The following is a 229064-nucleotide window of genomic DNA, read 5'->3' as shown; positions in this document are numbered from 1 at the left end:
TCGTCGACCAGCCCGGCGGACAGGGCGTCGGTCGGGCGCATCCGCCGGCCGGTGAGCAGCACCGTGGTCAGCGCGCCGGCCAGGCCGAGCATCCGTACCGTCCGGGTGACACCTCCCGCCCCGGGCAGCAGGCCCAGGGTCACCTCGGGCAGTCCGAGCCGGCTGCCCGGCGCGTCCAGCGCGATCCGGTGGTGGCAGGCGAGCGCGATCTCCAGGCCACCGCCGAGCGCCGAGCCGTTGACCGCGGCGACCACCGGCCGACCCAGCGTCTCCAGCCGGCGCAGGTCCCGTTTGATGGTGCCGAGCAGGTCGGCCAGGTCCGGCGCGTCGGCGCGGGTGGCCCGGATCATCTCGGGCAGGTCACCGCCGGCGAAGAACGTCGACTTCGCGCTGGTCACGATGACCCCGACGAGATCGCCCTCGTCCTCCAGCCGGTCGAGCACCGCGCTCATCGAGGCGGCGTACGCCCGGTTCATGGTGTTGGCCGACTGGGTGGGGTCGTCCAGGGTGAGCGTGACGATGCCGTCGGCGCCGCGGTCGTACCGGATGGTGTTGGTCATTGTCGTCCTCCGGGTCAGCAGCGCTCGAGAACCGTGGCGACGCCCATGCCGCCGCCGATGCAGAGGGTCACCACGGCGCGGCGCAGGTCGCGGCGCTCCAACTCGTCCAACGCCGTACCGAGCAGCATCGCTCCGGTCGCGCCGAGCGGGTGGCCGAGCGCGATCGCGCCGCCGTTGACGTTCACCCGGTCCGGGTCGAGGCCCAGGTCACGGACGTACTTGAGCACCACCGCGGCGAAGGCTTCGTTGATCTCGAACAGGTCGATGTCGTCTGCTGTCAACCCGGCGACGGCGAGCGCCTTGTGGGTGGCCGGGATCGGGCCGGTCAACATCAGCGTCGGATCGGCACCGGTGACCGCCGCGCCGGCGATCCGGGCGCGCGGGGTGAGGCCGAGGTCCCGACCGACGTCGCCCGAGCCGATCAGCACCAGCGCGGCGCCGTCCACGATGCCCGACGAGTTGCCCGCGTGGTGGACGTGCTCGATGGCCTCCAACCAGTGGAACTTCTGCAACGCCACAGCGTCGAAGCCGGCCGCCGCGCCCATCGTGGCGAAGGACGGAGTGAGCCTGGCCAGCGCCTCCCGGGTGGTTTCGGGGCGTGGGTGCTCGTCGACGGTGAGGATGTCCAGCCCGTTGCCGTCGCGAACCGGCACCACCGAGCGGGTGAAGTGCCCACCGGCCCGGGCCTTGGCGGCCCGCTCCTGCGACCGCAGCGCGTAGCCGTCCACATCGTCGCGGGTGAAGCCCTCCAGCGTGGCGATCAGGTCCGCGCTGACGCCCTGCGGCACGAACGACGTCGCCAGCGCGGTCTGCGGATCGGTGGCCCAGGCCGCACCGTCGGAGCCCATCGGCACCCGGGACATCGACTCGACACCACCCGCGAGCAGCAGATGCTCCCAGCCGGAGCGGATCCGCGCGGCGGCAGAGTTGACCGCTTCCAACCCGGAGGCGCAGAACCGGTTGAGCTGCACCCCGCCCACCTGGTCGGGCAGCCCGGCCAACAGCGCGGCCGCCCGGGCCAGGTCGCCGCCCTGCTCGCCGACCGGGGTCACGATGCCGAGCAGCAGGTCCTCCAGCCGGCCGACGTCCAGGCCGGGGTTGCGCTCCCGCAACGCGTCGATCAGACCCACCACCAGGGAGATCGGCTTGACCCCGTGCAGCGCGCCGGTGTCCCGGCCGCGTCCGCGCGGGGTGCGGACCGCGTCATAGACGTACGCCTCAGAGGGCACGGGCGATCAACTCCTTCATGATCTCGTTGGTGCCGCCGTAGATCTTCTGGACGCGGGCGTCGGCGTACATCCGGGCGATCGGGTACTCCGTCGTGTAGCCGTAACCGCCGAAGAGCTGAAGGCACCGATCGACCACCTCACACTGCCCGTCGGTGAGCCATGACTTCGCCATCGCCGCGGTGGCCACGTCCAGGTCACCACGTGTGTGTCGGACGATGCAGTCGTCCAGGAAGACCCGGCTGACCCGGGCGCGGGTGGCGCACTCGGCGAGCACCATCCGGGTGTTCTGGTGACCCATCAGGGTCTTGCCGAAGGCGGTGCGCTCCTTGGCGTACGCGACGGTCAGCGCGACGGCCCGTTCCATGGCGGCCACCGCGCCGACGCCGATGACCAGCCGTTCCTGCGGGAGTTGCTGCATGAGCTGGACGAAGCCCAGCCCTTCGACGCCGCCGAGCAGGTTGGCCGCCGGCACCCGGAACTCGTCGAAGAACAACTCGGCGGTGTCGTTGGCATGCAGCCCGATCTTGGACAGCAGTCGGCCTCGCCGGAAGCCCGCCGGGTCACCACCCACCTCGCACACCAGCAGCGAGACGCCGGCCGCCCGCTGCTCGGGGTCGGTCTTCGCGGCCACGATGACCAGATCGGCCAGACCACCGTTGGTGATGAACGTCTTCGCGCCGGTCAACAGGTAGTCGTCGCCGTCCCGGACCGCCCGGGTCCGCATCGCCTGAAGATCGGAGCCGCCGTCCGGCTCGGTCATCGCGATGGCGCCGACCAGCTCACCGCTGCACAGGCCGGGCAGCCAGCGCCGCTTCTGCTCCTCGCTGCCGTACGCCACCAGGTAACCGGTGACGATGCCACTGTGGACGGCCAGGCCGAGGCTGCTCTCCCCGGCGTACGCCTGCTCGTGCAGCAGCACCGCCTCGTGGGTGAACCCTCCGCCCCCACCGCCGTACTCCTCCGGGACCGACAGGCCGAGCAGCCCCAACTCCCCGGCGCGCCGGTAGTGCTCGCGGTCCGGGTGGCCCTGCGCCTGCAGACGCTCGGCGTGCGGCAACACCTCCTTGGTGAAGAAGGTGCGGGCCAGATCTGCCAGGTCGTCATGCTCCGGCTCGCGCCAGGGTGAGGGGGAGCCGTCGGGCGGGGGAGTCGGCATGTGCACCACCCTCGCGCGCTGTTGGCGGCATGTCAACAAGTCGTGATCGGCTGCCGGCGCGGGGGCCGTCGGGGTGTTCCGGAACCGCAGCCCGGGACCGTCATGCCTGGGCCGGGTGAGCCAGCCCCAGACCGTGCGGCCCCCGGCCAAGAAGTCGTCGATCATGGACCTGCGCTGCCGCCGTGACGGGACGCGCGGAGATCTTGGACAGTTTCCGTCAACTGCTGTTACGAGCTAACGGAAAGTGTCCAAGATTGCGAGAACTCGCTCCGTCGTCAGGCGGGGAGTGCGAACTACTCGGCCTCGTCGCCGTCGGTGGGACGCGGTGGGCGGTGCTCGGCGATCCACGCCTCCACATCGGCGCGCAGCCAGACCTTCATGCCGCGCAGCTCCTGGTAAGGCTTCGGGAAGGTCGGCCGCATGGCGATCTGCTGGAACCGACTCCGGGAGACGTTCAGCCGCTGACCGATCTCATACGGCCCCATCAGCTCGCCCGGCCCGTTGTCTCCCACACCTGGAACCTAGGCACGTTCGCCCATCCCTGATCGGGGGTCTCCGATTGGGGGTCCCCGAACGGTTGACACGCGGCCGAAACTGGCTGAGGGTGGTTGGAGTGTGTCGTTGCGCTGTCGATTGGGCGGCGTGGGTGGTCAAAGAGGGGTGAGCGTGGTGGATCAGGCGACGGAGTTGGCGTGGTTGCGGGAGCGGGTCGGGGGGTTGGAGACGGCGCTGCACTGTGCGCGGCGGGAGTTGTTCGATCTCCGTTGTCGGCTGACGTTGATCGGGCGGGTGGTCCAGGACGTCGACCGGGTGCAGCGAGCACCCGGGGTGGCCCTGGGTGCGATCAACGCGGCGCTCTACTCCGAGGCGTCCAATCTGCGTCACCTGGGCCGTCACGTGGTCCGGCGGCGTCAGGGCCTGCGGTGATCAAGTGATGAAAAGTAGGTCAGGAGTGGCTCTGGCACCTACTTCTCAGCACTTGATCAAGGCGGAGCGGTGGTTGACGCGAGGCCTGGCGCGGTGAGGTGTCGATAGGGTCGGGCAGATGAGTGTCGAGACGGCTCCGCGCCGCCGCCGTTTGGAGCCGGACGCCCGGCGTGGGCAGATCCTGGCCTGCGCGGTCCGGCTGTTCGGTGAGCGCCCGTACGCGGACGTGTCGACCACCGACGTCGCCCGCGAGGCAGGTGTCGCTCGGGGTCTGGTCAACCACTACTTCGGTGCGAAGAAGGACCTCTACCTGGAGGTCGTCCGGGTCATGGTGACCATCCCCGAGGTTGCCCTGGAGCGGCTGCCCAAGGGTGATCTCCGGACCCGGGTCGATGCCAGCGTCACCTGGTTCCTCGACGTGGTGTCCCGGCACAGCACCTCGTGGCTGGCGGCGGTCACCGCCCGGGGGATGGGCGGCGACGCCGACGTGGAGCGGGTGCTCGCCGAGGCCGAGGAGGTCGCCGCGGACCGCATGCTGGTCGCCGTCGGGCTGGCCGGCGAGGCGGAGCGCCGCGAGGAGTTGCGCGGGATGGTCCGGGCGTACGGGGGTCTGGCCACCTCGACCGCCCGCGAATGGCTCCAGCGTGGCGCGCTGACCCGCGCCCAGGTGCACCTGCTGCTCACCACGACCCTGCTGACCATCGTCGAACAGGTCATCCCGCAGGTCCTCGCCGTCGAAGGGGTGACCGGGCCAGCGCGCCCGGCTGGGCCTCCGGCGTAGGGCGTAGAAGACAGCCCGGACCCGCGCCCGGTCTCGGCTCGAGCCGCGCTGCCCCAGCCTGTGAGCAGTGGCTCAACCTGCGCGCCCACCGCGCGCGGCAGCGGCAGGTGGACTGACTCAGTCGATCAGGCGGCCCGGCGTTCGTCGGCCTCGCCGGTTCGGGTGGATCGACCGACATGCGCCGCCGGTGCGGCGTACCGGTCGGCCGCCTGCGCCGGATAGGACTCGGGGCCCACCACCCGCAGCGGCCGGTCCACCTCGTCGGCCCCGAACCGCCAGCGGGCCGGTGTCGGCTGCCGTTGCGGTGCCGGCCCGCCGGGGCGCAGACCGGGCCGGGACAGCAGCACGGTGATCAGGTAGCCGACCACCAGGAAGCCGTGGCTGATCAGCCGTTCCCCGCCCACGGATCCGGTGGCCAGGTCGTTGACCGACAGCAGCAGCAACGTGCCGACGAACGCGCTGAGCATCGGCAGCAGCCCGGCGGGTGGGCTGCGGCGCAGCGCCACGAACAGGAAGCCGGCACCCACGGCCACGTTCCACGCCGCCGACTCGTGCCACAGATGCTGGCCGGTGGGGTGCAGGTGGTCGGCGGTCGCGCCCCGGCCCACCTGGGCCAGGCCGAGCACCAGTTGCACCGCGCCGAGCAGCCCGAGGGCCGATCGCAGGCCGGCGACGAGCGGGCCGCGTCCGAACGCCGCGCGCAGTCCGCCGGCCGACCCAGCACGCCCGAACACCGAGCGCAGCCCGGCTGCCAACCGACCTCGTCCGGTCATGCGCCGCCACCGTGACCGGTGGGCCGGCGCCGCCGTGGTGGCGGCCAGGATCGCCGCCGTCCGGTCGGGGACCTCAACGACCAATCGGGTACGAACCCGACGAGTCACCGCCGCCGCCGCCGTGAACCAGGCCCGGCACTCGGCGCACCCGTCGAGGTGCCCCTGCACCGCCGTCAGTTCGGCGGCGGTCTCCTCCCCGTCCAGCTGCGCGGACAGGACCTCCCGCCACTGCTCACACCCCATGTATCGGTAGTCGCTCCGGCGGCCGCTCCGGTTCCCGGCGACCGTGACTGGTTGTGGAATACTCGCCGGATCATGACGCGTTACGGCCTGCTGATCCTGCCCGCCACCAACCGGGTGTACGCCCGCGCCGCCGTCGACCTCACCCGAGCCGAGCTGGAGATCTTCGGAAGCTCGGCGCTGGACGGCCGGATCGGCGAGCTGGACACCGAGGTGGTCGGAGGCGCGTCCTACGTCACCTTCAGCGGCGATGGGCTGACCGAGCGGGACCTGGCCGTCCTGGGCAACCTCTCCGCCGGGTACGCGCTGTTCGAGATCGTGGGCGAGCTGCTGCGGCCGATCGAGTGGAGCCGACTGGACCGCTACGACGACGACCTGCTCACCATCCAGAAGTACCCCGGCAAGACCAACGAGCAGTTCACCAAGCTGCTGCTCAACGTCACCCTGCTCGCCTCGGACTGGGCCGCCGAGATGACCAGCCGCCGGTTCCGGGTGCTCGACCCGCTCTGTGGTCGGGGCACCACCCTCAACCAGGCGCTGATGTACGGCTTCGACGCCGCAGGGGTGGAGCGCGACCAGAAGGACGTCGAGGCGTACCGGGCGTTCCTCACCACCTGGCTGAAGCAGAAGCGGGTCAAGCACCGGGTGCTGGAGTCGGGGCCGGTGCGGCGGGAGCGCAAGGTCGTCGGCCGGCGGGTGCGGATCGAGTTGGCGCCGACCCGCGAGGAGCACAAGGCCGGCCAGACGCAGTTGCTGGACGTGGTCAACGCCGACACGGCACGCTCGGCGGAGTTCTTCCGCCCGGAGACCGTGGACCTGGTCGTCGCCGACGCCCCGTACGGCGTGCAGCACGGCAGTCGTACCGCTGGGCAGGGGTTGACCCGTGATCCGCTGGCGCTGCTCGCGGACGCCGCGCCGGTCTGGGCGCGGCTGTTGCGCCCCGGCGGCGCGCTCGGCGTCTCCTGGAACACCCACGTCGCCAGCCGGGACGATGCGGCGGCGGCGTTGGCCGACGCCGGCCTGACCGTGGTCGACAGCGAGCCCTACCGGGCGCTGCGGCACCGGGTGGACCAGTCGATCATGCGCGACGTGCTGGTGGCCCGCCGCCCGGCCTGACGCGCCTCGCACCTCCGCGCCATCCGCGCCGCCACCCGCTCCAGGTGGCGCACGGTCTCTCTTCCGCGTCCTTTGCTCTGCATCAACCGGCGCAACGGTTGGGGCACCTCACTATTGCGTCCGTTGAAGCAGAGCAAAGGACGCGCGACTGGTCTCCACCCCGGGCGACGCCAGGTTTCTGTGCCGCATTTCACCTGTTCGGTGGGCATGTGTGAAAACCACGTCAAGAAAAGGTTCGCCCTCGTCATGGTCGCGTTATGACCCCTGCCGATCGGCGGGTGGCGGGGCTTTGATTGCCCGGCGCGACCGGAAGGCGGTCGCGACGAACCTTTCCGGCTGAGGAGTCAGCGTGTCTGACGTGGTGTTCGTGATCCTGACGGTGGCGCTGTTCGCAGTGCTCGCCCTGGTGGTCCGGGCGGTGGAGAAGCTGTGAACGCGGTAAACGCCGTCGGCCTGGTGCTCGCGATCGTCCTGGGCGCGTTCCTGGTGTTCGCCCTGTTGTTTCCGGAGCGCTTCTGATGACCATGACAACAGCGGGCGTCATCTTCGTGCTGACGCTGGTGGCGGCCCTGGTCGCCGTCTACAAGCCGTTCGGCGACTACATGTTCCGGGCGGTCTCCGGCACGAAGCAGTCGCGGGTCGAGCGGGGCATCTTCCGACTGGTCGGGGTCAACCCCGCCGCCGAGCAGACCTGGGGTGTGTACGCCCGCAGCGTGCTGGCGTTCTCCGCGGTCTCGATCCTGTTCCTGTACCTGTTCCAGCGGGTGCAGAACCACCTGTGGCTGTCCCTCGGCCTGGACCCGGTGATGACCCACGGTGCCTGGAACACGGCCGTCTCGTTCGTGACCAACACGAACTGGCAGTGGTACTCGGGTGAGTCGACGATGGGCCACCTGGTGCAGATGGCCGGCCTGGCCGTGCAGAACTTCACCTCGGCGGCGGTCGGCATCGCGGTGGCGGTCGCGTTGGTACGCGGCTTCGCCCGCAGCCGCACCGGGCAGCTCGGCAACTTCTGGGTCGACCTGACCCGGATCGTGCTGCGGATCCTGCTGCCGATCGCGGTGCTCGGCGCCATCACGCTGATGATCGGCGGCGTGGTGCAGAACCTTTCCGCCGGCACCGATGTGAGCACGCTGACCGGCGGCACCCAGACCATCACCGGTGGTCCGGTCGCCAGCCAGGAAGTGATCAAGGAGCTGGGCACCAACGGTGGCGGCTTCTACAACGTCAACAGCGCGCACCCGTTCGAGAACCCCACCACCTGGACGAACTGGCTGGAGATCTTCCTGATCCTGCTGATCCCGTTCAGCCTGCCCCGGGTCTTCGGCCGGATGGTCGGGCAGAACCGGCAGGGCTACGCCATCGCGGCGGTGATGGGCATCCTCGCGTTCCTCAGCGTCGCCATCACCAACATCTTCGAGCTGGCCGGCCACGGCACGGTGCCGCAGGCGGTCGGCGCGGCGATGGAGGGCAAGGAGGTGCGGTTCGACGTGTCGAACTCGGCCACCTTCGCCGCCGCCACCACGCTCACCTCGACAGGTGCGGTGAACTCGTTCCACGACTCGTTCACCTCGCTCGGCGGGATGATGACGATGGTCAACATGATGCTCGGCGAGGTCGCGCCGGGCGGCACCGGTTCGGGGCTGTACGGCCTGCTCATCCTCGCGGTGATCACGGTCTTCGTGGCCGGGCTGATGGTGGGCCGCACTCCCGAGTACCTGGGCAAGAAGATCGGGTCGCGCGAGATCAAGTTCGCCTCGCTCTACTTCCTGATCACGCCGATCCTGGTGCTCGTCGGTACGGCGGCGGCGTTCGGCACCGGCAACAACTCGACAGCGCTCAACGTCGGCCCGCACGGCCTCTCCGAGGTGCTGTACGCGTTCACCTCGGCCAGCAACAACAACGGCTCGGCCTTCGCCGGCATCACGGTCAACACGGCCTGGTGGAACACCGCCCTCGGGTTGTGCATGCTGCTCGGCCGGTTCCTGCCGATCATCTTCGTGCTCGCGTTGGCCGGCTCGCTGGCCCGCCAGGCACCCACCCCCGCGTCCGAGGGCACCCTGCCGACCCACCGACCGCTGTTCATCGGCATGGTGGTCGGCGTCACGGTGGTCCTCGTCGCACTGACCTTCCTGCCCGCGCTCGCGCTCGGTCCGCTGGCAGAGGGGCTCTGACCATCATGAGGAACGAGGACATGTCCGTCACGTCCGCCCCAACAGAGCAACTCCCCGGCACACCCGCCACCCAGGGCAACCGGATCGGCGGGGGCCTGCTCGACCCGAAGCAGTTGATCCGGTCCCTGCCGGACGCGGTACGCAAGCTCGACCCCCGCACCCTGTGGCGCAACCCGGTGATGCTGATCGTCGAGGTCGGCGCGGCCTTCACCACGGTCCTGGCGGTGATCGACCCGTCGGTGTTCGCCTGGGCGATCACCATCTGGCTGTGGCTGACCGTGGTCTTCGCCAACCTCGCCGAGGCGGTCGCCGAGGGCCGGGGCAAGGCCCAGGCGGCGACCCTGCGGCAGGCGAAGAAGGACACCATCGCCACCCGGCTGATCGACTGGAAGCCGGGCGCGCGGGCCAACACCTACCGCGACGAGGCGGTGCCGGCGCCGGACCTGCGTCAGGGCGACGTCGTGCTCGTCGAGGCGGGCGGCATCATCCCCGGCGACGGGGACATCGTCGAGGGCATCGCCAGCGTCGACGAGTCGGCCATCACCGGCGAGTCGGCCCCGGTCATCCGAGAGTCCGGCGGCGACCGCAGCGCTGTCACCGGCGGCACCAAGGTGCTCTCCGACCAGATCATCGTGAAGATCACCCAGAAGCCGGGGGAGAGCTTCATCGACCGGATGATCGCCCTGGTCGAGGGGGCCAACCGACAGAAGACGCCGAACGAGATCGCGCTGAACATCCTGCTCGCCGCGCTCACTGTCATCTTCCTGCTGGCCGTTGTCACCCTCCAACCGTTGGCCATCTTCTCCAAGGCGTACCAGGCCGCCGCGCCGAACAGCGGCGCGATCACCGACTCCGGTGTCACAGGCGTGGTGCTGATCTCGCTGCTGGTCTGCCTGATCCCCACCACCATCGGCGCGCTGCTCTCCGCCATCGGTATCGCCGGCATGGACCGGCTGGTGCAGCGCAACGTCCTGGCCATGAGCGGCCGGGCCGTCGAGGCGGCCGGCGACGTCAACACCCTGCTGCTGGACAAGACCGGCACCATCACGCTGGGCAACCGGCAGGCCGCCGAGTTCGTGCCTGTCGAGGGGGTCGACCCCGCGGCGCTTGCCGACGCCGCGCAGCTGTCCAGCCTTGCCGACGAGACTCCGGAGGGGCGCTCGGTGGTCGTATTGGCGAAGAACGAGTTCGGGCTGCGCGAGCGTGAGCCCGGCGTGATGCCGCACGCCACCTTCGTACCGTTCACCGCGCAGACCCGGATGAGCGGCGTCGACATGGCTCCGGACGCCAGCGTGGACGCCGGCGCGGTGGGCACGGCTCGCCGCGTCCGCAAGGGCGCCGCCGCCGCGGTGATGAAGTGGGTACGGGAGAACGGCGGTCACCCGACCGAGCAGGTAGGCGAGATCGTGGACGCGATCAGCGGCACCGGCGGCACCCCGCTTGTCGTCGCCGAGCACGTCGACGGTGAGCCCGCCCGCGCGCTGGGCGTCATCCACCTCAAGGACGTGGTCAAGTCCGGTATGCGGGAGCGGTTCGACGAGATGCGCCGGATGGGCATCCGGACCGTGATGATCACCGGTGACAACCCGCGGACCGCGAAGGCGATCGCCGACGAGGCCGGGGTGGACGACTTCCTGGCCGAGGCGACGCCGGAGGACAAGCTCGCGCTGATCAAGCGGGAGCAGGAGGGTGGCCGGCTGGTCGCGATGACCGGTGACGGCACCAACGACGCGCCGGCGCTCGCGCAGGCCGACGTCGGGGTGGCCATGAACACCGGCACGTCGGCCGCCAAGGAGGCCGGCAACATGGTCGACCTCGACTCCGACCCGACCAAGCTGATCGAGATCGTGGAGATCGGCAAGCAGTTGCTGATCACCCGCGGTGCGTTGACCACGTTCAGCATCGCCAACGACATCGCGAAGTACTTCGCGATCATCCCGGCCATGTTCGCCGGCCTCTACCCGACCCTGGACGCGCTGAACATCATGCGGCTGTCCAGCCCGGAGTCGGCGATCCTGTCCGCCGTCATCTTCAACGCCCTGGTGATCATCGCGCTGATCCCACTCGCCCTGCGGGGTGTGCGGTACCGGCCGGCCGCCGCGTCGAAGCTGCTCAGCCGCAACCTGCTGGTCTACGGGCTGGGCGGCATCATCGTGCCGTTCATCGGCATCAAGCTCATCGACCTGCTCATCCAGTTCATCCCGGGGATTTCGTGATGCGTCTACCCACCTGGATCGCCCAACACCTCGCCGCGCTGCGCGCCGTACTCGTCTTCACGGTGCTGCTCGGCCTGGTCTACCCGCTGGCCCTGGTAGCGCTCGGTCAGCTGCCCGGCCTCAACCACAAGACCGACGGCTCGCTGATCTCCTCGGGCGGGACGACTGTCGGCAGCGCGCTGATCGGCCAGTCCTTCACCGACGCCGACGGCAACCCGGTGGCCCGCTACTTCCAGTCCCGCCCCTCCGCCGCCGGTGACGGCTACGACCCGACCTCCACCTCGGCCAGCAACCTGGGCCCGGAGAGCGTTGTCGACACCATCGCCACCGACCCGGAGGAGTCCAGCGAGAGCCTGCTCACCCAGGTCTGCGGGCGCAGCAAGTCGGTCGGCGAGCTCAACGGCGTCGACGGCCGGCGCCCCTACTGCACCGACGACGGGGTGGGCGCCGTGCTCGCGGTCTTCCGCGCCGACGGTCTGACCGGCCCGGTCACCAGGGTGGTCAGCGTCAACCAGGCCGCCCCGGCCACTCCGTTCGTCACCGAGTACCAGGGGGTGGCGGTGGAGCCGGCCCAGCCCGGCGAGGACTACGTGGCCGCCGGTGGGGTGGTCACCCCGATCCGGGGCGACGCGCCTGCCGACCCGGCGGTCCCCGCCGACGCGGTCACCGCCAGCGCCAGCGGCCTCGACCCGCAGATCAGCCCGGCGTACGCCGAGTTGCAGGTGAACCGGGTCGCGCGGGAGCGCGGCGCGGACCCGGCGGCGGTCCGCGAGCTGGTCAAGGAGCACACCGGCGGGCGAGGGCTGGGCTTCATGGGCGAGCCCGGCGTCAACGTGCTGGAGCTCAACCTCGCCCTCGACAAGCAGTTCGCCGCGCGCTGAGCACCCTCGGGAGGCGGGGTCGTGCCGACCGGCGCGGCCCCGCCCGCCGATCTGACCAGGGAGGATGGACCCCGTGCCACGCGGAGAACTGCGCATCTATCTCGGGGCCGCCCCCGGCGTCGGCAAGACGTACGCCATGTTGGAGGAGGCCCAGCGGCGGGCCGTGCGCGGCACCGACGTGGTGATCGGTTTCGTGGAGACCCACGGCCGCCAACACACCGCCGCGATGCTCGGCGACCTGGAGCAGGTGCCCCGCCGGACCATGGACTACCGGGGCGCCGAGTTCACCGAGATGGACCTGGACGCGGTGCTGGCCCGCCGGCCGCAGATCGCTGTGGTCGACGAGCTGGCGCACAGCAACGTGCCCGGTTCCCGACACGGCAAGCGCTGGCAGGACGTCCAGGAGTTGCTCGACGCGGGGATCGACGTGCTGTCCACGGTCAACGTGCAGCACCTGGAGTCGGTAAACGACGTCGTCGCGCAGATCACCGGCACCACCCAGCGGGAGACCGTGCCGGACGAGATCGTCCGCGCCGCCGAGCAGGTCGAGCTTGTCGACATGACTCCGGAGGCGCTGCGTCGGCGGATGGCGCACGGCAACATCTACCGACCCGACAAGATCGACGCCGCGTTGGGCAACTACTTCCGGGTCGGTAACCTCACCGCGCTGCGCGAGCTGGCGCTGCTCTGGCTGGCCGACAAGGTCGACGAGCAACTGGACCGCTACCGCAGCCAGCAGGGGATCGCAGCCACCTGGGAGGCCCGGGAACGGGTGGTGGTCGCGTTGACCGGCGGCCCGGAGGGCGAGACGCTGATCCGTCGGGCCGCCCGGGTCGCGGCCCGCAGCAAGGGCGCGGACCTGCTCGCCGTCCACGTGGCCCGCAGCGACGGCCTGGCCGGCGCCGACCCGGCCCAGCTGGCCCGCCAACGCGTGCTCGTGGAGAGCCTGGGCGGCACGTACCACCAGGTGCTCGGCACCGACGTGCCGGCCGCGCTGCTGGACTTCGCCCAGGGCGTGAACGCCACCCAGCTGGTGCTCGGGGCCAGCCGGCGAGGTCGCCTCGCGCAGATCTTCGCCCGCGGTGTCGGGGTGACCACCACAGCGCTCTCCGGCTCGATCGACGTGCACCTGGTCACCCACCGGCAGGCCGGCAAGGGCCGTCGGGCGGCGGCGGTTCCGGCGGCCTTGTCCCGCCGCCGCCGACTGCTCGGCTTCGGTCTGGCGGTGCTGGGCATGCCGCTGCTCACAGTGCTGCTGAAGACCCTGCCCGACCTGACGCTGACAAACGACATCCTGCTGTTCCTCGCCGGGGTGGTCGGGGTCGCGCTGGTCGGCGGGGTGTGGCCGGCCCTGGTCGCCGCGCTCGGCGGCTCGCTGCTGCTCAACTGGTTCTTCACCCCGCCCTACCGCACGCTGACCATCGCCGAGGCGGACAACCTGCTCGCCCTTGCCGTCTTCGTCGGGGTGGCGTTGGCGGTGAGCTGGATCGTCGACGTGGCCGCCCGGCGTACCCGGGAGGCCGCGCGGGCCGCCGCCGACGCGCAGACCCTCGCCGCCGTCGCCGGTGGGGTGCTGCGCGGCGAACGTCCCCTGCCCGCCCTGCTCGATCAGCTCCGGGAAACCTTCGGGCTGCGCGCGGTGAGCGTGCTGGAGTTGGCCGAGGAGGCCAGCGGTCGCCCCGACCGGGCCCGCGAGGAGCACGCCTGGAGCGTCGTGGCCAGCGTCGGCGAGGGCCCGGCCTGCACCCCCGAAGGCGGTGAGACGGCGGTACCCGTCGACGAGCGGATCACCGTCGTGCTCTGCGGCCGGCGGTTGGAGGCCGCCGACCGGCGGATCGTCGAGGCGTTCGCCGCCCAGGCCGCCGTCGCGCTGCGCCAGGAACGGCTCGCCGAGGAGGCCGCCACCGCCCGGCCCCTCGCCGCCGCCGACCGGATGCGCACCGCGCTGCTCGCCGCGGTCAGCCACGACCTGCGTACGCCGCTGGCATCCGCGAAGGCGGCCGTGACCAGCCTGCGCAGCCACGACATCGAGTTCGACGAGTCCGACCGTGAGGAGTTGCTGGAAACCGCCGAGGAGTCGCTGGACCGCCTCGCCCGGCTGGTCGCCAACCTCCTGGACATGAGTCGGCTCCAGGCGGGCGTGCTGGGCATCTCGGCGACCGCGATCGGCCTGGAGGACGCCGTACCCCTGGCGCTTGACGAACTTGGCCCGGCGGCCGCGACCGTCGGCACGGACATCCCGGCCGACCTGCCGGCTGCCACCGCCGACCCGGGCCTGCTGGAACGGGTGCTGGTGAACGTCGTCGCGAACGCGCTGCGGTACAGCCCGCCGGACCAGCCGCCCACGATCACCGCCAGCGCCCACGCCGGCCAGGTCGAGCTGCGGGTGATCGACAGAGGGCCGGGCATCCCGGAGGACCAGTGGGAGCACGTCTTCCTGCCGTTCCAACGCCTCGGCGACCGGGACAACCAAACAGGTGTCGGTCTCGGTCTTGCCCTGTCCCGGGGGTTGGCCGAGGCGATGGGTGGCAGCATCACCCCGGAGACCACCCCCGGCGGTGGGCTCACCATGGTGCTGCGGTTGCCGGCCGCGCCGACCACCTCGGAGGGGCCGCAGGAATGACGCGCATCCTGGTCGTCGACGACGAACCGCAGATCCTGCGTGCCCTGCGCATCAACCTGCGCGCCCGCCGCTACGACGTGGACGTCGCCGACACCGGGGCCGCCGCGTTGAAGGCCGCCGCCAGCCACCCGCCCGACCTGGTGGTGCTGGACCTCGGCCTGCCCGACATCGACGGCGTCGAGGTGATCCGGGGCCTGCGCGGCTGGACCACAGTGCCGATCATCGTGCTCTCCGGCCGGGCCGGCAGCGAGGACAAGGTCGCGGCGCTCGACGCGGGCGCGGACGACTACGTCACCAAGCCGTTCGGGGTGGAGGAACTGCTGGCCCGCATCCGGGCGGTGACCCGCCGCCTCGGCGCGCCCAGCGAAGCGGTGCCGGCACTGCGGATCGGTCAGCACACAGTCGACCTGGCCGACCACAGCGTGCGGCGCGACGACGGCACCGAGGTCAAGTTGACCCCGATCCAGTGGAGCGTGCTGGAGAAGTTGCTGCGCCACCCCGGCAAGCTGGTCAGCCAACGTCAGCTCCTCCAGGACGTGTGGGGGCCGGAGTACCAGAACGAGACCAACTACCTGCGGCAGTACCTGGCCCAGCTGCGGCGCAAGCTGGAGGACGACCCGGCCCGCCCCCGCCACCTCATCACCGAACCGGGAATGGGTTACCGCTACCGGCCGTGAACCGTTGACACCCGCCCGCAGAGATTGAAGAATTTCTCTCGCAGCGGCAGCGGCGTGCTTCTGTAACCGTCCCCCGCACCGGTTACCCCTCGGGAGCCCGCCGTGTCCCTGCACCTGTCCCGTCGTCGGCTGCTGACCGCCGGCGGCGCCGGCCTCGTCCTGGCCGGTCTCACCGACCCGTTCCGGGCCGGCCCCGCCCGAGCCGCCGTCACCACCGCCGACCTGGTCGTCTACGGCGCCACCGCCGGCGGGTTGGCCGCCGCGATCACCATGCGTCGGCTCGGCCGCACCGCAGTGGTGGTGGAACCCACAAGCCACGTCGGTGGGCTGAGCACCGCCGGGCTGGGCGCCACCGACACCGGCGTCCAGGCGTCCATCGGCGGGCTGGCCGCCGAGTTCTACCGCCGGGTGTACGTGAAGTACCACGGCGGAACCCTCACGCCGACGTCACCGCTGCGGATGACATTCGAACCGCACGTCGCCGCCGCCGTCTTCGCCGAGATGCTGGCCGAGGCGGGCGTCCCGGTGGTCGTCGACGCCCGCCTCAGCGGACTCGGCCGCAGCGGCGACCGGATCACCGAGCTACGCACCGAGGACGGGGCGATCTACCGGGGCGGCGTGTTCGTCGACGCCACCTACGAGGGCGATCTGCTGGCCATGGCCGGCGTGGGGTTCACCGTCGGGCGGGAGTCCAACGACACCTACGGCGAGACGATCAACGGGGTGCAGTCGCGCAACACCCACCAGTTCGCCTACCCGGTCGACCCGTACGTCACGGCCGGCTCGCCCGCCAGCGGCCTGCTGCCGGGCATCTCCGCCGCCCCACTCGCCCCGCAGGGCAGTGGCGACGACAAGATCCAGGCGTACTGCTTCCGGATGTGCCTGACCCAGGCGACCAACCGGATCCCGTTCGGCAAGCCGTCCGGCTACGACCCGATCCGCTACGAGCTGCTGCTGCGGCACATCCAGGCCGGCTATACGGGACCGTACTTCACCACCCACTCGATCGGCGGCGGGAAGACCGACTCCAACAACAACGGTGCCGTCTCCACCGACGACATCGGCTTCAACTACGCGTACCCGACGGCGAGCTGGGCGGCGCGGGAGAGCATCATCGCCGAGCACCGCACCTACCAGCAGGGGCTGATGTGGTTCCTCGCCAACGACCCCCGGCTGCCGGCGTCGGTCCGCGACTCGACGGCCCGGTGGGGGCTACCGGTGGACGAGTTCACCAGCACGGGCGGCTGGCCGCCGCTGCTCTACATCCGCGAGGCCCGCCGGATGGTCTCCGCGTACGTGATGACCGAGGCCGACTGTCGGGGCCGGGTCCGCGCCACCGACTCGGTGGGCCTGGCCAGCTACACGATGGACTCGCACAACTGTCAGCGGGTGGTCGTCGACGGCAAGGTGCGCAACGAGGGGGACGTGCAGATCGGCGTGCCGACGCCGTACCCGGTGAGCTACCGGGCGATCGTGCCGCACCAGGCCCAGTGCGCCAACCTGGTGGTGCCGGTCTGCCTCTCGGCGAGCCACATCGCGTACGGCTCGATCCGGATGGAACCCGTCTTCATGATCCTCGGCCAGGCGGCGGCCACCGCGGCGTCCCTGGCGCTCACCGGGGACCTCGCCGTGCAGGCCGTCTCCGTGCCCGCCCTCCAGGCCCGGCTACGCCAGGACGGCGCGGTGCTGGAGTGGGGTTCTGCCAGCGAGGTGATCCTGGACAACGCGTCGACAAGTGGGATCACCCGGGCCGGGACGTGGCTGCGCAGCACCAGCATCGGCGGCTACTACGGCCCCGACTACGAGCACGACGGCAACACGGCCAAGGGCGTCAACCGGCTGCGGTTCCGCCCGACACTGCCCACCTCCGGGTCGTGGACCGTGCAGTTGCGCTGGACCGCGGACCCGAACCGGGCGACGAACGTGCCTGTGGACATCGCGTACTCCGGGGGGTTGATCACCCGGACGGTGGACCAGCGGCAGGCCGGCGGCCAGTGGATGGCGCTGGGCACCTACCCGTTCACGGCGGGCACCGACGGCAGCGTGCTGATCCGTACCGAGGACACCAACGGCTTCGTGGTCGCCGACGCGGTCCGTTTCGTCCGCGCCTGACCGGCAACGCGGTCGTCGGCGTCCGGGCGCCCCGATACGGCGAGTAACGTTTCGTACGGACCAAGATCGGCGTACGAGGAGGCACGGTGCTGACGACGACGGTGGACATCCCGACCAGTGACGGAGTGGCGGACGCGAGTCTGACCCGACCGGACGGCGACGGCCCGTTCCCTGCGGTGCTGCTCTTCATGGACGCCTTCGGGCCGCGCCCGCGCCTGGTCGAGATGGCCGAGCGGATCGCCGCCCGGGGCTACCTGGTGCTGACGCCGCACCTGTTCTACCGGGCCGGTCGGGCGCCGCTCTTCGACCTGTCCCGCCTCGGCGAGGCCGACCAGCGCGGCGCGCTCTTCGAGAAGATCATGCCGCTGGTGGGCGCGTTGACCCCCGAGGTGATAAGCCGGGACACCGCCGCGTTCCTCGACTTCCTGGCCGCCCGGGACGACGTTCGGCCGGGCCCGGTCGCCATCACCGGCTACTGCATGGGCGGCACGAACGCGCTGCGGGCCATCGAGGCCCACCCGGACCGCATCGCCGCGGTGGCGAGCTTCCACGGCGGGCGGATCGTCACCGAGGCGCCGGACAGCCCGCACCTGGGCGTCGCCTCGATCACCGGCGAGCTGTACTTCGGGCACGCCGACGCCGACCAGTCGATGACTCCCGAGCAGATCGCCACGCTGGAGAAGGCGCTCGACGCCGCCGGGGTGCGCTACCGCTCCGAGGTGTACGAGGGCGCGCACCACGGCTACACGATGGCCGACACCCCGGCGTACGACGAGCAGGCCACCGAACGCCACTGGGAAGCCCTGTTCGACCTCCTGAACCGCACCCTGCCGACCAACTGACAGCAGGCGGCACGTCTCCGTTCCGGCAATCTTGGACAGTTTCCGTTAGCTCGTAACAGTTAGCTCGTAACGGAAACTGTCCAAGATTGCGTCGGGTGCACGCCTTCGACGAGTCAGCGGGCGGGCGGCGGTTTCCCGACGTCGATCATGGAGTTGTGGTGGGCAACAAAACGTCTAAAATAATGTCAAACCAGGCACCACAACTCCATCATCGTCGGGCCTGGAATGCCCCGCTCCGCGATCTTGCGCTTTCTGTCCCGACACAACGGGCATCCCGCCCATGTCGACAACCACAACTGCAAGATCGGCGCGAACTTCTCGCGCGTCAGCCGGTCAGGGGCGGAGCAGCACCGGGCCGGCGTCGATGCGGGTGCGGAACAGCGCGTACGGCTTGCGCCGCAGGTCCTTGCCGCGCTGGTACTGCGGCTGCCGGTGGAGTTGGTTGGCGGTGACGTAGAGGTACCCGTCGGCGGCCACCGACATGGTGTCCGGCCAGAGCAGTCGCGGGTCATGCACCAGGGTTTCGTACTCGCCGTCGGGCAGTCGGCGCAGCACCGCGTTGTGCTCGTACGAGGTGAGGTAGAGCCGTCCCGCGTCGTCGCTCTCCAACCCGTCCGAGGCGGTGCCCCTGTCGCCCTCGTCGACCACTGTCGCGGCGACCGCCTCCTGGGTGACGCCCGGGTCGGCCAGCGCCTCGGTGGACACGCTGTGCAGGCGCCGGGACGCCAGCGGGCAGTAGTAGAGCCGATCGCCGTCGGCGGAGATGGCGATGCCGTCGGAGCCCATGCTCACCGGCTTCGGCGGGCCGTCGGCGGGCCGTTCGAGGAACGGCCGGCCCTCGACCACCGGCCGGAACGACGTCAGCGGCTCGGCCTTGGTGGACGGGTGGTCGTGCAGCCGCCGCCAGGAGGCCCCGCTGGCCAGGTCGACGACGATGATCCCGTTCGGCCCGGAGTCGGCCGAGTCGGTGATGTACGCGACCCCCGCCTCGCCCCGCCGCAGGTCGAAGCGGACGTCGTTGAGGTACGTCGTCGGCAGCGCGACATCCGCCGGGAAGGTGATCACCTGGGCGACCGTGTCGGTGTCCAGGTCGATCCGGACCAGCTTGGGGCCGCCCGGCTTGGTGGGCTGGAACATCGGACTGCCGGTGTCGAGCACCCAGAGCCGGTCGGCCGGGTCGACCACGATGCTCTGCACCGAGACGAACGCGCCCGCGTCGTCGTCGCCGGACGGGTCGTTCCAGGCCTGGTCGGGGTAGGGCATCTCCCGGCCGTCGCGCAGCTCGACGACGGTGGCCGGCACCTCGTCGCCCCACTTGGGAAAGTTGACGAAGATCCGGCCCTGGTGCGAGACGCTCACCCCGGTCGGCATCGGGCCGGTGAAGGTGTGCACCAGCTCCAGCTCGCCCATCGGCTCGTCGCCGACCGGCCCGTTCATGACGTCCGCCCCACGGTGCTCATCGGCTCGCTCCCTACCGGTCGGCTGTTACCGCGCTTCGGTGCGGTTGTTCCCGCCCTGGCGTCCGATATGCCTCCGGTCAGCTTGTCGTCGCGCCGGCGCGCGCGGCGGGCAGGCCGGGCACCGCGACGTCCACCGCGAGGAGCGCGCCGTCCTGGGGGCCCGCCGTGTCCAGCCCCACCCGGGCGGTGCCGATGAAGAGTCGCCGCAGGTCGGGGCCGCCCAGGCAGATGCCGGCCGGCTGCTTGGCCGGCAGCCGGATCTCCCGGTCGAGGGTGCCGTCGGGCCGATAGCGGCGTACCGCGGAGCCGCCCCACAGCGCGATCCAGAGGTGGTCGGCCGCGTCGAGCGTCATGCCGTCCGGGCCGCCGTCGGCGGGGGCCAGCCGCAGGAACGGCTCCCGCCCGCGCAGGTCACCGGTGGCGGGGTCGACGGTGAACCTGTCGATCTCGCCGCGCGGGGTGTCGGCCAGGTACATGGTGGTGCCGGCCGCGTCGAACGCCGGCCCGTTCGGGATGGTCAGCCCGGTCACCGCTGGGACCGGCTCGGCGCCCGGGGTGAGGCGGAACAGCGTGCCGCCGCCAGGCGCCATCGCGTACGTCATGCTGCCGGCCCAGAAGCGGCCGTGCGGGTCGGCGACCGCGTCGTTCATCCGGGTCGGCTCGGGCGCGTCGGCGACCAGCTCGGCGACCGGTCGGGGGTCGCCGGTGGCGGGCAGCACTGTGATCCCGGTCCCGGCGGCGGCCAGCCACTCACCGGGTCGGTCGACCACCGGGGCGACCGCGCCGAGTGGCACGTCGAGGCGGCGCAGCTCCCGCAGCGGGGTCGGGGCGTCGCCGTCGGTCTCCAACAGTCGCCCGGCCAGCAGGTCGACGAGGACCAGCCGGTCGTCGACCCAGCGCAGGCCCTCACCCAACTCCAGCCGGTCGGTGCTCCAGACGGTCGGCTCGGTCAGCTCCATGGTGCTCCTCCCAAAGGATCGTCAGCGGACCGTACCGCCGGGGCCGTGGTCGAGCAGCGCCAGCTCGGCCCGGTCGGGCAGGCCCTCCCAGTCGCCCCGGGTGGCGACAGCGAACGCGCCGGTGGTGACGGCCCGGTCGAGTCGGGCCGGCGCGTCGACGCCGTCGAGCCAGCCGGAGAGCAGCCCGGCGACGAAGGCGTCGCCCGCGCCGACGGTGTCCACCACCGGCACCGTCCGGGCCGGACGGTGGAGCGTGCCGTTCGCGGTGTGGCTTGTCGCTCCACCGGCGCCGTGCTTGACCACGACCTCGGTGACCCCGGCCGAGAGTAGCGCCGGAGCCGGGTCGGTGGCGTCGGTCAGCACGGCCAGCTCGTCGTCGGAGGCGATCACCAGGTCGATCGAGGGCAGCAGCGGGCGCAGCGCGGCGGCGGCTTCCGGGACCGACCAGAGCCGGTTGCGGTGGTTGACGTCCAGGCAGATGGTGCCGCCGGCCGCGCGGGCGCGCCGCACGGCCTCCACCACCGCCTGGTACGGCTCGACGCCGAGCGCGCAGGTGATGCCTGTGACGTGCAGCAGCCGGGGTGGCGGCCCGGGCGCGTCGAAGGCCCGGGTCACGTCGGCGGGGCCCAGCCGGGAGCCGGCCGACCCGGAGCGGTGGTAGGTGACCCGGTTGATGTCGGCGACCCGGTTCTCGAAGAGGATCAGGCCGGTCGGGGCGGTCGCGTCGACCCGGGACCAGGTCAGGTCGACACCCTCGGCGCGCAGCGTGCGGCGGACCAGCTCGCCGGGCTCGTCGGCGCCTGTGACGCCGACCCAGGCGGCCTGGTGGCCGAGCCGGGCCAGGCCGATCGCCACGTTCGACTCGGAGCCGGCGACGGAGATCCCGGCGGTGCCGCCCAGCCGCAGTGGGCCGGTGGTGCGGAACGCCGCCATCGTCTCACCGAGTGTGAGCAGGTCGGTCATGGCCGGACCGCCGCGAGGAAGGCGGCGGCGCGCTCGCGCAGCGCCGTCGTGTCGCCGCCTCGGACGGCGTCGCCGAGCAGCGGGGAACCGACGCCGACGGCTGTCGCGCCCCGGTCCAGGTAGCGCCGGGCACCGTCGGCGTCGACACCACCGACCGGCACGAACGCGGTACCGGGGAACGGGTCGCGCAGGGCGCCGAGGTAGTCGGGCCCGCCGAGTGAGGCCGGGAAGAGCTTGATCGCGGTGGCCCCGCCGTCGTTGGCCCGCACCACCTCGGTGGGGGTGAGGGCACCGGCGAGCACCGGCAGACCGAGCCGGCCGCCCTCGGCGAGGCTCGGTGCGATCGCCGGGGTGACCAGGAAACCGGCGCCCGCGTCGGCCGCCGCGCGGGCGTCCTCGGCGGTGAGCACGGTGCCCGCGCCCAGGGCGAAGTCGGGCCCGAGGGCGGCCCGGGCGCGGCGGAGGATGCCGAGCGCGTCGGCGCTTGTCAACGAGACCTCGACCAGGGCGACGCCGCTCTCGGCCAGGGTGAGCACGGCGGTCAGGGCGGCGGTCGGGTCCGGGCCGCGCACGATGGCCAGCAGCCGATGGGTACGCAGCTCGTCGAGCAGGTTCATCACGGTGTCCTCAGGGGATGCGGTGGGCGGAGATGGTGAGTCGCCAGGCGACCTCGCCGGTGGGCGGGACGACCGCCGCGTCGTCGGGGCCGGCGTCGGCCAGGTCGAAGGCCGCGCCGAGCATCGGTTCGACGCCGACGCTGCGGTAGGGGGCGCCGGTCGGCCAGCCGCCCAGGTTGCGCCAGAGCGCGGTGCTGCGGGGCTGGTCCGCGCACTCCAGCTCCATGGTCAGCCGGTCGGCGCCGTCGATCACCTGGACCCGGGCGCAGTCGAGCAGCACCGCGCCGAGCGCGGTCCCGTCGTCCGGACCGAACGTGTCCAGGGTCAGCCCGGCCGGGGCCGGCCACGGCCCGGTCAACCACCTGTCGCCGGTGGGCCAGCTGCCCGGCGGGAGGAGCGTGGCGGCCTCCGGGTGCAGCCGGGTCGGGGTGCCGGCCGGCGCGTCGAGGCGGGCGGCGGGGGAGAGGTCCAGCAGGGCGTGTGCGGCCCAGACGAACCGGTGCCCGGGGTCGGCGGCCAGCCGGTAGTCGGCCACCACCACACCGCCCTCGTCGCTGATCCGGCGGCTGAGGGTGAACGTCGGCCGCTCGATGACCACGGTGTCGGGTCCGGCGCTGCGCCACGGCCGCGACCACACCTCGCCGTGGTCGGGCTTGCCGCGCACGGTGGGCAGGCACTCCTCCAGCCCACCGGCGTCGACGAACGCGTCGTCGGGGCGTACCTCGTGTCGGCCGGGTTCCGGGCCGTGCCAGAGCCATTCCCGGCCAGCGCCGTGCAGACTCGTCCACCGGCCGCCGTGCGCGGCGTCGTACGTCGCCCGCAGCGCCACCGGCCGCGCGCCGGTCACCACTCGGCGAACGACCCGTCGGCGTGCTGCCAGACCGGGTTGCGCCAGGCGTGCGGGGTCTGGGCGGCCTTGCGGACGGCCGCCTCGTCGACGGTGATGCCCAACCCGGGCCGGTCGAGGCGGGCGATGTGCCCGTCCACGAACCGGAACGGCTCCGGGTCGACCAGGTAGTCCAGCAACTCCGAGCCGGCGTTGTAGTGGATGCCGATGCTCTGCTCCTGGATCAGGAAGTTCGGTGTCGCGAAGGCCACCTGGAGACTGGCCGCCAGCGAGATCGGACCGAGCGGGCAGTGCGGGGCGAGCAGTGCGCCGTACGTCTCGGCCAGCGCGGCGATCCGGCGGACCTCGGAGATCCCACCGGCGTGCGACAGGTCCGGTTGGACCACGGCGACCCCGGCCTGCAACGGCCCGAGGAACTCGGACCGACCGTAGAGCCGCTCGCCGGTGGCCACCGGGATCGGCGTGCTGGCCACGATGTCGCGCAGGTGGTGAGCCTGATCGGGCAGGACCGGCTCCTCTACGAAGAACGGGCGCAGGGCGGCCAGCTCGGGCAGGATCCGGCGGACCGCGGCCATTCCGGCGCGACCGTGGAAGTCCACAGCGATGTCCCGGTCCGGGCCGAGCACCTCGCGGGCGGCGGCCACCCGGCCGACGACCTCGTCCACCTCGGCCGAGGTGGGGATCGGCGAGAGCCGCCCGCAGGCGTTCATCTTGACCCCGGTGAGGCCGGCGGCGACCTGCGCGGCGGCGGCGTCGGCCACCTCGCCGGGCTCGTCCCCGCCGATCCACGAGTAGATCCGTACCCGGTCGCGCACCGGCCCGCCGAGCAGCGCGTGCACCGGCGCGCCGTACGCCTGCCCGGCGATGTCCCAGAGCGCCTGGTCGAGGCCGGCGACCGCGCTGGAGAGGATCGGGCCGCCCCGGTAGAAGCCGCCCTTGGTGAGCACCTGCCAGTGCTGCTCGATGCGCAGGGGGTCCGCACCGATCAGGTGTTCGGAGAGCACCTCGACCGCGCTGCGCACCACCTCGGCGCGGCCCTCGACCACCGGCTCACCCCACCCGACCAGCCCGTCGTCGGTCTCCACCCGGCAGAACAACCACCGTGGCGCGACCAGGAAGGTCTCGATCCGCTCGATCTTCACTGACTGCCCCTTCGTCCCCGTGCCTTCTCGACGTCGCGGACGGCCTTGTCCAGCAACTGACGCATCGCGGTCTCGGCCGCCGTCTCGTCCCGATCGCGCAACGCGTCGACCACCGCGCGGTGGCTGGGCACCGGGTCGTCGTGGGCGGTGCCGCCGTGCACCAGACGGTCCCGTTCGGCGAGCCCGGTCTCCATCACCACCTCCATCCGCTCCAGCAGCTCGTTGTGGGTGGCGGTGAGCAGCGCGCGGTGGAAGGCGAGGTCGGCGGCGATGGCGGCGGCGGGATCGCCGTTGGCGTGGGCCATCTCGGCCAGTGCCCGGTCCAGGGCGGTCAGGTCGTCCTCGGTGGCGCGGGTGGCGGCCAGCCGCGCGGCGGCGGGCTCGATGATGGCGCGCACCTCGTGCAGTTGGTCGAGCAACCGCTGGTCGGTGCCCTCGGCGAACTGCCAGCGGATCACGTCACCGTCGAGCAGGTTCCAGTCCGCACGGGGTCGGACGAAGGTGCCGCGCTTCTGCCGGGCGTCGACGATGCCCTTGGCCGAGAGGACCTTCAGCGCCTCGCGGAGCGCCGTGAGGCTGACGTCGAACTCCTCCTGCAACGCGACGATGTTCAGGGTCGCGCCGGCGGCGATCTCGCCGGTGAGGATGCGACGGGCGATCGCCTCGACGGTCTGCCCGTGGACGCCGCGGCGTGCGTACTGTGCCAATGCTCCTGGCCTTTTCGCTGGTCGGTATCGATCTCTCAGGCCGAGGCTTTCACCGCTGTCCAGCCACCGTCCACCACCAGGCTCGCGCCGGTGATGTAGGCGGCGTCCGGCGAGGCGAGGAAGGCGACAGTGGCGGCCACCTCGTCAGGTGTGCCGAAGCGCTTGGCGACGGTCTCCGCGATGCTGTGCTGCCGGTCCTCTTCGGACACGTCGGCCCAGGCGGCGGTGAGGATCGGCCCGGGCAGCACGGTGTTGACCCGGACCTGCGGGCCGTACTCCACGGCGAGTTGGCGGCCGAGCGCGACCAGGCCACCCTTGGCCGCGGCGTACGCGGGCCGGCCGGGCAACCCGACAAGCGCGTGCACCGAGGAGATCAGCACCACCGCGCCCGAGCGTGCGCGCAGGTCGTCCAGGCAGGCGCGGACGCCGAGGAACGAGCCGGTGAGGCTGACGCCGAGCTGGTGGTCCCAGGACTGTCGGCTGGTCTCGTGGGCCGGGGCGACCCGCACGGCGTACGCGGTGCTGACCAGGATGTCGATCGGGCCGAGGCGGTCCCGTACGGCGCGTACGGCTGCCGTCCAGTCGGCCTCGTCGCTGACATCGCCCACTACGGACAGTGCGCGGTCGCCTCTCGCGGTCAGTTCCTCGGCCAGCGGGGCCGGGTCGGCCACGTCCAGCAGCGCGACAGCTGCTCCCTCGGCGGCGAGCCGCCGGGCGGTGGCCGCGCCGATCCCACCCATCGCGCCGGTGACCAGCGCGTTCTTGCCCTCAAGCCGGCGCATAGGCTGATCCACCTGACCCTCGCCTTGGTCTCGTCTAATCATTAATTATGAAGATATCTTGACAGCCGGCAAGGGCCGATGCAACCTTCTCGTCACAGCATTCACATGGACGACACATCGCGTGGTGACGCTGAGTGTCGTAAAGGAAGGGATACCTCCGTGAGCGACTTCGACCCCGGTCGCCGGCGATTCCTTGGCCACCTCGGGCTCGCCGGCCTGGGCGCGCTCGGCGCCAGCTCGTTCCTCAGCGCGTGCGCCAGCTCCGCCAGCGGGCCGACGACGAGCAACGGCTCGGGCGCGGTCACCATCCAGTCCAACCTCTCCTCGCCGCAGGCCAAGGCGGCGATGGAGAAGCTGATCGAGACCTTCAACGCGCAGGGCAAGGGCACGGCGAGCCTCAACACGATCGCCTCGGAGACCTTCCGGACCCAGCTGCCGACCTACCTGACCTCGGCCAACCCGCCGGATCTCTACACCTGGTACGCGGGCTCGGTCGCCAACGACTACGCCAGCAAGAACCTGCTGCTGGACGTCTCCGAGGTCTGGAAGTCGCTGGACGACTACCCGCAGTCGCTGCGCACCCTCTCCACCGACGCCAGCGGCAAGCAGATCTTCGTGCCGATGAACAACTACTGGTGGGGCTTCTTCTACCGCAAGTCCAACTTCGCCAAGTGGGGCGTGCAGGAGCCGAAGACCTGGACCGAGTTCCTGGCCCTCTGCGAGACGCTGAAGAGCAAGGGCGTCCCGCCGATCGGCATCGGCCTCGGCGACACCCCGTGGGTGGCCTCGGCCTGGTTCGACTACCTCAACATCCGGATCAACGGCGCGCCGTTCCACCGTGAGCTGCTCGCCGGCAAGCAGCGCTTCGACGACCCGAAGGTCAAGGCGGTCTTCACCCGCTGGCGCGAGGCACTGCCCTACTTCGATCCCAAGGGCAAGGCGTACCCGTTCCAGGAGGCGACCACCGCGCTGCTGGCCGGCAAGACCGGCATGTTCCTGATCGGCACGTTCTTCGCCGACGCGGCACCCAAGGACGCGCTCGGTGACCTGGACTTCTTCCGGTTCCCGATCATCGACCCGGCGGTGCCGCTGGCCGAGGAGGCACCGACCGACGGCTTCTTCGCCAGCGCGAAGACCGCCAACCCGACCGGCACCAAGGCCCTGCTCAGATACCTGGCCGGGGTCGAGGCCCAGGAGGCGTACGTCAAGGCCAGCTCCGGCATCGTGCTGCCGGCCAACCCCAGGGCCAAGGCGTCGGACTCGCCGCTGGTGGTCAAGGGCAAGGCGATGCTGAACGAGGCCAAGGAGTTGACCCAGTTCTTCAACCGCGACTCCAGCGACGCGCTCCAGCCGACCGCGGACACCGCGCTGACCAAGTTCATCGACAAGCCGGACCAGATCGACGCGATCCTGCGGGAGTGGCAGGCCGGCGCCGAGAAGGTCTTCAAGGGCTGACGTGACAGCAACGATCTCCACGACTTCGGTCACCCCCACCCGGCGGCGGCGACGGTCGGCTCGACTGTCGCCGCTGCTTGTGGCGTTCGTCCTCGTGCCGTTCGCGGTCGAGAGCGTCTGGGTGTTCTGGCCGGCGATCCAGGGTTTCTGGTTCTCCCTCACCCGCTGGGACGGGATGACACCGCCCACCTTCGTCGGCACCGACAACTACGTCGAGCTGGCCGGCGACGCCACCTTCCGGGGCGCGCTCGTCAACACGGTGATCTGGCTGGTGCTCTTCGGCGGCCTCTCCGTGCTGGGCGGCTTCGGAATGGCGCTGGTCCTGCAGAAGGAGCGGCGCGGTGTCGGCTTCTACCGGGCCGCACTGTTCACCCCTGTGGTGTTCTCACTTGTGGTGACCGCGTTGGTCTGGCGGGTCTTCTACCAACCCGACGGCATCGCCGACACGCTGCTACGGGCGGTCGGCCTGGAGCAGCTCATCCGGCCCTGGCTCGCCGACCCGCAGACCGCCCTGTACGCGGTGATCCTGCCCGCGCTGTGGCGGCAGATCGGGTACGTGATGGTGCTGTTCCTGGCCGGGTTGAAGGCGATCGACCCGGCGCTGCACGAGGCGGCCCGGATGGACGGCGCAAACTCCTGGCAGCGGCTGTGGCACGTCACCATCCCCCAGATGAAGGGGGTCAACGCCGTGGTGCTGTCGGTCATCGTCATCGACTCGCTGCGCTCGTTCGACATCGTCTGGTCGCTGACCAAGGGTGGGCCGTACCACTCGTCGGAGCTGCTCAGCACCTACATGTACTCGACCGCGTTCCAGAGCCTGCGGCTGGGTTACGCCTCGGCGATCGCTGTCGTGATCTTCGTGCTCGCGCTGGCCGTCATCCTCGGCTACCTGGTCCGCGCGTTCCGGGAGGAAGCGTCATGAACAAGCTCCGTACCGGGGCCTTCCACACCGGCATGATCCTGCTCTCCCTGCTCTGGCTGGGCCCGGTGCTCTGGGTGGTGGTGATGTCCACCCGGTCGTTCGACGACATCGCCGCGCACGGCGTGGGCAGCCTGCCCCGGTCGTTCACCCTGGACACCTACCGGCAGGCGTGGACCGACGGCGGCGAGCTGCGCGCGCTGATCAACAGCCTGCTGGTCACCGTCCCGTCGGTGGCGCTGAGCCTGGGGTTGGCCGCGATGGCCGCCTTCGCGCTGAGTCGCTTCCGGATCCCCGGGCGGCGGACGATCCTGCTGCTGATGCTCGCCGGCAACCTGCTCCCACCGCAGATCCTGCTCATCCCGGTGGCCAAGTTCAGCGAGCTCACCGGCCTGTACGACACGCTCTGGGCGCTGATCGCGGTGCAGGTCGGGTTCGGGCTCGGCTTCTACACCTTCGTCCTGCACGGCTTCATGCGGGACTTGCCGGGTGAGATCCAGGAGGCGGCCACCATCGACGGCGCCGGCACGGCGCAGATCTTCACGAAGGTGATGCTGCCGCTGACCCGACCCGCGCTGGCCGCGCTCGGGGCGCTCTCGTTCACCTGGATCTTCAACGACCTGCTCTGGGCGATCACCGTGCTGCGTACCGACGACAACATGCCGGTCACCCCGGCGCTGCTCGCCCTCCAGGGCCAGTTCGTCTCGTCCTGGAACGTCATCGCCGCCGGCACGGTCATCGCGGCCGTCCCCACCGTCGCGGTGTTCCTCCGCTTCCAGCGGCACTTCGTCTCCGGCCTGGCGCTCGGAGCGGTCAAGTGACCGCCGAGACCGGGCAGCGCTGGACGCTGCGGGGCACGCACACCGACTACACCGTGCGGGTGCCCGCGCACGGTCGCTGGCTGGAACTTGTCGCATGGGGGCCGCACGGCGTCTCCGACGGGCCGTCGCCGGTCGCCTACGACGGCCCGGTCCCGTTCCTCACCGCCGGGGACGCGGCCCCCATCGAGTACGCCACCGACGCCGACCGCCCGTTCACCGGCGCCGACCTGGTGATCGAGACCTCGAACGGGCAGCGCCGGGTGGGCTTCGCGCACACCGACGCGCGGATCGACGCCGACCAGCGGGAGCTGGCCGTCGAGTTCGCCGACCCGGTCACCGGGCTGCGTGCCACGGTGCACTACCGGGTGCCGGTCGGCACCGACGTGGTGCAGCGGTGGGTCGAGGTGACCAACGACGGCACCGACGCGCTGCGGGTGATCCGGGCCGGCTCGGGCGGGTTCTGCGTACCGACGCCGCACGGCGCGCTGCTCAGCCACCAGTGGGGGCAGTGGGCGCAGGAGTTCCAGCTCGCCCACGTCGAGCTGGGCCACGGCACGTTCGGCATCGGCAGCTCCCAGGGCGTACCCGGGCATCTGCACGTGCCCTGGCTGGCCGTGCGCGACACCGCCGAGCCGGCCGGGCCGGCGTGGGGGATGGCTCTGGCCTGGACCGGCTCGTGGGAGATCAGCGCCGAGCGGGACACCGGCGGCCTGACCCGGGTACGGGTCGGCCGGCAGTTGGTCGACGGCCCACTGGAGTTGGCCGCGGGCGAGCGGCTGACCCTGCCGGTGGTCACCGGGGCGTACAGCCCGGACGGCCTGGACGGACTGGCCCGGGTCTGGCACACCCACCAGCGGTTGTTGGCCGGGGAGCGGCTCAGGCCCCGCCCGGTGCTCTACAACTCCTGGGAGGCGACCTACTTCGCGGTCGAGGCGCAGAGCCAGCTCGCGCTCGCCCGGATCGCCGCCGAGCTGGGCGTGGAGACGTTCGTCGTGGACGACGGCTGGTTCGTCGGTCGCAACGACGACACCGCCGGGCTGGGCGACTGGACGCCCGACCCGGCGAAGTTCCCGGCCGGGTTCGACGCGTTCATCGCCGACGTCCGCGCGCTCGGGCTGAACTTCGGGCTCTGGGTCGAACCGGAGTGCGTCAACCCGAAGTCGTCCCTGTACGCCGAGCACCCGGACTGGGTCTACTCCGTCGACGGGCGGCCCCTCACGCCGGTCCGCAACCAGTACCTGCTCGACCTGGGTCGGCCGGAGGTCGCCGAGTTCGTCCACAGCACAGTCGACGGCCTGCTGCGCCGGTACGACATCGACTACCTGAAGTGGGACTTCAACCGGCCGCGTACCGAGCCGGGTCGGTCCGGTGGGGTGGGCCCGCTCGACCTGGACGGCGCGCACGTCGCCAACCTGCACCGGATCTACGAGCGGTTGCGCCGGGACCATCCCGGGGTGCTGATCGAGGCGTGCGCCGGCGGGGGCGCGCGGACCGACCTGGCGATGGCCGCCCGGGCCGACGTCTTCTGGCCCAGCGACAACACCGGCCCGCTGGACCGGCTTGCCATCCAGTACGGCTTCCTGCACGCCAACGCCCCGCACCTGCTCAGTTCCTGGGTCACCGACGCGCCCGGCCTGTTCGATCCCCGGCCGCGGACGCTGGCGTTCCGGTTCGTCCTGGCGATGGCCGGTGTGCTCGGCATCGGCGCGGACATCCGGGCGTGGACCCCGGCCGAGCGGGCCGAGGCGGCAAGCTGGATCGCCAGGTACAAGGAGATCCGGGACGTCGTCACGCACGGCGAGGTGCACCTGATCGGTGGCCCCGACCAGGCCCGCTGCGCGGTGCAGTACACCGCGCCGGACGAGAACCAGGTGGTCGTGCTGGCCTGGCACACCGGCCGGCTCGACGGCGCCGGGCTGCTTCCGTCCCGCCCGGTCCGGTTGCCCCTGCGCGGCCTCGACCCCACGGCCCGCTACGCGCACGGCGACCGGCACTACTCCGGCAGCCACCTCGCCGCCGTCGGCCTGCCGGTGCAGTGGAGCGCGACCCACGACGCCGACCTCATCGTGCTGACCCGCGACTGAGATCGGAGCACCACCACCCCCACCCCCGAGGGACAGGAGTACCTCCATGCGCCTGAACCGACAGCTGACCGCTGCCCTGGCCGTGCTCGGCCTGGGCCTGGCCAGCCCGATGCCGGCGATGGCCGGCCCACCCCATGCCGACCCACCGCAGGCCGGCCACGGGCCCGGCCGTCCCGGCCACGTCCCGGCGGCCCCCGGCGCGGAGGATCAGGGCGCGCCGACCTTCTTCAACAGCGGTCTCGCCCCGACGCCCTACCAGGGTTGGAACACCTACTTCGGCCTCGGTGGCGATCCCACCGAGGCCGAAGTGCGGTCGGTCACCGACCACATGGTCCACAGTGGCCTGCGCGACGCCGGCTACACCTACGTCTGGATCGACGGCAACTGGGCAGCACCCACCCCGCGCAACGAGGCCGGCAACCTCGTCGCCGACCCGGCCCGCTTCCCCGGTGGAATGGCCGCGCTTGCCGCGTACATCCACAGCAAGGGGATGAAGGCCGGCATCTACACCGACGCCGGCCCGTACCTGCCGGGGCAGTGCGGTCTCGGCAGCAACGGGCACTACCGGACGGACATCGCCCAGTTCGCCGCCTGGGGCTTCGACGCGCTCAAGGCCGACTGGCTCTGCGGCCGGGCCGCCGGCCTCGACCCGGAGACCACCTTCCGGGAGCTGGCCGAGGCGGTACGCCAGTCGCCCCGGCCGATGCTGCTCAACATCTGCAACCCGGTCAGCTCGGACTGGGGCGGCGGCCCGTACACCCCGGAGCAGCTCTCCACCTGGAGCTACACGTACGCGCCCACCGTCGCCGACTCCTGGCGGACCTACACCGACGTGGGGCTCACCGACCCGAGCCCGCAGTGGGCGTACCCGTGGGTGCTGCGCAACATGGACGTCAACGCGTACCACCCGGCGGCCACCGGGCCGGGGCACTACAACGACCCGGACTACCTGTTGCCGATGCGTCCGCTGCCCGACGGCGGGTACGAGTTGAGCCTGGACGAGTCGAAGACGCAGCTCGGCATGTGGGCCATCATGGCCGCGCCGCTGGTGATCGGCTCCGACCCGCGTGGCCTGCCGAAGGAGATGATCTCGGCGCTGACCAACCCGGAGATCATCGCTGTGGACCAGGACCCGCTGGTCCGGCAGGGCGTCAAGGTCGCCGACACCGGCACCGACGCGCAGGTCTGGAACAAGGTGCTCGCCGGTTCCGGCAAGCGGGCAGTCGCGCTGCTCAACCGGCACGACACCGCCCAGCGGATCACCGTGAACTTCGCCGACGTCGCCCTCGGCGGGTCGGTCAAGGTCCGTGACCTGTGGTCTCGATCCACGGTGGACGCCCAGCCAGCCACCCCGGGCGTGCAGCCGTTCACCGGCTCGTACACCGTCGAGGTGCCGGCGCACGGGGTGGCCATGCTCGGCCTGACCGGCACCGACCAGGTCGCCGGTGCCGACCTCGGTGGCACCGCGAGCGCCAGCCCGGCGCTGGTCCGGGTGGACGACACGCACGCCACCGCCTTCGTCCGCGACGCGCGGGGTGCGCTGGCGGTCAACACCCGCTCCGGTACGACGTGGGGGACGCACTGGACCTCGCTCGGCGGCCCGGTCGGCGGCCGGATCCTCGGCCAGCCGGCGGCGTACGGCTCCGCCGACGGGCGGCTCGACGTCTTCGTCCGGGGCACCGACAACGCCGCCTGGCAGCGCAGTTACGTCGCCGGCGGGTGGGGGCCGTGGCGCAGCCTCGGTGGCTCGCTGACCGACGCGCCCACGGTGGCCTGGACCAGCCCGACGCAGTGGACGCTCGTCGCCCGCGGTGCCGACGGCAAGCTCTGGTCGCGTACGCCGACCGCTGGTTGGACCGGCGTCGGGGCTCCCGAGAACCGGCCGTTCTACGGTCGGCCGAGCGCTGTCGTCGACGACGCCGGCGTGTTGCACGTGGCGGTCCGCAGCCGCACCGACGAGGTGTGGTGGAGCAGCCGGACCGGCACCACCTGGTCGGCCTGGACCAACCTGGGTGGCACCACCAGCGGCAGCCCGACGCTGCTCGCCACCTCCGGCCGGGTCTACCTGTTCGCGCTGGCCGCCGACAACCGGCTCTGGCAGCGCAACCTGGCCGACGGCGCCTGGGGCGGCTGGTTCCGACGCGGTGAGTTCGCCTCCGACGCGTTCCGGGGTGCGCCCGGGGCCGCCGCCGGTGTCAACGGCAGCGCCTGGCTGGCGGTACGCGGCGTGGACGACCGGGTCCACCAGGTCACTCTCTGATCCACGGTGGCGGGCCGTCGACCTGACGGCCCGCCACCCCGCCAGCGTGGCTCAGGTCGGGACGAGTTCCCGGCATCGGCGCAGGGCGGTCAGGGCCAGCGGCGCGTCCCGGCCCGCGATCCCGGCCTCCAGTTCGGCGACCGCTTCCGCGGCCCGCGCCGGATCACCGGCAGCGGCTGCCGCCTCGGCCAGCACCAACACGGCATCGGCGGCCCACGCCAGGATGCCCTTTCCGCGCACCAGCGCCAGCGCGTCCGCCGCGTGCCGGACGGCCTCGTCCGGACGCCGGCCAAGGGTGAGCCGGGCCAGCGCCGAGAGCGCCTGCACCAGCGGCCAGATCGCACCGACCCGCCGGGCGTCGGCCACCACCTCTCGTAGCGCCCGCTCGGCCACCTCCACGTCGTCGCGTCCCTCCCCGCCGTTGCCAGGGCCCTCGGCGTTGCCGGCGCGTCCCTCGGTGTCCCCGCCGCTTGCGGTGTCCGCGCGTCCCTCGCTGTTGTCGCCGCCTGCGGTGCCGGGGCGTTCTTCGGTGTTGCCGCCGACTCCGGCGGTGTGGGCCAGCACGGTCGCCAGTTCGGCCCGCGCGTCCAGCAGGGTGACCGGCATCCGCTCGGCGCTGGCGACCAGCCGGCCGAGTCGCTCGGCGAGCCCCTCCAGCCGTCCGGCGGCCCGGTCCAGTGACAGTTCGGTCGCCTCCACCAGGGCCGTCAGCCGCTCGTACCCGGTCTCGTCGACAAGCGCCCGACCGGCCGCCAGAAGGGCTTCGGCCTGCTCCGGGTGGCCGGCGTGCAGCGCGCCCTGCGCCCAGTTCAAGCAGGCCCGCGCATGCTCGCGGGGCCGGTCGGCCAACTCGGTGGAGGCGCCCAGCTCCCTGATGATCGCCCAGGCCGCCGGCTCGCCCAGTTCCAGCAGCAGCGAGGCTCGGGCGATACGGACCGCGAGGTGCGCCCCCGGATCCCCGCTGGCCGCCGCGGCGCTCTCCGCGTCCGCGCACCGGGCCAGGTGGTCGTCGACGTGCCGGCCGACGACGGTGTCGGGGGCCGCCAGCACCGCGAGCGCCTGGGCCTTGCGGCGCGGCGCGCGCAGGTACGGCACGGCACGCTCGATCTCGGTGTACCCGCGCAGGGCCTCGCCCTGCTGACGCAGCATCCGCCCGAGCACCAGACCCAGCTCACCTCGGGCGCCCGGCGGCAGCCGTCGGTCGGCGAGCAGCCGTTCCAGCACCGGGATCGCGTCGGCCTGGCTGAGCCCTTCGATGGCCGACCGGCCCAGCTTCGCGGCGAGCCGAACCCGGACCGGTCGGGGCAGCTCGGCGATGTCCATCGTCTGGAGCAGGAAACTGGCGGCCGTCGCGTCGTCGCCGCGCTCGGTGGCCAGGTCGGCGGCCGCCTCGGCGTTGCGGACGAAGTCGGCTCCACTGCCGGCCCGACGGTAGTGGTGCGCCAGTTGGGCCACCGGCCTCGGCAGCTCCTGCTCCAACACCCGCGCCACCCGAAGGTGCAGCCACTCCCGGCTCTCCCGGGGCACCAGGTCGTACACCACCTGTCGGGCCAGGTCGTGGCGGAACCGCAGGCCGTCGCCGGCGTCGTGCAACAGGCCCGCCCGGTGTGCGGCGGTCAACGCCGCGCCGATCGCCACCCGGTCCAGGCTGAGCACCGAGGCGAGGATGCGCTGATCGGGTGTCATCCCCAGCACCGCCGCCGCGCCGAGCACCTCCCGGGTGGCCTCGTCGAGCGGGCGCAGCCGCCAGAGCAGCACGTCCCGGAGGACGAACGGGACACTGTCGTCGGCCAACGGGTCGCCGCCCCGCTCGGCGAGCGTACGCAGCACCTCCTCGACCACGAACGGGATGCCGGCGGTGCGGTCGAGCAGGGTGGCGGTCAGTTGCTGCGGCGGATCGTCGAGCCGCAGGGTGCGCGCCGCCAGCCGGCGTACGTCATCGGCGTCCAGTGGGCCGAGCGGGACGCGCGTGACGCTCCACGGGGGAGTCCGCGCCAGGGCGTCGTGGATCGGCGTACTGCTCCCCGGCGTCGCCGTACGCGCGGTCAGCACCACGGCCAAGCCTTCCACCGGGTGGGTGCTCAGGTAGGCGAGGAGTTCGCAGGTCGCCGGGTCGGCCCAGTGCAGGTCCTCCAGCAGCAGCGTGGCGGGGCTCAGCGCGGCGAGCACCGCCGCGACGGCGCGGAGCAGGCGATGTCGCTCGGCCGCCGGGTCGGTCAACGGGGGCGGCGCGTCCGGCAGTACGTCGGCCAGTTCGGGCAGCAGTGGCGCGAGGGCGCCGGCCACCGGGTTGAGCGGACCGAGTGGGTCGGCGCCGCCCCGGATCGCGTCCAGCAGCACGCCGAGCGGGAAGGGCTCGGGCACGTCGTCGCACTCACCGATGAGGTGCCGCCCGGGAAGTTCGGCGAGCAACTCGGCGACGAGTCGACTCTTGCCGATCCCCGGCTCGCCCTCCAACAGGATCAGGCAGGGCGGGTTTGCGGCGAGCCGGCGTAGCTGCGCCAGCTCCGCCGCGCGGCCGACGAACTCGACGGGCCCGCGCAGACGTTCGGGGCGGACGGGAGTTGGGCTCCCGCCGCCCCGTGTCTTGTCCTCGCCGCTGTCGATCACCGTGGGCCGAGCAGATCACCTCTGCCCGGCGCGACGGTGGGCCGGCGGACCGGCGGTGACCTGGGTCACACGCCTTCCCGCCGGCCCGTCGGAACGCTCAGGACTGGACGGTGACCGGCACGGTCTTCAGCGATCCGTCACCGTTGCGGAACTCCAGCACCCCGAGGTAGCGCTGCCCCGGGGCGAGACCGAACCAGCGCAGGGTCAGGTTCGCCGTCGCGCCCGGCTGCACGCTGCGCTGCTTCGGGTCGATGGTGAACCGGCCGGTGGAGGTGCCCGGCGCGCCCGGCAGGTAGCTGGTCACGGTGTACGCGTTCGCGCCGTCCTTGATGTTCTCGGTGAACTCCTGCTCGACGACCACGATGTAGTCCCCGGCACCGTCCGGCAGGGTCACCTTGGCGCCGTCCCGACCGCTGGCCGTGGCGGTGACGAACTTCCCGGACTTGTCGTAGACGTTGAGGCTGAACTCGGTGCACTCCATCACACCCTCCTCGTCGTCCCAGTCGATGTGGGAGCAGGTGGGCCGCGCCGACGTCACCTGGACGAGTGGGCTGCGGGTCCCGGCCGGCACGTGCAGGGTGGACCTGCTGATCGACGCGGGCAGCGGCACCGGCAGGTTGTTCGACGTGCTCCAGTCCCAGCTCGGCCCGTCGCCCTTCAGTGTGACCACGTTGCTGGTGCCCGAGGTCAGGCCGGAGAGCTGGGAGATCAGCTGACCCTGGTAGCCGACCTCGGCGGCGATCCGGACGCTGCCGAAGGTGCCCTTGCCGGTGATGGCGTCGGGGGCGACCAACCCGGAGTTGTGCACGACAAGCGGGCTGCGTACCACGTGCTTGAACTGGTCGCGCCAGGTCAGCGAGCCGTCGGCCCAGGTGTCGAACGCACCACCGGTGTTGGTGACCTGCACGGTGAAGCGGGCACTCTTGCCCGGGCGGATCTGCAGCTTGGCCGGGGTGACCTTGACCTTGTAGCCCGGCGGGGCCTGCACCGACGAGGAGTAGGTGCTGGTCTTGTCGCTGACGTTGGTGACCGTACGGGTCACCGTCTGCTTGCCCACCATCCGGCCCAGCGAGATCGACGGGTAGTTGAGCTGTGCCGTGTCGATCGCGCCGATCGTGTCACAGCCGTCGAGGTCGCCGAGCCCGTAGTCGCCGCCACGGTCGGCGGACACCCCGCACAGGTACTGGATCCAGTCCTGCTGGTTGGAGTCGTAGACCAGGCCCGGGTCGAAGGCGCTGCCCGGCTCGACCTGGCCGGCACCGTAGTTGAGCGGAGTCGCGTCGTACGTGCCGATCTTGATCGGGTTGCCCTTGTCGGTCTTGTCCACGGCGCTTGTCATAAGCGCCGAGCGGACCGCCGCCGGCGACCAGCCGGGGTGCTTGGCCAGCAACAGGGCGGCGATACCTGCGATGTGCGGGGCCGCCATCGAGGTGCCCGACTCCAGGGCGAAGTCGTTGCCGCCGATGGACGGGGAGAACGCGGCGACGATGTCCTGACCGGGCGCGCTGATGTCCGGCTTGAGCAGCTCACCGGCGTTCAGGTTCGACGGGCCCGCCGAGGAGAACGCGGCGACCGCGGGCGCCTCGACCGTCTCCAGCCTGCTCGGCGAGATGGTCGCCGTGGCGTTGCCCTTGGCGACGTACGCGGTGACCGTGGCCAGGTCGACCTCGTTGATGTGCACGGTCGGCACGGCCTGCACGTCGGCGTTCAGGGAATTCAGCTCGTCGTTGTAGAGCACCATGCCGACCCCGCCGGCCCGTGCCACCTCGATGCTCTTGTCGGTACGCGGGATCTCGCCCCGCAGGCAGAGCACGATCGCGCCCTTGACCTTCGCCGGGTCCAGTGTGTCGTCGGCGCAGAGGCCGGCACCGTAGGCGCCGTCCGGATCGACCGCGCTGTCCTTCGCGAAGACCAGTCGGGCCGGCCCGACACCTGTCTCGCCCATGCCCACACCGGCGATGGTGGTGCCGTTGCCAAGGGTGAGTTTGCGGGTGTTCTGCCGGTCGGTCGTGCTCGCGGCCACCGTGGTCAGCCAGGGCGTCGAGTTGTCGACGGTGTTGGCGAACGGGCCGGAGTTGCCGGCGGCGGCGGCGACGAACACGCCGGCGGCGGCCGCGTTGAAGAACGTCGCGTCGACAGCCCCGAACTGTTCGGTGTCGTCACCGATCGAGTAGTTGATCACGTCGACACCATCCGCGACCGCGTCGTCGATGGCGTGCACGATGTCGATGTCGGTGCCGGTCGCTCCGCCCGCACCGTTGTCGTACAACGCCTTGTAGATCGCCAGTCGCGCGGCCGGGGCCATGCCGGAGATCATGCCCAGGTCCTGGGTGCCCGACGTCGCCCGCACGCCGTGGATGCCCGCCGCGGTGCTGGCCGTGTGGGTGCCGTGGCCGTTGCGGTCGCGCGGCGAGGAGTAGTCGTCCGGGAACGCCTCGGCGATGCCGCTGTCGTTGTACCAGCGCGCCCCGATCACCTTGTTGTTGCAGGTGACCGGCGCTTCGACGCCGACGTCGCAGGTGCCCTTCCACTTGGCGTCGATGATGGCCTGGTCGGGGCGGGGACTGGGCAGCGGCGCGAAGCTCGCGCTCTCCGGCCAGTAGCCGCTGTCGATGACCCCGATGATGACGCCCTCACCCGCGTGGGAGTCACCACCGAACTCCTTCTTCCACACCCCGCCCTTGCCGGTCAGGCCCAGGTAGTCGGGGGTGTGTGAGGTGGCGGCGTGCACCTTCCGGCTCTCGTACACCGCTCGGACACCGTTTGTGGCGCGCAGCCGGGCGGCCTGCGGCCCGGTCAGGTCGGCGGCGAAGCCGTTGAACGCGGTCTCCATGGCGACGCGGGTGCGGTCGGCTGGCACACCGACGTGGTCCAACACGGACCTACGCTTCTGGCGCAGGTGATCCCGGTACGCGTTGGCGTTCCCGGACGTGCGGTTCAGCTTGGCCCCGTCGGCTGGCTTGGTCGCCGCGATCCCGGGAACCCCGCCGGTGTAGGTGGCCAGCGGCTCCTCGTCGAGCTGGACGAGGTAACGGGCGGTCGGACCACTGCTGGCCGGCGCGGCGCTGGCGCTGGCGGGCAGGCTGGTCAGACCGGCCGCGGTCAGCGCCACGGCGGCCAGCATGCTGACCCCGTACCTGGCCCGTCCGGTCCGATCTGCGTTCGGTTGTGGCACGTCGTTGCCTCCACGTTCGGTGCCGGCCGTCACGACTGATGACGGTGGCCGAAACCTAGGATCGGTACCGATCATCGAGAAGCACCCGTAACCTGGCGGTCATCTTGGAAACAAGCTCGTAACACAACGGGTACTTTGCGCGTCATTTGGGGACGCTGGTTTGGGGGATCCATGCCATTTGTTCGGATGCCCGTGCCCTCGGTCGAGTCGCCGTCGGCCCCAACCACCCCGACTACCGAACTGGCAGCCGCATGACCACCATTGCTTGGCCCGACCGCAGGGCCGACATCACCAACGCCCTGTCCATTCTCGCGAGCCTGCGCCCACGCCAGGCCACGTCCTGGCCCGGCCTGACCGAAGCCGTCCACTGGCTCGTCGACGACACGTTCTGGGACCAGCGTCATCCCCGCCGCGACGTCGGGCACAACGCCCGGCGGGTCAGGCCGGAAACACCGTTAGATCCACAGACCCGGGCACAGCATCTGGTTGCCGGCGTGCGGGCAGGGGGCGTCGTAGAGGCATGCAGTAGTTCCTACGTTCGTCGGTGGTAGTGGTTGCGGCGGGGGAGCTGTTCGGGGTCCAGCCAGGCGGGTGGCACGAATTCGGGGTGGCCGTCGCGGCCGAGTTGGACGGTCCAGTCGCTGTGGTGCAGGTGTCGGTGGTGGTGGCCGCAGAGGAGGACCGCGTTGGCCAGGTTGGTGGTGCCGCCGTCGGCCCAGTGGTGGATGTGGTGGGCGTGGCACCAGCGGGGTGGGCGGTCGCAGCCGGGGAAGGCGCAGCCGCGGTCGCGGAGCACGAGGGCGCGGCGCAGCGGGCCGGTGATGAGGCGGCGTTGTCGGCCGACGTCGAGGACCTGGCCGGTGCCGCCGAGGACGGCGGGCAGCAGTGTCGCGTCGCAGGCCAGCCGACGCACGGCCTCGGGTGTGAGGCTGAGGCCGGTGTCGAGGGTGCCACTGCTCAGCTGCCGGGTCAGCCCGTCGTAGCTGGTGGTGACGACGATCTGGGTGGGGTCGCCGCCGTGCTCGGGCAGGTCACCGCTGTGGAGGGCGAGGCGGCACACGTCGCTAAGCGCGTCGTGGCGGCGTTGTCCGGGGGAGCGTTCGTCGTCGGGGCCGGTGGGTGTGCTCAGTGGATCGATGGCGGCCCGGAGGAGGCCTGCGGTTTCGGCGTCGAGGGTGCCGCTGAGTCGCAGTCGACCGTCGGCCTGCTCGGACAACGTGAGGTGCCGGTCGCGGGCGGCGCGGCGTGCATCGGCGTCGAGGGCGGCCTGGGCGGCGGCGTCGGCGATGTCGGGGGCGATGTGGTCGAGGATGCGGGTGCCGAGTTTGCGCAGGTGGGTGGGATCGAATTGGCTGGCCCAGTCGGTGAGCACAGCAACGGCCTTGTTGGCGGCCTCGGTGCCGGCGGTGGCCTGCACGGTGGTGACCGTATCGGTGATGACCCGGGCCTGGTCGAGGCTGATGTGTCCGTCGGCGAGCGCTTGTCGTACCCCGGGGTTGCCGGTGTCGAGGGCTGCGGCGAGGTCGACGAGGCGGCGGGCCGCGGGGACGGTGAGCCGCAGTCGCTCGCGAAGCCACACCGCGGTGGAGGAGGCGCCCTGCGCGCGGGCGGTGCCGCGGCCGTCGATCTCGCGGACCAGGGCCAACGTGATCGCGGCGAGGCGTTGCTGAAGGCGGTGCGCGGCGTCGAGCGCGGCGAGCAGATCATGCTCCGGCAGGGCCCAGGCGGCGGCATCGACGCAGGCGGCGACCGCGTCGTCCGCCTGCGCCAACTCCTCGACCATGACCCGAGACTAGAACAGGTGTACGACACTTCCGGTCACCATGATCGATCGAGTTGACGGCCCGCCGCCGGCCGGTCCGGTCGTGGCCTGGAGGGTCAGTCGCGCCGGACGAGGCCGGGGCCGGCGATGATGTCGATGTCGCTGTCCGCTATCTCGTGGCCGGCGGCGCAGCGGAGCACCGCGCGGATCGGCTCACCGCAGTCGTGGTGGGTGGCGACGATGGACGGGCCGGTGTCGGCGGCGGTCCAGGTGTCGCCCCAGTTGCGCAGCGCGGTGATGACGGGCAGGAGCTCGCGACCCTTGTCTGTGAGTTGGTACTCGTGGCGGGTGCGCTGGCCCGGCTCCCGGTACGGGATTCGTTCGAGCAGCCCGGCGGTGACCATCTCCTTGAGGCGGGCGGCCATGGCGGGCTCGCCGACGCCGACCCGGCGGACGAAGTCGTCGAAGCGGCGCGTGCCGAGCAGGGCCTCGCGCATGATCAGGACCGTCGACCTGCTGCCCACGATGTCCATCGCCCGGGCCACCGAGCAGTTCTCGCTCGTCCAGGCGTCGCGATCGTCTCGTAGGTCCTCCATGCCGTCCAGCTTACCTGACTTGCGTGAGGGCTAGTCAGGTGTTTCACTGGGTGGTGCTGACTTTGGCAGACGCAAGTCAGAACTTCCTCCTGAAGGATCTTCAGTGACCAGCAGCACCACGGCACCGTGCCCACCAGGAGCGACCCCACCCGGAGCGACAGCACCCGGGACGGCCGCCACCGCCCGCTCAACCCTGCGCGGCTCCCGCCCGGTGACCCTGATCGCCATGTGCCTGGGCGCGATGATCACGTTCCTCCAGATCACCGCGACGGTCTCCGCACTGACCACGATCCAACGGGACCTGCGGGTCGACCCGACCACCCTGGTCTGGATCCCCAGCGCCTACACCCTGATGGTGGCGAGCGTGGTGCTGTCCGCGGCCACCCTGGGCAGCCGCTACGGGCGTAGGCGCATGTTCGGTGCCGGGGTCGTCGCGATGATCCTGGGCGCAGCCGTCGTGGCCGGCGCTCCGAGCGTCGCGTGGGTGATCGTCGGGCAGTTGGTCGCCGGCCTCGGTGGGGCACTGATCCTGCCGAACAGCCTGGCGATCCTCGGCGCGACCTTCACCGACCCGCACCGACGGACCGAGGTCATCACCGCGTGGTCGGCGGCGTCCGGCATCGGGCTCGCGATCGGCCCGCTGATCGCTGGCACCCTGCTACGGCACTACCAGTGGCACAGCGTCTACCTGTCGACGATCGCGCTGGGCCTGATCACCCTCGTCGTCGCCGTCGTCGGGGTGGCCGAGTCCCGGCCGAGCGCCGCCCGTCTCGACGTGCCCGGCCTGCTGCTGGGCACCGTCGCCATCGCGGCCGCCGTCTACGCGCTGATCCAGGGCGGCAAGGTCGGCTACACCAACCCGGTGGTGTCGGCGGCCTGGGTCGTCGCGGCCGTCGCGCTTGTCGCGTTCGTGCTGGTCGAGCTGCGGACCAGCGCGCCAATGCTCGACGTACGGCTGTTCCGGTCCGCGTCGTTCAGCGCTGTCATGGTCGTCGGCGCGGTGTCGCTGTTCGGCTTCACCGGCGTGGCGATCCTGCTGGTCCTCTTCCACGAACGCGCCCAGGCGCTCAGCCCACTGGACACCGGCTGGCGGATGCTTGTGCTCTTCGGCGCCTACGTGCTCGTCGCCTTCGGGGCCGGGCGGGCGATCCGTCGTACCGGATTCAAAGCGCCGCTGACCCTCGGCCTGGTCCTCGGCGCGGTGGCGAGCTTCGCGCTGGCGAACCAGGGGCCGACCACGTCGTTCGGTCACCGCTGGGCCTTGTTCGTGTTGTTCGGCGCGGCCAGTGGTCTGGTGGTGGCCCCGGCGACGGCGGCGGCGTTGGCCAGCGTCGCGCCCGCCCAGGCCGGCATGGCCTCCGGGGCGGTCAACGCCGCCCGTCAGGTCGGCTCGGTGCTCGGCTCGTCCCTGCTCGGCACGCTCCTCACCACCAGGATGGTGGCCGACCTGCCGGAGCGGCTCGCCGCGCACCAGGTCGGCGAACCCGCACGTACCGCCGTGCAGGCGGCGGTGGCGTCCGGCGCCAACGGCGGCCAACCGCTGCCCGACCCGGTCCGGGCGGCGATCGCCGAGGCGCTGACCTCAGGCGTCCAGGCCGGGTTGCGGATCACCGGCGTCGTCTTCCTCGTCACCGCGGTGCTCGCGCTCACCACCATCCGCAACCGGCCGCACCAGCGCTGAGGCCAGCGCGCGAACTGCGCCGCTCGCCACGAAGATCAGCTGATGGCGGTCAACCCGTGGTAACGGCCGCGGTGACCTCGACCTCCAGCACCGCGCCGTCGAGAAAGAGCCGGCTCACCTCGACGGTGGTGCTGGCGGGCCGGGTCTGCCCGAAGTAGCGGTTGCGGACGTCCGCATAGCCGGCCAGGTCGCCGAGGTCGGTCATGAACGTCCGGACGTGCAGGACGTCGGCGAAGGTGGCGCCGTGCGCCGCGAGCAGCGCGCCGATCAACTCGAAGATCCGTTCGGACTGCGTCCGCACGTCGCCGGGTGCGACCACCGCACCGGCGTCGTCCACCCCGACCTGACCAGAGAGCATCAGCAGCGCGCCCCCGGGCAGGTCGAGGCGTGCGACGTGCGCGAACCGGTCGCCGAACGGCGCGGCGACAGTCGTCGGATTGTCAAGCGTCAGGTTCACTGCTTCTCCTCGGATGCGGCGGTGTCGGTGAGACGGGCGATGTCGCCCTCCGGATGGCGGGCAGCCGCCAACGCCGATGCGGCGGCGCGCAGCAGGGGCGCAGGCGCGTCGCCGAGCACGTCGAGGGCGAGCCGGGCGTCCTTGGCGGCCAGGGTGGCGGCGAACGCGGCGTCCGTGGTGGTCGCCCGGGCGACCGCGCCGCCGAGCGGTCCGGTGGCGAGCGCATCGAGGGCGGTACGCCTGTCGACGCCCACAGCGTCCGCGACGGCGAGGGCGTCCGCGACCGCGGTGACCGCCGTGACCAGCGCGGTGTTGAGCACCAGCTTCAACGCGGCGCCCCGGCCGGAGCCGCCGCAGCGACGGACGGTGCCCAACGTCCCCAGCAACGGAGCGACCCGCTCGACGACCGCCTCCTCCCCGCCGGCCAGCACCACGAGCCGGCCCGTCTCGGCAGCTTCGGCACTGCCGGCTACCGGGGCGTCAACAAGCGGTACTCCCGCTGGCAGCAGCGTGGCCAGTTCGGCCACGCCCCCGGGACCGATTGTGGACATCTCGATCACGGGGGTGCCCGGCCGCAGCGCCAGTGCCGCACCGGAGTCGACAACCGTCTGCCGGACGGCGACCGCGTCGGTGAGCATGGTGATCACCACGTCGGCGTCGCGGACCGCCTCGGCTGGGCTGCCGGCGGCTCGCGCCCCGGCGTCGACGAGCGGCGCGGCGCGGGCGGACGTGCGATTCCAGACGGTGAGCCGATGGCCGCTGGTCAGCAGCCGACGGCCGATCGCGGTGCCCATCGTGCCCGTACCCAACAGGGCGATATCCAACATGTCGCAAACGCTAGAGGGCGAGGAGTCATGCCACCAGCGACCGTTATGCATCGCAGCCATGCTGCGGGAGCATGGTTCGATGCAGCTGAACACGCTCCAGGTCTTCCGTACCGTCGCCGAGCACGGCTCCATCACGGCTGCGGCCCGCAGCCTGCGCTACACCCAGTCGGCGGTGTCCCGACAGATCGCCGCGCTGGAAGCCGAGACCGGGTCGCCGTTGCTGGACCGGTTGCCGCGCGGTGTCGCCCTGACCGAGCAGGGCCGTTGCCTGCTCGGCCACGCCGTGGCGGTGCTCGACCGGCTGGACACCGCCCGGCGGGACCTGGCGGCGCTGCGCGACCTGTCCGCCGGCCGGTTGCGGGTCGGCGCGTTCCCCACGGCGGTCGCCGCGCTCGTGCCACGTGCTCTGGCCAGCTTCAAGTCCGACCATCCCGAGGTGGCCCTGTCGCTTGTCGAAGGGCTCACGCCGGGGCTGCTGGAGCGCCTGGTCGGCGGCGACGCCGACGTCGCCGTGGTGAGCGCCGCGTCGGACCAGCCGCTCGACGGCGACCAGTTCGACCTGCACCACCTCGTCGACGAGACGCTTCTGGTGGCCGTTCCCCGGACGCATCGGCTCGCCCACCGGCGGACCATCCGCCTGCGCGACCTGGCCGACGAGTCGTTCATCGCCGGCTCGGCGACCGCCGAGGAGACTCTGCTGCGAGCGACCCTACCGGCGGGTTTTCGCCCGCGGATCGACATCGTCGCGGCCGAGTGGACCGGCAAGCTGGGCTGCGTCGCGGCCGGTCTGGGCGTCGCGCTGGTGCCGGCGCTGGCCGTCCGCGCCGCCCCATCCGACCTGACCCTGCTCCGCCTGCACCCCGACGACGCCTCCGTCCGGCGGATCTTCGCCGCGACCGTCGCCGGGCGGAGCCGACCACCGGCGGTGCGGCGGTTCCTCACTCATCTGGACCGGGCGGCGGGCCTGAGCGAAGCGGGCGGGTGACGCGGACCGCCGTGCGGCGGTCCGCGTCCCGGCGTCAGCCGCCGATGGCATCGAGCTCTTCGATCGCGTCGGCCGGCAGCCTCAGGTCGGCAGCCGCCATGTTCTCCCGTAGGTGCGCCAGCGTCGAGGTGCCCGGGATCAGCACGGTGGTGGCGGACCGCTGCAGCAGCCAGGCGAGGGCGACCTGCTGCGGCGAGGCACCCAGCCGGGCCGCCACGTCGTCGAGCGTGCCGGACTGCAACGGCGTGAACCCGCCGAGCGGGAAGAACGCCGCGAACGCGATGTTCTCCTGCGCGCACCTGTCCACCAGCGCGTCGTCCTTCCGGTTGGCGAGGTTGTAGAGGTTCTGCACCGTCACCACCGGCGCGATGGCCTGGGCCTCGGTGAGCTGGTCGAGCGTGACGTTGCTGAGCCCGAGATGCCGGATCAGCCCCTCCTGCCGCAACTCGGCGAGGGCGCCGAACTGCTCGGAGAGAGGATCGTCCCCGGTGCCCTCCGCCACGCCGACCCGCAGGTTGACCACGTCGAGGACGTCCAGGTCGAGGTGCTTGAGGTTGTCCCGGACCTGGGCCTTCAGCTCGTCCGGCTCAAGCGCCGGGATCCAGGAGCGGTCGGCGCCGCGGCGCGCGCCGACCTTGGTGACCAGGTGCAGATCCTCGGGGTACGGGTGCAGCGCTTCGCGGATCAGCTCGTTGACCACCACGGGTCCGTAGAAGTCGCTGGTGTCGATGTGTCGGACACCGAGGTCGACGGCCTCGCGGAGCACGGCGAGCGCCTGCTCCCGGTCGCGGGGCGGGCCGAAGACACCCGGGCCGGCCAACTGCATCGCCCCGTAGCCCATCCGGCTCAGGGTGAGGCCGTCAGCCAGGGTCAGGGACCCGCCGGGAAGGTTCTCGCTCATGTGGTCCTCTATCCGTAATCGGGGTGGGTATGCGTCGACTGTCCGTCGGCACCCACCGGGGCGGCAGGGCGAGCTGTTCCTGGTAGTGACACAGCCAGTCACCGGGCCGCCCGGCGATCTACCGTCGGTGGCATGGACGCGACGAACCCGCTCGGCGACTTCCTGCGTGCCCGCCGGGAGCAGACCCGGCCCGAGGACGTCGGGCTCGGCCCGGGCGTTGGCCTGCGCCGGGTGCCGGGGCTGCGGCGCGAGGAGGTGGCCATGCTGGCCGGCATCAGCGCCGACTATTACCTCCGGTTGGAGCAGGGTCGCGAGCGGCACCCCTCGGTGCAGGTCCTCGATGCCCTCGCCGGAGTGTTGCGGCTGGATCCGGAGGCCACCGCGTACATGATCGGGTTGAGCCGTGCGCGGTCGCGGCGGGCAGCCCGACCGGCCGCCGAGCGGGTGCCGGCCAGCATCCTGCACCTGTTGCGCCAGCTCTCCATGCCGGCGTTCGTGCAAAATCGCTACCTCGACATCCTGGCCTCGAACCCGATGGCGAGGGCGCTGTCGCCGAATCTCGCCCCGGGCGCCAACCGGCTCCGCGCGGTGTTCCTGGACCCGGCCGAGCGGGAGCTGTTCCGCGACTGGCGGCAGGCGATGCAGAGCGTGGTGGGGCAGATGCGCGCCGATTCGGGCGGGGCCACCGACGACCCACGGTTGACGGCGCTGGTGGGGGAGTTGTCACTCAAGAGCGACTGTTTTCGGCAGCTGTGGGCCCGCCACGAGGTGCGTCGACGGGAGGGCGTGGTCAGCCGGCTGCACCACCCGGAGGTGGGCGACCTCGACCTGTACTGCGACAAGCTCGCGGTGGCGGGCGCCGACGGGCAGCTGCTGGTGATCTACCACGCCGAGCCCGGTACGGAGTCCGCCCGCTCGTTGGCGCTGCTCGGATCGATCGCCGCCAGCAGTGCGGACGACGTGCCGGACAGCGTCCGTCCCGGTGACCCGGCCCGCCTCTATCCGCTGGAGTGAGCCGGTCAGGGCCCGCTGCGGGGCCGGCTGCGGGGCCGGCTGCGGGGCCGGCTGGGCGGCCGGCTCCGGGCGACGGGCTTGACGGCGCTTGTTTGTGAGTGCACACTTACAAACATGCGATCCACCGCCGAGGCCCGCCGGGTCACCGTCCTGAACACCGCTGTGTCGGTGTTCGCACGCGCCGGCTTCCATGCCACCCCGGTGACCGCCGTGGCCGCCGCCGCCGGCATCTCGGAGGCGTACGTCTTCCGGCTCTTCTCCGGCAAGCTCGGGTTGTTCGTGGCGGCGGCCGGAGCCTGTTTCGACCGGATCGCCGACGCGATCGAGGCGGGTGCCGAGCGTGCCGCGGGCGGCAGTCCGGAGGAGATCCTCGATGCCATGGGCGGCGCGTACGCGGAGTTGATCGCCGATCGTGATCTTCTGCTCTTTCAGGTGCAGGCGCAGGCCGTCACGGACATCCCGGAGGTCGCCGAGGCGGTGCGGGCCGGCTACCGGCGGGTCGCGACCTTCGTGCAGAGTCGCGCCGGGGCCAGCGACGCGCAGGTGCAGCAGTTCTTCGCGTACGGCCAGTTGTGCCACCTGATCGTGACCGCTGGCCTGGAGCAGGTTCCGGAGCCCTGGGCGCGCGCCCTGACCGCCGGCATTCGCCACCCCTGACCGAGCCACTACTGACCGAGCCACTACTGACCGAGCCACTACTGACCGAGTCACCCCTGACCGACTCCGATGCTGGGCCGCTTCGGCGGCCCACTCTTTGAACCCGAAAAGTGTGTAAGTGCACACTTACAAACAAGGGAGAAGTCCGATGACCACCCACACGACGATCACCGAAGTGGTGCTGCCCGGCGTGGTGGAGCCTGACGGCCTCCAGCTGCACCGACGCGCGATGCCCGTCCCCGCCCGAGGGCAGGCGCTCGTCCAGGTCGAGGCCACCGGTATCTCGTTCGCCGAGCAGCAGATGCGCCACGCTCTCTACCCCGGCCAGCCGAAGTTTCCGTTCGTGCCCGGCTACGACCTCGTCGGCACGGTCCGGGCGGTCGGTCCCGGCGGCGACGATGCGCTGGTCGGCACCCGGGTGGCGGCGGTCACCAAGACCGGCGCCTGGGCCACGCACGCGCTCGTCGACATCGACGCCCTGACCCCCGTACCCGTGGGCCTGGACCCCGCCGCGGCCGAGACCGTCGTCGTCAACGGGGTGACCGCCTGGCAGATGCTGCGGGACGCCGACCTGAAGGCCGGGCAGACCATCCTTGTTCATGGCGCGAACGGCGGCGTCGGGAGCGTGCTCGTCCAGCTGGGCCGGCACCTCGGCCTGCGGGTCATCGGCACCGCCGCCGAACGGCACCACGCCGGGCTGCGCGAACTCGGCGTCGAACCGCTCGACTACCGCGACCCGGACATGGCCGCTCGGGTCCGCGAGCTGTCGCCAGGTGGCGTCGACGCCGTCTTCGACCCGGTCGCCGGCCCGGGCGTACGCACCTCGTACGCCCTGCTCGCCCCCGGCGGCAAACTTGTCGTCTACGGCAACGCCGCCGCCGTGGGCACCGGGCAGTCGGTCGTGTGGGTCTTCGTGAAGCTGCTGACCCGCCTCTACACCTGGAACGCGCTGCCGAACGGCCACCGGGCCGGTTTCTACAACTTCTGGGCCGGTCAGCTCACCCGCCGTGCCGCGTTCCGCCGTCGCCTGCGCACCGACCTCGGCATCGTGCTCGACCTGCTGCGGCAGGGAGTGATCGTGCCGCAGATCGCCGCCCGCTACCCCCTCAGCGAGGTCTCCGCCGCGCTGGTGTTCGCCGAGAATCGCAGCCGGGCCGGCAAGGTCGTGCTGGAGCCCTGATCACCGACTACGTCGAGGGCATTTGTGGGTCGATCGGCGCCGCTGACGGCACGTTCCGAAAGAACCGGGTTCCGGTGCGTGTGCAGCCCGATGCCCCGAGGGCGTACGGTGGACACGTCGCCCGGGACCCCGGTGGCCGCCAGATGCCGTCGCCACCAGCCCGTCAGGGGCGTTATCGATCGTCATCCCCACCGCCGCCACCTGCTGGTCGTGCTGTTTGATCGCCGACCACGTCCCGGCTGTCGGATTCGCCGTTCAGGGCGGCCGGGACGGCTGAAGATCCGGATGCGACAGGCGCGTTCACGCCGCTGTCCGTGCGAATGATCGTTTCGAACGCCTTGATGAGGGAGTACCAGATGAGGATCGCCAGGGAACGGATCGTCGCCGCACTACGCGAGCGGGGTCAGCAGGCCCGGGCCGACTGGGTCGAGCGGGAGCTGCCGGAGCGCGTGGACCCGGCCAAGCACTCCGGGCTGCTCGCCACCCTCAACCTCAACCCAGCTGATCTCGTCGACGCGTCATCCCCTTGAGGATTGCGCTGCTCGGACCGGTCGCCTGGCGTACGCCCCCACTGCACTACGGCCCGTGGGAGCAGGTGACCGGCCTGCTCGCCGAAGGGCTTGTCGGCCGCGGGTTCGACGTGACGCTCTTCGCGACACTGGACTCCGTCACGTCCGCCCGGCTCGACGGAGTCTGCCCACGGGGGTACGCGGACGACCCGGACCTGGACGGCCGGGTGTGGGAGGCGATGCACGTCTCCCACGCGATGGCCCGCTCGGCACAGTTCGACGTGGTGCACAGCCACCTGGACTGGCTGCCCCTGGCGTTCGCGGAACACTGCCGCGCGCCGCTGCTGACCACAGTGCACGGCTTCTCCGGCGCGGGGATCCTGCCCGCCTACGGCCGGGCCCGCTCGTCGTACGTGTCGATCTCCGACGCCGACCGGGCGCCGGAGCTCGACTACGTGGCCACGGTGTACCACGGCGTCGACGTCGGCGGACTGCCGTTCACCGACCAGGCCGGTCCTGGCCTGGCCGCCTTCGGCCGGATCCACAGGGACAAGGGCACCCACACCGCGATCGAGATCGCCCGCCGCGCCGGCCGGCGACTGACCATCTGCGGGATCGTGCAGGACGAGCGGTACTTCGCCGAAGAGGTCGCCCCACACATCGATGGCGACCAGGTCGTCTTCCTCGGTTCGGTGGGGCCGCGACGGCGTGCCGAGGTGCTGGGTGACAGCACCGCACTGCTGCACCCCATCGCCTTCGACGAGCCGTTCGGGCTGTCGGTCGTGGAATCGATGGTCTGCGGCACCCCGGTCGTCGCCTACCGGCGGGGGTCCATGCCCGAGGTCGTCGACGAAGGGGTGACGGGTCTCCTCGTCTCCACCGTCGACCAGGCCGTCGAAGCGATCACCCGGGTCGCCGGCCTCGATCGGGTGGAGTGTCGGGCCCGGGCCTTGAAGCGCTTCAGCGCGGACCGGATGGTCACCGACTATCTCGCCGTCTACGACAAGCTCGTCGGCAACTGACCGAGCTGCACCGCTCTCCGTTCCGCCGGTCACACACGCTGACCGGCGTGCGCCGTCCCCGCGTGAGGCTCACCCCGTACCTCTGCGGTGGCCGACAACCGGAAGGCCCCACGTTCATGCTCAGCTACGGATTCCTCAGCACCCACCCACCGACCCGGTGCGGTCTGGCCACGTTCAACGCCGCCCTCGCCGCCCAGCTGACCGCCGACGGCAGCCGGGGCGGCATCGTCCGGGTCACCGATCACGGCGACGACCAGCGGCCCGTGCCCGGGGTGGTGCACACCTGGTCGGCGCGTGACCCGGCCGGCTGGCGGGAGGCGGCGACGGCCCTGAACGCGTACGACGTGGCGATCGTCCAGCACGAGTACGGCATCTACCCCGGCGCCGACGGCGAGGAGGTGCTGCCGTTGCTGCGGCGGCTCAGCGTGCCGAGCATCGTGGTCCTGCACACCGTGCTCAGCCGGCCCTCGGCCCGGCAGAAATCCCTGTTGGAGCAGATCGTGGCGACCGCCGGGGCGGTCGTCACGATGACCGACACGGCCCGCGACCGGCTGCTCGTCGGGTACGCCGTGCCAGCGGGCAAGGTGACGGTGATCCCGCACGGCGCGGCCGAGCTCGCCGGTGTACCCGTCGACAGGCGTACCCGCCCGCACCTGCTGACCTGGGGGCTACTCGGGCCGGGCAAGGGCATCGAGTGGTCGTTGCGGGCCCTCGCGCGGTTGCAGGATCTGGAGCCGACTCCGACCTACACGGTGGCGGGACGGACCCACCCGAAGGTGATCGAGCACCACGGTGAGGTGTACCGGGCGGGGCTGCACCAGCTCGGCGCCCAGTTGGGCGTCGCGCACGCCGTCGACTACCAGGACATCTACCACGACCAGGAGGCGTTGGGCCGGTTGATCCGCTCCGCCGACGTGGTCGTCCTGCCCTACGACTCCCGCGAACAGGTCACTTCCGGCGTGCTCATCGAAGCGGTGGCCGCCGGTGTGCCCGTCGTGGCGACGGCGTTCCCGCACGCCGTCGAGCTGCTGACCGGTGGGCCCGGTCTGGTCGTACCCCACCAGAACCCGGCGGCACTGGCCAAGGCGATCCGGCGGGTCCTGACCGAACCGGGCCTGACCGCCCGGTTGGCCGGGCGGGTTCGTCCGCTGGCCGCGCACCTGCGTTGGCCTGCGGTGGCGGCCCGCTACGGCAGCGTCGCCGCAGAGCTCGTCGATGCCCGCTCACCCGCCGTCACCGCCGTGCCGGCGTGACGGCGACCACCGGACGTCCCCGGACGTCGACGGGTGGGCGCTGGACGACGGCACCCGCGCCCAGCTTCGCGCACCTGGCTCGGCTGAGTGACGACACCGGTCTGTTCGAGCACGCACGGCACGCCATCGTCCGACGTGAGCATGGTTACTGCACCGACGACGTGGCCCGTGGCCTGGTGGTCGTCAGCCGCGAGCCGGAGCCGAGCGAGGAACTGCTCCGGCTGGCGGAGCGATACCTGGCGTTCCTGACGCACGCGCAGGACGCTGGCGGCGCGTTCCACAACCGACTCGGGCACGATCGCCGCTGGGTCGACGAACCGGGGCTCGGCGACTGGTGGGGTCGAGCTCTGTGGGGCCTGGGCACGGCCGTCGCCCACAGCCCCGCCCCATGGGTACGCGAGGAGGCGCTCGTCGCCTTCAGCCGGGGCGCGACCCGGCGGGCCAAGGCCCCGCACACGATGGCCTTCGCCGGTCTCGGCGCGGCCGAGGTCCTTCGTCGTCACCCGGGCCACGTCGCCGCCGCGTCCCTGCTGGCGGACGCGGCCAGCACGATCGGCCCCCCAGGCTCCGATCCGAGGTGGCGGTGGCCACGGCAGGAGCTGACGTACGCCAACGCCGCCCTCGCCGAAGTGGTCATCGCCGCGAGCCAACTTCGCGAGGGCGGCCCACCTCTCGACGACGGCCTGCACATGTTGACCTGGCTGAGCGATGTCCAGCTCCGCGACGGGCGGTTGTCGGTCGTACCCGCCGAGGGCTGGCGGCGCGGCGCCGTGCGGCTGCGGCACGACCAGCAACCGATCGAGGTCGCCGCCTTCGCCGACGCCTGCGCCACGGCGGCCGCTGTCACCGGGGACCCGGAGTGGGAGAACGGGGTGCGGCAGGCGGTCGGGTGGTTCCTCGGCGACAACGACCTGGGCATGCCGATGTGGGATCCGGCGACCGGCGGCGGCTACGACGGGCTGACCGCGCACGGGCCCAACCTCAACCAGGGGGCCGAGTCCACCCTCGCGCTCATCTCCACCCTGCAGCACGCCCGGCGGTGGTCGTGACCCGGAGTCTGGCCGTCCGGCAGGATGTCACCCTCACCCCGGATCCACGTCGCGTCATCATCAAGCTCTTCGTTCCGGGTGAGGATGCCGCAGTGGTACGGACCCGCGCGCAGGCGCTCATCGACCGGGTCGCGCGCCTCGACGACGAGGAGACCGCCCGGCTGCTGCGGGACACCCTCGACCGGTTCGGCGCCCGGCACCGCGACCTGGCCGACACCTTCCAGCACCACTACGACCTGGTCCGGCACCGCGCCGCGCGGGCCCGGGACCTCTCGCCGAACAGCCGGCTGCTGGTCGGCGCCTACTTCAGCCACGAGTACGCCGTCGAGGCCGCCGCCCTGTGCAACCCGTCGATGGTGGCCCATCCGGACCAGACCGATCTCGGCCCCGGGCAGTTGCGCGTCGCCATCAGCCTGCGCCAGGTCGGGGAGGGCCACGTGTCCTCGATCGGTTTCGCCACCGCGATCGTCGGACCGGGGAAACAGCTCACGGTCGCCGAACGGGCCGGGCCGTTGGCCGTCGGGCAGCGGACCGGCGTACGGCACCGCCGGGACCTGCTCGCCGCCGGCCTGGCCGAGGAGGACTGCGACAACGAGGTCGCGGCCACGGTGCTGGACGCGTTGCCGGAGTGGTACGACGAGGCCGCCTTCGAGCGGGTGCTCGGCAACCTGCCGCGCGACCTGCTCTCCCGCAGCACCGGCTTGGGGACCGTCGAACAACTGCGTCGTACCAACGCCGGTAGCTACGCCACGGCCTTCCCCGCCGACACGGCCCTGCACCAACGGGTGCTCTGGCCAGCCACCCCGGCGGAGAGCAACGGCATGGAGGACGCGCGGTTCGTCCGCTTCGTCGATGAATCCGGACCGGTGTACCGGGCCACCTACACCGCCTACGACGGCCGGAACATCGCCACCCGCGCGCTGGCCAGCGACGACCTGCGCCAGTTCGAGATGACCCCGATGCGCGGTCCGGGCGCCCGGAACAAGGGGCTCGCGTTGTTTCCACGTACCGTCGGCGGCCGGCACCTGGCACTGTGCCGGGCCGACGGCGAGACCATCGGCCTGACCGCTCTCGACGGCGAGAACCGCTGGCAGGCGCCGACCCCGTTGCACGCACCGGGCGAGAGCTGGGAGTTGATCCAGGTCGGCAACTGCGGATCACCGATCGAGACCGACGTCGGCTGGCTCGTGCTCACCCACGGTGTCGGGCCGATGCGTCGGTACGCGATCGGTGCGCTCCTGCTCGACCTGCACGCACCGGAGCGGGTCGGCGCGCTCCTGCCCGGTGCGCTTCTCGCCCCCGACGACAGGGACCGGGACGGGTACGTGCCGAACGTCGTCTACTCCTGCGGTGCTCTCGTGCACGACGGTGAGCTGTGGGTGCCGTACGGGGCGAGTGACGCCCGGGTGGGATTCGCCACCGTGCCGCTGTCCGCGCTCCTCAGCGCGATGGTCGAGGCGAGCGGAGAATGCGCTGGGGCGGGGTAGCCTCACCGCTGGACAGGGGGAGGTGGGCGTGGTCGACGTCGGCGAGGTGGTGCGTTGGTTGCAGCTCAACGCGCCGCGGGGTGGCCCGGACGAGGTGTCGCAACTGGTGGCCCGTGCGGCGCCAGGGATCGACGCCAGCGAGATCGTGATCTATCTGGCCGACTACACGCAGACCCTCCTCGTGCCGCTGCTCGGCGCGGGTCTCGACCGGGACCAACTGCCGATCGAGACGACGCTCGCCGGTCGGGCCTTCACCACCCTCGACATCCAGCGTGCGCCCGACAACCCGGACCGGGTCTGGGTGCCGCTGCTGCTCGGCTGTGAGCGGATGGGCGTACTGGAGATCGTCTCGCCGGCCGCCGCCGACCAGGCGATGGATGGTCCGGCCTGGGAGGTGGCGGTCAACATCGCCCAGATCCTGGTCAACCGCCGGCTCTACGGTGACGTGGTCGAGCGGATGCGGCGGCGGATGCCGATGCAGGTCGCGGCCGAGATCGTCTGGGGTCTGCTCCCGCCGCTGACCTTCGCCACCGACGACCTGGTGGTCACCGCCATCCTCGAACCGTGCTACGACGTCGGCGGCGACATCTTCGACTACGCGTTGAACGATGACGTGCTCAGCGTGGGGCTCTTCGACACCTGTGGGCACGGCATCAAGGCGAGCACCCTTGCCTCGTTGGTGGTCAGCGCGTACCGCAACGCCCGTCGGTGTGGCCTCGACCTGGTCGACACGGCGATCAGCATCGACAGGTGGGTGCGGTCCGAGCACCCGAACTTCTTCGCGACCGGGTTGCTGATCGAGTTGGACCGTCGGACCGGCCGCCTCAGCATCATCAACGCGGGGCATCCCGGTGCGATGTTGCTGCGTGACGGCAAGGCCGTTCGGGAGCTTCCGGGGCCGACCGTCTTGCCGCTCGGCCTGGGCCACCTGTCCCCGCACCGGCCACGGGTGCACGAGGAGAATCTGCACCCGGGTGACCGCATCCTGGCCTACACCGATGGCATCACCGATGCCCGTAGCGCCGAGGGGGAGCAGTTCGGGCTGGACCGGCTCGTCGACTTCGTCAACCGCGCCCTCAACGACGGGTTGCCCAGCCCGGAGACGATGCGCCGCCTGGTCCGCGCGGTTGTCGGCTATCAGGACGACCAGCTCGAGGACGACGCGACGGCCCTCTTCGTGGAGTGGCGGCCACCGCACCTGCCGCTCGCGCACCTCCGTGACCTCGCCGCCACCACAGGTCCGTGACCGCGTCCCCGACCCCGACCCGCGCAGTGGGATTTTGCACTCACAGTGCACTTGTCTCCGATTGCGAGACTGTCTAGCGTCACCTCATGGCTGACTCATGGACCTTCGCCGTGGCGCGTGACGACCTCGGGCAGACCACGCTCGTCGACGGCCCCGTCCCCGCCGTGGCCGAGGGCGAGGCGCTGCTGCGCGTGGACCGCGTCGGCCTCACCGCCAACAACGTGACCTACGCGGTGCTCGGCGACTCGATGCGCTACTGGCAGTTCTTTCCGCCGGCGGCCCAGGGGCTCGGGCCGCAGTGGGGCCTGCCGCCGCTCTGGGGCTTCGCCGAGGTGGTCGCCTCGGCGGTGGCGGGGGTCGACGTGGGGCAACGGATCTACGGTTACCTCCCGCCCGCCGGGCACCTCGTGGTACGCCCGGACCGGGTGGACGCCTCCGGATTCCGCGAGGCGAGCCCGCACCGGGCCGAGCTGCCGTCGCCGTACAACGCGTACCGGTCGACCACCGGCGACCCGGCGTACCAGCGCGACCAGGAGGATCTGCTGATCCTGTTCCGGCCGCTGTTCTTCACCTCGTTCATGCTGGCCGACCAGGTTGTCGACAACGACTTCTACGGTGCCGAGACGCTGCTGGTGTCATCGGCGTCGAGCAAGACCGCGTACGCCGCCGCGTTCGAGCTGCACCGGCGCGGACCGCGCCTGGTCGGCCTCACCTCACCCGGCAACGTGGCGTTCACCCGGTCGCTCGGCTGCTACGACGAGGTCGTGTCGTACGACGACATCGACGCCCTCGACGTGGTCCCGACCGTCTACCTCGACCTGTCCGGCGCGCCCTCGACCCGTGCCGCCCTGCGTCGACGCCTCGGCGACCGACTCCTCCGGGACATCGCGGTCGGGCTCACCAACCAGACCCCGAACGCCGCCGCCGCCGAGGAGGTGTTCTTCGCGCCGGTGCAGATGCGCAAGCGCAGCCACGACTGGGGCCGCGACGGGCTCGACCAGCGGTTCACCGAGGCCTGGCAACGGTTCACCGCAGTCGTGAGCGGGTGGCTCGACGTTCGGGTGGGCACCGGGCCGGCGGCGCTTCCACACACGTGGCTCGACGTTCTCGCCGGTCGTACGCCGCCACGGGTGGGGCACGTCATCCAACTGTGACCGGGTTCAGGCGGCGATGTCCGGGGTGAGCTGGAGGCGCAGCGCGGCCAGCGAGCGGGTGATCAGCCGGGACACGTGCATCTGCGAGACGCCGATCCGGTCGGCGATCTGGGCCTGGGTCAGGTTGCCGTGGAAGCGCAGGCTCAGGATCTCGCGTTCGCGTTCCGGCAGCGTGGCCAGTGCCGGGCCGAGGGCGACGCGGATCTCGACGAGATCGAACGCGCGGTCGTCGTCGCCGAGGGTGTCCCCGAGCTCCCGGCTGCCGTCGGCGCCGGTCGGGGTGGACAGCGACGTGGCCCGGTAGGCGCGCGCACCCTCCAGCCCTTCCAGGACGGTCTCCTCGGTCACGTCGAGGTGGGACGCGATGTCGGCGACGGTCGGCGAGCGGCCGAGGGTCTGGGTCAGGGCGCTGTTCGCCGCGGTGATCGACAGGCGTAGCTCCTGGAGGCGACGGGGCACGCGCACCGCCCAGGTGCGGTCCCGGAAGTACCGCTTGATCTCGCCGATGATCGTGGGAATGGCGTACCCGCTGAAGTCGACACCTCGGCTGTGGTCGAAGTTGTCCACGGCCTTGATGAGCCCGACGAAGGCGGTCTGGGCCAGGTCGTCGTCGGGTGCGCCGCGTCCGCCGTAGCGGCGCGCCAGGTGCCTGGCGAGCGGCAGCCACGCCTCGATGGCGCGGTCGCGCAGTGCGGGGCGGCGGGGGTCGTCGGCCGGGGTCGCCTTCATCGCGGCGAGGAGCTCGTCCGGGCTCTGGTCACTGCTTCGCTGATCGGTGCGGGTGCTTGTCGCGTTGTCGACGATGGTGGCCATGTGGGTGGTCCTTCCCGCAGGCCCGTCGATCGAGTCGACCGGAAGGGTCTCCGAACCGGCTGCCGCCGGGGCGCACGTACGGGCGAAGGTGCGCTGTCGCAAGGCCACGAGCACGGGCCTCGCCACCGCGTCATGTCGTTCACTTGATGACCCGGACGCTACCCGAAAGACTGACTATTTTCTAGCCGAAAGTATGAACCCTGGCGTTCGGGGTAGGGGTGGCGCGCTCGGATCAGCCGCGCTGGTCCGCAGCGTCGACGGCGGTCGAGGCCGGCGGGGCCGGCTGCACCGCGAACGGGTGGCGCAGTTGCCGCATGGCCTCCTCGCTGCTGTCGAAGGTCACCGCCGGTCCGTCCAGCCCGTCGCCGTTCGACGTGGCGAGGAACAGGTCGGTTCGATTGTTGTCGTTCGAAGTCATGCAGGGATCCTGTCTCTACCGAAGGGGTGCGTCTGAGGCCCCGGCAACGTCGGCCGTGCGACCTGGTGACGCTTCGGCGCACACGCTGGCGCCCGAATGCTGGTGTCCTGTGCACGGGCGAACGCCCGGCGACACCGACACCCCGCACCATACCCGGCGCCGACGCCTCGTATGCGCCGCCGACGGACCCGCGCCGCTTGTGGCGAGCCAACCGCCCGGGAATTCTGTAATCCCACCCGCTGCCGTGAGTCTCCGATCTTGAGGGCGGTCAGCGCACCCAGCGTGGGCGCCGCGCGGATCAGCACACGAGGAGTGAGACAGATGTCGTCAGCCGGTCGAGCACTGCCCGATGTCGGGTCGGTCGTCGCGGCCAGGCAGGGCGACCAGCGCGCTCTCGACGACGTCGTCGCGGCCTCGCTCCCGCTGGTCTACAACATCGTCGGGCGGGCGCTGCGCGGGCACGCCGACGCCGACGACGTGGTCCAGGAGACGTTGGTACGGGTGATCCGGTACCTGCCCGCGCTCAACGACCCGTCGGCCTACCGGTCCTGGCTGGTGGCGATCACCATCCGCCAGGTGCGTGACTGGGAGACGCGCCGCCGCGTCGCGCTGAACCGCGATGCCGGGCTCGACGCGATCCACAACGTGCCCGACCCCGCCTCCGACTTCGCCGGGATGACGATTCTCCGGCTCGGTCTCACCGACCAACGACGCGAGGTCGCCGAGGCGACCCGCTGGCTCGACCCGGACGACCAGGAGCTGCTCTCGCTGTGGTGGCTGGAGGAGACCGGCGAGATCACCCGGAACGAGGTCGCCGACGCGCTCGGGTTGTCACCCGGGCACCTCGCGGTGCGGATCCACCGGATGAAGGAGCAGATCCAGAGCGCCCGTGCCGTCGTACGCGCGCTGCGCGCCCGCCCCGGCTGCCCGGACCTGGGCGCCGTGACCGCCGAGTGGGACGGCACTCCCAGCTCGCTGTGGCGCAAGCGACTGGCTCGACACGTCCGCGACTGCGCGTTCTGCGGACGGCTGGGCACCACGCTTCTGCCCATCGACCGGCTGCTCGCCGGTCTGCCGCTGCTGCCGCTGCCGGCGGGACTCGGCGCCCACCTGCCGAACGCGGCCGCCCCCGCGGCCGCCGCGCAGGCCGTCGCGCCCCCGAGCCCGACGGTCGGACACCCCGCCGGGCCGACCCCACCCGGTGGGGTGTCCGCCGATGCGGGCGGCGGCCAGAGCGTCGTCGACCTCGCGGTGAACCGGCCCCGTGGCCTCGTACCGTCCCTCGCCGCCGGTGTGGCCGCCGCCGTCCTGGCCATCACCATGGCGGTGGTGATCCTGCCGGACGAGCCGTCCGCACCCTCGTGGGCGGCGCCGCCGTCCGCGGCCCCCACCGCCGTCGCCACCCCGAGCGTCGCGCCCTCGCCGAGCGCGCGGCCGTCGTCGAAAGCTCCGGTCGCGCCGGTGGTCGGCCCCGTGCGCAAGGGCGTCGGGGTGTGGAACTTCGCCGGGGCGAGTCAGGCGTTGGCGAACTCCAAGGCCGGCTGGTACTACACCTGGGGCACCCAGCACCCGGGGATCAGCACTCCACGCGGTGCGACGTTCGTGCCGATGATCCGCAGCGCGGAGAACGTCACCGCCGCGGAGCTGGCGCGAGCCAAGGCCGCCGGGCCGTACCTGCTCACCTTCAACGAGCCGGACATGCCCGAGCAGGCGAACATGACAGTCGAGCAGGCGTTGGACCTGTGGCCGCAGCTGATGGCGACGGGCAGCAGGCTGGGCAGCCCGGCGGTCGCCTGGGGTGGCCCGGACCCGCAGGGTTGGCTGGACAGGTTCATGACCGGCGCCCAGGCCCGCGGCCACCGGGTGGACTTCATCACGCTGCACTGGTTCGGCGCAGACTTCACGACCGCCACCGCGGTGGCCCAACTCCGGCAGTACCTCCAGGCTGTCTACCAGCGGTACCGGAAGCCGATCTGGCTTACCGAGTTCGCGCTGATCCGCTTCGACGGGGGCGGTCCGCAGTTTCCCGGTCAGGAGCAGCAGGCGGCCTTCCTGACGGCGGCCACCGCCATGCTCGGCCAACTCTCCTACCTGCAGCGCTACGCCTGGTTCGGTCTACCCGCCACGGACAAGGACCGGTCCGGGTTGTTCAGCGACGGGACCGAGGCGACAGTCGTCGGCCGCGCGTTCCAGGCCGCCCGTTGAGCAGGGACGAACGGATGGACCAGCAGACCAGGGCACAGCGCCTTGGGTCGCGCGTCCGGGCCGGGCGGTTGGCAGGTGTCGTCGCGACCCTGGTCGCCACGGCGTTGACCGTCGGTCTCACCCAGGGTTGGGGTCGCACCGAGCACGCGCCGGTGCCCGCGTCGGCCGCAGCCTCGTCGGCCGCTGCGGCGCCGACCGCTCCGGTGGTGCTCAACGGCACCGACGACGCCTTCATCCAACTGCTGATCCCGATGAACGAGGGCGCCCTCGCGCTGATCGACCAGCTCGACACCCGACCGGCGGACGCGGATCCGTCGTTGCGGGCCCTCCTCGGCGAACTCCGGAAGGCCCATCAGGCGGAGTTGCGGGACCTGCGGGGGCTTCTGGCCGCTGGCAACGTGCCGGAGCTGAACATCCACGAGGGGCATCAGATGCCCGGCATGGTCACCGATGCCAGCCTCGCCGAGCTGCGAACCGCGTCCGACGCCGAGGTGTCCTCCCGGGCGGCCGCCCTGATCCGGGCGCACCTCACCCAGACTGTGGTGCTGTGCCGGGGTGAGCAGGACGCCGGGGGAAGCCCGGAGCTGAGGGCGCTCGCCGGCCGGATGCAGCAGGCGCGGGCCGCCGAGCTGCGCACGCTTGACGACCGGCCCGGCGCGCCCACCGCCGCACCGGCCGGCTGAGCATGCCGCCCAGAAGACCTGCCGATGCGGGCGGCTGACCTGCACGCCGACGTTCGTCCCCCGGCACGGGCGTCCCGCCCCGCCCACCGCGCCGTCGCGTCGGACGCGGTCCGCCCGGCCCGGCGTGTGACACACCGGCCCAGTAGCGCATCGCCGCCCGGCGCGGACGCCTCGGTGCCGGCGGCGCCGGCCGACCGGGTGCCATACCGCTCAATAAGGGTAGGCTAGCCTAATCGTCTCATCGTGGTAGTCGACGGAGGCGGTATGCGGCTCTACCTGACCGCTCTCAACCCCACCGACGCCGTCCTGGACGGGTTTCTCCCGGCGGCGGCGTCGCTCGGGCTGTCGGCCACGGTGCTGACCGACCGGCCCGGCGAGTGGCCGGCGGACGTGCGGGTGACGCGGTGCGCGGTTCGCGACGCGGCCGCGGTGGTCGCGGCGACGGCTCCGACCCGACCGGTGGCGTTACTGTCCAACAGCGACCATCTCCAGGAGGCCACCGCGATCGCCGCACGAAAGCTCGGCCTGCCCGGCAAGGACCCGGATGCCGCTCGTTTCTGCAAGGACAAGGCCGCGGCCCGCCGGGCGATCGCCGCTGCGGGCCTCGATCTGGTACGCGCCGTCACCGTCGACCCCGGCGCCGCCCCGGAGGTGCCGACCGAGGTGTTCCCGGCAGTGGTCAAACCCCGCGAGGGGGTGGCCAGCGAGGACGCGTACCTGGTGGCCGACCACGCCGAGCTGGTCGCCCGGGTGGCCGAGATCCGTGGCCGACGGCCCGACGTGGCCCTGGTGGTCGAGGAGTACCTCGACGGTGAGCTGCGGACCTTCGAAACCCTCGGCGACGGCACCGAGTTGGCCGCGCTCGGCGGCTGGCGCACCGGCCTCGGCCCGCCACCGACCTTCACCGAGGAGACCCTCGCCTGGGCGCCGCCGGCGGAGCGGACGCGCACCCACCTGCGGGCGCGGCTCGACGCCCTCGGGGTCGGCTTCGGCGCCTGCCACACCGAGTACGTCATCTCCGACGGCCGGGTCCGGCTCATCGAGGTGAACTACCGCCTCATCGGCGACCGGATGGACCTGATCCTCGCCGACCTGCTCGGTGTGCCGCTGTTCGAGCACGTCATCCGGCTGCACCTCGGCGAGCCGCTGACCGCGCTCGGCCTGCCCGACACCGTCGACCGCTACGCCCGGGTGGAGTACGTCTGCGCGGACCGGTCCGGCCGACTCGTCGCCGCGCCGGGCCCGCTGGACACCGTCCACGGCGACGTCCGGCTGGGCTGCCATCCGCTGCGCGAGCTGGGCCGTAGCGCCGAGCACACCGGCACGAACCGCGACTACCTCGCCGTGCTGCACGGGATCGGCCCCGACGAGGCCACCGTCCGGCATTCGCTGGCCGCCTTCCGAGGCGACCTCCAGTGGACCATCGCCGAGTGAGCGACGACTGCGAGCGGGAGGTCTTCGCCCGGGTGCTCGACGGCCTGCTGCGCGAGGACCACCTCGGTCTGTTCAGCGCCGGCCGAGCGGACGGGCCCGACTGGTGGCAGGTGCCGCACCCCGCTGGCCTGCTGCGCATTCCGGTCCGGGTGGACGGCTTCCAGCAGGCCCTGCGCAGCGCCGCGCCGATGGTGCTGCTGGTGGTCGGCGACGGCGACCCGCAGCGTACGGAGACGGTGGACGGGCTGTTGACATTGCTCGCCCCACGCGACAACGCCGAGGCCGAGGCCGGCTGGCGGGACTTCGGCGTCGAGTGCCGCGCCGACCTGCGGGCCCGGCGGCTCGCCGCCCGGAACCGGCAGCGGGTGCTCACCGAGGTGGCCGCCGAACGCGCGATCGCCCCGAGCGGCATGCCGGCGGCGCTCCTGGACGACGTGCTCGCCGCCCACCACGGTCACCCCGTCTACCCCACCGACAGGTGCCGGCACGGTCTCCGCGACGACGAACTGCTCAGGTACGCCCCGGAGCACGCCCCCCGTTTCGCGCTGCGCTGGTACGCCGTCCCCGCCGAGGACGTCCGGCTCGCGGGCGAGCTCCCGTCGTGGTGGCCACGCACGCCCCGACCGGGCCAACTGCTGCTGCCGGCACATCCGATCACCGTGGCCCGCGACGCGCTCCCGGTGGCCGACCTGCCGGTGACCCCGGTGCGACCCACCCTCTCCATGCGGACGGTGGCACTCGACGAGGACCCGTACGTGCACCTCAAACTGCCGCTGCCGACCGCGAGTCTCGGCGCGCGCAACCGACGCACGCTGCAACCGGGCTCGCTCGCCGACGGCGCGGCCGTCGCCGCACTGCTCGACCGGATCGCCGCCGCCGAACCCACATTCGCCGGTCGGATCCGGCACGCCGACGAGAGCACCTGGGCACACGTCGACGGCGACGAGCGGCGCGGTTTCCTGCTGCGCCGATTTCCGCGTGACCTGGCCGGCGTCCAGGTGGTGCCGGTCGCGGCACTCGCCGCCGCCGACCCGGTGGCGGGCACGGTCCTCGAACGGATCAGCCCGGACCGGCCCGTCCCGCTGTTGGAGTCCTACCTGGACCTGCTGCTCGACTGGCACGTCTTCCTGTGGCTACGCCACGGGATCGCCCTGGAGGCGCACCCGCAGAACATCCACCTGCTGGTACACCCGGACGGCACGGTCGGCCTGCTGTACAAGGACAACGACGGCGCCCGGCTGGACGCGCGGCACGACGGCCCGGGCGGGCTCGCCCTGCACGACGACCGGATGTGGGCGCGTGACCCGCAGGAGTTGGCCGACGTGTTCATCACCATCACCCTGCACCTGGCCGCGGCCGCGCCCCTGGTCGCCCTGGCCGCCCGAGGGCTGCCCGTGCCGTCACCCGCCGAGGCGCTGGTGCCCCGACTCGCCGCCGCCCGCGACCGGTGGGGCGACGGACCGGCGGTGCGGACCTTCACCGAGCGGGTCCTGCACGCCGCCCGGCTGCCCATCAAGGCGATGCTCACCGCCGGCACCCTGTTGCCCAAACAGCGGTTGGGCTGCGCCGACATCAACAAGTACTACCTGCGTACCGGCCCGAACTACCTCCGGGAGACACGATGACGAGCGCGCAGTTGCGCTCCCGGCCGGCCACCGACCCCGGTCAGCTCGCCGACCTGGCTGCCGCACACGCCGTCTTCGGCTGCCTGCTGCGCGAGCTGGCCCCGCCGGACCGCGCCCCGGCCGTGGTCGACGGCGCCGTGCGGCTGCTGCTGCGGCACGTCGACGTCACCGTGCGCTGCGAGGTCGCGCGAGCCTCGCCGCTCGGCGCGCACCGTTACCGAGGGCCGGTGCAACGGAAGGTCGGCGGCGGACGGTGGGCGGACCTGGACGCGGACGGGTTGGCCACTCTGGTCGCGGCGGAACTCGCCACTCGTACCGGCCTGGCGAACGACGAGTTCGTCGAGCAGGTCCGGGCCAGCCGGGACACCGTGGCCCGGCTGCTGGCCGACCGACCGGCCGAGGACCCGACCCCCACCGGTGAGCCCGCTCTCGACGCGTACGTCGACTCCGAGCAGTCACTTGTCTTCGGCCACCCGCACCACCCCACGCCGAAGTGGCGCAGCGGTGACCCGGACAGCTGGCGGGCGTACGCGCCGGAGCTGCGCACCGCGTTCCGGCTGCACTGGCTCGCCGTACCGGACGACCTGATCGCTGAGGCCGGGCCGTTCGATCCGTTGGTGGCCGCCCTCGACCCGCCGCGGCCCCCGCGCGGGCACCGCGTCCTGCCGGTGCACCCCTGGCAGCTGTCGCTGATCCCGCCCACCCACCCACGGCTGCGCGATCTGGGGGCGGCCGGAGTGCCGGTGCGGCCGACGGCGAGCGTCCGCACCCTCTACGCCCCCGAGGCCGACCTGTTCGTGAAGACCAGCCTGCACGTGCGGATCACCAACTGCCTGCGCAAGAACGCCCGCTACGAACTCACCGGCGCGGTGGCGCTGACCGACCTGCTGGCCCGGGTGCCGCTGCCGGACGGGGTGGGGCTGCTCGCCGAGCCCGCGTACCGCACGGTCGACGTCCCCGGCCCGGACGAGGCGTACGGGACGATCCTGCGCGGCGGTCTGCGCCCGCACCTGCGTCCCGGCGACACCCCGGTGCTGGCGGCTGCGCTGGCCGCAACGCCGTTTGTGACACCGGATCCGGTGGCCTGGTGGCGCGCGTACGTCGGCCTGCTGGTGCCGGCGGTGCTGGGCAGCTGGCTCAGCCACGGCGTCGTGCACGAGGCGCACCTGCAGAACGTGGTAGTCGTGCTCGACCGCGATCGCCGCCCGGTCCGCATGCTGCTGCGTGACCTAGAGGGCGTCAAGCTGGACGCCGACCGGTGGGGCACCTGGCCGGACGGCGTCCCGGCGCAGGTCCGCTCCGGTCCCCGGGCCGCCCACCATCGGATCGTCTACTGCCTGTTCGTCAACCATCTCGGCGGGATCAGCGGGGCCCTCGCCGACGCGCGGCCGGATGTCGAACGGCGGCTGTGGCAGGAGCTGCGGGCCGTCGTCGAGGCGGTGGCCGCCGATCTCGGCGATCCGGCCGAGCTGCGCGCCCTGCTGACCGGGGAGCCGCTGCTGGCCAAGGCGAACCTGCTGGTCCGGTGGCGGCGCGACGCCGACCGGGCCGCACCGTTCGTGCCGGTGCCGAACCCGATGGGTGGGCCACGATGACCCGACCGGTCTACGTCCACGACCTCGACGCGCTGGCCGGGCAGGCCCGAGCCATCCGGGCGGCGTTGCCCCGGCCGGTCGAGCTGCTCTACGCGGTGAAGGCCAACCCGGATCCCGGTGTGCTGCGAACCCTCGCTCCGATCGTCGACGGGTTCGAGGCCGCGAGCCGGGGTGAGCTGCGGAGGCTGGCCGAGGTGCTGCCGGGGCGGGCGCCGGCCGCGTACGCCGGGCCGGGCAAGACCGACGCGGACCTCGCCGCCGCTCTCGCCGCCGGGGTGCGCCGCATCCACGTCGAGTCGCCCACCGAGCTGTCGCGACTCGGCGCGCTGGCCACCGTCGCGGGCCGGACGGCCCAGGTGCTGCTGCGGGTGAACCTGCCCGTCGACGCGCCGGGCGCGAGCCTGGTCATGGGCGGTGGGCCCAGCCCGTTCGGCATGGACCCGGCCGACGCCGTCGCGTGCGCCCGCCGCCCGCCCGCCGGCATCGACGTACGCGGAATCCACGCCCACCTGGCCAGCGGTCTGGACGCACCGCTCGCCGCGACGGTCGCCGCCGCCGTGGTCGGCTGGGCGGCGGCCGAGGTCGACGCCGCCGAGGTCGACGTCGGCGGTGGCATGACCGTCGACTACACCGACCCGGCCGCGCGCTTCGACTGGGTCGGCTATGGCCGGGCCCTGGCGGACGTCCTCGACAGGCACCCGGGAGTGCGGCTGCGCATCGAGCCGGGGCGGTCGGTGACAGCCCACTGTGGGGCGTACCTCACCGAGGTCATCGACGTGAAACGCTCCTACGGCGAGTGGTTCGTGGTGGTGACCGGCGGGACACACCACCTGCGGACACCTGCGGCGAAGGGGCACGCGCAGCCGTTCACCGTGCACCCCCGGCGCGGTGCCGTCGGTCCCCGTACCGACGGCGGGCCGGTCACCGTGGTCGGGCAGCTCTGCACCCCGAAGGACGTGCTGTCCCGGTCGGCCACCGCCGGGCCGATCGGCGTCGGCGACGTGCTGGCCTTCTCCATGGCCGGGGCGTACGCCTGGAACATCAGCCACCGCGACTTCCTGCTGCACGAGCCTCCGCATTTTCGCACCGGCGACCTGCGGGAAGTCGCCGCCGAGTGGGCGGACCGACCGCTCGGGACGTGAGCCCGAGAGGCTCGGTCGGCTCGGCATGCCATCGATAACCTGCTATCTTCCATGCGGGAGTGAAGGGCACGCTCCCGGTCACCCGAGCCGACTCGGTGACCAGTCCGGGCCCCCGTCGATGCCAGGCGACCACTGTCGGTCGTCGAACGGCAAGGAGCCCAAGCAATGCTGAGACGTAAATTCTTCCTCCCATCCATCGCGGCTGCGGCGCTTCTCCTCGCGGCCACCACCGGCGGCGTGTTGAGCGGTGGCCTCGGTGCCACCGCGGTGGCCGCCACCAACGGCACTCTCGCGGCGACCGCCGGCTGCGGCAAGGCCCCCACACTCGCCAGCGGAACGCGAACGATCCAGAGCAGCGGACAGAGTCGTACGTACAACCTGCGGATCCCGGACGGGTACGACCGCAACCACCCGTACCGACTGGTCTTCGGCTTCCACTGGTTGAACGGCTCGGCCAACAACGTCACCTCGGCCGGCTACTACGGGCTCCAGCCGCTGTCGAACAACAGCACGATCTTCGTCGCCCCGCAGGGGCTCAACGCCGGCTGGGCCAACACCAACGGTCGGGACCTGACCCTCTTCGACGACATCTCCCGGCAGATCGAGAACGACCTCTGTGTGGACACCACCCAGCGTTTCGCCCTGGGCTGGAGCTACGGCGGGGCGATGAGTTACGCGGTGGCCTGCGCCCGGCCCACGATCATCCGCGCGGTCACCGTGCTGTCCGGCGCCAACCTCAGCGGTTGCAACGGGGGCACCCAGCCCGTCGCCTACTTCGGCATCCACGGCATCTACGACAGCGTGCTGAACATCTCCCAGGGTCGGGGGTTGCGCGACACGTTCGTGCGGAACAACGGCTGTACCGCGCAGAGCCCGCGCGAGCCGAGCCGGGGCAGCCTCACCCACATCACCACCGCCTACTCGGGTTGCCGGGCCGGTTACCCCGTGCAGTGGGCGGCGTTCGACGGGGACCACACCCCCAGCCCGGTCGACGGGTCGGGCAGCCCCAACGACTCGCGGACCTGGACCTCGGGTGAGATCTGGAGGTTCTTCAGCCAGTTCGAGTCGACCACGCCTCCGACGACCCCGCCGCCGACCGATCCACCCACGGACCCGCCGACCACGCCGCCGCCGACCGGCGAACCGGGCGCCTGCACCGCCACCTACCGGACGCTGAACACCTGGCCCGGCGGCTTCCAGGCGGAGGTGACCGTGGCCAACAACTCCACCACGGCCCTGAACGGCTGGACAGTGGGTCTGACCCTGGCCAGTGGCCAGGCCATCAGCAGCATCTGGAGTGGCGCCAACACCGGCACCACCGGCAGCGTCACCGTCAAGAACGCCGCCTACAACGGCACGGTGGGCCCGAACGCCTCGACCAACTTCGGTTTCACCGCCACGGGCAACGGCGCCACCGCACCCAGCAACGTCACCTGCACGAGCCCCTGACCGGGGCGGGACGAGGGCCCGGAGCCAACCGGCTCCGGGCCCGGGGTTCGGTCTGCGCGAAGACGGCAGCCAGGGCCGCACAGGCCCGGGTATCCGTCCCATCGACGAGTCCGCATGCCTTGGCAGTGGTGCGCACCTCCGCTACCGTCCATGGGAACGCTCCCACAAACTTAGAAACATCAATGTGACTTGGAGGCAACACGTCGTGGCTATCCTCTCCTCGCTTCGCCGCAGATCGGCGGCCGCCAGCGTGGCGGCCATCGCGGGCGCCACCGCCGTCGGCGTCTGCCTCGCCGTCAGCAGCGCCTCCGCCGGCACGCTGTCCGGATCGCTCTACCGCGACCCGAGTTCGGCGGTCGTCCGCTGGGTCGCCGCCAACCCCGGTGACTCGCGCGCCGCCGTCATCCGCGACAAGATCGCGAGTCAGCCGCAGGCCCGCTGGTTCGCCAACTTCAACCCCTCGACCGTGCAGTCCGAGGTTTCCGGGTTCATCGGCGCCGCCAACGCGGCGCAGCAGGTCCCGGTGCTGGCGGTGTACGAGATCACCAACCGGGACTGCGGCGGGGCCAGCGCCGGTGGGGCGCCGGACCTCAACCAGTACCAGACGTGGGTGTCCAACTTCGCCAGAGGGCTGGGCAACCAGACCGTCATCATCATTCTGGAAACCGACTCGCTCGCCCTGCTGACGTGCCTGAGCAGCGCCGAGATCAATGCGCGTAACCAGGCGATCTCGACGGCCACCCGGACCATCAAGTCGGGCAACCCCAACGCCAAGGTGTACCTCGACGGCGGCCACTCCACCTGGAACAGCGCGGGTGAGACGGCCAACCGGCTCCGGGCGGCCGGCGTGCAGTACGCCGACGGGTTCTTCACAAACGTGTCGAACTACAACTCCACCTCCAACGAGGCGAACTTCGGCCGGGCGGTCATCTCCGCACTCAACGGCATGGGCATCTCGGGCAAGCGCCAGGTCATCGACACCAGCCGTAACGGGGGCGCCAGCGGGGACTGGTGCGGCGACGACAACACCGACCGGCGCATCGGGCAGTACCCGACGACCAACACCGGCGACGGCAACATCGACGCATACCTCTGGGTGAAGCCGCCGGGAGAGGCCGACGGCTGCCGCTACACGGCGGGTTCGTTCCAGCCCGACCTGGCCTTCAGCCTGGCCAACGGCGCGCCCAACCCGCCCACCACCACCCCGCCGACGACGCCACCGACCACTCCGCCGACCACGCCGCCAACCACTCCACCGACGACGCCGCCGGCCGGTGACGGCTGCTACGCGTCGGTCGCGGTCAACCAGTGGGCCGGTGGCTTCACCGCGAGCGTGACGGTCACCGCCGGCAAGTCGGACATCAACGGCTGGACCGTGACCGTCGCGCTGCCCAGCGGCGCGGTCACCAGCACCTGGAGCGCCCAGGCCAGCGGCACCAGCGGAACCGTCGGGTTCACAAACGTGAGCTACAACGGGCGGGTCCTCGGCCGGCAGTCGACAAGCTTCGGCTTCCAGGGCACCGGCACCGGCCCGAGCACGACGGCCGCCTGCGTGACCAGCTGACCCCAGCCGATGCGGCGGGCCCGGCGTGGAGGACACCTCTCCGCGTCGGGCCCGGCCCGTCCTGCAGCACCGGCCGGGGGCGCTCTACCTGACCTGTGGCTTGTCACAAACCAGTCGCGCGGATCGACGTTCCTTTCGAAGCCACCTCGGAAGGGAGCACACCGGATGCGTATCGTCGTTCTCGGCGCGAACGGGGGCACGGGCCGTCGCCTCGTACAGCAGGCGCTGGACGCCGGCCATGAGGTACGGGCGGTGACCCGGCAGCCGCAGTCGTTCCCGGTCAGAGGCCCCGGCCTGGAGGTGGTGGCCGCCGATGCCACCGTGGAGGTCCCGGTGAGTGGCGCCGCCGTGGTGCTGTCGGCGCTCGGAACGCCGTTCACTCGGCGACCGGTGTGGCTCTACAGCCACAGCACCGCGACGGTCCTGGCCGCGATGCGCCGCGAGGGTGTACGGCGACTCGTCGTTGTCAGTTCCAGCGCCGCCGAGCCGCATCACCATGCCGAGGGCGGGTTCCTGCTCAATCGGGTCATCCAGCCGTTGGTCACCGCCACGATCGGCAAGTCCACCTACGACGACATGCGCACCATGGAGAAGCTGGTGCGGGACAGCGACCTCGACTGGACCATCGTGCGCCCGTCGGGGCTGTTCGACAGCGACAGCGTCACCCGCTATCGGCTCTCCGAGAACCACTCCGACGGTATCTTCACCAGCCGGGCCGACCTGGCGGCCTGCCTGCTGGCCCAGGCCACCGACACCGCCTGGGTCAGGCGGACCGTGGCGGTCACCACCGCCGAGGGCACTCCGACGCTGTTGGCGGTCCTGCGGCGGGAAGCGTTCGGGAAATAGGGACATGGACGACCAGCAGTGGTTCGCCGAGCAGTTGGCGCAGCACCGCCCGCATCTGCGGGCCGTTGCCTATCGACTGCTGGGCTCGCAGGCCGAGGTCGACGACGCGTTGCAGGAGGCGTGGTTGCGCACGACGCGCGCCGACCCGACCGCGATCACCAACCCCGCGGCGTGGCTGACCACGCTCGTCGGGCGGGTGTGCATCGACATGCTGCGGGCCCGCCAAGCGCGCCGCGAGCAGTTGAGCGCAACCTGGGAGCCGCTGGTCAGTGAGTACGGGGATCCGGAGGAAGCCAGCCTGCACACCGACGCGGTAGGCATCGCGTTACTCGTGGTGCTGGACAGCCTCGAGCCCGCCGAACGGCTCGCGGTCGTGCTGCACGACATGTTCGGCATGCCGTTCGAGCAGGTGGCCGCCGTCGTCGGGCGTACACCTGCGGCCACCAGGCAGCTCGCCAGCCGAGCCCGGCGGCGACTGCGCGAGAGCGCTCCGCAGCCCCGGGCCGGCCTGCCCGCCCAGCGCCGTGTCGTCGACGCGTTTCTGGCCGCCGCCCGCACCGGCGACTTCGACGCCCTGTTGACCCTGCTGGACCCCGACGTGGTCTTCCGCTCCGACCACGGACGCCGAGCACGGCTCGCACCGGCCCTGCTCACCGGTGCCCACACCGTGGCCACCCGTGCGGCCGACGCCGGGCCACGGTTCGCGCGCCTCTGCGCTCCCGCGTTGGTCAACGGAGCCGCCGGGGTTGTCGCCCGCGACCGGCGTGGCCGGCCCGTCGCCGTCGTCGGCTTCACCGTCCACGACGAACGCATCGTCGCCATCGACATGATCCTCGACCCGGACAAGATCCGTTGACGGGTCACTCCCTGCATGGAACGTTGTGGGTGCAGGCCTGGCGCTGCCGCGAGTCGGGAGCCGAGTCATCCTTACTCGTCGTCGAGCAGTTCGCGGCGGCAGCCCGTGCACGGTCTCGTGCCCGGTCACCGCGGACCGGATCGACGTCAGCACCCAGGACGCTGAGCCGGCCGCTGACGGCCGGGACCAACACCATCACCCTCGACGCGGCCGGCGGCTACAGCCCCGACGTCGACCGGATCATCGTCTGGCACTAGGCGGCTGCCCGGCCCGGTCCGCCTCGCGCGGACCGGGCCGGCCGCGTCCCTCAGTCGTCGGCGGCGGTCAGTTCCAGCAGCATCGCCTGGCCCGGGTTGAGCAAGGGGAGCGGCACCCCGTCACGGGTGAGCACCCGGCCGGACAGGACGACACCCTGCTCGGCCCCGCTGAGCCAGGCGGGGTCGGCGACCTGGTGTCGGCTGGCCGGTCCGGTCTCCGGGCGGATCCGCACCCGGTAGCGCCGGCGCGGATCAAGGCCGGGCAGCGCCACCCGTGGGGTGTGTGCGGTGGCGCTCGTGGCGGTGCGCACCCACGCGTACACCGCGTGCTTGCGGTCGGGGTCGACGACGCCGTGCAGTAGCGCGCCCTCGTCCACGTCGTCGGCGCGTACCGTTCGCCCGCCGTGCAGCAGCGGGCGAAGCTCGCGGTAGAGCCGCGCCCACCGAGCCAGGGCCTCCAGCTCGTGCGGGTCGCAGGAGAGCAGGTCCCACTCGATGCCGGCGTGGCCGAAGAGCGCGGTGACCAGCCGGAACGGCAGCGCCGCTGTCCGGTGCGTGGTGTGCGCCTCGGCGGGGCCGACGTGGCTGCCGACAAGCTCCGGCGGCAGCAGGGTGGCCGTCCACCGCTGGATCATGTGGCGTTCCACGGGATCGTTGGTGTCCGACGCCCAGACCCGCTGGGTGTGCGCCAGGATCCCGAGGTCGGCGCGGGCTCCGCCGCTGGCACAGCTCTCGACCTCCAGCGCCGGATGCCGGGCGGCCAACCCGTCGAGCAGCCGGTACAGCGCGAGCGTGTGCTCGTGCACCCCGGACGCGCCCGTTCTGCTGTGGAGCGAGGCGTGCAGGTCGCGGTTGTGGTCCCACTTGATGAAGTCGACCCGGCAGTCGGTGACGATGCGGTCGATACGGTCGAGGAGGTACGCGACCACCTCCGGCTGCGACAGGTCCAACGCGAACTGGTGCCGCCAGCCCAGGTCCGGCAGTTCGCCCAGGAGCCACTGCGGGTGCGCGCGGGCAAGGTCGGAGTTCGGGTTGACCATCTCCGGTTCGAACCAGAGCCCGAACTGCATTCCCAGCGCGTGCACCCGGTCGCTGAGCTCGCGCAGCCCTCCGGGCCAGACCGTCTCGTCGACGAACCAGTCACCCAAGCCAGCCGTGTCGCCCCGCCGCCCGCGGAACCAGCCGTCGTCCAGGACGAACCGCTCCACCCCGACGTCCGCGGCCCGCTTGGCGAGCTCCGTGAGGCGGTCCAGGTCGTGGTCGAAGTACACCGCCTCCCACGTGTTGAGCACCAGCGGCCGGGGGGCCGAGGGGTGCTCGGGCCGACCGCGGACGCTGCGGTGGAACCGGTCGGTGACGCCGTCGATGCCCTGGTCACTCCAGGCGAAGAGCACTTCGGGGCTGTCGTACCGCTCGCCCGGGGCGAGCCGGACCTCGACGAGGTCGAGCAGTTCGCCGGCACCGATCACCGCCGAGTGCACGCCCGCACCCTCGGGTAGCCGTTCGACGAGCTGCTCCTGGTTGCCGCTCCACGCCAGGTGGCAGGCCCAGATCTCACCGGTGCGGAACGCGAACCCCGGGGTCCCGGCCAGCACCAGGAACGCGGAGTCGTGCCCGGGCCGGCCACGACGCGATGCCCGGGACCAGGTCCCGTCCCCGACGAGCCGTCGTTGGGGACGCCGTTGCGCTTGGATGTGTTCCCATGGAACATGGAGCAAGCCCTGTCCCTCGGCCGCGAGCAGACCGTGTCCGTCCGCGGGCGTCATCCCGGGATGGATCATCCGCTGGTACTCGAAGGCAGGCGGCGTGCCCGGCGGAAGCTCCCGCAGACCATCGACCCAGTCCTTTAGGCGCGCAGCGCCGGTCGGGTCCTCGTCATCCAGCACTCCCACATGACCCCCGAGGGATTGGCTTGCCCGCAGAACGCATGCCGTGGTTTGCGGCATCAACCGGCTCAAACGCCACCGCACCGTGGTCACCCGATTCGACGAACTCGCCGTGCGCTACGAAGCCACCGTGCACATCGCCGCCCGGGATCCCGGATGACACTCCCGGCCAGGAAGCCGCCGACCAGGGCGACACCGATGCCGCAGTCATACCGGGGGCAGGAGGGCAACGGTGGGGGTCACTCCGGCCGGGTGGTCCCGTCACGGTTGATGCGCAGCGCGGATACCTGCCGGGCCAGTCGACCGGTGTGCGCATACCTGCGCCCTATCTTCCAGGAAGTCGCGGACAAGACGGAGGCTGGTCCGCGGCGCCTCGGCGAAGACGTGGTGGCCTGCCTCGGGTATCACGTGCACGGCCGCGATCGAAGGACGCATCGCCGTGGCGATCGCGTGCGCGTGCGACGGGGGCGTTAGCGGATCGCGACGCCCGGCGAGGACCAATGTGGGGCAGTCGACCCGGTGTAGCTCGCCGCGCAGGTCCAGTTCCGGATGCTCCGTCCGCGCGTAATGCAGCAGAACATCGTCGTTCATCCCTTTCAGGGCGGGACGGGCTGGCGCCGGGCGGCCTGGGTACAACGGAGCACAGCGGCGGCGGTATTCGGCCAGGGTGGCGGCGCCGGGTTTGGTCCAGAACCGTCGGGCGGCGCGGCCGGCGGCGTCGCCACCGAGCTTCGCGAACAGCGGGTACGATGACGAAAAGTCGCCCGTCGCGTAAGGGGACGCCAGGATGAGACCTCCAACCTGCCCCGGACGATCGACGGCGTAGCGCATGGCGACGAGCGTGCCGAACGACTGACCGAGTAGGATCGGGCGCTCGATTCCGAGCGTCCGGCACACCGTGGCAAGGTCGTTGGCCCAGGATTGCAGGTTCCAGTCAATGGCTGTGCCACGCGCGCTGCGACCACCGCCGCGCTGGTCTAGATAGATCACTTGGGCCCAGCGCGAGAGGGCGGACATCCGCGGCTTGAAGACGGTGTGGTCGGCGCCCGGCCCACCGTGCAGTAGCACGACAGTCGGCCGCTCGCGCCAGCCCGTCCCATGGGCTACGAGGGAGGGTCCCTCGACGTCAAGATATAGTCGGTCGATATACATAGCAGGCTCCAGGCTGGACGAGGTTGAGGGATGACGACGGTACGACCAACTCTGGCGGCAGTACAGCAACAGGTCGCCGCGGCCGTTGCTCGGGCTGGTCGCACGGGTGACTCGGTCACCCTGATCGCCGCCTCCAAGACCATCCCCGCCGAGGTCATCGAGGAGGCCGTCGCCGCCGGGCAGACAGTCTTCGGGGAAAACCGGGTGCAGGAGGCTATGGCGAAGTGGCCGGCTTTGCTCGATCGCCATCGGCAGATTCGACTGCATCTCATCGGGCCCCTGCAGACGAACAAGGCCCGGGATGCCGTTCGCTTCTTCGATACGATCCACTCGGTCGATCGTGTGGCGCTGGCTGCTGCACTGGCAAAGGAGTCCCAGAAGCAGGGGCGTCGGCCCGAATGTTTTATTCAGGTCAATATCGGCGCCGAGCCGCAAAAGGCTGGGGCTTCAATCGCTGAAGTCGATTCCCTGATTGCTGCCTGTCGCTCAGAATACGAGCTCGATGTAGCCGGTCTGACCTGTATTCCGCCGTCCGGTGAGCCGCCCGAAAGGCACTTCACGATGCTCGCGGAGATAGCCGCAAGAAACGGTCTCAAGTGCCTCTCGATGGGCATGAGCCAAGATTTCCCCGCAGCCATCGAGTGTGGTGCCACGCACGTCCGAGTAGGAACCGCGATCTTCGGCAAACGGGCAGCTTGACCAGAGCACGCCGGCCGACGGCGGCCGGAGGCTCCGGCTAGACTTGCCTCTGTCCAGACGCCGACTGCAAGGGAACGATGGTGCCGACTCAAGAGAAAGCAGCAGGACCAGCCCTGGTGCGCGTCACCATTCCGGCCGGGTCGCCAGGCGCCGATGCGGTGGCGACGGCGGCACTGCCCCGGGGCGGGCCCGAGGCGATCGTGGTGGTCCGCGATCTGAACGGCGAGCTGCACGACCTCGATTGGGTGCCGGCCACCGACACTGAGGTCGACCTGATCCCTCTGTCGAGTCCCGACGGCCTTCGGGTGCTGCGGCACTCCACGGCGCATGTCCTCGCCCAGGCGGTTCAGGATCTGTTTCCTGAGGCGAAGCTCGGTATCGGGCCCCCCATTGACAACGGCTTCTACTACGACTTCGGTGTGGCGAAGCCATTCACCCCCGAGGATCTCGAGCGTATCGAGGCCCGGATGAAGGAGATAGTTCGTTCCGGCCAGAGTTTCCGCCGACGAGTATTTCCGTCACTCGATGTCGCGCGCACCGAGCTGGCGGAAGAGCCGTACAAGCTCGAGCTCATCGATCTTAAGGGCGCGGTTGACGCCTCCGAGGTGATGGAGGTCGGTGAGGGCGAACTCAGCATTTACGACAACGTCGACGCCAAGAGCGGCAAAGTTGTCTGGTCCGACCTCTGCCGAGGGCCGCATCTTCCGCTGACGCGGCTAATCGGCGCCTTCAAGCTCATGCGGGTGGCCGGTGCCTACTGGCGTGGGCAGGAGGACCGCCCGATGCTGCAGCGCGTTTATGGCACTGCCTGGGCAAAGCAGAAGGACCTTGACGACTACCTGTGGAGACTCGAACAAGCTGAGCTGCGTGATCACCGCCGCATCGGCCGCGAGCTCGAGCTGTTCCACTTCGATCCGACGGCCCCGGGTATGCCATATTGGTTGCCCAAGGGAATGCGTGTGCTCAACAATCTCCTGCAGTTCTGGAGGGATGAGCACGAGGCGCGTGGCTACCAGGAGATCGCCACCCCGCTGATCAACAACAAGAAGCTTTGGGTGACGTCCGGGCACTGGGATCACTTCCGCGACGATATGTTCGTGATTGCCGGTGGCGATGAGCACTCCACCATGGCGCTCAAGCCGATGAACTGCCCGAACGCGATGGTCGTCTACAACCTCAAAACTCGGAGCTACCGGGACTTCCCGCTCCGGTTCAGCGACTCTGACCCGCTGCACCGCGATGAGCGGTCGGGCGCGTTGCATGGCCTGCTGCGGGTGCAGAAGTTCCAGCAGGACGATGCCCATGTCTTCGTGACGCCGGCCCAGATTCGCGAGGAGTACGAACGGATCTTCGACATCTGTGACCGCTTCTACAAGATCTTCGGCCTGACCTACCGACTGCGCATTGGTACCCGCCCCGACAAATTCATCGGAGAACGGGCGACCTGGGACGAGGCCGAAGCGACGCTGCTGTCGATCCTGCATGAGCGGACCGGGGGTGACTTCGAGACCGAGGAGGGCGGCGGTGCTTTCTACGGCCCGAAGATCGACATCCTGATGGAGGACGCACTCAGCCGACAGTGGCAGACCGGTACCATCCAGCTTGACTTTCAACTGCCCCGCCGGTTCGGCTGTGTCTATATCGATGAGCACGGCGAACGGCAGACTCCGGTGGTCATCCATCGGGTCGTCTACGGCTCGCTCGAGCGCTTCCTCGGCATCTACATCGAGCACACCGCGGGTAACTTCCCGCTCTGGATCGCGCCGGTGCACGTGAACGTCCTGCCAATCTCCGACCAGTTCGTCGAGTATGGCGAGAAGGTGGCCGGGCGGTTGCGCGAAGCTGGGGCGCGCGTCGAGGTCGACGCCCGCAACGAGACGCTGGGCAACCGCGTGCGGCTGGCACAGCAGGAGAAGGTCCCGATGGTCGCGGTCGTCGGTGCCCGCGAACAGGAAGAGCAGACGGTCAGCCTGCGCCTGCGAGGCGGCAAAAAGATCGCCTCAATTCGCCTGGATGAATTCGCCGAACGCCTCGGCGCCGACCTGCGGGACCGCACGCCCGAGCTGACCCTGGTGGCGACGGACCTGTGAGCTCTGCGGCGCTGCCGCGCGAGTGAGCCGAGCCCCGGACGCGTAGCCTGGCACCTGCACCAGGTGCCAGGCTACGTACGCGTCGCGGTGCCGGGCGCCGTCAGACCAGTTCCGATACGTCGACCCGGAACCGATCGATGACGAGCTGCATGTCACGGCGGATCTCGTCCGCCGTGGCCGCGGCGAAGATGAACTTGCCCGACCCGCCATACGCGGCGGCGTGCTCATTGAGAACATCGCCGATGTTGGGCACGTCAGCGGCGATGACCGACTCGGGCAGGGCGTCGAGGCCGTGGATGCGGCGTACTTCGCATCGGCGGGTCGCGGGCAAGGGCGCGATGAGCCAGCCGGAGGCACCCACGTGGGGAGTGTCGGTGATCTGCCGGGGCTCGCGCAGAGTCGAGGGCTCGTTGAGGCAGGCGAGGACGGACTCCCAGGTGAGATCGACGCCATAGACCTTGCTTATGTGCGGCACGACCCAGGCGCCACCGTAGCGGCTAGCCGCCTCGAGGAAGACGAACTCCCCGGTGGACAGCAGGAACGCTTCGATATGGAAGGTGCTGTCGTAGAGTCCGAGGCTCTTCAGGACACGCTCAACGAAGGCCCCCGCCGCGGCAACCTGGGCGTCGTCGTTGAACGTGAGGGTGGCGACGGCGGCACCCTCGTTGCGGTAGTCCAAGGCATTCCACGCGTATTGCGAAGGGCTGAGGAAGCGCACCTCACCGTCGCGGACCACACCGTCGAAGTGACACACGGTGCCGTCGATGAACTCCTCGACCTCGTACCCGTCCTCGAATGCGTTGACACTGGCGTAAGCCAGCAACTCGTCGGCATCCTGGAAGATCCGCACGCCAAAGCTGCCGGCCTGCCGACGCGGTTTCAGCACCACTGGGCCGGTGAACTGCCCGAGAAACTCCTGCAACCGCTCGACATCCAGATCGGAATCGACCGGAAGGAAGCGGGGAATCCGTAGGCCGGATCCGGCCAGTGCCGCCTTCATCAGCACCTTGTCGCGGAAGAGTTCGGCGGTGTGTGTGTTCACGCCGGGCACTTTGAACCGGTCTCGTAGCATCGCGGCTGGAAGCGTCGTGTGTTCGTGGATCCCGATCACCGCCACCGGATCGTCCCACTGCCGGGACCACTGCTCGACCATGGAGATCATGCTCGGCGCCGCCCGCTCGTACCCGTCGAAGTCCAGGCCGTCGGCCGCATCGATGACGCCAACCGCGGCGAACAGCGCGCGAACGTGCGGTGGTAGGTGCGCTGCCTGATGCCGGTCGAGGATCAGTGTGAAGGTGTACCGGGCAAAGTCGAGCCGCTCGAGGTGCTGGAGGCGCAGTCCTATATAGACAACGTGGGGCTTACTGTCGATCACGGATCCGCTCTCTCACCTCGATAGCACCGCTGGCGGCCCGCCATCGGCAGCTCACCAGCCGACAACGTATCACTGTTCACATCAGACGAGCGCTTGCGAGTTGATCATCGGTCGTAGCGATCACGGTCCGCCTGACGGGTGCGATGATCGGCCAGATGCGCCGAATCGCTTCGGCCATCGCGAGGAGCCGCTGTGCGACGCAGACGAACACCCTTGTCGGGTGCGTCCGTGTGTCCTTTCGGGTTGATCTGGTCTTTTGGCGTCTGGGTGACCGACTCGACCCACTGGCGGACGCCGGCGAGGTTGCCGAAGCAGCGCTGATCGTCCTTGCGGTCGAGGGCCGGCCAGCAGTACCCCGACCTGCTCGGCGGCGTGCCAGCGGCGGACCTGTGGATCGTTCAGCCCGATGGTCTTGCCGGTGTGGAAGCAGGTCTCGATCGGCCAGCGGTTCCGGCGCTTCGGGCAGGGTGCGGAGCGGGATCGGTTGGGGCGACCGGCAGCGGTAGAACGCCAGCTCACCGTCGCCGATCCGGCGGTGGCATCGCCGGCCATCTCCATAACGAACCGAGGCCACCGTGCTAGTGATCGAGGTCTTCCGGCCCACAACATGACTAGTGTACGGTCCACGCCGGACCGGTGCCTGGCTAGCCGGCGCCGCGAAGCGCATGGCCACGACACCACCAATCGATACACAACGGGGGAGTTAGTGGTGCGTCACTCGATGCCGCCCGGAATCGACGGGCAGCGTGCTGACCTCTGCGCACTGTTCGCGGCGTCAGTTGCCCGACACGGTGCCGGGCCGGCCGTCACCGGACCCGACGGGACTTGGACGTACACCGAACTCGACAGATGGTCGGACGACATCGCCGGAATGCTGGCCGGCCACGGCGTGCATGACGGCGATCGCGTGGCTTTCCACCTGGAGCGAGGCCCCGCGATCGTTGCCGTACTGCTCGGCATCCTCAAGGCGGGCGCTGCGTACGTCCCGATCGAGTGGAGCTTTCCGCAGGCCCGACGCGACGAGATGACGGAGCTGAGCCGCTCCGTGGCCCTTGTCACCGGCGGTGCCGAGCTTCGGGTCCAGCAGATCAGAACGGCCGAACCAGCGTCGTGGCCGGAGCCTCCCGCATGTGTGATGTTCACCTCGGGATCCGCTGGCCGGCCGAAGCCGGTCGTCCTCACCCACCAGAATCTGATCCACTTCGCCACCAACCCGGGGTTGCCACCACTCACACCTGCCGACCGGGTAGGACACGCCTCGAGCATCTCGTTCGACGCGTCGCACTACGAGATCTGGTGCACCCTCGCCGCCGGCGCGGAGATCGTGATCCTGCCCAGCGTGGCAAGCCTGGTGCAGTCGGATGTAAACCGCGAGCTGAAGCGCCACCGGATCACCGCGATGCTGCTACCGACGATGGCGGTCAACCACATCGTCCGGGCCGACCGGGAAGCGCTCGCCGGCCTACGTATCCTGCTGACCGGCGGCGACGTGCTGCAGCCCTCGATCGCCCGTGAACTGCTGAGCAGCGATTTCACCGGGACGTTCTACAACCTGTATGGACCGACCGAGGCGACGACCGCCTGTACGGCCTACCCGGTGACCGAGGTGACGGCCGGCGACGTCACCGTGCCGATCGGCCGACCGCTGCCCGGCTGTTCCGCGGCCGTCCTGAACCCGCAGGGCGTCGAGGTCGCTGACGGCGAGGTCGGATTGCTGCACGTGGGTGGCCCCGGCGTGGCGTGGGGATACCTCGACGGGGACCGGTTCCCGCTGGACCCGGTCGCTGCAGACGGTCGCCCCCGATACAACACCGGGGATCTCGTCCGCCGACGCAGCGACGGTGTACTTGAGTTCCTGGGCCGCGCTGACGACCAGGTCAAGATCCGAGGCTACCGGGTCGAGCCCGGCGAGGTCGAAGGGGTGTTGTGCCAGCATCCCCAGATCCGTGACGCAGCCGTGGTGGCGTGTGGCACCGCGGACAGCCGCCATCTGGTGGCGCTCGTTGTCGCCTACGGCAAGCTGAACCCTAGTGCGCTGCGGAAATTCGCCGCGGCTCTTCTGCCGGACCATCTGTTGCCGAGCAGCTTCCGGCAGGTGTCAGAGCTACCGGCGGATGGCAACGGCAAGCGGGATCGAGGGCGGCTCCGGGAGTTGGCCAACGAGCAGTGGCGCCGGACGAGCAACCGGGTAGCCCCCCGCACGGAGACCGAGCACTATGTCGCCGGCCTGTGGGAGGAACTCCTGGCGGTTGAGGGTGTCGGCATCGACGACGACTTCTTCGCCCTCGGCGGCAACTCCCTGCTGGCGCTGAGCCTGCGCCGGCGCGTTTCGAGGGACCTCGGCGTCGACCTCCAAGCGCTCGATGTGCTCGCCACGACCAGGCTGAGCAACCTCGCCGCACTGATCGGTGACCGCCTGGCCGGGACGCCGTCGTGACCATCGACCAGATCGACCTTACTGACCTGGACGTCTTTACCGCCCGGCGCTTCCACGAGCAGCTTGGCTGGCTGCGGGACAACGACCCGGTGCACTGGCACGCGACGCCCGGTGGCGGGGGCTTCTGGATACTCACGTGCTACGAGGACATCACCGCCGCCTATCGTGATCATCAAACCCTCAGCTCAAGCGGCGGCGCTATGCTCGGCGGTTCTTTCCGCAACGAGTCCGACACGTCATCGGGGCGCATGCCGGTGTCGTCCGACCCACCGCGACACCGGATGTTGCGCCAGGTGATGCATCGGGTCTTCACCCCGAAGATGATTGCTCAGGCGGCGGAACAGATCTCGGTACTGGTGGCGGGGGCGTTGTTCCGCGCGGAATCCGAGGGCGGCGCGGACTTCTCGACGGATATTGCCACTGAGCTGCCCGCCGGCGCTCTGATGATCCTGATGGGCATGTCATATGCCGACGCCCACTGGCTGATCGGTATGACCCGCCGGATGATCGGATACCGGGACCCGCTGCTGGTCGACATGACCGTCGACGAGCCGCTCCGGTTGGCCGGGATTCAGGCCGACATCCTTGAGTTCTTCGCGGACCTGCTGCTCGACCGGTCTGACGCCGACGGCGACGACTTGATCAGCGTGCTCCGCCGAAGTGAGATCAACGGTCAACCGCTGAGCTTCGACGATATCCTCTACAACTGCCTGAACTTCGCGGTCGGTGGCAACGAGACCTCCTCATACACCGCTTGCGCTGGTTTGTTGGAACTGATGCGGGAGCCGGAGCAGCGGCAGCGGCTGACCGCCGATCCGGACCTCTTGGACTCTGGCCTCAACGAGATGCTGCGGTGGAGCTCAACCAACGCTTACGTTCAACGCCGTGCGGTGACCGATATGGAACTGCACGGCCGAACGATTCGCGCCGGGGAGGCGGTGACCCTCTGGAACGTCTCGGCGAACTTCGACGAGCGGCAGTTCGCCGACCCGTACCGATTCCGACTCGACCGCTCGCCGAACCGCCATCTGTCCTACGGCTCGGCGATCCACCGGTGCATCGGCGCGGCGCTGGCCCACTCGGAGCTCACCGTCTTGTTTCGGCAGATGCTCGACCGGCGCTGGCACTTCGAGCCGGCCGGGGACGTCCGGTACCTGCGTTCGAACTTCATTCTGGGCATCACTCGGCTTCCGGTGGCGGTGGTCGGTGACTGACCTGCCCAAGGGATACCGGATCCACCGTGGACACGTCATTCTCGAACGGCCGTCGGCGACCGTCCGTCTGCTGGCATTCCACCACGCTGCGGGTTCCGCCATGTCGTACCTGAGGGTCGCCCGTGATCTGCCCTCCGGATGCGAACCGGTCTTGGTCGAGTTGCCCGGTCGCGGCGGGCGGGCCGACGAGCGCCGACCACAGTCCTTCGCGGCCGCGCTAGCGCAGGTCCTAGACGAGATCGCGGTGCTCGTCGATCGACCGACGATCCTGGTCGGGACAAGCCTCGGTGCGCTCTTCGCGCATAACGTCGCAGCGTCGCTGCGGGGGCCCTTCCTACGTGCGGTGCTGGCCTGCGCATGTCCGGCGCCTGGCCGGATGACTGCGGCCCGGCCGGCCAACCGAAGTCCCTCGCAGCTGCTGGATCGGCTGTGTCGGGACGGGCAGTTGCCACCGTCGCTCGCCGCCGACCTGGACCTGCGTGACTACCTGGTCGGTCTACTCATCGACGATCTGCGCCTCGCGGACACCTATGAGCCGCCCGACACCGGCCCTCCGGCCGGCATCGGCTACCACTACTGGTTCGGCGCCGCCGACCAGGGCGCGGGAGCCGGCGAGGCGGCAGGATGGAGCGTCGCCGCGCAGCGGCAGGTTGCGGTTCGGCAGTTCTCCGGAGGGCACTTCTTTTTGCAGGAGGAGCAGCTGGCGATTGAGGCACTCGCTGCTCTCATCACCGATCAGATCGGGCATGTATGATCATCCCGGTTTAGCGTCGCATCGACAGGCGCAAGTGATGGACATAAGCTTGATCGCTGCTGCAGGGCTGCGAGCGGATTAGCCTTGTGTCTGTGCAACATTCGCTCTCGAAAGTGAGGTGGGACTCATTGGCGATCGCCCGGATTCGACACGCTAGGCTATGGGATGATCTGTTCGGGTTGCCCGATGCAATGCCCAAATCTGTCCTCCTGTTTGGATTGCATGACATTCGGCTGCCCGCTTATGCGACTAGTGGCGCACTCTTGAGCGCACTCCGCCGACTATTGATTTCAGGTCGCCCTGGTCGGCTTTCGGCCGATTTCCGAGCGCCGACTCTGGTGGAGTTCCTGACCTCCCGGGGCGTCACCGAGGTCGTCAGCCTGGACCTCTTCGATGAGCGTGCTGAGCTGCGGTTTGACATGAATGGGCCGGTTCCGGACGAGTATCACGGCCGGTTCGAATCGCTGATCGACATCGGCTCACTCGAGCACGTATTCGACACTCGCCAGTGCTTGGAGAACTCTCTGCGGATGCTCGACATCGGCGGGTGGTATTTCCTGCATGTTCCGGTCAACGGATACTTCGCACACGGTCTCCATGTCTTCAACCCGCAGGGAATTGTCGATGCCCTTCGGTTGAACGGTATGGAAGTTCACGACCTCGTCTATACCGATCATCGTGGCCGACGGGTACGGAATCCCGGTCGGCAGGGTCATCGACTGATGTGGCTGGCTGCGCAGAAAGTCAAATCGACGGAGCGATTCATCGTGCCGCAGCAAGGGTATTGGACCGACTTTTACCGTGCCGCCGGTCCGGCACAGCGTACGAAAATCCAGTCGGATTACTGGGCTGGGGTCGGCCGGTAGCCCCGCCGGCCGATCGTTTCAAGCGAAGGGAATGCACATGGCAAATTCGCAGCATGTTGAGATGCTCCGAAGCATCGCGCAGCACGTCGATCGAGCCGCCGCGCTTGAGGAGGTGTCGAGTCTGACCAAGCGGCTCCTCGCGGAGACCGGACGCGGGCTGCAACTTGCCGAAGCCGACCTGAGCAATCTGGACCTGACCGGAGTCGATCTGGAGGGGGCCGTGCTGAGCCGGGCCGTGCTGCACGGTGCCAAGCTGGTCGGGGCCAACCTCGAGCGATGCACGATGATCTGCCCGGGGCTGGAACGAACGGATCTGAGCAGGGCGCGCCTGCGAGGTGCGTACGTGCACGCGCTCGCCGCCCAGACGTCGAAGTTCGACGGCGCTGACCTGTCGCAGCTGCGCGACGCGACCGGTTCGCTGTTCCACGGCTGCTCGATGCGCGACGTCAACCTGTCCGGGGCGCACCTGGCCGGCGCAGCCTTCTACCAGTGCGATCTGACCGGTGCCGACCTGAGCGGCACGGCGTTGCAGGGAGCGGAGATCAACGAGTGCCTGCTGCGCGACGCCGTGTTCGGCCGCGCTCAGGTCAGCCAGCTGACCATCACCAAGTGTTCGATGACCGGTGCTGACCTGGCCGGCGTCACCGGCGAGGGCGCCGTTCTGCAGCGGCTCACCGACGCCGACAATCTCACCCTGACCAGCGCTTCCCTACCCGGCGTGCGGATCAGCGGCGTGCGGGCGAACAACTGGGCGGCGAGCGGCCTGCACGCTCCGCGCGCCGACGTGTCACAGGTATCGCTCACTCAACTCGACCTCAGTGGCGCCGACCTGAGCCAGGCGCGGTTTGTTGACTCCGCGTTGCCGGGCGCCGACCTCGGAGGTGCGATCCTGCACGCCGCCAGCATCCTGTCCAGCTCGTTGGCGAAGGCAAACCTCTCGAATGCCCAGGGCGAGACCCTGCATGTCGTCGAGTCGAGCCTCCGCGAGGCAGACCTGACGAAGTTCACCGGCCGCTGCATGACCATGCGCGACACCGACCTCAAGCAGGCACGCTTGTCTGGCGCCAACCTCTACCGGGCAATGCTGACCGGCGATCCGCCGCGCGGGATGTGCCTGGCGGGGGCCGACCTGAGCGGCGCGATTCTGGTGCAGGCGTATTTCGCCGCCGATCTTGCCGGTGCGAATCTGCGCGAGGCCAACGCCGCCTACAGCCGTTTCAGTCAGTCGGACCTGACCGGGTCCGATCTCTCCGGCGCCAACATGTACCAATCCACCTGGGTGAAGGTCACCTGCCGGGACGTGTCCCTCGCGGGCGTACAGGCACCGATCTTCATTGACCGCTGCCCTGGTCTCGTTGATTCCGCCAGGCAGAGCCAGGAGGACGGTGCCGAGAAGTTTGTCTCGTTCATCGAAGGACTCGAGCAGCTGCTGGCCGGCGAGCGCAAGGGCTCGACGTGAGCCGCCGCCTCCATCGTCCCCACCCTGCGTCAAGGAGAGTATGACCGTGGTCAACGAGCTCATCGAAAAGTTCAACACCGAGCCCCGGCAGGCCTGGGCTGGGTATCACCGTTCCGGGGTTGACGGGCTCATCAGTTCTTTCAACCTCTCGTACGCGCTGGTGGCGGCGCGCAGGGCGGGCATGCTCGGCAAGCTCGTCGACGGCGGACAGCGGCCGCTCGCCGAGCTCACCGCCGGCCTCGACGAACACCTGGCCGGCAACCTGCTCCGGTACCTGGACGTCATGGAGGTCGTCCGGATCAGCGGCGACACGGTAAGGCTGACCGACCAGGGCCTGGACATGGCCGCTCCTACCGCGCTGGCCCAGCTGGAGTTCTACATCGAGGCCTACGGCCCGGTCGTCTCCCAACTCACCGGCCTTGTCAAGGGCGAGAAGGTATATGGTCGGGACGTCGCCCGCAACGGTGCGGCCCTCGGTCGATCCTGCGCTGATCTGTTCAGCATCTACCATGATCCGATCGTGCTCGAGGTGCTCACGTCGCTCGATGTACGCAAGGTGCTGGACCTGGGCTGCGGCGCCGGGCAGTTCTTGCTCGACGCCTGCAAGGCCGATCCCACGCTCCTGGGGGTAGGCCTGGACATCGACGCGCCCTCGATCGGGATCGCCGAGGGCCTGGCGCGGGACGCCGGACTGGCAGATCGCCTCAAGTTCGTGGTGGCGGATGCGTTCCGGCCAGAGACCTGGCCGGCCGAGACCCGCGATGCCGACGCCATCTTCGGGGTCGGCGTGCTGCACGAACACTTCCGGGACGGTGAGGACGCGGTGCTCACCATCCTGAACAACCTCGCCGGGCAGATGCGCGCTGGCGCTGTGAAGAGCTTCGTCCTGGGTGAGCCAGAACTGCGCTACGACCAGCTCGAGAACGACTGCGACCTCTACCTGGTGCACATTTTCACGGCCCAGGGGTTCCCGCGGAAGCGTGAGTTGTGGCTGGAGCTGTTCGAGAAGTCGGATCTGTACTGCCGGCGGGTGTGGACGCGGCCAGGCGCGGGGCCGCGGTTCAACTTCTATGACCTGGCGCCGCGCTGAGATGGCCGAGGTCGCCTGGGTGCAGGTCCTCGACTCGTCCGGCCAGACTCGATGGACGGGTGACGAGGCGGGCCTCCCGGAGTTCCTGGCGCGGTTCTCTGCCGGGAACTCCGGGACGGCCCGCCTCGCTGGGACGGCGATGGGTTCCTGCACCCACAACGAGGTCACCGAACTGGCCGAGCAGTTGGGCTTCATCAGCCGGCGCGGGACGCCAAAGGGGTTCGTGACGACCTTGCCGCCGGGAAGTCTGATAGACGAGAGTGTGGCTCAGTTCAACCGGGGCCATATGGCCCGGCTGCGTGCCAACCGGGTCGACTTCCCGCTGGTGTTCGCGACCGACGATGCCGAGATGGGGGCGCTGGTCTCGGCGTACGAGCAGCAGGGCCGGATGTTCCGGTTCGACGAGCGGGACCCTTCGTTGCGGCTCAGCTATGCGGCGGATCCCAACCTGTTCGCGTGGCTGAGGCACACCCGGGCGGATCCGTCGCGACTCCCGTACACAATAATCAGCCCGCAGCCCATCTTCCGGCGATTCCAGAGCGGCGAGCTGAGCCTGGATCGGGCCCGGCAGTACCACGTGTCCGACGTGCATACTCTTTGCCCGGCTGACCGGGCAGCCGAGGTCTTCCGGGACATCGTCGGTCATGCCGCCAAGGCGATGGAGTTCTGGTTCGGCGACGACTATTGCCAGATCGTGGACGCCGTGACGGGGACCGAGTTCGATTGCGCCGAGACCTACGAAGCCCTGTCGAAGTCGGTGCCGGGGGTGACCATCGTACGGCACCTCGCCGCGCGGTCGCGCTATTACGCAATCAAGGGCGGGCTGTACGTCGACGCGGGCTTCGGCACCGTGATGTTGTTCAACTTCCAGTTGGACGACACAAACCCCGGTCGATTCGACATCCGGCTCGACGATGACGGCCCGATGGCGGTGATCCACTCGACGCTGGCGGCTGGCGTTCCGAAGTTGCTGCCGATCACGCTCGGCCGGGGGCTGGCCGGGGTGGGCCCGCGGGCACTTCCACCGGAGTTGGCGCGTCATCAGCTGGTTCTGGTTCCGGTGCGGGAGCACCATCGGAGCGGAGCCGACGAGTTGGCGGCCACGCTGCGCACGTCCGGCCTGCGCGTGACGGTGGACGCGCACCTGAACAGGTCCCTCGGCCATCGTCTCGCCGCCCTCCGCAGCGCCTGGCAGCCGCTGTTCGCAGTCGTCGGTGATCGTGAGCTTGCGGGCGAGCCGCTGACTCTGGACGGGCCGCAGGCCGACGATCGCCCGACCCTGAGCGGGTATCTGGCCGCAAATCGTGAGCGGCTGCAACGGTGCGCACCCACGGTGGAGTCCGACTGGACCGACCCGCCGTTTCACGCCTTGGCCAAGACCCGAAAGGACGGTTATAGCGGATGAGTCGGCGCGTTCCCCGCGTACTACTCGGCCTGCCGACATACCGCGAAGCGGAAACAATCGCGGCCGTCACCCGAAGCCTCGACCGTGCCGCGGCGGCCTGCGGCCGGTCGGCCGAGTTCACGCTCGTCAACCTCGACAACCGGTCGCCCGACGGAACTCGGGAAACGTTTCTGGCGACCGACACGCAGTTGCCGAAGGTCGGACTGCAGACCGCACCCGGTATCCGGGGCAAGGGCGCAAACCTGCGCCTGTTGTTCGAGTACGCTGCGGCCTGCTCGGCGGATGCTGCAATCACCATCGATGCAGATCTTGAGTTCATCGCTCCGGAATGGATCGATATTTTCCTGAGTGCGGTTCTCGACGACGGCGCCGGTATCGCTGTGCCGCTCTACGGTCGTACTTGGTACGACGCCAACCAGACCAACCAGCTCGTCGCACCCCTAGTGCTCGCGGTTACCGGGGAGCCGGTCCGGCAGCCGATCGGCGGAGACTACGCATTCAGCCTGGCCTACATGCGGCGGATCCTGCGGGACCAGTGGTTGCCAGGTGCGCAGGGCTTCGGCATCGATCCGTTCCTCGTCCTCTCCGGGCTGGCGGGCCAGGATCTCCACCAGGTGAGGCTCCCCGGCGGCAAGTTCCACTCGTGGCGCAGCGACACGCCCGAACAGATCGAGGACGAGTTCCCGGTCAAGTTCCATACCTCGAACGACACCCTGTTCACCCTGCTCGCCAAATGGGCGCAGGCTGACGCCGAGCTACCGCCCTTTCCGGCCACCCCCGAGATTGACCGCAGCCTCGAGAAGCCTTACGACCTCGGGCTGATGCGGGCGGCGGGTGAACTCGGCTTCCGCCGGGAGGCCGCGAGTCCGGAGTATTCCGCGCTCCTCGGCGGCCCCGTAGCCGAGCCGCCCGAGGTGGACGAGGACACCTGGGCCCGAATCATCGTCGCGGTGCTGGACCGGGCTCGCGGCAATGGGCTGACCCACCAGCTACTGGAGGCCTTTCGCTCGCTCTTCTTCAGCCGCGTGGCCACCGTTCAGGCAAGCTTGCGGGGCCTGACTCAGGCGCAAATCGACGAGCACGTGTACGCCGTGGCCCGGGCGATCAGGCAGCGGCTGGCCGCCGATGTCTGAGTCCGCCGCGGACGCACCCCTGCACGTCCTCGTTCCGCGCGCCGGCTTCCCACACGTCCCAGCGATGCTGGCTGAGGCGCTGCCGGAGGTAGTGGTCACCCGCTGCGCGGTAACGGAACTGGCCGATGCCGTGCAGAGCGCCGACGTCCTGGTACCGCTGCTGGCACCGGTGACCCGTGCGATCCTCGCCAACGGCCGCCGGCTGCGGCTCGTTCAGCAGTGGGGTTCCGGCCTGGACCGGGTCGACCTCGAGGCGGCCCACGAGCTCGGCGTGCCGGTCAAAGCCGCCGACCCGGCTGTCACGGGTGGCGCCGCTGCGGTCGCCGAGTGGTGCGTCATGGCAGCGATCGCGCTGGGGCGGCACGTGCCTGCCGTGCAGGCCGCGTTCCCGGGCGGCAGCGCTTGGGGGTCACCACTCGGCCGGACGCTGCGCGGCGGCGTGGCCCTCGTGATCGGAATGGGTGCCGTCGGCCGGGCGCTCGTTCCCCTGTTGCAGGCGCTCGGCGCCACCGTGACGACGGTGAGCGCGAGTTACCGCGGCGAGCTCGCCGGTGTCGCCGGCGTCGGGTACGACAACTTGGTGCCGGCGCTCGGTCGGGCCGACTGGATCTTCGTCTGCCTTCGCCGCCCGATGCAGGTGCCCGTCCTCGGCGCGCATGAACTAAGTTCGATGAGGTTGGGTGCGTTTCTGATCAATGCCTCGCGTGGGCATCTCGTGGATGAGGACGCCGTGAATCGCCTGCTGCGGGAAGGCCACCTCGGCGGGGCCGCACTCGACGTGTTCCGGCACGAACCAATGACCGGAGCCGAGTCGATTCTCACCGCACCGAATCTGTTGGCCACCCCGCACGTGGCTGGCGTGGTGGAGAGCGTCGAGAGACGGGTGGCGGCGCAGGTGCAACTGAACGTCAGAAGGGCACGATTATGACATCCTGTGGCACGGTGGTAGCGGCGCAGCTCTACTCGTCCTACCGAGACTTGCCACCGGCCTGGGACACCCTGGCTGGCGACGACTTCTACTCGACCCGCTCCTGGCTACGGCACCTTGCGCAACTCGCTCTGGCCGAGGAACGGCATCTGATGTCGTCGGACGGGCGCCTAGGCGCTGCCGGCTACTGGCTCCCGGCGCCGACCGGCGAGACACGGTTCCTGCGCCCGGACAGCCTCCTGCCCGGCCATCCGACCGACGACGTGATGCCGGTCCTGCTGATCGGTGGTTGGCGCGTTTACGGCAGCCAACTGGTCGGCGACCACGCCGCGGTCGACGACTTCTTGGCCGGCGTGACCGAGCGCGGCATGGATCTCGGCGCCAGGTCGATCTTCATGCCCTATGTCGCCTTGGACGCGTCGTTCGCTGACTCCTTGTCGCGGCAGGGATGGACGGCGCATCCCGCCGAGCCCACCGCAGTGCTGGACGTCGACTTCGCAGATTTCGCCGGCTACCTCGCCGCTCGGTCCAAGAAGCGCCGAAGCCAGATCCGGCAGGAACTGGCCGCAGTTGAGCAGGCCCGCGTTGTCCTGGAGTTTGCCCCGCTGACCCACGACCGTGTTCGCGGGCTCGCCGAGCACGACGCCCGGGCCGCTCAGGCGCACGGCATGATCAAATCGATAGATCTCGCAGAGCGGTCCCTGGCCGGCCTTGCCAATCTCGACGACGGCCGCTCATTCATCGGCACTGCGACGGCAGACGATCGACTGGTGGCCTTCGTGGTCGTCGTCGTCCATCGCAATCAGGTCTACGTTCGACAGTTCGTGCAGGTGACGGAGCTTCCCGGCGTACCGGTCTACTTCTCGCTGACCTACTACGCGGTCATCGAGCTCGCGCTACGCGAACGTGCGACCATCATCCACTTCGGGCTCAAGGCCGAGGAGCCCAAAGTCCTCCGCGGATGCCGACTCGTCGAGCAGCAGTCTTTCATCAAGCTGCTGGGAGAGCGGCGAACGGAGTGACCGCGACCGAGCGGGAGTCGGCTGATTCGCCGGGCGGGTCCGACGCCTCGCACAGGCGACCACTGGTTCTGGAGAACGCGCCATTTCGCCGGTTGTTGACCGCGCAGTCCCTGTCACTGGTCGGCGATCAAATCGCAACCATCGCCCTGACGTTCCTGATTCTGCGACAGGGTTCTGACGGCGCCTTCAAGCTCAGCATGATCCTTGCTGCCAAGGTCGTCGCACTCTCGGTCTCCTCGATCTTCGCCGGCGTGCTGGCCGATCGCTGGTCGCGCCGCAAAGTGATGATGCTGGCCGATGCTGTCTCCATCGTCGCGCAGGGTGCGACCGCCCTTCTGGTGTTGACCGGCCAGATCGACATCATCGCCATTTGCGTTCTGCAGGCGCTGTGCGGTTTGGCAGTCGGGTCCTTTCGGCCATCGTCGGTCGGTATCGTCCCGGTCATCGTGCCCCAAGACCGGCTACTAAGGGCCAACTCCCTCATCTCGGCCAGCGGCAACGCGGCGAACGTCCTCGGCCCGGTCGTCGGCGGCGCGGTACTCGGCGCCTTCGGCACCACCGCCGCGTTGATCATCGACGTGGCGACCTTCGTGGTAAGCCTGACGCTGATCGCCCGCCTGCCCGACGTGCAGACGCCGCTGCGAGTGGCCGAGCGTGCCCGCGACTCGCTGCGCAACGGCTGGACCGAGGTGATTCGACGGCCGTGGCTGCGGTGGATGCTGATCTACTTCTCATGCTTCCAGTTCGCCGTGCTCAGCACGCAGATGGTCGCCGGGCCCATTCGGATGCAGGAGAGCTTCCACGGCGCCACATCCTGGTCGTACGTGGTCGCCGCCCTCGGCATCGGCACCGTGCTGGGAAGCATGCTCGCTCCACAACTGCGACCACGGCGGCCGTTGGTCGTCACGCTCGTCTCGGTCCTCAGCTTCTGCCTCTCGCACGCACTGCTCGCCGTTGCCGGCTCGATCGTGGTGATCGCCGCCGGATTCGCGATCGCCGGGGTGGGGCTCGGGATCGCGTCGGTGCTGTGGGCGACCACACTGCAGACGCAAGTGCCCAACGACATGCTCTCCCGGGTTTCGTCCTACGACTGGCTGACCTCGACTGCCCTACGGCCTGTCGGCCTGGCGATCACGGGTCTGGTGGTCGCCCGTTGGGAGCCTCGTGCACCGCTGCTGATCGCGGTCGCACTCCTGCTTGTGGTAACAGGGGCCGTTCTGCTGAGCAGCTCCGTTCGGGACGTGGGTCGGGCTCGTGAGGTGCCGGCGTTGGACCACGCCTGAAGCGCTCGATCGCCGGCAACGGTGGCGTCACCCTCTTCAGCGACGTCAACCTGGTTGAACCGGTGCCAACGCGTGTCACCCCGGCCGACCCCCGGTCGCAGAGCGGGGTTCGTTGCTCCGGGTGTGGTCCTGGGCTGGGCGAACGGCGGTCCGGGGAACGTGGGCCACTCCCTGCCACCCCAGGTGAACCCCCAGGTCGCGAGACTGGTCCCTCGCGCCCCCGTAGCTCAGGGGATAGAGCATCGGTTTCCTAACCCGACGCTCCGTTTGTGGCCGCAGGCCGATGACCTGCGGCCCTCTGTTTTCTGCCGGTGGGCGCCGGTCGCTGCGCGGCCTTGCTGCGATCGCTTGCCGAAGATGAGCACACCGCCCCTTCGGCCCTCGGCGACCCTGACCGGCTGGGTAGCGACCTGCGGGCGAGGTTAGTCTGCCGTTGGGGCGGGAGCCTGCCACAGGGTGCTGACTGGCATGGCGCGGAGTCTGTCGCCGAACGGCAGCGTGGAGGTTCCGGTATAGAGGACGATGCCGGCGACGAAGTCATTGCCGAGGCGCTCGGCGAGCCGGCGTAGCCCGCGGAAGTCGTCGGGTCCGACACTGGTGGCTGCTTTGACTTCGATCCCGACCACCTGACCAGCTCGGTTCTCGAGCACCGCGTCGACTTCGTACCTGCTCTGGTCGCGGTAGTGGGACAGGTCGACGAACTGCTCGGACCAGGTGAGCTGCCGGGAAAGCTCGGACAGGACGAATGATTCGAGCAGCGGGCCGAACGGTGCGCCCGGTCGGAGTAGTGCCCGGGCGTCGGTCGCGATCTCGTTGGCGGCGATGCCGGAGTCGACGAAGATCAGTTTCGACGCGGCGGTGGCGCGGGTGCCCAGGTTGCGGGACCAGCCCGGGATCCGTTTGATCAGGAAGATCTCTTCCAGGGCCTGGAGGTAGCGGGCGATCGTCGGCCGGCTCAAGCCGAGCGCGGATTCGAGAGAATTTGCGGCGATGATGGTCGCGGACCTGGCTGCAAGCAGGCGTACCAGTTTGCGTAGCTCGCCCTTGTGCTGGATGTCGGACAGTTGCCGGACATCGCGGTCGATGAGCGCCTGGACGTAGGCGTCGAGGAATCGTTGGCGGCGGTGCGGGTCGGTGCGGGTCGTGGCCTCGGGCAGGCCGCCGCGCATGATCCGCGCCGCGTAGTCGGCGCGGGTCACCTCCGACTCGTGGCGCAGGTCCGGGCCGAGCGCGAAGATGGCGTCGACGAATCCGTCCGGCTGCCCGTCGAGTTCGCCTTGGGAGAACGGCCAGAGCTCGACGGTCTCCATCCGACCGGGCAACGCGTCCGGGGCAGCTACCATGCCGAAGAGGCGAGACGAGCCGGTGAGCAGGTACCGGCCCGGACGGGGATCCTCGTCGACCGTGGCCTTGATGGCCAACAGGAGTTCCGGGGCGCGCTGGATCTCGTCGATGACCAGGAGTTCGGAGGAGTCCACGAACCCGACCGGGTCGGCGATCGCCGCCGCCCGGTCCTGAGCCCGATCGAGATCGCGGCGCTCGGCTAGACGATCGCCGGCAACGAGGCGGACCAGGGTGCTCTTGCCTGCCTGGCGTGCTCCGCTGATCAAGACGACGCGGGTGTCCGCCAAGGCGGCATTGACCTGTGCGGCGGCGCGGCGGGGGATTAGGTGCGGTGTGGGCACCGCCTCATCATAACGGCCGCGCTTTCGATCTGCGGGGGACCTGGCTTACGATTTGCGGGCCACGGCGCGTTCGGTACGCGGTAGTTTGATGTTCGATCTGCGGGCACCAAGGGGGCGGGGCGGTTAGTGGAAGGGGTCCACGGCTACGTCGCGTTGCGGCGAGTTCGGAAAAGGCTTCTCGGGCAAGCACCTCGGCCCGTTGGTCGGTCATAGAACTGGTCATATTGTCATAGCTAGTGTCAGGTAGCAGGCCAGCCCTGCTCCGCTTGGCCGGCAGACCTGATCGCCCGTGTGCGGCGGGCTGAGGCCGACGACCCGCACGGGATGCGGTGGCGGCGCGACAAGCGCTCGGGCAACGCGGCGTAGCGGTGGACCCCCCACCCGTCAGATGAAGAGCTGCCGAAGCCTGGCCTCGATGAGCGGGAGTCCGTCGACCGGCACGTCGTAGTGGCCAGCCCCTTCGAGCACGCCGAGGTTGATGTCGTTGCCGTTGATCAGCATCTTGTTGACGGTGGCGTAGGTGACCGCGGCCGGGCTGGTGATGTCGTCGGTGCCGTACAGCCACAGGATCGATCCGGGCAGCGTCGAGTTTTCCAGCCGTCCCTGATTCTCGGCGTAGAACCGCTGGTTCTCGGGCAGCGCGTTGGGCGCGCCGCCGCGTACACCTGGGTAGGTGTCCAGACGGTGCGCCGGGTCGTCGCGCAGGTAGTCCAGGATGTCCTGTCGGACCAGCCGGTTCAGGTCGGTCAAGCAGGCCCGCGAGTTGTCCCGGTAGATGCGCAGCATGTTCGGCCCGTACACCTGTCCGGGGTCGACGTCGTAGCCGGCGAGCCGTTGCGTGCGGGTGAAGTAGATCGTCTCCGCGTTGGCGAACACCAACTGGTCGATCTGGTGCTCGGTCGGCTCCCGGCCGGACCCGGAGGCGGCGCGGATCTCGCGCCACAGGACCTGGTTCATGGCTGGCACGTCCGGCACCGGGGCGAGGGTGATCGTGCCCCGGTAGTCCAGGGCCGGGTCGACCTGGCTGGCCTCCTCGACGTAGGAGGCCGCGGCCAGTGCCGCGAAGCCGCCCTCCGACCACCCAGCCGGCACCCACTGTCCGGACAGGCGGGCGCCGAGGTACCGCTGCGCCGCCACCGCCGCGTAGATCATCGACTGGCCCTCGCTGGACAGGTGGTAGTAGCCGTGCCCCTCGACAACGCCCCGGTCGGGGTAGCCGAGCCCCTCGTAGTCGGGCGCGACGATGGCGATCCCCATCCCGAGGACGGCGGCGAACAGGGCGGCGTTCGGACCGTCCGCCCAGACGCCGCGCTGCTCCAACTGGACGCTGGGCGCGCACTCCGGCGCCCAGCCGACCGTGCCGTGCCCCCACACCAGCAGCGGCCACCCGCCCGGTGGCGGCGCTCCGGTCGGCACGAACAGCATTGCGGTCGCGTCAACCTGCCCGCCGCGGATCCCCGGCATCCGGTATCCGATCAGCTCTCCGTCGGCCACCGCCGATATCTCCGGCGGCACGTTGTGCAGGGCGGTGGGGGTTCCGATCAGGTCACCAGCGCGCGGCAGACCGTTGCCGCCGGGTCCGTCGGCCGCCCAGGCGGGTGCGGCGAGGCAAGCCGCGAGCAGCACAACCAAAAGCAGCGGTACGGCGAATGCGGACCGGCGCGACGCCTGGCCGGCCCGGGTCACCGGCTCACCGTGGCGACCTCGGAGGGGCCCCGAGCCCGCTGCCATCCTCGGCTAGCGCCCGGACCTGGAAGTACGGCCAGGGCACGTCGGTCGTGACCGTCGTCTCGAACCCGGCTCCCGCGGCGTCCACCACGGCCCGCGACACCCCGGCATGTCGCCTGGGTAGGACATCCAGCACCGGTGACATCCGCCATCGCTTCCTCTACCTCCGTATTGAGGCGACCCACGGAACCGGTCAAGGGACGCTTCAAGGTCGGCTGGCTCTGCGACTGAGCGTATGGCGCTGGCGGCAGGTGACTCCGGCAAATCGACCATGTACGGTTCGGGGCCCCGCGGCGGCGCACATTAGTACGGCTACCGGGCCCGAGCCTCAGCCTGGCCATGATCACCAGCTACGACAGCACGCCCGCCGGGTGGCTCTCACCGGTATACGGCGCCTGGGCGGTGTACTCGCTCGCTTCCGACCGGGTCCCCGCGTTGTGGGCACGCCTGGCTGACGGCCCTGACGGTTCTGCTACTCGCCGCCGTCGCGCGGCAGCGGCGAGTCTCGCTGCTGGCCGGCGGACTCGCCGTCGTCGACCTCATCGCCGACCAACTCGATCAGCACCCCCTCGCGCCGATGTGGCGAGCCTGCCCGGCATGGGTCTGTCGCCTGGCCTGACCGAATACGACTGTTCCGGTCGCTTCGCGGCCCTGCGGTGATCGCTTGCCGAAGGTCAGCCGGAGCGCTAGCTAGCCGACGGAGCCGTCGGGTCGAGCGGATTCCTCCTCGCTGAGCAGATCACGGCGCCATTCGGCGAATCGGTTGCGGAGATCGTCCAGCGCTGGGCCGGCGATGCCGTACTGGGCGAAGTCGTCAGGATCGAGCAGGGCGGCCTGTCCGAGAGCGTCGGCGAAGACGCGCCGGTCGAAGCCACGGTCGGCGCGCTGCCCGAGGGCGACGAGGGCGTCGCGGGTGTAGCGGCCGGATCGGAGTGTGGCGTCGATGTCGATGAAGTCCCGGGCGAACGCTCGCCCGTAGAGGGCGCTCATCTTGTTCGCGACCGCGTCGTCGGGGTGCAGTACCGGTCCGATCGCCATGAGGATCGGTTCGTTGGCACGCCAGTCCACGCCGAGCTCGACCTTGGAAGCCCGCACACCGTCGGTGACGGCCAGCCGGGCGAAGGTGTCGTACTGCCGCTCGGTCTCGACGGTCAGGCCGTCGCCGCGGTAGGCGTGCACGACGGCGACGACCGCGGCGGTGAACTCGTCGCGGCGGTCCCAGGCGGTGAACAGGTCCACGTCCTCGCTGGGCCGCTCGACAAGCCCGGCGGCCTGAACCGCGTAACCGCCGGCCAGCGCGAAGCCGTAGCGATCGGCCGCCGCGAGCCCGGTGCGGGCGAGGCGTTCGTGGAAGGGGTCCACCGCTACGCCGCGTCGCTGCGGGTGGCGGCGAGTTCGGGGAAGGCTTCCTCCCAGCGCTGGCGGAGCCGGGGTGGCAGCCAGAGGGTGGGCCAGAGCCGCCGGAGGAGGCCGGCATCGAGCCAGGCGTGCAGATCCTCGACCGTGCTGGCTTCGGTGAGCACTACCTTGTACATGCTGGCCAGGCGTGCGGGCCGGTTCAGGTCGTACTCGGCGTGCCCGGACCAGTCGAGGTGACGCGGAAGCGTCACCATGCCCTTGGTGGGGCCGTGCAGCGCGGCGAGGGTTTCGGCGATCACATAAGGCTTCCGGTCGCCGTAGGGCTGGTAGTCCGCTGGTGGCTGGGGTGATGTCCTGCGCCGGTTGATGTTTGTCGCCCGCCGGACTTCCGGTCGGAGTGCCTGACGGATCGTTTCCCGGCTGTATCCGGTGACCCGCTGCAGATCCACCGGCCGCCACCCGGCCGCGTGGAACGCCCGCAGCTGCTCGTCCCGCTCGGTCAACGCGGCGGCCCGCGTCGCCTCGTACCGGGAGACAACCGCCTGCAGCTCATCCTCGGAGAACCGGCTCATGTTCGTCAGCCTACCACGCTAGGCCAAGCGCGCTTGGCTTTCGGTCATTTCCGGGTAACCGGCGGGACCAGCCATGGTGATCGCGATCGGATGCGCTCATGTTCTGGTGAAGCCGAGTGTCCGGTATCCGGGCATGCGGCGTGGGAGTGAGGCGGCGAGGATGGGGGTGGCTGGGTCGTGGTAGTCGTGGACCTCGGCGACGTCCTTGCCGGGTGCGGCGCGGATGACGCGGCCGGCGCATTGGACGAGTAGGCCGTCGTAGGAGATCGGGCCGGCGAGGAAGAGGGTGTCGAGGGCTGGGGCGTCGAAGCCTTCACCGATGAACGGTGTGGTGCCGATGACGAGCAGGCCGTCGCCGGTCTTGGCGCCGTCGAGCCGGTCAACGATGGTCCGCCGTTCGCTGGTGCTCATCGCGCCTTGGAGCACGAGCGCCTGGTGTCCGCGTGCGGCGAGCAGAGCGGTGAGTGCTTCGACCTGGGCGACCCGTCGGGTCAGGACGAGACAGTTGCGGTCGCGTGTCAGGGCTACGGCGACATCGTCGGTGATCTGGGTGTTGCGGGGCTCGTCGAGGGCGAGTCTTCGGTGTACCTCGGCGAGCGCGCCGGGGGCGTCAAGGTCGACGTCGCCGGGCTGGAAGATGGTCTCGTGGATGAACAGCGCTCGACGGGGTCCGGCGTCGGTGTACATCGCTGCCGCGAGAGTGCCTTGTTCCTCGTCGGTCAGGGTGTGCCGGACGGGTCCGAGTTGCCAGGTGACGAGTTGGCCGAGGCCGTCGCGTCGGGTGGGGGTGGCGGTGAGACCGAGCCAGAACTGCGCGGCGATCCGTTTGACCGAGTGTTCGTACGCGGCGGCGCCGAGGTGGTGGCATTCGTCGACGATGACGTGCCCGTACCCCTGAGTCAGGGCGGCGACGTCGTCGCGCCGCGCCAGGGAGGGCAGCAGCGCGATGTCCACCGTGCCCGTGAGCTTGCGTCGGCCGCCACCGAGTTGCCCCGGCCTCAATCCGAGGAACTGTTGGATCCGGGTGCGCCACTGGTCAGCGAGGGCTTTGCGGTCGACGAGGACGAGGGTGGAGGTGTTGCGTTCGGCGATCACGGCGCAGGCCATGACGGTCTTGCCGGAGCCCGGTGGGGCGACCAGGATCCCGTCGTCGTGGGCGAGAAGTGCGCCGACCGCGTTGGCCTGCCTGCTGGTGAGTTCGGCGGTGAACGCGGCGTCGATCTCGGTCCCGGGGTTTCGTGCGTCCGTGACGGCCAGCCGGGATCCGGCGCGCTCGACGATCGTGGCGATGGTGTGCCGCAGGCCCCGCGGGAGGACCAAGCGGTCATCGAGGGTGAGGTCGTAGCCCTGGATGAAGCGTGGGGTGTCCCAGGTGGACTTGTGGAGTCGCTGCAGCTCGTAGAACTTCGGGTTGGCCATGGCGGCGGCGTGCTTGAACGTCGCCAGCGCGGCGGGGGTGAGTTGTCTGGCGTCGATGCTCAGCCCGGCGCCTACCTCCGCGTGGACCACCGGAGGGAGCGGAGGGTGGACCTGGGTCGCGGCGGACCGGCTCATCGTGGCGACGTCGGCACCGGTGGCGGCTTGCTTGGCCTGCCGGGCGACGTGTTCGGCGTCGCCGGGGCTGAGCCGGTCCAGCGTCGACAGGAACGCCCACTGGTCGGCGTACGGCTCGAGGGTGCCGAGGTCGAGGAAGGTGGTGAGTCCGTCCTTGCGGCGGCGGCCCTGCAGGGGTGCGGCGATGAGGTCGCCGAAGCCACCCTCGGGCAGCACGTCCTGGTTGGGGAACAGCCGGTCGTACGACCGCAGATCCATCGACCCGCGTAGCACCATCGCCTCACGGAGAAGGACGGTGCCGAGGGACCGCGCGGTGGCCGCGGGAACAGCGCCGGTGAAGAAGACCCACACGTGGGCTCCGCGGCCCGACTGGGAGATCTCCAACGCGGCCGGCACCGCGCTGGCTCGCGCCGCTTTCACGTAGGCGAGGGCGTCGAGCATCGCCGTCGGCCCGTCGAAGTCGGCCACGACGAAATGGCAGGTGTTGCCGGGCATCAGCGGGTACAGGCCCATGAACACGTCGCCGACCAGATGCGCCGCGACGACCTCCGTCGTCCGGTGCAGGTAGGCGGCACCCCGCCGGTCCATACCCTTACGCCAACCGCCCGCGACCGCGGGCATCCAACCGGCGGCACCGGTACGGATGTTGTCCCACCGCACGGCGTACACGTCGGCCCGTGCCCGGAACCGGTCGACGAACATCGCCAGCTTGTCCCGAGTCGGCGAAGCCATGGTGACCAGCCCCGGCGGCTCAACCGGCGCGGACAACTGCTCCGGCGCCGCAGACGTGTCCTGGCCGCGCAGCTCCAGCAGACGCGCCAGCCGGGCGTTCTCCGCCCGTAACCGCTCCACCTCCCGCCGAAGATCGACGAACTCGGCTACCGAACCCATGCCGACCATCCTCGCGCATCGGGCTTAAAACCCCCCGACACCGGTCCGCTATCCTCCGCCGATGGCATCGAAGGGAACCGCCGCGCTGGAGGCGATGATCGAGGAAGCCACCGTCGACACGGACGCTCACGAGGACCAGCTTGCCGGCCTGTTCACCATGCTCGAGGAGCATCTGGCGGTGCCGTTCATCACCACCGTCCTCGGCGTCGAGGTCACCGTAGGCAAGATCGAGCTGGTAGCGGACAGCATCGTCGCGGTCTGCGCCCGAGGCCGCCACCGGCAACGGATCGGCCTTCTCGACCTGCCGCTACCCACCCCCGCGCCGGACGGCGCCGCGTGGATCGACGCCTACCGGCACTGGGCCGGAAGGTAGGCCAGGATGAGCGAGTACCAGTACTACGAGTTCACCGCCGTCGACCGGCCCCTCACCGGCCGGGAGCGGGCCGAGCTGCGGTCGCTGTCGACCCGGGCCGACATCACCGCGACCAGCTTCGTGAACACCTACGAGTGGGGCAACTTCAAGGGCGACCCGCGCACGCTGATGAAGCGGTACTTCGACGCCCACCTGTACCTGGCCAACTGGGGAACCCACCAGCTCATGCTGCGGCTACCGAAACACCTGCTCGACCCCGCAACCGTCGCCCATTACTGCCAGGGCGACAGCGCGTCCGTGTGGACCGCCGGCGAGCACATCATCATCGACCTCCACGACGACGAGGACGGCACCGACGAGTGGGACCTCGACGGCCACGGTCTGCTCACCTCGATCATCCCGGTCCGGGCCCGCCTCGCCGCCGGGGACCTGCGCCTGCTCTACCTGGCCTGGCTGCGCTGCGTACAGTCCGAGGAGATCGCCGACGACGAGCCCGAACCGCCCGTCCCCGCCGGACTGGGCACCCTCGACGCGCCCCTCACCGCTGTCGCCGAGTTCCTACGCATCGACTCTGATCTGATCGCGGTTGCGGCGGCCGGGTCAGCGCCAGCCGCCGCCGGTGAACCGACCGCTGCGCAACTACGCACCTGGGTCGTCGGGCTGCCCGCTCGGGACAAGGACGCCATCCTGACCGACCTGATCACCGGCGGCGACAACCACCTACGCAGCCGACTGTTGCGCCGCTACCGCGACGCACACCCCACCGACGCGGCCACCCCGACGGCCGCCCGCACCGCCGGTCAACTACTCGCCACCGCCGCTGACCTACTCGACGAACGGGAACGACGGGACGCCGAGCAGCGCGAACGCGACCGGGTCCGCCGGGAACGGTCCGCAGCAGCCGCCCGGCAACGGCACCTCGACACCCTCGCAGTCGACCAACCCGCCGCCTGGCAGCGAGTCGACCAACTCATCGCCACGAAGAAACCCCGCGAATACGACACCGCCGTTCAACTCCTCGTCGACCTGCGCGAACTCAGCGAACGCGACGGGGACAGTTCGTCGTTCCAGCACCGGCTGGCCGAGCTACGGGCGGCGCACGCCCGCAAGCCCAGTCTGCTCGAACGCCTCAACCTCGCAGGCCTCGAAACCTGACGGCATTCGCCGCCCGGTGACCATCCTGAGGCGCGCGCAAGATCGTGGGTAGCTCGGCTTTCCGGCGCGACGCCCGTGACAGCGGCGGCCTGGGCTCCGGATGTCCGTTGGGACCCGCAACCATATATCGAACGGCGTCGTTTGCCGTGTGGACCCGGAGGGTCGGGTGACTGTCTGGGTGTGTGCTGCCGATGTCATGGCCAGCTAGGAGTAGGACGCCCCGGCCCTCGCTGATGACCGCTGTATCAGCACTGGATGGAGACTTGCGACCGATCGCCCTTTCCGAAGTTGTGGCTACTGAACCGCGGCGGGTCCACGCCCCTGACCAGACAACCGAAAAGGGTGGTGCCCGATGGGCAGCCTGTGGGCCGGCGTCGACGTCGGCAAGACCCACCACCACGTGTGCGTTGTCGACGACGACGGCACCGTAGTTCTGTCTGAGAAGATTCCCAACGACCAGCAGGCCATCTCCGGCATCGTCGGCGGCTCGGCAAACGCCGTAAGCCGATCCGCTGGGCAGTCGACCTCCGCGGCGGACCGGCGTCACTGCTGCTGGCGGTCCTGTTCGACCGGGGTGCGGACGTTCGCTACGTCAGCGGCACCGTCACCTCACGGATGGCGGAGGCGTTCCACGGTGAGCGCAAGACCGATGCCCACGACGCCTACGTCATCGCCCAGACCCTGCGCATGCGCGGCGATCTACCGACCCTCACCGTGGCCGACAGGGTGCAGCAGCAGTTGAAGCTGCTCGTCTCTCGCCGCCTCGACCTGGTCGCCGACCGGGTCCGCATCACCGCCCGCATCCAGGACCTCTTGACCATGATCAGCCCGGCCCTGGAGAAGACGCTCAACCTGCGCAGCAAGGGCGCTCTGCGGCTCCTCGCGCAGTGGCAGACCCCCGCCGGACTGCGCCGCGCCGGTGAGGACCGCATCCTGGCCTACCTACGCCGGCACGGCGTTCGGGCAGCCAAGGCCCTCACCGCCAAAGTCCTCACCGCCGCTCGGGCACAGACCGTCGCCGTCGCCGGGGAGGCCACCGCAGGCGGGATCCTGGCGCAGATGGCCACCGACCTGGAAGCGGTCAGCGACCGCATCACCGCCATCGAGGAAACCATCGCAGGTATCGTCGCCGAGCACGAGCTGGGAGAGATCATCACCAGCCTGCCCGGCATCGGCACCACCCTCGCGGCCGAATTCCTCGCCCACGCCGGCACCCTCACCACCTACACCAGCGCTGCGGCGCTCGCCGCCCACGCTGGCCTCGCGCCGATTTCCCGCGACTCCGGCCGCCGTCAGGGCCACCAGATCCGGCCGCACCGCTACCACCGGGGTCTACGTCGGGTGTTCAGCATGTCCAGCTTCACCGCCCTGACGCACTGCCCACGATCCCGCGCCTACTACGACAAGAAGAGAGCCGAAGGAAAGACCCACCGCCAAGCCACCGCAGCCCTGTCCAGACAACGCCTCAACGTCCTTTGGGCCTGCATCCGTGACAAGACCCCCTACCAGCCCAAACAACCAAGATCAGCAGAGGTGGCGCTGTGCGAACTCGCGTAGAGACTCCTCCAGCGGATGCCAACCCGGGTCAACCGATGCCAACGCGGGCCATCACGGCCGACCGCCGGTCGCGAACCGGGGCTCGTGTGCTCGGCGTGTGGTCCTGGGCTGGGAGAACGGCGGTCCGGGCAACGTGGGCGAACGTGGGCCACTCCCTGCCACCCCAGGTAAACCCCCATGTCGTTACACTGGCCACTCGCGCCCCCGTAGCTCAGGGGATAGAGCATCGGTTTCCTAAACCGTGTGTCGCAGGTTCGAATCCTGCCGGGGGCACGTCACAGCGCAGGGCCAGTCAGACGGCGTAGACGAGCTTGACGCCATCCAGCCCCAAGGCGGCGGCCCGGGTACCACGGATCCCGCTGTTCAGGTTGCGCCAACTGTTGTTGCTGGCGGCCTCGTGCACCCACCCGTCGACGACGTTGTAGATGTGCTTCACCCCGTTGACGTTGAGCGCCGCCAGCGAGGTGCCCTGTGCGCCGTAGATGCCGGTCCACAGGTTGGCCCAGCCGGCGTTGCTGGCGGCCTCGTAGATCCGGCCGCCGTTGAGGGTGTAGAGGATCTTCGTGGTGCCCAGGGTGATCGCCGCTACCGCCGAGGCCGGGAGGCCCGTGTTCAGGTTCCGCCAGGCGTTGGCGCTGTGCGCTTCGTGTACGTAACCGCCGACGATGCTGTAGATGTACTTGACGCCGTTCAGCGCGATCACCGAGATCGACGACGAGCTCGCGCCGCCGATGCCGGTGTTGAGGTTGCGCCAACTGTTGTTGCTGGCGGCCTCGTGCACGTACCCGTCGACGACGTTGCAGACCAGCTTCACCCCGTCGAGGTTGATCGCGGCAAGTGCGGTGCCCTGTGCGCCGTGGATGCCGGTCCACAGGTTGGTCCAGCCGGCGTTGCTGGCGGCCTCGTGGATCCGGCCGCCGTTGAGGGTGTAGAGGATCTTCGTGGATCCCAGGGTGATCGCGGTCGTCGCCGTGCCGGTCACCGCGCCCGCGCTGCCGGCGACCGGCAGGGCGCGCCAGCCGGCGTTGCTGGCCGCCTCGAACACCTGACGGGGCTGGTCGGCGGGGTTCTGTTGGATGAAGGCCAGCGGGCTGATCCGGGTGCCGGACGGGTCGATCATGTGCCAGTGCAGGTGCGGGCCCGTCGAGCTGCCCGAGCCCGGTGCGCCGGCCGCGCCGCCGGAGCGGCCCACGATGGTGCCCGCGCCGACGCTGACGCCGTTGCCGAGCACGAACTGCGACAGGTGCAGGTACTGGCTGCGGTACCCGTCCGCGTGCTGGATCGTGACGGTGTGCCCACCCGTGCCGTTGTTCGGGATGTTCTGGATGGTGCCGGCGCCGCAGGCCGGCAACGCCGTGCCGACCCCCATCCCGAAGTCGATGCCGCCGAGTGATCCGCGGCCGAGGTGGCCCTCCCAGGTGTCGGTGATCGGGTAGGCGCTGAACGGGTTGTAGATGGCCGGCGCGGCCTGCGCGGCCTCGGGAACCAGCAGGCCACCGGTGCTGATGGCGCCCGCGCCCAGCACCGCCGCGCGCAACATCGTGCGGCGACTCACGGCGGAGGTGGTCGTGTCGTCGCCGCAGCAGCCGCGTTCGTAACCGTCAGTCATTCCCACTCCTTCTGCGCCCGCCAAGGTATCCACGGAGGCTAATGGGTGGGGGTGGTCCGGCGGTACCGCGGCCACCAGACGTTGATCAGAGCGTTGGCAGCTGTTCGGCTCGGCTGATCACCTCGTCGATGAGGCCGTACTCCCGGGCCTGCTCGGCGGTGAACCAACGGTCCCGGTCCCAGTCCCGCTGGATCTCGTCGAGCGTCCGTCCACTGTGCTCGGCGATCAGCTCCAGCATCGTGCGCTTCACGTGCAGCATGCTCTCCGCCTGGATGGTGATTTCCGAGGCAGTTCCGCCGATCCCGCCGGACGGCTGGTGCATCATGATCCGCGAGTGCGGCAGCGCGTACCGCTTGCCGGCCGCGCCCGCGCAGAGCAGGAACTGCCCCATCGAGCCGGCGAACCCGAGCGCCAACGTCGCCACATCGTTGTGGACGTAGCGCATCGTGTCGTAGACCGCCATCCCCGCGCTCACCGAACCGCCCGGAGAGTTGATGTAGAGGTGGATGTCCCGGTCTGCGTCCTCGGCGGCGAGCAGCAGCATCTGCGCACAGATCTGGTTGGCCGACTCGTCCGTCACCTCGGTGCCCAGGAAGACGATCCGCTCCCGCAGCAGCCGCTCGAACACATGGTCACCGAAGGTTGGCTGCCTGCCCTCCAGCATTCGCACGTCGTACCCGATCATGTGTCGCCGCCTTCCACCGCGCCGGCGGGCGGTGGGACCGCCCGGTGGGACCGGCCCGTCCAGCGTGCGGGCGGCGGCGGTGGCGGGCCCAGTGATTCTGCCGGCGGCAGATCCGCCGACGGCAGAACCCGCGCGGCCTACGCGGCGGTCAGCCGCCGCAGGCCCAGCCGGGTCTCCGTGCCGTCAGCCAGGGCGGCGGTACGCGGGCCGGGGCGCAAGCCACCAGCGGAGGCCGTGCCGTCGAGGCTGAGGGTCGGCTCGCTCGCCACCGGCCCGCGGTGCAGGACGAACCCGCTGACGCGTGGACCCACCAGCAGGGTGGCGTTACCGATCTCGCGCCGAGTCGCGTCGACCCGCTCCAGGTGGGTGAGCGCGGCGCGCGGCACGGCCGGGAGGCGGGGCTCGACCCGGCGCATGTCGTCGCGGGCCTCGCCGAGCAGGTCGGCGAGGCTGATGCCGAGCGCCCGGCAGATCGCCGCCAGCACCTCCGACGAGGCTTCCTTGCGGCCCCGCTCGACCTCGGAGAGGTAGGGCACGGAGACGTCGGCCGACGCGGCCACCTCGCGCAGCGTGCGGCCCTGACGCTGGCGGTGCCGGCGCAGCACCCCGCCGATCACTCGTCGTAGTAACGACATGCGGGCCTCACTCTCGCGGTCGTCGGGAACACCCCCATCATGCCCGCTGCCGGCTGACCGTGCGGGCCCGCACCGCCGCCCGGCGCAGGCCCGACACGTCACCCGGCCGTGCCGTCGACGGTGTACCCGCTATGTTGTGGGCGTGCAGGCGACGGCGGGGGAGCAGGTTCGACAGTGATCCATTTTCCCGCGCAGCGACGGGGCCCGCTGAGCGCGCTGAGCCTTCGGCTCGCCGCCGCCCTGGGCCTGGTCTTCGCCGTGGTCGCCGCGGTCTACCTGGGTCGGGCCGGCTACCGCGATGTCAACGAGGACGGCCTCACCCTGCTCGACTGCTTCTACTACGCGGTCGTGTCGCTCTCGACCACCGGTTACGGCGACATCACCCCGGCCGCGCCGTCGGCCCGGCTGGTCAACGTCCTCTTCATCACCCCGGCCCGAGTGATCTTCCTGATCATCCTGGTCGGCACCACCCTGGAAGTTCTGACCGAGCAGTACCGGACCGGCCGTCGCCTGTCGCGGTGGAGGAGAGCCGTGAAGGACCACGTCATCATCTGCGGCTACGGCACCAAGGGGCGCAGCGCTGTCTCCGCTCTGATGGAGAACGGTCTGGACCGCTCGCGGATCGTGGTGGTGGAGCGCAGCGCCGCCGCCCTGCGGCAGGCCACCTCCGCCGGGCTGGTGGCGATCGAGGGTTCGGCGACCCGCTCGTCGGTGCTGAACGAGGCGCACGTCAAGAACGCCAAGGCGGTGATCATCGCGACCGACAGTGACGACGCGTCGGTGCTGGTCGCGCTGACGGTACGGCAGCTCACCGCCGGGCAGGTCCGCATCATCGCGGCGGCACGGGAGGCGGAGAACGCCCCGCTGCTCAAGCAGAGTGGCGCGCACCACGTGATCGTCTCCTCGGCCACGGCGGGCCGGCTGCTCGGCCTGTCCACCTCGGCGCCGCCGCTGATCGACGTGGTGGAAGATCTGCTCACTCCCGGTCAGGGCATGGCGCTGGCGATGCGTTCCGCGGAGCGGGACGAGGTGGGCCGTTCGCCGCGCGAGCTGGACTCGTTGGTGATCGCCCTGGTGCGCCGGGGCAAGGTGGTCACCCTGGCCGACCGGGCCGGCGCGGTGATCGAGACCGGCGACATGCTGGTGCACGTACGCGACGACCGCCCCCAGTCGGCGACGACCGCCTGATCTGTGGCGCTGGGGCGCGGCGTCAGCAGGTGTCGTCGGCGACGTGGAGCGCCTCGGTGCAGTTGATCGCCATGCCGGTCGAGGCCCGGCTGAGCAGCTTGTAGAGGGTTTCCCGCTCGGCGGGATCCAGTGCGCCCAGCACCTCGTCCTCGGCGGTGGCTAGCGCGCATTCGGCCTCGCTGAGGCGTTTCGCCCCATCTTCGGTGAGCTCGACGACGTGTCGGCGGCGGTCCTCGGGGGAGCGCCGCCGCTCGATCAGCTGCTTGGCTTCCAGGTCGTTGAGCAGCCCGACGATGTTGGTGCTGTCCATTTCCAGGATGGCGGCGAGCGCCTGTTGACCGGTGCCGCCGCCGGCGCGCAGCACGGTGAGCGCGACCAAATGCCGGGGGCGCAGCCCCAGTGGCGCCAGCACCGACTCCGACCGCAGGCGCATCCGCCGGGCCAGATGGTCCAGGAGTGCGCCCGAGCGGTGCTCTGCGGAGTCGAGCGGCTGCGCGGACATGTGACCCAGTCTACCGACCCGATGGAACATCGGCCTGCTATAAATAGTTGGTGCTGCACAGACGATTCCTGAAGGAGGAATGATGCACCTACTGCATATCGACTCGAGCATCCGTGGTGACTGGTCGGTCAGCCGGCGGCTCACCGCCCGCGCGGTCGACGCTTGGCGTGCGGCCCACCCGGACGGCACCGTGGCCTACCGGGACCTGGGCGCCGAACCACTGCCGCACCTGGACGCGGACGGTGGGCTGGCGCGGATGACGCCGCCGGACCAGCACACGCCGGCCCAGCGGGACTCCTGGGAGCTCAGCGCGCGGCTGGTCGACGAGGTGAAGCAGGCCGACGTGGTGCTGCTCGGCCTGCCGCTCTACAACTTCGGCGCGCCCAGCAGCGTCAAGTCCTGGGTCGACCACCTGATCGTTCCCGGGCTGTCGTACGACCCGACGACGCAGGAGGGCCTGCTCGGCGGACGCGAGTTCGTGGTGCTGGCCACCCGGGGCGGCGGCTACGGCGAGGGCACCCCTCGCTACGGCTGGGACCATGCCGAGCCGTGGCTCCCGCACGGCCTGTCGATGACCGGCATGCAGCCGCGCTTCATCAGCGCCGAGCTGACCCTCGCACCGGCGGTGCCGGCGATGGCCGAGCTGATCCCACTGCACGAGGCGAGTCTCGCGGCGGCCGAGAAGGAGATCGACAACCTCTGGCTGCCGGCCGGCGCCGCCCGCTGACCGTCGTCCCCGTCGCACGGGGGATGGCCGGTCCACACCGGACGGCCACCCCCCGGGGCGGGACATCCACTTCTGCACACCCAGCCGGCTGGTGACCGCAACCCGTCCGGATGATTCGCGGCTGCGCTGACCCGATCGGTTCGTCGCAGTCCGGTTGCGGATCATGGAAAAACCTCGTTACCGGGCAGCTTCCCGATCGAACCCTTGCTACGGTGTCCCGGCTTAGAGCTGTCAATGGGTGTCGCTGCCGGTGCAGCGTCGTTGGCGCAGGCACGACGGGGAAATCTTCAAATTCCGGGCGGATCCGCCCTGGTGTGGTTTGTCGTTCACCCGTCGCGTCCCACGCAGGTCATCCCGGGCAGTTCCGAGTGCCTCGTTAATCGAACGACGGGAAGCAATCAGTGGCTGAAGTGGCAACATCCGCAGGAGCCCGACGGCGCTGGTACGCCGGCGTCATGGCGGGCCTCGCCCTCACGGGCGTGGCGGCCGTGGCACCCACGACCAGTGCTCACGCCGCCCCCGCCAACGGCGGCGCGTACGACGTGGCGAGCAGCTCGCGACCGGACCGGTTGAGCAAGCTGCCGAACCTGCACAAGGGGAAGCTCACGCTTCCCAAGCCGGGCGCACAGGGCCGGACCTTCCAGTCCGGCACGGGTGCCTCGCCCAAGGTCTTCCAGGGGACCCTGGCGAGCGCCTCCGAGTTTCCGTACATCGTGGGTATCGTCACCACTTTCCAGGATGGCCCGGACTTCTACTGGTACTGGTGCACCGGCACGATCATCGCCCCCAACAAGGTGCTGACGGCCGCGCACTGCACCGCCGACGGGCCCGGCACCACGCGGGTCATCGCCGGCAACGACCGGCTGGTCGACAGCAACGGCCAGCTCGTCGGTGGCAGCGGGTTCGTCGCCGAGGTTGGTTCGACCTGGACCCACCCGGGCTGGAACATCGCCCAGCAGTACGACGTTCCCGAGGCGCCGATCGTGGACGACGTCTCGGTCCTCACGCTGAAGCAGAACCTGCCCAGCGTGTACAAGCCGGTGTCGTTGAGCGCGCAGGGTGACCAGACTCCGTACGTGGCTGGCACGCAGGCCCAGATCGCGGGCTACGGCGTCACCGCGTCCGACGACGAGAACCCGGACAGCCGGCTGCGCAAGGCGACTGTTCCGATGCGGTCCAACGCGGACTGCAACGTCGGCGGGATCTACCTCTCCGACCGGATGATCTGCGCTGGCGCGGGCACCGACGCCACGCCGAGCAGCGACACCTGCGGCGGTGACTCGGGCGGTCCGCTGCTCGTCAAGGGTGTCCAGGTCGGCATCACCGACTGGGGCTTCGAGCCGTGTGGTTCGTCGCCCGGCTACTACGAGCGGTTGAGCTACTACAACAACTCCATCAAGGCGGACCTGACCCGTCCGCCGCTGGTCAACGCGGACTGGTCCGGGGACGGTCACACCGACCTGCTCGCCCGCGACTCCGCCGGCAACCTGGAGTTGTTCTACGGCAGTGGCTTCGCCAAGGACGGGTACGGCGGCTTCTACCTGAGCCAGCAGATCGGCTCGGGCTGGGGCATCTACAGCCGGGTCTTCCGCGTCTACAACTGGAGCGGCGACAAGAAGCCGTCCATCATGGCGATGAAGCCCAACGGCGACCTGTTCATCTACAACACCGACGGCAAGGGCAACTTCGTCGGCGGTGCGAAGAAGATCGGCACCGGGTGGCAGGGCTTCACCGCGCTCATGGTGACGAACAACTGGCTGGGCAACAACCGGCCGAGCCTCCTGGTGCGCAAGTCCAACGGCGACCTGATCCGCTACACCAGCAACGGTAATGGCGGCTGGGAGAACCCGCTCGGCACCAAGATCGGCAACGGCTGGAACGGCTTCAACCTGTTCCTCACCCCCGGGGCCTGGAAGGGCGACGGGCGTGAGGTGCTGATCGGTCGTACCTCGACCGGCGACCTGAAGATGTACCAGTCCGACAGCAAGGGCGGCTGGACCAACCCGCTCGGCACCAAGATCGGCAGCGGCTGGCAGGGCTTCAAGAACATCATGGTTCCGGGCGACTGGAGCGGCGACAACATGATGGACATGCTCGGCGTCGACGGCAGTGGCCGGATGCGGCTCTACACGACCAACGGCTACGGCCAGTGGATCGACTCGAGCGGCGCGGTCATCGGCACCGGCTGGGGTGCCGCCAACCTGGTCTTCTGATCAGGCTGTCCGCGCGGCAGTAACGGGAAGGGCCCGCAACCGAGTGGTTGCGGGCCCTGTCCCATTTCTGAGCGTCAGATGATCGTCCAGGTGTCGCCGCTGCCCAGCAGGCCGGCGAGCTGCTGCTCGGGGGTCTCGGTGACTTTCGCCTTGGCGGCGGCGAGCTGAGCCTGCACCACGCTGTCGTAGGACGGTCGGTCGACCGAGCGGAACACCCCGATCGGAGTGTTGCGCAGGTCCAGGCCGGGCAGTCGGGACAGCGCGAACGCGTACGCCGGGTCGTTGACCGTCGCGTCGTGCACGACGATCTCCTCCGGTCGGACCGAGCTGGTCTCCCGGACCTCCAGGCCGAAGCCGCCCGGCGGGTGCACCACGCAGAACTGCCCGTCGGCCCCGAAGGTGATCGGCTGGCCGTGCTCCAGGCGGATCAGGTAGTCGTCCCGCGTGGACGGGTCCTTGAGCTGCTCGAACGCCCCATCATTGAAGATGTTGCAGTTCTGGTAGATCTCCACGAACGCCGAACCCTCGTGCTCGGCGGCGGCCCGCAGCACCGACTGCAGGTGCTTGCGGTCCGAGTCGATGGTCCGGCCGACGAAGCTGGCCTCCGCGCCGAGCGCGAGCGAGAGCGGGTTGAACGGCGCGTCCGCCGAGCCGGCCGGAGTCGACTTGGTGATCTTGCCGACCTCGGAGGTCGGAGAATACTGGCCCTTGGTCAGACCGTAGATCCGGTTGTTGAACAGCAGGATCTTGAGGTTGACGTTGCGCCGAAGCGCGTGGATCAGGTGATTGCCCCCGATGGAGAGCGCGTCGCCGTCGCCGGTGACCACCCAGACCGACAGGTCCGGCCGGGACACCGACAGGCCTGTCGCGATCGCCGGGGCCCGGCCGTGGATCGAGTGCATGCCGTACGTGTTCATGTAGTACGGGAAGCGGGACGAGCAGCCGATCCCGGAGACGAAGACGGTGCGTTCCCGGGGGATGTTCAGCTCCGGCATGAACTGCTGGATGGCCGCCAGGATCGCGTAGTCACCGCAGCCGGGGCACCAGCGCACCTCCTGGTCGGACTTGAAGTCCTTCGCGGTGAGCTTGACGGCGACGGGCTCAGACATTCTTCAGCACCTCTTCCAGCGTCGTCTCCAGCTCGACGGCCGTGAACGGCAGGCCGCGGACCTGGTTGTAGCTGATCGCGTCGACCAGGTAGCGGGCCCGGATGACGTGGGCGAGCTGGCCCAGGTTCATCTCCGGGATGACCACCTTGTCGTACGAGCGGAGCACCTCACCGAGGTTGGCCGGCATCGGTGCCAGGTGCCGCAGGTGCGCCTGGGCGATGGAGAGGCCGCGCTGGCGTACACCGCGGCACGCCGCGCCGATCGGCCCGTACGTCGAGCCCCAGCCGAGGACCAGCACCCGAGCGTCGCCGTCCGGGTCTTCCACCTCGATGTCCGGCACTCCGATGGTCTCGATCCGGGCGGCCCGGGTACGCACCATGAAGTCGTGGTTGGCCGGGTCGTAGGAGATGTCCCCGGTCTTGTCGGCCTTCTCCAGACCGCCGATCCGGTGCTCCAGGCCCGCCGTGCCGGGGATCGCCCATGGCCGGGCCAGGGTCTCCGGGTCACGCAGGTAGGGCAGGAAGGTGGTGCCGTCCTCGCCGTTGGGCTTGGTGGCGAACTCGACCCGCAGGTCGGGCAGCGACTCCACGTCGGGCAGCAGCCACGGCTCCGAACCGTTGGCGACGTAGTTGTCGGACAGCAGGATCACCGGGGTGCGGTAGGTCAGCGCGATCCGGGCCGCCTCCAGTGCCGCGAAGAAGCAGTCCGACGGTGAGCGGGGCGCGATCACCGCGACCGGCGCCTCGCCGTGCCGACCGTAGAGCGCCATGTTGAGGTCGGCCTGCTCGGTCTTGGTCGGCATGCCTGTCGACGGGCCGGCGCGCTGCACGTCCACGATCACCAGCGGCAGCTCCAGTGCCACCGCGAGCGAGATCGTCTCGCTCTTGAGCGCCACGCCGGGGCCGCTGGTGGTGGTCACGCCGAGCGACCCACCGTAGGAGGCGCCCAGCGCGGCGCCGACGGCGGCGATCTCGTCCTCGGCCTGCACGGTGATCACGCCGAAGCGCTTGTGCTTGCTCAGCTCGTGGAGGATGTCCGATGCGGGCGTGATCGGGTACGCGCCGAGGAAGACCGGCAGCCCGGAGCGAACCCCGGCGGCGACCAGCCCCAGCGAGAGCGCCGCGTTGCCGGTGATGTTGCGGTACGTGCCCGGCTTCATCTTTGCCGGCTTGACCTCGTAGCGGACCGCGAAGTCCTCGGTGGTCTCGCCGAAGTTCCAGCCGGCCTTGAAGGCGGCGACGTTCGCGGCGACCAGCTCCGGACGGGCCGCGAACTTGCGCTCCAGGAAGCGCAGCGTCGACTCGTAGGGCCGGGAGTACATCCAGGAGAGCAGGCCGAGCGCGAACATGTTCTTCGAGCGCTCGGCGTCCTTCTTGGACACCTGGTGCGAGGCGAGCGCGCCGACCGTCATCGAGGTCAGCGCCACCGGGTGCACGACGTAGCCGGCCAGCGAGTCGTCGTCCAGTGGGCTGGTCTGGTAACCGACCTTGGCGAGGTTGCGCTTGGTGAACTCGTCGGTGTTGACGATGATGTCCGCGCCGCGCGGCAGATCGGCCAGGTTGGCCTTGAGGGCCGCCGGGTTCATCGCCACCAGCACGTTGGGCGCGTCACCCGGCGTGAGGATGTCGTAGTCGGCGAAGTGCACCTGGAAGCTCGACACCCCCGGCAACGTGCCGGCGGGAGCCCGGATCTCGGCGGGAAAGTTGGGCAGCGTGGAGATGTCGTTGCCGAGCTGCGCCGTCTCCGAGGTGAACCGGTCGCCGGTCAGCTGCATGCCGTCGCCGGAGTCACCGGCGAACCGGATGACCACCCGGTCGAGTTGACGGATCTGCTTGGTCACTGTGCCACCTTCGTTCGCGACTGCGGGGCTTCCCCGGCCACGGAACCTCCTTGACGCAACGCTTCACCGCACCGCCCCAGGCTGGTCCGGCCGCTGTCGTTCCTCACCTGAGAGCCTACGTCTAAGGGAGCCCTAACCATCCCCGGAGGTCCGCCGACTGGGACCCGATAGACAGGATGAATGCCCGCCTTTGCGGTGTTACGCCCCGCCCGCCGTAATTCAGATCACCACCGGGCCGCCCCGACGACCCCGGCCGCGCTGCCGGGGTCGTCCGTCGATCAGTCGGCGGGATTGAGCGTGGGCTCGGCCGGCGGGCCGCCGAACCGGCGGCGCAGCGAGGTCATGGCCAGGGTGAGAGCCAGCACCACGAGCAGCGTGGAGACCGCGATCAGGATGACCGCGGTGCGCTGCACCGAGGTCAACCCGCCGTCTCCGGTCGCGGCACCGGCAGGGAGTACGCCCTGCGAGCCGGTCGGCGCGGGCGGGGAGACCACAGGCGTGGCCAGGGCGGCGGCCGCGGTGATCCGGAAGCTCATCTGCACCCGACGGGTCGGGCCGCTGCGTGAGTCGAGTTGACCGATCACCGCACCGGACAACGGCGCTTCCCGCTGGGCCTGCGGTGTCGCCTCCACCGGCAGCTGCACCTCGGCGGTCGTGCCCGCCCGCACCAGGCCGGCGTCGCAGCGGGTACGCGTCGGGTCGACCGCGACGCAGCCGGGCGGTGGGGTCGGCACGGTCACCCCGGCCGGCAGGACGACCTCGACCTGGCCTGCGGCGTCCACCGTGCCGGTGTTGCCCAGCCGGACGGTGAGGGTGCTGGGGCCGCCGCTGATGTCGAAGGCCACCTCGTCGGCGGCGAGCGCGATCCCGGGCATCGGCGGGCCGGGTGGGAAGAGCACCGCGAAGCCCTGGTCGTCGGTCGCCTCCCCGGCCACCGCCGGCGCGTCCGCGACGACCTGGACGGAGCCGCTGAGCGGCATCTGCTTCCACGCCGTGCCAGTGACCCGCAGGCGCAGAACGGTGCTGAACCGGACGCCAGCCCCGGCGGTCCAGGCCCCACAGCGGTACGTGCCACCACCGGCGGCGGCGCAGCCCTTCGTGCCGGCGTCGGCCAGTCCGGCCGGCAGCGTGTACGAGAGTCGGATCCGTTGCGCGGTGGTGCCTGTGTTGTGCACCGTGACCTGCAGGGTGGCGGCCGTGCTCGCCGCGTTCCAGTACGCCTCGGTGAGCGTGACGTCGCCGGTGGTGACCTGTACGCCCAGCGGGTTCTGCGGCGGCGCCGCCGAACTCGGCGCGGGCGGGCGGACCGGTGGGGCCGGGGGTGTCGGCGGGACCGGGGGCGCCGTCGGTGGCACCGGGGGCGCCGGGCTGGGCGGTCGGGTGGTGGCGCCCGGCGCGGGCGCGTTGGTGGTCGGTGCCGGCGGGACCTCCGGGGCGGTGGTCTCCGGCGCCGGTGGCGTCGTCTCCGGTGGCGGCGCGGTGGTCTCCGGCGCCGGGTCGGTCGGCTCCGGTTCGCCGCCCGGGCCCTCGGTCGGGGTGGGTTCCTCCGCGGGTGTGGTCGGTGGCCCTTCGTCTCCCGGCTCGTTGACCGGGTCCGCCGAGGTCACGACCGGGTCCGCGTCAGGTGCGGCCGCGCTGGCCCAGGCCGGCCCGGCGGCGAGCGCCGCGAGCAGGCCGAGCGTGAGCGCGGTCGCCAGCAGGGGCGTGGAACGCCGCCCCTCCGCCCGGTTACCGGGCGATGCCTTCACGCGGGCCAAGCTGTCCTCCGGTGACATGGGTGGGGGTCCAATATTCGGTAACAGTTGCCCCGATGCACTAGTCCCATCTGGAAACAAATCCGTAACGTGTTTGGGACGGCCCGTCCGGGCGGACGGTAGGCTGCCGACTGTGACCGGATACCTGGGCTCGTACGCGACGCTCGGGCTCCTGCTGCTCGCCAGCGCCCTCTTCTTCGTTACGGCGTTCTCGGCCAACCGGGTGTTACGCCCGGCGCGTCCGGCCGACCCGGCGGGCAAGCGGGCCAGCTACGAGTGCGGGCTCGACCCGGTCGGCGGCGACTGGGCGCAGATGCAGATCCGCTACTACGTGTACGCCTACCTGTACGTGCTGTTCGCGGTCGAGGCCGTGTTCCTCTTCCCCTGGGCGGTGGTCTTCGACCGGCCGGGTTTCGGTCTGGTGACCGTGGTGGAGATGGCGGTGTTCGTGGCGGTGCTCGCGCTCGGCATCCTCTACGCCTGGCGCAGGAACATCCTCCGCTGGACCTGAGCGCCGCGGCCTCCGGCGATCGTGTCGGTCCGTCCGGCCGTTCGCGGTCGCTTACGGCGACAATCGGTCAGGCCAGTCCCCGGCGGGTCGCCGTGGGCGGGCGATCGCCCCGGATCGAGGCCACCATGTCCAGCACCCGGCGGGTCGGGCCGACCTGGTGGGCCCGGAAGACCCGGGCGCCCGACCAGGCCGAGACCGCCGTCGCGGCGAGCGTCCCCTCCAGCCGTTCGGCCACCGGCAGGCCCAACGTCTCACCGATGAAGTCCTTGTTGGAGAGGGCCACCAGCACCGGCCAGCCGGTTCCGGCCAGCTCGTCCAGTCGGCGGGTGATCTCCAGCGAGTGCCGGGTGTTCTTGCCGAAGTCGTGCGCCGGGTCGATGAGGATGCCGTCGGGGCGTACCCCTGCGGCCACCGCGCGCTCGGCGAGCCCGGTCACCGTCGTGACCACGTCGGCGACCACGTCGGTGAAGGCGGCCCGGTGCGGCCTGGTCCGGGGCGTCAGGCCGCCGGCGTGCGAACAGACCAGGCCGGCGCCGGTCTGCGCGGCCACCCGGACCAACGTCGGGTCGGCGCCCGACCAGGTGTCGTTGAGGAGGTCGGCACCGGCCGCCACGGCCTCCGTCGCCACCTCGGCACGCCAGGTGTCGATGGAGATCACCACCTCCGGAAACGCGGCCCGGACGGCGGCGATGGTGTCCACCGTGCGCCGGATCTCCTCGGCGACGCCCACGTCCGCGCCGGGGCCGGCCTTGACCCCGCCGATGTCGATGATGGCCGCGCCCTCGCCCACCGCCCGCTCCACGGCGCGCAGCGCGTTGTCGGCGGCGTAGGTCGCCCCTCGGTCGAAGAACGAGTCCGGCGTGCGGTTGATGATCGCCATCACCACCAGCTCGCCGGGGGCGAACGTGCGCCCACCCAGCCGAAGCGCCCCGGCCATGCCCGCCTCCTGGAGGTTCGCGCCGTCGCCGCCGCGTCGGCCGGTCCCGACGCTAGTCGGTCGCCCGTCCTCGATTCCGGGCGGGCGTCGGCGCCGATCGTGATCGGGGCGGGTGGCGGGGTCGCTCCGGGCCGGCTGCCATGCCACGATCAGTACATGGGTCAGCTTCTGCTCCTCCTGGTCGTGGCGTTGACCGTCGCGGCGGTGATATTCGGCGTGACGGTGCTGGTCAGCGGCCGTGATCCCGGCCTGGTGCCAGCCGAGCCGGATTCGCAGGCCGTGGCGTTGCCGGGCACCCGCCCGTTGCGTGAATCCGACGTGGGGGCGGTCCGTTTCGACACCGGGTTGCGCGGGTACCGGATGGACCAGGTCGATCAGGCGATGCGCCGTGCCGCCTACGACATCGGTTACAAGTCCGAGCTGATCGGCGTACTGGAGTCGGAGGTCATCGCCTTGCGTGAGGGGCGCACCGACGACGCGGACGTGCTCCGCCAGGCCCGCGAGCAGTCCGCCACCAAGGTGACGACCGCGGACGCGGCGGAGCCGGGCGAGGCTGCCGAGCCGGGTACGACGGCCGAGCCGGGCGAAGACGCGCCGCTGACCGGCGAGGCGGGTTCGGCCCCGGTCGGCTCGACGACTCCCGGCCCGTTGCCCGCTGCCACCTCGTCCCCGGCGGATTCCGACGGTGTGGCGCCTGCCGTCACCCCCACCGACGAGTCGGCCGATCGTGAGCAGCCCGCCGACAACACCGAGCAGCGCGACGCGGTGGTTCGGTCGGAGTCGGCGTGACCGAGCCGGAGGGCGCCGACGATCTTCGGGAGGCGGCCCGACCCGGCGCCGGTGAGGTGACCGCCACGGTGATCGTCGACGCCCCGGCGGAGCGGGTCTTCGCCGCGTTGCTCGCCTGGGAACGTCAGTCCGACTGGATCCCGTTCACCCGGGTCCGGGTGGTCGAGGGCGACGGGCGCGAGGGCAGTCGGATCGAGGCGGTGACCGCGCTCGGCCGGGCGACGCTGCGTGACGAGATGCGGGTGGTCCGGGTCGACGAGCCGTACGAGATCGGCGTGGTGCACTACGGCCAACTGCTGCGCGGCCCGGGGGTGCTGCGCTGCACCCAGCTGGGTCGGGACCGCACCCAGGTCGTCTGGCACGAGTGGTTCCACCTGCCGGGCGGCCGAGCCGGTCGCCTGGCGTGGCCGGTGCTCTGGCCGGGCTCCAAACTCGGCCTCACCCAGGCTCTGAAGAGGTTCGCCCGTCTGGTCGAGCAGGGCCGGCTGCCCTGATCGTGCGGCCCGGTGCCGGCGGGTCACCACGGCGGCCGGTGGCGATGGGGTGTCGGAGCGATGCCCTAGCGTGTACGGGGTGACTGACCTGGTGATCGGCGCCGATGGGCTGCCTCGCTGCGCCTGGGGGTCGAGCACCCCCGACTACGCCATCTACCACGACACCGAGTGGGGGCGGCCGCTGCGCGGCGACGACGCGCTCTACGAGCGGATGACGCTGGAGGCGTTCCAGTCCGGGTTGTCCTGGCTGACCATCCTGCGCAAGCGTCCGGCGTTCCGGCTGGCCTTCGACGAGTTCCACATCCCGACCGTCGCCCGCTACGACGACAGCGACGTGACCCGGTTGCTCGCCGACGCCGGCATCGTCCGCAACCGAGCCAAGATCGAGGCGGCGATCGCCAACGCCCGCGCCGCACTGGATCTGCCGGAGGGCCTGTCCGCGCTGCTCTGGTCCTTCGCTCCGGCGCCCCGGCCGGCCCGCCCCGCCTCGTTCGCCGAGCTGGCACCGATCACACCGGAGTCGACGGCGATGGCCAAGGCACTCAAGAAGCGCGGCTTCCGGTTCGTCGGCCCGACCACCGCGTACGCGCTGATGCAGGCCACCGGGATGGTCGACGATCACATCGTCGGCTGTCATGTCACCCTCCCACCGGCGGCGTGATGAGATGGCAGACATGACGACCGAGACCGCGCACCGGGCCGGCGCGGCCGGCAACGCCGACGGGGCGGGCACCTGGGCGGTGCTGCTGCCCGCCGAGCGTTATGAGGCCGAGCGGCTCGTGCACCACGACACGCTGGAGCTGACCGGGCTGACCGACGTCGCCCGGCCGGGGCCGGGAGACCAGGTTGCCGTGCTGGTCGACGGGCCGCCACGGCTGGTGGCCCTCGGGCGGGTCACCGCGCCGGGTCGACGCCACCGCGAAGACCCGGACGACCCGCAGTCCCCGGTCGAGCCGGGGACGCTCGTCGTCGCGTACACCCGACGGGCCTTCGACGAGCCGGTGCCGGCCGACCTGCTGGCGCTCGACGGGCCGGTCACCGCACTGGAGCCGGCGGCCTTCCGGGCATTTGTCGACCAGCTCGGCCCGCCCCCGGCGCGGCGCACCTGGCTGGTCAGCCTCGACCTGCCGATCGAGGCCGGCACGCCCGCCGAGGCGGTTCGGCTGTTCTGGTCCTACGTGCAGGAGCTGGGGCCGCGCGAGCTGCCCGCCTTCGTCTCGCCGGCCGGTGACGAGCTGGCCATGCAGGCGTTCGTACTGGGCGAGCAGGCCAACCAGGACCCGGAAGAGGACGACTAGAACAGCTTGTCCACCCGTCCCCGCCAGTCGGCGAGGACCGGGCCCGGGTCGGTGTCCAGCACCCGCTCCAGCAGCGTGGCGTAGACGTCCCGGAAGTCGGTGGTGTATTTCAGGTCGCCGTCGTCCAGGTCGGTCAGGCTCGGTGCTGCGCCGTACCAGCCGCCACGGACGCCCGCGCCGAGCAGCAGCACGTCGGAGGCGGTGCCGTGGTCGGTGCCGTCCGAGGCGTTTGCTCGTACCCGACGGCCGAACTCGGAGTAGACCGCCACCACCACCTTCCGGCCCGCCTCGGTGCGGCTCATCCGGTCGGCGAACCCGGTCAACGCCCGGTCCAGTTGACCCAGCAGGACGGCCTGCAACTGCTTCTCGTCGGCGTGCGTGTCGAAGCCGCCCAGCGACACCGAGAAGACCCGGGTGGACACTCCCGCCTCGACACACTGCGCGACCAGGTCGAGTTGCGCGTCCAGCGGTGTGCGTGCCCCGCCGGTGGCCGTCGCGGCGGCCTGCTCGCCGTCCGGGTCCGCCGTGTCCGGGTCGGCGGAGTCGCGTACCTGGCGGATCATCTCGTCCACCGAGCGCAGGTCGGCGAAACAGGCGGCGGCGCGCCCCCGGGCCGCCGACTCGCCCGCCTCGGCGGCGGCGAACGCGGTGAGCGTCTCCGCGGGAAGCCCCTTGGCGGCCTTCCGGTCGGTCACCGGCACGGCGGCGCCGGCGCTTCGTGCCCCGGCCAGCAGCGGCGGCAGTGCCGGCTCGAAGGAGACCGCCAGCCGGGGGTCGCCACCGGCGCGGTCCAGCCACCGCCCGAGCCAGCCCGTGTTGCCGGGCCGGTCCGGTTGCGCGGTGTGCCAGATGTCCATCGACCGGAAGTGGCTGCGGTCCGGCTTCGGGTAGCCGACCCCGCGCACGATCGCCAGCCCACCGCCGGACCAGCGCTGGTGCAGGCCGGCCAGCGCCGGGTTGAGGCCGAAGTCGTCGTCCAACCGCCGCACCTCCCCGTCCGGGTACGCCAGCTCGGGCCGGGCCGCCCGGTAGGCCGGGTCGCCGTACGGGATGACCGTGTTGAGCCCGTCATTGCCGCCGTAGAGGGTCACCAGCACCAGCGTGCGGGACTGCGGATCGCGGTCCCCGGAGGTGTCCAGCAGGTCCCGCAGGCTGTACGCGCCGGCCCCGGCGGCCAGCGCACCCGCGCCGACCACCCCACTGGTCAGCAGGAACCTGCGTCGGGTCAGGGTGTCCATGTCGACTCCTCCGCTCAGCTGACTGTGTATTCGGGGCTGACCAGGCCGGCGGCCAGCAGCTTGCGGGGCTCACCGGCCAGCGGGGTGAGGGCGGCGCGGGTGCGCGCACCCCAGCCGTCGACCACCAGCAGTCGGGCCAGCGCGTCCGTTCGGCCGGCGGTGGGCGCGGCGGTCAGCCGGGCCAGCACCGCTGGTGCCGTGGCGGCGGCGAGCACCCCGGCCGTGCGCAGCCGGGCCTGCAACGACGAGGTGGTCAGCCAGGCGGCCCCGGCCGGCCAGCCGCCGACACTGGGCGGGCGCAGCGGCACCTGGTCCAGCGCGTTCAGGCCGGCCAGCAGTTGTTTGCGTTGCTGCTCGGGCAGCGCGGACGGTCGGATGCCGAGTTGCCGTAGCGCACCGACCAGCCACTCCACCGGCTGCTTCACGAGCGTGCCCCGGGTCTGCGCGAAGGCCGGTGCGGAGAAGAGCGCGCGCAGGGTCGCGATGGTGTCCGCGCCGGCCAGACCGTCCGGTGCCGGGGTGTCGGCGCCGGCGTAGCGGAACCAGAGCCGCCCGGCCACGAAGGTCGCCGCCGCCGGTTGGGCGGCCAGCAGACCGGCGTACGTCTCGGCGTCGAACTGGCCGCTCTGCCCGAGGATGCTCTTCTCGCCGGGGTCGTGCCGGCGGGCCTCGACGCGGGCGGCACCGGTACGCCGGTCGACCACCCAGCCGGTCAGGGCCCGCGCGCCGGCCTTCACGTCGGCCTCGCTGTACGCGCCGATGCCGAGGGTGAACAGCTCCATCAGCTCGCGGGCCAGATTCTCGTTCGGCGCCTTGCGGGTGTTCTTCTGCCCGTCCAGCCAGACGATCAGGGCGGGGTCGCGCACCATCGCGGCGACCAGCGGGCCCAGCGGCCCACGGCCGTGCCGGCGCAGGGTCTCCAACTGGCCCAACATCAGCCGCGCCGACTTGACCTTCTGCGCGCTGGTGGCCCAGTGCCCGTGCCAGAAGAAGAGCAACTTCTCGGTCAGCCCGTCCTCGGCGGCCACCATCCGGTCCAGCCACCACTCGGTGACCTGCTGGAGTTGCTTGCGGCGCTCCGCGTTTGCCTGCTGCCGCTGCTCGCGGGTGGAGTCCTTGGTCAGCTCGGCGTACGGGTCGGCGGCAAGGGTTGGGGTCGGCGTGGCCGCCGCGCCCCGGTCCGCGCCGGACGCGGCGAGCAGCCGGTCCAGCGTCGCCGCCGGGCCGGCCCGCTCGGCCGCGTCCACCTCGTCGGCGGTCGGCCCGAAGGTGGCCCGGCGCAGCAGGTGCGCCACCGCTTCACGATCGCTCATACCGGCCGACGCTAGGCGTCCGGTGTTCGAGGACGGTAAGGGCGACGTCCGGATCGCGTTCAGCGTCCCTCGAAGACCGGTTTCTGCTTGCCGACGAAGGCGAGGGTGGCCGCCCGGTGGTCGGCGGTGGCGCCGCAGATGGACTGGGCCTGCGCCTCGGCGGCGAGGGCGTCGGCGAGGGTGCCGGCGTCGGCGATGGAGAGCTGCCGCTTGATCGCCCCGTACGCGACGGTCGGGCCGGCGGCGAGGCGGGCGGCCAGTTCCTGGGCGACGGGCAACACCTGCTCGTCGTCGTCCGTCAGCCGGTTGAGCAGGCCCAGCTGGCAGGCCTCCTCGGCGCGGACCGGCTCGGCCAGCATCAGCAACTCCACCGCCTTGGCGTGCCCGACCAGTCGGGGCAGCGTCCACGAGGCGCCGGTGTCGGCGGCGAGGCCGACCTTGGCGAAGGCCATCAGGAAACTGGTGGTCGGACCGCCGATGCGGATGTCGGCCAGGAACGCCAGCGACGCGCCCGCCCCGGCGGCCATCCCGCGGACCGCGGCGATCACCGGCTTGGGCAGGTTGGCGAGCCGGGCGGCGATCGGGTTGTAGTGCGCCCGCACGGTGCCCAGCGGGTCACTTGCGGAGTTTTCCAGGGTGGCCACGTGCTCGCGTAGGTCCTGCCCGGCGCTGAACGACCCGCCGGCCCCGGCCAGGACGACGGCGCGGCAGGACCTGTCGGTCTCCAACTCGGCCAGGGCGTCGCGCAGCGCCTCCTTGAGCGCCACGTCGAGCGCGTTCATCGCGTTCGGCCGGTTCAGCGTGAGGGTGACGACGGCATCGGTCCGGTCGACCAGCAGCGGCTCGGTCACGTGTCTAACGACCCTTCTGTCGGACGATGCGGTTGCCGGCGTCGAGGCACTGTTCGACGTACCGGTCGGCGGCCGGACGCAGGCGGGCCGCGTGCCGGTCGAAGAAACTGGCCGCGGCGGTGCCGGGCCACCGCTCGGGCAGCAGCGCCGGGGGCAGCTGCGGGTCCTGGAAGAGGAACGTACGCCACGCGTGCACGAGGCGGAACCGCGTCGCGTACGCCTCCTCGTCGCTGCTGCGCACGGTGACCGCGGCGAGCAGCGGGCGCTGGTCCGCGACGAACCGTTCGTAGGCGCGGCCGATCTCGGCCAGGTTCCAGGCTCGTCGGACCACGCCCATCGCGCCGGGGGTGCCGGAGAAGTGCGACGCGGTGAACCGCTCGAACCGGATGCCGGTCTCGGCGAGGAGCAGGTCGACATCCTCGGCGGGGCGGGTGGCGACCCAGGTCTGCTCGTCGAGCGTCCCGTAGCCGAGGAAGCTCAGGTTGGCGGCGAGCCGCTGGCGGTCGCGGCGGGAGCCCGGGGCCTCCAACACCAGCAGATCGAACCGGCCGTCCCAGGTGACCCGGCCGGTCCGGTAGATCCGGGCCGCTGCCTCGTCGAGTCGCCGGGCAGCTTTCGGTGTGATCGAATATCCCGGTCCGGAGACCAACCGGAGTGGCTCGAGCCAGCCCTGACGCACCATCCGGGACACGGCGGTGCGAACTGCTGGCGGTGCGATTCCCAGCGGCGCCAGTAGCTTGACCAGGGCAGCAACCGGTGCCCGGCCACCCCTCGGACGGAGGTGGTCGCCGTACAGGTCGAAGAGTGCCGACCGTGCCTGCATGACCGCACATTGTGACAGGCCTTCTCAAGATAAGCTAGATGCTGTTACATCAATGCTGCTCCGGTTTGGGTCCGGCGGTGTTCATCAGGGAAAATCGTTGGTCGACACCCCCGTGACCGTTGCGGGTGGTCGTGACGAAGTGGCTGTGGGGCAACCCACCGACCCTGGTGTAGGTCTGAGGGGAGACAACATGGCGGCGATGAAGCCGCGGACGGGCGACGGTCCGCTGGAAGTCACCAAGGAGGGGCGGGGCATCGTCATGCGGGTCCCGCTGGAGGGCGGTGGCCGGCTCGTCGTCGAGATGACTCCCGACGAGGCCAACGCGCTCGGTGACGCACTGAAGGCAGCGGCCGGCTGAGTAAGGAGTGCTCCGGGCGGCTCACGCCGCCCGGAACGTTCTTTGGACCCTGAGCCACCGGAACAGCCGGTGGCTCAGGGTCTTCAATGCTGCGGGCAGGTGGGTTCGCCTCCGGTCCGCGACACTTTCCTGGAGGTACGGTTCCGCGTGCTCGCCATCCGTCTGATCGCCGAGCCCGGCCGGCTCGACGTCCTCGTCCTGCCCGTCCGCCCCACCGAATCGGCAGCGGAGGGTGACACCTCGGCCGAGCCCATGTCGACCGCCGTGGGGGCCCCGGACGGCACGGCCGACGAGGCCGTCGCGCTGGTGTCGGCAGCCCGACTGACGGGCCGAACCGGCGAGATCCACACCCAGTTGCGCCCCGGGGGTACCCCCGGCCGGCTGGTGCTGCTCGGCATCGGTGACGGCGACGAGGCGGCCTGGCGGACGGCCGGCGCGGCCCTGGCCCGCTCCAACTCGGCTGAGACGCATATCACCATCGCGCTGCCGGCCGAGGTGACTCCGGCCGCAGTTCGCGGGTTGACCGAGGGGCTGCTGCTCGCCCCGTACCGGTTCCGACTCACCGAGGCCGGTGACCGACCGACGCTCAGCGGCGTCGACCTGCTGCTCGCCGACCCGACCGCGTACGAGGACATCGTCGCCACGGCCCGGACCACGGCCGCGATGACCCATCTCGCCCGGGACCTGACCAACACCCCCTCCTCGGTGAAGACTCCGCAGTGGTTCGCCGACCAGGTGGCGTCCGCCGCAGCCGACCTTCCGGACCTGCGGCTGCGGGTCCGTGGCCCGGCCGAACTGACCACCGAGGGCTTCGGCGGGATCCTCGCCGTGGGCGGTGGCTCCGCCAGCGGACCCCGGCTCGTCGAACTCGACTGGCACCCCGCCAACGCGCGCACCCACGTGGTGCTGATCGGCAAGGGCATCACGTTCGACACCGGCGGCATCTCGATCAAGCCGGTGCCGGCGATGAAGCTGATGCGCAAGGACATGGCCGGCGCGGCCGCGGTCGTCGCCGCCACCCTGGGCGCCGCCGCGCTGCGGCTGCCGGTCCGGATCACCACGTTGGCCCCGCTCGCCGAGAACATGGTCAGCGGCTCGGCGTTCCGCCCCGGCGACGTCATCCGGCACTACGGCGGCACGACCAGCGAGACGACCAACTCGGACGCCGAGGGTCGGCTGGTCCTCGCCGACGCGCTGGCGTACGCGGTGCAGCAGCTCAAACCGGACCTGCTGCTCGACCTGGCCACGCTCACCGGCGCGAACTCCGTGGCGCTGGGCAAGCGCACCGCCGCCCTGTACAGCGAGAACGACGAACTGGCCGCCGGCGTGCTGGCGGCGGCCGAGGCGGCCGGCGAGTCGGCGTGGCGGATGCCGCTGCACACCGACTACGTCGAATACCTCGGCAGCGAGATCGCCGACCTCTACAGCGCACCGGCGCAGGGTGCCGGCTCGGTGGTGGCCGCGCTCTACCTGCGCGAGTTCACCGGCGAACTACGAGACCGCTGGCTGCATGTGGACATGTCGGCCCCGTCCTGGGCCGACGGTGACCAGGCCGAGGTCAGCCGCGGCGCCACCGGCTGGGGCGTCCGGTCGTTGCTGCGCTGGCTGGCCGACGTGCACTGAGGCCCGGTCAGCACTTCACGGCGGCGAGCACCCCGTGCCCTACCGGAAGCAGCGCGGGGATCCAGTGCTCCGACTCCCGGACCGCCTTGATCGTCTCGCGAACCGTCACCGTCTCCGCGTCCCGGGCGGACGGGTCGCCGATCCGGTCGCTGGCCAGCACGCCGTTGAGCGCCAGCACACCCCCCGGGCGCAACAGCCGCAGCGCCGCCTCCACGCAGGCATGGAAGCCGGTCGCCTCCGCGTCCACGAAGACCAGGTCGTACGCGCCATCGGCGAGCCGGGGCAGCACGTCGAGCGCCCGACCGGTGATGATCCGAGTGCGCCCGGCCGCGAAACCCGCCTCGGCGAAGATCCGCCGGGCGATCCGCTGGTGCTCCACCTCCACGTCGATGGTGGTGAGCACGCCGTCGGCACGCATGCCGCGCAGCAACCACACCCCGCTCACACCGGTGCCGGTGCCGATCTCCACCACCGCACGGGCATTGCCGGCGGCGGCGAGCAGCCGCAGCGCCGCTCCCGCGCCGGGGGTGACGGCGTCGAGGCCCACCTCCCGGGCCAGGCTGCGGGCGGTACGCAGGACGAGATCCTCGGTGACGTACGACTCGGCGAACTGCTGAGCCTGCGTCGTCGAACTGCCGGAACCGGCGACCGTGGCGATGGGGCACCTCCGGGGGCGGTGCGTGGTGCGGGGGCGGGTTGGCACTGTGAGCGTAGAGGCGACCGTCGTGGGACGCAGCCGCGCCTCCACCGGAAGCGATCACCGGGGCAACCGCTGACTGCACCGCGTACATCCGTGCAATCCTGGAGGCGGTATCCCGTCAGCCGCGACCAGACCGGCCCGTGGCCGGGCGACGCGGCGCGGGATCCGGGGACGGACTGGGAGGCACCGACGTGACCGACGGCTGGGACTGGCGCCGGGGCGGTGAGACTCCGGCTCCGGCGCGACCGCCCGGGGTAGGAGCCCCGTCGGTGGGGCCGCCGACCATGCCGGGGGCTGACCGCACGCCCCTAGCCCCGCCGGGCGGCGGGCCGGCACCGGGTTGGCCGGCGTCCCCGGGTGGGATGGCATCTCCGGTCGGGCCGGCGTCTCCGGTCGGGCCGGCGTTCCCCGGTGGACCGGCGTTCCCCGGTGGACCGGCGTCGGGTTGGCCGGCACCGGCCGCGGGCGGGCCCCCCTCGGCCGACGCGTCGCCCTGGTGGTCGGACGCGCTCGCCGACCCCTGGCGTGACCCGTCGGCGCCGACCGCGGTGGTGGTGCCCGGGGTGGTGGCCCCCGGCACCGAGCCCGAGCCGGTCACCAACCCCGACGCGCCGGGTCGGCCGACACTGCGCCACCTGTTGCTCATCCCCGTGATCACCGCGCTCCTGGCCGGCACCCTCGGTGGCGCGCTGGGCTACGCGTTCGCGGTACGCGGCGGCGCTGGTGCGGCGGTCCTCGGTGGTACGCCCGCGGAGGTGCCGGCGCTGGCGCAGCGCAAACCGGAGTCGCTGGCCGGGGTCGCCGAGCGTGTCCTGCCCAGCGTGGTCACCGTACGGGTGAGCAGCCTCGGCGGGACCAGTGAGGGCTCCGGGTTCATCGCCACCGCCGACGGCCATGTGATCACCAACGACCACGTGGTGGCCGGCGGCACCGGCAAGGCCTCGGTGGTCTTCAACGACGGCAGCACCGCGCCGGCGACAATCGTCGGGCAGGACGCGGAGTCGGACATCGCCGTGATCAAAGTGAGTCGTCCCGGGCTGCGGCCGGTGGAGTTCGGCGACTCCGACGCGCTTGCGGTCGGCGACCCCGTGCTCGCCATCGGCTCGCCGTTGTCGCTGGCCAACACGGTTACCGCCGGCATCGTGAGTGCTCTGGACCGGACGATGCAGGCCGGCGAGCCGGGCGGTCCGATGCGCTACTACGCCGCCATCCAGACCGACGCCGCGGTCAACCACGGCAACTCGGGCGGCCCACTTGTCGACGGCGCCGGCCGGGTGGTCGGGGTGAACTCCACAATCAAGTCACTTGTCGCCGAGGGGCAGGAGGCGGGCAACATCGGGCTCGCCTTCGCCATCCCGATCAACCAGGCCAAACGGGTGACCCAGGACATCATCGGCACCGGCAAGGCCAGGCGTACGGTCATCGGCGCCCGGGCCGAGGGCCCGACCGGGGTCGTCGGGGGCGGTCTGCGGCTGGCCGAGGTGGAGCCGTCCGGCCCCGCCGACGGTGCCGGGCTGAAGGTCGGCGACGTGATCCTCAAGATCAACGGTCGGCCGATGACCGAGCCCACGGACCTGACCGCGTTGGTCCGCAAGTATGCGCCGGGCTCGGTGGTGACCGTCGAGTATCGGCGGGGCTCCACCCGCCAGAACACCTCGGTAACTCTCGCCGCGGACGCGAAGTGAACAGCGGCGCACCCCTTGCCCGAAAGCGGTCCGGCGTGCGTAGTCTTGCTGCTGACGCCGAGAGGAGGCCCGCGGGATGCTCGACAACCTGAACTGGTGGGAGATCGGTGCGCTGCTGCTCCTGGCACTGCTGATCTTCGGCGACCGGCTCCCCGCCGTGATCACCGACGGCCTGCGGTTGGTGCGCAACCTGCGCAACATGGCCCGCAACGCCACCGGCGACCTGAGCCGTGAACTGGGCACCGACATTCAGCTGGAAGACCTGCACCCGAAGGCGTTCATCCGCAAGCACCTCCTCAGCGAGGAGGACGAGGCGGCGATCCGCAAGCCGTTGCAGGGCGTCTACGACAACCTGCGCGCGGACGTCAGCGGCGTGCACAACGACCTGAAGGACGTGGCCAACGCCGCCGACCTGCGGTCGAACGACGCCCGCTCCTCCGGCACGGCCACCAGCAGCAGCCCCTCGGCGCCAGCCCCTCGCGTCAGCTACGACGACGCCACCTGACCAACCCGTATCCCGCCGCGGCCCCGTGTTGGTGCCGTTCGCCCAGACCTGGAGGGTGTTCGCCGCGCCGCGCCGCGCCCCGGCCCGTACCCGGCACGGCCCGTACCCCGCCTCAGCCCGGCCCTTACCCGGCCCCGGCCCTTACCCGGCCCCGGCCCTTACCCGGCCCCGGCCCTTACCCGGCCCCGGCCCGTACCGACCCGGTCGGTACCCGCGCGGCGCGTATCCGCCCGGCCGCCGTACCCGAACGGCACGGGCTCGCCCCGGGCGCACGGCTGTTCGACGGCCGCCGTGGCCCATGATCAACTCAGGTTGCAGGAAGTCGGCCGGTCAACCAGCGTGGGATACCGCGACTTCCGGGAACCCGAGTTGACCATGCCGCCCGCGCAAGCCCGCGCCGGCCCGGCCGCGTAACGCCGCGCCGGCCGCGTAACGCCGCGCCGGCCGCGTAACGCCGCGCCGGCCGCGCCGTGGAGGCCCGGGTTGGACCGTCCGCCGAGACGACTCAGCCCGCCGGCCAACGGCGGCCGACGGGCTGAGGGGTGGTCGTGGTGGTCAGCGGCCGGCGGGCTTGAGGCCGAGTGGCTTACCCAGCAGTGACTCGCGGCGCAGGGCGAGCCGGTCGGCGATCGTGCCGAGTGCCTGGGCGGCCGGGGATTCCGGCTCGGCCAGCACGATCGGGTTGCCGGCGTCGCCGGCCTCGCGGACCCGGGTGTCCAGTGGGATCTGACCGAGCAGCGGCACCTGCGCGCCGATGGTCCGGCTCAGCGACTCGGCCACCGCCACGCCACCGCCGGCGCCGAAGATCTCCATCCGGGAGCCGTCCGGCAGCTCCAGCCAGGACATGTTCTCGATGACCCCGACCACCCGCTGGTGGGTCTGCAGGGCGATCGCGCCGGCCCGCTCCGCCACCTCGGCGGCGGCGGTCTGCGGGGTGGTGACGATCAGGATCTCCGAGTTGGGCAGCAGTTGGGCCAGCGAGATGGCCACGTCGCCCGTGCCCGGCGGCAGGTCGAGCAGGAGCACGTCCAGGTCGCCCCAGTAGACGTCGGCCAGGAACTGCTGCAACGCCCGGTGCAGCATCGGGCCGCGCCACACCACTGCGGCGTTGCCGGAGGTGAACATGCCGATGGAGATCACCTTCACGCCGTGCGACTGCGGCGGCATGATCATGTCTTCGACGCGGGTGGGCCGGGCCTCCGTGCCGAGCATCCGGGGCACCGAGTGGCCGTAGATGTCCGCGTCGACCACGCCGACGGAGAGCCCGCGGGCGGCGAGCGCCGCCGCCAGGTTGACAGTCACGCTGGACTTGCCGACGCCGCCCTTGCCGCTGGCCACCGCGTACACGCGGGTGCGTGAGCCGGGCTGGGCGAACGGGATGACCGGCTCCTCGGTGGCGCCGCCGCCGCGCAGCTGCGACTGCAACCCCTGCCGCTGCTCGGGGGTCATCACACCGAAGTCGATTTCCACGCCGGTGACGCCGGGCACGGCGGCGACGGCGGCGGTGATGTCGTTACGCAGCTTGTCCTTCAGCGGGCAGCCGGCGACGGTGAGCAGCAGCTCGACGCGTACGACACCGCTGGCACCGATCGTGGCGGAGCGGACCATGCCCAGCTCGGTGATGGGCCGGCGGATCTCCGGGTCGTTGACGGTGGCCAGGGCGGCCTGGATCGCGTCCTCGACGGTGCTCACGGGTGCTGACATGCCCGCAATGCTACGTCGCGGGGCATCCGCTGCCGCCGCTGCCCGGGGTGGTGTGAGCCAATCGATGACCCGTTGGTCAGCTCTCCGCGCGGCGCGGGCCGGTGCCGTCCGGCCGGGCGTCCCGGGTGAAGTCGCCGTCCAGGTCGTCGCGGGGTTCGTCCAGGCCGACGCCGTCGGTCGGCCGCTGGCCGCGTCGCTCCTGGCGGCTGTCCTTCTCCTGCTGGCGGCGCTCCAGCCGTTGCCGGCGTTGCCCCATCTCGTCCAGTTCCTCGGCCAGCCGGGCCAGCTCGGAGCGGAGGAAGTCGCGGGTGGCGACCTCACCCAGCGCGATCCGCAGGGCCGCGATCTCCCGCGCCAGGTACTCGGTGTCCGCCTTCTGCGCGGTGGCTCGCCGCCGGTCCTCCTCGAGGGCCACCCGGTCCCGGTCGGCCTGCCGGTTCTGGGCCAGCAGGATCAGCGGGGCCGCGTAGCTGGCCTGCAGGGACAGCACCAGGGTCAAGAACGTGAAGGTGTACGGGTCGAAGCGCAGGTTCGCCGGGGCCAACGTGTTCCACACGAACCAGATCGTGATCACCACGGTCATGACGACTATGAAGTTCGCGGTGCCCATGCCCCGGGCGATGCCCTCGGACCAGCGACCGAACGCCTCCGCGTCGAACCGGGGCAGTTTGACGCCCCGGGGCTCGCGTGGCTGGTCGAGACGCTCCGTCCGCCGCTGCTCAGCCATCCGCGCCGTCCAGCACGGTGTCGGTGGCGCCCGGGGCGGCCAGGGCGTCGCGGTCCCGCCAGTCCCGGGGCAGCGAGTGGTCCAGCACGTCGTCCACCGTCACGGCGCCGACCAGCCGGTTGTTCCGGTCGATCACCGGCATGGCGACCAGGTCGTAGGTGGCCATCCGGCGGGTGATCTCCGGCAGCGGCGTGGTGGGGCGCAGCGGGTCGATGTCGTTGACCACCACCTTGCCGAGCAGGTCGGCCGGTGGTTCGCGCAGCAGCGCCTGGAAGTGCACCATGCCCAGGTAGCGGCCCGTCGGTGTGTTCTGCGGTGCCCGGGTCACGAAGACCTGCGCGGCGACCGCGGGGGAGAGCTGGGGCTCCCGGATCCGGGCCAGCGCCTCGGCGACTGTGGCGTCCGGCGGCAGGATGACCGGCTCCGAGGTCATCACGCTGCCCGCCGTGCCGGGGGTGTACTTCAGCAGCTGGCGTACCGGGTCGGCCTCGTCCGGTTCCATCAGGTCCAGCAGCACGTCCTGCTCGGGTGGCGGCAGCTCGTTGAGCAGGTCCGCGGCGTCGTCCGGGTCCATCTCCTCCAGGACGTCGGCGGCCCGCTCCCGGTCCAGGGCGGCGAGGATCTCCACCTGGTCGTGCTCCGGTAGCTCGCTGAGCACGTCGGCCAGTCGCTCGTCGTCCAGCGCGGCCGCGACCTCGTTGCGCCGTGCGTCGGGCAGATCCTGCAGCGCGTTGGCCAGGTCGGCGGGGCGCATGTCCTCCAGGACGGCGAGCAGGTTCGCCGTACCCCGGTTGTCGGCGATGCCGCTGAGCCCGCGCACCCGGTCCCACTCGACCTGGTGCAGGTGGCCGCGGCGGCTGAGTCGACCGGTCTGCTCGCGTACGGCGACACGGGTCAGTGACCACTCGCCGCCCCGGGTGCACTCCATCGCGACGTCCACGACCGCGCCGGGCTGGCCGCCCGGGTCGAGTTGCACCCGCCGGTCGAGCAGTTCCTGGAGCACCAGCAGCTCGTTCTGGCGTTTCTCGAACCGGCGCAGGTTGAGGGTGCCGGAACCGAGCACGACGGCGTCCGCGTCGATGGAGGTGATCCGGTTGATGGACAGGAAGATCCGCCGGCGCATCGGCATCTCGGCGACGAGGCCCACCACCTCGGGCGGACGCTTGGTCGCCCGGAGCCGTGCCACGGCGTCACGAACCCGGCCCACCTGGTCGCCGTTCGGGTCGAAGACGGCGACTCCGGCGAGACGGGCGATGTAGACCCGGTTCGGCGTGCTCACGGGCACCAGCCTAAGCGCCTAGTGTTTATCAACATGTCGACCTTGGCCTACGAGATCGTGGACGTCTTCACCGATCGCCCCTTCGCCGGTAACCCGCTGGCGGTGGTGTTCGGCGCGGAGGCGCTGGCCACCGAGCAGATGCAGGCGCTCGCGCTGGAGTTCAACCTCTCCGAGACGGTGTTCGTGCTGCCGTCGACCCAGGTCGGCATCACCTACCGGGCCCGGATCTTCACGCCGGTCGAGGAGTTGCCGTTCGCGGGGCATCCCAGCGTCGGCGCGGCGGTCACCGCGTGCCGGCGGGGCATGTTCGGTGTGGGGCAGGTCACCCAGGAGTGCGGGGCCGGTGTGCTGCCGATCGAGGTGACCGCGTCCGGGGCGACGCTGACCGGGGGTGCCCCGACCCTCGGGCCGGAGTTGGACCCGGAGCCGTTGCTGGAGATCGCCGGGCTGGTCGCCGACGACCACGTCGGGCCCGCCCCACGTGTCGCCGGCTGCGGGCTGGAGTTCCCGTACCTGCCGGTGCGGCCGGAGTCGGTGGCCCGTGCCCGGGTGAACCCGGCGGTGGCGCAGCGGTACGGGGTGTCGCACGTCAGCGTCTTCTCCTGGGACGCGGCCGCGCAAACCGCGCACGCCCGGGTCTTCGTGCCGGGGATCGGCGTTCCGGAGGACCCGGCGACGGGTTCGGCGGCGCTCGGCCTCGGTGTCTGGCTGGTGGCGAGTGGTCTGCTGCCCGGCGAGGGACTGTCGGAGTACGCGGTCCGTCAGGGCGTGGAGATGAACCGCCCGTCCGCGTTGGCCTGCACGGTCACGGCGGCGGACGGGGTGGCGGTCGGCGCGACGGTCGCCGGTCAGGTGGTGCCGGTGGCTCGGGGCGAGATCGCCGTGCCGCCGTTCGTGGGCTGAGTGGAGGCGCCGATGCGGGAGGATGCGGGTGTGACGGACGAGGACGCCCCCGGGGGCAGCCCACTTGTCGACGAGGCGATGAAGAAGGCCGCCGTGGCCTGGGTCAGCGTTGCCGGCGGGCCCGCGCTCGCGCTCTGGTGCGCACCCCTGGAGGGCGCGCTCCTGGTGGTCAGTGGGCCGGGCGAGCAGGCCGCACCGGGTCTGGCCGACGCGACCGAGGCCCAGGTCACCCTGCGCGGCGACCACGGCGGTCGGATCGTCACCTGGTCGGCCCGGGTGAGCCGGTTGCAGCCGGGCACCGAGGCGTGGGACATCACCGCGCCGTTGGTGGCGGCGAAGCGGCTGAACGCGCCCGGTCCGACGGCCGACCTGGTGGCCCGGTGGGCCGCCGACGGATGCGCGGTGAACCGGCTCGCCCCGGCCGGTACGCCGGTGGCCGGAGCGGAGTTGCCGGCCGACGCGCAGGCCGAGCCGCCCCGGGCGACTCCGGCGGTCCGGGCCACCCGCAAGCCGTTCCGCCTGCACCGGGTGCGTCGCCGCTGATCAGCCGATCAACTGGTCAGCCGCCCGACCGCCGACGGCCGCGACCGCCGCGTCCGCGTCGACGAGGGCGAGCACCTCGCCCAGGGTGCCGAGTGTGGGGCCGCGCCAGTCCCGGTCGGCGTTGAACACCAGGTGCGTGGCCAGATCCGGTGCGGCGAGCCGGACGGCGGTCATCCCGGCCCGCTCGGCGCCTGTCAACTCCTGGCTGCCGCCGTCACCGACGTAGAGGCAGTCGCTCGGCGCGAGCCCGAGCCGCTGGCAGGCGGTCAGGTAGAGCGTCGGATCCGGCTTGCACCGCCCGACCTGCACCGAGAAGACCCGTACGTCGAGCAGCGGGGCGACCGCGAGCTGCGGCAGGAAGGCCGGCAGTTCGTGCGTACAGTCGCTGATCACGCCGGTGCGCAGGCCGCGCTGGCGCAGGGCCGCCAGCACCGGCACCGCGTCGGCCCGCAGCCAGGTGTCGGCGCGGACCGCCCGGTGCCGGGAGGCCACGGCCGCCCGTACCGCCTGGTCGCTGGGGTGTACGCCGGCCTGGGCGCACACCCAGCGCAGGGTCGCCTCGGCGTTGCCGAGGAGGCCGGTGGCCCGCTCGTAGTAGGTGCGATCCAGCACCTCGGTCAACGTGTCGGTGTGGCACCCGAGCAGTTCGGCGGTGCCGATGTGCGCGACGCCGCGCTGCACCGAACGGGTCAGGGTGCCGAAGAAGTCGAACAGCACCGCCTGGTAGCTGGGCATGGGGGAACGCCTCCGGGCGGTCGAGGGTCGCCGGTGCGGAACCGCGTGATCGTAACGGAGTGATGACCCTCCGTGCCGGCCGTCACACGTGTGAGGATTACGTCCCGTGCCCCCACCTTCACCTCGACCGGCCCTGGATCCGCTGACCACCGGCGCGGTCGGGCTGGCCGTGGTCGCCGTGTCGTCGTCCGCGCCGCTGATCGCGTACGCGGCCGCCCCCGCGCTTGCCATCGCGTTCTGGCGCAACCTGCTCGCGGTGGCCGTCCTGAGCCCTTTCGCGCTGGTTCGACGTCGCGCCGAGTTCCGCAGGCTGACCGTGGGCGCCGGCCGGCGGGAGGGGTTGTTCTGCGTTCTGGCCGGCGTCGCGTTGGCCGGGCACTTCGCGACCTGGGTGCCGAGCGCCCAGCTCACCTCGGTCGCCACCTCCACCGCCCTGGTCGCCACCCAGCCGGTCTGGCAGGGGCTGATCGCCCGCGCCCAGGGGCGTCCGCTGCCCCGGGTCGTGTGGATCGGCATCGCGGTGGCGGTCGGCGGCGCTGCGGTCGCCACCGGGGTGGACGTGGGAGTCTCCGGCCGGGCCGTCCTCGGCGACGTCCTGGCGTTGATCGGCGGTGTGTTCGCCGCCGTCTACACGGCGTTCGGGGAGCGGGCGCGGACCAGCATCAGCACCACCACCTACACCACCATCTGCTACGGGATCTGCGCGCTGATCCTGCTGGCCCTGTGCCTGGTCGGCGGCGTACGGCTGACCGGGTTCGACGGGCGTACCTGGCTGGCCATCCTGGCCCTGGTGGCCGGCGCCCAACTGCTCGGGCACTCGATGTTCAACTACGCGCTGCGGAAGATCCCGGCGACCACGGTGAGCGTGCTGATCCTGCTGGAGGCGCCCGGCGCGGCAGTGCTCGGCTGGGCCTGGCTGGGCCAACTGCCGCGCCCGTACGCCCTGCTCGGGATGGCGCTGCTGCTGGCCGGTGTGGCGGTGGTGGTGCTCGGTGGCCGGCGGAGCGAACCCACCGCCCTGCCGGCCGACCCGACCCCGCTCACCGACTGACGAACGTCACAGGTACGCCGCGAAGTGCTCGGCCACCACGTCGGTCAGCTGTTCGCCGTCGAGGCTCCCGTCCACCCGGATAACCCGGACGCCCAGCCGCTCGGCCTGCGCCACCGCATCCGCCGCGACCAGTTCGTCCCGCTTCCACCGGTTGCGGTTGGCCCGCTCGGGGTCGCTGACCCCCGCTATGGCGTTGCTGGCCCGAGGCAGTCGGGTCAGCTGGTGGGCGCGAAACTCGGCGGTGGGCACCAGGACAACCATCTGCCGTACGGACTCGACGACCGGTGCCACCAGCTCCGGCCGCAACCCCCAGCCCTCTGCCACCAGCCTCCGGCCGGGCACCAGCGCGCTCAGGTCGTCCAGCACCCAGGCGAAGCGCCTGGCAAAGCCGGCCAGTGTCTCGGCTGCCATCCGGGTCGGATCGGTGTGGACCCAGACAGTGTCCGGGTCAGGGCTTGCCGGTGACTCTCCCCGCCGGACCCGGTCGGCGATGCGCCGATCGTCGTGGCCGCGGGCATCGTGTCGGTCGTAGAGGTAAGCGGTGAGCCCCTGTCGAAGGGCCAGGTTGACCGCGACCGTGGACTTGCCGGCCCATTGCCCACCGCCGATCCAGAGGGCCCGGCGTACGGTGGCCGTCGCATCGAATTCCATGCCTCGACCCTGACCGCCGGACGGGCCAAGATCAAGGCTTGTTCTCGCCCGCCGCCCCGTGATGAAGTGAGGGAAGACGCAGGTCAGGCTTCGTGCACCTCGATGACCCGGGTCGTCGGGGCGGCTTCGCCGAGGGCGGTACGCAGGGCCGCCCGGTCCGGGTCGGCGAGGAACGACTCGTAGCTGGCCCGGTCGTCGAAACGGATCACGTGCACCTCGGACTGCCCGTCGGTGCCGCGCAGTCGCCGCTCCAACCGGCCGCCGTGCCGGCCGAGCAGGGACACCACGGCGTCCTCGTAACGCTGCCCGGAGGCCTCGGCCCCGGCGGCGAACTCGGCGATCGCGACAAGTGTCAGCACGCCGGCCACGTCAGGCATCGAGACCGACGGCCTTGGCGCTCGCCGCCCACAGCCGGCCGGCGAGCTGCGGGTCGGCCGCCTTCCGGAGGGGCCGTCGCGGCCGACGGTCGACGTAGTAACCCCCGTTGATCAGCCGGGAGCGCTCCTGGTTGGCCAGCCACACAAGTGTCTCGGCGCCCTTCTCCGGGCTTCGGAACGGCATGAAACGCATGCCGAACGCGACAAGCCTGCTGTCGTTGGCGAACCGGGTGCGCACCACCCCGGGGTGGAAGCTGTACGCGGACCTGTCCGGCCAGCGCCGGGCGGCCTCGGCGGTGAACAGGATGTTCGCCTGCTTGCTGGTGCCGTACGCGCCCATCGGCCGGTAGCCCCGCAGGGGCTTGTTCAGGTCGTCCGGGTCGAGTGCGCCGAAGCGGTGCGCGCCGGAGGCGGTCACCACGACCCGGCCCACCCGGTCGGCGAGCAGGTTGGTCAGCAGGAACGGGGCCAGGTGGTTGGCCTGGATCGACATCTCGAAGCCGTCGACTGTGACAAGTGGTTGCAGCGCGATCGCGCCGGCGTTGTTGGCGAGCACGTCGATCCGGTCGTACGCGGCCCGGAGTTGCTCGGCCAGTCGGCGTACGTCGTCGAGGATCGCGAAGTCCGCCCGGAACAGCTCCGGACGCGTACCGGAGTTCTCCCGTACCCGTTCGGCTGCGGCCTGTAGTCGGGCCGGGTCCCGCCCGACCAGAACCACCTGGTCGCCACGGCAGGCCAGGTGCACGGCGGCGGCCAGCCCGATGCCGGAGCTGGCCCCGGTCACCACCACCAGTCGGCGCCCAGTGAGATCTTCCACAGGTCCATTCACCCCGGTCATGGCGCGAGGTTACCGTGGCGTCACAACGCCCTTTGGGATCGTTAAGGTCTCGGATCTGTCGTCAGGTGGCGTCGGCATGCCCGCCGGACGCTGGAAGGAGCGCATCCATGGCCGCAGTCGGTCGCCCCCGCAGGTCCTGCCTCGCCGTGCCGGGTTCCAGCGTGAAGATGCTCGGTAAGGCCCAGGGGCTCGCGGCCGACCAGGTCTTCCTCGACCTGGAGGACGCCGTCGCCCCACTGGCCAAGCCGGACGCGCGCAAGAACATCGTGGCCGCCCTCAACGAGGGTGACTGGGCCGGCAAGACCCGGGTGGTCCGGGTCAACGACCTGACCACCCCCTGGACGTACCGGGACGTCATCGAGGTCGTCGAGGGCGCCGGCGCCAACCTGGACTGCATCATGCTGCCGAAGGTGCAGACCGCCGCGCAGGTGCAGTGGCTGGACCTGACGCTCACCCAGATCGAGAAGACGATCGGCCTGGAGGTCGGCCGGATCGGCATCGAGGCGCAGATCGAGAACGCCGCCGGTCTGGTCAACGTGGACGCGATCGCCGCCGCCTCCCCGCGCGTGGAGACCATCATCTTCGGCCCGGCCGACTTCATGGCGTCGATCAACATGAAGTCGATGGTGGTCGGCGGCTTGATCCCGGACTACCCGGGCGACCCGTACCACTACATCCTGATGCGGATCCTGATGGCCGCGCGGATGCACGACAAGCAGGCCATCGACGGCCCCTTCCTACAGATCCGCGACGTCGACGCCTTCCGCGAGGTGGCCAAGCGTTCGGCCGCGTTGGGCTTCGACGGCAAGTGGGTGCTGCACCCGGGCCAGATCGACGCCGCCAACGAGGTCTACCAGCCGGCGCAGGCCGACTACGACCACGCCGAGCTGATTCTCGACGCGTACGAGCACTACACCTCGGAGGCCGGCGGCCGGCTCGGTGCCGTGATGCTCGGCGACGAGATGATCGACGAAGCGTCCCGCAAGATGGCGCTCGTGGTCGCGGCCAAGGGTCGGGCCGCCGGGATGAGCCGTACCTCGTCGTTCACCCCACCGGCGGAGTGACCGGCCGGGCCGGGACGACAGCCGCCGGCTGTCGATCCGGCTCGACGACCGGCGGTACGTCCACCCGCCCGCCGGTCAGTAGCTGCTGGTGTTGTCGCTCGTCGTGATCGCGTAGATGATCGCGGCGGCGTAGAAGAGGATGACCAGCACCAGGAACCCGGTGAGGATCCAGCCGACGATGATGGCGGCCTTCGCCATCCCCGCGCCGCCCTCGCCGCTGAGCCGGATCTGCTTCTGCGCGACATGGCCGAGGATCGCGCCGATCGGCGCGGTGATGCAGGACGTGAAACCGATCAGGGCCAGCACGAACGCCGCGATCGCCAGCCCGTTGGTCTTCGGCGGCTGCGGGTAGCCGTAGCCGGGGTACTGCGGCGGGTAGCCGGTCGGGGCGTAACCGGGCGTGGCGTAGCCGGGCATCGCCTGGGTCGCCGGCGGCTGCGCTCCGGCGTACGGGTCGGCCGGGGCGTACGGGTCGGGCGCGTACGAGTCGACCGGGCCGGGTTGCGGGGGCACCGGTTGACCGGCCACAAGGGTCGGGTCCGGTGCGGGGCTCGACGGCTGGGCCGACCACGTGGGATCGGTCCAGTTGCCGGGCGGCGGGGGATTGGTCATACGAACTCTCCGTCAGGTCGGGGTGCGGAGACAGGGTAGCCAGCGCCGCCCAAACCCGACGCCCCCGCTTCCGGGTGCCGCGTTGCTCGGGCCGGTCGTAACGGGCAGGATCCCTGGCATGGCATACGACGCGCGCGCCGCGGACCGCTCCGGCAGCCGACCCCGACGGGACGTCAGCCGCCCGGGCGCGGCCCGTCGCGCCCGGACGGCCGCCCCGGCGGGCAGCCCCGGCCCCGACGAGCCGGTCGCGCTCGCCGACCCGGTCACCATGCGCCTCGACGGGCGGGTCGCCCTGGTCACCGGCGCGGGCAGCCCGGACGGCATCGGGTACGCCACCGCCCGGCGACTCGCCGACCTGGGCGCACGGGTGGCCATCGTCTCCACCACCCGACGAATCCACGAGCGGGCGACCGAGCTGGGGGTGACCGGCTTCGTCGCGGACCTGACCGACGAGTCCGAGGTCGGCGCGTTGGCCGATGCGGTCGCCGAGCAGTTGGGCGACGTCGAGGTGCTGGTCAACAACGCCGGCCTGGCCAGTCGGGCCAGCCAGGGGGTGCTGCGGCCGGTGGCGCAGCTGACCTACGACGAGTGGCGCGGTGAGATCGACCGCAACCTCTCCACCGCGTTCCTGTGCAGCCGGGCGTTCATCGGGGGGATGGCCGAGCGGGGCTGGGGTCGGATCGTCAACCTGGCGGCCACGGCCGGTCCGGTAAATGCCCTGCCCACCGAGGCCGCGTACGCCGCGGCGAAGGCCGGGGTCGTCGGGCTGACCCGGGCCCTGGCCATGGAGATGATCGCCGACGGCGTGACAGTCAACGCCGTGGCGCCCGGCACGATCTACACCGCGGCGTCCACGATGGCCGAGATCAAGCAGGGGTTGGGCACCCCGGTGGGGCGACCGGGCACACCGGACGAGGTCGCCGCGGCGATCAGTTTCCTCTGCTCGCCGGCCGCCTCGTACATCACCGGGCAGATGCTCGTGGTGGACGGCGGCAACAGCGTCCGCGAGGCGCGCTTCCGCTGAGCGCGCCGGTGCGCACCGGCCGGTCGGTCAGTAGCCGCCGCTGTCGCCGGTGTTGCCGAAGGCCACAAGCGCCAGCCAGCCACAGCAGGCCAGCACGGTGAGCCCGGTGAAGACGTAGCCCAGGATCAGCCCCCAGGTCGCGAGCTGGTCGCCCTCCTCGCCGCTGGTGCGGATCTGCCGTTTGGCCACGTGGCCGAGGACGGCGCCGGCCGGCGGAAACACGAAGGCGAACACCAGCGACAGGATCGCCAGCACGTTGGTGCCCCGACCCGACCCGGACGGCGGTGGACCGTACTGACCGTAGGGGCCCTGCGGCGGGTACGGCGGCTGCTGACTCCAGTGCGCCGACTGCTGCGACCCCTGGTGGCCGTACGGCGACGGGTCACCCGCCGGTGGCCCGTACGGTGAGCGTTCCGCTGGCAGTTCGTACGCCGGCTGGTCGGGCTGCGGCGCGTACGATGGCTGGCCGGCCGGCGGTGGCGCGTACGGCGACTGGTCCCTGGGTGGCTCGTAGGGTGACGGCGGGGGCTCGTCCTCGGGCGGTCCCGACGGCGGCGGGTAGCTCACAGCTGTCCTCCTCCTGCCGGTGCCGGAAAAGTCCCTCTTGCCGGACGCTACCCGCAGCGGTGAACCTTTTCACAGCGGTTGTGTGGACTGGTCACCTTGGCCTCGTCCACCGGAGAGGCCGATACTGACCCAGCGTTCAGTTACCCACGAGTAGTGCGCGGATCCCCGGAGGCTGAGATGGCCCGACTCGCCCAGACGCCCGGCCTGACCGATGTGCAACAGTCGATCCTGGAGACCGTTCGGGACTTCGCCGACAAGGAGATCATCCCGAACGCGCAGCGGCTGGAGCACGCCGACGAGTACCCCACCGACATCCTCGACGGCATGCGCGAGATGGGGCTGTTCGGCCTCACCATCGACGAGGAGTACGGCGGCCTCGGCGAATCACTGCTCACCTACGCGCTGGTCGTGGAGCAGCTGTCCCGAGGCTGGATGTCGATCTCCGGCATCGTCAACACCCACTTCATCGTGGCGTACCTGATCTCCCAACACGGCTCTCCCGAGCAGAAGGCCCGCCTGCTGCCGCAGATGGCCACCGGCGAGGTGCGCGGCGCGTTCTCCATGTCCGAGCCGGAGACCGGCTCCGACGTCTCCGCGATCAAGTCCCGAGCCGTCCGCGACGGCGACCGTTACGTGCTCAACGGGCAGAAGATGTGGCTCACCAACGGGGCGTACTCCTCGGTGGTTGCCACCCTGGTCAAGACCGACACCGGCGCGGAGTCCGTCTACGGCAACATGAGCACGTTCCTGCTGGAGAAGGAGCCGGGCTTCGGTGAGACCGCCCCCGGCCTCACCATCCCCGGCAAGATCGAGAAGATGGGTTACAAGGGCGTCGAGACGACCGAGATGGTGCTCGACGGCGTGACCGTGCCCGACTCCGCGATCCTCGGCGGCGCCGACCAGGTGGGCCGTGGTTTCTACCAGATGATGGACGGCATCGAGGTGGGCCGGGTCAACGTGGCAGCCCGCGCCTGCGGCATCTCCATCCGCGCCTTCGAGCTGGCGGTGAGCTACGCCCAACAGCGCAAGACCTTCGGCCAGCCCCTGGCCAAGCACCAGGCGATCGCCTTCAAGCTCGCCGAGATGGGCACGAAGATCGAGGCTGCGCACGCCCTCATGGTCAACGCCGCCCGGCTCAAGGACGCCGGTCAGCGCAACGACGTCGAGGCCGGCATGGCCAAGCTGCTCGCTTCGGAATACTGCGCCGAGGTCGTCCAGGAGGCGTTCCGCATCCACGGCGGCTACGGCTACTCCAAGGAGTACGAGATCGAGCGGCTGATGCGGGAGGCCCCGTTCCTGCTCATCGGCGAGGGCACCTCCGAGATCCAGAAGACCATCATCTCCCGAGGCCTCCTCAAGGAGTACAAGCTCTGACCCGCGCCTGCTGATGCAGTTGCCCGTCGCTCGGTCGGTCTGTCCGTGCCTTCGGTCAAGAGCGTGATGACTGTGAGGCATCAATATGACTCAGAGGCATCACGCTCTCCGCCGAGGCCGTCCGCGCCGACGGACGCCTCGCCCTGCTGCTCGCCAGCTCTCTGGCCAGGCCCCGCGGACCGCCAGGGCCAACCCACCAAGCTGGCACCACAACTCCATGATCGCGGGAGCGGGGCGGGTCAGGCGAGGCGGGTGAGGCCGGCGGCGGCGCGTTCGACGATGAGGCAGCGGTCTTCCACGTAGTCCATGCCGGCCTCCTCGGCGATCCGTCGCGCCTCGGCCGAGACGATGCCCAGCTGGAGCCAGACCGCGGGGGCGCCGATCGCCGCCGCGTCCCGGACCACCTGCACGGCGTCGGCCGCCGGCCGGAACACGTCCACCAGGTCGACAGGGTGCGGAATGTCGGCGAGGGTCTTGTAGGCCCGTTCCCCGAACAGTTCGTCGACCGTCGGATTGACCGGGATGATGCGCCAGCCGTACTGCTGCATCTGCAACGGCACGCTGTGCGCGGCCTTGAACGGGTCGCGGGACGCGCCCACGACGGCGATCACGGCGGAGTCGGCGAGGATCTGCTGAGCGGTACGCACCCGCCGACTGTAGCTCCGACTAGAGCAGCGTCAGCTGCTCTGCTGCCGACGGTGGCGGCGGCTCGGGCAGGTTGCGGTTGTCGCCCCGCTCTCCGCGGTGCAGCCCGTGCCGGCGGGCGGCGATCCGCACCCGTGCGGTCAACTCCCGTTGGTAGGCCTGCGGGGCGTACGCGCCGGCTCGGTAGAGCTCGCGGTAGCGGGGCACGAGGTGTGGGTGCTCGCGGGCGAGCCAGTGCGCGTACCACTCCCGGGCGCCGGGACGCAGGTGCAGGGGCAGGGCGGTCACGCTTGTCGCGCCGGCGGCGGCGATCGCCGAGACGGTGGTCTCGATCGACTCGTCGCTGTCGCTGAGGCCGGGCAGGATCGGGGCCATCAGCACGCCGACGGAGAGGCCGGCGTCGGCGAGTGCCCGGACGGCGTCCAGCCGGCGGCGCGGGTGCGGTGTGCCCGGCTCGACGCTGCGCCAGAGGTGCTCGTCGACGAACCCCACCGAGAAGGAGACGCCCACCGTGGTCACCTCGGCGGCCTGGCGCAGCAGCGGCAGGTCGCGCAGGATCAGCGTGCCCTTGGTGAGGATCGAGAACGGGTTGGCGAAGTCGCGCAGGGCGCCGATGATCTGCGGCATCAGCCGGTAGCGACCCTCGGCGCGCTGGTAGCAGTCCACGTTGGTGCCCATCGCCACGTGCGCGCCCCGCCACCGCGGCGCGGCCAGCTCCCGTCGGACCAGCTCGCCGGCGTTGACCTTGACGATCACCTTCTGGTCGAAGTCCGCACCGGCATCGAGATCGAGATAAGTGTGAGTATTTCTCGCGAAACAGTAAACGCACCCATGCGAACAGCCTCGGTACGGGTTGATCGTCCACTCGAACGGGACGCGGGACTGCCCGGGAACCCGGTTGAGGATGGACTTGGCCTGCACCTCGTAGAAGGTCATCCCGGCGAACTCCGGGGTGTCGAAGGTGCGGGCGACGGCGCCGGGCAGCGCCAGCGGCAGGGGTGGCGTCGCTGGCGCTGCCCGCTCGGGGTCTCCCTCAACCGGGGGAGCGGTGAGGTTGTCCCAGCGCATAGGCACTATTCGAACACGTGTACGAGGCAAGCGCAAGTGACCCGCCGTACACCGGTGGGCGTTCTGGTGGTCGGAGAGGGGAGGATGGACACCATGGAGACGTCGACCTTCGTCTACGACGGGGACTGCGCGTTCTGCACGACCTGTGCGGAGTTCATCGAGCGCCGCATCCCCACCGCCGCACGGGTGCTGCCCTGGCAGTTCGCCGACCTGGACGCGCTCGGCCTCAGCGTGGCCGAGTGCGAGGAGGCCGTGCAGTGGGTCGGCGCGGACGGCGCGCGCGCGGCGGGCCCGGACGCCATCGCGAAGCTCCTCACCGCGAGTGGTCCGCTCTGGCGGGTCGCAGGTGCCGGCCTGCGGATTCCTCCGGTGCGCGCCGCGGCCTGGCCGTTGTACCGCTGGGTGGCGCGCAACCGGCACCGCCTGCCGGGCGGCACGGCGGCCTGCTCGCTGCCGCAGGAGGCTCGGGAGCGGCTCTACGGGCCGGCCGGTCGCCCGACCACCGGAGCCTGATCGTCGAGCGCCCGCTCCGCGCTGGCACCCACCGGGGCCTGGCCTGGCGGCACCGTGCCGGCGTCCGTCGGGTCCGCGGCCTGCGTCACCGCCTCGGAAGGACCACGGCCGACGAGCCGGCGGGCCCAGACCAGCGGGCGCACCCGCTCCAGCGGCAGGAAGCTGGTCATCGCGGCCAGGTGCGGTGCGAACGAGATCGTGATGGTCGCGATGGTGACCGCGTGGAACGAGTAGAAGAAGCCGACCATGGCGAGTCGCCAGCGGGCTGGCAGCAGGAAGACCACCGGGCTCAGCAGCTCGAACGCCACGATGCCGAACTGGGCGACGATCAGCAGGTGCGGCACCTGGGCGATGAGGTCCGCCAGGTCGGTGCCGCGCCGGATGATCGCGCGGGCCAGCACGGAGCCGGTCAGCCAGTCCAGACCGCCGAAGCGCAGCTTGGCGAAGGCGGCCAGGAAGTACGTGCAGATCACCGCGATCTGGGTGACGCGTAGGGCCCAGCCGCCGGCCTCGGTGCGGGTGGTGTCGCCGTGTCGGGCGCGACCGGCGGTGGGCAGCACGGCCAGTGCGACGAGCAGCCCGAACCGGTCGTGGTCGACCTTCCCGTAGCTCATCGCGATGATCATCCACTCCAGGTACAGCGCGCACACGGCCCAGCCGAGCAACCGGGGCGCCCGTCCGGTCGCGGCGAGGAGGGCGAGTAGCAGCAACGCCCAGAAGATCACCGTCACCAGCGTCTCGGTTGGCGTCGGCAGTGGGAGCAGACGGCCGATCAGGAGCGGCCGGTACAGGTCGCCGGGCACGCTGACCCGGGTGCGTACCCAGGGGGTGAAGATCACCAGGTCGGCGGCGACGAACAGATAGATCAGGGTGCGGAACGCGGCCACCCGGCCGCGGGGAACCGCCTCGGTCAGCCAGCCGCTCATCGGGGGGCCTGCCAGCGGACGACGGTCTGGTCGGTGTGTTGGCCGGTCGGTCGGCCGGCGCGGATGCCGTGCCAGCGGATGACGATGCGGACCTCGACCAGCTCGGGGGCGTCCGGGTGGCGCTCGGCGTACGCGTCGGCGACCTCGGTGAGCAGCGTCGGGTCGGCGGCGTATCGGCCCTGCTGACCCTCGATCTCGGCGCGGCGGATGCCTGTCGCGTTCTGGTCGAGGTCGATCACCGTCCCGGAGCTGTTCACCCCCTCGACGCGGGTGTCGGGTGCGGGCGCGTTCGGCGGGTTGGACGTGGAGTACATCCGGAACGGGCCGAACGGGAAGTCGTCGTCGCTGCCCCAGAAGGTGCCGACGACGAGCAGGACGAGGCTGAGTACGGTCGCGCCGAGCCGGGTCACGCGCCCGCGGGTGGTCAGGTTCTCCATCGGGTCGTGACGATACGGGATGTACCGGCCGTGTCGGGTCCCTCCGACGGCCAGTTCGGCCAGACCAGGCAGGTGATCATGCGCCAGCTTCCGGGGGTACGACGAAGGCCGGGCCCGTGGTGGGCCCGGCCTCGCGTGTCGTCGCGGGGACGACTCAGTGGTTGTGCTCGGCCAGCTGCTTGCGAACGTCGTCCATGTCCAGTGCCTCGACCTGCTCGATCAGGTTCTCCAGCGCGGACTCGGGAAGGGCGCCCGGCTGGGCGAAGACGATGACGCCGTCACGGATCGCCATGATCGTCGGGATCGAGCGGATGTCGAACTTGGCGCCCAACTCCTGCTGCGCCTCAGTGTCGACCTTGCCGAAGACGATGTTCTGGTGCTTCTCCGAGGAGCGCTCGTAGACCGGGGCGAACCGCTTGCACGGACCACACCAGTCGGCCCAGAAGTCGACCAGGACGATGCCGTCGTTGCCGGTCACCTCGTCGAAGTTCGTCGAGGTCAGCTCAACGGTTGCCATTGCACTCTCCGATCACCGCGGTTTATCTACGTCCCGTAGAACCAGGGCTGACCGTATCGAATTCCCGGGCGGTGGGGCACGAAACGTGCTCGGGGCTGCCGGGGGGCGCCCCGGGTCATCGACACATGTCTGTTCACACCGGACCTGCGGATCGCAAGTGCACGACGCACTTGCGTGACCTGCGGTAATGGGAGCGTTTCCAGGGAGATCCACCCGATTGAGCACTACGAATCGGTAACTTGGGCCCTGACGAGGAGGTATCCGGCCTGCGGAGATCGCTGATCAACCTGCGCGTCGTCACCGACAGTAATGTTACAAAAAGATAAATGTGACGCCGATCTCTGTTGAACCTACGCAGCCGTAGGGCAGAATTCCTCACATCAGAGCGTGGGCGGCGGGTGCCGGGGAGGGCCCCGCCGCTCATTGCGTCTCCCCCCAGGCGTGTGACAGGTGTGACATTTCCGCCGCCGTCGCGCCCCGCCGGTCGCCTTAACCATCGGTAAGGCATGCTGTGCCGAACTCCATCGCCGCCCGTCGAAGGGACCAGCATGCAGTTCGGTCGCTACTACGAGGAGTTCGAGGTCGGCGCGGTCTACCGGCACTGGCCGGGCAAGACCGTCACCGAGTACGACGACCACCTCTTCTGCCTGCTCACGATGAACCACCACCCGCTGCACCTGGACGCGCACTACGCCGCGACGGCCAGCCAGTTCAAGCGCAACGTGGTGGTCGGCAACTACATCTACTCGCTGCTGCTCGGCATGTCGGTGCCCGACGTGAGTGGAAAGGCGATCGCCAACCTGGAGGTCGAGTCGCTGCGGCACGTCGCGCCGACCTTCCACGGCGACACCATCTACGGCGAGACCACGGTGCTGGACAAGCGGGAGTCCGGCTCGAAACCCGACCGGGGCGTGGTGTCGGTGGAGACTCGCGGCTACAACCAGGACGGCACCATGGTCTGCGTCTTCCGCCGCAAGGTCATGGTCCCCAAGCGGGAGTACGCGGCCGCCGCGGTGCCCGACGGAGTGGATCCGGAGCGGCCCAGCTTCCCCGAGCCGCGCTGACCGTCGCGGCGGGCTCGACCGTCGACGAACACCGGCTCCCTCCCCGCCACGGGTCTGCTGGGGAAGGGGCCCTGTTCCCGTCGCGGGGCATATGCTGACGCCGGAGGTTCCGATGAGCCACTCCGTCGCGGGAGAGCCGTCCTCTGCCGGCCGCCGAGCCGCGCCCCTGACCACAGCTGTCTACTCCGCCGCCGAGTGGGATCTGCTCACCAGCCTGCCGGGTCGGGTTCTCGTGGCCGCCACGGCGCCCGGTCCTGGCCGGACGGAGCGTGGAGTCAAGGCCAGCCTGGCCGGCCTGGATGCCGTGGCCGCCGGCCGTGCCTCCGACAGCGACCTGGTCCGCGCGGTGGTCGCCACGATCTACGCCCGCCACGACGGCACCCCGCAACCCGCCGAGCGGCTCACCGACCTGGTGGACCTGCTGGCCGCCTGCCGGGCGGCGAGCCGGGTCCTGCGGCGGCGGGCGGACCCCGCCGACTCGGCCGCGTACCGACAGTGGGTGCAGTCGGTCGCGGCCCGGGTCTGTCGCGCGGTGCCCGGCACCGGCGCGCGCCGGGTGGACCCACCGGCCAGCCCGGCGGACCGCCGCTTCCTGGACCGGCTCGGTGCTGCCCTCGACCTGGGTTGACCGGCAGGTCGTCGCACCGGGCGTCGACGCGGTCCGTACCCTCTGATGACCGTGACCGACGACCAGCTTGAGGTGGGCGTGGGCCCCTGGCCGGGGGACCCACCGGACGACAGCCGTTACGACCCGCAGTTGCTGGCGGAGGGGGACCGGCGCAACGTCGTCGACCGCTACCGCTACTGGCGGCACGAGGCGATCGTCGCCGACCTGGACCGACACCGGCACGGTTTCCACGTGGCGATCGAGAACTGGCAGCACGACTTCAACATCGGCACGGTGGTGCGCAACGCCAACGCGTTCAACGCCGCCGGGGTGCACATCGTCGGACGGCGACGGTGGAACCGGCGCGGCGCGATGGTGACCGATCGGTACCAGCACGTGTGGCACCACGAGACGATCGAGGAGTTCGTCGCCTGGGCGGCCGGGCGGCGCCTGCCGGTGTTCGGCATCGACAACCTGCCCGGGTCGCGTCCGCTGGAGACCGGCACCCTGCCGCGCGATTGTGTGCTGCTGTTCGGCCAGGAGGGTCCCGGCCTCTCCGCGCCGGCCCGCGCCGCGTGCGACCAGCTCTACTCCATCGCCCAGTACGGCTCGACGAGGTCGATCAACGCGGGCGTGGCCAGCGGAATCGCGATGCACGCCTGGATTCGTGCGCACGCCGGCACACCGCCGGACTGACCCCCGTACGGTGCCGAATCGGACGTTACGGCTTGACGTGCCGGCGCTCCGGGGAGACGGTGGGGATGTGAGTGTCGCGGTGAGTTGTCCGAGATGCGGGGGCCCGGTACGGGCGCCGGATCTGATGAACACCGACTCAAGGTGTGTGCGCTGCGGCCCGGTGCCGCCGTTGCACGTGCCCGAGCACATCGGAGCGGAGATCGTGGCGAGCGTGGTGGAGCGGATCACCACGACCGCCGATCCGCCGGTGACGCCGTTGTGGTGCCCGTGGCCGCTGCCGCCGGGTTGGACACTCACCGGCGTGGCGTACGCCGGGGACGAACGGACGGGAGTGCGGGCGACAGCGGTGGCCTGCGCGGGCCCGGCGCCGCTCGGCGGAGGTCCGGCCGATCTGGTCTTCGTGGCCGAGGAACCCGGCGTGGGCCTGGGCACCCGACTCGCCGGACTGGCCGGCCCGGATCCGGGGCCGGAGTTGGTCGACGCGCTGACCGACCCGGGGTCGGGTCACCCTGACCACGTCGGACAGGCGAAGATCAAGGTCGGTGGGCACCCCACTCCACTGTGGCTGGTGAATTCGGCAACGGATCGAAGCGCGTACGCCGGCGAGGCTCGGGGAATGTGGCTCCATGCGATAGCCTGGCCGGCGAGTGCGGGTCACCTGCTCGCGGAAGATGTCGTGCTACACGACCTGACCGAGTGGACTCCGCCCGAGCTCGTGTACGGCGCACCGTCCCCGTATTTACCCGGTAGAGCTTGACAACTCTTCCGGGGATTGACGGAGAACGGACGCAGATATTCACTGTACGACACCACACTGATACTCTGGGTGCCGCTGCGGTAATGGGACCCGGCGCCGCGCGAGAGGATGGCCCGCCATGGTCAAGAAGGTCCTCACCTGGGCCGGAATCGCATTCTTGATCTTCTTCGTCGCCTACCGGCCAAACTCTGCGGCGGACGTGTTCAAGTCGCTCGGCGGCGGGATCATGGATATCGCCCAGGGGTTTGGCGACTTCTTCACAAGTCTCGTCGCCTAGCCGCCGATGGGCAGCCCCTCCGGTCCACCCTTCGACCCGGACGACCCTGACCGGGAACGCCGCGAGCGTGACACTGAGCCGATCCCGCGGATCGGGCCTGATGACGGCCCGGGCTACGGGGCCGGTCCCGGCCTGTCCGACGGTCCGTCCCTTTCGGACGACGTCGGTTACGGCGACGGGCCCGGTTATGCCGGCCAGGGTCGTTCCGGTCGGGGGTGGGTCCGTGATCCGGAGGCCGGCTACCAGGCGCCGCAGATCTCCGAGGACGAGCTGGCCGGGTTGCGCGCCGACGCGACCGGCTCGACCCCTCGGCGGGTGCTGCCACTGGAAGACGAGCCCAGTTCACTGGTGGCTCGCTACCTCTTCCCCACCGAGCGCTATCGCGGCGAGTGGAAGCGGCACTGGATCCACCTCACCAACCCGCTGTTGATCGGCGTCGCGGCGACCTTCGTGCTCGGCTACCTCTCCGGCTTCCTCGCCGGTCAGGCCGTCGGCGCGCTGACCACCATCGCCGTGCTGCTCTGGTTCGCGGTGATGGGCTGGGTGGCGTGGAAGGTCGCCGACTGGTGGTATGACCGGTTCATCCTGACCAACAAGCGGGTCATGGTGGTCAACGGCATCGTCACCCGCAAGGTGGCGATGATGCCGCTGGTCCGGGTCACCGACATGAAGTACGAGCAGTCCCCGACCGGCCGAGCGCTCAACTACGGCACCTTCGTGCTGGAGTCCGCCGGCCAGGAGCAGGCGCTTCGCGAGATCAAGAACCTGCCCAACCCGAACGAGCTCTACCTGCGTGTCGTCGAGGAGATGTACGAGCCGCAGGCGGTCGAGGCACGGCTCGGCAAGGAGGCCGACGAGGCCAAGGCCGACGACGGGGCGTGAAGGTTTTCGACCGAACATCGGAGCAAGTGCGCACCTTTCGTCATGGACCAGAGCGCCCCTGACGTGGCACTCTGCCAGAACGGCAGGGGTGTGGAGGTGGGCGGTGGCGAGCAAGGACTCGTTGGAGGAGCAGTTCCGCGAGTTCGTCGCGGCCCGCTCCGCCGCGCTCCTGCGCACCGCTTACCTGCTCACCGGGGACTGGGCCACGGCCGAGGACCTGCTCCAGACGGCGCTGACCAAGACCTACCTCGCGTGGAAGCGGCTCGGCGGGATCGAGGCGGTCGAGCCGTACGCCCGACGTGTGCTGGTCAACACGTCGACCAGTTGGTGGCGACGGCGCTGGCACGGCGAACGTCCGACCGAGGTGCTGCCGGAGCGGGCCGGTGTCGACGAGATCGAGCAGCAACTCGACCGTGACCTGCTCTGGCGGCATCTCCGGGAGCTGCCCAACCGGCAGCGGGCAGTGCTGGTGCTGCGCTACTACGAGGACATGTCGGAGGCGCAGACCGCCGCGATGCTGGACATTTCACCGGGCACGGTGAAGAGCCAGGCGTCCCGGGCGCTGGCCACGCTCCGTCGGCGATTGGGCGCGGACGCTGCGGACCTCGCCGCCGCAGCCGGAGTCGCCGGCCGGTCGGCCGCCGCCGACGGTGGGGCGGGCGCGACCGGCGCCGCCGGCCGGACGACGGGATCGGGTTCCCGGACCGGACGGGTCCCGGTCACCGGTGCCGCTGCGACACCCAGGCCGGAGCGGGCGACTGGCCGACCCGTGCCCCGCGTGGCCGCTCCGCGCCCCGCCGCGCCGCGTCCGAGCACCCCGCAGGTCGTGCTGCCCACCGCCCCGGCGGCCGTGCCCGTCGGCACGGGCTCCGGGGAGCAGCAGTGAGTGAGTTCCCAGGCCGGCACGACAACCTCCCGGACGGCCCACGGCGTTCCTACCAGGTGCGGCCTGACGAGCTGGAAGGTGCGGTGCGGGAGACACTCTCGCACCAGGTCGCTCTTGCCCGCCCACTGAGCGTCGACCCGGCGGGCCAGGCCATTCGCCGCGCGAACCGGATCCGGCGTCGACGCACCGCGGCCGGCGTCGCCCTCGCGGCGGTCACCACCGTGCTGCTCAGCGCCGGCATGGCCCAGCTCGGTGCCGAGACCAAGCCGGACGGGTCACCCATCGTGGTGATCGGCGACCCGGACCCGACCAGCCGACCGCTCCCGACCGCCAGCATTCCCGGCCCTGCCCCCTCCCCCGAGACGTCGACGTCTCCTCTCGTCGGCGAGACGCTGATCAGCGCCGACGGGCGGCGGCTGGTGCTGCCCGAGGTGGGGCCGGCCGAAAGCGTCCAGCCCTTGCCCAGCGGCGGCGGCTGGCTGGTGGTCGGCGCGCAGAGCACCGCAGGGCGCTCCCTGTGGGTGGTGCAGAACGACGGCCTGGTGCAGGTGCTGCTGGCCGGGGCGGGCGCGATCGTCCTGGCCCCGGACAGCCTCCAGGTCGCCTGGCGCGACGGAGGCGATCTGCTGGTGGCGGGCGTGGCCGGCAACCAACTCATCGCGTCGGTACGCACCCCGGTACCCGCGGCGGCGCAGCCCGTCCGGTTCGTCGGCGACAGCGTGCTGGTCCGACTCGACCCGGCCGGCGCCGGTCACACCCTCTGGCGGCCCGGTGCGGGGCCGTTGCCCGAAGCCCTCGACCGGAAGAGCCTCAACGTCTACGGGCGGCTACCCGACGGGCGGCTCGTCGCCCAGGTCGCCACCAAGCCGGGCCGGACCTGCCTCGCCGTGCTCGCCCCGACCCGTCAGCTGGACCCGGTCCGCACCGGTTGCGGTCCGGAGCTCAGCCAGGACGGCGTCGGCGGGGTCTCGCCGGACGGGCGGTGGCTGCTGGTGAACTCCGGGGTCGGCGAGGCCGGCCGTTCCCTGCTGGTCGACCTGCAGCGGCTCGGGCCGGGTACGACCGCGGTTGCGGCCGGGCCGCTGATGACCGGGGCGATCGTGTGGAGCAACGCGGCCCACGCCACCTACCTCGACGGCACCGGCGAGCTGGTCCGGGTCGATGTCGGCCAGGTGCGGGCGGGAAAGCCCGCCAGCCCCACAGCGGTGTCCGGCGTATCGGCCGGAGACCAGCCGATCCTGGTGAACGACTTCTGACCCCTGGGTGACCTGGGCGACCCACGTGAGCCGGGCTCACGGTTTCCTCGGTAGCGTCGAGCGGTGACCTCGCGTACCGGCTCTGCCCCGCGGATCGACCTGCACACCCACTCGACGGCCAGCGACGGCACGCTGACCCCGGCCGAGCTGGTCGGCGCGGCCGTTGACGCCGGGCTGGACGTGCTGGCGATCACCGACCACGACACCACGGCCGGCTGGGCGCCGGCCGTGGGCGCGCTGCCGCCAGGTCTGCGTCTGATCCGGGGTGCGGAGTTGTCCTGTCGCTGGTCCGGCGCGCAGCCGGCGGTGCCGCTGCACCTGCTCGCGTACCTGTTCGACCCGGACCACCCGGAGTTGGTGGCCGAGCTGGCCCGGGTCCGGGCGGCCCGGGAAGAGCGCGGCGAACGGATGGTCGGCCTCCTGCGGGCCGACGGCATCGACGTGAACTGGCCGGACATCCTGGCCGGCGCGGGTGGCGGCACCGTGGGACGCCCGCACCTCGCGCAGGCGCTCATCCGCGCCGGCCTGGTCGGCAGCGTCCAGGAGGCGTTCGGCCCGGACTGGCTGGGCGAGCGGTACCGCCTGCCCAAGGAGGACATCGACGTGTTCCGGGCCGTTCGACTGGTCCGGGCGGCCGGAGGTGTGCCGGTCTTCGCCCACCCGCGAGCCACCCGACGCGGCCGGGTGGTACCCGACGAGTTGATCGCCGAGCTGGCCGCCGCCGGGCTCGCCGGGCTCGAGGTCGACCACGAGGACCACAGCCCGGCCGAGCGGGAACACGTACGGGCGCTCGCCGCCGAGCTGGGTCTGCTCGTCACCGGCTCCTCGGACTTCCACGGCACCCACAAGACCGTTCGGCTCGGCGCGTTCAGCACAAGCGTCGAGGCGTACGAGCGGATCGTCGCCGACGGGGTGACCGAGGTCGCTTCGGGCTGATCCGGGTATTTCGCCCATCGTCGCGCGGCTAGGTTGATCACGTGGATCTGAAGTTGTTCGGCGAGGTTTTCGTGACCCTGCTGGTGATCACCGACCCGCCGGGCATGATGCCGATCTTCCTGGCGCTGACCGGCCCGCTGCCCGCCCGCGACCGCAACCGGGCGGCCTGGCAGGCCGTCGCGTTGGCGCTCGGCGTCATCGTGATCTTCGCGGTGGCGGGGCAGACGTTGCTCGACTATCTGCACGTGGACCTGCCGGCGTTGCAGGCCGCCGGCGGGCTGCTGCTCGTGCTCGTCGCCCTGGAGCTGCTCACCGGCAAGGCCGACGACCCGAGCCAGCAGGTCACCTCCAACATCGCGCTGGTGCCGCTGGGCACGCCGCTGCTGGCCGGGCCGGGCGCCATCGTGGCCACCATGCTCTTCGTCCAGCAGGCCGACGGGCTGGGAGAGTTCACCGCCATCGCCGTGGCGATCCTCGCCGTGATGGTCGCCGTCTGGATCGTCCTGCGCTTCTCCGGCGGCATCGTGAAGATCCTCCGGCCGGGCGGGATCGAGGTGCTGACCCGGATCGCCGGCCTGCTGCTGGCCGCGATCGCCGTGCAGCTCATCGCCGACGCGGTGGCCGCCTTCGTCACGCAGTACGTCAACATGGCCTGACGGCACGCGCGCGATGTCGGGGGTGGATGGCAGGATCGCAGGCGTGCGACGATCCTCATCAGCGGGGCGGCCGGCCGCCGGCGGCCGGGCCCCCCGGCAGCGCGCCGGCGACGCCGAGCAGCTCGGCTTCGAGGGCATGCCGGAGCGGCTGTTCGTCTGCACCCCGAGCAAGCTCGGCGCGTACGCGGACTGCCCGCGTCGCTACCGCTACTCCTACGTCGACCGGCCCGCCCCGCCCAAGGGCCCACCGTGGGCACACAACTCGCTCGGCGCCAGTGTGCACACCGCCCTGAAGAACTGGTATGCGCTGCCCGCCGACCGGCGGCGCCCCGAGGCGCTGGCCACGCTGCTCAAGGGCACCTGGGTCCGCGAGGGCTACCGCGACGACGAGCAGGAGCGGGCCGCCTACCGGCGGGCGTTGGGCTGGCTGGAGGCGTACGTCGAGACGCTGGAGCCGGATTCCGACCCGCTCGGCGTGGAGCGGGTGGTGGCGGTCAAGACCGCGGTGTTGGCGTTCAACGGCCGCACCGACCGCATCGACTCGCGACCCGGGCCGGAGGGGCCGGAGCTGGTCATCGTCGACTACAAGACAGGTCGCACCGGCCTGGACACGGACGACGCCCGGGGCTCGCAGGCGTTGGCGCTCTACGCGTACGCCGCCGAGCGGGTGTTCCGCAAGCCGTGCCGCCGGGTGGAGTTGCACCACCTGCCGACCGGCACGGTCGCCGCCCACGACCACACCGTCGAGTCGCTGGCCCGGCAGTTGACCCGCGCCGAAGAGACGGCCCGCGACATCATGGCCGCCGAACGGGCGGTCGCCGACGGCGCCGACGCGGACGAGGCGTTCCCAGTGGCACCCGGCCCGCGCTGTGGCTGGTGCGACTTTCGGCGGCACTGCCCGACCGGCGCGCAGGTGCCGGGCAAGGAGCCGTGGGCGGCCATGGACCGGCCCGCCGACGGCTGATCTCCCGGGCGAGGGTCGGGTCAGCCGGCCAGCGAGGCAGCGGCGTGCCGCGCGGCCCGCTCCTTGGCCGCCTGTATCAACGGCCCTTCCAGGTAGCGGCGGGGGACGGCGGCGAACGCGAGCCGCAGCGCGCGCACGCTCAGATTCGCGGACAGCGCGGTGGTCGGTAGACCGAGACCCCCGTACATCCGGCGCGCCCACGTCGGCAGCAGCGCGAACGCGGTGCCGGCGAGCCCCAGGTACGCCCACCGTGGCGGGCCCAGATTGAGCCCGAGCCGGACCGGCAGGCTGAGCTTCCACGGCAGCGGCGGAGCGGTGAGGAACACCGCCGTCTCGGCGGCCTCCCGGGTCATCCGCAACTCTGGCCGTACGGCCTCGTAGTAGTCCGCGACCTCGGCGGCGGTGCCCGGGACGGTGGTCGGGTCCAGGCCGACCAGGGCGGCGGCGCGGCGCTGCTCGGTGTAGTAGCCGTCCACCTCGTCGTCGCTCAGCGGCAGCCCGGCGCGTCGGGCCGTGCTCAGGAACGACTCGACCTCGGTCACGTGCACCCAGCGCAGCAGGTCCGGTTCGTCGATCCGGAACTCCGCGCCGGTGAGCGTGTCGGTGGCCCGCAGTCGGTCGTGCAGGCGGCGCAGCCGGGCCCCGGCGGCCTCCGCCTCGGCGGTGGTGCCGTAGACGGTGGTCGCCACGTAGGTGGCGGTGCGGAGCAGCCGGCCCCAGGCGTCCGTGCGGTAGTTGCTGTTCTGCGCGACCCCGGCCATGGCCCGCGGGTGCAACGCCTGGAGGAAGAGTGAGCGCAGGCCGGCGACGATCAGGATCGGCTCCTCGTGCACCTTCCACGTGACCGAACCCGGACCGAAGAGGCCTAGGTCATCCGAGTCCACCATCCAAGACTGCCACGGTCGCGGCGGCCTCGCCGGTCAGGTGCCGCCGGTGGCCGCGCCCGGAGCGCCGGCGCCGCCGGTCAGACGTCGGCGGAGCGGCGGGCCCGGCAGCCCGGGCAGAGACCCCAGAAGGTCACTTCGGCCTCGTCCACCTCGAACCCGTGCGCGACGTTCGGCTCCAGGCACGGGGCGCCGCCCACCGCGCAGTCGATGTCGGCGATCTCGCCGCACCCGCGGCAGACCACGTGGTGGTGGTTGTCGCCCACGCGCGCCTCGTAGCGGGCCGGACTGCCCGCCGGCTCGATCCGTCGCGACAGCCCGGCCCGGGACAGCGCGCCCAGCACGTCGTAGACCGCCTGGGTGGAGACCGAGTCGAGGCGTTCACGAACCCGCCGGGTGATCTCGTCGACCTCCAGGTGGCCGCCTCCGGCCAGCACGTCGAGCACCGCGAGGCGTGGCCGCGTGACCCGCAGGCCCCTCGACCGCAGCAGCTCCTCGGCACCCGACATTCGCCAATGACAGCACGCCCGGTCGGCATCGACAACCGTCGCCCACTCCGGGTGGTCACCGACACAGGCCGGCAAGATCGGGAGTACGGCCCAAAGGGTGAACCCGATCGACGCGGCGCGCGTGTGTCCGGTCGAGAGCCTGGGGACGATCGGCGGACCATAGGCTGATCGCCCCTGACCATGATCCACCTGGAGGGTTCGATGTTCGAGGAGATCCTGGGTCTACCGGTACACGTCCTGACGGTCCACGCGGTCGTCGTGTTCGTGCCGCTGCTGGCGGTGCTGGCCATCGCGTACGTGGGGCTGCCGCGGTGGCGGCACCGGCTGGACTGGGCCCTGGGCCTCCTCGCCGTGGCCGCGCCGGTGACCGCCTACGTCGCGGTCAAGTCGGGTGAGGCCCTCACCGACGCGCTGGTGGCCCGGGGCTTCCAGGGGCCGATCCTCGATCAGATCTTCGAGCACTCCCGCTACGGCGACATCCTGTTCCGCATCGTGGTGCCGCTCGGGATCGTGGCCATCCTGCTGCTCGTGGCAACGAGTGGACACCCCCGGGTGCCGCAGCTGCCGACGCTTGTCACCCCGGTGCTGGCGGTGGCGGCCGTGGGGCTCGCCATCGCGGCCCTGATCTACGTCTCCCTGACCGGCCACTCCGGCGCCGAGACCGTCTGGGGCACCACCCTCTGAGCTGCTGCCCCGGGGGGCATCAGAAGATCACTCGCGAGCAGAGCAGACAGAGCAGAACCAGCAACACCACGCCCGCCGCTGCCCCGAACCCGTAGGTGACCCGCTGCGAGCGCTGCTCGGCCGCGTCCAGGTCGGCCATGTCCTGCGGTGGCAGCTGTCGCGGCGGCGCCGGCTGCAGATGTACGGGTGGACGCCAACCCGCCGGCGGCGGCAGGCTCGGCGGCGGTCCGGAGTACCCGCTGGAAGTGCGCCCCGTCGATGCTGGGCTGGTGTGCCCGCTCGGAGGTTGGCTGGTGGGCGCGTGCGGTGGTTGGTTGGTGGGCCCGCTCGGTGGTGTGGTCGCGGGGGCGGGAGATTGGTCCGCCACCGCGTCATCGCCGGTGTTGGGCCGTCGCCAGTAGTCGTCCGGGGTGCTGCCACCGCTGGGGGTCGTCACGCCGTCCGACGCTACCAATGCCGTCGGTGGCGCGGTCGTTTCTGGGCGGTGTGTGCCTGCGGTCGGTGGCGCGGTCGTTTCTGGCCGGCGTGCCCAGGGTCGGCGGCGCGGCCCTTCTGGCCGGCGTGCCCACGGTCGGCGGCCCGGTACACGGCCGTGGCTGCGCTAGTCTTGCCGCTCGTGAGCACCGAAGACCCCGGCACGCGCGGCGCACGTGGAGACGATGACCGCGCCGTGGACCTGAGCGAAGACTTCGTGGTGCTGCCCGAGCAGACCTCCGACGACACCGACCGTGGTTGGGGCGAGCGGTCGGGCGGCAACGACGACTGGCTACTCGCCGAACGCCCCCCGCACTGGGACTGAACCCGGCGGGCTCGGGGTCTGGCCCGTCAGGGTCGGAGCCTGATCCGGCGGGTTTCGGGGTCTGGCCCGTCAGGTCGGGGCCTGATCCGGCGGGCTCGGGGCCTGGCCCGTCAGGGTCGGAGCCTGATCCGGCGGGGTCGGAGTGTGCGCTGGCGGGTTCTGTGGCCGCTGGTCCGGCTCGGTGGCTGACCTTTGGGTGTCGGGGACGCCTGTCCTGGTGGCGTCGGCCGATCGGCCCTCGTCGACCGGCCGGGCCGTGTCGTCCGCCTTCGACGGCGCGTCGGAGGGGACGGCGATCGGCGGGCATCCGGCCGGGGTATGCAGGACCGCGGCGGCCAGGCCGAGCAGCGCGGCGATCAGGCCGGCCCGGAGCAGGGTGCGGCCTGGCATTGTGAACTGACGCAGCGGGCGCAACGCCCGCGCCGAATCCGGATCGACCATCGCCTTTGCCGCCTCCCGTCCCCGAGCGCCGCGGTGGCACCCATGAACGGCAGGCTAGGCAGTTCCCACCGCCTCGGCCGCCCCACGGCCGACGCCTGTGGACAACCGCCAGACCTGTGGAAAACGCCCATCCGTCGGCTCGAGCTGCTACGGCACCGCCTTGATCGACTCGCGATCAAGGAATCCGGGTGGTTGGAGCAACGGGGACGGGCCGACTTCCTGAAACCCGAGTGGATCAAGGCCCGACCCATGGGGTCGGGCCTTCGCCGATCAGGACGCGGAGCTTGCCGCCGCGGCCTTGCCGCCGCCCGATCCACCCGAGGACGACCCGGACGAGCCGGACCCCGAGGAGGACGACGAGCCCGAGGGCGACCCGGACGAGGACGAGGACCCCGAAGAGGAGGACGAGCTGTCACCGGAGGACGACTCGGACTTCGCCGGCTTGGTGGCCGTGCCGCCGGCCGTCGTCTCGGAGCCGGACGCCCGGGAGTCGGTGCGGTAGAAGCCCGAACCCTTGAAGACGATGCCTACCGAGTTGAAGACCTTGCGCAGCCGCCCCTGACACGCCGGGCACTCGGTCAGCGGCTCGTCAGAGAAGGACTGCACCGCCTCGAGCTGGTGACCGCACGTGGTGCAGGCGTACTGGTACGTGGGCACGTTCTCCTCCGGATCTGGGCTCGGCCAGTTGGCACTCGACGTATTCGAGTGCCAATGGTGCGTCATTCGCCCCGGGTTCGTCCAGCGGACGTGTGGGGGGCGACACCGTGCGCCGTACCCGGGCCGTCGTCAAGCGTACGCACCCCGTTGGCGGGAGTGACGACCGCGCGCACCCGGCGGTCGTGTGGCTCCGCCGGCAGCGCCTCGACCAGCTCACCGTCGTGCAGGGGCACCACCGTCAGGGCTGCCTCGGGTACCCGGGCGAGGGCGCGATCGTACGAGCCGCCGCCGCGCCCGAGCCGCCGACCGTGGAGGTCGACCGCGAGGGCCGGTACGACCACCAGCTCCGCGTGCGCCACGGCGGCCACCCCGAGACGGGCACCGACTGGTTCTCGGATACCCCGACCCGCCGCGATCAAGGCAGCCGGTCCGGTATACGCCGCCCAGTCCAGATCCAGGTCGGCCAAGAGCACCGGCAGCAGCAACTCGGCGCCCGCCGGCAGGGCTGCCCGCAGTGCCTCGGGCAGGTCGGCGCCGCCCGGTTCCGAGCCGACCGGCACGTACGCCGTCATCCGCCGGGGGCGCAGCCGGCGTACCAGGGCGACAAGCTCGGCCTGCACCCGCCCGGCGGCGGCTGCCCTCGTCGCGGCGGGCAGCGACCGGCGGCGAGCGAGCACCTCGATGCGGGTGTCCCGCTTCGCCATTCGGGTCACTTCTGCTTCATCAGAAAATTCCGGCACGCAACACTCCTGACGCAACGCCTCTCCCACGGTTGCTCTGTGTCAGCATCGCAAGCAACGGAGGCGGAACTTCCGGGGGGACCGAGTGACGCTACGCGGGCGGTTGACGGCAGCCTTCCTCGTGGTGGTGCTCGGCCCGGTCCTGCTCGGCGCGCTCTTCGTCGCCTCCACCGTTGCTGCTGTCGACCGCAGCCGCTCCACCGAGCGCCTGGCCGTGGCGGTGTCCACCGTGCGGACCTCGGTCGACGCGCTCTGCCAGCAGCTACGCGCCACCGCCGACGCGGTGGCGCTCGCCGCCGATCCGGCCGTCGCCGCCGCGCAACTGGTCGGCCGGGGCCTGGCCGCCGCGGTGCTGATCACCGACGTGGCCGGCCAGGTCACCTACGTCTCGCCGGGTGCGCCGTCGACCCCGTGGCAGAACTGCGCCGGCCCGACCGGCGGCCCGACCGAGGGCTCGACCGGAGGCCCGACCGGGGGCTCGACCGGCGGCCCAACCGGGGGCTCGAACGGCGGCCCGACCGACGGTTCGACCAGCCCGGTCCGTGCGCTGGCTGCCCAGGTCGACCTGCACGATCGCACGGGCGCCCGACTGGGCACGGTGACCGCCGCGCAACTGGTCGACCCGGCCTTCGTGGCGCGACTGGCGGCGGTGACCGGAGTGGCGGTCACCCTGCTCGACAGTGGGGCGGGCGCCGCCCGGGTCACCCACACGACCGAGTCCAGGGACGTACGCGACGCGGTGCTGGCCGCCGCCGTCGCCGGCAGGGGTGAGCAGGTCACCGAGACCAACGAGGGCCGGTACGTGCGCAGGCTCGGGCCCTCCGACGCGCAGCCGCTGCCACTTGTGCTCTCCGTGCCCAGTGAACGGCCACCGGGGCTGCACGCCACGCTGGTCGGGGTGGTCGTGCTGGCCGGGCTGCTCGCCGTGCTGACCGCCTGGCGGCTGGCCCGGGTGACCACCCGGCCGCTGGCGGAGTTGGCCGGGGCGGTCGACCGGGTGGCCCAGGGCGACCTGACCGCGCGGGTGCCGGTCCGCAGTCGCGACGAGTTGGGGCGGTTGGCCGCCGCCTTCAACCGGATGACCCGGGAGACCGGCTCCTACGTGGCGGCGCTGACCAGTAACCGGGACCAGTTGCGCGGGCACCTCGCGGTGCTCGGCGACACCCTGGCCAGCACACACGACCTGCAACGCATCCTGCGGGTGATCCTGCGCAGCGCCATCGGGGCCACCGGCGCGCGCGCCGGCGCCGTGCTGCTCGTGGAGACCGGCGGGGTGCTCGTCGCGCAGTGCACCGAGGGGTTGGACGGGCGTTGGCCGGAGGAGGGCGCGGACGTGTCGCAGACGCTCCGGGTGCCGGTAGGCGTCGGTGTGGTCGGTGCGGTCGCCGCCACCGGGGAACCGCAGCGGGGGAGGGCCGAGCCGACCGAGGCGCCCACGGGTGAGCCACGCTGCCGCACCTACGTGGCGGTTCCGTTCGCTGCCCCGGGCGGCGGCGCCACGACCACCCTCGGCGCGACCGGAACCGGACCCCTGGGGTCGACCGACGAGGCTGGCGCGGCTGCCGCGCTCGGCGTGCTGGCCCTCTACGACCGGCTGGGCGCCGACGAGTTCGACGACGACGACCTGGCCACCCTGCGCACCTTCGCCGGCCACGCGGCCGTGGCGGTGGACAACGTCCGGGTGCACGAGGAGGCGCAGCGCCTCTCCCTCACCGACCCGCTCACCGGACTGTGGAACTACCGCTACCTACGCGAGTCGATTCGGCGTGAGGTGGAACGGGCCAGCCGCTTCGGGCGGATGCTCAGCGTCCTCGCGTTGGACCTCGACCGGTTCAAGGACGTCAACGACACGTACGGGCACGCCGCGGGGGACACCGTGCTGGCCGAGTTCGCCCGCCGGGTGCGGGGAGAGATCCGTGAGGTCGACCTGGCCTTCCGTCAGGGCGGTGAGGAGTTCGTGCTGCTGCTGCCGGAGACCGACGCGCGAGGCGCGGCGATCGTGGCCGAGCGGCTCGGCGCGGCGGTACGCGACACGCCCATCGCCGTCGAGGCGTACGCCGGGCCGGTTGTGGTGACCGTGTCGGTGGGCATCGCCGTCTTCCCGGACCACGGCAGCACCGGGCGGGAGGTGCTGGAGGCCGCCGACGACGCGCTCTACGCGGCCAAGGCGGCGGGCCGCGACACGTACCGGGTCGCCGAGGTGCGCTCGGATCTGCCGACCCGGGAGATCCCGGTGCTCGCCTGCGCGGTGAGTCCACCCGACGGGCTGCCGCGCGCCGGCCAGCCGGTGCAGGCCAACCGGGAGCCGGGCGGGCCCGCCCGGTCCGACCCGGTGGTGGGCGTACCGGAATCATCGCTGGCGGGCCCGGCGCACGCCCGACCGGATTCGGCCGACGACACGGCGGACAGCGCCTCCGGCGGGGCGCGGGCCGGTCCGGACGCGGCGCGGCCGGGGCCGGGTGGCGGCGCGTCTTCTGGGCCACACCCGCCGCGGCAGAGCCGTGGCCGATAGTCTCGCGGCATGTCGGAGCACTCAGCGAACCCCTCATCGACGGTCGCCGCAAACGGCCGTCCCCTGGCGGTCAAGGCCGTCATCCCGGCCGCCGGACTGGCCACCCGGTTCCTGCCGGCCACCAAGGCGGTGCCCAAGGAGCTGCTGCCGGTGGTGGACCGGCCGGTGTTGCAGTACATCGTCGAGGAGGCCACGCAGGCTGGCATCGGTGACGTGTTGCTGATCACCGGTCGGGGTAAGACGTCGATGGTGGACCACTTCGACCGTCGCCCGGACCTGGAGACCAGGTTGGAGGAGAAGGGCGACTCCGAGCGGCTGGCCGCCGTGCGTCGGCCCAGCGAGCTGGCCGAGATCTACACCGTGCGGCAGCCCGAGCAGCTCGGGCTCGGCCACGCCGTCGGGTACGCCGAGTCGCACGTCGGCGACCAGCCCTTCGCGGTGCTGCTCGGCGACGAGTTCGTCAAGCCGTCGGAGCCGCTGCTGCCGGCGATGCTGGAGTTGCAGGCCCGCACCGGCGGTGTGGTGCTCGCGTTCTTCGAGGTCGACCCGTCCGAGACCAAGCGGTACGGGATCGCCTCGGTCGAACCGGCCGAGTCGGAGCTGACCGACATCGGCGAGGTCGTCAAGGTGACCGGAATGGTGGAGAAGCCGCAGCCGGAGGACGCCCCGAGCAACCTCGCGGTGCTCGGCCGCTACGTGTTGCCGGGCAAGATCTTTGACGCGATCCGGCGGACCAAGCCGGGCAGCGGCGGCGAGATCCAGCTGACCGACGCGATGGAGCTGCTGCGTACCGAGGGCACCCCGGTGCACGCGATCGTCTACCGGGGCACCCGCTACGACACCGGCATGCCGCTGGGATACCTCCAGACGGTGGTGCAGATCGCCGCCGAGCGCGACGACCTGGGCGCCGAGTTCCGGGCCTGGCTGGCCGACTTCGTCAAGGCCGACGCGGCAGGCGGATCTGGTACATGACCGCGACGGCCGACGCCGAGGCGGCCGCGAACGAGTTGACGCCGCTCGCCGACTACCTGGGCAGCGTGCTGCGCAGGTTGCGCGCGCTGCCGCCACTCGACCTCGACCTCACCCAGGCGCACGGCAACGTCCTCGCCGAGGACGTCGTCGCGCCGCACGCCTTCCCGGCCTTCGACCAGGCGGCCGTGGACGGCTACGCCGCGCGCTGGGAGGACATATCCGGAGGGGGGCGGGGGCCGAGCTACGTCCCGGCCCCCTCCGGCACGCCCGGCGGCCGCACCATCCGGCTCAACGTGGTCGGTGATCTCGGCGCCGCGAGCTGGCGGCCGGTCCGGCTCACCCCCGGCTCGTGCTTCTCGGTGGCCGCCGGGGCGCCGCTGCCGGTCGCCGCGGACGTCGTGGTCCCGGTGGAGTGGACCGACCAGGGCATGGCCGCCGTGGAGATCTTCCGCACCCCCAAACGGGGGTACGGGGTACGCCGAGCGGGTGAGGAGCTGCCCGCCGGCACCCTGCTCGCCCGGGCCGGCACCTACGTGTCCCCGGCCCTGGTCGCCGTCTTCGCGGCGACCGGCATCGGGCACGTGGTGGTGCGGCCCAGCCCACGGGTGGTCATCGTGGCCACCGGCGACGAACTCGTCGACGTGGGCCGGGGCAGTCAGCCCGGTCAGGTGGTGGACGCGAACTCGCACGCGCTGACCGCCGCTGCCGCCGAGGTGGGCGCTCTGGCGTACCGGGTGGGGATCTGCGACGACGACCCGGAGGGGCTGCGCGGGCTGCTGGAGGACCAGACGCTGCGCGCCGACCTGATCATCACCACCGGGGGCACCGGCACCGGCCCCGGGGACATGGTGCGCCGGGTCCTGTCCCGCCGCGAGGGCGGGCGCGCCGGGCCGGTCACGTTCACCGACGTGGCGCTCTATCCCGGCACCGCGCTCGGGTTCGGCACGGTCGGCGCCGAGGAGGTGCCGGTGGTCTGCCTGCCCGGCGACCCGGGCGCCGCGTTGATCGGCTTCGAGGTGTTGGCCCGCCCCGCCATCCAACTGCTCGCCGGCGCCGAGCCGGTGTTCCGACCCAGTGTGCGGGCGCACCTGCTGGAGACCGTGTCGTCCCCGACCGGGCTGCGCGAGTTCCGGCCGGCGCACGTCGCCGAGCGACGCGGTGGCGGGTACACGGTCCAGCCGCTCAGCGGCGGGCCGTTCACCCTCTCCGGGCTGGCCGAGGCGAACGGGCTGCTGGTGCTCGGCGAGCGGGTCACCACGGCCGCGGCCGGCTCCACCGTGGACGTCCTGCTGCTGGACCGCCGCCGGTGACGCGTCCCGGCCGGCCCGCTCGTGGCCCGTGTCGGGTGATCGTCGGACGTGTGCGGTGAACGCGGCGGGGCCACTTGCGCGCGACACGGTCCCGCGCGGGAGACTGTGCGTGTGAGTCTCTTCGGACCCGCGCGGTCGCCGGGATGGCCGGTGGAGCTGGCCGACGGCCCGGTGCTGCTGCGGCCCTACCGGCGCTCCGACGCGGCGGCGTGGTCGGAGGTACGCCGGGCCAACCGGGCCTGGTTGGCCCCCTGGGAGTCGTCGCTGCCCGGCGGCTGGGACGAGATGAACTCGCCGGCGGCGTTCCGTTGGGTGCACCGTGACCAGCGGCGCTCGGCCCGCGAAGGTGAGGGCATGCCGTTCGCGGTCTGCCTGCGTGAGGCCGACCGGGACCGGCTGGTCGGGCACATCAACGTGGGCAGCATCGTGCGGCGGGCGCTCTGCTCCGGCTACGTCGGCTACTGGGTGGACGCCCGGGTCGCCGGCCAGGGTGTGATCCCGACGGCGCTCGCGCTCGCCGTGGACCACGCGTTCGGCCCGGGCGGGCTGCACCGGGTGGAGGTCAACATCCGTCCGGAGAACAAGCCGTCCCGGCGGGTGGTGGAGAAGTTGGGCTTCCGCGAGGAGTCGTACCACGTGCGCTACATGCACATCGACGGCGCGTGGCGGGACCACATCGGGTACGCGATGACGAGTGAGGAGATCGCTGCCGAGGGTGGCCTGCTGGCCCGCTGGCACCGGATACGCGCCAACGCGCGGTAGGAGGATTCCCCGACCCTCCTTCCACTCGTCCCACGGACGGGATCGGCGCGGCGCGGTGGCATCCCGGTCGGTGCGCCGTAACCTCAAGTAACTGCAAGCTGCGGCAAGCGCTCCCCGGCCGGACGATCCACGCACCCAGGCGCGATCGGTGGAAGATCCTGCGGTCGGATGGCGGTTGCTTCGAATTCGGTGACGGGAGGGGTGAGGGTGCCGACCTCGGTGCTCCTCGCCGTCCTCGCCGCCGCCGGCCTGCTCGCCCTGGCCCCGGCGTTGGTTCGCCGGTACGACGCCACCGAGCGGCTGGTGGCGGAGCGGGCGCAGTCGACGGCGCGGGTGCTCCAGCGCCGCCGACGGCGCCGTACTGTGCCGGGACGGCGACCCGTCCATCCCCCGCGCTCACTGGTCGTCACCCTTAGCGAGAACGCGACTACCGGTGCGTTGAGCGCGCCTGTCTCGGCGCCCCCGGCCGCCCGTCGCTCCGGTCGGCTGCGTGCCGTGCCCCCAGCGCCGAAACGGTCCCGCCGTCGCCCGCCACCGCGCCGACAGCACACCCCCGCCGTGTACCGGCGTCGCCGGGTGCTCGCCGCCCTGCTGCTTCTCAACGTCGTCGAGCTGGTCGGCGTGCTGTTCGTCAGCCCCGGCTTCTGGGTCGGCTTCGGGGTCACCTTCCTGCTTCTGGCCCTGTACGTCGTCCACCTGCGCGCTCGGGCCCTCGCCGGACGTCGCCGCCGCCGCGCCCGAGCCCGGGAGGCCGCCTGGCTGGCCGCCCGGCAGGCCGAGGTGCGCCGGGAGCAGGCCCGTCGGGCCGCCGCCCGCCGGGAGGCGCAGCGCCGCCTGGCCGCCCAGCGCGAGGGGGTACGCCGAGCCGCCATGGGCCTGGACCGACCGGGGGACCTGCCGGCGGCGGTCAACGGGGGGTCGGTCTCGTACCGGCGGTCGGGCGGCCTGCGCGGCCGCCCCTACGAGGCCGGCCGAGGCGCCTGACGCGGTCGGTCCTGGCTGCGCCCCGCGCCTGGGTTGCGTGATCGACTCGGGTTCCTGGAAGTCGGGTGGTCGCCGCGTCCGGGATGCCCCGATTTCCAGGAACCCGAGCCGATCTCTGGGTGGGCCGAAGCGCCAAGGAGGGGGCGGATTCGCGGTTGGGGCCGGCGACCTGTTAGCCTTGCTGCCGGCCCGCCCGGTGTAAGCCGGGTGGGACCGAAGCCGGTTCGCCGGTGGGGGGCTGTGGCGCAGACTGGTAGCGCACCTCGTTCGCATCGAGGGGGTCAGGGGTTCAAATCCCCTCAGCTCCACCCCAGATCAAAGCCCTGACCGGCGTGCTTGCCGGTCAGGGCTTTGACGTTCACCTATGGCCGCTGGCACGGTGGTGCCGGATCGCGGCGGCCGCCCCCCCACGCTCGGCCAGCCACCGGTCCGGCTCGGCCGAGACGGACCCCTGGCCCGCCCCGATCAGCAGACCGGGGCGGGCAGCGCCTCAGCCTTTTCGACTGAGGTTGAACGCCAGGCCGAGGCCGCTGTCGGTGAAGGCCGGATCCGCGAATGCCGACGTGTGCTGATCCAGAGCGACGGCGAGCACCTCGTCGTAGATCAGCTTGTGATGTTCGTGGATCGCCTCCACGGTCTCCGGGTTGTCGCTCGTCCACTCCACGACGATGCGGTCGGTGATCTCGAAACGGCTCGACTTGCGAGCCTCCTGGATGAGCCGGATCACCGTCCGTGCCAGGCCGGCTCGGCGCAGCTTCGGAGTGATGGACAGGTCGAGGGCCACCGACGCTCCGTTTTCGGACGCCACCGACCAGCCCTCCCGCGGCACCTCGGTGATGATGACCTCGTCCGCGGTCAGAGACACGGTCGCCCCGTCCAGCGAGACGCTTGCGATTCCCTGGTTCACCTCGGCGGCCAGCGTGGCCGGGTCGGCGTCGGTGATCGCCGCCGCCACCCGGGCGGTGTCCTTGCCGAACCGTTTGCCCAGCGCCCTGAAGTTGGGCTTGATCCGGATGTCGACAAGCGATCCGACCGCCTCGGAGAGGGTGGCGAGCGTCTCGATGTTGAGTTCGTCGGTGATCTGCGCCCGCAGGTCCTCGTCCAGGGCGTCGAACCCGTCGCTGGAGACGAGCAGCCGCGCCAAGGGCTGGCGGGTGTTGACCGACGACGCCGCCCGGGCGGCCCGGCCGAGTTCGACGATCTGCCGGACCACTGTCATCTGCTGGTCCAGAGTCGGATCGACGAGTGTGGTGTCGGCTGCGGGCCACGTGGCGAGGTGAACGGAGGCCGCCGCGTCGGGTGTGACAGGAACGACCATGTCCTGCCAGACGCGCTCGGTGATGAACGGGACCATCGGTGCGAGAAGGCGGGTGAGGGATTCGATGACTTCGTGCAGCGTACGCAGCGCCGAGGGGTCGCCCCGCCAGAACCGGCGCCGGGACCGTCGGACGTACCAGTTGGACAGGTCGTCGACGAAGTCGGCAAGCAGGCGGCCGGCCTGCTGGGTGTCGTAGTTCTCCAGGGCTGCGGTGGTTTCGGCGATCAGCCCGTGCGTCTGGCTCAGCAGCCAGCGGTCGAGGGGGGGACGTTGCGCCGCCGGCGGATCGGCTGGCTGTGGGTGCCAGCCGGCGGTACGCGCGTACAACGTGTGGAAGGCGACGGTATTCCAGTACGTCATCAGGGTCTTGCGGACGACTTCCTGGATGGCCTGGTGACCGACCCGGCGAGCGGCCCACGGCGAACCGCTGGCGGCCATGAACCAGCGCACGGCGTCGGCGCCGTGAGTGTCCATGAGCGACATCGGCTCGAGCACGTTGCCAAGATGCTTGGACATCTTGCGCCCGTCCTCGGCGAGGATGTGACCGAGACAGACCACGTTCTCGTAGCTGCTGCGGCCGAAGGTGAGCGCGCTGACCGCGAGCATGGTGTAGAACCAGCCGCGGGTCTGGTCGATGGCCTCACAGATGAACTGCGCGGGGAAGTGCCGTTCGAAAAGATCGGCGTTGCGGTACGGATAACCCCACTGTGCGAACGGCATGGCACCGGAGTCGTACCAAGCGTCGATCACTTCCGGGACGCGGACGGCGCGGTCCGTGCATCCGTCGGTGGGGCAGTCGAACGAGATCTCATCGATGTACGGGCGGTGCGGATCCAGCCCGGACATGTCCGCACCGACGAGGGTGCCGAGTTCGGCCAGCGACCCCACACAGGTGAGGTGTCCCTCCGTGCAGCGCCAGATCGGCAGCGGAGTGCCCCAGTAGCGGGATCGAGACAGCGCCCAGTCGACGTTGTTGCTCAGCCAGTCACCGAACCGGCCGTGCTTGATCGTCTCCGGGAACCAGTTGATCTGGTCGTTCTCACTGATCAGTACGTCGCGGATCGCGGTGGTGCGGATGTACCAGGACAGCTGGGCGTAGTAGAGCAACGGGCTGTGGCAGCGCCAGCAGTGCGGATAGCTGTGCGTATAGGTCTCTGCCCGAAAGAGCAGGCCGCGTGCCCGCAGGTCGTCGAGCACGACCGGGTCGGCGGCTTTGAAGAACAGCCCGCCGACGAGGCCGAGCTCCGGCTCGAAGGTGCCGTCGGTGCGGACCGGATTGACCACCGGCATCCCGTAGGAGCGGCAGGTTGTCAGGTCGTCCTCGCCGAAGGCCGGGTTGGTGTGCACCAGCCCGGTGCCGCTGTCGGTGGTGACGTAGCCGGCGTTGACCACGAAGTGCGCGTCCGGGATGTGCACCAGCTCGAACGGCGGCTGGTAGGTCCAACGTTCCATGTCGCGCCCGGTGAAGGCCGGGCCGGTGGCCGTCCAGCCTTCGCCGAGCGTCTCAGCGAGCAGTGCTTCGGCGATGACCAGGCGATCCTGCCCGTTGGTGGCGACCGTGTACGTCACGTCGGGGTGGGCCGCGACGGCGGTGTTGGAGACCAGGGTCCATGGTGTCGTGGTCCAGGCGAGCAGGTCCGCGGTGCCGGCGAGCGGACCGGACGTCAATGGGAAACGGACGTACACCGACGGGTCGTCGACCGTCTCGTATCCCTGCGCCAATTCGTGATCGGACAACGCGGTGCCGCACCGGGGGCACCAGGGCGCGACCCGATGGTCCTGCTCGAGCAGGCCGCGGTCGAACACCGTCTTGAGCGACCACCACACGGACTCGACGTATTCACTGTCCATCGTGCGGTAGGCGGAGTCGAGGTCGACCCAGTAGCCCATCCGCTCGGTGAGGGCGACGAACGCGTCGACGTGCCGGGTCACCGACTCACGGCAGCGGCGGTTGAACTCGGCGACACCGAAACGCTCGATGTCGCCCTTACCGGAGAACCCCAGTTCCTTCTCCACGGCAAGCTCGACCGGAAGCCCGTGGCAGTCCCAGCCGGCCTTGCGGGTGACGTGGAAGCCCTGCATGGTCCGAAACCGGGGGAAGATGTCCTTGAAAACCCGCGCCTCGATGTGGTGGGCGCCGGGCATCCCGTTCGCGGTGGGTGGACCCTCGTAGAACACCCACTCCGGTCGGCCCTCGGTCTGCTCCATCGCGCGAGCGAACGTCGATTGTGCGCGCCAGAAATCCAGGACGTCTCGTTCCAGAGCCGGCAAGTCGACCTGAGCCGGAACCAGCCGGTACTGCGTCATCTCGTTGTCCCCTTCAGATGGTGCGTGGTGATGAGTGAAGGACAACAGCGCATCCGTCACCCTGGTGGATCCACCACGCAATCCGGGTTCAGATAGCTGAGTGAGCTACCTTAGCGGATGCCCATCCGTGACGCGTGCACCGATACGGGTGCCGGGTCGGCGGTCTCCGGAGCCTTTTTGCGCCGCCACGGCATCCGGCCCTCGGTGACAGCGACGATGGCGCCCAGTAGGAGAATCACCGCGCCGATGCCCTGCACCAGGCCGAACGACTCGTTCAGGAACACCGCGGAGCAGATCATGCCGGTGACCGGAACGAGGAACATCATCACCGTGGCGGACGCGGGGCCGACCGCCTTGACCCCGCGGTAATAGAAGAGGTATGCGATGGCGGTGGGCCCGAGAGCCAGATAGACGGCGTTCACCCAGAACAGTGTCGAGAAACCCGTCCAGTCGACGTCGGCGTACGACGGCGCGGCATAGATCGACAGCAGCAGCGAGCCGGCCACGGTGGCGTACGTCGTCGCCTTCAGCGGGTCGATCCCGGAGAGGACCTTGCGGCCGATCATCGTGTAGGCCGCCCAGCTGGCGGCGCTGAGGAAGAACAGCACGTCGCCGAGCAGCCGGGTGCCGCCCTCGGGGCTGACTCCGGCGCCGACGAGGAAGACGGAGGCGCCGAGTAGTCCGACGATCAGGCCGGTGGACCGGACCGGCGACGCCTTCTCCTGCCGGGTCAGCAGCAGGTAGCCCGCGGTCAACACCGGGCTCATCACCGGGACGACGGTGCTGCCGTCCATCGAGGGGGCCAGGTCGAGCCCCCAGAAGAAGAAGAAATTGTACAGGAAGACGCCCAGCACGCCGGCTATCGCCGCGGGCATGGCCTCACGCCACGTGGTCCGCCTGCGGCCCCGGCCGAAGGTCCACAGCGCCAGAAGCAGGAACAGGGCCCCGCCGCCGAAGCGGAGTACCGCTGCCACGCTGTGCGGCATCTGCTCGACCATGGCCTTGGAGCTGGCGAAGCCGCTGCCCCAGAGGACCATGGTCAAGGACAGAAGAACGTAGGGATTGGCGGAGTCGCCATCCCCTTCTGGCCGCGCGGACATAGAAACTCCATTCATCTTTTCGGGGAGGCGAAAAGCAGCTGGTCCGCATGACGGCTGGTGGACTTGGCTACTGGTCAGACTTGACTGCTCGCGGTAGCACCAATGCGAGCGTCAATGACGCTCGACATTGTATCAGCGTTGTCCATGTTGGACAAGTAAAAATGCCCGCCTGGCAGGTAGCGGATAACCGTACGACCTGTCGAGTTGCTGGCCCAGGCCCGGAGCTGCTGGTCGTCGAAGATGTCCTCCGAACCGCAGAACACTTCGATGTCAGCCTCGGTCACGGTCTGCCGATCGCTGGCAAGGAATGTCTGCGACAACGAAAAGTCGGCGCGCAGCAGAGCGGCGGTCCGGGAACGCAGCTGCTGGTTGTCGAGGACCTCTTTGGGCACGCCACCGCCGGAGAGCATGGCGATTTCGATGATCTCGTCGTCACCGCATTCCATAGCTGGTTTGTCGAAGGGCAGTGCCGCCGCTCGCGGGCCCGCGTTCGCCGAAGCGAACAGGGTGGAGCACCTCACTCTGTTCTGCCGTTCGAGGAATGCCGCCAATCCGAGCCCGAGGTAGGCGCCGAGGCTGTGACCAAGGATGGCGATCTCCGGGCCGAGGTCGCCGATCTGTCGAGCCATGTCGGCGATGGCGTCCCGGGCATCGGTGAACGGCTGCTCACGCCAGCGCCGGCCGCGTCCGGGCAGCTCCAGGGCAATCGGCCGGACGGAGGCGGGCAGTGCGCGCTGGAGCGGGGCGAAGACGTTCGCCGCCCCGCCGGCGTGATGAATCAGGACGAGCGGGAAGGAACTCACTGTGGTCTCCTTTGTGCGTCAGCAGGGTCGGACGGGCGGGGGAGCAGGATCGCTGCCACCCCCGCCCGCCTCAGGTCACCGGGACTGCCGCGGCACGAACTTGAATCCGCGCTGGCTTTCAGTGGCGACCCGGTTGTGGCCGTAGGTGTCCTCTCCGGCCACCAAAACGGTGCCGTACTGGTCGAGTACGATGCCGCCCCCGTACTCCTTCACCTCGTCGGTGCCGGGGTAGACCTGAACCTGGGTGGGCACGTAACGCGCGGCGTAGCCCATCCGGTAGTCCTTCTTGCTGCCGGTGTGCGGCAGCGACGCGTGCATCAGCGTCGACCAGAAGATGACCGCCTCGCCCGGCTTCATGACCAGCGGGAACGCCTGCGACTCGTCGGGCTTCCAGTTGGGATCTTTCTGCAGCTGCCGGTAGTCGTAGCCGAAGAAGCCGCGCTTGATGCCGTCCTTTTCCCGCTCGTTGAACGCCTCGGCGTCGTACTCCATGCCCTTGGACTCGTCGTAGTTCATCTGCTTGTGCGTGCCGGGCATGAGCTGGAGGCAGCCGTTGTCCAGGGTCGAGTGGGTGAACGCGGTCCACACCGTGACGGTGCCGCCGAACGCCGGCCTGCCGTCCTCCGACGGCCAGAGGATCTGCGGGGAGCCGCTGGCGTGGGCGAACGTGGCGGCCTGGTGCCAGTCGGTGCCCTCGTCGCCGGGGAACTTGGGGAAGAACTCGGACCGCCAGCACAGCAGGTCCGGGCCGAGCAGGGAGGTGAGACGGTCGACGATCTGCGGCTTGATGATGTGCTCGGACAGCAGATCGATGTCGAGGTGCCGGTCGTAGTTCGAGATGCTGCTCGCCTTGCCGGCACCCTCCGGGTAGATCGCCTTGGAACGGTCCGGCAGCTGCTTGCGAACGGAGTTCCACCGCTCGGTCATGTCTTCGGGCTCGTACAGCTTCACCGGGCCGATGAAACCGTCTCGCTCGAACTTCGCGACGTCATCGGCACTGAGCCGGAAGTCCTGAGTTTCCTGTTCGATCGTGGTCATTGCGTCATCCATTCTTCTCGGTGCGGGCGGTTACCAGCTTCTCGGCGACCGTGGCCAGCGTTTCCTCGAACAGGGTCTGCATGTCGATTTCCACGCCGTACTTCTCGGTCACGTAGGTGTTCAGTTCCAGGGCGAGCATGGAGTGCCCGCCCAGGTCGAGGAAGTTGCTTTCCGGCCCCGTGCGGGGCTCCTCGAGCACATCGGCGACCCAGGCCACCACGTCCTTGGACACGGCGTCCAGGCTCGCCGAGGCGGTGGGTTCGGTGTCACTGCTGAGCGTCACGCGATCACATTCCCTTCTTCCCACAATTTGCGAACGGTCGTGCGGTCGACTTTGCCGTTGACCGTTCTAGGCATTTCTGACAGACGGACATAACGGGCCGGGTGCATGTAGGACGGCAGTCGGTTCTTGACGTGCTGACGCAATTGACCGGCGTCGGCAGGGTGGCCACCCCGGAGGACGATTCCGGCGACCAGGCGTTCGTCGCCCGGTTTGAACTCCCGGACGAACACCACCGCGTCGGCCACGGCGGGATGGCCGCACAGGACCGCCTCGATGTCAGACAGTTCGAGCCGGTAGCCGCGCAGCTTCACCTGGAGATCGGCTCGGCCGTGGAAGACCAGTTCGCCGTTGGGGAGGGCGCGGACGAGGTCACCCGACCGGTAGAACCGGACCTGCAGCCCGGCCTCGTCGGTCACCACCGGGAACCGCTCGTCGTTCAGCTCGGGGCGGTTGAGGTATCCGTCGGTGACCTGAGGGCCCGCCAGCCAGAGCTCGCCGACGGCGCCGGGCTCGACATCACGGCCGTCGTCGCCGACCACCCGCAGCTGGAAGCCTGGCAGGCCCACCCCGATCACCGAGTCGGTCTGCTGGAGATCTGATTCGTCGACGGTGTGGAAGGTGGTGAACACAGTGGTCTCGGTGATGCCGTAGCCGTTGATGAGCCTCGGCCGCTCCAGGCCGTAGCGCTCGACCCACGGCCGCAGGGCGTGCGACAGCAGCCGCTCACCGCCGAAGACGACGTAGCGCAGGTGAGGAAGCTCGGCCTGCTGTTCGACCGCGGCGTCGGCGAGGACGGCGAAGGCCGTCGGGGTCTGGCTGAGGATGGTGACTCGCTGCTCGATGATGGTCTGGAGGTACTGCGCCGGGGTGCGGGCCTCCCAGTGCGGCAGGATCACCAGAGTCGATCCGCCCGTCAGCGCGCCCCAGATCTCCCACACCGAGAAGTCAAAGGAGATCGAGTGGAAGAGCAGCCACCGATCGTCTGCGCTGAAGTCGAAGACCGCGCCGGCGGCCGAGAACAGGGTGGCCGCGTGGCGATGCAGGACCGGGACGCCCTTGGGTCGGCCAGTGGTGCCGGACGTGTAGATCACATACGCTTCCGCGTCCGGGTCGGGGATGACGGGCGGCCGGTCCGTCGGGCCCTGGGCCAGGCCGGTGATCTCGGTCAGGGGAAGATTGGGCAGGTCGATGTCCGCGATGGGCTCGCCGATGAGAGCCTTGGCGTCGGCGTCGTCGAGGATCAACGCGTTCCTCGCCGCCGGGTTGCGGACGTCGAGGGGAACGTAGGCGCTGCCGGCTTTCATGACGGCCAGCATGGCCACGACCGCCTCGACGCCGGCCGGCATGCGCAGTGCCACCCGGTCACCCGGCCCGACCCCTCGATCCTGCAATGCGGCGGCGACGGCCTCCGACCACTGGTCGAGCTCCCGGTAGGTCAACTCCCGCTGGCCGGCCGCTATCGCCGGGTGGTCCGGGCGCTGAAGTGCCGCCGCCGTGAATAGGCCGACCAGGTGGCCTTGAGCCGAAACTTCGGGCGTAACAATCTTTCCTGCATCAACGGTGGATAACTGCATTTCGCCACCTCGCATAGCAGTGGTATTGGGGCATGGGCGCGCAAAATCCTGACCGGCCCAGTTGGATGGAAGCCTCATTGAGGTTGTGCGTCGATGCGCGGCACAAGTCAACGCGTCGCTGTCAGGAAACTGTCAGACAACAGCGAACACGAGCGCGTGACGCATGGATGATCTCTATAGACGCAGGTAGAGGCATGTTGAGTAGTCGCGATCATTCCCCCCGTGGATGCGACGCACTAACTCTATTTTGGGAACCTGCTTGACATTAGATGCAGCAAGCTGGCATTTGCCGTCCTAGAGGCACCTTTGCCTGGCCTTCCAGCTGCTCGCCAAAGCCAGACCATCATCGAAGTCAATGCTCGTCAACCCCCGTCCCAGAGTGACCTACGTCATACCGTTCGGGTCCACGTGAATCGCGTCGATCTGCCTACGATGATTGTCGTTATCTGTTCTTGATGCCGGATAATTCCTACATCCGGCTAACGGGGAATTACATGTCTTTTCGCAATTGACTTTCGAATGCCCAGCACCGTGACGAAACGCGTGACGAACAGGTCTCGCAGTTTCCGCCGAAGATGGCGAGTCCAGGCTGCGGCGGCTCGCCGTGCCCTCACAGCCCCCGAGTTCAACGGGCCCGCAGGGGCGAAGGGCAGATCAGCGCGATGACGGTCCCGCCTGCGTGCCGCCGTGCCCACTGCAACCGAGACCGACGACAGCAGTCCACATCCAGGCAGAAGTCGTGAGGCAGGCATCCGTGGATCATCTGTTCTTGTCCATCGCCGTCGTCATCGTCGTAGTCCACGCCGGAGGCTGGCTGCTGACCAGGCTTGGCCAGCCAAGAGTCATCGGCGAGATCCTCGCCGGCTGTCTCCTCGGACCCGTCGCCATCGGCGCGTTGTGGCCGAGCATGACCGACACGTTGTTCTCGGCGGACACGATGTCCGCGTTCAGTGCCATCGCCGCGCTGGGCCTGGCACTTTTCATGTTCCTGGTCGGGCTCGAGGCGGACCTGACGACCCTGCGCAGCCACGGTCGTAAGACCATGGTGGTCAGTCAGGTCTCGGTCTGGATCCCGCTCGCCCTGGGGATCGCCCTCGGATACGTGCTCTTCCCACACGTCGGAACGGGCTCCAACGAAGTGGCCTTCTGCATCTTCATCGGCGTCGCTGTATCCATCACCGCCTTCCCCGTGCTGGCACGGATCCTCCAGGAGACTGGGCTCTTCCACACCCGCATCGGTGCGATGTCAATCGCCTGTGCCGCGGTGGGCGACGTGCTCGCCTGGTTGCTGCTGGCCGGCGCCGTCGCGGTCGCCGGATCCGCGAGTGTCGCCGCCCTCGGGTTCACCAGCGCAATGATGATCGGCTACCTGCTGGTGATGTTCGGCATCGTCCGGCCGGGACTGCGCCGGCTGTCCAGCCCACCGCTGTGGCTGGTGCTCGCCGTCCTGTGCGCCAGCTCCTGGGCGACCGACGCTCTGGGACTGCACGCCATCATCGGCGCCTTCCTCGCCGGCGCGGTGATGCCCAGGGACATGACATGGCAACGCGCCGTCCACGTCGGGCTCAACCCGGTCGTGTCCGTGCTGATCCTGCCCATCTACTTCACGATCGTCGGTCTGAGCCTCAAACCCGACTCCATGTCGGGCTGGGCCGACTGGGGTCTGCTCGCCGCAGTGCTGGTGAGCGCTGTCGCCGGCAAGCTTGGCGCCGCCTCCGTGGCGGCCCGGCTGATGGGCGAGAGCTGGACCGACGCGCTGACGCTCGGCGTCCTGTTGAACACCCGCGGCCTGACCGAGATCGTCATCCTGACGGCCGGGTTGGAACTCGGCATCATCGACCAGCGGCTTTTCACCATCATGGTCGTGATGGCGTTGTCGACCACCATCGTCGCGGCCCCGCTGTTGAGGCTGCTGTCCCGGTCGAAGGAGGTGCGAGCCACGGTGGCCGGCAACCGTTCACCCGCGCCGACGACCGAGCAGATGCCGACGGTCGAGGCCGTACGATGACGGATCCGACACGGCTTCCCGCCGGTTCCCACCGTGACCGGCCGGCTCCCGGCGGCCCGGCGATCGTCGCCGTCAGTTGACAATCTTGATGCGTACGCGGCGGTTCTGGCGGCCTTTGCTCTCCACCTTGACCACCTCGATCCGACCGATCTGCGACGTCGAGGCGACATGGGTGCCGCCGTCGGCCTGTACGTCCAGTCCTACGATGTCGACGATCCGGATCACCGGCCCGTCCATCGGAGGGGCGGCGTTCTGGGTCCGTACGAGATCCGGGATGGCCAGGGCATCTTCGCGCGGAATGATCCGAGAAATGATCTTGCGATCAGCGCTGATCTCCGCGTTCACGGTGTCCTCGAGGGACTGCTTGAAGCCGGGGGGCACCTCGGGCAGGTTGAAGTCCATCCTGGCCTCACCGGGTTGCATGTTGCCGCCGGTGACGAGCGCGCCGTAGTCACGGAAGACGGTGCCGCAGAGCACGTGCAGGCCAGAGTGGGCGCGCATCAGGCTGCTGCGCCGGTCGTCGTCGATCGCCCCGCGCACCTTCATGCCGACGGGTGGGATGGGGTCGCCCGGCGCCGCAATCAAGAAGAGATCGTCGCCCTTGCGGGTGTCGACGATACGAGTCTGCACACCCTGCCACAGGAGTACGCCCAGATCCGGTGGCTGTCCACCGCCGCCCGGGAAGAAGGCAGATCGGTCCAGGACGATCCCCGCCTCCGGATCGGCCGCATCGGACCAGACGACTGTGCAGTCCCACTCCCGGATGGTGGGATCGACCCAATCCAGCCGGTGTGTGTGCCCATGATGCTCCTCAGACATGGATGGACCATACCAGCGTAATCGTCCGTGTACGTTGCCCAGGATCGCGTCGGCGTTTGTGGTTCATGGGACGGCCATCCCAGGATCCGGTCACCGCGAACCCGGCGGGCAGTGGAGCGTCGGGCGACTAGCATCCGGGTCTCGACGAGAGGAGCCCAGATGACAGCGGCCACCCAGACCCGGTTCGGCATCGTCGGCAGTGGCTGGCGAGGGGAGTTCTTCCTCCGCCTGGCTCGGCTCCTACCGGAGCGGTTCCGGGTCACCGGGGTGGTCACGCGTACCGAATCGCGTGGTGCCGCGGTCGCGGCCGAATGGGGCGTGCCGACCTTCCGCACGACCGCCGACCTGCTCGCCCACGAACGACCGGACTTCGTCATCGTGTCGGTGCCCTGGCCCGTGACGCCCGACGTGACCCGCGAGCTGGTCGCGGCCGGCGTACCGGTGCTCGCCGAGACGCCGCCCGCCCCCGACCTGGCGGGTCTGCGCTCGCTCTGGGCCGACGTCGGCGGCAGCGGTCTGGTGCAGGTCGCCGAGCAGTACCTGCTGATGCCCGGGCACGCGGCCCGGCTGGCCCTGGTCCGCGCCGGGGTGCTCGGCGAGCCGACCTCGGTGCAGATCTCCTCGACCCACCTGTACCACGCGGTTTCGCTGATCCGTGGCCTGCTCGGCATCGGTCACGAGAGCGCCGAGGTCAGCGCGCGCGCGTTCGTCGCGCCGCTGGCCAACCCGCTCACACCGGCCGGCTGGAGCGGCGACGACACCCCGCAACAGCTCTCCACCACCCTCGCGACCATCGACTTCGGCGGGCGGATGGGGTTGTACGACTTCACCGACAACCAGTGGTGGAACCCGCTTCGTGCCCGCCGGCTGGTGGTGCGGGGCTCGCGCGGCGAGCTGGTGGACGACCGGGTGATTCGTCTGGTCGACCCGACCACGCCCGTGGAGTCGTCCCTCGTGCGACGCCAGACGGGTCTCGACCTCAACCTGGAGGGGCTCGACCTGAAGCACATCAGCTTCGACGGCGACGTGGTCTACCGCAATCCCTTCGTCGGCAGCGGGATGTCCGACGACGACATCGCGGTGGCCGACATCCTCGCCCGCGCCGGCGCGTGGGCGCGGGAGGAGGGCCCGGAGCCGTATTCCCTCGCCGAGGCCTGCCAGGACCACCTGATCAGCCTCGCCATCGAAGAATCGGTACGCACCGGCCGGCCGGTCGTCACTGCCCCTGAGGCGTGGTGCCGATGACGACCGCCACGATGCCACCGGCGCAGGAGAGCAAAATGAGGACGGCAGCGGTGACGGCGACGACCACTGCTGACTTCTTGGCGCGGTCCGTCTGCACAGGTGGTGGCGCGATGATCGGGTAACCCGGACCACCGGGTGCCCGATATCCGCCGCCGGCCTTCGGATATCCGCCAGCTGTCGGGTACGCGGCCCCCGAGAACGGCGGCTGCGGTGTCGCCGCGAACGGGCGGTGCGGCGGCTGTGCGCTTGGCTGCTGGAGGTCCTGCGGCCTGGCGGAGGGCTGGCGGTGGGTCACCGTACTCCTTGACGCATCGGTACGTGCGGTGCGGGAACTCGTCGACGTTACCGTGGGTGGCGGAGTGCCCCGCCGCCGCGCCGGAAGGGATCTCACCGGAGGCGACGCGGCACCGCACCGGCCAGCATGGACGGTGCTCGGCCGGTCACCGAACGCCAATGTGGACAGGTATCCCATTCATTGCGATGAGTAACCAGGCGAGGTCAGCGCAGGGGGAGCACGGCGGCGGTGCGGACCAGCCCGTCGGCGATCACGAATCGGCCGCTGATCGACGTGGGAGGGTCGTCGACCCCCGCGGCGTCCACCCGGGCCTGTGCGATCCGCGCGGTGAACGTGCCGGCGTCCGGATCAAGGTCGAGTCGGGCGTCGTGGAAGTCCAACCAACCGCGGACGACCGGATACCACACCTTGTAGACGGTCTCCTTGGCGCTGAACAGCACGACCGGCCAGGAGATGTCGCCGGGTAGCCGCGCGCAGGTGGCCTCCTCCTCCGGCAGCAGCACGAGTCTGCGTACCCCCGGATTGATCTCGCGGTGCTGCTCGGCATCCATCCCGACGGACCGGATGTCGGTGGTGTGCGCCGCGGCGGCAGCGCAGTAGCCGGCGGTGTGGGTGATGCTGCCGACCACCCCGGCCGGCCAGACCGGCGCGCGGTCGGCGGCGGCTGGTACGGCAGCCGTCGGTAGGCCGAGGTCGCGCAATGCCCGGCGGGCGCAATTCCTCCCCGCGGCAAAGTCCCGCCGACGGGTCGGCACGGCCCGCTCGCTGAGACATGCCTGCTCAGCGGGGAGCAAGTCGCCCGTCCAGTCCGCAGGCCCGGCAACAGCGACGGCGACCGTCGATGGCAGCAGGTCACGCATTCCAGTGACCTACTGCTGGGTAGGAATGACGCATCGAATTAACCGTCAACTTTCCGACTCTCACGACCGCCGAAGGTACCGCAAAGATGTAACACCGGAGGGACGTGCAGCGCTCTCCCTGATGGCTCCGGGGGGACCACCATCAATGCTGGCCGGCACGGCAGCCGCCAGTCCCGTGGACATCTGGAAGGACGTGCGATGACCGATGGTGCCGAACGGCCGGGGGTGCGGGCTGACGAGCACGCCCCGAAGACCCCCTGCTGGAGCTGCGGCTCCTGCGGTGACGAGTGGCCGTGCGCGACGAAGCGCAGCCGCCTGCTGGCGGAGTACAGGGGTGATCGCGCCATGCTCAGCGTCTATCTGGGCTCCTGCCTGGCCGCCGCCACCGAGGACCTGCGCGCGGCTCCGGTGATGCCGCTCCAGGACCGGTTCATCGGCTGGTTGCCGCGCGGCTCCCGGCGTAGCTGAGCCTCTGGTGGCCCCGCCGCTGGGCGGGGCCACCAGAGGAGCGGTCAGCGACGTCGAGGCCGCCGGGTGACCGCGAAGCCGAACACGCCAGCCACCGCGGCGAGCGTGCCGCCGATGCCGGTCCAGACCCAGCGCGAGCCGAGATCCGGCAACCAGTCCGTCAGCGAGTCGCCCTCGTCGTCGGCCTCCGCGTCCACCGGGGGTACGGCGTTGAGCACCGTGCCGGCCCTGGTGTTCGGCACCAGCGGTGCCGCCAACTCACCGTCGTCGGCCGAGGCGCCCCGGTCGGCGACGGCGCCGACCAGCAGGTCGACGTCGATCGGCGCACCCAGATCCGCCTCCGGCAGGTCGATCACGGAGAGCCGGATGACGTACGTGCCGGGCAGCGGATCGGCCGACCAGGGCTCCGCCCACGGCCGCACCTCACGCAGTGTGCAGCCCAGCGCCACGTTCGACGCCTTCGCGTCCACGGTCGGGGTCTGTGCCCCCGCCGTGCACGCCTGGCGTCGGCGCAGCCCGTCGAAGACGTCCACCGTCCAGGTGGAGGCGCCGCTGCGTCCCTTCGGGAAGGTGACGGTGGCGGTGACCTCGTGCACCTGGCCGGCCGTCGCCGGGAACGACCAGTAGAGGTGGTCGCCGATCGAGGCGTCCACCCGTACCGGTTGTCCGGCGGTGATCGGGGTGGCGGTGAGGAACGACGTGCCGGCACGGTTCACCGGCGTGGCACCCGGGGAGGGGGTCGGTGCGGCGACGGCCGCGGCGGGGAGCAGAGTGGCCCCGCCGGCGGCGAGCAGCGCCGCCATCGACCGGAACAGTGCGCTACGCATCAGTTCTCCCTCCAGGTGGCGACCCACCAGCGGGTGAGCAGGCCGGCGAGCAGACCGGTGATCAATCCGACGACGGTGAGCAGGGCCAGCAGCACCCAGCCCCGGCCGAGGTCCGGTCCGTCCGGTGCGGGCGCGGCGGCGACCACGTCGATGGTCAACTCCACAGGCATGCCCGGGGTCGCCGCGGTGCCGGGACGTGGGGCGAACGAGTTGCTCACCACCAGGCAGACGGTGGTGGGTTCGACGACCGGCGCGGCACTCTCCTCGGTCTCGGCGGCGTCCTCGTCGTCGGCGGTGGCCGACCAGCGCAGCCCGGCGGAGAGCACGTCGGCCCGTCCGCTGCCGGCGTCCGCGCCGCGGACGAGTTCCCGGCCGTCGGCCGCGGTGGCCCGCAGCAGCACCCCGTAGTCCCGGTTGACGGCCCGGTCCAGCGCGATGCTCACCGACGCCCGCAACTCCTGGCCGGGGCGGATCGGCACCCGGTAGTAGCGGTGCTCGGAGAACGCCTCCCGGTCGGCGTAGACGCCGGGGGCGAGCAGTGGCGCCGAGTCGCACGCGTTCGTGCCGCCGACCACTGTCGGTGCCCGGGTGTGCGTGTCGCCGGCCCGCTCGACGAGCTGTTTGATCCGGTCGGTCAGCTCCTCGGCGCTCTGCGCCGCGGTGTAGGTCCCGCCGGTGGCGTTGGCGATGCAGAGCAGTTGCCGGCGGACCTTCTCGTCGGGTGCCAGGCCGAGGGTGTCGACGACCAGGCTGGTGCCCTGGGCGGCCAGTTCCCGGGCCACCTCGCACGGGTCCGGTGGAGCGCAGGTGTCCTCGCCGTCGGTGATCAGCACGATCCGTCGGGTGGTGGCCCCGCTGCCCAGGTCCTGCGCGGCGGAGCGCAGCGCCAGCCCGACCGGGGTGAACCCGGTCGGCCGGAGCGTCGCCACCGCGGCCTTGGCGGCGGACCGGTCCACCGGGCCGACCGGCACGATCTGCTGCGTGTCCTGGCAACCGACCTTCTTGTCCTTGCCGCGGTAGGTCGCGCCGAGCACCCGGATGCCGAGCTGTGTCTCCTCGGGTAGCGCGTCCACCACCTCGTTGAAGGCCTGCTGGGCGACCGAGATCCGGGTGCGTCCGTCGATGTCGGCGGCGCGCATCGACCCGCTGACGTCGAGCACCAGCTCGACCCGGGGCGGCTCGGGCGCCGGCTCTTCGTCGGCCCGCGCCGGGGCGGGCCCGGCCAGCGCGGTGGTCGCCAACAGTCCGAGAAGGACCGCCGTCGATCGTCTGAAGTTGATCACGATCCGCAGTGTAATGAGATCCACTTTGGATGATCGTTTGGGTGGAGGGGTGCGGAACCGACCACTCCGGCCGGGTCAGGAATGATCTCTGACCGGCCGCGCCCGCGCTCAGGGTCCACGCCGGGTCACCCTCGGTCAACTGTGTGAGGGAAGGTGTCGGCCCGGCCAGCATCCGTCGGAAATCTGACTCAAGTCGACCCGTTGTGCCGGTGGTGCGCGGTGGTTAAGCTCTTCATGCGCGCCCCAATCGCCCGCTTCCCCCGTGGCAGGCGATCGGGGCGCGCGTCTTTGTCAAGAAGGGCCCGCACGCTTCGGCGTGCGGGCCCTTCTTCCGTCGCGCTGTGCGGCGCGTCGCCTGTCGATGCTTATATCCACCGACCGTCGAGCCACATCCGGGACAACCAGTCCGAGTACGGAATCAGCCGGCCGACGAAGATCGGATAGAAGTACGCGAAGCAGAGCGCCACCAGCAGCACGTAAGCCCCCGCCGCGATGCTGCCCACCAGCCGGCGTTCGTAACTCGGGTCACCGGGCACCAGCGGTGCCACCGCGCCCACGTCACCCCCGGCGGGTGCGATCAGCGCGCCCAGCACGTACACCACGGCCAACACCAGGAACGGCACCGCCGGCGCGGCGTAGAACGAGAACATCGTGCGCCCGTCGAGGGCGAACCAGAACCACGGCAGCAGACCGGCCGCCACGGTGAGCAGGATCGCGCCGGCCCGCCAGTCCCGACGGGCCACGCCCAGCCAGGCCAGCGCCACCAGGGCGGGCAGGAACGACCACCAGAGCAGCGGGGTGCCCAGCAGCAGGATCTCCGAGGCGCAGCTCGGCGCGCCACAGGCGCCGGCCCCGGACCAGTGGAACGCCACCGGGCGGCCGAGCAGCAGCCACTGCCACGGCCACGACTGGTATTTGTGCGCGTCGTCGAGCTGGGCGTGGAACCCGTACGCCGCGCGGTGGTATTCGAAGAGGTTGATCAGCGGGCCGATCACCGGGCGGTCGCTGAGCGGGGCGCTCGGGTAGGACGACGCGAGCCGGTAGTAACCGTCGTCGGTGAGCAGCCAGCCCGACCAGGTGGCGAGGTAGGTGCCGACCATGAGCACGCCGGCGAGCACCAGCCAGGGCAGCTCGTCGACAAGCGTGTCCCGCCAGGGCCGGCGGACTCCCGCCGAGCGGCGGACGCCGACCTCCCAGAAGATCACCAGCAGCGCGAAGGCCGGCACGAAATAAAGGGCGCTCCACTTCACCGCGCAGGCGCAGCCGATCAGCACCCCGGCCGCCAGGCGCCACCACGGCCAGGTGCGCCAACCGGTCGGCGGCCGGCCGGCCCGGCCCGGCTGGCTCGGATCGAGCCCGTCGTCCAGAGCCCGCGCCCAGCGCCGACGGCGGGCGTCCCGATCGAGCACCAGCGCGCCGAACGCGGCAAGCACGAAGAAGAGCAGGAAGATGTCGAGCAGGGCCGCGCGGGACAGCACCAGGTGGAAGCCGTCCAGGGCGAGCAGCAGGCCGGCCGCGCAGCCGAGCACCGTCGAGCGGAACATCCGCCGACCGATGCGGACCAGCAGCAGCACCGACAGCGTGCCGATCACCGCCGCCGAGAATCGCCAGCCGAACTCCGGCGCGGTGGTCATCAGGTGCCCGGGGACGGAGACCTTGGAATCCACGTCCTGATAGCCGAAGGCCCACTCGCCGACGCCGATCAACCACTTGCCCAGCGGCGGGTGCACCACGTACGACGGGACGTTGTCCTTGTAGTTCCACTCCACACCACGGGAGATCAGCCCGTAGGCGTCCTTGGCGTAGTACGTCTCGTCGAAGATCTTGCCCTTCGGGCTGGACAGCCCGACGAAGCGCACGATCGCCGCGATGGCCACCACCACTGCCGTGGCCACCCACGAGAACCGGTCCACCTGGGTGTCGACGGTGGCGAACCGTCGCCGGACCACGGCGGCCACCCCGCCGCCCTCGGCGCTCGGTGCCGTCGGCTCCTGGGTTGCACTGGGCTCGCCCGTCACCTGGATCATCTTGTCCGGATCGGCGCTCGGGCTCTGCGCTGTCGACGCACTCGTCACCCGGCGATCGTAGGCTGCCAAGGTGTCCGGTGGCGTCCGTCGTCCCTGATACCGGTATTCCCAGTCAATGAAGGAGACGAATCCGTGGGTGAAATGTCCGAAGTTGGGCGCCTGATTCTGCTCGGTGCTCCGCTCGGCAACCCCGCCGACGCCTCGGCCCGGCTCCGGGAGGTGCTGACCAGCGCCGACGTGGTCGCCGCCGAGGACACCCGCCGGCTCACCCGGCTGGCCCGCGACCTCGACCTCAGCGTCGGCGGTCGAATCGTCTCCTACTTCGAGGGCAACGAGGAGCGGCGCACCCCCGAGCTGGTCGAGGCCATCCTCGGCGGGTACGTGGTGGCGCTGGTCACCGACGGGGGGATGCCGAGCGTCTCCGACCCGGGATATCGGCTGGTCCGGGCCACGTTGGATGTCGGGGCACCGGTCACCGTCGCCCCCGGGCCGAGCGCGGTCACCACCGCGCTGGCCGTCTCCGGGCTGCCCTGCGACCGGTTCTGCTTCGAGGGCTTCCTGCCCCGCACCCCCGGCGGCCGGCGATCCCGGCTGCGCGCGCTCGCCGCCGAGGAGCGCACCCTCGTCTTCTTCGAGGCGCCGCACCGGATCGGGGCGACCCTCACCGACCTGGCCGACACGTTCGGGGCGGACCGGCCTGCCGCACTCTGCCGCGAACTCACCAAAACCTACGAGGAGGTGCTCCGCCGCCCTCTCGGCGAGCTGGCCCGGTGGGCCACCGAGGGGGACCCCCGCGGAGAGATCACGCTGGTGGTGGCCGGAGCTCCGGTGACCGCCGCCGAACGCCCCGACGACGACACCCTGCGCGCCGCCGTCGCCGAGCGGGAGACCGCCGGCCGGTCCCGCCGGGACGCCATCACCGACGTCGCCACCGAGTACGCGCTGCGCCGCCGGGACGTCTACACGATCGTGCACAGCTGACCAGGGTGGTCCGGCTGACCTGACGGCGGGGTCACCACGCGGCGGCCAGGAAGCCGACGGTGATCAGTGTGGGCCCGGCGATGGCGGCGGCCACCGCCCAGCGGCGGTGCCGGCGACCGGGCAGCCGGGCCGATCCGGTCCACCGGACGATGCCGGCGGCGCAGCCCAGCACCACCAGCAGACCGGGCAGCCACCGCAGGTGCCGGCCCACCCCGACGTCCGCGTACGCGGTGCCGCTGTCCGGGCCGGTCATCCGCGCCGGCAGCGAGGTACCTGTCGCGCTGCCTTCGACGGGTACGCCGCTGACCCGGACACCGTGGACGATGAACTGCCCGTCCTCGGCCGTGAAGATCCCCCGGCACCGTTGGGTGAGCCCGCCGCCGGAGCAGTCGTCGATCACCACCGTGCCCGTCCGGGCGTGCCCGACCGCGAGCCAGAACGGGCCGGCGCTGACCCAGGCGAAGAACGCCGCGACCAGGCTCAGCACCACCAGTGCGGCCAGCCCGGGCAGTGGATCCGGGGTTAGGGGCGTGCGGCCGGATGCCCGGCGGCGTGCCAGCCGGAAGCCGCTGAACCGCTCCGGTGCCGGGTCCTTGCGGACCGGGGTGCCGTCCCAGTGCACCTGCTCGATCGGCGCCCAGAAGGCGCCGCCGTCGTCGTCCGGCGCGTCGCCGTCGGACCGGAGGTCCCGCTCCCGGCGACCCTGCTGGCGGACCGGCACCCGACGCGGCACCGCGTCCACCGGCGCGCCGGTGGTCGGCTCCACCTCGACGGACTCCGCGCCGGCAGCCGCCGAGCCGGCGGGGGGACCCGACGACCCGGGCCGGGCCGGGCTGGGTACGGGTGCCGCCGGGGTCGGACGGGCCGGGGTGGGCGACGGCCGCGCCGGCGTGGGGCGGGCCGGGGTGGCGGACCTCCCCGCCGGGGTGGGTCGTTGCGCGCCCTGGTCGGCACCGGGCACCAGCCGGGGCTGGGGCGCGAGCCCCGCGACCCGCGGCACGGCGGGCTCGGGCCCCGGGTCGTCGCCGACCGCCGGTCCGGTGGGACGGTCCTCGTGGTCCCGCGCCGCTCGTCTGCCCATCACGAGGTTCATTGCACACCGCCGTTCGAGGCGAAACGGGCAGCTGAGCCGCGTGTCGACGACAAATCGGACCAACGGGCGAGGTGGTCGGCCCGGTCCGCCGGTCGGGCACCCCCTATTGGTTCGCGGACGCCCCGGACGGGTCACTAGGCTTGCTGCTCATGAGTCACGTTCTCGCGGCAGTGGCCTGGCCGTACGCCAACGGCCCCCGCCACATCGGCCACGTCTCCGGTTTCGGCGTACCCTCCGACGTCTTCGCCCGGTACATGCGGATGGCCGGCCACGACGTGCTCATGGTCTCCGGCACCGACGAGCACGGCACCCCGATCCAGGTGCAGGCCGACGCCGACGGGGTGACCCCGCGCGAGCTGGCCGACCGGTACAACAGGGTGATCGTCGAGGACCTGCACGGCCTCGGTCTCTCCTACGACCTGTTCACCCGCACCACCACCCGCAACCACTACGCGGTGGTGCAGGAGCTGTTCGAGGGGATGTACCGCAACGGCTACATCGTGCCGAAGACCACCATGGGCGCGATCTCCCCGTCCACCGGGCGCACGCTGCCCGACCGTTACATCGAGGGCACCTGCCCGATCTGCGGGTACGACAGCGCCCGCGGCGACCAGTGTGACAACTGCGGCAACCAGCTCGACCCGATCGACCTGATCGACCCGAAGTCGCGGATCAACGGGGAGGCTCCGAAGTTCGTCGAGACGGAGCACTTCTTCCTGGACCTGCCGGCGCTGGCCGAGGTGCTGCGGCAGTGGCTGGACACCCGCGAGGGGTGGCGGCCCAACGTGCTGCGGTTCTCCCGCAACCTGCTCGACGACCTCCAGCCCCGGGCGATCACCCGGGACCTGGAGTGGGGCGTACCGATCCCGCTCGACGGCTGGCGCGACCGATCGGACAAGCGGATCTACGTGTGGTTCGACGCCGTGATCGGCTACCTGTCCGCCTCGATCGAGTGGGCCCGCCGCTCCGGCGACCCCGAGGCCTGGCGCAGGTGGTGGTCGACCGACGGCGCGGGGAAGGACGCCCGGTCCTACTACTTCATGGGCAAGGACAACATCGTCTTCCACTCGGTGATCTGGCCGGCGTTGCTCTCCGGATACTCCGGCGAGGGCTCCCGCGACGGCGAGCCGGGCGAGCTGGGTCGGCTCAACCTGCCCACCGAGGTGGTCTCGAGTGAGTACCTGACCATGGAGGGGCGCAAGTTCTCGTCGTCCCGCAAGGTGGTCATCTACGTTCGGGACTTCCTGGAGCGCTACGACGCCGACGCGTTGCGCTACTTCATCGCCGCCGCCGGCCCGGAGAGCAACGACACCGACTTCACCTGGGCCGAGTTCCTTCGCCGCAACAACGACGAGTTGGTCGCCGGCTGGGGCAACCTGGTCAACCGGTCCGTCTCGATGGCCGCGAAGAACTTCGGGGAGATCCCGCCGGTCGACCCGGCCGGGCTCACCGAGGCCGACGAGGCCCTGCTCGCGGTCTCCCGGACCGGGTTCACCACGGTCGGCGACCTGATCGGTCGGCACCGGCAGAAGCAGGCGATCGGTGAGGCCATGAAGGTGGTCGCCGAGGCCAACAGGTACCTCTCCGAGCAGGCGCCCTGGAAGCTCAAGGACGAGGCGGACAAGCCCCGGATGGGCACCGTCCTGCACGTCGCCCTGCAGGTGATCAGCGACGCCAACACGCTGCTCACCCCGTTCCTGCCGCACTCCGCGCAGCAGGTGCACGAGCTGCTCGGCGGCACCGGCGTGCACGCGCCGATGCCGGTGATCGAGCAGGTCGACGACCTGGACGGCGGTCCGGCGTACCCGGTGCTCACCGGGGACTACACAGTCGGGGCGCGCTGGGAGTCGGTGCCGATCGAGGCGGGCCGGCCGTTGGCCGCTCCGAAGCCGGTGTTCCGCAAGCTCGACCCGTCGATCGTCGACGAGGAGTTGGCCCGGCTCGCCGACTGAACGCACGACGCGCGGCGGCAGTCGCCCTGCCGCCGCGCGCCGTCACATCGCGTACCGGGTGTCCATCACCTGGTCTTCGGTCACCTCGGCGCCCGGCGCCCAGGCCTCGTAGACGCCCCGTTCCTGACACTGCGCGCCGGTCGTGACCACCGTGTCCGGGTTCGGGTAGCGCAGGCGCACCCGCAGCCAGCCGGCCTCCTCCCGCAGCACCAGACACGCCGCCCCCCGCCACTGGGCGAACCGGACCCGGCGGGCCACCGCGTCCACCGGGTAACGGGCCGCCCGGGTCATCGCCAGTACCCGGAACCCGCCGGGCAGGTCGGCGACCGCCTCGTACTCGGTGTCGCCGTACATGCCGACCAACTGGGTGGAGCGGGGCGCGTCGGCGTTCGGCACGTACTCCTGGTCCGGCGAGAGGCCCGGCACCGCGGCCAGCAGGTGCCGCCACTGCGGGCCCACCATCCGCAGCCACCCGCGCTGCTCGGCCTGGTAGGTGTACAGCACCACCTCCACCCCCTCGGCCGGGTACGCGATGAGGGCGGCGTTCGCCGGCATCGGCAGATCGGCGAAATCCCGGGTGATGAACTCCGGGATGAGCTGACCGTTGCTCGGCACGAAGCCGGTGCCCAGCACCGGGGCGCCGAGCCGGTCCCGGGAGGCCAGCGCGGTCAGGCCCCGGTGTGTCGGGCCCACCGGCACGTCGTAGTCGCCCGGGTCGGACGCGCGCCAGCGCAACGCGTACGCCACGTCCGGGCCGTCCCGGCCGGCGTCACCGTCGCTCCGCAGCACCGTCGTCGTCGCCGTCGTACGCAGGTGCGCCACATCGTGTTCGCGGTAGCAGAAGCCGTGCGGCAGCCAACCCCGTAGGTAGCCGGCGACCTGCTGGGGCGAGAGCACCTTCATCATCCGGGTGCCCCGCCGGACCACAGCCGACGCGCGCGCCAGCCCCAGCATCGGGTCGCCCGCCGCCGCCGGCTGTTGGCTGAGCTGGTGCAGGTAGGCCCACCCCCGCTCGCGATGGGCGGGCATCAGCAGCGGTGTTTCCGGCTCGTCGGCCGGCTCGCTGGCTCCGTGCACCGCGGTCACCTCGGTGACGTGCACGAAACGGCGCCACGGCAGGGCGCTACCCGGGCGGGGCGCCCACTCGAAGCCGGCTACCTCGTCGGCGCTGAACAACTCGTACGCGGCGCCCCGGGCGATCTCCTCGGCCGGGTACACGCCGCCGCCGAACGCCACGTGCAGCCCGGTCCGTTCGCCGGCGGTGCCGTCGGCCTGGGGGGTGACGCTCATGCCGCCTCCCTGCTCGGTGGGATGAGGTCCGCACGCTGTCGCGTCCGCTCGGTGGCGACCGTAGAGTCGCGCGACGTAGTCGGGGTGAACGTCGGGTGGCGGGCAGATGGACAGGCCCGGTGTGTGATGCTGTCGCTGATGAGCGAGCCCACTGAATCCCGCCGCGAGCGTGCCGCCCGGCGGGCCGGAGAGTTTCCGCCCGCCCCCGAGTCGCTGCCCCGGGCGGTGCTGGACAGCCACACCCACCTGGACATCACGGTCAGCGAGGCCGGTGTGCCCGGTGGCGGGACGGCCGACGACCCGGTTGCCGTCGCCATCGAGTTGGCCACGAAGGTCGGCGTGGACCGACTGGTCCAGGTGGGGGTGGACGTCGCCTCCTCCCGGTGGGGCGCGGACATCGCCGACCGGTACCCCGCCGTGCTGGCCACCGTGGCGTTGCACCCCAACGAGGCGCCCCGGCTGAGCGACCTCGACGAGGCGTTGCGGGAGATCGAGTCCCTCGCCGCCCGCGACCGGGTCCGGGGGATCGGCGAGACCGGAATGGACTACTTCCGGACCGGCGACGAGGGGCGTGCCGCGCAGGAGGAGAGCTTCCGGGCGCACATCGCCATCGCCAAGCGGTACGGCAAGACGTTGGTCATCCACGACCGCGACGCGCACGCCGACGTGCTGCGCATCCTCGACGACGAGGGTGCCCCGGACCGGGTGGTGCTGCACTGCTTCTCCGGCGACGCCGACTTCGCCCGCGAGTGCGTCCGCCGCGGCTATCTGCTGAGCTTCGCCGGCACCGTCACCTTCGGCAGCGCGACGGCGCTGCGCGAGGCCGCCGCGCTGACCCCGGTGGATCAGATGCTGGTGGAGACCGACGCCCCGTACCTCACCCCGATGCCGTACCGCGGTCGGCCGAACGCGTCGTACCTGATTCCGCTCACCGTCCGCGCGCTGGCCGCGACCACGGGCAGCGACCTGGACGAGCTGTGCGCGGCCATCTCCACCACCGGCGACCGGGCCTTCGGCCCGTGGTGAGCCCGGCCCGACGGTCGGTGCCGACCCCGTCGTTACGCTGCCAGCCATGACCGGTCTCCTCGGCCCGGCGGAGATCCGGGAACTCGCCGCCCGGCTGGGCGTCGCGCCCACCAAGAAGCTGGGCCAGAACTTCGTGCACGACCCGAACACCGTGCGCCGGATCGTCACCGCCGCCGGCCTCACGCCCGACGACGTGGCCCTGGAGGTGGGGCCGGGGCTCGGCTCGCTGACCCTGGGGCTGCTGCCGGTCGCCGGGCACGTGCACGCCGTGGAGATCGACCCGGTGCTCGCCGGGGCGCTGCCGGAGACCGTCGCGCGGCACGCCGGGGCCGACGCCGCCCGGCTCACCGTGCACCGCGCGGACGCGCTGCGCATCGCCGCCGCCGAACTGGCCGACCCGGCACCGACGGCGCTGGTGGCGAACCTGCCCTACAACGTCGCCGTGCCCGTGGTGTTGCACCTGCTCGCCGTGCTGCCCACCCTGCGACACGGCCTGGTGATGGTGCAGAAGGAGGTCGCCGACCGGCTCGTCGCCGGTCCCGGCTCCAAGGTGTACGGCATCCCGTCGGTGAAGCTCGCCTGGTACGCCCAGGCCCGGGGCGCCGGCAAGGTGCCGCCGAACGTGTTCTGGCCGGTGCCCAACGTCGACTCCGGCCTGGTCGCCTTCACCTGCCACGAGCCGCCCCGCGCAGACGTACCCCGGGAGCGGGTCTTCGCCGTGGTGGACGCGGCGTTCGCGCAGCGCCGCAAGACGCTGCGCGCCGCGTTGGCCGGTTGGGCCGGTGGCGCGGACCGGGCGGCCGCGGCGCTCACCGCCGCCGGCGTCGACCCCGGCGCCCGTGGCGAGTCGCTGACCGTCGAGCAGTTCGCCGCCATCGCCGCGTCGGCTCCGGTCGGTACGCCGGCCGCGAAGTAGGCTGACGCCGTGCCCGCCGAGGAGGTGTACGAGTGACCGCGCAGCCGATCGAGCCCACCGCCCAGGGGACGTGGGGCCCGGATCCCGTCCGGCAGCGACTGGCCAACCACACCATCGAGGACGTGCTGGCCCTGCCCGACGACGCCCCCCGCGTCGAGCTACGTGACGGAGTCCTCGTCGTGGTCCCTGCCTCGACCTTTGGCCACCAGAACATCGGCAACCTGTTGTGGGTGTGGCTGCGGCAGCACGCCCCTGCCGAGTTGACGCCCGCCACTGCCGTCGGGGTGGCGATCAACTACCGGAACTCTTTCGAGCCCGACGTGGTCCTGCTGAAGCGTCCGGTGGCGTCCGACCACCACTACTTCGAGGCTGAGCAGGTCGTGCTCGCCGTCGAGGTCGTCTCGCCCGGCACGCGTCGCCGGGACCGGCTGGAGAAGCCGGCCGACTACGCCGACGCCGGGATCCCGCATTACTGGCGGATCGAGCAGAATCCGGTGCACGTGTACGCGTACGACCTGGTCGACGGCCGGTACGAGCTGGCCGCCGACTCCGCCGAGGAGCTGACCGTGGCCAAGCCGTTCGACATCCGTCTGCTCGTGCGGGACATCACCCCGTGACCGAGGCCTGGCGACCGGACGACGACGAGCGACGTGGGGCCATCGGCCCGGTGCGGGTGCGGGTGCCCGCGAAGGTCAACCTGCACCTCGGGGTGGGCCCGCTGCGTCGGGACGGCTACCACGAGCTGAACACGGTCTACCACGCCATCTCGATCTACGACGAGCTGACGGCCCGCCGGGGCGACACCCTCGCTCTGACCATGGAGGGTGAGGGCACCGGCGAGCTGGCCCTGGACGACACCAACCTGGTGATCCGCGCCGCGCACGCCCTCGCCGGGTACGCGGGGGTGCTGCCGCACGCCCGACTGCACCTGCGCAAGCAGATCCCGCTCGCCGGTGGGCTGGCCGGTGGCAGCGCCGACGCGGCGGCCACGCTGGTGGCCTGCGACGCGCTCTGGGGCACCGGGTTGTCCCGCGACGAGTTGGCCGGCATCGCCGCCGACCTCGGCTCCGACGTGCCGTTCCTGATCTACGGTGGCACCGCGCTGGGCACCGGCCGGGGTGAGGCGATCAGCCCCGTGCTGGCCCGCCCCACCTCCTGGCACTGGGTGGTGGCGATCGCCGACAGCGGCCTGTCCACCCCGACCGCGTACCGGGAGCTGGATCGGCTCCGCGACTCCGGTGCCGCCGGCGCTCCGCTGGGCAGCACCGACGCCCTGCTGGGCGCGCTGCGCCAGCGCGACCCCCGGGTGCTCGCCCGGACCCTCGGCAACGACCTTCAGGACGCCGCCCTGGCCATGCTCCCGACGCTGGCCGAGACGCTGAAGGCCGGCGAGGCGGCCGGCGCGCTCACCGGCATCGTCTCCGGCTCCGGCCCGACCTGCGTGTTTCTCGCCGCCGACGCGGCCGACGCGGAGCGGGTCGCCGCCGAGTTGACCGCCGCGGGCGTGTGCCGGGAGGCGCGGGTCGCGCACGGTCCGGTCGCCGGCGCCCGCGTCGGCTGACGAGTCGTCCCACCGGGCTGCCGGCGCGCGGCGCGGGCGTTCGGGGCGTCCGCGTACCCTTGGGACAGGCGTCCAGGTGCCCGCCGGCACCGGGACGCCTTGATCATGAAGGGTGGAACGTGGCGAACATCGTCAATCTGGACCGGGTGTCCAAGGGGTACGGCGCCGCCGGGCGGCTGCTCACGGACGTCTCGCTCGGCCTGGACGACGCCGACCGGATCGGCGTGGTCGGCCTCAACGGCGCCGGCAAGTCCACCCTGCTGCGCCTTCTCACCAAGCAGGAGGACCCGGACGACGGCCGGGTGACCCACCGCCGCGACCTGCGCGTGCTCTGGCTGCCGCAGCAGCTCACCCTCGCCCCCGAGGCCACCGTCCGGGACGTGGTGCTCGGCACCGCCTGGCTCGCCGAGAGCATGGGCGCCGAGCACGAGTGGGCCGGCGACGCCGGGGTGCGAGCCATCCTCGACGGCCTCGGCATGCCGCACCTCGGCCTCGACCAGCCGGTCGGCCCGATGTCCGGTGGCGAACGCCGCCGGGTGGCGCTCGCCGCGCTGCTGGTCCGCGACTCCGACCTGCTCATCCTCGACGAGCCCACCAACCACCTGGACGTCGGCGGTGTCGACTGGCTGGCCCGGCACCTGGTCGGCCGCAAGGGCGCAGTGGTCGTGGTCACCCACGACCGGTGGTTCCTGGACGCGGTCTGCACCACCACCTGGGAGGTCGCCGACCAGACCGTCCGCGCCTACGAGGGTGGCTTCGCCGCCTGGACCCTCGCCCGCGCCGAGCGCGAGCGGGTCGCCGCCGCCACCGAGGCCCGCCGGCAGAACCTGCTCCGCAAGGAGATCGCCTGGCTGCGCCGTGGCCCGCCCGCCCGGACCTCCAAGCCGCAGTTCCGTATCGACGCCGCGAACGCGTTGATCGCCGACGTGCCGCCGGCGCGCGACACCATGTCGTTGCAGCGCATGGCCACCTCCCGGCTGGGCAAGCAGGTGTACGACCTGGAGAACGTCGAGCTGAACGCCGGCCCGAAGGAGATCCTGCGCGACGTCACCTGGCTGGTCGGCCCCGGCGACCGGATCGCCATTCTCGGCGCCAACGGTGCCGGCAAGACCACCCTGCTGCGGATGCTCGCCGGCATCACCCGCCCCGACGGTGGCCGCCTCGGCACCGGCTCCACCGTGCGGCCCGCGTTCCTCTCCCAGGAGCTCACCGAACTGCCCGGCCACCTGCGGGTGCTGGAAGCGGTGGAGGAGGTCGCCCGCCGGGTTCAACTCGGCGACCGGGAGGTCTCCGCCGCCCAGCTCGCCGAGGTGTTCGGCTTCGACGACCGCCGACTCTGGACCCCGGTCAGCGACCTCTCCGGTGGGGAACGCCGCCGGTTGCAGATGCTGCGGCTGCTGGCCGGCGAGCCCAACGTGCTGCTCTTCGACGAGCCCACCAACGACCTGGACACGGACACCCTCGCCTCGCTGGAGGACCTGCTCGACTCGTGGCCCGGCACGATCATCGTGGCCAGCCACGACCGGTACCTGATCGAGCGGGTCACCGACACGGCGTACGGGATGTTCGGCGATGGTCGGCTCGTGCACCTGCCGGGCGGGGTGGACGAATACCTCGCCCGGACCGCCGAGCGGGCCGGCTCTCCTCGGGTCGGCGTCACCTCGACCTCCGCGCCCGCCGCTCCCTCGGGAGGTGGCATGTCCGCCGCCGAGGTCCGGCAGGCCCGCAAGGAGCTGTCCCGGCTGGAGCGGCAACTCGGCAAGCTCGACCAGCGCGAGACCACCCTGCTCGGTCAGCTCGCGGCGGACGCCACCGACTACGCCCGGGTCGCCGAGTTGGACACCCAGCTCAAGGATCTGCGCGCCGAACGGGAGCGGATCGAGGAGAGCTGGATGACCCTCGCCGAAGACCTGCCCGAGAGCTGACCGGCCGGGCGCGCCGGCCCGGGCCCCGTGTGCGGCGTCACACCACCACGTGCGAGACAATCGTCGGCGACACCTACCCCACGGCGTTGGAGACACAGACATGGCCCACACCCCCGTCAACCACCCCGCGCGGCCGATCTACCGGGCGATCGGCGGGCTGACCGGTCTGTACCTGGTCGTCTTCGGTGTGCTCGGCATCATCGCGAGCGCCGGCAACGAGTTCCTCGCCCAGGACGACACCCGGGTCCTCGGTCAGGGCACCAACCTCGGCTTCTCGCTGCTCAGCGTGCTGCTCGGGCTCGTCGTGCTGGTCGGCACCGCGCTCGGCCGCAACATCGACGTGGCGATCAACCAGTGGCTGGCGTACGGCCTCATGGTGGTCAGCCTGGCCGGTCTCGCGTTCATTCGGACCGACGCCAACTTCTTCAACTTCAGCATCACCACAGTGATCGTGGTGATGACGGCAGCCCTGGTGCTGCTCATGGTCGGCATGTACGGCAAGGTCGGCACGGAGGACGAGGCTGAGGCGTTCCAGAAGGCTCGTCTGGTTCTCTGAGTTTTTCGTTTGGTCGCGGCCGTGGGTTTTCGCCGGAGCCCGATCTGCTCCGGGCGGTCAGGCTTGATCCCTGCGCAGCTCGGGCTCCGGCGAAAACCTGACCTGGTCCAGCCATTCGGCGGACGCTGTCGGCTTTGTGGTTCTTCGGACAGTTGGCGCTGCCTTGGGCGACAATTTCCCTGAAACGGTCGCATCAGGGGGTCTGGGCATGCCGCACTTTCCGGTTAACCATCCGGCACGGCCGCTCTACCGGGTCCTCTCCGGGCTGATCGGCGTCTACATCCTGGTCTTCGGCGTCTGGGGCGTCGCCGAGACGATCGGCGATCCACTCTTCGACCGCAGCAGCACCTGGGCCCTCGGGCTCCGGACCAACCTGGCCTTCTCGCTCGCCTCGGTGGTCTTCGGGGTCGTCCTGATCATCGGGGCCTCGCGGCGCACCAACCTCGGCCACTACATGAACCTGACCGCCGGCGTGGTGTTCCTGGTGACAAGCATCCTGATGATGTCGGTGCTGCAGACCGACGCGAACTTCCTGAACTTCTCGATGTCGACGGTGGTCGTGTCGATGCTGTTCGGCCTGATCCTGCTCGGCACCGGCCTGTACGACAAGGTCGGCCCACCGGAATCCGCCGAGGCGGAGTTGGAGCACCGCAAGCACCCGGTGGCCGACGTGCACCGCCGCTGATCGGGGTCAGTGACGCCGGGCGGTGATCAGTGTCGGCTTCGCCTCCAGGTGCGACAACCCGTTCCAGGCCAGGTTGACGAGATGCGCCGCCACCATCTCCTTGCGCGGCTTACGCACCTCCAGCCACCAGCGGCCGGTCAGTGCCACCATGCCGACCAGCGCCTGCGAGTACAGCTCGGCGAGCTTCGGGTCGTACCCCCGGCTCTTGTACTCGGCGCCCAGGATGTGCTCGACCTGGTGCGCCACGTCGTTCATGACGCTGCTGAAGGTGGCCGTGCCGGCCATCAGCGGCGACTCGCGGACCAGCACCCGGAAACCGCTGGTCTCCTCCTCGATGTACGTCAGCAGGGCCAGCGCCGCCTGTTCCAGCAGCTCGCGCGGATGCCCGGCAGTCAACGCCGTGGTGATCCGGTCCAACAGGGCCCGGACCTCCCGGTCCACCACCACCGCGTAGAGACCTTCCTTGCCACCGAAGTGCTCGTAAACCACAGGCTTGGAGACCTTGGCGCGGGCCGCCACCTCCTCGATGGAGGTGGCGTCGAAACCGCGCTCGGCGAAGAGTTGTCGGCCGGTCGCGATCAACTGCTCCCGGCGTTGGGCCGCCGACATGCGGACCCGGGAGGGCGCTTTGGCCTTCGGTGCCGCCGTCGTCGGCGTCGCCCGCCGGCCGCCGACAACTGCCCCCGCGTCGTCGCTGACCTCAGGCATGTCGCCGCCTCGCTGGCGCTCGGTGACGCCCTGCCGTGGAATGGTTCCTCCGCTGTGCCCGTTCACGTCGTCGCCTCACCGGGCGGTCCGACCACCCTGCCGCACCGTTCGACCGTACCCGGATCGGGCCCGACCCCCGTCCGACCGAGCCGCCTGGTCCCCCCGCATGGCTCGGTCACCCGGCCATCCTGCCAGGCGGCACCCCCGTGCATCCGCCCGGTTTCAGCGGGGCGCGACCGGCTTCACGAGCTTGGCGGCGAGGCGCTCCGGCTTTGGCCAGCGCACCTGCGTTGCCGCGCCGACCTTCTCGAACAGCCAGATCACCCGGGCGGAGATGTCCACCTGACCGCGCAGCACGCCGTGCCGGGCGCTGGTCGGGTCGGCGTGGTGCAGGTTGTGCCAGCTCTCGCCGAACGACAGGATCGCCAGCGGCCAGAAGTTCGACGCGCGGTCGCCCTGGCGCATCGCGAACGGACGCTCGCCGTAGACGTGGCACACCGAGTTGATCGCCCAGGTGACGTGGTGCAGGAGGCCGATCCGGACCAGCCCGGCCCAGAAGAACGCGGTAAGCGCGCCCTGCCAGGACCAGGTCACCAGGCCGCCGATCAGTGCCGGGCCGAGCAGCGAGATGACCACCAGCGCGGGAAAGAGCCGGTCGACCCGGCTGATGTCCCGGTCGGCGATGAGGTCCGGCGCGAAACGCTCCCGGTTGGACAGTTCCCGACGGAACAGCCAGCCCACGTGTGCGTGGAACAGGCCCCGGGTCAACGCCCAGAAGCTGGTGCCGAAGCGCCACGGCGAGTGCGGGTCACCCTCCAGGTCGGAGAAGGCGTGGTGCCGCCGGTGGTCGGCGACCCACTGAATGATCTCGCCCTGCACCGCAAGCGAACCCGCGACCGCCAGAGTCACCCGCAGCCACCGCTTGGCCTTGAACGAGCCGTGGGTGAAGTAGCGGTGGAAGCCGACGGTGATGCCGAGCCCGGAGACGACGTACCAGACCAGGCCGATGAGCACGTCGCTCCAGCCCAGCCAGCCGCCCCAGGCCACCGGCACGGCGACCAGCAGAGCGACGAAGGGGATCACCACGAAAGCCCAGAGGGCGGCCAGGATTCCGGGGGACTGGCTGCCGTCGGTGAGTGGTTTGGGGCCGGGTGCGGCGGTGTTGGGATCGAGCAGGGCAGTGGACATGGGACCTCGCAGGGGGATGGTAACGATCACGAAGCTACGCCTACGTCACCGTAACTTACGGCACCGTAGATCGCACGGGGAAGTTTCGAATCGTCTTCGCTCAACTGCTCAAAGCCGCAGGTCAGCCGGCTCCCTGGCAGCTCTCTGGCCGGTCCGGACGGCGGGCGGGCGAGGCGCTCGGCAGCCACCCCGGGACCTCGGCGGCGTCGATCGCGCGCGGTGCGGCGGGATGAGCGATGGCGTCCGGCCGCCGGGACGCTAAGGTGTAGCGGCGGGATGTCAGATCCCTCGTGCGACGTGCTCGCGTCGCTGATCGGCCGTGGTGTAATTGGCAACACCCGGGTCTTTGGTACCCGTATTTCAGGTTCGAACCCTGGCGGCCGAGCTGCCCACCTACGCCCGTTTTAGGCTCCGGTGGGGGTAAGCGGGGAACGTGCCGGGCCTCGCGGCTAGCATGGCCGCGAGAGTGTCCGCCGTCCCGACGGGAGCCACGTCGTGCCCCAGCCCCACCTCCGTACCGTCGTCGTACTTGCCGCCGGTGAGGGCAAGCGGATGAAGTCGACACTGCCAAAGGTTCTGCACCCCCTGCTCGGCCGGACGCTGCTCGGTCACGTGCTGAGCGCCGCCGCCCCGCTGGACGCGGACCGCACCGTCGTCGTGGTGGGGCACGGCGCCGACCAGGTTCGGGCGCACCTGTCCGAGGTCGCCCCGGACGCCACGCCGGTGCTCCAGGCCGAGCAACTCGGCACCGGGCACGCCGTGCGGATCGCGCTGGAGGCCGTACCGGACGGCGCCGGCACGGTCGTGGTGATCAACGGGGACGTGCCCCTGCTGCGCCCCGAGACGGTGGGCGCGCTGGTGACCGCGCACGAGGAGGCCGCCGCAGCGGCCACCGTGCTGGCCGCCGAGGTGCCCGACCCGACCGGCCTCGGGCGGATCGTCCGGGACGCCGACGGCCGCCTGGAGCAGATCGTCGAGGAACGCGACGCCGACACGACGCAGCGCGCGATTCGGGAGATCAACGCCGGCATCTACGCGTTCGACGCGGTGCGGCTGCGTGAGGCGCTGAGCAAGCTCTCCACCGACAACGACCAGGGCGAGGAATACCTGACCGACGTCTTCGGCCTGCTCCGTTCGGCCGGTGAGCCGGTGGCGGTGCACGTCGCCGTGGACCACGTCGAGACACTGGGGTGCAACGACCGGGTGGAGCTGGCGACGCTGCGCCGGCTGCTGCGCGACCGGATCAACGAGGCGTGGATGCGCACCGGGGTGAGCCTACTCGACCCCGCCACCACCTGGATCGACGTGACCGTCGCACTGGACCGGGACGCGGTCGTCGACCAGAACACCCAGTTGCGCGGCGGCACGGTGGTCGGCGCGGGCGCCCTGATCGGGCCGGACGTCACGCTCATCGACACGATCGTCGGTCCCGCCGCGTCGGTGGTCCGCAGCCACGCCGTCGGCGCCGAGGTGGGCGCGGGCGCGACCGTCGGGCCGTACGCGTACCTGCGGCCGGCCGCCCAGCTGGCCGAGAAGGCGAAGGTCGGCACGTTCGTCGAGGTGAAGAACTCGCAGATCGGGGCCGGCTCGAAGGTGCCGCACCTGACGTACGTCGGCGACGCGACGATCGGTGAGCAGACAAACATCGGCGCCGCGTCGGTCTTCGTGAACTACGACGGGGTCAACAAGCACCGCACGGTGATCGGCAGCCACGCGCGGACCGGTGCGGACAACATGTTCGTGGCGCCGGTCGAGGTGGGCGACGGGGCGTACACGGCGGCCGGTTCGGTGATCGTCGACGACGTGCCGGCAGGTGCGATGGGTGTCGCCCGGGCGCGCCAGCGCAACATCGAGGGCTGGGTGGTCATGCGGCGCGCCGGCACCGCCGCGGCGGAGGCGGCGCAGCGGGCCCGCGACGCCAAGGATGCGCAGCGAGTCGGCGACGCGAAGGGTGCGTCCGGTGCGACTGGTGCCGCAAGCCACAGTGAGGCAATCCACGGGGCGACCGAGACGGTGGGCGGCGCATCCGGCGCGGGAGATACTGCAACCGAATAGTCCCTGACCCACCACCACCGGGTCGGGTACCGCCGACATAACGGGAGCAGACGGGCCCATGGGCAGCATCGTCGCCGAAAACCGCAAAAGCCTGATGCTCTTTTCCGGACGTGGCTTTCCGGAGTTGGCCAAGGAGATCGGCGAGGTGCTCGGCGTCGCGCCGACCCCGGCCGACGCGTACGAGTTCGCCAACGGTGAGATCTTCGTACGGTTCAAGGACTCGGTACGTGGTTCGGACGCCTTCGTGGTGCAGTCCGTCACGCACGGGGTGAACACCTGGGTCATGGAGACCCTGATCATGGTGGACGCGCTGAAGCGGGGGTCGGCCAAGCGGATCACCGTGGTGCTGCCGTTCTACCCGTACGCGCGCCAGGACAAGAAGCACCGCGGTCGGGAGCCGATCTCGGCCCGCCTGGTCGCGGACCTGCTGAAGACCGCCGGCGCGAACCGCATCCTCACCGTCGACCTGCACACCGCGCAGATCCAGGGCTTCTTCGACGGCCCGGTGGACCACCTCTTCGCGATGGACATCCTGGCCGAGTACGTGGAGCACAAGTACGCCGGCCGGCCGATGACCGTGGTGGCTCCGGACTCGGGCCGGGTGCGGGTGGCCGAGCGGTGGACCGACCGGCTGGGCGGCTGCCCGCTGGCGTTCATCCACAAGACCCGTGACCCGATGAAGCCGAACCAGGTCGTGGCGAACCGCGTGGTCGGTGAGGTGGAGGGCCGGGTCTGCCTGATCGTCGACGACATGATCGACACCGGGGGCACGATCGCCAAGGCCGCCGACATCCTCAAGGAGTCGGGCGCGGCGGAGATCGTGGTCGCGTCCACCCACGCGTTGCTGTCCGACCCGGCAACCGAGCGGCTGAAGAACAGCTCGATCAGCGAGATCGTGGTGACGAACACCCTGCCGCTCCCGCCGGAGAAGCAGTTGGACAAGCTCACCGTGTTGTCGATCGCGCCGCTGCTGGCGCGGGCGATCCGGGAGGTCTTCGACGACGGCTCGGTGACCACCCTCTTCGGTGGCCTGAGCTGAGCCTGAGCCCCGTTTCCGCCACTCGACACGCTGGCGGGGGCGGGGCTGGCAAACTTGTGGAAACGGGGCCGGTACGCCTGTGGGAGCGCCACAGACGCGCCGGTCCTGAGCCGTGATCGGGGACTGCCGGAAACCCTGGAAACAGCTCGGGTAGACTGGTGCGGTTGCCACGGCGAGGGTGCCCGGCGGGCCGCTGAAAAGCGCCGCACGGAGGCACCGTCATCGACGCGGTGCTCCGGGCAGTCGTTCATGACGCATGAGCCCCAGCGAGCCCCTCGCCCCAGCACCGTTAGACGACAAGCCGCCGCAGCGAAAAGCATCAGGAGTTTCCCCGTGTCCGAGGTAAAGATCAGCGCCGAGCCCCGTACCGAGTTCGGCAAGGGTGGTGCCCGCCGTACCCGCCGGGCCGGCAAGGTGCCCGCCGTGCTGTACGGCCACGGCGAGAAGCCCAAGCACATCGCGCTGCCGTCGCGGGAGTTCGCCGCCGCGATCCGCAAGGGCGGTGCCAACCAGCTCTTCGCGATCGACATCACCGACGGCACCCAGGTGCTGGCACTGCCGAAGGCGATCCAGCGTGACCCGATCCGCGACACCTTCGAGCACGTCGACCTCATCCTGGTTCGTCGGGGCGAGAAGGTCACCGTCGACGTCCCGGTCCAGCTGACCGGCGAGGCCGCACGGGACACCCTGATCGTGCACGACCACGACACCCTCTCGGTGACCGCCGACGCCACGAAGGTTCCGGACCACCTCGAGGCGTCGATCGAGGGCCTGGAGGCGGGCACCCTGGTGACCGCCGGTGACGTCGAGCTGCCGGCCGGCGTCGAGCTGGCCGTCGACTCGGAGCTGACCGTCGCGTCGATCACCGCCGCCCCGACCGCCGAGCAGCTCGAGGCGACGCTGCCCGAGGTCGAGACCGCCACCGACGAGGCCGAGGCCGAGGTCGGCGAGACCACCGAGGGCTCCGAGGGCGCGGACACCGAGGCGGCCGCCGAGGCCACCGAGGGGCGCACCGAGGCCTGATCGGTTCGTACCGTGCGCAGGCGTCCCCGGATGTTCGGGGGCGCCTGTCGGCATATCGGGAGTCGGTGGGATGGGCGTCGGAAGGGACGGGTCGTGACGGACGAGGCGGGGCCGTGGCTGGTGGTCGGCCTGGGCAACCCGGGTCGGGAGTACGCCGGTAACCGGCACAACGTCGGGTTCATGGTGGCCGATCTGCTGGCCGGGCGGATGAGTGCGCGATTCGGCCGGCACAAGCGGGCGGTGGCAGAGGTCGCCGAGGCGCGGCTGGGGTTCGGTGGGCCGAAGCTGGTGCTGGTGAAGCCACTGACGTACATGAACCTCTCCGGTGGGCCGGTCGCGGCGCTGGCGCAGTTCTACAAGGTGCCGACGACACAGGTGATCGCGGTGCATGACGAACTGGACATCGAGTTCGGTCAGGTGCGGATCAAGTTCGGCGGCGGCGAGGGCGGGCACAACGGCCTGCGCTCGATGTCGAAGTCGTTGGGAACGAAGGACTACGCCCGGGTGCGGTTCGGCGTCGGTCGACCGCCGGGCCGGCAGGATCCGGCGGATTATGTGCTGTCGGATTTTGGCGCGGCCGAGCGCAAGGAGCTGGATTTCCTGGTGGACCGGGCTGCCGACGTGGTGGAATCGGTGATCATCAAGGGCGTGGAGCCGACCCAGAACCTCTACCACGGCAGCTGAGCCGGGCGGGGCGTACCCGAATCGGAAACAGCGGGCCGGTAGTCTGCGCCTTTCGGCGTGCCGCGACCGGCGGTGCGAGTCGCGGCGGATCGGGCCCCGTGCGGGCAGCGCGGCGAGGCGACGGGAGCGGGCAGATGAGCAGTCCTCCGATGATCGATGGCGCGTTCGCCCGATGGTTGGCGTCCCGCGCCGGGCAGGCGCTGCTCGACCTGCGCACGGAGATGGGTTTCGCGGACACCGGCGCGTTGAAGTCGGCCGGGGACAAGGTGTCGCACGACCTGATCCGCACCGAGCTGGCGAAGTGGCGTCCGGATGACGCGGTGCTCTCCGAGGAGGACGAGGGCTCGCGGTTGGCCTGGGCCGCGGAGGTGAACACCGGAGCGGTGTCGCGGTTGAACGCGGACCGGGTGTGGATCGTCGACCCGTTGGACGGCACCCGGGAGTTCGCCGAGGAGGGTCGCTCGGACTGGGCGGTGCACGTGGCGCTCTGGGCGCGTAACGCGCCGAGCCCGCACGGGCTGATCGCCGGGGCGGTGGGGTTGCCGGCGCAGGACCGGGTGCTGGGCACGGACTACCCGCCGGCGTACCCGCCGATGACTGTGGAGGCGGCGGCGGCCGGCGAGCGGAAGATCCGCCTGGCGGCGAGCCGGAGCCGGCCGCCGGTCTTCCTGACCGATCTGGCCGAGGACGTCGGGGCGCATCTGGTGCCGATGGGCTCGGCCGGCGCGAAAATCGCGGCCGTGGTCACCGGCGAGGTGGACGCGTACATCCACGCAGGTGGGCAGTACGAGTGGGATTCGGCGGCCCCGATCGCTGTGGCGACGGCCACCGGACTGCACGCTTCCCGGATCGACGGTTCTGCGCTGAAATACAACGAGGCGGATCCGCGCCTGCCCGACCTGTTGGTCTGTCGCGAGGATCTCGCCACCCGGTTGCTTGCAGCGCTGCAGAGACATTCCGGGTAACCTGAGCGAACTTTCTTGACATGTCCGACCGGAAAGGTCTGGAAATCGGATGAGCGAGCGAATCGAGCCGGTGTCATGACCACCCCCGCGGCGTACCAGGTCTCCCACCTGGACGCCCTGGAGGCGGAGAGCATCTTCGTGATGCGCGAGGTCGTCGCCGAGATGGAACGCCCGGTGCTGCTCTTCTCCGGTGGCAAGGACTCGATCGTCATGTTGCGGCTGGCGCAGAAGGCGTTCGCTCCGGCCAACGTCCCCTTCCCGGTCATGCACGTCGACACCGGGCACAACTTCCCCGAGGTCCTGGAATACCGCGACCAACGGGTCGCCGAGCTGGGGTTGCAGCTCGTGGTGGCGAGCGTGCCGGAGGCACTGGCCAGCGGCATGGTCCGGGAGTCCGCCGACGGCATGCGCAACCGGATCCAGACACCGGTGCTGCTGGACGCGGTGGAGAAGCACCGCTTCGACGCGCTGTTCGGTGGCGCCCGCCGGGACGAGGAGAAGGCCCGGGCGAAGGAGCGGGTGTTCAGCTTCCGCGACGAGTTCGGTCAGTGGGACCCGAAGAACCAGCGGCCGGAGCTGTGGTCGTTGTACAACGGCCGGCACCACCCGGGCGAGTCGATCCGGGCCTTCCCGCTGTCCAACTGGACCGAGCTGGACGTCTGGCACTACATCGCCAGGGAACGCATCCCGCTGCCGTCGATCTACTACGCGCACGAACGCGAGGTGATCGAACGGGACGGCATGTTCTACGCCGTCAACGAGTTCTTCCGCCCCCGCACGGGTGAGGAGCGGTTCAAGGCGCAGGTGCGTTACCGCACCGTCGGCGACGCCTCCAGCACCGCTGCGGTCCGTTCCGACGCGGACACCGTGGAGAAGGTCATCGAGGAGGTGGCGGCCACCCGGATCACCGAGCGCGGCGCCACCCGTGGTGACGACCGGGTCAGTGAGGCCGCCATGGAGGACCGCAAGCGGGAGGGCTACTTCTGATGAGCACCGAGATCATGGCCCCGGCCTCCGAGACGCGAGCGATGGACCTGCTGCGGTTCGCCACCGCCGGCAGTGTGGACGACGGAAAGTCGACCCTGATCGGGCGGCTGCTCTACGACACCAAGTCGCTGTTCACCGACCAGTTGGCCGCCGTGGAGGCGGTCAGCGCCGCCCGCGGCGACGAATACACAAACCTGGCGTTGCTCACCGACGGTCTGCGTGCCGAGCGGGAGCAGGGCATCACCATCGACGTGGCGTACCGCTACTTCGCCACCCCCCGGCGCAAGTTCATCATCGCCGACACCCCGGGCCACATCCAGTACACCCGCAACATGGTCACCGGGGCGTCCACGGCGGACCTGGCGTTGATCCTGGTGGACGCGCGCAAGGGCCTCGTCGAGCAGTCCCGCCGGCACGCGTTCCTCTGCTCCCTGCTGCGCGTGCCGCACCTGGTCCTCTGTGTCAACAAGATGGACCTGGTCGACTGGTCGCAGGAGGTCTACGAGCGGATCGCCGACGAGTTCACCGCGTTCGCGGCGAAGCTCGACGCACCGGACCTGACCGTGGTGCCGATCTCCGCGTTGCGTGGCGACAACATCGTCAGCCGGTCCGACAACATGCCCTGGTACGAAGGCCCCTCGCTGCTGCACCACCTGGAGCGGGTGCACATCGCCAGCGACCGCAACCTGGTCGACGTCCGGTTCCCGGTGCAGTACGTGATCCGTCCGCAGTCCACCACGGTCACCGACTACCGCGGCTACGCCGGTCAGGTCGCCTCCGGCGTGCTGAAGCCGGGCGACGAGGTGATGGTGCTGCCCTCCGGCTTCACCAGCCGGATCGCCGCCGTGGAGACCGCCGACGGGCCGGTCCAGGAGGCGTTCCCGCCGATGTCGGTGACGGTACGACTGGCTGACGAGATCGACATCTCCCGGGGTGACCTGATCTGCCGGCCGAACAACGCACCGGCGGTGGCTCAGGACATCGAGGCGATGGTCTGCTGGATGGACGAGACGGCCCCCCTGCGGGTCGGCGGCCGGTACGCGATCAAGCACACCACCCGGTCGGCTCGGGCGATCGTGCGCGGGTTGCACTACCGGCTGGACATCAACTCGCTGCACCGCGACGAGTCGGCCGACGAGCTGCGGCTCAACGAGATCGGCCGGGTGCGCCTGCGCACGACGGTGCCGCTGCTGGCCGACGAGTACCGCCGCAACCGCACCACCGGCGGCTTCGTCATCATCGACGAGGCGACCAACCGCACGGTAGGCGCCGCCATGATCGTCGAAGCCAGCTAACCCCCCACCCCTGCCCCCCACCCCTGCCCCACCCCTGCCCACCCCGCCCCGGTGATCAAGAGGTTTGCGTCAGGATGCGGGCTCGCATTGACGCAAACCTCTTGATCACCGCTTGTGGCTGGGGGGTTAGGGCAGGCGGGTGGCGCCGGGGGAGGGGAGGACCGTCACGGTGCCGGGGGTGGTGAAGCCGCGTTCCGCGTACGCGTCGGTTGCGGCGGCGGCTACCGCATCGGCGTGGTCGGCCTCGACCAGCGCGAGTACGCATCCACCGAAGCCACCGCCGGTCATCCGGGCGCCAAGCGCGCCGGCCGCCAACGCCGCCTCGACCGCGGTGTCGATCTCCGGCACGGTGATCTCGAAGTCGTCGCGCATCGAGATGTGGGAGGCGGTCAGCAGCGGGCCGATGTCGCGGACCCGGGCGGCGCGGAGCAGGGCCACCGTGTCCAGTACACGCTGGTCCTCGGTCACCACGTGCCGGACCCGTCGCCGGGTCTCCTCGTCGTCGAGCTGACTCAACGCGGCGTCGAGCTGGTCGATGCTCACGTCCCGCAGCGCGGCGACGCCGAGCGCGTTGGCTCCGGCCTCGCAGGAGCGGCGGCGGGCCGCGTACTCCCCGTCGGCGTGTCGGTGGGGCGCCCGGCTGTCGATGACCAGCACGGCCAGCCCGGCGGCCTCCAGGTCGAACGGGATGTGCTCGACCGACTCGTCGCGGCAGTCGAGGAAGAGGGCGTGCCCGGCACGGCAACGGATTGAAGCGGACTGGTCCATGATGCCTGTCGGCGCGCCCACGTAGACGTTCTCCGCCCGCTGCGCCAGCCGGGGCTGCAGTGCCGGGGCAAGCTTCAGCCCGCCGAGGTCGAGCAGGGCGGCCAGCACGGCCGACTCCAGCGCGGCCGAGGAGGAGAGCCCGGAACCCAGCGGCACGTCGGAAGCGATCGCCAGGCGGGCGCCCGGCACCGGATGACCCGCCTCCCGCAGCGCCCAGACCACACCCGCGACGTACGCCCCCCAGCCGGTGACCCGACCCGGCTCGGCGACGTCGTCCGCGCCGAAGGTGATCGTCTCGCCGGAGAGCTCGGACCAGACCGTCCAGTGCTCCCCGTCCTGCCGGTCGGCGGCGGCGACGGTGCGCATCGGCAACGCGAACGGCAGCACGAACCCGTCGTTGTAGTCGGTGTGCTCGCCGATCAGGTTGACCCGGCCCGGGGCTGCCCAGCGGCCGGAAGCCTGGCCACCGAACTGTGCGGAGAAGCCGGCCGCGGCCCGCTCGGCGACATCGTCGGTCGGGTGGGTCACGGTGTCTCCCTTCGTTCGCGACTGCGGGGCTCGCAAACCCGGCTCACTCCTCGCGCTCACCGTGACTCCTTTGTTCGCGACTGCGGGGCTCGCAAACCCGGCTCACTCCTCGCGCTCACCGTTGCCCCAGGATGTGCGTGCGGTAGAACGCCCAGGCATCCCCGACCATGTCGTGCAGGGTCGGCTTCTGCGGCACCCAGCCCAGCTCGTCGCGGGCCAGCGCGGACGACGCGACCAACTCGGCCGGGTCGCCCTCGCGCCGTGGCGCGACCTCGACGGGCAGTTGGTGCCCGGTGACCTCGCGGACCACGTCGACGACCTGGCGGTTGGTGAAGCCGTTGCCGTTGCCCAGGTTGTAGATCCGGTGCTGCCCGCTGGTGGCCGCGTCCAGCGCCAGCAGGTGCGCGCGGGCCAGGTCGGCGACGTGGATGTAGTCGCGGACGCAGGTGCCGTCCACGGTGGGGTAGTCGTCCCCGAAGAGCTGGAGCTTTTCCCTGCGGCCGGCGGCGACGTCCAGCGCGATGGGGATCAGGTGTGTCTCCGGGTCGTGTCGCTCGCCGAGCGTGATGTCGCCGTCGAGGTGGGCGCCGGCCACGTTGAAGTAGCGCAGCGACACGGCGGCGAGCCCGTGCGCGATCGCCTCGGAGGTGAGTGCCATGTCGACGGCGAGTTTGGTGGCGCCGTACGTGTTGGTGGGCGCCTTTACCGCGTTTTCGGTGATGGGCAGCTCGGTGGGGTTGCCGTACACGGCGGCGGTGGAGGAGAAGACCATCCGGGGCACTCCGGCTGCCCGGACCGCGTCGATCAGGGCGAGCGTGCCGATGGTGTTGGTCTGCCAGTACAGCTCCGGTTTGACCATCGACTCGCCGGCGGCGATCAGGGCGGCGAAGTGCAGCACCCCGTCGAACCCGGCGTCCGCGGTGATGACGCGGGCGGCGTCGTGGATGGACGCCTCGATGTGGGTGGCCTCCGGGGCGAGGGCCTCGCGGTGGCCGGTGCGCAGGTCGTCCAGGATGACCACCTGGTGGCCCGCGTCGAGCAGCATCCGGGTCACCACGCTCCCGATGAAGCCGGCGCCCCCGGTGACGAGCAGTTTCACGTCGTTGCCTCCTGCCTGGCCCGCCCGGGACGTGGCCCTTCGGTGATCACACTAGGGCGGTGGCCGGCCCGCTCGCCGATGCCACCGTCAACCCATTCCATCATAATCTCTCATGATTAAACAGAGCCGAACATCTGCGGGTCGCTCCGCGTGATCCCGGCCTGCGGTGGGCCCACGGTGTCTACCATCTCTGTCATGCGGGAAGTGGCCCGTACCGGGCTCCGGCGACGCGTGCGGGCACACCCCCGCCGCGACCCCGGCCCGCTTGCCCGGGCCGTCGCCCGGGTGCTGGTCCGCGCCGCGGACGGTGCCACCCGTCTCGTCACCGATCTGCTCGGCACCGGTCCGACGGCCGGCCGGGAGCGCATCTCGGAGGCCGACCTGCGGGACCTGGTCGCGGCGAACACGGTGCTCGACCCGGACGAGCGGCGGATCATCGACGAGGTCCTGGTGGCCGGCGCCAGTCTGATCCGCGAGGTGATGATGCCGCGCACCGAGGTGGTCTTCCTGCCGGCGCGGCTGACCATCGTCGAAGCCGCCCGACTGGTCCGCGCCGAAACGCACACCCGCTACCCGGTCACCGACGGCACCCACGACGACGTGGTCGGCTTCGTGCACCTCCGTGACGTACTGCTGCGCCCGGACGCCGACCCGTGCGTCACCGTCGGCGAGCTGGCCCGCGAGGTGAAGCGGCTCCCCGGCAGCAAACGGGTGCTCGCCGCGCTGACCGAGATGCGCCGGGAGGGTCAGCACCTCGCGGTGGTGGTCGACGAGTACGGCGGCACGGCCGGGATCGTCACCCTGGAGGACCTCATCGAGGAGTTGATCGGTGAGATCCACGACGAGTACGACGCCACCCCGGACCCGGTGCACCCGGGCCTGCCCGCCGTGGTGGACGGTCGACTCAACCTCGCCGACTTCGCCGAGCGCACCGGGGTGGCACTACCTGCCGGACCGTACGAGACGGTGGGCGGGTTCGTCATGGCCGCGCTGGGCCGGCTCCCGGTGAGTGGCGACGAGGTACCGGTGCCCGTCGAGCCCGCCGACGTCGGCGCGCCCGATCCGGCCGAGCGGCCGGCCGGCTGGCTGCTGCGGGTGCTCACGTTGGACGGCCGGCGGGTAGCCCAACTCGCCGTCACCGCCGCCCGCACCACCGAGCAGCGCCGCGAGCCGGACACCGAGCAGCACGGCGAGCCGGACACCGAGCCGGCCTCGGCGGGTGGCCCGGAGCGGGCCCGGGAGGCGGTGGCGGGGCAGCGCCGGCGGGTCGCGGTCGGGCCGACGCGCCGAGTCGACGCGGGTGAACCACGCGAGGTCAGCGCCCCGGCATCGGCGGGCCGCAGCCGACCCGCCGGCCCGTCATGACGGACCGGGTTGCTTGCTGACAGAATTATCGCCATGTCCGACGTTCCCGCCCGGCCCCGCGTCTTCTCCGGCATCCAGCCGACAGCCGACTCGTTCCACCTCGGCAACTATCTGGGCGCCGTGCGGCACTGGGTAGCACTACAGGACACCCACGACGCGTTCTACTGCGTGGTGGACCTGCACGCCATCACCGCTGGGCACGACCCGGCGGTGCTTCGCCAGCGGACCCGGGTGGCCGCGGCCCAGCTCTTCGCGGTCGGGCTCGACCCGGAACGCAGCACCCTGTTCGTCCAGTCGCAGGTGCCCGAGCACCCGCAGTTGGCCTGGGTGCTCGGCTGCATCACCGGTTTCGGCGAGGCCAGCCGGATGACCCAGTTCAAGGACAAGTCGCAGAAGCAGGGCAACGAGCGGGCCAGCGTCGGGCTGTTCACCTATCCAGTCCTGCAGGCCGCGGACATCCTGCTCTACCAGGCCAACGCGGTGCCGGTCGGCGAGGACCAGCGCCAGCACCTGGAGCTCTCCCGGGATCTGGCCCAGCGGTTCAACTCGCTGTTCGGCGCGACGTTCACGGTGCCCGCGCCGCACATCGTCAAGGACACTGCCAAGATCACCGACCTGCAGGATCCGACGGCGAAGATGTCGAAGTCGTCGTCCTCGCCGGCCGGCATTATCGACCTGCTCGACGATCCGGCCCGGTCCGCGAAGAAGATCCGTTCGGCGGTGACCGACACCGGTCGGGAGATCGTCTTCGACGCCCAGACCAAGCCGGGTGTGTCCAACCTGTTGACCATCTACTCGGCGCTCAGCGGTCGCGGCATCGACGAGCTGGTGGCCGCGTACGCGGGCCGCGGCTACGGCGATCTGAAGAAGGAACTGGCCGAGGTGGTGACGGACTTCGTCCGTCCGATCCAGGAGCGCACCCGCGCCTACCTCGACGATCCGGCGCAACTGGACAAGCTGCTCGCGGCCGGCGCGGAGAAGGCCCGTGCGGTGGCCGCGACGACCCTGCGGTCCGCGTACGAGCGGGTCGGGTTCTTCCCGCCCGTGCGCGGCGAGTAGCTCCGCGGTACAGGTGGACGGGTCGGTGGTCGGAGGGGCGGCGCGAAGCGTGGATCGCAGTGGCGGGGTGCCGCCGACCGGCGACACCACCCAGATCGGCATCGCGGTGGACATCCCCGAACCGTGGGGTGCCCAGCTCACCCGGCGGCGGGTCGAGGCCGGTGATCCGCTGGCGGTGCCCGCGCACGTGACGTTGCTCGGTCCCACCGAGATCCAAACGGCAAACCTGCCCGCGGTCGAGCGGCACCTGGCCGCTGTCGCCGCCGCGCACCTGCCGTTCACGCTGCACCTGCGGGGCACCGGCACGTTCCGTCCGGTCACCCAGGTGGTGTTCGTCGCGGTGGCGGCCGGGATCAGCGAATGCGAGCTGCTGGCCGCGGCCATCGCCGCGGCGCCGGGCCTACACCGCGAGCTCCGCTTCCCGTACCATCCGCACGTCACCGTGGCTCAGGACGTTGCGCCGGACGCCCTGGACAGGGTGTACGAGGACCTTGCCGACTTCTCCGCGATGTTCGAGGTCGACGCGTTCACCCTCTTCTCGCACAGCGGGCAGGCCAGGTGGCAGCCGCGTCGGGACTTCTGCCTCGGCAACTGAAGCGCGGCGACGCGCCGGCCGGCGAGCACCGCAAGCCGGTTGCCACTACAGCGGTGGGAGATCGGCGAGGATGATCGCGTGAACGTGATCGGCCAGATCGAGGCGGGCATCGACCGCTGGGTGAGCGCCGCGCGCCACCGGTCGGGGCTGTTCGATCATGTGTGGCGGGCCGGCGTGCTGTACGGCGAGGTGCTGGCCGGCCGCCTGGCCGCCGCCATCGCCTACTACGGCTTCTTCGCGGTGTTCGCTCTCGCTCTGGTCGCGTTCTCCATCTTCGGCGCGATCCTGGAGGACAACGACGAGGTCAGCGCGGCGGCGGCCAACTTCCTCAAGGAGAATCTGCCGTTCCTGGACGCCGAGCAGATCGCCAACTCCAGCGGCACGGTCGGTGTGGTCGGCCTGGTCATCCTGGTCTTCACCGGGATCGGCTGGGTGGAGGCCATCCGTTCCTCGCAGCGGCTGATGTACGCGCTCAACCAGCAGCCGGGCAACCTGGTGGTGCGGCGGCTCGTCGACCTGGGCGTGATGATCGGCGTCTTCGTGCTGCTCGGCCTCTCGGTCGCGGCGGTGGACGCGTTGGAGTCGCTACTGCGCTTCCTGCTGCGGAGCACCGGCTCGGTCGGTCTGACCACGATCAGCGCGGTGCTCAGCGTGCTTGTCAACACCGTGCTCGCCGCCGCGTTGCTGCTCGCCGTGCCCCGGCTGCGGATGAGCCGGTCCCGGCTGCGCCCGGTGGTGCTACTGGTGGCGATCGGTATCACGCTGCTGAACACCGTCGGGCGGTACTACGTGGTGCGGACCGAGCGGAATCCGGCGTACACCGTGGTGGCCGGCGCCGTCGGTCTGCTGCTCTACCTCTACCTGCTCAACCAGCTGGTGCTGTTCGGCGCGGCGCTCCTCGCGACCAGCACCAACGGCCGGGTCGTGGACCTGGCGGAGACCCCCGCGCCACCGAAGGATGTCGACGAGGGCATCGATCCCGGCACGCCGGGCGGTGGGGGCTGATGACGGAAGGCCCGCAGGTGCTGATCTCGGTCGACCCGGACTCGTCGGTGCCCCCTTACGAGCAGGTGCGGGTGCAGCTCGCCGAGCTGATCGGCGACGGGCGGCTGCCGGTGGGCAACCGGCTGCCCACCGTCCGGCAGCTCGCCGCCGACCTGCGGTTGGCCGCGAACACGGTGGCCCGCGCCTACCGGGAGTTGGAGGCGGCCGGGCTGCTGGAGACCCGGGGGCGCAACGGCACCTTCGTCGCTCCCGGGCGGGACGACGCCGTCGACCGGTTGCAGCGGGCGGCGGCCGGCTACGCGGCCGAGGCGGCCCGGCTCGGCGTGCCGTCGACCACCGCGCTCGCCCTGGTCCGCGCCGCCCTGGACGCTGTCCGCCCCGGCTGACCGGCCGCGAATCGACAGTCGGACGGGCGATAACTGAGGAGAACGGCGTCGGCGCTCGCGTTCGCGGACCATGATGAGCCGGTGGGCGCACTCATGACACTGGACCTCCCGCCGGACTCACCGCTCCTCGGCCTGCCGTGGATCATCACCTTCGGTCCGCTCGGTGACCTCGACGAGTGGGAGCCGGTGGTCTGCGGGCCGTACGAGCGACCGCACGCGTTGGCCCTGGCCGAGGCGGTGGTCGCCGAGGAGCAGCTGATGGCCGTGGTGGAGCCGTTGCTGCCGGCCCTGTCCCCCGACGAGATCCGCAGCGAGATCGCCGCCGCGCAGGTCGCCGCCGAGGACGAGGCCCGTCAGGTGGAGGGTGCCGACCTGTACGGGGACTTCGAGGACGTGATCGACGAGGAGTTGGACGCGGCAGCCGACGAGGCGGGCCACGGTGAGCCCGCCGAACCGCCGGCCGAGGCCGAGGTCCGCGCCGGCTTCACCCGGATCGCGGCGTTGCTCACCGCGAAGTGAGACGTCAGCGGGTCGGCGCGCCGTGCGGCCAGAGCCGGCCCGCCCACGGACACCGGCGCCACGCGGAGCGGACTCCGCGTGGCGCCGGTGGCACCTCACCCCCCACCACAAGGGGCCGGTAGCCCAGTCGCCCGTCGGCGCGGGGCACGACGAACGACCAGGTCGAGAACGAGTTACCCGTTCAGCGCTGTTCCAACCAGGCTGCCGCGTCAATTGGCAGCAGATGGCCGGAGCCCTGCTCGGTGAACTCGTCGCTGGCGACGAGCGGCTGACCGTACCCGTGGATCAGGACCGGGGCGCCGCTGAGGTTGACCACGCAGGTCAGCACGCTTGCGCCGGCGGTGCGGGAGAAGGCCAGCACGCCCGGCTCGCTCTCCCGCCAGGTGACTCCGTCGGCGTCGAGCGCGAGCGCGGGATGCTCGTGACGGATCCGCAGCGCCGCCCGGTACAGCTCCAGGGTGCTGCCGGGCACGTCGGTCTGCGCCGCGACCGACAGCGCCCGCCAGGCCGCCGGGGTGGGTAGCCAGCTCAGCTCGCTGCCGGCCGGCCCGAAGCCGTACGGGGCCACCTCGCCGCTCCACGGGATGGGCACCCGGCAGCCGTCGCGGCTCTCGCCGGTGCGCAGGAACGCCGGATCCTGGCGCAGCTCGTCGGGGAGGTCGAGGACCTCCGGCAGGCCCAGTTCCTCGCCCTGGTAGAGGTAGGCGCAGCCGGGCAGGGCCAGCATCAGCAGGCTGGCGGCCCGGGCCCGGCGCAGCCCTTCGACGCCGTCGCCGTACCTGGTGACGTGCCGCTGCTTGTCGTGGTTGGACAGCACCCAGGTGGTCGGCGCCCCGACCACTGTCGCCTCGGCCAACGCGGTGTCGATCACCTTGCGGAACGAGTCGGCCGACCAGGTGGCGTCGAGGAAGTCGAAGCTGAACGCCTGGTGCAACTCGTCCGGGCCGATGTAGCGGGCCAGGCGCTGCGGCGTCTCGGCCCACGCCTCGGCGACCGCCATCCGACCGCCCGGGTAGCTGTCAAGGATGGGTCGCCAGGCCCGGTAGATCTCGTGCACCTCGTCCTGGTCGAAGTACGGCAGCCGGCCCTTGCCGAGCAGTTCGACCTGGCGCTGGCCGGTGGTCGTCGAGCTGAAGCCGACGTCGGGCAGCCCCTCCGCCTTGATCATGCCGTGGGCCACGTCGATGCGGAATCCGTCCACGCCCCGGTCCAGCCAGAACCGCAGCACGTCCTCGAACTCGGCGCGGACCTCGGGGTGGCGCCAGTTCAGGTCCGGCTGCGACGGGTCGAACAGGTGCAGATACCACTGACCGTCCGCGACCCGGGTCCAGGCGGGGCCGCCGAAGATGCTCTCCCAGTCGTTCGGGGGCGACTCGCCGTGCGCGCCCTGGCCGTCGGCGAAGAGGTAGCGGGCCCGCTCCGCTGAGCCGGGCCCGGCGGCGAGCGCGGCGGTGAACCAGTGGTGCGCGCTGGAGGTGTGGTTCGGCACGAGATCGACGATGATCCGCAGACCGTGCGCGTGGGCGTCGGTGATCATCGCGTCGAAGTCGTCGAGGGTGCCGAACATCGGGTCGACGTCCCGGTAGTCGGCCACGTCGTACCCGCCGTCGATCATCGGCGAGGTGTAGAAGGGGGTCAGCCAGAGCGCGTCCACCCCCAGGTCGCGAAGGTACGGCAGGCGCTGCCGGATGCCCTGGAGGTCGCCGGTGCCGTCGCCGTCGCTGTCGGCGAAGCTGCGGACGTACACCTGGTAGACGACCGCGGAGCGCCACCAGTCGTCGTCGGCGGCGGGCGGCGGGGTGGCGGCGCTGATCATCCGAGCAATATGCCGGCCTGTCGCTGCAAGAGTCAAGCAGATCTTGCGTAAGAGAGGCGTGTGGAACTCGGCGCGACCGCGGTGGAGCCGCGCACCACCAGCTCCGGTCGGAACAGGTACTCCGAGTGCGGGGCGCCGTGCCCGTTGATCTCGTCCACCAGGGCGCGGACGGCGGCCACCGCCATCGCGGCGACCGGCTGCCGCATGGTGGTCAGCGGCGGGTCGGTGAATGCCATAAGTGGTGAGTCGTCATAACCCACCACGGAGAGGCCATCGGGCACGTCGAGGCCGCGTTGGCGGGCGGCCCGGATCGCGCCGAGCGCCATCAGGTCGGAGCCGCAGACGATGCCGGTGACACCGCGGTCCAGCAGTCGACCGGCCGCCGCCTCGCCACCCTCCACTCCGAACAGTGACAACTCGGCCAGTGGACCCAGGTCGGCTTCGGCGACGCCGGCCAGCCTGGTCATCGCGGAACGCCAGCCGGCCACCTTGCGCCGCACCGGAACGAACCGGTCCGGGCCGGTGATCAGGCCGATCCGTCGGTGCCCGAGCGCGACCAGGTGGGCGACGGCCAGCTCGGCAGCCTCCCGATCGTCACAGGAGACGAAGGGCGCGCCGATGTCGGGCACGTACCCGTTGATCATCACGACCGGCAACGGCCGGGCCAGCAGCGCCCGGTAGCGGTCGTGGTTGGCTGCGGTGTCGGCGTGCAGGCCGGAGACGAAGACGATCCCGGAGACCTGCCGGTCCAGCAGCATCTCCACGTACTCGTCCTCGGTCACGCCGCCTGCGGTCTGGGTGCAGAGCACCGGGGTGAACCCGCTCTGCGCCAGGGTGGACTCGATGACCTGGGCGAAGGCGGGGAAGATCGGGTTGTCCAGCTCCGGCACCACCAGGCCGACCAGCCCCGCGCTGCGCTTACGCAGCCGGGCCGGGCGCTCGTACCCGAGCACGTCGAGCGCGGTGAGGACGGCCTGCCGGGTGTCCGCGGCCACGCCGGGACGGTCGTTGAGCACCCGCGACACCGTGGCCTCGCTGACGTCGGCCTGCTGGGCGATGTCGGACAGTCGAGCGCGCATGGCGGCACTTTAGCCCACCGGAAAGTTCTTGCGAGGCACCCTGCAATTCCTTCCACGGCTTGCAACATCTTGCTCGGCGATCCCTGGTCTGCCCACAGCGCGGAGACCCGCGGCGCATCCTCCCCGGGCTGACCTCGGTGGCCGTCAAGGGTCGAGACCGCAGCCGATCGATCTCCGGTGACGCGCGGTAGGGTGCTTCGGCACCGCGCCACCGGTGCGTTGCGCGCCGCGTCGTTCAGCGAGAGCGGGTCAGCGAACCCGTGGCACGCCTGCTTCACTAGCCGCTGGTGGCCCGCCGCCCTTCATCCGCCATCCGGTGCCCATCCCGGGGAGACACTCGTGCAACTGTCGATCTTGATGCCGGTCTACAACGAAGCGGAACACGTCGCCGAGGCGCTGAAGCGGGCTCTCGCCGTGCGGTACCCGTGCGAGATCGAGATCGTGGTGGTCGACGACGGTAGTACCGACGAGACCGCGGAGATCCTCGCTCGGGTGCAGGACGCGCGGCTGCGGGTCGTGACGCACCCGCGCAACGCGGGCAAGGGTGCGGCGATCAGGACGGCCGTGGACAGCGCCCACGGCGAGTACTTGGTGATCCTGGACGCCGACCTGGAGTACGACCCACAGGACATTCCGAAGCTGTTGGCGCCGGTGCTGGAGGGGCACGCGACTGTCGTCTACGGCAACCGCACCTTCGGCAGCCACAGCGCCTACAGCTTCTGGTACGTGGTCGGAAACCGTGGGGTCACCACGGCGGCGAATGTCTTGTTCAACTCCTACATCGCTGATCTCGAGACGTGTTTCAAACTGATGCCGGTGGAGCTGTACCGATCGCTGGACATCAGGTCCCGCGGGTTCGGCATGGAGGCCGAGGTGACAGGCAAACTGCTGCGGCGGCGGATCCGCCCCTACGACGTGCCGATCAGCTACCGGGCGCGGGGCCGTGCCGAGGGCAAGAAGATCACCTGGCGGAACGGGGTCGAGGCGTTGTGGATCCTGGGTCGGGAACGGGCCCGGCGTCGTCCCGGCGGCATCCCCGCCAAGACGCTCGCTGACCGATGACGACCACGAAGCGCCGGGGCCCGACCACGATCGCCCGGGTCGTCGTGGCACTCGTCGGGGTGGGCTGCCTGCTCCTGACCGTTCAGGGCGCCGTGCAGGCGACCGGCCGCGGCGTCGCCCTGATGGGTGACCGGGAACATGACCTCCCCGCACTCCAGCACCAGATCGACCTGGAGGCGCTCTGGGGCCAGTTCGTCGAGCAGGTGCCCGCGGGCAGTCGGATCTCGCTCGTCCCGGGCCGAAGCAACGACAGCCTGTGGCGTCAGCGATTGAGTGAGCTCGCCGTGCTGCGCGAATGTGTGGTCGTCCAGGGGACGGCGCCGTGGGAGTACTCGGTGGGCGTCGCCTCGGTGCAGCGGAAGCATCCGACCAGCCCGGGCGTGCGACTTGTCGTACGGAAGGTCGACTGACGACATGGATCTCACCCCGATTGCCGCCGTCCTCGCCCTCCTCGTCGCCGGATTCCCGCTGGCCTTCGCGATACTGCGCAGCCCCTTCCTCGCCCTGCTCCTCGCGCCCCTGGTGGCGGCGCTCCTGAGCACGGTCGCGGTGGTCCTGATGCTGGTCCTCGGCGGTCCGCTGCCGCTGTGGATCGCCCTGGTGCTGGCCACCGCGGCGGCCGGCGCCTGGTGGCTGCTGCGCCGTCCCGGCGAATCGGCGCCGTACGGAAGGTGGTCGCACGGGCTGCTGATCGCGCTACCGCTGCTTCCGCCGTGCCTCATGATCTTCGAACCGGCCTCCCAGTGGGACGCGCACTCCATCTGGTGGCTGCACGCCGGTTACTTCGCCAACGGGAGCGAGTACGCGCGGGCGACGATCGGCAACCCGGCCCTCGTCTTCTCGCACACCGACTACCCGCCGTTGGCCTCCGCGCCCGTCGCTGCCGTGTGGAGCGTCGTCGAACCGGACTTCCGTACCGCCCAGCTCGTCGGCGCGCTGGTCACTTTCTCCGCGGTCGCGATGCTTGTCTACCTGGTCCGGCGGGCGCTGGGTCGGGTGTCCGCGCGGGTGGCCTGGGCGCTGGCCATCGCGGTGGGCCTGGCGACCTGGTCGAACGTCCCGTACGCGGTGACCGGTGGGCTCGTCGACGCGCTCTGGTCCGCCGCCTTCGCCGGGGCGGTGGTGGCCCTGCTGCTCGGTGCGGACCCGCTGCGCCGGCCCCTGTTGCCGTTGTTGCTGTTGACCGTTGCGGCGCTCACCAAGAACGAGGGGCTGATCGCCGCCGCGGGCCTGGCCCTGCTGGTCACCGTGCGGGCCCGCGCCGACCTGCGACGAGCCGCGCTGGTCTGGCTGCCGGTGTTGGCCGGGGGTGCCTGGGCGGTGCTGGCTCGCCTGCTGGATGCCCAGTCGGACATCACCAACGGGTCCTCGGCCGGCCGAAGCGGAGAGCTGGTGGAGCGGTTCCAGTTCACCGCCGCGGCGCTGTGGGACGTGCTTGGCCCGGTGCTGGTGGGTGCCGCGGTGGTGGCGCTGGTCGGCACCCTGTTCCTGCGGGAGCGACGCCGTGCCGTCGGGCTGGCGGCGGACGGCTGGGTGTGGGCGGCCAACGGCTACTACCTGACCGTTCTGGTCGGGACCTACCTGTCCGGCCCGAACGACATCCAGTGGTGGCTGGCGACCTCGGTGCAACGGGTGACGCTGCCGGTGACGCTCCTGGCCGCGGTGAGCCTTGCCGGCTGGGTCGCCGTCGTGTTCGGCGCTGACGGCCGGGCGGAGTCGCAACCGGTGCTCGACCAGCCACGCGAGCCGGCCCTGTCGGGTACCACCCCGACGGCGACCGGTTGATCGGCTGATCCACGCCCGTCGGCGTTCCCACTACTACGATCCGTCGTTCATAGGGAAGTATGGCGACCGTGGAAGCTCTCAGACTCATCCTTCTCTACGTCCATCTGATCGGGTTCGCCCTGCTGCTCGGCGGCTCGATCGCGCAGTACGCCAGCGGTCGGCTGCGGATCAACCCGGCCATGCTGTGGGGCGCGGTGATCCAGTTGCTGACCGGGCTGGGCCTGTCCGCGCCGTTGCGCGACGGCGACGAGCCGGCACCGGCAAAACTTGTGACGAAGTTGGTGATCGCGCTGCTGATCTTCGTCATGGTCTTCTTCTCCCGGAAGCGGGACGTGGTCAACCGCGGTCATTTCCTCGCGATCGTCGGTCTGACCCTGGTCAACGCGGCGGTCGCGGTCTTTTGGCGGTAACGTCCGAGGAGGAAAACGCCTCCAGAAAACGGACGTTGCGGACGCACTGGCGCTCGGTTACCAGCACGAAGAGTGACGTGCCCCACGCAAGGGTTACACCCGGGTAACAGGCGCTCAACAGTCGTGCACGATTGTCGGCCGGTGGGTGGGCGCGGGCGTACGCTCCCGTCCGTAACGTGGGACAGCCGGCGGCATACCGCAGGTCGGCTGATGGGCTGCCACCGCATTAGGCGCGGTGTGCAATGGGAAGGAGACGTCTTGCGTTCGGTGCGTGGGATGCGGATCGCCTCGATCTTCGCGGTTGGTGGGCTCGCGCTCACCGCCGCCGCTTGTGGCGAGGCCCCCAAGGATGACAACAACGCCGGCAGTGGCGCCAAGAAGTTCAGCGCCTGCATGGTGACCGACGTCGGCGGCATCGACGACAAGTCGTTCAACACCTCGGCCTGGCAGGGTCTGAAGGACGCCAAGGCCGCCAACGACAACATCGACATCAAGTTCGTGGCGTCGAAGGCGCAGGCGGACTACGAGCCGAACCTGACGCAGTTCGTCAACCAGAAGTGCGACTTCATCCTGGCCGTCGGTGGTCTGATGGCCGACGCCACCAAGAAGATCGCGGCGGCGAACCCGAACCAGGAGTTCGGCATCGTCGACTCCGACCCGGGTCTGGACAACATCTACCCGATGCAGTTCGACACGGCGCAGGCCGCGTTCCAGGCCGGCTACCTGGCCGCCGGGATGAGCAAGAGCGGCAAGGTGGCCACCTACGGTGCCGTGCCGATCCCGCCGGTGACCATCTTCATGGATGGCTTCGTCGACGGCGTGGCGTACTTCAACACCACCAAGAAGAAGAACGTCCAGGCGCTCGGTTGGAACAAGGAAACCCAGAAGGGCTCCTTCTCGAACGCCTTCGACAAGCAGGACGAGGGCAAGAAGGTCTCCGACGCGCTGGTCGCCCAGGGCGCGGACATCATCATGCCGGTTGCCGGCGGGTCCGGCCTCGGCACCACCGCCGCCGCCAAGGCGTCGGGTGGCAAGTACAACACCATCTGGGTGGACGTCGACGGCTGCCAGAGCACCCCGGACTGCTCGGCGATCATCACCACCGTCGTCAAGAACATCCCGGAGGCCGTCAAGGAGGCCGTGGTGAAGGCCGCCGCTGGTGACAAGCTGCCGGCCAAGCCGGGCTTCGTCGGCACCCTGGCCAACAACGGTGTCTCGATCGCCCCGTACCACGACTTCGACAGCAAGGTTCCGGCCGAGCTGAAGACCGAGATCGACAAGATCAAGGCGGACATCGCCGCCGGCACCATCACCGTCACCTCGAAGGCCCAGCCGACCAAGTGACAACCGGCCGACCGCTCCGGTGAGATCATCGGAGAGGTCGGCAGGGGACAGGTACGACCGACCGGCCGCTCTGGCCCCGCGGGTGACCGTGGGGTCGGAGCGGCCGATCGCGCACCACGTCAACCGGGCCGCTCGGGCCGGGTCGACGGCAGCTACGCTGCACCATCGCTCGCACTCCAGGAGGTTGCGCTGAGACTCGAACTGCGCGGCATCACCAAGCGGTTCGGTGATCTGGTCGCCAACGATCACATCGACCTGACGGTGGAGCCTGGAGAGATCCACGCCCTCCTCGGCGAGAACGGCGCGGGCAAGTCGACCCTGATGAACGTGCTCTACGGGCTGTACCAGCCCGACGAGGGCGAGATCCTGGTCGACGGCAAGCCGTTGAAGCTGAAGGGCCCGTCCGACGCGATCGGGGCCGGAATCGGCATGGTGCACCAGCACTTCATGCTGGTGCCGGTCTTCACCGTCGCCGAAAACATCATGCTCGGCGCCGAGCAGGTCCGGGGCGGCATCGCCGGCTTCCTGGACCGGCGTCGGGCCCGGCGCGAGGTCACCGAGGTGTCCGAGCGCTACAACCTGCGGGTCGACCCGGACGCGGTGATCGAGGACCTGCCGGTCGGCATCCAGCAGCGCGTCGAGATCGTCAAGGCGCTCACCCGCGACGTCGACCTGCTGATCCTGGACGAGCCGACCGCGGTGCTCACCCCCCAGGAGACCGAGGAACTGCTGACGGTCATGCGGTCGCTCAAGGCGGCCGGCAAGTCGATCGTCTTCATCACCCACAAGCTCGGCGAGGTCAAGGCCATCGCCGACCGGATCACCGTGATCCGACGCGGAAAGACCGTGGGCACCGCCTCGCCGGAGGCCAGCCGGGACGAGCTGGCCGCGCTCATGGTCGGGCGCAACGTCCGGCTCACCGTGGACAAGTCCCCGGCCACGCCGGGCGACCCGGTGCTGGAGGTGGCCGGGCTGGTCGTCGACGACGACCGGCAGATCCGCGCGGTCGACGGCATCGACCTGACCGTGCGCGCCGGCGAGGTGCTCGGCGTGGCGGGCGTACAGGGCAACGGTCAGACCGAGCTGATCGAGGCGATCATGGGCCTGCGCCCGGTGCTCGCCGGCACGGTCAGCCTGGTCGGCGACCGGATCGACGGTTGGAAGCCCAAGAAGGTGCTCCGGGCGGGCGTCGGCTACGTGCCCGAGGACCGCAGCGTGGACGGCCTGGTCAAGGAGTTCAGCGTCGCGGAGAACCTGGTGCTGGACATCTACGACCGGCCGCCGTTCGGTGCCGGGCTCGCGCTGAAGCCGGACGCGATCGCCGCCTCGGCGAAGGAGCGGATCGAGCAGTTCGACGTCCGTACCTCATCGGCCGACGCGGCGGTGGGCACCCTCTCCGGCGGCAACCAGCAGAAGGTGATCGTGGCCCGGGAGCTGTCCCGGCCGCTGAAGCTCTTCATCGCCGCCCAGCCGACACGTGGCGTCGACGTGGGGTCGATCGAGTTCATCCACAGCCAGATCATCCACGAGCGGGACATCGGCACCGCCGTCATGGTGGTCTCCAGCGAACTCGACGAGGTGATCGGGCTGGCCGACCGGATCGCGGTGATGTACCGAGGTCGGATCATCGGCATCGTCGGACCGGACACCCCGCGTGAGGAGATCGGTCTGCTGATGGCCGGCATCAGCCCGGACGAGGCCCACGACGCCACCGCAGCACCCGCCGCCGACAAGCCCGGTGCGGCGCCCGCCGCCGACAAGCCCGGTGCGGCGCCCGCCGCCGACAAGCCCGGCGTGCCAGACGGGAGCCCGGCAGGCGACGCGGGCTCCGCGAGCGAGGACAAGGCATGACCAATCCCCCCAACCCGCAGTCCGGCTCGCCGGACAAGGAGCCGGTGAGCGAGGCGCAGGCCGCGCAGAACGCGCTCGGCAACACCGAACGGGCCGAGGTGGCGACCGAGCCGGACCGCTCGGCGGCGAAGCCGGACCCGACGCCGGAGGCGAAGCCGAGCCTGGGCCGGTTGTTCCTGGACAACCTCTGGGCGGCCAACACCTTCACGGTGACACTGCTGTCGTTGGTGCTGGCGATCGTGGTCGGCGCGGTACTGATGATCATTTCTGATCCGGCCGTGCTCTCCACCTACTCGTACATCACCTCCCGCCCGTCCGACGCGATCACCTCCAGCTGGACGCTCGTCAGCGAGGCGTACGCGAACCTGTTCAAGGGTTCGATCTTCGACCCGGAGGCGTTCTCCGGCTGGTTGGACGGCGCCAACGGCTGGCAGGCCGTGCTCGCGCCGATCTCGGAGACGCTGACCTACGCGGCGCCGTTGGTCTTCACCGGTCTGTCGGTGGCGCTGGCCTTCCGTGGCGGCCTGTTCAACATCGGCGCCCAGGGGCAGGCCACCATCGGCGTCATCATGGCGGCGCTGGCCGGTTTCCTGCTGCCGTTGCCGCCCGGCCTGCACCTGCTGGTGGCGGTGCTGGCCGGCGCGCTGGGTGGAGCGATCTGGGGTTTCATCCCCGGCATCCTCAAGGCCCGTGCCGGCGCGCACGAGGTGATCAACACGATCATGCTCAACTACGTCGCCACGTACTTCCTCACCTGGTTGATCGTGCAGAACGGCGTGCAGGACCCGACCCGTACCGACGCGATCAGCAAGGCGGTGGACACCTCCGCCCAGCTGCCCCGACTGCTCGGCGACAACCTGCGGGTGCACGCCGGAATCCTGCTCGCCGTGCTGGCCACCTGGGCGGTCGCCTGGTTGCTCAACCGCTCGACGCTCGGGTTCGAGCTGCGCGCGGTCGGCGCCAACCCGGACGCCGCCCGGACCGCGGGCATCAGCGTCACCCGGACGTACATCCTGATCATGGTCTTCGCCGGCATCCTGGCGGGCCTCGGCGGCTCGAACATGGTGCTCGGCTCCACCGCCAGCGCGTTGACCCCGCTGGTGGTCGCGCAGATCGGCTTCGACGGCATCCTGGTGGCACTGCTGGGGCGGGTGAAGCCCTGGGGGGTGTTGCTCGCCGCGCTGCTGTTCGGGGCGCTGCAGGCCGGTGGTAACCGGATGCAGTCGTACTCCGGGATCTCGCTGGAGCTGGTGACCGTGCTCCAGGCGCTGATCGTCATCTTCATCGCCGCGCCGGCCCTGGTGAAGGCGATCTTCCAGCTCCGGGCCGCACGCGCCGCCCGGTTGCAGACGAGCCTGGCGAAGGGCTGGTAACTCATGTCCACCATGGCTGTCCCCGACATCGCTGTCGCCCCGGTCGACGAGGGTTTCTGGACCCGAAGCCGCAAGGTCGGCCTCACGCTGCTGGGGCTGGGCCTGCTGTCCGCGGTGCTCTTCGGCGCGCTCGCCACCGACCAGCAGGCCCGGTTCACGCTCAGCGACGACGCGGCCGGCGCCGCATTGGAGATCAACGGCACGATCGGGGCGATCCTGTTCGGGATCATCACGATCGCCGCCGGCGCGGCGCTGCTCGCCGGGGTGCCGAAGCGGTGGTTCCTTCCCGTGCTCGCCGTCGGGCTCATCGGTTTCGTGCTGTCGTTCCTCTGCTGGCAGGTCTCCGCCGCGCCGGCCGGGCAGAACTTCATGCCGCTGGTGAACATCATCCGGGGCACGTTCATCCTGGCCCTGCCGCTGATCTTCGGCGCGCTCGCCGGGGTGCTCTGCGAACGCTCCGGCGTGGTCAACGTGGCCATCGAGGGCCAGCTGCTGATGGGCGCGTTCAGTGGCGCCCTGTTCGGCAGCATCTCCGGCAGCGTCTGGGTGGGCCTGGTCGCCGCCGCCCTCGGCGGTGCGTTCATCTCACTGTTGCTGGCCGTCTTCGCCATCCGCTACCTGGTCGACCAGGTCGTCATGGGCATCGTGCTGAACCTGCTGGCGGTCGGCGTCACCGGTTTCCTCTACGAGCGGCTGATGCAGACCGACGCCGCGAAGTACAACAGCGCCCCCCGCTTCAGCAACTGGGAGATCCCGTTGCTGAAGGACATCCCGGTGCTCGGGCCGGCGTTGTTCCGCGGCAACATCTTCCTCTACGTCGGGCTGCTCCTGGTGCTGGTGATCCACATCGGGCTGTTCCGCACCCGGTGGGGGCTGCGCACCCGCTCGGTCGGCGAACACCCGATCGCCGCCGACACGCTCGGCGTCAAGGTGCTGCGGGTGCGCTACCGCAACGTGCTGCTGGCCGGGGTGGTCGCCGGCATCGGCGGGGCGTCCTACACGCTCGCGCTCTACTCGTTCACCAAGAACATGATCGGCGGTAAGGGCTTCATCGCACTGGCCGCACTGATCTTCGGTCGGTGGAACCCGACAGGCGCGTTGCTCGCCGCGCTCTTCTTCGGTTTCGCCGACCAACTCGCCACGTACCTGGGCGCGATCAGCAGCTCGATCCCCAGCCAGTTCCTGGCGATGCTGCCCTACCTGGCGACCATCCTGGCGGTCGCCGGGTTGGTCGGCCGGGTCCGGGCACCGGCCGCCGACGGCAAGCCCTACATCAAGGGCTGACCCGCGCTGGTCCGTCGATCATGGAGTTGTGGTGCCTCACAAAAGTCGCAAAGTTGCATCCGTCGCCCACCACAACTGCATGATCGACGAAGCCGGCGGGCCGGCGCGCCTCGCTGCGGGCCGACGTGCCGTTCGCAGTACCCTGACGGCTTCTGAGCTGGGCTACTTCGGCAGGATGATGGCATGACCGACATTGACTGGGCGCAGTTGCGCGCCGCCGCCACCAAGGCGATGCGGCACGCGTACGCGCCGTACTCGACGTTCCCGGTCGGCGCGGCCGGGCTGGTCGACGACGGCCGTGTGGTGGTCGGCTGCAACGTGGAGAACGCCGCCTACGGGGTGACGCTCTGCGCCGAGTGCGGGGTCGTGTCCAGCCTGCACGCCACGGGTGGCGGTCGGCTCGTCGCGCTCTCCTGCGTCGACGCGACAGGCGAGCCGTTGATGCCGTGCGGCCGCTGCCGGCAGTTGCTCTGGGAGAACGGCGGGCCGGAGTGCCTGATCGAGAGCAAGACCCGGCCACTGCGGATGGCCGAGCTGCTGCCGCACGCCTTCGGCGTGGAGGACCTGGAGGCCGTCACCGGGGAGACCTCGGTGCCTGTCGTTCCGGAACGGCTCGCCGCCTGGCGCGGGCGCGGCACCGTCTTCGTGCACCCGGACATGTCCGCCGGCCAGCAGGTCTGGACGGCCTACTGGGAGCGGTCGGCCGGCGACGACGCCGGCGCCGAGACCGGGGTGCTGGAGGAGGCGCCGAGCTGGGACGACCCGGCCGAGGCGATCGTCTGGGGCCTGGCGCGGACGCCCCGGGTGGTCGTGGTGGACGCCACCGGCACGATCTTCTGGGCCGGCGAGGGTGAGCCGCCTGCGGAGATCCCTGTTCGGTGGGGTTGAGCTTGGGGTTGGGGTTGGTTGCGGTTGAGGGCCGGGGCCGACCGTGCCCGGCTCCGGGCGGTCAGGCTTGATCCCTCCGCCGGGCACGGCCGGCCCCGGCCCCGTCGTGGGCAATGCCGTCCGTCGGGCACGGTTTCTCCAAAGGACTAGGAAGATCTTCTGATGAGTAGTGGGTTTGCTGCTGTTGACGTCATTCGGGTGAAGCGGGATGGGGGTGTGCTGTCGGACGCGCAGATCGACTGGGTGGTCGACGCGTACACCCGGGGGGTCGTCGCCGACGAGCAGATGTCCGCGCTGGCGATGGCGATCCTGCTCAACGGCATGACCGGGCCGGAGATCGCCCGGTGGACCGCCGCGATGATCGCCAGCGGTGAGCGGTTGGACCTGTCGGCGGTACGCCGTCCGACTGTCGACAAGCACTCCACGGGTGGCGTCGGCGACAAGATCACTCTGCCGCTCACCCCGCTGGTGGCGGCGTGTGGCGCGGCCGTGCCGCAGCTCAGCGGCCGGGGTCTCGGGCACACCGGCGGCACGCTGGACAAGTTGGAGTCCATCCCGGGCTGGCGGGCCACGGTGAGCAACGACGAGTTCATCGCCCAACTGGACGAGGTCGGTGCGGTGATCTGCGCGGCCGGTGCCGGGCTCGCCCCCGCCGACCGCAAGCTGTACGCGTTGCGCGACGTGACCGGCACCGTGGAGGCGATCCCGCTGATCGCCAGCTCGATCATGAGCAAGAAGATCGCCGAGGGCACCGGTGCGCTGGTCCTCGACGTCAAGGTCGGCTCGGGCGCCTTCATGAAGTCCGTCGACCAGGCCCGTGAGTTGGCGCGCACCATGGTCGAGCTGGGCGGTGCGCACGGTGTGCGGACTGTCGCCCTGCTCACCGACATGTCCACTCCGCTCGGCCTGGCGATCGGCAACGCGGTCGAGGTGACCGAGTCGGTCGAGGTGCTGGCCGGCGGTGGACCTGCCGACGTGGTGGAGCTGACCCTCGCGCTGGCCCGGGAGATGCTCGACGCCGCCGGCCTGCCGGACGCCGATCCGGCGGCGGCGCTGCGCGACGGCCGGGCGATGGACTCCTGGCGGGCGATGATCCGGGCGCAGGGCGGCGACCCGGACGCGCCGATGCCGACGGCCGCCGAGGTGGAGGTGGTCCGCGCCGAGCGGGACGGGTACGTCGCGGCCGTCGACGCGTACGCCATGGGGGTTGCGGCGTGGCGGCTCGGCGCGGGTCGGGCGCGCAAGGAGGACCCGGTCACCGTGCCGGCCGGTGTGGTGTTGCACAAGCGGCCGGGTGACGAGGTGCGGGCCGGTGACCCGCTCTACGAGCTGCGTGCCGAGGACGCGACGCGGATTCCCGCCGCGCTGACCGAGGCCGCGAACGCGGTGCGGATCGCGTCGACGGCTCCGGCGGCGACGTCGTTGGTCATCGAACGCATCGGCTGATCGATCCGGGTCGCCCTGGCGTGGTGCCGGTCACTCGGGAGCGCTATTGTCGCAGGCCAAGGGGGGACAACCGGCCTTGCGCCGGCGCGAGCAGACAGGAAGATCCGCCGTGACAGTTGCTGCCCCCGACCCACGTGAGGTGCGCGAGGCGAGCCTGGACGAGCTGTCCCGGCTCGGTCTGCCATTGCCGCCGGCGCAGTTCCCGCTCGTCTGGGAGCCGGGTGACCAGATCGACCTGCGCCCGACCGCGGAGATCGAGGCACGGATCGCGGTGCTGCACCTGATCCTGGCCCGCTGCTTCGGGATGCCCCCGCAGGCGGCGATGAGCTGGCTGCTCGGCTCGCACCTGGTCGACATGGTCACCCCGCCGGAGTGGCAGTTCGTGATGGGCGGCAAGGGCGACCACAGGTCGTTCGTGCTGCACCACGACGCGCTCTTCGCGCTGGCCTGGGTGCTCGGGCTGAGTAAGCAACTCGACCCCACCCTGGCCGTCGACGAGCGGCTGGTCGAGCGGCTGCCGCACATCGCGGAGGGGGAGACCTTCCCGCACTGGCGCTCACGGATCCTCACGGCGCCGCAGCATCCGGCCGACGCGGCCG

Annotated in this window: 209 protein-coding genes, 3 tRNA genes and 2 pseudogenes (2 of these 214 running past the window's edge); 131 read left to right on the top strand and 83 right to left on the bottom strand. The window is 70.9% G+C overall.

The window, feature by feature from the left end:
- From ACLQ3B_RS07695 to ACLQ3B_RS07680, 4 genes are all read right to left on the bottom strand, one after another.
- Nucleotides 1-560, bottom strand: partial view of a 3-hydroxyacyl-CoA dehydrogenase NAD-binding domain-containing protein gene (locus tag ACLQ3B_RS07695; protein ID WP_425778662.1) — the 5' end (the start) only. It extends 1606 nt beyond the left edge of the window; the window shows 560 of its 2166 coding nt (coding positions 1-560); the start codon lies at nt 558-560; its stop codon lies beyond the left edge, outside the window.
- A 14-nt stretch (nt 561-574) separates the two neighbouring features.
- The gene (locus ACLQ3B_RS07690; RefSeq protein WP_425778660.1) at nt 575-1789 is read right to left on the bottom strand and encodes an acetyl-CoA C-acetyltransferase; all 1215 of its coding nucleotides are present in this window, start codon (nt 1787-1789) and stop codon (nt 575-577) included.
- On the bottom strand, nt 1779-2945 hold the full coding sequence (locus tag ACLQ3B_RS07685) for an acyl-CoA dehydrogenase family protein (RefSeq protein WP_425778658.1): 1167 nt from the start codon (nt 2943-2945) through the stop codon (nt 1779-1781). Before ACLQ3B_RS07685 ends, ACLQ3B_RS07690 begins: the two co-directional genes overlap by 11 nt.
- A 293-nt stretch (nt 2946-3238) precedes the next feature.
- On the bottom strand, nt 3239-3457 hold the full coding sequence (locus ACLQ3B_RS07680) for a hypothetical protein (protein ID WP_327033075.1): 219 nt from the start codon (nt 3455-3457) through the stop codon (nt 3239-3241).
- Nucleotides 3458-3614: 157 nt separating this feature from the next.
- On the opposite strand from ACLQ3B_RS07680, the gene ACLQ3B_RS07675 reads away from it, so the two are divergent.
- Together ACLQ3B_RS07675 and ACLQ3B_RS07670 are read left to right on the top strand one after the other, a co-directional pair.
- Nucleotides 3615-3872, top strand: coding sequence for a hypothetical protein (locus tag ACLQ3B_RS07675; RefSeq protein ID WP_425778656.1), 258 nt, complete (start codon nt 3615-3617; stop codon nt 3870-3872).
- Between the two features lie 118 nt (nt 3873-3990).
- Nucleotides 3991-4653 (top strand): TetR/AcrR family transcriptional regulator, encoded by a 663-nt coding sequence (locus ACLQ3B_RS07670; RefSeq protein ID WP_425778654.1) that lies wholly within the window; start codon nt 3991-3993, stop codon nt 4651-4653.
- Between the two features lie 125 nt (nt 4654-4778).
- Here the strand turns inward: ACLQ3B_RS07670 and ACLQ3B_RS07665 are convergent, their stop codons facing one another.
- Nucleotides 4779-5669 (bottom strand): zf-HC2 domain-containing protein, encoded by an 891-nt coding sequence (locus tag ACLQ3B_RS07665; protein ID WP_425778652.1) that lies wholly within the window; start codon nt 5667-5669, stop codon nt 4779-4781.
- A 72-nt stretch (nt 5670-5741) separates the two neighbouring features.
- Between ACLQ3B_RS07665 and ACLQ3B_RS07660 the strand changes: the two genes are divergently transcribed.
- The 9 genes from ACLQ3B_RS07660 to ACLQ3B_RS07620 all read left to right on the top strand — a co-directional run bounded on the left by ACLQ3B_RS07660 (nt 5742) and on the right by ACLQ3B_RS07620 (nt 18307).
- The gene (locus ACLQ3B_RS07660; protein ID WP_425778650.1) at nt 5742-6782 is read left to right on the top strand and encodes a TRM11 family SAM-dependent methyltransferase; all 1041 of its coding nucleotides are present in this window, start codon (nt 5742-5744) and stop codon (nt 6780-6782) included.
- Nucleotides 6783-7211: 429 nt separating this feature from the next.
- The gene (gene kdpF, locus ACLQ3B_RS07655) at nt 7212-7301 is read left to right on the top strand and encodes a K(+)-transporting ATPase subunit F (protein ID WP_036390805.1); all 90 of its coding nucleotides are present in this window, start codon (nt 7212-7214) and stop codon (nt 7299-7301) included.
- Nucleotides 7301-8956, top strand: a complete 1656-nt coding sequence (gene kdpA, locus ACLQ3B_RS07650; RefSeq protein ID WP_425778648.1) for a potassium-transporting ATPase subunit KdpA — start codon at nt 7301-7303, stop codon at nt 8954-8956. Before kdpF ends, kdpA begins: the two co-directional genes overlap by 1 nt.
- Nucleotides 8957-8976: 20 nt before the next feature.
- A complete protein-coding gene (gene kdpB, locus ACLQ3B_RS07645; RefSeq protein ID WP_425778646.1) occupies nt 8977-11172 on the top strand; it encodes a potassium-transporting ATPase subunit KdpB in 2196 nt (731 codons plus the stop codon).
- Nucleotides 11172-12053 (top strand): potassium-transporting ATPase subunit C, encoded by an 882-nt coding sequence (locus tag ACLQ3B_RS07640; protein ID WP_425778644.1) that lies wholly within the window; start codon nt 11172-11174, stop codon nt 12051-12053. Before kdpB ends, ACLQ3B_RS07640 begins: the two co-directional genes overlap by 1 nt.
- Nucleotides 12054-12126: 73 nt before the next feature.
- Entirely contained in the window at nt 12127-14676 is a 2550-nt protein-coding gene (locus ACLQ3B_RS07635) for a DUF4118 domain-containing protein (RefSeq protein WP_425778642.1), read from the top strand.
- Nucleotides 14673-15353, top strand: coding sequence for a response regulator (locus tag ACLQ3B_RS07630; RefSeq protein ID WP_425778640.1), 681 nt, complete (start codon nt 14673-14675; stop codon nt 15351-15353). Before ACLQ3B_RS07635 ends, ACLQ3B_RS07630 begins: the two co-directional genes overlap by 4 nt.
- A gap of 102 nt (nt 15354-15455) precedes the next feature.
- The gene (locus ACLQ3B_RS07625; protein WP_425778638.1) at nt 15456-17465 is read left to right on the top strand and encodes an FAD-dependent oxidoreductase; all 2010 of its coding nucleotides are present in this window, start codon (nt 15456-15458) and stop codon (nt 17463-17465) included.
- 86 nt (nt 17466-17551) lie between these two features.
- Nucleotides 17552-18307, top strand: coding sequence for a dienelactone hydrolase family protein (locus ACLQ3B_RS07620; RefSeq protein WP_425778636.1), 756 nt, complete (start codon nt 17552-17554; stop codon nt 18305-18307).
- A 333-nt stretch (nt 18308-18640) separates the two neighbouring features.
- Here ACLQ3B_RS07620 and ACLQ3B_RS07615 read toward each other — a convergent pair whose 3' ends face one another.
- From ACLQ3B_RS07615 to ACLQ3B_RS07580, 8 genes are all read right to left on the bottom strand, one after another.
- Nucleotides 18641-19744, bottom strand: a complete 1104-nt coding sequence (locus ACLQ3B_RS07615; protein WP_425778634.1) for an L-dopachrome tautomerase-related protein — start codon at nt 19742-19744, stop codon at nt 18641-18643.
- A gap of 100 nt (nt 19745-19844) precedes the next feature.
- Nucleotides 19845-20726, bottom strand: a complete 882-nt coding sequence (locus tag ACLQ3B_RS07610; RefSeq protein WP_425778632.1) for an SMP-30/gluconolactonase/LRE family protein — start codon at nt 20724-20726, stop codon at nt 19845-19847.
- Nucleotides 20727-20747: 21 nt separating this feature from the next.
- Nucleotides 20748-21689 carry a sugar kinase gene (locus tag ACLQ3B_RS07605; RefSeq protein WP_425778630.1) on the bottom strand — a complete coding sequence of 314 codons (942 nt, stop codon included), beginning with the start codon at nt 21687-21689 and terminating at the stop codon, nt 20748-20750.
- Entirely contained in the window at nt 21686-22306 is a 621-nt protein-coding gene (locus ACLQ3B_RS07600) for a bifunctional 4-hydroxy-2-oxoglutarate aldolase/2-dehydro-3-deoxy-phosphogluconate aldolase (protein WP_425778628.1), read from the bottom strand. The genes ACLQ3B_RS07605 and ACLQ3B_RS07600 overlap by 4 nt, the downstream gene beginning before the upstream one ends.
- Before the next feature lie 10 nt (nt 22307-22316).
- A complete protein-coding gene (locus tag ACLQ3B_RS07595) occupies nt 22317-23156 on the bottom strand; it encodes a hypothetical protein (RefSeq protein ID WP_425778626.1) in 840 nt (279 codons plus the stop codon).
- Nucleotides 23150-24295, bottom strand: a complete 1146-nt coding sequence (gene dgoD / locus ACLQ3B_RS07590; protein ID WP_425778624.1) for a galactonate dehydratase — start codon at nt 24293-24295, stop codon at nt 23150-23152. The genes ACLQ3B_RS07595 and dgoD overlap by 7 nt, the downstream gene beginning before the upstream one ends.
- Nucleotides 24292-25002, bottom strand: coding sequence for a FadR/GntR family transcriptional regulator (locus ACLQ3B_RS07585; protein WP_425778622.1), 711 nt, complete (start codon nt 25000-25002; stop codon nt 24292-24294). The genes dgoD and ACLQ3B_RS07585 overlap by 4 nt, the downstream gene beginning before the upstream one ends.
- A 35-nt stretch (nt 25003-25037) precedes the next feature.
- Complete coding sequence (locus ACLQ3B_RS07580; protein ID WP_425778620.1) at nt 25038-25784, bottom strand: SDR family NAD(P)-dependent oxidoreductase; 747 nt, start codon at nt 25782-25784, stop codon at nt 25038-25040.
- A gap of 159 nt (nt 25785-25943) precedes the next feature.
- On the opposite strand from ACLQ3B_RS07580, the gene ACLQ3B_RS07575 reads away from it, so the two are divergent.
- The 5 genes from ACLQ3B_RS07575 to ACLQ3B_RS07555 are packed head-to-tail and all read left to right on the top strand — an operon-like array spanning nt 25944 to nt 33323.
- Nucleotides 25944-27239 (top strand): ABC transporter substrate-binding protein, encoded by a 1296-nt coding sequence (locus tag ACLQ3B_RS07575; RefSeq protein WP_425778618.1) that lies wholly within the window; start codon nt 25944-25946, stop codon nt 27237-27239.
- Between the two features lies 1 nt (nt 27240).
- Complete coding sequence (locus ACLQ3B_RS07570; RefSeq protein ID WP_124818439.1) at nt 27241-28161, top strand: carbohydrate ABC transporter permease; 921 nt, start codon at nt 27241-27243, stop codon at nt 28159-28161.
- On the top strand, nt 28158-28979 hold the full coding sequence (locus tag ACLQ3B_RS07565) for a carbohydrate ABC transporter permease (RefSeq protein ID WP_425778615.1): 822 nt from the start codon (nt 28158-28160) through the stop codon (nt 28977-28979). Before ACLQ3B_RS07570 ends, ACLQ3B_RS07565 begins: the two co-directional genes overlap by 4 nt.
- Nucleotides 28976-31063, top strand: coding sequence for an alpha-galactosidase (locus tag ACLQ3B_RS07560; RefSeq protein WP_425778614.1), 2088 nt, complete (start codon nt 28976-28978; stop codon nt 31061-31063). The genes ACLQ3B_RS07565 and ACLQ3B_RS07560 overlap by 4 nt, the downstream gene beginning before the upstream one ends.
- A 46-nt stretch (nt 31064-31109) precedes the next feature.
- Complete coding sequence (locus tag ACLQ3B_RS07555) at nt 31110-33323, top strand: glycoside hydrolase family 27 protein (protein ID WP_425778612.1); 2214 nt, start codon at nt 31110-31112, stop codon at nt 33321-33323.
- Nucleotides 33324-33374: 51 nt separating this feature from the next.
- Here ACLQ3B_RS07555 and ACLQ3B_RS07550 read toward each other — a convergent pair whose 3' ends face one another.
- From ACLQ3B_RS07550 to ACLQ3B_RS07535, 4 genes are all read right to left on the bottom strand, one after another.
- Nucleotides 33375-35933 carry an ATP-binding protein gene (locus ACLQ3B_RS07550; RefSeq protein WP_425778610.1) on the bottom strand — a complete coding sequence of 853 codons (2559 nt, stop codon included), beginning with the start codon at nt 35931-35933 and terminating at the stop codon, nt 33375-33377.
- A 97-nt stretch (nt 35934-36030) separates the two neighbouring features.
- Nucleotides 36031-39108, bottom strand: coding sequence for a S8 family serine peptidase (locus tag ACLQ3B_RS07545; protein WP_425778608.1), 3078 nt, complete (start codon nt 39106-39108; stop codon nt 36031-36033).
- 532 nt (nt 39109-39640) lie between these two features.
- Nucleotides 39641-40891, bottom strand: coding sequence for a DUF222 domain-containing protein (locus tag ACLQ3B_RS07540; protein ID WP_425778606.1), 1251 nt, complete (start codon nt 40889-40891; stop codon nt 39641-39643).
- 95 nt (nt 40892-40986) lie between these two features.
- Complete coding sequence (locus tag ACLQ3B_RS07535; RefSeq protein ID WP_425778604.1) at nt 40987-41466, bottom strand: winged helix-turn-helix transcriptional regulator; 480 nt, start codon at nt 41464-41466, stop codon at nt 40987-40989.
- 103 nt (nt 41467-41569) lie between these two features.
- On the opposite strand from ACLQ3B_RS07535, the gene ACLQ3B_RS07530 reads away from it, so the two are divergent.
- Complete coding sequence (locus tag ACLQ3B_RS07530; RefSeq protein ID WP_425778602.1) at nt 41570-43147, top strand: MFS transporter; 1578 nt, start codon at nt 41570-41572, stop codon at nt 43145-43147.
- A 49-nt stretch (nt 43148-43196) separates the two neighbouring features.
- On the opposite strand, the gene ACLQ3B_RS07525 is transcribed toward ACLQ3B_RS07530, so the two are convergent.
- Together ACLQ3B_RS07525 and ACLQ3B_RS07520 are read right to left on the bottom strand one after the other, a co-directional pair.
- The gene (locus ACLQ3B_RS07525; protein WP_208741284.1) at nt 43197-43604 is read right to left on the bottom strand and encodes a RidA family protein; all 408 of its coding nucleotides are present in this window, start codon (nt 43602-43604) and stop codon (nt 43197-43199) included.
- On the bottom strand, nt 43601-44482 hold the full coding sequence (locus ACLQ3B_RS07520; RefSeq protein WP_425779824.1) for an NAD(P)-dependent oxidoreductase: 882 nt from the start codon (nt 44480-44482) through the stop codon (nt 43601-43603). The genes ACLQ3B_RS07525 and ACLQ3B_RS07520 overlap by 4 nt, the downstream gene beginning before the upstream one ends.
- Nucleotides 44483-44510: 28 nt before the next feature.
- On the opposite strand from ACLQ3B_RS07520, the gene ACLQ3B_RS07515 reads away from it, so the two are divergent.
- Complete coding sequence (locus ACLQ3B_RS07515) at nt 44511-45416, top strand: LysR family transcriptional regulator (protein WP_425778599.1); 906 nt, start codon at nt 44511-44513, stop codon at nt 45414-45416.
- Nucleotides 45417-45450: 34 nt separating this feature from the next.
- On the opposite strand, the gene ACLQ3B_RS07510 is transcribed toward ACLQ3B_RS07515, so the two are convergent.
- Nucleotides 45451-46317: an oxidoreductase gene (locus ACLQ3B_RS07510; RefSeq protein WP_425778597.1), complete on the bottom strand. Its 867-nt coding sequence runs from the start codon at nt 46315-46317 to the stop codon at nt 45451-45453.
- 132 nt (nt 46318-46449) lie between these two features.
- Between ACLQ3B_RS07510 and ACLQ3B_RS07505 the strand changes: the two genes are divergently transcribed.
- From ACLQ3B_RS07505 to ACLQ3B_RS07460, 10 genes are all read left to right on the top strand, one after another.
- Nucleotides 46450-47331, top strand: coding sequence for a helix-turn-helix domain-containing protein (locus tag ACLQ3B_RS07505; protein WP_425778595.1), 882 nt, complete (start codon nt 46450-46452; stop codon nt 47329-47331).
- 114 nt (nt 47332-47445) lie between these two features.
- On the top strand, nt 47446-47988 hold the full coding sequence (locus ACLQ3B_RS07500) for a TetR/AcrR family transcriptional regulator (protein WP_425778593.1): 543 nt from the start codon (nt 47446-47448) through the stop codon (nt 47986-47988).
- Between the two features lie 148 nt (nt 47989-48136).
- On the top strand, nt 48137-49168 hold the full coding sequence (locus ACLQ3B_RS07495; protein ID WP_425778591.1) for a medium chain dehydrogenase/reductase family protein: 1032 nt from the start codon (nt 48137-48139) through the stop codon (nt 49166-49168).
- A 356-nt stretch (nt 49169-49524) separates the two neighbouring features.
- Entirely contained in the window at nt 49525-49698 is a 174-nt protein-coding gene (locus ACLQ3B_RS07490) for a hypothetical protein (RefSeq protein WP_425778589.1), read from the top strand.
- The gene (locus tag ACLQ3B_RS07485) at nt 49695-50699 is read left to right on the top strand and encodes a glycosyltransferase family 4 protein (RefSeq protein WP_425778587.1); all 1005 of its coding nucleotides are present in this window, start codon (nt 49695-49697) and stop codon (nt 50697-50699) included. The genes ACLQ3B_RS07490 and ACLQ3B_RS07485 overlap by 4 nt, the downstream gene beginning before the upstream one ends.
- Before the next feature lie 116 nt (nt 50700-50815).
- Nucleotides 50816-51952, top strand: coding sequence for a glycosyltransferase (locus tag ACLQ3B_RS07480; RefSeq protein WP_425779822.1), 1137 nt, complete (start codon nt 50816-50818; stop codon nt 51950-51952).
- On the top strand, nt 51949-53001 hold the full coding sequence (locus tag ACLQ3B_RS07475; protein ID WP_425778585.1) for a glycosyltransferase: 1053 nt from the start codon (nt 51949-51951) through the stop codon (nt 52999-53001). Before ACLQ3B_RS07480 ends, ACLQ3B_RS07475 begins: the two co-directional genes overlap by 4 nt.
- Nucleotides 52998-54488, top strand: a complete 1491-nt coding sequence (locus ACLQ3B_RS07470; protein ID WP_425778583.1) for a glycoside hydrolase family 130 protein — start codon at nt 52998-53000, stop codon at nt 54486-54488. Before ACLQ3B_RS07475 ends, ACLQ3B_RS07470 begins: the two co-directional genes overlap by 4 nt.
- 28 nt (nt 54489-54516) lie before the next feature.
- Complete coding sequence (locus ACLQ3B_RS07465) at nt 54517-55734, top strand: PP2C family protein-serine/threonine phosphatase (protein ID WP_425778581.1); 1218 nt, start codon at nt 54517-54519, stop codon at nt 55732-55734.
- Nucleotides 55735-55820: 86 nt separating this feature from the next.
- On the top strand, nt 55821-56888 hold the full coding sequence (locus tag ACLQ3B_RS07460; RefSeq protein ID WP_425778579.1) for a DUF2855 family protein: 1068 nt from the start codon (nt 55821-55823) through the stop codon (nt 56886-56888).
- A gap of 6 nt (nt 56889-56894) precedes the next feature.
- On the opposite strand, the gene ACLQ3B_RS07455 is transcribed toward ACLQ3B_RS07460, so the two are convergent.
- Nucleotides 56895-57701, bottom strand: a complete 807-nt coding sequence (locus tag ACLQ3B_RS07455) for a SigB/SigF/SigG family RNA polymerase sigma factor (RefSeq protein WP_425778577.1) — start codon at nt 57699-57701, stop codon at nt 56895-56897.
- 232 nt (nt 57702-57933) lie between these two features.
- Nucleotides 57934-58119: a hypothetical protein gene (locus tag ACLQ3B_RS07450; protein ID WP_425778575.1), complete on the bottom strand. Its 186-nt coding sequence runs from the start codon at nt 58117-58119 to the stop codon at nt 57934-57936.
- Between the two features lie 321 nt (nt 58120-58440).
- Between ACLQ3B_RS07450 and ACLQ3B_RS07445 the strand changes: the two genes are divergently transcribed.
- The 10 genes from ACLQ3B_RS07445 to ACLQ3B_RS07400 all read left to right on the top strand — a co-directional run bounded on the left by ACLQ3B_RS07445 (nt 58441) and on the right by ACLQ3B_RS07400 (nt 71518).
- Nucleotides 58441-60324: a sigma-70 family RNA polymerase sigma factor gene (locus ACLQ3B_RS07445; protein ID WP_425778573.1), complete on the top strand. Its 1884-nt coding sequence runs from the start codon at nt 58441-58443 to the stop codon at nt 60322-60324.
- Between the two features lie 14 nt (nt 60325-60338).
- Entirely contained in the window at nt 60339-61007 is a 669-nt protein-coding gene (locus ACLQ3B_RS07440) for a DUF305 domain-containing protein (protein ID WP_425778571.1), read from the top strand.
- 264 nt (nt 61008-61271) lie between these two features.
- Nucleotides 61272-62441 carry an ATP-grasp domain-containing protein gene (locus ACLQ3B_RS07435; RefSeq protein ID WP_425779821.1) on the top strand — a complete coding sequence of 390 codons (1170 nt, stop codon included), beginning with the start codon at nt 61272-61274 and terminating at the stop codon, nt 62439-62441.
- Nucleotides 62438-64066: an IucA/IucC family protein gene (locus ACLQ3B_RS07430; RefSeq protein WP_425778569.1), complete on the top strand. Its 1629-nt coding sequence runs from the start codon at nt 62438-62440 to the stop codon at nt 64064-64066. Before ACLQ3B_RS07435 ends, ACLQ3B_RS07430 begins: the two co-directional genes overlap by 4 nt.
- Nucleotides 64063-65661, top strand: coding sequence for an IucA/IucC family protein (locus tag ACLQ3B_RS07425; protein ID WP_425778567.1), 1599 nt, complete (start codon nt 64063-64065; stop codon nt 65659-65661). The genes ACLQ3B_RS07430 and ACLQ3B_RS07425 overlap by 4 nt, the downstream gene beginning before the upstream one ends.
- Nucleotides 65658-66803, top strand: coding sequence for an alanine racemase (locus ACLQ3B_RS07420; RefSeq protein WP_425778565.1), 1146 nt, complete (start codon nt 65658-65660; stop codon nt 66801-66803). The genes ACLQ3B_RS07425 and ACLQ3B_RS07420 overlap by 4 nt, the downstream gene beginning before the upstream one ends.
- Nucleotides 66804-66968: 165 nt before the next feature.
- Nucleotides 66969-68252 (top strand): cellulose binding domain-containing protein, encoded by a 1284-nt coding sequence (locus tag ACLQ3B_RS07415; RefSeq protein WP_425778563.1) that lies wholly within the window; start codon nt 66969-66971, stop codon nt 68250-68252.
- A gap of 205 nt (nt 68253-68457) precedes the next feature.
- Nucleotides 68458-69816: a glycoside hydrolase family 6 protein gene (locus ACLQ3B_RS07410; protein WP_425778561.1), complete on the top strand. Its 1359-nt coding sequence runs from the start codon at nt 68458-68460 to the stop codon at nt 69814-69816.
- Between the two features lie 165 nt (nt 69817-69981).
- Complete coding sequence (locus tag ACLQ3B_RS07405; RefSeq protein WP_425778559.1) at nt 69982-70662, top strand: NAD(P)-dependent oxidoreductase; 681 nt, start codon at nt 69982-69984, stop codon at nt 70660-70662.
- 4 nt (nt 70663-70666) lie between these two features.
- Nucleotides 70667-71518 carry a sigma-70 family RNA polymerase sigma factor gene (locus ACLQ3B_RS07400; RefSeq protein WP_425778557.1) on the top strand — a complete coding sequence of 284 codons (852 nt, stop codon included), beginning with the start codon at nt 70667-70669 and terminating at the stop codon, nt 71516-71518.
- Between the two features lie 307 nt (nt 71519-71825).
- Here ACLQ3B_RS07400 and ACLQ3B_RS07395 read toward each other — a convergent pair whose 3' ends face one another.
- Nucleotides 71826-73661: an alpha-galactosidase gene (locus ACLQ3B_RS07395; protein WP_425778555.1), complete on the bottom strand. Its 1836-nt coding sequence runs from the start codon at nt 73659-73661 to the stop codon at nt 71826-71828.
- 261 nt (nt 73662-73922) lie between these two features.
- Nucleotides 73923-74813: an alpha/beta fold hydrolase gene (locus tag ACLQ3B_RS07390; protein ID WP_425778553.1), complete on the bottom strand. Its 891-nt coding sequence runs from the start codon at nt 74811-74813 to the stop codon at nt 73923-73925.
- A gap of 30 nt (nt 74814-74843) precedes the next feature.
- Between ACLQ3B_RS07390 and ACLQ3B_RS07385 the strand changes: the two genes are divergently transcribed.
- Both ACLQ3B_RS07385 and thrS read left to right on the top strand, forming a co-directional pair.
- Complete coding sequence (locus ACLQ3B_RS07385; protein WP_425778551.1) at nt 74844-75512, top strand: YggS family pyridoxal phosphate-dependent enzyme; 669 nt, start codon at nt 74844-74846, stop codon at nt 75510-75512.
- 116 nt (nt 75513-75628) lie between these two features.
- On the top strand, nt 75629-77602 hold the full coding sequence (gene thrS, locus ACLQ3B_RS07380) for a threonine--tRNA ligase (protein ID WP_425778549.1): 1974 nt from the start codon (nt 75629-75631) through the stop codon (nt 77600-77602).
- A 100-nt stretch (nt 77603-77702) separates the two neighbouring features.
- On the opposite strand, the gene ACLQ3B_RS07375 is transcribed toward thrS, so the two are convergent.
- Nucleotides 77703-78977, bottom strand: a complete 1275-nt coding sequence (locus tag ACLQ3B_RS07375) for an ATP-grasp domain-containing protein (RefSeq protein WP_425778547.1) — start codon at nt 78975-78977, stop codon at nt 77703-77705.
- Nucleotides 78978-79686: 709 nt separating this feature from the next.
- Between ACLQ3B_RS07375 and ACLQ3B_RS07370 the strand changes: the two genes are divergently transcribed.
- From ACLQ3B_RS07370 to ACLQ3B_RS07320, 11 genes are all read left to right on the top strand, one after another.
- Nucleotides 79687-81414 (top strand): non-ribosomal peptide synthetase, encoded by a 1728-nt coding sequence (locus ACLQ3B_RS07370; RefSeq protein WP_425778545.1) that lies wholly within the window; start codon nt 79687-79689, stop codon nt 81412-81414.
- The gene (locus tag ACLQ3B_RS07365) at nt 81411-82628 is read left to right on the top strand and encodes a cytochrome P450 (RefSeq protein ID WP_425778543.1); all 1218 of its coding nucleotides are present in this window, start codon (nt 81411-81413) and stop codon (nt 82626-82628) included. The genes ACLQ3B_RS07370 and ACLQ3B_RS07365 overlap by 4 nt, the downstream gene beginning before the upstream one ends.
- Entirely contained in the window at nt 82621-83382 is a 762-nt protein-coding gene (locus ACLQ3B_RS07360; RefSeq protein WP_425778541.1) for a thioesterase II family protein, read from the top strand. The genes ACLQ3B_RS07365 and ACLQ3B_RS07360 overlap by 8 nt, the downstream gene beginning before the upstream one ends.
- 338 nt (nt 83383-83720) lie before the next feature.
- Nucleotides 83721-84248, top strand: a complete 528-nt coding sequence (locus tag ACLQ3B_RS07355) for a hypothetical protein (protein ID WP_425778539.1) — start codon at nt 83721-83723, stop codon at nt 84246-84248.
- A gap of 61 nt (nt 84249-84309) precedes the next feature.
- Nucleotides 84310-85707 (top strand): pentapeptide repeat-containing protein, encoded by a 1398-nt coding sequence (locus ACLQ3B_RS07350; RefSeq protein WP_425778537.1) that lies wholly within the window; start codon nt 84310-84312, stop codon nt 85705-85707.
- Between the two features lie 46 nt (nt 85708-85753).
- Nucleotides 85754-86797 carry an SAM-dependent methyltransferase gene (locus ACLQ3B_RS07345; protein ID WP_425778535.1) on the top strand — a complete coding sequence of 348 codons (1044 nt, stop codon included), beginning with the start codon at nt 85754-85756 and terminating at the stop codon, nt 86795-86797.
- Nucleotides 86778-88202: a His/Gly/Thr/Pro-type tRNA ligase C-terminal domain-containing protein gene (locus tag ACLQ3B_RS07340; RefSeq protein ID WP_425778533.1), complete on the top strand. Its 1425-nt coding sequence runs from the start codon at nt 86778-86780 to the stop codon at nt 88200-88202. The genes ACLQ3B_RS07345 and ACLQ3B_RS07340 overlap by 20 nt, the downstream gene beginning before the upstream one ends.
- A complete protein-coding gene (locus ACLQ3B_RS07335; protein ID WP_425778531.1) occupies nt 88199-89335 on the top strand; it encodes a glycosyltransferase in 1137 nt (378 codons plus the stop codon). The genes ACLQ3B_RS07340 and ACLQ3B_RS07335 overlap by 4 nt, the downstream gene beginning before the upstream one ends.
- Nucleotides 89328-90263 (top strand): NAD(P)-dependent oxidoreductase, encoded by a 936-nt coding sequence (locus tag ACLQ3B_RS07330; RefSeq protein ID WP_425778529.1) that lies wholly within the window; start codon nt 89328-89330, stop codon nt 90261-90263. Before ACLQ3B_RS07335 ends, ACLQ3B_RS07330 begins: the two co-directional genes overlap by 8 nt.
- Before the next feature lie 14 nt (nt 90264-90277).
- Complete coding sequence (locus tag ACLQ3B_RS07325; RefSeq protein WP_425778527.1) at nt 90278-91285, top strand: GNAT family N-acetyltransferase; 1008 nt, start codon at nt 90278-90280, stop codon at nt 91283-91285.
- A complete protein-coding gene (locus tag ACLQ3B_RS07320) occupies nt 91282-92568 on the top strand; it encodes an MFS transporter (protein ID WP_425778525.1) in 1287 nt (428 codons plus the stop codon). The genes ACLQ3B_RS07325 and ACLQ3B_RS07320 overlap by 4 nt, the downstream gene beginning before the upstream one ends.
- A 422-nt stretch (nt 92569-92990) precedes the next feature.
- On the opposite strand, the gene ACLQ3B_RS07315 is transcribed toward ACLQ3B_RS07320, so the two are convergent.
- The 5 genes from ACLQ3B_RS07315 to ACLQ3B_RS07295 form a co-directional block, all read right to left on the bottom strand.
- Nucleotides 92991-94253, bottom strand: a complete 1263-nt coding sequence (locus tag ACLQ3B_RS07315) for an ATP-binding protein (RefSeq protein WP_425778524.1) — start codon at nt 94251-94253, stop codon at nt 92991-92993.
- A 384-nt stretch (nt 94254-94637) separates the two neighbouring features.
- Nucleotides 94638-95939 (bottom strand): alpha/beta hydrolase family protein, encoded by a 1302-nt coding sequence (locus ACLQ3B_RS07310; RefSeq protein ID WP_425778522.1) that lies wholly within the window; start codon nt 95937-95939, stop codon nt 94638-94640.
- Between the two features lie 732 nt (nt 95940-96671).
- Nucleotides 96672-97343, bottom strand: a complete 672-nt coding sequence (locus ACLQ3B_RS07305) for a nucleotidyl transferase AbiEii/AbiGii toxin family protein (protein ID WP_425778520.1) — start codon at nt 97341-97343, stop codon at nt 96672-96674.
- A gap of 2 nt (nt 97344-97345) precedes the next feature.
- Nucleotides 97346-97912, bottom strand: coding sequence for a hypothetical protein (locus tag ACLQ3B_RS07300; protein ID WP_425778519.1), 567 nt, complete (start codon nt 97910-97912; stop codon nt 97346-97348).
- Nucleotides 97913-98008: 96 nt separating this feature from the next.
- Nucleotides 98009-100357, bottom strand: coding sequence for a TOTE conflict system archaeo-eukaryotic primase domain-containing protein (locus ACLQ3B_RS07295; RefSeq protein ID WP_425778517.1), 2349 nt, complete (start codon nt 100355-100357; stop codon nt 98009-98011).
- A gap of 61 nt (nt 100358-100418) precedes the next feature.
- On the opposite strand from ACLQ3B_RS07295, the gene ACLQ3B_RS07290 reads away from it, so the two are divergent.
- The 4 genes and pseudogenes from ACLQ3B_RS07290 (at nt 100419) to ACLQ3B_RS07275 (ending at nt 103715) form a co-directional block, all read left to right on the top strand.
- Nucleotides 100419-100730, top strand: coding sequence for a hypothetical protein (locus tag ACLQ3B_RS07290; protein WP_425778515.1), 312 nt, complete (start codon nt 100419-100421; stop codon nt 100728-100730).
- 6 nt (nt 100731-100736) lie between these two features.
- On the top strand, nt 100737-101885 hold the full coding sequence (locus ACLQ3B_RS07285; protein WP_425778513.1) for a hypothetical protein: 1149 nt from the start codon (nt 100737-100739) through the stop codon (nt 101883-101885).
- Nucleotides 101886-102237: 352 nt separating this feature from the next.
- Nucleotides 102238-103442, top strand: a pseudogene (locus ACLQ3B_RS07280) (IS110 family transposase).
- Between the two features lie 200 nt (nt 103443-103642).
- Nucleotides 103643-103715, top strand: a tRNA-Arg gene (locus ACLQ3B_RS07275).
- 19 nt (nt 103716-103734) lie between these two features.
- Here ACLQ3B_RS07275 and ACLQ3B_RS07270 read toward each other — a convergent pair.
- The 3 genes from ACLQ3B_RS07270 to ACLQ3B_RS07260 all read right to left on the bottom strand — a co-directional run bounded on the left by ACLQ3B_RS07270 (nt 103735) and on the right by ACLQ3B_RS07260 (nt 106371).
- Entirely contained in the window at nt 103735-105051 is a 1317-nt protein-coding gene (locus tag ACLQ3B_RS07270) for a M23 family metallopeptidase (RefSeq protein ID WP_425778511.1), read from the bottom strand.
- 85 nt (nt 105052-105136) lie between these two features.
- Nucleotides 105137-105736 (bottom strand): ATP-dependent Clp protease proteolytic subunit, encoded by a 600-nt coding sequence (locus ACLQ3B_RS07265; RefSeq protein ID WP_425778509.1) that lies wholly within the window; start codon nt 105734-105736, stop codon nt 105137-105139.
- Between the two features lie 137 nt (nt 105737-105873).
- Nucleotides 105874-106371, bottom strand: coding sequence for a helix-turn-helix domain-containing protein (locus ACLQ3B_RS07260; protein ID WP_425778507.1), 498 nt, complete (start codon nt 106369-106371; stop codon nt 105874-105876).
- A gap of 174 nt (nt 106372-106545) precedes the next feature.
- Here ACLQ3B_RS07260 and ACLQ3B_RS07255 point away from each other — a divergent pair, with 174 nt between their 5' ends.
- Entirely contained in the window at nt 106546-107559 is a 1014-nt protein-coding gene (locus ACLQ3B_RS07255; protein WP_425778505.1) for a potassium channel family protein, read from the top strand.
- Nucleotides 107560-107581: 22 nt separating this feature from the next.
- Here ACLQ3B_RS07255 and ACLQ3B_RS07250 read toward each other — a convergent pair whose 3' ends face one another.
- Nucleotides 107582-108061 carry a MarR family winged helix-turn-helix transcriptional regulator gene (locus tag ACLQ3B_RS07250; protein WP_425778503.1) on the bottom strand — a complete coding sequence of 160 codons (480 nt, stop codon included), beginning with the start codon at nt 108059-108061 and terminating at the stop codon, nt 107582-107584.
- Between the two features lie 82 nt (nt 108062-108143).
- Here ACLQ3B_RS07250 and ACLQ3B_RS07245 point away from each other — a divergent pair, with 82 nt between their 5' ends.
- Together ACLQ3B_RS07245 and ACLQ3B_RS07240 are read left to right on the top strand one after the other, a co-directional pair.
- Complete coding sequence (locus ACLQ3B_RS07245) at nt 108144-108788, top strand: FMN-dependent NADH-azoreductase (RefSeq protein WP_425778501.1); 645 nt, start codon at nt 108144-108146, stop codon at nt 108786-108788.
- Nucleotides 108789-109243: 455 nt separating this feature from the next.
- The gene (locus tag ACLQ3B_RS07240; RefSeq protein ID WP_425778499.1) at nt 109244-111001 is read left to right on the top strand and encodes a trypsin-like serine protease; all 1758 of its coding nucleotides are present in this window, start codon (nt 109244-109246) and stop codon (nt 110999-111001) included.
- A gap of 74 nt (nt 111002-111075) precedes the next feature.
- Here the strand turns inward: ACLQ3B_RS07240 and ACLQ3B_RS07235 are convergent, their stop codons facing one another.
- From ACLQ3B_RS07235 to ACLQ3B_RS07225, 3 genes are all read right to left on the bottom strand, one after another.
- The gene (locus ACLQ3B_RS07235) at nt 111076-112110 is read right to left on the bottom strand and encodes a 2-oxoacid:ferredoxin oxidoreductase subunit beta (RefSeq protein WP_425778497.1); all 1035 of its coding nucleotides are present in this window, start codon (nt 112108-112110) and stop codon (nt 111076-111078) included.
- Complete coding sequence (locus ACLQ3B_RS07230; protein ID WP_425778495.1) at nt 112103-113950, bottom strand: 2-oxoacid:acceptor oxidoreductase subunit alpha; 1848 nt, start codon at nt 113948-113950, stop codon at nt 112103-112105. The genes ACLQ3B_RS07235 and ACLQ3B_RS07230 overlap by 8 nt, the downstream gene beginning before the upstream one ends.
- A gap of 278 nt (nt 113951-114228) precedes the next feature.
- Nucleotides 114229-115698 carry a hypothetical protein gene (locus ACLQ3B_RS07225; RefSeq protein ID WP_425778493.1) on the bottom strand — a complete coding sequence of 490 codons (1470 nt, stop codon included), beginning with the start codon at nt 115696-115698 and terminating at the stop codon, nt 114229-114231.
- 139 nt (nt 115699-115837) lie between these two features.
- On the opposite strand from ACLQ3B_RS07225, the gene ndhC reads away from it, so the two are divergent.
- Nucleotides 115838-116215 carry an NADH-quinone oxidoreductase subunit A gene (gene ndhC / locus ACLQ3B_RS07220; protein WP_425778491.1) on the top strand — a complete coding sequence of 126 codons (378 nt, stop codon included), beginning with the start codon at nt 115838-115840 and terminating at the stop codon, nt 116213-116215.
- Between the two features lie 67 nt (nt 116216-116282).
- On the opposite strand, the gene folP is transcribed toward ndhC, so the two are convergent.
- Nucleotides 116283-117152, bottom strand: a complete 870-nt coding sequence (gene folP, locus ACLQ3B_RS07215; protein ID WP_425778489.1) for a dihydropteroate synthase — start codon at nt 117150-117152, stop codon at nt 116283-116285.
- Between the two features lie 156 nt (nt 117153-117308).
- On the opposite strand from folP, the gene ACLQ3B_RS07210 reads away from it, so the two are divergent.
- The 4 genes from ACLQ3B_RS07210 to ACLQ3B_RS07195 all read left to right on the top strand — a co-directional run bounded on the left by ACLQ3B_RS07210 (nt 117309) and on the right by ACLQ3B_RS07195 (nt 119733).
- Nucleotides 117309-117941, top strand: coding sequence for a DivIVA domain-containing protein (locus ACLQ3B_RS07210; RefSeq protein WP_425778487.1), 633 nt, complete (start codon nt 117309-117311; stop codon nt 117939-117941).
- Nucleotides 117938-118435: an SRPBCC family protein gene (locus ACLQ3B_RS07205; RefSeq protein WP_327033001.1), complete on the top strand. Its 498-nt coding sequence runs from the start codon at nt 117938-117940 to the stop codon at nt 118433-118435. The genes ACLQ3B_RS07210 and ACLQ3B_RS07205 overlap by 4 nt, the downstream gene beginning before the upstream one ends.
- 79 nt (nt 118436-118514) lie before the next feature.
- Nucleotides 118515-119096 carry a DNA-3-methyladenine glycosylase I gene (locus ACLQ3B_RS07200; protein WP_425778484.1) on the top strand — a complete coding sequence of 194 codons (582 nt, stop codon included), beginning with the start codon at nt 118515-118517 and terminating at the stop codon, nt 119094-119096.
- 13 nt (nt 119097-119109) lie between these two features.
- Nucleotides 119110-119733 (top strand): hypothetical protein, encoded by a 624-nt coding sequence (locus tag ACLQ3B_RS07195; protein ID WP_425778482.1) that lies wholly within the window; start codon nt 119110-119112, stop codon nt 119731-119733.
- Here the strand turns inward: ACLQ3B_RS07195 and ACLQ3B_RS07190 are convergent.
- The 4 genes from ACLQ3B_RS07190 to ACLQ3B_RS07175 are packed head-to-tail and all read right to left on the bottom strand — an operon-like array spanning nt 119730 to nt 123958.
- Complete coding sequence (locus ACLQ3B_RS07190) at nt 119730-120971, bottom strand: DUF1501 domain-containing protein (protein ID WP_425778480.1); 1242 nt, start codon at nt 120969-120971, stop codon at nt 119730-119732. The two genes, ACLQ3B_RS07195 and ACLQ3B_RS07190, sit on opposite strands and share 4 nt — an antisense overlap.
- Before the next feature lie 14 nt (nt 120972-120985).
- Nucleotides 120986-122284, bottom strand: coding sequence for a DUF1800 domain-containing protein (locus ACLQ3B_RS07185; RefSeq protein ID WP_425778478.1), 1299 nt, complete (start codon nt 122282-122284; stop codon nt 120986-120988).
- 59 nt (nt 122285-122343) lie between these two features.
- On the bottom strand, nt 122344-123135 hold the full coding sequence (locus tag ACLQ3B_RS07180; protein ID WP_425778476.1) for an enoyl-CoA hydratase-related protein: 792 nt from the start codon (nt 123133-123135) through the stop codon (nt 122344-122346).
- A 4-nt stretch (nt 123136-123139) separates the two neighbouring features.
- Nucleotides 123140-123958, bottom strand: coding sequence for a PaaX family transcriptional regulator (locus tag ACLQ3B_RS07175; RefSeq protein ID WP_091394799.1), 819 nt, complete (start codon nt 123956-123958; stop codon nt 123140-123142).
- Between the two features lie 190 nt (nt 123959-124148).
- Between ACLQ3B_RS07175 and ACLQ3B_RS07170 the strand changes: the two genes are divergently transcribed.
- Together ACLQ3B_RS07170 and ACLQ3B_RS07165 are read left to right on the top strand one after the other, a co-directional pair.
- Nucleotides 124149-124316: a DUF3117 domain-containing protein gene (locus ACLQ3B_RS07170; protein ID WP_007455245.1), complete on the top strand. Its 168-nt coding sequence runs from the start codon at nt 124149-124151 to the stop codon at nt 124314-124316.
- A gap of 147 nt (nt 124317-124463) precedes the next feature.
- Nucleotides 124464-125939 carry a leucyl aminopeptidase family protein gene (locus ACLQ3B_RS07165; protein ID WP_425779819.1) on the top strand — a complete coding sequence of 492 codons (1476 nt, stop codon included), beginning with the start codon at nt 124464-124466 and terminating at the stop codon, nt 125937-125939.
- A gap of 7 nt (nt 125940-125946) precedes the next feature.
- Here ACLQ3B_RS07165 and ACLQ3B_RS07160 read toward each other — a convergent pair whose 3' ends face one another.
- Nucleotides 125947-126516 carry an O-methyltransferase gene (locus tag ACLQ3B_RS07160; protein WP_425779817.1) on the bottom strand — a complete coding sequence of 190 codons (570 nt, stop codon included), beginning with the start codon at nt 126514-126516 and terminating at the stop codon, nt 125947-125949.
- 299 nt (nt 126517-126815) lie between these two features.
- On the opposite strand from ACLQ3B_RS07160, the gene ACLQ3B_RS07155 reads away from it, so the two are divergent.
- Both ACLQ3B_RS07155 and ACLQ3B_RS07150 read left to right on the top strand, forming a co-directional pair.
- Nucleotides 126816-128324, top strand: a complete 1509-nt coding sequence (locus ACLQ3B_RS07155; RefSeq protein WP_425779815.1) for a trypsin-like peptidase domain-containing protein — start codon at nt 126816-126818, stop codon at nt 128322-128324.
- Nucleotides 128325-128400: 76 nt separating this feature from the next.
- Entirely contained in the window at nt 128401-128829 is a 429-nt protein-coding gene (locus ACLQ3B_RS07150) for a preprotein translocase subunit TatB (protein ID WP_425778474.1), read from the top strand.
- A gap of 555 nt (nt 128830-129384) precedes the next feature.
- Here ACLQ3B_RS07150 and ACLQ3B_RS07145 read toward each other — a convergent pair.
- The 3 genes from ACLQ3B_RS07145 to ACLQ3B_RS07135 form a co-directional block, all read right to left on the bottom strand.
- Entirely contained in the window at nt 129385-130533 is a 1149-nt protein-coding gene (locus ACLQ3B_RS07145) for an Mrp/NBP35 family ATP-binding protein (RefSeq protein ID WP_425778472.1), read from the bottom strand.
- Between the two features lie 76 nt (nt 130534-130609).
- Nucleotides 130610-131260 (bottom strand): DUF1003 domain-containing protein, encoded by a 651-nt coding sequence (locus ACLQ3B_RS07140; RefSeq protein WP_425778470.1) that lies wholly within the window; start codon nt 131258-131260, stop codon nt 130610-130612.
- Nucleotides 131253-132539: a magnesium transporter MgtE N-terminal domain-containing protein gene (locus tag ACLQ3B_RS07135; protein ID WP_425778468.1), complete on the bottom strand. Its 1287-nt coding sequence runs from the start codon at nt 132537-132539 to the stop codon at nt 131253-131255. Before ACLQ3B_RS07135 ends, ACLQ3B_RS07140 begins: the two co-directional genes overlap by 8 nt.
- A 33-nt stretch (nt 132540-132572) precedes the next feature.
- Between ACLQ3B_RS07135 and ACLQ3B_RS07130 the strand changes: the two genes are divergently transcribed.
- Both ACLQ3B_RS07130 and ACLQ3B_RS07125 read left to right on the top strand, forming a co-directional pair.
- Complete coding sequence (locus tag ACLQ3B_RS07130) at nt 132573-133442, top strand: PhzF family phenazine biosynthesis protein (RefSeq protein WP_425778466.1); 870 nt, start codon at nt 132573-132575, stop codon at nt 133440-133442.
- Nucleotides 133443-133454: 12 nt separating this feature from the next.
- Nucleotides 133455-133985, top strand: a complete 531-nt coding sequence (locus tag ACLQ3B_RS07125; RefSeq protein ID WP_425778464.1) for a hypothetical protein — start codon at nt 133455-133457, stop codon at nt 133983-133985.
- Here the strand turns inward: ACLQ3B_RS07125 and ACLQ3B_RS07120 are convergent, their stop codons facing one another.
- Nucleotides 133986-134720 carry an HAD family hydrolase gene (locus tag ACLQ3B_RS07120; RefSeq protein WP_425778462.1) on the bottom strand — a complete coding sequence of 245 codons (735 nt, stop codon included), beginning with the start codon at nt 134718-134720 and terminating at the stop codon, nt 133986-133988.
- Between the two features lie 106 nt (nt 134721-134826).
- On the opposite strand from ACLQ3B_RS07120, the gene ACLQ3B_RS07115 reads away from it, so the two are divergent.
- Nucleotides 134827-135771 (top strand): DMT family transporter, encoded by a 945-nt coding sequence (locus ACLQ3B_RS07115; RefSeq protein WP_425778460.1) that lies wholly within the window; start codon nt 134827-134829, stop codon nt 135769-135771.
- Between the two features lie 6 nt (nt 135772-135777).
- On the opposite strand, the gene ACLQ3B_RS07110 is transcribed toward ACLQ3B_RS07115, so the two are convergent.
- The 3 genes from ACLQ3B_RS07110 to ACLQ3B_RS07100 all read right to left on the bottom strand — a co-directional run bounded on the left by ACLQ3B_RS07110 (nt 135778) and on the right by ACLQ3B_RS07100 (nt 137616).
- A complete protein-coding gene (locus ACLQ3B_RS07110) occupies nt 135778-136422 on the bottom strand; it encodes a hypothetical protein (RefSeq protein ID WP_425778458.1) in 645 nt (214 codons plus the stop codon).
- Nucleotides 136423-136505: 83 nt separating this feature from the next.
- The gene (locus ACLQ3B_RS07105) at nt 136506-136799 is read right to left on the bottom strand and encodes a hypothetical protein (RefSeq protein ID WP_425778456.1); all 294 of its coding nucleotides are present in this window, start codon (nt 136797-136799) and stop codon (nt 136506-136508) included.
- Entirely contained in the window at nt 136792-137616 is an 825-nt protein-coding gene (locus ACLQ3B_RS07100; RefSeq protein ID WP_425779813.1) for an SDR family NAD(P)-dependent oxidoreductase, read from the bottom strand. Before ACLQ3B_RS07100 ends, ACLQ3B_RS07105 begins: the two co-directional genes overlap by 8 nt.
- Nucleotides 137617-137744: 128 nt before the next feature.
- Between ACLQ3B_RS07100 and ACLQ3B_RS07095 the strand changes: the two genes are divergently transcribed.
- On the top strand, nt 137745-138701 hold the full coding sequence (locus ACLQ3B_RS07095; RefSeq protein ID WP_210818878.1) for an HpcH/HpaI aldolase/citrate lyase family protein: 957 nt from the start codon (nt 137745-137747) through the stop codon (nt 138699-138701).
- 75 nt (nt 138702-138776) lie between these two features.
- On the opposite strand, the gene ACLQ3B_RS07090 is transcribed toward ACLQ3B_RS07095, so the two are convergent.
- Nucleotides 138777-139313 carry a DUF4190 domain-containing protein gene (locus tag ACLQ3B_RS07090; protein ID WP_425778454.1) on the bottom strand — a complete coding sequence of 179 codons (537 nt, stop codon included), beginning with the start codon at nt 139311-139313 and terminating at the stop codon, nt 138777-138779.
- A gap of 118 nt (nt 139314-139431) precedes the next feature.
- On the opposite strand from ACLQ3B_RS07090, the gene ACLQ3B_RS07085 reads away from it, so the two are divergent.
- Nucleotides 139432-140337 carry an SDR family NAD(P)-dependent oxidoreductase gene (locus ACLQ3B_RS07085; protein ID WP_387172479.1) on the top strand — a complete coding sequence of 302 codons (906 nt, stop codon included), beginning with the start codon at nt 139432-139434 and terminating at the stop codon, nt 140335-140337.
- A 27-nt stretch (nt 140338-140364) separates the two neighbouring features.
- Here ACLQ3B_RS07085 and ACLQ3B_RS07080 read toward each other — a convergent pair whose 3' ends face one another.
- Complete coding sequence (locus tag ACLQ3B_RS07080) at nt 140365-140904, bottom strand: DUF4190 domain-containing protein (RefSeq protein ID WP_425778451.1); 540 nt, start codon at nt 140902-140904, stop codon at nt 140365-140367.
- Nucleotides 140905-141081: 177 nt separating this feature from the next.
- Between ACLQ3B_RS07080 and ACLQ3B_RS07075 the strand changes: the two genes are divergently transcribed.
- Nucleotides 141082-142278: an acyl-CoA dehydrogenase family protein gene (locus tag ACLQ3B_RS07075; RefSeq protein WP_425779811.1), complete on the top strand. Its 1197-nt coding sequence runs from the start codon at nt 141082-141084 to the stop codon at nt 142276-142278.
- A gap of 239 nt (nt 142279-142517) precedes the next feature.
- Here ACLQ3B_RS07075 and ACLQ3B_RS07070 read toward each other — a convergent pair whose 3' ends face one another.
- A complete protein-coding gene (locus ACLQ3B_RS07070) occupies nt 142518-142925 on the bottom strand; it encodes a CoA-binding protein (RefSeq protein WP_425778449.1) in 408 nt (135 codons plus the stop codon).
- 19 nt (nt 142926-142944) lie between these two features.
- Entirely contained in the window at nt 142945-143991 is a 1047-nt protein-coding gene (locus tag ACLQ3B_RS07065; RefSeq protein ID WP_425778447.1) for an Rv2578c family radical SAM protein, read from the bottom strand.
- Between the two features lie 93 nt (nt 143992-144084).
- Between ACLQ3B_RS07065 and ACLQ3B_RS07060 the strand changes: the two genes are divergently transcribed.
- Nucleotides 144085-144504, top strand: a complete 420-nt coding sequence (locus ACLQ3B_RS07060; protein WP_425778445.1) for a thiol-disulfide oxidoreductase DCC family protein — start codon at nt 144085-144087, stop codon at nt 144502-144504.
- On the opposite strand, the gene ACLQ3B_RS07055 is transcribed toward ACLQ3B_RS07060, so the two are convergent.
- From ACLQ3B_RS07055 to trxA, 3 genes are all read right to left on the bottom strand, one after another.
- A complete protein-coding gene (locus tag ACLQ3B_RS07055; protein WP_425778443.1) occupies nt 144468-145430 on the bottom strand; it encodes an MFS transporter permease in 963 nt (320 codons plus the stop codon). The two genes, ACLQ3B_RS07060 and ACLQ3B_RS07055, sit on opposite strands and share 37 nt — an antisense overlap.
- The gene (locus ACLQ3B_RS07050; RefSeq protein WP_425778441.1) at nt 145427-145867 is read right to left on the bottom strand and encodes a hypothetical protein; all 441 of its coding nucleotides are present in this window, start codon (nt 145865-145867) and stop codon (nt 145427-145429) included. Before ACLQ3B_RS07050 ends, ACLQ3B_RS07055 begins: the two co-directional genes overlap by 4 nt.
- A 154-nt stretch (nt 145868-146021) precedes the next feature.
- On the bottom strand, nt 146022-146384 hold the full coding sequence (gene trxA / locus ACLQ3B_RS07045) for a thioredoxin (protein WP_007455291.1): 363 nt from the start codon (nt 146382-146384) through the stop codon (nt 146022-146024).
- Nucleotides 146385-146932: 548 nt separating this feature from the next.
- Here trxA and ACLQ3B_RS07040 point away from each other — a divergent pair.
- The 11 genes from ACLQ3B_RS07040 (at nt 146933) to ACLQ3B_RS06990 (ending at nt 155365) form a co-directional block, all read left to right on the top strand.
- Nucleotides 146933-147448 (top strand): MaoC family dehydratase, encoded by a 516-nt coding sequence (locus tag ACLQ3B_RS07040; protein ID WP_425778439.1) that lies wholly within the window; start codon nt 146933-146935, stop codon nt 147446-147448.
- Nucleotides 147449-147539: 91 nt separating this feature from the next.
- Complete coding sequence (locus ACLQ3B_RS07035; RefSeq protein ID WP_425778437.1) at nt 147540-148076, top strand: hypothetical protein; 537 nt, start codon at nt 147540-147542, stop codon at nt 148074-148076.
- 51 nt (nt 148077-148127) lie between these two features.
- Nucleotides 148128-148751, top strand: a complete 624-nt coding sequence (locus ACLQ3B_RS07030; protein ID WP_425778435.1) for a TrmH family RNA methyltransferase — start codon at nt 148128-148130, stop codon at nt 148749-148751.
- A gap of 10 nt (nt 148752-148761) precedes the next feature.
- The gene (locus ACLQ3B_RS07025; protein ID WP_425778433.1) at nt 148762-149508 is read left to right on the top strand and encodes a DUF6758 family protein; all 747 of its coding nucleotides are present in this window, start codon (nt 148762-148764) and stop codon (nt 149506-149508) included.
- A 118-nt stretch (nt 149509-149626) separates the two neighbouring features.
- Nucleotides 149627-149785, top strand: coding sequence for a hypothetical protein (locus ACLQ3B_RS07020; protein WP_007455302.1), 159 nt, complete (start codon nt 149627-149629; stop codon nt 149783-149785).
- Nucleotides 149786-149791: 6 nt separating this feature from the next.
- Nucleotides 149792-150667, top strand: a complete 876-nt coding sequence (locus ACLQ3B_RS07015; protein WP_425778431.1) for a PH domain-containing protein — start codon at nt 149792-149794, stop codon at nt 150665-150667.
- A gap of 103 nt (nt 150668-150770) precedes the next feature.
- A complete protein-coding gene (locus ACLQ3B_RS07010; protein ID WP_425778429.1) occupies nt 150771-151553 on the top strand; it encodes a SigE family RNA polymerase sigma factor in 783 nt (260 codons plus the stop codon).
- Entirely contained in the window at nt 151550-152809 is a 1260-nt protein-coding gene (locus tag ACLQ3B_RS07005) for a hypothetical protein (RefSeq protein ID WP_425778427.1), read from the top strand. Before ACLQ3B_RS07010 ends, ACLQ3B_RS07005 begins: the two co-directional genes overlap by 4 nt.
- Before the next feature lie 63 nt (nt 152810-152872).
- Nucleotides 152873-153745, top strand: coding sequence for a PHP domain-containing protein (locus ACLQ3B_RS07000; RefSeq protein WP_425778425.1), 873 nt, complete (start codon nt 152873-152875; stop codon nt 153743-153745).
- Between the two features lie 41 nt (nt 153746-153786).
- The gene (locus tag ACLQ3B_RS06995; protein WP_124819967.1) at nt 153787-154401 is read left to right on the top strand and encodes a MarC family protein; all 615 of its coding nucleotides are present in this window, start codon (nt 153787-153789) and stop codon (nt 154399-154401) included.
- Between the two features lie 13 nt (nt 154402-154414).
- Nucleotides 154415-155365 carry a RecB family exonuclease gene (locus ACLQ3B_RS06990; RefSeq protein WP_425778422.1) on the top strand — a complete coding sequence of 317 codons (951 nt, stop codon included), beginning with the start codon at nt 154415-154417 and terminating at the stop codon, nt 155363-155365.
- A gap of 20 nt (nt 155366-155385) precedes the next feature.
- Here ACLQ3B_RS06990 and ACLQ3B_RS06985 read toward each other — a convergent pair whose 3' ends face one another.
- Nucleotides 155386-156249, bottom strand: coding sequence for an oxygenase MpaB family protein (locus tag ACLQ3B_RS06985; RefSeq protein ID WP_425779809.1), 864 nt, complete (start codon nt 156247-156249; stop codon nt 155386-155388).
- An 80-nt stretch (nt 156250-156329) separates the two neighbouring features.
- On the bottom strand, nt 156330-156758 hold the full coding sequence (locus ACLQ3B_RS06980) for a Fur family transcriptional regulator (protein WP_425778420.1): 429 nt from the start codon (nt 156756-156758) through the stop codon (nt 156330-156332).
- A gap of 201 nt (nt 156759-156959) precedes the next feature.
- Between ACLQ3B_RS06980 and ACLQ3B_RS06975 the strand changes: the two genes are divergently transcribed.
- The gene (locus ACLQ3B_RS06975) at nt 156960-157442 is read left to right on the top strand and encodes a DUF2231 domain-containing protein (RefSeq protein ID WP_425779807.1); all 483 of its coding nucleotides are present in this window, start codon (nt 156960-156962) and stop codon (nt 157440-157442) included.
- A gap of 19 nt (nt 157443-157461) precedes the next feature.
- On the opposite strand, the gene ACLQ3B_RS06970 is transcribed toward ACLQ3B_RS06975, so the two are convergent.
- A complete protein-coding gene (locus ACLQ3B_RS06970; protein ID WP_425778418.1) occupies nt 157462-157878 on the bottom strand; it encodes a hypothetical protein in 417 nt (138 codons plus the stop codon).
- Nucleotides 157879-158058: 180 nt separating this feature from the next.
- Here ACLQ3B_RS06970 and ACLQ3B_RS06965 point away from each other — a divergent pair, with 180 nt between their 5' ends.
- Complete coding sequence (locus tag ACLQ3B_RS06965; protein WP_355574959.1) at nt 158059-158241, top strand: hypothetical protein; 183 nt, start codon at nt 158059-158061, stop codon at nt 158239-158241.
- 69 nt (nt 158242-158310) lie between these two features.
- Here the strand turns inward: ACLQ3B_RS06965 and ACLQ3B_RS06960 are convergent, their stop codons facing one another.
- A complete protein-coding gene (locus tag ACLQ3B_RS06960) occupies nt 158311-158682 on the bottom strand; it encodes a hypothetical protein (protein WP_425778416.1) in 372 nt (123 codons plus the stop codon).
- A 298-nt stretch (nt 158683-158980) separates the two neighbouring features.
- Here ACLQ3B_RS06960 and ACLQ3B_RS06955 point away from each other — a divergent pair, with 298 nt between their 5' ends.
- Nucleotides 158981-159184: a hypothetical protein gene (locus ACLQ3B_RS06955; RefSeq protein WP_425779903.1), complete on the top strand. Its 204-nt coding sequence runs from the start codon at nt 158981-158983 to the stop codon at nt 159182-159184.
- Nucleotides 159185-159198: 14 nt separating this feature from the next.
- Here ACLQ3B_RS06955 and ACLQ3B_RS06950 read toward each other — a convergent pair.
- Together ACLQ3B_RS06950 and ACLQ3B_RS06945 are read right to left on the bottom strand one after the other, a co-directional pair.
- Nucleotides 159199-159405: pseudogene (locus ACLQ3B_RS06950) on the bottom strand (FmdB family zinc ribbon protein); the annotation flags it as partial.
- Nucleotides 159402-160052 carry a 5-formyltetrahydrofolate cyclo-ligase gene (locus ACLQ3B_RS06945; protein ID WP_425778414.1) on the bottom strand — a complete coding sequence of 217 codons (651 nt, stop codon included), beginning with the start codon at nt 160050-160052 and terminating at the stop codon, nt 159402-159404. The pseudogene ACLQ3B_RS06950 and the gene ACLQ3B_RS06945, both read right to left, overlap by 4 nt.
- Before the next feature lie 112 nt (nt 160053-160164).
- On the opposite strand from ACLQ3B_RS06945, the gene ACLQ3B_RS06940 reads away from it, so the two are divergent.
- The 6 genes from ACLQ3B_RS06940 (at nt 160165) to ACLQ3B_RS06915 (ending at nt 166927) form a co-directional block, all read left to right on the top strand.
- On the top strand, nt 160165-162591 hold the full coding sequence (locus ACLQ3B_RS06940) for a diguanylate cyclase (RefSeq protein WP_425778412.1): 2427 nt from the start codon (nt 160165-160167) through the stop codon (nt 162589-162591).
- A gap of 9 nt (nt 162592-162600) precedes the next feature.
- Nucleotides 162601-163563, top strand: coding sequence for a UTP--glucose-1-phosphate uridylyltransferase (locus tag ACLQ3B_RS06935; RefSeq protein ID WP_425778410.1), 963 nt, complete (start codon nt 162601-162603; stop codon nt 163561-163563).
- Nucleotides 163560-164873, top strand: coding sequence for a gephyrin-like molybdotransferase Glp (gene glp / locus ACLQ3B_RS06930; protein WP_425778408.1), 1314 nt, complete (start codon nt 163560-163562; stop codon nt 164871-164873). Before ACLQ3B_RS06935 ends, glp begins: the two co-directional genes overlap by 4 nt.
- Nucleotides 164874-164984: 111 nt before the next feature.
- Nucleotides 164985-165635, top strand: coding sequence for a GNAT family N-acetyltransferase (locus ACLQ3B_RS06925; protein ID WP_425778406.1), 651 nt, complete (start codon nt 164985-164987; stop codon nt 165633-165635).
- A 207-nt stretch (nt 165636-165842) separates the two neighbouring features.
- Nucleotides 165843-166619 carry a hypothetical protein gene (locus ACLQ3B_RS06920; RefSeq protein WP_425778404.1) on the top strand — a complete coding sequence of 259 codons (777 nt, stop codon included), beginning with the start codon at nt 165843-165845 and terminating at the stop codon, nt 166617-166619.
- A gap of 234 nt (nt 166620-166853) precedes the next feature.
- Nucleotides 166854-166927 (top strand) — tRNA-Ala (locus tag ACLQ3B_RS06915).
- Nucleotides 166928-167109: 182 nt separating this feature from the next.
- On the opposite strand, the gene ileS is transcribed toward ACLQ3B_RS06915, so the two are convergent.
- From ileS to ACLQ3B_RS06885, 6 genes are all read right to left on the bottom strand, one after another.
- Complete coding sequence (ileS, locus tag ACLQ3B_RS06910) at nt 167110-170244, bottom strand: isoleucine--tRNA ligase (RefSeq protein WP_425778402.1); 3135 nt, start codon at nt 170242-170244, stop codon at nt 167110-167112.
- Nucleotides 170245-170354: 110 nt separating this feature from the next.
- Complete coding sequence (locus ACLQ3B_RS06905; protein WP_425778400.1) at nt 170355-171344, bottom strand: DMT family transporter; 990 nt, start codon at nt 171342-171344, stop codon at nt 170355-170357.
- Nucleotides 171345-171418: 74 nt separating this feature from the next.
- Nucleotides 171419-172147 carry a thioesterase II family protein gene (locus tag ACLQ3B_RS06900; protein WP_425778398.1) on the bottom strand — a complete coding sequence of 243 codons (729 nt, stop codon included), beginning with the start codon at nt 172145-172147 and terminating at the stop codon, nt 171419-171421.
- 75 nt (nt 172148-172222) lie between these two features.
- The gene (locus tag ACLQ3B_RS06895) at nt 172223-173185 is read right to left on the bottom strand and encodes a chlorinating enzyme (protein WP_425778396.1); all 963 of its coding nucleotides are present in this window, start codon (nt 173183-173185) and stop codon (nt 172223-172225) included.
- Between the two features lie 4 nt (nt 173186-173189).
- Complete coding sequence (locus tag ACLQ3B_RS06890; protein WP_425778394.1) at nt 173190-173468, bottom strand: phosphopantetheine-binding protein; 279 nt, start codon at nt 173466-173468, stop codon at nt 173190-173192.
- Nucleotides 173465-175042 (bottom strand): amino acid adenylation domain-containing protein, encoded by a 1578-nt coding sequence (locus ACLQ3B_RS06885; protein ID WP_425778392.1) that lies wholly within the window; start codon nt 175040-175042, stop codon nt 173465-173467. The genes ACLQ3B_RS06890 and ACLQ3B_RS06885 overlap by 4 nt, the downstream gene beginning before the upstream one ends.
- Before the next feature lie 754 nt (nt 175043-175796).
- On the opposite strand from ACLQ3B_RS06885, the gene ACLQ3B_RS06880 reads away from it, so the two are divergent.
- Nucleotides 175797-177050, top strand: coding sequence for a cation:proton antiporter (locus ACLQ3B_RS06880; protein WP_425778390.1), 1254 nt, complete (start codon nt 175797-175799; stop codon nt 177048-177050).
- Nucleotides 177051-177122: 72 nt separating this feature from the next.
- Here ACLQ3B_RS06880 and ACLQ3B_RS06875 read toward each other — a convergent pair whose 3' ends face one another.
- Nucleotides 177123-177869: an alanyl-tRNA editing protein gene (locus ACLQ3B_RS06875; RefSeq protein WP_425778388.1), complete on the bottom strand. Its 747-nt coding sequence runs from the start codon at nt 177867-177869 to the stop codon at nt 177123-177125.
- Between the two features lie 159 nt (nt 177870-178028).
- On the opposite strand from ACLQ3B_RS06875, the gene ACLQ3B_RS06870 reads away from it, so the two are divergent.
- Nucleotides 178029-179114 carry a Gfo/Idh/MocA family protein gene (locus tag ACLQ3B_RS06870; RefSeq protein ID WP_425778386.1) on the top strand — a complete coding sequence of 362 codons (1086 nt, stop codon included), beginning with the start codon at nt 178029-178031 and terminating at the stop codon, nt 179112-179114.
- On the opposite strand, the gene ACLQ3B_RS06865 is transcribed toward ACLQ3B_RS06870, so the two are convergent.
- Nucleotides 179086-179409 (bottom strand): hypothetical protein, encoded by a 324-nt coding sequence (locus tag ACLQ3B_RS06865; protein WP_425778384.1) that lies wholly within the window; start codon nt 179407-179409, stop codon nt 179086-179088. The genes ACLQ3B_RS06870 and ACLQ3B_RS06865 overlap by 29 nt on opposite strands.
- A 203-nt stretch (nt 179410-179612) precedes the next feature.
- Entirely contained in the window at nt 179613-180269 is a 657-nt protein-coding gene (locus ACLQ3B_RS06860) for a 4'-phosphopantetheinyl transferase family protein (protein WP_425778383.1), read from the bottom strand.
- A 198-nt stretch (nt 180270-180467) separates the two neighbouring features.
- Here ACLQ3B_RS06860 and ACLQ3B_RS06855 point away from each other — a divergent pair, with 198 nt between their 5' ends.
- Entirely contained in the window at nt 180468-180737 is a 270-nt protein-coding gene (locus tag ACLQ3B_RS06855) for a hypothetical protein (RefSeq protein WP_425778381.1), read from the top strand.
- A gap of 44 nt (nt 180738-180781) precedes the next feature.
- On the opposite strand, the gene ACLQ3B_RS06850 is transcribed toward ACLQ3B_RS06855, so the two are convergent.
- From ACLQ3B_RS06850 to ACLQ3B_RS06840, 3 genes are all read right to left on the bottom strand, one after another.
- Complete coding sequence (locus tag ACLQ3B_RS06850; protein ID WP_425778379.1) at nt 180782-181564, bottom strand: peptidase; 783 nt, start codon at nt 181562-181564, stop codon at nt 180782-180784.
- Nucleotides 181564-182847 (bottom strand): VWA domain-containing protein, encoded by a 1284-nt coding sequence (locus tag ACLQ3B_RS06845; RefSeq protein WP_425778377.1) that lies wholly within the window; start codon nt 182845-182847, stop codon nt 181564-181566. The genes ACLQ3B_RS06850 and ACLQ3B_RS06845 overlap by 1 nt, the downstream gene beginning before the upstream one ends.
- A 365-nt stretch (nt 182848-183212) precedes the next feature.
- Nucleotides 183213-184874, bottom strand: a complete 1662-nt coding sequence (locus ACLQ3B_RS06840; RefSeq protein ID WP_425779805.1) for a dolichyl-phosphate-mannose--protein mannosyltransferase — start codon at nt 184872-184874, stop codon at nt 183213-183215.
- A 141-nt stretch (nt 184875-185015) separates the two neighbouring features.
- Here ACLQ3B_RS06840 and rsmI point away from each other — a divergent pair, with 141 nt between their 5' ends.
- Nucleotides 185016-185855 (top strand): 16S rRNA (cytidine(1402)-2'-O)-methyltransferase, encoded by an 840-nt coding sequence (gene rsmI, locus ACLQ3B_RS06835; protein WP_425779803.1) that lies wholly within the window; start codon nt 185016-185018, stop codon nt 185853-185855.
- A gap of 31 nt (nt 185856-185886) precedes the next feature.
- On the opposite strand, the gene ACLQ3B_RS06830 is transcribed toward rsmI, so the two are convergent.
- Entirely contained in the window at nt 185887-186948 is a 1062-nt protein-coding gene (locus ACLQ3B_RS06830) for a hypothetical protein (RefSeq protein WP_425778375.1), read from the bottom strand.
- Between the two features lie 149 nt (nt 186949-187097).
- On the opposite strand from ACLQ3B_RS06830, the gene metG reads away from it, so the two are divergent.
- Complete coding sequence (gene metG, locus ACLQ3B_RS06825; protein ID WP_425778373.1) at nt 187098-188900, top strand: methionine--tRNA ligase; 1803 nt, start codon at nt 187098-187100, stop codon at nt 188898-188900.
- A 42-nt stretch (nt 188901-188942) separates the two neighbouring features.
- Here metG and ACLQ3B_RS06820 read toward each other — a convergent pair whose 3' ends face one another.
- Entirely contained in the window at nt 188943-190190 is a 1248-nt protein-coding gene (locus tag ACLQ3B_RS06820) for a hypothetical protein (protein ID WP_425778371.1), read from the bottom strand.
- Nucleotides 190191-190316: 126 nt separating this feature from the next.
- Between ACLQ3B_RS06820 and ACLQ3B_RS06815 the strand changes: the two genes are divergently transcribed.
- The 7 genes from ACLQ3B_RS06815 (at nt 190317) to ACLQ3B_RS06785 (ending at nt 196859) form a co-directional block, all read left to right on the top strand.
- The gene (locus tag ACLQ3B_RS06815) at nt 190317-191216 is read left to right on the top strand and encodes a TatD family hydrolase (RefSeq protein WP_425778369.1); all 900 of its coding nucleotides are present in this window, start codon (nt 190317-190319) and stop codon (nt 191214-191216) included.
- Between the two features lie 46 nt (nt 191217-191262).
- Nucleotides 191263-192132 (top strand): 16S rRNA (adenine(1518)-N(6)/adenine(1519)-N(6))-dimethyltransferase RsmA, encoded by an 870-nt coding sequence (gene rsmA, locus ACLQ3B_RS06810; protein ID WP_425778367.1) that lies wholly within the window; start codon nt 191263-191265, stop codon nt 192130-192132.
- Nucleotides 192133-192164: 32 nt separating this feature from the next.
- A complete protein-coding gene (locus ACLQ3B_RS06805) occupies nt 192165-192749 on the top strand; it encodes a Uma2 family endonuclease (RefSeq protein ID WP_425778366.1) in 585 nt (194 codons plus the stop codon).
- Entirely contained in the window at nt 192746-193693 is a 948-nt protein-coding gene (locus tag ACLQ3B_RS06800) for a 4-(cytidine 5'-diphospho)-2-C-methyl-D-erythritol kinase (protein WP_425778364.1), read from the top strand. The genes ACLQ3B_RS06805 and ACLQ3B_RS06800 overlap by 4 nt, the downstream gene beginning before the upstream one ends.
- 119 nt (nt 193694-193812) lie before the next feature.
- Nucleotides 193813-195618: an ABC-F family ATP-binding cassette domain-containing protein gene (locus ACLQ3B_RS06795; protein WP_425778362.1), complete on the top strand. Its 1806-nt coding sequence runs from the start codon at nt 193813-193815 to the stop codon at nt 195616-195618.
- Nucleotides 195619-195718: 100 nt separating this feature from the next.
- Nucleotides 195719-196174, top strand: coding sequence for a DUF4383 domain-containing protein (locus ACLQ3B_RS06790; RefSeq protein WP_425778360.1), 456 nt, complete (start codon nt 195719-195721; stop codon nt 196172-196174).
- A gap of 208 nt (nt 196175-196382) precedes the next feature.
- A complete protein-coding gene (locus tag ACLQ3B_RS06785) occupies nt 196383-196859 on the top strand; it encodes a DUF4383 domain-containing protein (RefSeq protein ID WP_425778358.1) in 477 nt (158 codons plus the stop codon).
- A 6-nt stretch (nt 196860-196865) separates the two neighbouring features.
- Here ACLQ3B_RS06785 and ACLQ3B_RS06780 read toward each other — a convergent pair whose 3' ends face one another.
- Both ACLQ3B_RS06780 and ACLQ3B_RS06775 read right to left on the bottom strand, forming a co-directional pair.
- Complete coding sequence (locus ACLQ3B_RS06780) at nt 196866-197567, bottom strand: TetR family transcriptional regulator (protein ID WP_425778356.1); 702 nt, start codon at nt 197565-197567, stop codon at nt 196866-196868.
- A gap of 222 nt (nt 197568-197789) precedes the next feature.
- Nucleotides 197790-198755, bottom strand: a complete 966-nt coding sequence (locus ACLQ3B_RS06775; protein ID WP_425778355.1) for an acyl-CoA desaturase — start codon at nt 198753-198755, stop codon at nt 197790-197792.
- Nucleotides 198756-199068: 313 nt separating this feature from the next.
- Between ACLQ3B_RS06775 and ACLQ3B_RS06770 the strand changes: the two genes are divergently transcribed.
- The 8 genes from ACLQ3B_RS06770 (at nt 199069) to ACLQ3B_RS06735 (ending at nt 206803) form a co-directional block, all read left to right on the top strand.
- A tRNA-Gln gene (locus ACLQ3B_RS06770) sits at nt 199069-199140 on the top strand.
- A 167-nt stretch (nt 199141-199307) separates the two neighbouring features.
- Nucleotides 199308-200810 carry a bifunctional UDP-N-acetylglucosamine diphosphorylase/glucosamine-1-phosphate N-acetyltransferase GlmU gene (gene glmU, locus ACLQ3B_RS06765; RefSeq protein WP_425779801.1) on the top strand — a complete coding sequence of 501 codons (1503 nt, stop codon included), beginning with the start codon at nt 199308-199310 and terminating at the stop codon, nt 200808-200810.
- A gap of 58 nt (nt 200811-200868) precedes the next feature.
- Entirely contained in the window at nt 200869-201849 is a 981-nt protein-coding gene (locus ACLQ3B_RS06760) for a ribose-phosphate diphosphokinase (protein ID WP_030329105.1), read from the top strand.
- A gap of 333 nt (nt 201850-202182) precedes the next feature.
- Complete coding sequence (locus tag ACLQ3B_RS06755) at nt 202183-202872, top strand: 50S ribosomal protein L25/general stress protein Ctc (protein ID WP_425778354.1); 690 nt, start codon at nt 202183-202185, stop codon at nt 202870-202872.
- Between the two features lie 93 nt (nt 202873-202965).
- Nucleotides 202966-203556: an aminoacyl-tRNA hydrolase gene (pth, locus tag ACLQ3B_RS06750; RefSeq protein ID WP_210818839.1), complete on the top strand. Its 591-nt coding sequence runs from the start codon at nt 202966-202968 to the stop codon at nt 203554-203556.
- Between the two features lie 134 nt (nt 203557-203690).
- A complete protein-coding gene (locus tag ACLQ3B_RS06745) occupies nt 203691-204521 on the top strand; it encodes a 3'(2'),5'-bisphosphate nucleotidase CysQ (RefSeq protein WP_425778351.1) in 831 nt (276 codons plus the stop codon).
- 75 nt (nt 204522-204596) lie between these two features.
- Nucleotides 204597-205508 (top strand): sulfate adenylyltransferase subunit CysD, encoded by a 912-nt coding sequence (gene cysD / locus ACLQ3B_RS06740; RefSeq protein ID WP_425778350.1) that lies wholly within the window; start codon nt 204597-204599, stop codon nt 205506-205508.
- A complete protein-coding gene (locus ACLQ3B_RS06735) occupies nt 205508-206803 on the top strand; it encodes a sulfate adenylyltransferase subunit 1 (protein WP_425778348.1) in 1296 nt (431 codons plus the stop codon). Before cysD ends, ACLQ3B_RS06735 begins: the two co-directional genes overlap by 1 nt.
- Nucleotides 206804-206929: 126 nt before the next feature.
- On the opposite strand, the gene galK is transcribed toward ACLQ3B_RS06735, so the two are convergent.
- Complete coding sequence (gene galK, locus ACLQ3B_RS06730) at nt 206930-208099, bottom strand: galactokinase (protein WP_425778346.1); 1170 nt, start codon at nt 208097-208099, stop codon at nt 206930-206932.
- 115 nt (nt 208100-208214) lie between these two features.
- Nucleotides 208215-209144: a UDP-glucose 4-epimerase GalE gene (gene galE / locus ACLQ3B_RS06725; protein WP_425779800.1), complete on the bottom strand. Its 930-nt coding sequence runs from the start codon at nt 209142-209144 to the stop codon at nt 208215-208217.
- A 249-nt stretch (nt 209145-209393) separates the two neighbouring features.
- Between galE and ACLQ3B_RS06720 the strand changes: the two genes are divergently transcribed.
- From ACLQ3B_RS06720 to ACLQ3B_RS06695, 6 genes are all read left to right on the top strand, one after another.
- Nucleotides 209394-210563 (top strand): CBS domain-containing protein, encoded by a 1170-nt coding sequence (locus tag ACLQ3B_RS06720; protein ID WP_425778344.1) that lies wholly within the window; start codon nt 209394-209396, stop codon nt 210561-210563.
- A gap of 33 nt (nt 210564-210596) precedes the next feature.
- Nucleotides 210597-211622 carry a tryptophan--tRNA ligase gene (trpS, locus tag ACLQ3B_RS06715; protein WP_425778342.1) on the top strand — a complete coding sequence of 342 codons (1026 nt, stop codon included), beginning with the start codon at nt 210597-210599 and terminating at the stop codon, nt 211620-211622.
- A 25-nt stretch (nt 211623-211647) separates the two neighbouring features.
- A complete protein-coding gene (locus ACLQ3B_RS06710; RefSeq protein ID WP_425778340.1) occupies nt 211648-212217 on the top strand; it encodes a 2'-5' RNA ligase family protein in 570 nt (189 codons plus the stop codon).
- A 78-nt stretch (nt 212218-212295) separates the two neighbouring features.
- Entirely contained in the window at nt 212296-213222 is a 927-nt protein-coding gene (locus tag ACLQ3B_RS06705; protein ID WP_425778338.1) for a YihY/virulence factor BrkB family protein, read from the top strand.
- Nucleotides 213222-213608, top strand: coding sequence for a GntR family transcriptional regulator (locus ACLQ3B_RS06700; RefSeq protein WP_425778336.1), 387 nt, complete (start codon nt 213222-213224; stop codon nt 213606-213608). Before ACLQ3B_RS06705 ends, ACLQ3B_RS06700 begins: the two co-directional genes overlap by 1 nt.
- 81 nt (nt 213609-213689) lie before the next feature.
- Nucleotides 213690-214127, top strand: coding sequence for a hypothetical protein (locus ACLQ3B_RS06695; RefSeq protein ID WP_425778335.1), 438 nt, complete (start codon nt 213690-213692; stop codon nt 214125-214127).
- Between the two features lie 181 nt (nt 214128-214308).
- On the opposite strand, the gene ACLQ3B_RS06690 is transcribed toward ACLQ3B_RS06695, so the two are convergent.
- Together ACLQ3B_RS06690 and ACLQ3B_RS06685 are read right to left on the bottom strand one after the other, a co-directional pair.
- Nucleotides 214309-215943 carry a glycoside hydrolase family 13 protein gene (locus ACLQ3B_RS06690; protein ID WP_425778334.1) on the bottom strand — a complete coding sequence of 545 codons (1635 nt, stop codon included), beginning with the start codon at nt 215941-215943 and terminating at the stop codon, nt 214309-214311.
- 32 nt (nt 215944-215975) lie between these two features.
- Nucleotides 215976-217022: a LacI family DNA-binding transcriptional regulator gene (locus ACLQ3B_RS06685; RefSeq protein WP_425778332.1), complete on the bottom strand. Its 1047-nt coding sequence runs from the start codon at nt 217020-217022 to the stop codon at nt 215976-215978.
- A gap of 339 nt (nt 217023-217361) precedes the next feature.
- On the opposite strand from ACLQ3B_RS06685, the gene ACLQ3B_RS06680 reads away from it, so the two are divergent.
- From ACLQ3B_RS06680 to ACLQ3B_RS06630, 11 genes are all read left to right on the top strand, one after another.
- Nucleotides 217362-218084 (top strand): glycosyltransferase family 2 protein, encoded by a 723-nt coding sequence (locus ACLQ3B_RS06680; protein ID WP_425778330.1) that lies wholly within the window; start codon nt 217362-217364, stop codon nt 218082-218084.
- Nucleotides 218081-218494 (top strand): hypothetical protein, encoded by a 414-nt coding sequence (locus ACLQ3B_RS06675; RefSeq protein ID WP_425778328.1) that lies wholly within the window; start codon nt 218081-218083, stop codon nt 218492-218494. Before ACLQ3B_RS06680 ends, ACLQ3B_RS06675 begins: the two co-directional genes overlap by 4 nt.
- Before the next feature lie 4 nt (nt 218495-218498).
- A complete protein-coding gene (locus ACLQ3B_RS06670; RefSeq protein ID WP_425778326.1) occupies nt 218499-219869 on the top strand; it encodes a hypothetical protein in 1371 nt (456 codons plus the stop codon).
- Between the two features lie 68 nt (nt 219870-219937).
- Nucleotides 219938-220279 carry a hypothetical protein gene (locus ACLQ3B_RS06665; protein ID WP_091397247.1) on the top strand — a complete coding sequence of 114 codons (342 nt, stop codon included), beginning with the start codon at nt 219938-219940 and terminating at the stop codon, nt 220277-220279.
- A gap of 276 nt (nt 220280-220555) precedes the next feature.
- Nucleotides 220556-221623 (top strand): BMP family lipoprotein, encoded by a 1068-nt coding sequence (locus tag ACLQ3B_RS06660; protein ID WP_425779798.1) that lies wholly within the window; start codon nt 220556-220558, stop codon nt 221621-221623.
- Nucleotides 221624-221812: 189 nt separating this feature from the next.
- Nucleotides 221813-223474, top strand: coding sequence for an ABC transporter ATP-binding protein (locus ACLQ3B_RS06655; RefSeq protein WP_425779796.1), 1662 nt, complete (start codon nt 221813-221815; stop codon nt 223472-223474).
- Nucleotides 223471-224847 (top strand): ABC transporter permease, encoded by a 1377-nt coding sequence (locus tag ACLQ3B_RS06650; RefSeq protein WP_425778324.1) that lies wholly within the window; start codon nt 223471-223473, stop codon nt 224845-224847. Before ACLQ3B_RS06655 ends, ACLQ3B_RS06650 begins: the two co-directional genes overlap by 4 nt.
- A 3-nt stretch (nt 224848-224850) precedes the next feature.
- Nucleotides 224851-226131, top strand: coding sequence for an ABC transporter permease (locus ACLQ3B_RS06645; protein ID WP_425778322.1), 1281 nt, complete (start codon nt 224851-224853; stop codon nt 226129-226131).
- Between the two features lie 183 nt (nt 226132-226314).
- Complete coding sequence (locus tag ACLQ3B_RS06640) at nt 226315-227019, top strand: cytidine deaminase (RefSeq protein ID WP_425778320.1); 705 nt, start codon at nt 226315-226317, stop codon at nt 227017-227019.
- A 162-nt stretch (nt 227020-227181) separates the two neighbouring features.
- Nucleotides 227182-228465, top strand: coding sequence for a thymidine phosphorylase (locus ACLQ3B_RS06635; protein ID WP_425778318.1), 1284 nt, complete (start codon nt 227182-227184; stop codon nt 228463-228465).
- A 109-nt stretch (nt 228466-228574) separates the two neighbouring features.
- Nucleotides 228575-229064, top strand: the 5' portion of a protein-coding gene (locus tag ACLQ3B_RS06630) for a DUF4272 domain-containing protein (protein WP_425778317.1). Its footprint extends 191 nt past the window's final position; the window shows 490 of its 681 coding nt (coding positions 1-490); its start codon is at nt 228575-228577; its stop codon lies off the right edge, out of view.

The sequence above is a fragment of the Micromonospora sp. DT53 genome (assembly GCF_049841535.1).
In the GTDB taxonomy this organism is placed as follows: Bacteria; Actinomycetota; Actinomycetes; order Mycobacteriales; family Micromonosporaceae; genus Micromonospora.
This window is presented reverse-complemented; position numbering and strand designations above follow the sequence as displayed.

Coding starts and splice junctions, on each gene's coding strand:
- ACLQ3B_RS07685 (WP_425778658.1), bottom strand. CDS start 2,945: ATGCCGACTCCCCCGCCCGACGGCTCCCCCTCACCCTGGCGCGAGCCG.
- ACLQ3B_RS07670 (WP_425778654.1), top strand. CDS start 3,991: ATGAGTGTCGAGACGGCTCCGCGCCGCCGCCGTTTGGAGCCGGACGCC.
- ACLQ3B_RS07665 (WP_425778652.1), bottom strand. CDS start 5,669: ATGGGGTGTGAGCAGTGGCGGGAGGTCCTGTCCGCGCAGCTGGACGGG.
- ACLQ3B_RS07660 (WP_425778650.1), top strand. CDS start 5,742: ATGACGCGTTACGGCCTGCTGATCCTGCCCGCCACCAACCGGGTGTAC.
- kdpA (WP_425778648.1), top strand. CDS start 7,301: ATGACCATGACAACAGCGGGCGTCATCTTCGTGCTGACGCTGGTGGCG.
- kdpB (WP_425778646.1), top strand. CDS start 8,977: ATGTCCGTCACGTCCGCCCCAACAGAGCAACTCCCCGGCACACCCGCC.
- ACLQ3B_RS07640 (WP_425778644.1), top strand. CDS start 11,172: ATGCGTCTACCCACCTGGATCGCCCAACACCTCGCCGCGCTGCGCGCC.
- ACLQ3B_RS07630 (WP_425778640.1), top strand. CDS start 14,673: ATGACGCGCATCCTGGTCGTCGACGACGAACCGCAGATCCTGCGTGCC.
- ACLQ3B_RS07615 (WP_425778634.1), bottom strand. CDS start 19,744: ATGAACGGGCCGGTCGGCGACGAGCCGATGGGCGAGCTGGAGCTGGTG.
- ACLQ3B_RS07610 (WP_425778632.1), bottom strand. CDS start 20,726: ATGGAGCTGACCGAGCCGACCGTCTGGAGCACCGACCGGCTGGAGTTG.
- ACLQ3B_RS07605 (WP_425778630.1), bottom strand. CDS start 21,689: ATGACCGACCTGCTCACACTCGGTGAGACGATGGCGGCGTTCCGCACC.
- ACLQ3B_RS07600 (WP_425778628.1), bottom strand. CDS start 22,306: ATGAACCTGCTCGACGAGCTGCGTACCCATCGGCTGCTGGCCATCGTG.
- ACLQ3B_RS07580 (WP_425778620.1), bottom strand. CDS start 25,784: ATGCGCCGGCTTGAGGGCAAGAACGCGCTGGTCACCGGCGCGATGGGT.
- ACLQ3B_RS07565 (WP_425778615.1), top strand. CDS start 28,158: ATGAACAAGCTCCGTACCGGGGCCTTCCACACCGGCATGATCCTGCTC.
- ACLQ3B_RS07555 (WP_425778612.1), top strand. CDS start 31,110: ATGCGCCTGAACCGACAGCTGACCGCTGCCCTGGCCGTGCTCGGCCTG.
- ACLQ3B_RS07540 (WP_425778606.1), bottom strand. CDS start 40,891: ATGGTCGAGGAGTTGGCGCAGGCGGACGACGCGGTCGCCGCCTGCGTC.
- ACLQ3B_RS07535 (WP_425778604.1), bottom strand. CDS start 41,466: ATGGAGGACCTACGAGACGATCGCGACGCCTGGACGAGCGAGAACTGC.
- ACLQ3B_RS07520 (WP_425779824.1), bottom strand. CDS start 44,482: ATGCATAACGGTCGCTGGTGGCATGACTCCTCGCCCTCTAGCGTTTGC.
- ACLQ3B_RS07515 (WP_425778599.1), top strand. CDS start 44,511: ATGCAGCTGAACACGCTCCAGGTCTTCCGTACCGTCGCCGAGCACGGC.
- ACLQ3B_RS07510 (WP_425778597.1), bottom strand. CDS start 46,317: ATGAGCGAGAACCTTCCCGGCGGGTCCCTGACCCTGGCTGACGGCCTC.
- ACLQ3B_RS07505 (WP_425778595.1), top strand. CDS start 46,450: ATGGACGCGACGAACCCGCTCGGCGACTTCCTGCGTGCCCGCCGGGAG.
- ACLQ3B_RS07500 (WP_425778593.1), top strand. CDS start 47,446: ATGCGATCCACCGCCGAGGCCCGCCGGGTCACCGTCCTGAACACCGCT.
- ACLQ3B_RS07495 (WP_425778591.1), top strand. CDS start 48,137: ATGACCACCCACACGACGATCACCGAAGTGGTGCTGCCCGGCGTGGTG.
- ACLQ3B_RS07490 (WP_425778589.1), top strand. CDS start 49,525: ATGAGGATCGCCAGGGAACGGATCGTCGCCGCACTACGCGAGCGGGGT.
- ACLQ3B_RS07480 (WP_425779822.1), top strand. CDS start 50,816: ATGCTCAGCTACGGATTCCTCAGCACCCACCCACCGACCCGGTGCGGT.
- ACLQ3B_RS07460 (WP_425778579.1), top strand. CDS start 55,821: ATGGCTGACTCATGGACCTTCGCCGTGGCGCGTGACGACCTCGGGCAG.
- ACLQ3B_RS07455 (WP_425778577.1), bottom strand. CDS start 57,701: ATGGCCACCATCGTCGACAACGCGACAAGCACCCGCACCGATCAGCGA.
- ACLQ3B_RS07450 (WP_425778575.1), bottom strand. CDS start 58,119: ATGACTTCGAACGACAACAATCGAACCGACCTGTTCCTCGCCACGTCG.
- ACLQ3B_RS07445 (WP_425778573.1), top strand. CDS start 58,441: ATGTCGTCAGCCGGTCGAGCACTGCCCGATGTCGGGTCGGTCGTCGCG.
- ACLQ3B_RS07440 (WP_425778571.1), top strand. CDS start 60,339: ATGGACCAGCAGACCAGGGCACAGCGCCTTGGGTCGCGCGTCCGGGCC.
- ACLQ3B_RS07435 (WP_425779821.1), top strand. CDS start 61,272: ATGCGGCTCTACCTGACCGCTCTCAACCCCACCGACGCCGTCCTGGAC.
- ACLQ3B_RS07425 (WP_425778567.1), top strand. CDS start 64,063: ATGACGAGCGCGCAGTTGCGCTCCCGGCCGGCCACCGACCCCGGTCAG.
- ACLQ3B_RS07420 (WP_425778565.1), top strand. CDS start 65,658: ATGACCCGACCGGTCTACGTCCACGACCTCGACGCGCTGGCCGGGCAG.
- ACLQ3B_RS07415 (WP_425778563.1), top strand. CDS start 66,969: ATGCTGAGACGTAAATTCTTCCTCCCATCCATCGCGGCTGCGGCGCTT.
- ACLQ3B_RS07405 (WP_425778559.1), top strand. CDS start 69,982: ATGCGTATCGTCGTTCTCGGCGCGAACGGGGGCACGGGCCGTCGCCTC.
- ACLQ3B_RS07400 (WP_425778557.1), top strand. CDS start 70,667: ATGGACGACCAGCAGTGGTTCGCCGAGCAGTTGGCGCAGCACCGCCCG.
- ACLQ3B_RS07390 (WP_425778553.1), bottom strand. CDS start 74,813: ATGTATATCGACCGACTATATCTTGACGTCGAGGGACCCTCCCTCGTA.
- ACLQ3B_RS07385 (WP_425778551.1), top strand. CDS start 74,844: ATGACGACGGTACGACCAACTCTGGCGGCAGTACAGCAACAGGTCGCC.
- ACLQ3B_RS07350 (WP_425778537.1), top strand. CDS start 84,310: ATGCTCCGAAGCATCGCGCAGCACGTCGATCGAGCCGCCGCGCTTGAG.
- ACLQ3B_RS07340 (WP_425778533.1), top strand. CDS start 86,778: ATGACCTGGCGCCGCGCTGAGATGGCCGAGGTCGCCTGGGTGCAGGTC.
- ACLQ3B_RS07335 (WP_425778531.1), top strand. CDS start 88,199: ATGAGTCGGCGCGTTCCCCGCGTACTACTCGGCCTGCCGACATACCGC.
- ACLQ3B_RS07330 (WP_425778529.1), top strand. CDS start 89,328: ATGTCTGAGTCCGCCGCGGACGCACCCCTGCACGTCCTCGTTCCGCGC.
- ACLQ3B_RS07300 (WP_425778519.1), bottom strand. CDS start 97,912: ATGAGCCGGTTCTCCGAGGATGAGCTGCAGGCGGTTGTCTCCCGGTAC.
- ACLQ3B_RS07295 (WP_425778517.1), bottom strand. CDS start 100,357: ATGGGTTCGGTAGCCGAGTTCGTCGATCTTCGGCGGGAGGTGGAGCGG.
- ACLQ3B_RS07290 (WP_425778515.1), top strand. CDS start 100,419: ATGGCATCGAAGGGAACCGCCGCGCTGGAGGCGATGATCGAGGAAGCC.
- ACLQ3B_RS07285 (WP_425778513.1), top strand. CDS start 100,737: ATGAGCGAGTACCAGTACTACGAGTTCACCGCCGTCGACCGGCCCCTC.
- ACLQ3B_RS07270 (WP_425778511.1), bottom strand. CDS start 105,051: ATGACTGACGGTTACGAACGCGGCTGCTGCGGCGACGACACGACCACC.
- ACLQ3B_RS07265 (WP_425778509.1), bottom strand. CDS start 105,736: ATGATCGGGTACGACGTGCGAATGCTGGAGGGCAGGCAGCCAACCTTC.
- ACLQ3B_RS07260 (WP_425778507.1), bottom strand. CDS start 106,371: ATGTCGTTACTACGACGAGTGATCGGCGGGGTGCTGCGCCGGCACCGC.
- ACLQ3B_RS07250 (WP_425778503.1), bottom strand. CDS start 108,061: ATGTCCGCGCAGCCGCTCGACTCCGCAGAGCACCGCTCGGGCGCACTC.
- ACLQ3B_RS07245 (WP_425778501.1), top strand. CDS start 108,144: ATGCACCTACTGCATATCGACTCGAGCATCCGTGGTGACTGGTCGGTC.
- ACLQ3B_RS07240 (WP_425778499.1), top strand. CDS start 109,244: ATGGCGGGCCTCGCCCTCACGGGCGTGGCGGCCGTGGCACCCACGACC.
- ACLQ3B_RS07235 (WP_425778497.1), bottom strand. CDS start 112,110: ATGTCTGAGCCCGTCGCCGTCAAGCTCACCGCGAAGGACTTCAAGTCC.
- folP (WP_425778489.1), bottom strand. CDS start 117,152: ATGGCCGGGGCGCTTCGGCTGGGTGGGCGCACGTTCGCCCCCGGCGAG.
- ACLQ3B_RS07210 (WP_425778487.1), top strand. CDS start 117,309: ATGGGTCAGCTTCTGCTCCTCCTGGTCGTGGCGTTGACCGTCGCGGCG.
- ACLQ3B_RS07195 (WP_425778482.1), top strand. CDS start 119,110: ATGACGACCGAGACCGCGCACCGGGCCGGCGCGGCCGGCAACGCCGAC.
- ACLQ3B_RS07190 (WP_425778480.1), bottom strand. CDS start 120,971: ATGGACACCCTGACCCGACGCAGGTTCCTGCTGACCAGTGGGGTGGTC.
- ACLQ3B_RS07185 (WP_425778478.1), bottom strand. CDS start 122,284: ATGAGCGATCGTGAAGCGGTGGCGCACCTGCTGCGCCGGGCCACCTTC.
- ACLQ3B_RS07175 (WP_091394799.1), bottom strand. CDS start 123,958: ATGCAGGCACGGTCGGCACTCTTCGACCTGTACGGCGACCACCTCCGT.
- ACLQ3B_RS07170 (WP_007455245.1), top strand. CDS start 124,149: ATGGCGGCGATGAAGCCGCGGACGGGCGACGGTCCGCTGGAAGTCACC.
- ACLQ3B_RS07150 (WP_425778474.1), top strand. CDS start 128,401: ATGCTCGACAACCTGAACTGGTGGGAGATCGGTGCGCTGCTGCTCCTG.
- ACLQ3B_RS07145 (WP_425778472.1), bottom strand. CDS start 130,533: ATGTCAGCACCCGTGAGCACCGTCGAGGACGCGATCCAGGCCGCCCTG.
- ACLQ3B_RS07140 (WP_425778470.1), bottom strand. CDS start 131,260: ATGGCTGAGCAGCGGCGGACGGAGCGTCTCGACCAGCCACGCGAGCCC.
- ACLQ3B_RS07130 (WP_425778466.1), top strand. CDS start 132,573: ATGTCGACCTTGGCCTACGAGATCGTGGACGTCTTCACCGATCGCCCC.
- ACLQ3B_RS07125 (WP_425778464.1), top strand. CDS start 133,455: ATGCGGGAGGATGCGGGTGTGACGGACGAGGACGCCCCCGGGGGCAGC.
- ACLQ3B_RS07120 (WP_425778462.1), bottom strand. CDS start 134,720: ATGCCCAGCTACCAGGCGGTGCTGTTCGACTTCTTCGGCACCCTGACC.
- ACLQ3B_RS07110 (WP_425778458.1), bottom strand. CDS start 136,422: ATGGAATTCGATGCGACGGCCACCGTACGCCGGGCCCTCTGGATCGGC.
- ACLQ3B_RS07105 (WP_425778456.1), bottom strand. CDS start 136,799: ATGCCTGACGTGGCCGGCGTGCTGACACTTGTCGCGATCGCCGAGTTC.
- ACLQ3B_RS07095 (WP_210818878.1), top strand. CDS start 137,745: ATGGCCGCAGTCGGTCGCCCCCGCAGGTCCTGCCTCGCCGTGCCGGGT.
- ACLQ3B_RS07090 (WP_425778454.1), bottom strand. CDS start 139,313: ATGACCAATCCCCCGCCGCCCGGCAACTGGACCGATCCCACGTGGTCG.
- ACLQ3B_RS07085 (WP_387172479.1), top strand. CDS start 139,432: ATGGCATACGACGCGCGCGCCGCGGACCGCTCCGGCAGCCGACCCCGA.
- ACLQ3B_RS07075 (WP_425779811.1), top strand. CDS start 141,082: ATGGCCCGACTCGCCCAGACGCCCGGCCTGACCGATGTGCAACAGTCG.
- ACLQ3B_RS07065 (WP_425778447.1), bottom strand. CDS start 143,991: ATGCGCTGGGACAACCTCACCGCTCCCCCGGTTGAGGGAGACCCCGAG.
- ACLQ3B_RS07060 (WP_425778445.1), top strand. CDS start 144,085: ATGGAGACGTCGACCTTCGTCTACGACGGGGACTGCGCGTTCTGCACG.
- ACLQ3B_RS07055 (WP_425778443.1), bottom strand. CDS start 145,430: ATGAGCGGCTGGCTGACCGAGGCGGTTCCCCGCGGCCGGGTGGCCGCG.
- ACLQ3B_RS07050 (WP_425778441.1), bottom strand. CDS start 145,867: ATGGAGAACCTGACCACCCGCGGGCGCGTGACCCGGCTCGGCGCGACC.
- trxA (WP_007455291.1), bottom strand. CDS start 146,384: ATGGCAACCGTTGAGCTGACCTCGACGAACTTCGACGAGGTGACCGGC.
- ACLQ3B_RS07040 (WP_425778439.1), top strand. CDS start 146,933: ATGCAGTTCGGTCGCTACTACGAGGAGTTCGAGGTCGGCGCGGTCTAC.
- ACLQ3B_RS07035 (WP_425778437.1), top strand. CDS start 147,540: ATGCTGACGCCGGAGGTTCCGATGAGCCACTCCGTCGCGGGAGAGCCG.
- ACLQ3B_RS07020 (WP_007455302.1), top strand. CDS start 149,627: ATGGTCAAGAAGGTCCTCACCTGGGCCGGAATCGCATTCTTGATCTTC.
- ACLQ3B_RS07015 (WP_425778431.1), top strand. CDS start 149,792: ATGGGCAGCCCCTCCGGTCCACCCTTCGACCCGGACGACCCTGACCGG.
- ACLQ3B_RS06990 (WP_425778422.1), top strand. CDS start 154,415: ATGTCGGGGGTGGATGGCAGGATCGCAGGCGTGCGACGATCCTCATCA.
- ACLQ3B_RS06980 (WP_425778420.1), bottom strand. CDS start 156,758: ATGTCGGGTGCCGAGGAGCTGCTGCGGTCGAGGGGCCTGCGGGTCACG.
- ACLQ3B_RS06975 (WP_425779807.1), top strand. CDS start 156,960: ATGTTCGAGGAGATCCTGGGTCTACCGGTACACGTCCTGACGGTCCAC.
- ACLQ3B_RS06960 (WP_425778416.1), bottom strand. CDS start 158,682: ATGGTCGATCCGGATTCGGCGCGGGCGTTGCGCCCGCTGCGTCAGTTC.
- ACLQ3B_RS06935 (WP_425778410.1), top strand. CDS start 162,601: ATGTCGGAGCACTCAGCGAACCCCTCATCGACGGTCGCCGCAAACGGC.
- glp (WP_425778408.1), top strand. CDS start 163,560: ATGACCGCGACGGCCGACGCCGAGGCGGCCGCGAACGAGTTGACGCCG.
- ileS (WP_425778402.1), bottom strand. CDS start 170,244: ATGACGCAGTACCGGCTGGTTCCGGCTCAGGTCGACTTGCCGGCTCTG.
- ACLQ3B_RS06905 (WP_425778400.1), bottom strand. CDS start 171,344: ATGTCCGCGCGGCCAGAAGGGGATGGCGACTCCGCCAATCCCTACGTT.
- ACLQ3B_RS06895 (WP_425778396.1), bottom strand. CDS start 173,185: ATGACCACGATCGAACAGGAAACTCAGGACTTCCGGCTCAGTGCCGAT.
- ACLQ3B_RS06885 (WP_425778392.1), bottom strand. CDS start 175,042: ATGCAGTTATCCACCGTTGATGCAGGAAAGATTGTTACGCCCGAAGTT.
- ACLQ3B_RS06875 (WP_425778388.1), bottom strand. CDS start 177,869: ATGTCTGAGGAGCATCATGGGCACACACACCGGCTGGATTGGGTCGAT.
- ACLQ3B_RS06870 (WP_425778386.1), top strand. CDS start 178,029: ATGACAGCGGCCACCCAGACCCGGTTCGGCATCGTCGGCAGTGGCTGG.
- ACLQ3B_RS06860 (WP_425778383.1), bottom strand. CDS start 180,269: ATGCGTGACCTGCTGCCATCGACGGTCGCCGTCGCTGTTGCCGGGCCT.
- ACLQ3B_RS06855 (WP_425778381.1), top strand. CDS start 180,468: ATGACCGATGGTGCCGAACGGCCGGGGGTGCGGGCTGACGAGCACGCC.
- ACLQ3B_RS06850 (WP_425778379.1), bottom strand. CDS start 181,564: ATGCGTAGCGCACTGTTCCGGTCGATGGCGGCGCTGCTCGCCGCCGGC.
- ACLQ3B_RS06840 (WP_425779805.1), bottom strand. CDS start 184,874: ATGATCCAGGTGACGGGCGAGCCCAGTGCAACCCAGGAGCCGACGGCA.
- rsmI (WP_425779803.1), top strand. CDS start 185,016: ATGTCCGAAGTTGGGCGCCTGATTCTGCTCGGTGCTCCGCTCGGCAAC.
- ACLQ3B_RS06830 (WP_425778375.1), bottom strand. CDS start 186,948: ATGAACCTCGTGATGGGCAGACGAGCGGCGCGGGACCACGAGGACCGT.
- metG (WP_425778373.1), top strand. CDS start 187,098: ATGAGTCACGTTCTCGCGGCAGTGGCCTGGCCGTACGCCAACGGCCCC.
- ACLQ3B_RS06820 (WP_425778371.1), bottom strand. CDS start 190,190: ATGAGCGTCACCCCCCAGGCCGACGGCACCGCCGGCGAACGGACCGGG.
- ACLQ3B_RS06815 (WP_425778369.1), top strand. CDS start 190,317: ATGCTGTCGCTGATGAGCGAGCCCACTGAATCCCGCCGCGAGCGTGCC.
- rsmA (WP_425778367.1), top strand. CDS start 191,263: ATGACCGGTCTCCTCGGCCCGGCGGAGATCCGGGAACTCGCCGCCCGG.
- ACLQ3B_RS06790 (WP_425778360.1), top strand. CDS start 195,719: ATGGCCCACACCCCCGTCAACCACCCCGCGCGGCCGATCTACCGGGCG.
- ACLQ3B_RS06785 (WP_425778358.1), top strand. CDS start 196,383: ATGCCGCACTTTCCGGTTAACCATCCGGCACGGCCGCTCTACCGGGTC.
- ACLQ3B_RS06780 (WP_425778356.1), bottom strand. CDS start 197,567: ATGCCTGAGGTCAGCGACGACGCGGGGGCAGTTGTCGGCGGCCGGCGG.
- ACLQ3B_RS06775 (WP_425778355.1), bottom strand. CDS start 198,755: ATGTCCACTGCCCTGCTCGATCCCAACACCGCCGCACCCGGCCCCAAA.
- glmU (WP_425779801.1), top strand. CDS start 199,308: ATGAAGTCGACACTGCCAAAGGTTCTGCACCCCCTGCTCGGCCGGACG.
- ACLQ3B_RS06760 (WP_030329105.1), top strand. CDS start 200,869: ATGGGCAGCATCGTCGCCGAAAACCGCAAAAGCCTGATGCTCTTTTCC.
- ACLQ3B_RS06745 (WP_425778351.1), top strand. CDS start 203,691: ATGAGCAGTCCTCCGATGATCGATGGCGCGTTCGCCCGATGGTTGGCG.
- cysD (WP_425778350.1), top strand. CDS start 204,597: ATGACCACCCCCGCGGCGTACCAGGTCTCCCACCTGGACGCCCTGGAG.
- ACLQ3B_RS06735 (WP_425778348.1), top strand. CDS start 205,508: ATGAGCACCGAGATCATGGCCCCGGCCTCCGAGACGCGAGCGATGGAC.
- galE (WP_425779800.1), bottom strand. CDS start 209,144: ATGCTGCTCGACGCGGGCCACCAGGTGGTCATCCTGGACGACCTGCGC.
- ACLQ3B_RS06720 (WP_425778344.1), top strand. CDS start 209,394: ATGCGGGAAGTGGCCCGTACCGGGCTCCGGCGACGCGTGCGGGCACAC.
- trpS (WP_425778342.1), top strand. CDS start 210,597: ATGTCCGACGTTCCCGCCCGGCCCCGCGTCTTCTCCGGCATCCAGCCG.
- ACLQ3B_RS06700 (WP_425778336.1), top strand. CDS start 213,222: ATGACGGAAGGCCCGCAGGTGCTGATCTCGGTCGACCCGGACTCGTCG.
- ACLQ3B_RS06690 (WP_425778334.1), bottom strand. CDS start 215,943: ATGATCAGCGCCGCCACCCCGCCGCCCGCCGCCGACGACGACTGGTGG.
- ACLQ3B_RS06685 (WP_425778332.1), bottom strand. CDS start 217,022: ATGCGCGCTCGACTGTCCGACATCGCCCAGCAGGCCGACGTCAGCGAG.
- ACLQ3B_RS06675 (WP_425778328.1), top strand. CDS start 218,081: ATGACGACCACGAAGCGCCGGGGCCCGACCACGATCGCCCGGGTCGTC.
- ACLQ3B_RS06670 (WP_425778326.1), top strand. CDS start 218,499: ATGGATCTCACCCCGATTGCCGCCGTCCTCGCCCTCCTCGTCGCCGGA.
- ACLQ3B_RS06660 (WP_425779798.1), top strand. CDS start 220,556: ATGCGGATCGCCTCGATCTTCGCGGTTGGTGGGCTCGCGCTCACCGCC.
- ACLQ3B_RS06650 (WP_425778324.1), top strand. CDS start 223,471: ATGACCAATCCCCCCAACCCGCAGTCCGGCTCGCCGGACAAGGAGCCG.
- ACLQ3B_RS06645 (WP_425778322.1), top strand. CDS start 224,851: ATGTCCACCATGGCTGTCCCCGACATCGCTGTCGCCCCGGTCGACGAG.
- ACLQ3B_RS06640 (WP_425778320.1), top strand. CDS start 226,315: ATGACCGACATTGACTGGGCGCAGTTGCGCGCCGCCGCCACCAAGGCG.
- ACLQ3B_RS06635 (WP_425778318.1), top strand. CDS start 227,182: ATGAGTAGTGGGTTTGCTGCTGTTGACGTCATTCGGGTGAAGCGGGAT.